The organism is Mycobacterium sp. NGS68 (genome assembly GCF_059812195.1).
Genome location: NZ_JCALCE010000007.1, coordinates 1 through 228293, shown reverse-complemented (window position 1 = coordinate 228293; position 228293 = coordinate 1). Strand labels below are relative to the sequence as shown.

Genomic DNA, 228293 nt, shown 5'->3' with positions numbered 1-228293 from the left:
CTGCCGTTTTTCGACCACGGTAAGACGGTCTCCGCGTATTTCGCCGACGCCGGCGGACTGAAGACCGACAACACCGTCGAGGTCTCCGGCTACCCGGTGGGAAAGGTGTCCAGCATCGAGCTCGACGGCCCCGGCGTGCTGGTCAAATTCAGAGTGGACACCAATATTCGGCTCGGCAACCGCACCGAGGTGGCGATCAAGACCAAGGGCCTGCTGGGCAGCAAGTTCCTCGACGTCCTACCCCGAGGCGACGGGCGCCTGGACGGTCCCATCCCGATCGAGCGGACGATGTCGCCCTACCAGCTGCCCGACGCGCTCGGCGACCTGGCCACCACGATCAGCGGCTTGAAAACCGACCGGCTGTCCGAATCGCTGGACACCCTGGCGCACACCTTCGCCGACACCCCCGCCGATTTCAGGAACGCGATGAAGGGCGTCGCCCGCCTCGCGCAGACGCTCGACGACCGTGACGCCCAGCTGCGCGGCCTGCTCGACAACGCGGCCAAGGCGACGGGCGTGCTGGCTAAGCGCACCGACCAGATCGTCGGCCTGGTGCGCGACACCAATGCGGTCCTGGCACAGCTGAGAACGCAAAGCGCCGCACTGCAACAGATCTGGACGAACATCTCGGCGGTGTCCCGGCAGTTGCAGGGCTTCATCGCCGAGAACCGACAGCAGCTCCGGCCGGCGTTGGACAAGCTCAACGGCGTGCTGGCCATCGTGGAAAAGCGCAAGGAACGCGTGCAGCAGGCCATCCCGCTGATCAACAGCTACGTCATGTCGTTGGGCGAGTCGCTGTCGTCGGGCCCGTTCTTCAAGGCCTATGTCGTGAATCTGCTGCCGGGACAGTTCGTTCAGCCGTTCATCGGGGCCGCATTCTCCGACCTCGGTCTGGACCCGGCCACGTTGCCGCCGTCGCTGCTGACCGACCCACAGACGGGCCAGCCCGCGACGCCGCCGCTGCCGATGCCCTACCCGCGGACGGGCCAGGGCGGCCCGCCGCGGTTGAACCTGCCCGACGCGATCACCGGCAACCCCGGCGACCCCCGCTATCCGTTCCGGCCGGGGCCGCCGGCCCCGCCGCCCGGTGGCCCGCCGCCCGGCCCACCCGCGCCGCCGCCACCCGCACAGCAGCCGGGAGGTCAGCGGTGACCCAGAGGCTGCAAAGAGTCCGCTCCGTGCTGGCGACCGCCCTGATCCTGGTGCTCGTCGCGGGCGTGATCGTCGCGATGCGAACGACCGGCGAGACCGGCCGCACGGTCGTCGTCGCCTACTTCGACAACAGCAACGGCGTGTTCGCCGGCGACGACGTGCGCATCCGGGGCGTCCCGGTGGGCAAGATCCTCAAGATCGAACCGCAACCGCTGCGGTCCAAGATCTCGTTCTGGTTCGACACCAGATACAAGGTTCCCGCCGACGCCAACGCGGCGATCCTGTCGCCGCAACTGGTGACGGGTCGGGCGATCCAGCTGACGCCGCCGTACACCACCGGGCCCACCATGGCCGCCGGCGCGGTGATCGGCCAGGACCGCACCGTCGTGCCGGTCGAGTGGGACGACTTGCGGGCGCAGTTGCAGCGGCTGACCGAGCTGCTGCGGCCCTCCCAGCCCGGCGGCGTCAGCACGCTGGGCGCGCTGGTCAACACCGCCGCCGACAACCTGCGCGGGCAGGGCGCCACCATCCGCGACACGATCATCAAACTGTCCCAGGCGGTTTCAGCACTCGGTGATCACAGCAAGGACATCTTCGCCACCGTGAAGAATCTGTCGACACTGGTCACGGCGCTGCACGACAGCGCGGACCTGCTCGAACAACTCAACCGCAACCTGGCGTCGGTGTCGTCACTGCTGGCCGACGACCCCGGCAAGGTCGCGCAGGCGGCCGAGGACCTCAACGCCGTCGTCACCGACGTGCAAACCTTCGCCGCGGAGAACCGCGAGGCGATCGGCACGGCGTCGGACAAGCTCACGTCGGTCAGCAAGGTGCTGGTCGACAGCCTCGAGGACGTCAAGCAGACGCTGCACATCAGCCCGACCGTCCTACAGAACTTCAACAACATCTTCGAACCCGCCAACGGTTCGCTGACCGGCGCGCTGGCGGTGGCCAATTTCGCCAACCCACTCGCATTCCTCTGCGGCGCGATCCAGGCCGCATCACGGTTGGGCGGAGAGCAGGCGGCGAAACTCTGCGTGCAGTACCTGGCGCCGATCATCAAGAACCGCCAATACAACTACCCACCGATCGGCGAAAACCTCTTCGTCGGCGCACAGGCCAGGCCCAACGAGGTCACCTTCAGCGAGGAATGGCTAAGGCCCGACTTCGTTCCTCCGGAGACGAACGCGCCACCCGCGCTGGTGCTTCCGGGCGCGCCCGGCGGCAGCGCGGCGGTCACCACCGATCCCGCAGCCGGCCTGCGCGGCATGATGCTGCCGCCGGGAGGTGGCCCGTGAAGCGGCCCGCGCGCCGGTTGCGCCTGGCCCGCTCGGCGGCGGGCCTGCTGATGATGCTGACCGCCGTATCCGGTTGCGGCTGGCGCGGTTTGAATTCCCTGCCGCTGCCCGGCACGCAGGGCACCGGCGCGGGCTCCTATCTGGTCCGCGCGCAGATGCCGGATGTCAACAACATTCAGCCGAATTCACGGGTCCGCGTCGCGGACGTGACGGTCGGCCATGTGACGAAGATCGAGCGTCAGGGCTGGCATGCCCTGGTGACCATGCGCCTCAACGGCGACGTCAGCCTGCCCGCCAACGCGACGGCCAGGATCGGCACCACCAGCCTGCTGGGCTCCTACCACATCGAGCTGGGCGCGCCGAAAGACGAAGCGCCGCAGGGTGCTTTGCGCGACGGCTCGGTGATTCCGCTGTCCCGCGGCGGTGCGTACCCGAGCACCGAGCAGACGCTGGCGGCGCTGTCCCTGGTGCTCAACGGCGGGGGACTGGGCCAGGTTCAGGACATCACCGAGGCCCTGAGCACCGCCTTCCGCGGACGTGAGCAGGACCTGCGCAGCCTGATCGGGCAGCTCGACAAATTCTCCGGTTACCTCAACGACCAGTCGGCCGACATCATCGCGGCCACCGAGAGTTTGAATCGGCTGGTCGGCAAATTCGCTGCCCAGCAACCGGTTCTGGATCGCGCCCTGGCGACCATCCCCGACGCGCTCGCGGTGCTCAACGACGAGCGGGAAAAGATTGTCGAGGCAGCCGATCAGCTGAGCAAGTTCAGCGCCCTCACCGTCGACTCCGTCAACCGGACCAAAGCGAACCTGGTCAAGGAACTGGCGCAACTGGGGCCCGTGCTGGAGTCGCTCGCCAACGCCGGCCCGGCCCTGACGCGGTCGCTGTCGCTGCTGGCCACGTTCCCGTTCCCGAACGAGACGTTCCAGAATTTCCAACGCGGCGACTATGCCAACCTGACCGCGATCGTCGACCTCACGCTCAGCCGAATCGACCAGGGACTGTTCACCGGAACCCGCTGGGAGTGCCACCTGACCCAGCTGGAGCTGCAGTGGGGCCGCACCATCGGCCAATTCCCCAGCCCGTGCACGGCGGGCTACCGCGGCACCCCCGGCAACCCGCTGACGGCGGCCTACCACTGGGACCAGGGGCCCTAGATGCTGCACCTACCGCGTCGAGTCAAGATCCAGCTGGCCGTCTTTACCGTGATCGCCGTGGGCGTCCTGGCCGTCACGTTCCTGCATTTCGTCAAGCTGCCGGCGATGCTGTTCGGCGTAGGCCGCTACACGGTGACGCTGGAGCTGCCCGAAGCCGGCGGGCTGTACAGCACCGGCAACGTGACCTACCGCGGCTTCGAGGTGGGCCGCGTGGAATCGGTGCGGCTGAGCGAAACCGGCTCCGGCACCGGTTCCCAAACCGGTGTCGTGGCGGTCCTGTCACTCAAATCGGGCATCGACATCCCCTCGGACCTCAAGGCCGAGGTACACAGCCACACGGCGATCGGCGAATCGTATGTCGAGCTGTTGCCCCGCAACGCCACCTCGCCACCGCTGAAGGATGGCGACGTCATTTCGCGCGCGAATACCTCAGTGCCGCCGGACATCAACGAATTGCTGGGCGCGGCGAACACGGCGCTGGCGGCAATCCCGCACGAAAACCTGCAGACCGTCGTCAACGAGTCATACACCGCGGTAGGCGGACTCGGGCCGGAGCTGTCCCGGCTGATCATAGGTTCGTCGAACCTGGCGAGCGATGCCCGCACGAATCTGGACCCGCTGCTGGCCCTGATCGACCGGGCGCCTCCGGTGCTCGAATCGCAGACCCGCAGCTCGGATGCGGTCGCCGCGTGGGCGGCGCACCTGGCCGCGGTCACCCGGGAACTGCAGGCGCACGACCCGGCCGTCGGGGCCGTAATCGACCGTGCCGGACCGGCATTGGCGGAGACCCGCCAGCTGATCGAGCGCGTGCAGCCGACGTTGCCGATCCTGCTGGCCAACCTCGTCAGCGTCGGCCAGGTCGCCTTGACCTACCAGAACGACATCGAGCAGCTGCTGGTGGTGTTCCCGATGGCCATCGGCGCCGAGCAGGCCGGAATCCTGGCCAACCTGAACACCAAACAGTCCTACCGGGGGCAGTATCTGAGCTTCAACCTCAACATCAACCTGCCGCCGCCGTGCACGACGGGCTTCCTGCCGGCCCAGCAGCAGCGCGTCCCCACGTTCGAGGACTACCCGGGCCGCCCGCCGGGTGATCTGTACTGCCGGGTGCCGCAGGACTCGGCGCTGAATGTGCGTGGCGCGCGTAACATCCCGTGCGAGACGGTGCCCGGCAAGCGTGCGCCCACAGTGAAGTTGTGCGAGAGCACCGAAGCGTACGTGCCGCTCAATGACGGCTACAACTGGAAGGGCGACCCCAACGCCACGGTGCCCGGCCCGGGACCTGCTCGGGACATCCCGCAGTTGCCGCCCGTCGCCGCGGTCCCGTACGACCCGGCCACCGGCACCTATATCGGGCCCGACGGTCGTCAGTACACCCGATCGGACCTGACCCAGGCCGGGCCGAAAGACAAGAGATGGCAATCGATGCTGCTGCCGCCGGGAAGCTGACGGCACTCAGCCACGACAGGAATGGAGGACGGCATGTCTGAAAGGCGGAGGGCGCTGCTGTTCGGGCTGGTCGTCGCCGTGGCGCTGGCAAGCCTGCTGGGCTGGTGGGGATTTCGCGCCCACCAGACGCAGCGGGCGCAGCAGCAGCGCAGCCAGTTTCTGCAAGTCGCCCGCCAGGGCGCGCTGAACCTGACCACCATCGACTGGCGGCATGCCGACGCCGACGTGCGCCGCATCCTGGACAGCGCGACCGGTGAGTTCTACAACGACTTCGCCAGGCGGTCAAAGCCATTCATCGAGGTTTTGCAGCAGGCCAAGGCCACCACGGTCGGCACGATCACCGAAGCCGGGCTGGAGTCACAGACCGCCGATGCCGCTGCGGCCCTGGTGGCGGTGTCGGTGCAGACCTCCAACGCCGGCGATGCCGACCCCGTTCCGCGGGTGTGGCGAATGCGGATCAACGTGCAGAGGGTCGGGGATCGGGTCAAGGTTGCCAACGTCGGGTTCGTGCAATGAGCACCGCCGCGCTGCGGGAAAGCCCCGAGGAGGCAATCGAATCCGTCACCGACGAGTCTGGGGAGACCGAGCAGGCCGGTCGTCCCTCGCCCCGCGTCAACTGGTCGCGGCTGATCGCCTACGGGGTGCTGCCTGCGCTGGCGTTGTCGCTCGCGGTGGGGGCGGGCTGGATGCGATGGCAGGATTGCGCCGCCCGGGCCGGGACAGACGCTCGCACGCAATCCGTTCAGGCCGCGACCGACGGCACCGTCGCGCTGTTGTCCTACCGGCCCGACACCGCGCAGACGGACCTGGAATCGGCACGAGGCAGGCTGACCGGCACATTCCTGAAGGCCTACACGCAGCTGACGCGCGACGTGGTGATCCCCGGCGCCAAACAGAAGCAGATCTCCGCGGTGGCCACCGTGCCGGGCGCGGCGTCGGTTTCGGCCGCCCCCACCCACGCGGTGGTGCTGTTGTTCGTGAACCAGACCATCACCGTCGGTCAGGACGCGCCGACCAGCACTGCGTCCTGCGTCCGGGTCACCCTCGACAAGGTCGACGGGCGATGGCTCATCGCGCAGTTCGACCCGGTCTGAGCCGGCGGAAAGGGGAACCCACATGCCTCGTCGACTGACGGTGTCCACCCTGCTCCTCGTGCCCGCCGCGCTGTCCATGCCCACGGCGCAGGCCGACAACAAGCGGCTCAACGACAGCGTGGTCGCCAACGTCTACACCGTCCAGCAGCAGGCCGGCTGCAGCAACGACGTCAGGGTCAACCCGCAGCTGCAACTGGCCGCGCAGCGGCACACCATTGACGCGCTGAACAACCGAAACCTCAACGCCGACGTAGGCTCCGACGGGTCCACGCCGCAGGACCGGGCGAACGCCGCAGGGTTCCGCGGCCGAGTCGCCGAGACGGTGGCGACCAATCCCGCGATCTCGATCAGCGGGGTCGAGGTGCTCAACCAGTGGTATTACAGCCCAGCGTATTTCGCCATCATGTCCGACTGCGCCAACACCCAGATCGGAGTGTGGTCGGAGAACAGTCCGGATCGCTCGGTCGTGGTGGCCGTGTACGGGCAGCCCGAGCGCCCGACGCCGCGCAAGGCGCCGTCGGCCGGCCCTCCGCCGCCGGTGGCGCTGGCGGAAAACGTCCCGCTCGACCCCAGCCCGGACTACGACGCCAGCGACGAGATCGAATACGGCGTCAGCTGGCTCCCGTGGGTCCTGCGAGGTGTCTACCCGCCGCCCGCCATGCCGCCGCAATAGCCTTGGATTACAAGGCATGAAGTCGCATGCATGGGCCGCCACGTTGCTCATCGGCGTCGCTGGGGTCCAGCTTTCGGTGGCGGTCCCGGCGCGCGGCGCGCCGGCTCCCGAGGTGGAGTACCTGTACGACGTGACCGTGCGGCGGCACTACAACTTTCCGGACACCACCGATGCGCTGGGTTATGGCCGTGGGATATGCGAAAAGGTCAGTGCCGGTGTGAGTTACGCCCAAATGATGCGTGACGTGCGGGCGGAGGTGACGCCCAGCGACGAGTTCGCCGCCAATTACCTGGTCTCCTATGCGGTGAATCTACTGTGCCCTGACCAGATCTGGCGGCTGCGGAATTCGGCGGCCCGCTAGCGGCACGCGGACGTCCCCGGCGGTCCTACCACGTGAGGCGGTCCGCGGTGGCGGCCAAGGCCGCACGGCAACCGGACCACATCTGCGTGATGATGTCGGCGGCCGGCAGGATCTCGTCGATGCGGCCGGCGACCTGCCCGGTGTTGGCGACGCTGGCGTCCATGTCGCCGTCGAAGTAGAGCTGCTGGACCCGCTGCAGCGCCGCCGCGCCTTCCTGTACCGCCATCGACGCGTCGATCCGGTCGGCGGCCGGCGTGCGGATCACCCGCATCATGCGCTTGCCGTCGAGGGGGAGCAGCACGGTGGAGGTCTCGTCGGCGCCGACGACGGCCCGCTTGAGGTTGCCGTGCACTGGCGAATCCGCCGAGGCCAGCAGCCGGGTGCCCATCTGCACCGCCTCGGCGCCCAGGACGAAGGCGGCCGCCATCGACCGTGCGTCGCAGATCCCGCCCGCCGCCACGATCGGTACGTCGACGTGGGCCGCCACCAGCGGCAGCAGCACCATCGTCGACGCGCCGAAGCGGTTCTTGAACCCGCCGCCCTCGACACCCTCCACCACCAGGCCGTCCACGCCCGCGTCGACGGCCTTGCGCGCCGCCGCCAGCGTGCCGACCACGTGGAACACCGTGATGCCCGCATCGTGGAGCCGGTCGATGAGCAGCCCGGGGTCACCGGCCGAGGTGGTGACGAACCGAATGTCGTTGGCAACCAACAGGTCCACGACCGCAGGGTCACGGTTGAACAGCAGCGCGATGTTGGCGCCGACGGAGCCGTCGGTGAGATCGCGCACCCGCCGCAGATCGGCCCGGCCCTGCTCGGAGGTGGTCTCGATGATGCCCAGAGCGCCGGCGCCGGAGACGGCCGCGGCGAGCTGGGCACCGGCGATGTAGGTCATCGGCGCCTGAACGATCGGAATGTCGATCCGCGCCAGCTCGCAGACCCGGTTGGCCGCGGGCTCAGTCGCCATGACGTCCCCGGCCGCGTGGCTCGATCAGCTCGCGGAAGGATTCGGCCCTGTGCACCGACGCGCCCAGTGCCCGCACCCGATCGGTCAACGCCTGGTCCGACGTCACCACCCGGACGTCCTGCGGTCGCGCGTCAGCGCTAACCAGCCGGACGATCTCGTCGTCAGCGGAGTTCGCCGCGGCCCTGGGGGCGTGCGCCACCCGGACCACCGACGCGGGGATGGCGCTGATTGGCGGGCGTTCGAACACCACCGTCACGTCTACTTCTTCGGCGCCTTGGTCAGCCGCCCACCGGTCGAGGCGCTCCACCAGCACGGCCATCGCGCGGTGGCGATCCTTCCACCAGCCGTCGGGACGCGTGCCGATCACGTTCATGCCGTCGACGATCCACCGCAAGTCAGAACCATCGTCCGCGTTTGCGCCTTTTCACTCCCGCTTGCAACTGCTCTTCCAATGCCCCGAGCGCGTTGACGACCTCGAGGTGCGACAGGACGAGCAGCCAGTTCAGCTTGTGCTGCTCCTCGGCGCCGGGCTCGCTGTCACCGCGCTCGACATAGCTGATCAGGTACTTGCGCAGCTCCTGGCTCCCGGTCATGCGCTCCGGGACCTTCAAGTTGCGCAGGATGGTGCCCATGTCGGGGTTGGTCACACGACTCTCCTAGGCTGGGCTGGTCACGCGGCGGCCGATAATGTCGTCAGACGCGTCGCTCGCCCGGCAACGGGCCATCTTGCCTATTGGGGTCGTTCTCCTCGGTGTCGTTGACGAGGGATGTCGGCATCCCCGGCTTGGAGGATCCGCCCTGCGCGCCCTGCATCGCGCTCAGCGGGGCGGTGCCGGCGCCCATCGCGGCGGACCCGGCGTTCGCGACGCTGCCGAGCGTGCCCGCGGCGCCACCCGTCCCGGCGGCGCTCGTCGGGAGCGACTCGGCGAAGTTGGCCAGCAACGGCGCGCCGGCCGCCGCCGCGCTCGGCATCGTCGGCGCGAGGCGCGAACCGAGGTTTGCGGCCCCACCCGCCCGGGCCGCGAACTGCTGCGCGGTGGATGCCGCGGCGTTGAACACCAGGGCGCCGGCGGCATCGTCGTCGACGTTCGCGTAGTTGGTGGCGATTTCCATCAGCGCCATTCCCGCGCTCATCAGCTCCTGCTGCGCCGCGGTGTTGGAGGCCAGCATCTGGGTGCCCTGCAGGGCGAAGGCCAGCGCGGCCTGTATCGACACCTCTTCGCTCCCGGCGGGGATCAGGCCCGTCAACGACGCCAACGCGGAGGCTCCGGACTCCAGGCCGCCGGTACCGATGTTGACCATCTGGTTGGCGATGTCACCAGCGGACGAATCGTGTGACAACGAATCCATGTGCGTCTTGCTCCTCAGTGTCTGTTACCGGCCACCAGCACGCTGGGCGGTAGGCCAATTCTAATGGTCCGATCGGGTACCAACGGACGGAAATCCGACGTTGCCCCTCTCCCGCCGACATCCCGCCGAGTTTTAGGCACCCGCGCCGGACCTACCACACGGCCCCCGACACCCGTGAGCACAATGCGCAAAAGCGCGAAATCGTCGGTTACCCCGACTATCGCTTACAAGAGCGACACGGCGGAATCCGCTCCGTAACTTCGGTCTCACGGAATAACCGAACACGCCGCACGGCACGGGAAACCAAGCAATTCCCACAATCGCGACGCTCACTCGCGAATAGCCGTCCCGCGAGACAAGGATCGAGAAAATGGTTTCATTGGGAAATCTGAACGCATGGCACCCGCCGCAGGGCCCAGTCACCACCTGGATGGTTTCGTCTTCGGCGGTCGAGGCGGCTCACGAGGCACGCCGATGCGATCTACCTGCAAGTTTCCAGCGTGCCCAGCACCTGCGGAGCGCCTTCGACGGCATGGCGGCGGGCAAGCAGCTACCCCGGCTGATGATCGTGGCCTGGGACATTCCCGGCGTGTGTGACATTGCGGCGATGACGGCCGCAATTAACGCGCACGTCCGCCGGCACGACAGCTACCACGACTGGTTCGAACTCGAGAACGAGGTATTTGTCCGGCGCCGGATCGACGACCCCGAAGTCATCGATTTGGTGCCCGTGGAGTTTGGGCAGATGGCCGTCGAACAAATACGCGCCCATGTCACGGCGACCACGCCGGCGACGCTCGAATGGGGCGGTTTCACGTTTGGCATCGTCCAGCACACCGACCACTTCACCTTCTACGCCAGTGTCGATCACCTCTACATCGACGGCATGTCCGCGGGCGTGATCTTCTTCGATATCCACTTGGCGTACGACTACCTGCGGCAGGCTCCGAATGGGACGCGGCCGACGCCGACTTCTCCCGTCGCGAGCTATCGCGACTATGCCGCGCGCCAGCACGAGAGGGTGGGAAAGCTGACCCTGTCGTGCCCCGAGGTCAAGACCTGGATCGATTTCGTGCAGGGTATCGGCGGCACCTGGCCAAGCTTCCCGCTGCCGCTCGGTGACACCCGGGCCAGCACGAGCGGCGAGTTCCTGACGGTCGAGTTGCTGGACGCCACGGACACGGAGTCCTTCGACACCGCCTGCCACGCGGCCGGTGGCCGGTTCAGCGGTGGGGTGTTGGCGTGTGCGGCCCTGGCCGAGCATGACCTGACCGGCGCAGACACGTACTACGGGTTCGCTCCGCACGACACGCGGACGCCGATGGACCTGATGACCGTCGGATGGTTCGCCGGCCTTTTTCCGGTCACCGTGCCGGTCGGCACCGGGTCGTTTCCCGACGCGGTCCGCGCGGCGCAGGAGTCGTTCGACGCCAACAAGCCCCTCGCCGGCGTCCCATTTGAGCGGGTCCTGGAGTTGACGACGCCGGACCAACTGGGGATCGAGCTGGGCGCCCGTTCGGAATTGATGCTGTCGTTCATCGACGTCCGCAAGATACCTGTGGCCGAGTTGTTCGAACAGACGAATTTCGGTACCTACGGCGACAATCTGTCGCACGGCGGGGTCAACATCTGGATTACTCGGCACGTCGACAAGACCACCGTGACGATCTCGTTCCCCGACAACGCGACAGCGCGGGCATCGGTGCAGCGCTATATCGCGGTGCTGCGGCAGGCGTTCACGTTCGCCATAGAGAGCAGCCCGGAGCGGATGGATGTGGTTGTGGATCACGCGAATTCGACGCAGGGCATACCGATCATCAGGTTGTAGCCGGCCGTGCGCACAATGCGCAGAACCGCGAAATCATCGCTAACCCCGACTATCGATCACAAACGCGACTCGGCGCGAGAGGCGCCGTAAGTTGAATCTCAACAAATAGCCGAAAACTCGGTCCATTGGCTCCGGAACCCATTCCGGCAGAGTCGATTCAGAAGACCGCGGTGCCGCTTGTCGGCAAACGGCAAGTGACAGAACAGGAATGGAAGAACAATGAGCAACGTACTTGATCTGGTCGACCAGACCTTCTTTCGCCTCGGCCAGGCCGCCGGGGTCGCGCAGGGGGTATGGGTGTACAACCGCCCGGTCGACATCGAGGGACTGCAGCGGTTCCGCCAGCACCTCCAGCAGGGCCGGTTGGCGCGCCGCATCGAGCGCTCGCGCCTGCCGTTCGGCCGGCATCGCTGGGTCGCGGCGCACGATCATCACGAGCTCGAGATCGCGGCGCCCCGGCGGCGCGAGGATTTCGATGGCTGGCTCAACGAGCAGGCCAACGTGCCGCTGGACGCCGAGCGTGGTCCCGGTTGGCACCTTGCGGTGCTGCCGTTCGCCGACGGCGGCGCCGGGGTGAGCCTGGTGATCAGCCACTGCATCACCGACGGCATCGGTGGGATCGTCGCGATCGCCGAGGCGGCCTGCGGCTACGACCACCGAATCGGCTGGCCGGCCGCCGGGTCACGAACCCGCTGGCAGGCCCTGCGCGAGGACGCCCGCCAAACCGCGCGCGACATCCCGGCCATCCGCCGGGCAGTCGTGGCGGCGGGCCGCATGGCCCGGATGGAACGGGCCAACCGGCGCAGCGCCAAGGCCCCCGGCAAGGCCCTCGCCAGGCGGGAGGTGCCCATCCCATTCGGCGACGAATACATCACGCTCCCAACGGCTACGGCGTTTGTCGACGCTCACGACTGGGACGTCTGCGCGCAGGCACTCGGCGGGACCAGCAACTCGCTGCTCGCGGGCGTGTCGGCGCGCTTGGCCCGGCGGATGGGACGCATCGCCGCCGACGGCTCGGCCACCCTGGCGATACCCGTCAGCGAGCGCACCCCCGAGGACACCCGCGCCAATGCCGTCTCGATGGTCAACATCACCGTCGATCCGGTGACGGCCACGACGGACCTCCGTGAGATCCGGACCACCACAAAGCAGGCGCTGATCCGTCGCCGCGAGACACCCGACGAGCGGCAGACACTGCTGCCCATCGTCCCCCTGGTGCCGCAGCGGCTGATCAAGCGGATGGTCGGCGTGGCCACCGGCGGTGCAAGCAATGTGGTCGTCGTCTCCAATCTCGGTGCGGCTCCGTGGGCCGTGTACCAGCCGGACGGTACAGCCGCCGACTACGCGTCCGTCCGGTCGCTGTACCCGGACGTGACGAAGTCGATGATGCACGAGCTCGGCGGGATGCTGTCCGTGCACTCCGGGCGCGTGCAGCGGCACGTCGTCATCTCCGTCGCCGCATACCAGCCCGACGAGGCTAACTCGAGCGAGGTTCTGCAACAACGTCTTTCGGAGGCCTTGGGCGAATTCTCGCTGACCGCGACCATGGGTTGGCCCTGCCCGGAACCGGTGGGCAGGCACCGCTAGCCCGGCCGCACCAAACCCGCAAGACCCGACAAGAAAGGACCCCGGAAAATGAGCAACGTAATCGATCTGGTCGACCAGACCATGTTTCTGGGCGAGCGGGCAACCGGAACCACGAGCCTGTTGCAGTGCGTCTGGGTGTATGACCGCGCCGTCGACCTCGACGGGCTGCGCCGGTTCCACCGGCACCTGCTGAGGGGGCGGTTGAGCCGTCGCATCGAACGCTCACCGCTGCCCTTCGGGCGGCACCGCTGGGTCTCACCCGGTGGTCAGTCCGACCTCGAAATCGTCGAGACCCCTCGTCCCCGAGCCGAATTCGACGCCTGGCTCGGCGAGCAGGCCACCATCCCCCTGGACGCCGAGCACGGACCGGGATGGCACCTCGCGGTGCTGCCGTTCACCGACGGCGGCGCGGGGGTGAGCCTGGTGACCACCCACTGCCTCACCGACGGTGTCGGGTTGTGCGAGGCGGTTGCCGACGCCGCCGCCGGCCGTCACGACCCGGTCAGCTGGCCCGCGGCGGGCTCCCGCCCGCGGTGGCAGGCGCTGCGCGAGGACGCCCGCCAGACGGTGCGCGACCTCCCGGCGATCGGCCGGGCCGCCGTCGCCGCCAAGCGGTTTGCCCGCGACGGTGGCGACGGATCGGCCGCGGCGTCCGTGCCGCAGCCGGCCGCCCCGTCCGCCGGCGCGGACCAAACCGTCGCGCTCCCAAGCGAAACCATCTTCGTCGACGCCGACGAGTGGGACGCCCGGGCACACGCGCTCGGGGGGACCAGCAACTCGCTGCTCGCGGGATTGGCGGCTCGCCTCGCCCAGCGCGTGGGCCGCCTCAACGCCGACGGCTCGGTCGCTCTGACATTGCCGGTCAACGAGCGCGCCGACGGCGACACCCGCGCCAACGCCATAACGAACGTCGACTTCACCGTCGAACCCGCGACGATCGACCTGCGCGGGATCCGGGCCGCGATCAAGGGCGCGCTGATCCGCTCCCACGACGAGCCCAACGCGCGGTGGGCGCTGCTGCCGTTGACGCCCTTCCTGCCGAAGTGGCTGGTCAGGAGGTTGGTCGGCCTTTCCGCCGGCTGCGCCGCGAGCGTCGTCTCGTCCAACCTCGGCGCGGTCGACCCGGCCGCCCACCGGCCCGACGGCACCGACGCCGACCACTTCGCCATGAAGTCTCTCGGACCCGGTGCGACGACGGCGCTGATGGATCGACTGGGCGGCTTGCTGGTGCTGCTGTCCGGAAGAGCGCAGGGCCGGGTCTTCGTCTCGGTCCTGGCGTACCAGCCGGGCCGTAGCAACTCGAACGACGAACTGCGCGCGCACCTTTCGGGCGCACTGGGCGATTTCTCGCTCACCGCCACGAGCGGCTGGCCCGGCCCGATGTCAGTGCCAACGGCTGCATAACCCCAACAAAAGAGAGGACCACAGGACCATGGACAACGTCATCGACCTGGTCGACCAGATCGCGTTTGTCGGCGAGCGGGCGACCGGCACCAAGAACATGATGCAGAGCGCCTGGGTGTATGACCGCGCGCTCGACATGGACGGTCTGCGCCGGTTCCATCACCACCTGCAGCGGGGCCGGTTGTCCCGCCGCATCGAGCGGTCGCGGTTGCCGTTCGGGCGGCACCGCTGGGTGTCGTGCAGCGATCAGTCAGACCTCGAGGTCGTACGCCCCCGGCCGCGTGCGGAATTCGACGCCTGGCTCGACGAGCAGGCCGACATGGCGGTGGACGCCGAGCACGGGCCCGGATGGCACCTCGCGGTGCTGCCGTTCACCGACGGCGGCGCGGGCGTGAGCCTGGTGGTCTCGCACACCCTCGCCGACGGCATCGGGCTGTGCGAGGCGCTGGTGGCCGCCGCCGCCGGCCGCCACGACCCGATCAGCTGGCCCGCGGCCCGGTCACGCCGGCGCTGGAAAGCGTTGCGCGAGGACGCCCGTCAGACCGCGCGCGACATCCCCGCCATGGGCCGCGCCGTCGTCGCCGCGGCACGATTCGCGCGGCGCAACCGCGGTGCGAGCGTTGCGCCGGCCGGCCCGGTGCGTGCGCGGTTCGTCGGACCCGACGAACCGATCACACTGGCCAAGGCCACGCTCTTCGTCGACGGCGCCGAATGGGACGCCCGCGCTCAATCACTCGGGGGCACAAGCAATGTGCTCTTCGCGGGGGTAGCGGCCGGACTGGCCCAGCGAGTGGGGCGGGTCAACGCAGAGGGGCTGGCCACCTTGGCGGTGCCGGTCAACGAGCGCGTCGACGACGACACCCGCGCCAACGCCCTCACCGCGGTCGAAATCAGCGTCGACCCCGTCGCCGCGACCACCGACCTGCGCGCAATCCGGGCCTCGATCAAGCAAGCGCTCATCGGCCGCAAAGAAGTGTCCGACGAGCGGATGGCGCTGCTGGCCCTGGCGCCGCTGTTGCCGCGGTGGCTGGTGCGGTTGATGGTCGGACTGGCCCTCGGCGGCCCGGCGACCAGCGGATCATCCCACGTCGGCGCGCTCGCGCCGGCCGTGAACCGGCCGGACGGCACGGATGCGGACTACCTCGCGATGCGAAATCTCGTCGCGGGGCTGACCACATCGACGGTGCACCAGACCGGCGGACTGCTGGGAGTGAGTTCGGCGCGAATGCACGGGCGGCTCTTCATCACCGTCCAGGCCTATCGTCCGGGCGGCCCCAATTCGAACGCCGAACTGCTACAACATATTTCGAGCGTGCTGGACGACTTCTCGCTCACCGCCACCATCGGCTGGCCCTGCTCCGAACAGGCAAGCGGGGCGGCCGCGTAGCTGAGCACAATGCCGAAAACCACGCAATCGCCACTAATCCCGCCTATCGCGCACAACCGCGACAGCGGCACCGACGGCGACTTACGTTCGGTCTCAAAAGAAAAGGACTTCAAGCACATGAATAACGTGAACAACCTGGTCGATCTGGTCGATCACACCTTCTTTCTCGGCGAGCGGGCGACCGGAGTCACCAGCGTGCTGCAGTGCGTGTGGGTCTACGACCGCGAGGTCGACCTCGACGGGCTGCGGTGGTTCCACGGTGGGCTTCGGCGGGGACGGTTATCCCGGCGGGTCGAACGCTCACCGTTGCCGTTCGGTCGCCATCGCTGGGTCGCGGCCGGCCAGCAGTCCGACCTGAAGATCGCGCAGCCTCGACCACGCGCCGAGTTCGACGCCTGGCTGGCCGAACACGCCAACAGCCCGCTGGATCCGGAGCGCGGACCCGAATGGCACCTCGCGGTGCTCCCGTTCACCGACGGCGGTGCGGGAGTCAGCCTGATCACTTCGCACTGCATCACCGACGGCGTCGGCCTGTGCGAGGCGGTGGCCGACGCGGTGGCGGGTCGCGACGACCCGATCAGCTGGCCCACCGCCCGGTCACGCCGGCGGTGGCGCGCGTTGCGCGCGGACGCCCGCCAGACCAGGCGCGACCTGCCCGCCATCGGGCGGGCGGTGCGTTCGGCGGCCGCCGCGGCGCGCGCGGCCCGGCAAGGCGCGGCGGCGGCGCCAGCCGCCACCCCGCTCGTCGGCGCCGACGAACGCGTCTCGCTGCCGATGGCGACGGTCTTCGTCGACGCCGACGAGTGGGACGCCCGCGCGCACGCGCTGGGCGGGACCAGCAACACCCTGCTCGCGGGACTGGCCGCGCGGCTCGGCCGGCGCGCGGGCCGGGTCACCGCGGACGGTTGGGTCACGGTGAGCATGCCCGTCAACGAGCGCACCGCCGGAGACACCCGCGCGAATGCGGTCGCGCCGGTGGAGATCCCGGTCGACCCCGCCCCCGCGACGACAGACCTGCGCGGGATCCGGGCCGCGATCAAGCGGGCGCTGACCCGACACGAGGAGTTTCCCGACGAGCGGCTGGCGCTGCTGCCCTTGGCTCCACTGATGCCGCAGTGGCTGGCCCGGCGCATGGTCGGGCTGGCCGCCGGTGGTGCGACCACCGTCGTCTCCTCCAACCTCGGCGCGATCGACCCGGCCGTCTACCGGGCGGACGGCACCGACGCCGACCACTTCGCCATCAAGGGCTACAACCTGGGCGTGACCAGGGCCGTCATGCACCGCACCGGTGGGATGCTGGCGTTGCTGTCCGGACGGCTGGGCGGGCAGGTCTTCGTCTCGGTACTCGCGTATCAGCCCGGCAACGCCAACTCGAACGACGCGCTGCGGCGGATCCTGTGGAGCACCCTGGACGACTTCGCGTTGCCCGCCACCACCGGCTGGCCGCGCGCCGAGCCGGTGGCCGTTCGGACCCCCCTGCACGTGCGCCGGAGCCCCGGAGGCTTCCGAGCATAATGCGCAAAACCAGGTAATCGGCGCTTAAGCCGACTATCGCCCACAACCGCGACACGCCTACCGGCGGCGCCGTACGTTCGCAACCAAGCCGCCAGCCCCGGCGCCGATCTTCGCCCCCGACACGAATGAGGGATTTCACCATGTTCAGAAAGTCCGCTGCACCCAAGGGTTCGCCACCTGCCAAGCCCCCGGTCAACGCCTTCGCGGTGTTGGGTCGCTTCGCCGTGCGCGCCCCCTGGCTGATCATCGGCGCATGGATCGCGGTGGTGGCCGTGCTGACCGTGGCCTTCACGCCGCTGACCAAGGTGGTCGAAAGCCAGCAGGCTCAGCTGTTGCCGCCGGAAGCCCTCGCGGCGGCCGAGCAGATGGCCAAGGACTTCGGCGAATCCGCACAGAACGTCATGGTCGTCGTCCTCGCCGACGACAAGGGTCTGAGTCCAGGCGACGAGGAGGTCTACAGCAAGCTGGCCGCCACCCTGCGCGCCGAAACCAACGACGTGGCCGGCGTCCAGGACATGATCACGACGCCGCCACTGCGCGCCCTGATGGCCAGCAAGGACCACAAGGCGGCCTACCTGGCCGTGATCCTGAAGGCACCGGTCGGGTCCCCGCAGTCCTCGCAGTCCTACCAACGAATCACGGCAATCGTGAAGCGTTCCACCGCGGGCACCGCGGTGAAGGCGCAATTGACGGGTCAGGCCGCCATGGTCGGCGACATGTCCATCGTCACCGCGAGCGACATGCACGTCATCGAGATGGTCACCCTGGCGCTCGTGCTCGTCATCCTGCTGGTGATCTACCGGCGACCCGTGACCGTGCTGCTGCCATTGATCGTCATCGGGGCTTCGGTGGCGGCGTCGCAGGGCGTCGTGTCCGGGTTGGCTCAGATCGGGCTCGGGGTCTCTCCGTTGACGATCGCGTTGATGACGGCCATGATCGCGGGCGCGGGCACCGACTACGCCGTCTTCCTGATCAGCCGTTACCACGAGTACATCCGTGCCGGCGCCGACTCCGACCTGGCGGTGACTAAGGCGTTGAGTTCGATCGGTGAGGTCATCGCGGCCTCGGCGGCCACCGTCGGGGTCACCTTCCTCGGCATGTACTTCACCCAACTCCCCGCATTCACGAGCATCGGCCCCGCACTTGCGATTTCGATCGGTATCGCGTTCCTGGCCGCCGTCACGCTCTTGCCTGCCGTGCTCACGGTCACGGGTCGGCGCGGCTGGATCACGCCCCGGGCGGCGCTCACGGGCCGGATGTGGCAGCGCTCGGCCGTGCAACTGGTCCGCCGCCCGAAGTCGCATCTGGTGATAAGCCTGTCGCTGCTGCTGGTGTTGGCGGGTTGTGCGGCCTTCCTGCAGCCGACCTTCAACGACCGCCTGCAATTGCCGGCGTCGGCGCCGAGCAACGTCGGCTTTGACACCATGACGGAGCACTTCTCGACGAGCTCGCTTCTGCCGCAGTACATCTACGTCCGCTCGCCCCAGGACCTGCGGACGTCGCGGGCCCTGGCCGACCTGGACCAGATGGCGCAGCGCGTGTCGCAGCTGCCCGACATCGCCGCGGTGCGCGGCATCACCCGGCCCACGGGCCAGCCGCTGGACCAGGCCAAGGTCAGCTATCAAGCGGGGGAGGTCGGCTCCAAGCTCGGGGACGCCTCTACACAGATCAGCGACCGGGCCGGCGACCTCGAGGCGCTGACCAACGGCGCCGATCAACTGGCGGACGCCCTGGCCCAGGTGCGTGACGAAATCCGTAACGCCAGCGGGCCCATGACCCAGATGGCCGCGCAGCTGGGCCAGGTGCAGCAGCAACTCGCCACGGCGGCCGGCCTGCTGGACAACGTGCGGGGCCTCGCGAACGGATCCACCGTCACGGGTGCCGCCGGCGCGGTGGGCCCGTTGCTGAACACGCTGAACAGCAACCCCCTATGCAACGTCGATCCGTCCTGCGACAGGGCGCGCGCCCAGCTTCAGCAGCTCGCCCAGGGCGGCGGCAACGTCGGGCTGCCAGGCGTGCAGGCGGCGATCGGGGGATTGACCGCGCAGCTGGCAGCAGCCTCGAACAGTCTGCGGTCGGTGGGTGGCAGCGCCGCCGGCATGACGGCCAAGATCGCGCAGATGCGCACGGCCTCTGAGCAACTGGCCGACGGCAGCCGCAAACTGGCCGACGGGGTACGGACGCTCGTCGACCAGGTGAAGAAGATGGGCGTGGGCATGAACCAGGCCGCCCAGTTCCTGACGTCGATGAAGCGCGATGCCGCGGCACCGTCGATGGCGGGCATGTACATCCCGCCGCAGGTGCTCACGTCGGACGACTTCAAGAACGCCGCAAAGGTGTTCATCTCACCCGACGGCCACTCGGCGCGCTACCTGGTCGAGACCAAGCTCGACCCGTTCAGCGCCGCCGCGATGGACCAAGTGACCTCGATCCTCGACACTGCCCGCGGCGCGCAGCCCAACACCTCCCTGTCGGATGCATCGATCTCGATCGTCGGCACCACCGCGACGTATCAAGCGATGCGCGGCTACTACAACCACGACCTGCGACTGATCATCGTCATGACCCTGCTGGTTGTACTGCTGATCCTGATCTTCCTGCTCCGGGCGATCGTGGCGCCGCTGTATCTGATTGCCTCCGTGGTCATCTCGTATATGTCGGCGGTGGGCGTGGGCGTCATCTTCTTCCAGTGGTTGTTGCATCAGCCCCTCAACTGGAGCGTGCAGGCGGTGGCGTTCATCGTGCTGGTCGCGGTAGGAGCGGACTACAACCTGTTGCTGATCACGCGGATTCGTGAAGAGTCGCGCGTCGGCATCCGCTCCGGCATCATCCGCGCGGTTCGCTCCACCGGTGGAGTCATCACCTCGGCCGGCCTGATCTTCGCCGCCTCGATGTTCGGCCTGGTGTTCGGCAGCCTGACGACCATGACCCAGATCGGCTTCATCGTCGGCATGGGCCTGCTGATCGACACCTTCGTGGTGCGCACCGTCACGGTGCCGGCCATGGCGGCGCTGATCGGCAAGGCCAACTGGTGGCCGTCCAAGAAGACGCACACCGCCGGGCACAGCGTCCGCGTCGAGCCCGGCGTCGCCGCGACCGAAGCGCTGCCCACCGCACCGGCTACCGCGGAGCGGACGGACGCCGGTGTCGGCACCACGCATCGCTTGACGCCCGACAACCTGCGGCGTTCGGCGGCCCGTCGGCGGCGCTCAATCACGCAGCCCGGCAAGCGGGTTCGCCGCCTCACGGTCGCCGGCACCAGGCAGTAGAAGACCACGAGCAGCGACGCTCCAGCGAACTGCGGCCCGTCTCGCCACCGCGCGGGGCGGGCCGTGGTCATCGCTAACGCACGGGCCGGGGCGGCTTGGTGTCGGTCGCCGCGAACTCCTGCTCCGGGCGTCCTGTCGTGCCGTACCGCAGACCGACCTTGACCTGCCGGGCGGTGGCCAGCGATGCCAGATACCGCTGGGCGGTCGCCCGCGATATCCCGATCGCCGCGGACACCTCCGCCGCCGACATCGGCTGGTCCGATGTGCGCAATGCGTCCAGCACAAGCTGTTTGGTCGACGAGGCCGCGATGGTCGGGGGCGCAGCGGCGGCGACCCTGGGGCGCAACGCATCCAGGGCCGCATCCACGTCGCCGGCGCTCAGGTTGGCGCGGGCCAGGATCTTGCGGTACCGGGCATAGCCCGCCAGGCGGGCCGCGAGCTCGGTGGTCGGAAACGGCTTGACGAGGTAGCTCAGCGCCCCCGCGCTCATGGCGGCGCGGACCGTGTCCGGCTCGGTCGCCGCCGACAGGATCATGCTGTCGCCTTGCAGTTCGCGGACGAAGTCCACTCCGGACCCGTCGGGCAGGTAGACGTCGACCAGCGCGAGGTCGACCGGCGCCGCCTGTCGCGCGGCCGCGAGGGTGTTCACCGTGGCGCTCACGGTGAAACCCGGCAGCGCGTTGACGATCTCGGCGTGCATGTTGGCGACCCTGAAGTCGTCGTCGACCACCAGCACCGTCAGGTCTGACTCGCTCACTACGCCTCCTCTTCCATCACTCCTGGCAGCCACCCGATGAACTCCGCGCCGGCCAACCGAAGGTCGGGCGTGTCGCCGGGGCTGAACAGCCAGAGGTCCCCACCGAGCGAGCGGCTGATCTGTCGCGACAACGCCAGACCGATGCCGCGGCCCCCCGGCAGCCCGGAGTCTGGCTTCGTCGTCCGGCCCTCGGTGAACACATCGTCGACGAAGTCGGGCGGAATGCCGTCGCCGCTGTCGACCACGATGACGTGCAGCGTGGTGCCTTCCTGCAGCAGCTCGATTTCGACCTCTTTGACGTGGTTGGAACCCGTCCGGGCCGCGTCGATGGCGTTGTCGAGCAGGTTGCCGACCACGGTGGTGACGTCGACGGGCAGCACGAGCCGCCCTGTCACCAGGGTGTTTTCGCCGATCCGCAACGTCACCCCGGATTCGCGGGCGCCCGCGGCCTTGGCCGCCAGGAAGGCCTGCAGGTAGGCGTCGCGAATCGCGTCGATGCCGGGCAACGCGGATCCCAGCGGGCCCGACCCGAGCAGTTCTTCCAGATACTCCAAACCCTCGTCGACGTGGCCGCCGTGCAGCAGCCCGTTGAGCAGGTGCAGCCGGTTGGCGAACTCGTGACGCTGGGCGCGCAACACCGTGCTCATCACCTGCACCGCGTCGAGTTGCCGGGTCAGCGACTCCACATCGGTGCGATCGCGCACCACTAGGACGGTCCCGAGCTCGCGGCCCTCACGGGACACGGGCCGCGCCGAGACCACGACGACCCGGTCGGCGACCGTCGCCAGGGCGGGTGTCGCGTCGGCGGCCTTGAACACGTCCAGCACCCGCGGGGTCAGCCCGATCTCCTCGACGGGTTGCCCTGTGCCGTCGCCGATTTCGAGCAGTTGACAGGCCTCGTCGTTGACGAACGTGGTCTTGCCCGACGTATCGGCGGCCAGCACACCCTCGCCGATGCCCTGCAGCACCGCCGCCTGCGTGCGCACCAGTTCGGTCATCTCGGTCGGCCGCAAACCGTGGGTCAGCCCGCGCCACCGCCGGGCCAGTGCCACCGAGCCCGCGCCACCGATCAGCAGGGCGACACCCCCGAATGCCGCCAGCTTGTAGAGGGTGTGCACGAATTTCTCATGCATTTCCATGGTGGAGATGCCGACGCTGACCATGCCCAGCACGTGCATGGTGCCCGGCTCCAGCACCGGGACCTTACCGACGATCGCCCGCCCCAGGCTGCCGGACTGGCGGACCCACTGCTCGTGTCCACCCAGTGCGACGCTCGGATCGGTGCTGATCCGCCGCCCCAGCTTGTTCTGGTCAGGATGCGCGAGCCTGATGCCCTGATTGTTGGCGATGACCACGAACAGCACCCCGGTGCGTTGCGTGACCCGGACGGCGTTGGCCTGCAACGGGCTATCGGCCAGCTCGTGCACCATCTCGGGGCTGTCGGTGACCGGCTCGTTGTCGTAACGGGAGATGGTGTTCAGTACGACGGGGGAGGTGGCCACCACCCGCGCGATGTCCAGCGCGTGGTCGCCGTACTGGGCATACAGACCCTCGCGGTCGTATTCGGCGACGAGGGCGAATGCGATCACGGTCGTGAGCGTGACGATGGCCAGTTGCAGCAGCAGCACCTGCGTGGCGAGTCGCAACGCGGTGCGACCCCGGTCGGCCATGAGGCGACCCTACTACCCGCGCTGAGCAAAATACGCAAAACTCGGCAGTTCGCCCGGCTCTGCTCGCCGAGTGTGGGGGATATGCACGGGTTTTCATCCACAAGCCCCACACTCGTCGGGCCGAGGACGCGCCACCGGCGTCCGTGACGGCGCCGCGCTGTCGCAAGCGATCAAGTGTCCCGAGGTCGCCTGGTGGATGCTCGACCTCGTCGGGCCGACGGCGGGCCTGTCGGAGAATGCGCCGTGGAAATCCGCCCCCGACAACGGGATAGCGTTTTTCGAAGACCTCGGGTGGCTGGCAGCCCCTGGAGCGCGATCGCCCGCTTCCGTCAGTGAGTCCTACCAGACGCGCACGTAGTCGACGAGCATCTGCGCCGGGTAGTGCCCCGGCCCGGGGTCACCGCCGCCGGACCCGGCCACCGCGAGGTTGAGCACCGGGAAGACCGTGTAGCCGGGGTCGTTGAACGGCCAGTCCGCTATCGAGTTCGCCGGCACGGTGAAGTACGGCGCCGCGCCGTCGCTGTAGTCCTGCCAGAACTTCATGCCGGCGTCGTCCCACTGGACGCGCCAGGTGTGCCAGCCGCTGTCCACCGCGATGTTGTGCGTCTTCCACGCCGAGCCGTTGGCTTTCGCGTGGACGGTGGTCGCCGAGGGCCAGCTGCCGTTGCCGTACCACTCGATGATGTCGATCTCGCCGCGGTCCTCGTTGCCCAGCCACCACGCGGGCCAGGCGCCGGGCGTCAGGCAGTCGAACTTGACGCGGGCCTCGTACGTGTGGCCCATCCCGCCCCGCCAGGAGCTGTGGATCTTGCCGCCGTAGTAGGTGGGGCCATCCTTGGCAGCGCGCAGGACCAGGTTGGACTTGCCGTCGACGAAGACGTTCTGCCGGTCGTCGCGGTACTGCCCGACGTGCTCGGGCAGCTCCCAGTACGTCGGGTCCTTCATCGTCTCGCGGGCTTGGGCGACGATCCACTTCGACGGGTTGGGTGCCGAGCCGGCGGGCCCGTCGAACTCGTCCTGGAAGATGTACGGCCCACCGCTGGGCGCCTTGGGCGCCGGGCTCTGCGGACGGGACGGGACGGCACCAGCCTGCGGGAGCGGAATCGCGGCTGTCAGCATCCCGATACCCGTCATCAACATCATGTTGCGACGATCCATTTCGGGCATAAGCACAGCACCATAGCAGCCGGGGCCCTACGGAGTGCAAACGCAAATCCTAGAGCTGGGCCCACACCGCCTTGGTCTTCATGTAGGCGTCGATGCCCTCTTTGCCGAACTCGTGGCCCCATCCGGACTGCTTGTAGCCGCCGAACGGCACGTCATGGTCGAAGACCAACTGGCAGTTGACCTGCACGCTGCCCGCCTGCAGCCGCTTGACGATCCGGTGGGCCCGGCCCAGATTTTCCGTCCAGGCGGTGGCGGCCAGCCCGTAGGTGGTGTCGTTGGCCATGGCCACTGCCTCGTCCTCGTCGTCGAACGGAAGGATGCTGACCACCGGCCCGAAAATCTCCTGCTGGTACAGCCGCATGCCGGGGTCGACGTTGGTCAGCACCGTCGGGTGGACGAAGTAGCCCTTGCGGTCGAGGCGGTAGCCGCCGGCGACCACTTCGACGCCGTCACCCTTGCCCTCGTCGATGAAGCCCAACACGCGGTTCAGCTGCTTCTGGCTGATCAGCGGGCCGCTGACGCAGCCTTCCTCGCTGGGGGCGCCGAGCTTGAACGTGTTCGCCATCATCGCGATGCCCTCTACGACCCGGTCGTAGACGCCGCGCTGCACGAAGATCCGCGACCCGCACACGCAGCCCTGCCCCGAGTGCACGAAGATGCCCAGCGACGCCATCAGGATGGCCTTGTCCAGGTCGGCGTCGTCGAAGATCAGCACCGGGGACTTGCCGCCGAGTTCGAGCATCACCTTCTTCAGGTTGCCGGCGGACGCCCGCACGATCTCCTTGCCGACCTCGGTCGACCCGGTGAAGGCGACCTTTTCGACGTCGGGATGCGCGGTGATCGCCGCGCCCGCGGTGTGGCCGTAGCCGGTCAGCAGGTTGACGACGCCGTCGGGAACGCCAGCCTCGGCGACGAGCCTGTCGAGCAGCAACGCCGACAGCGGCGTTTCCTCGGCCGGTTTGACGAGCATGCTGCAGCCCGCGGCCAGCGCCGGCGCCAGCTTGGCGCTCGCATTGAAGATCGGTCCGTTCCACGGGAAGATCAGCCCCACCACACCGAAGGGCTCCTTGAGGGTGTAGGCGTGCATGTTGACGAACGTGTCCGTCGCGATGCCGTCGGTCTTGACGTCGTAGGCGGTGCCGTTGAGCTTCGAACACCAGCCGGCGTAGTAGCGGAAGAACTCCGAACAGGTGGACATCTGCAACTGTGCCTGCATCAGCGGCATGCCCGTGTTCAGCGAGTCCAGTTCGGCGAACTCCTGGGCGTGCTCGTCGATCAGCTCCCCGATGCGCCACATGATCTTGGCCCGCTCGCGGCCGGGCAGCTGGGACCAGACGCCGGCCTCGAAGGACGCCCTCGCCCGCGCTGCGGCCTCGTTGACCGCCTCCTCGCCGCAGTCGGTGAACTCGGTGATCTGCTCCTCGGTCGCGGGATCGATGACGGAGATGACTTCGCCCGAGCCGGGACGCGCGCGAATGTCCTCCAAAACCGTCTGCAACGTCACAGTGATCGCCCTCTCTACGTCGGATGCTGAGCACTTGCTTAGCATCGGGCTTGGCGTCGGGTCAAGGGCGGCGCGGCGCGGCCCCTCCGCGACACGTAAGCCACGCACACGACACGCCGATACGGGTGTCCGCAGCTTCAGTCTCGAGGACCCGATTTGGGTGCGGCACCGGCCCGGCGGACGGACCTATGCTGAAGGCCCGACCACCGAGGGGATCGCGTGATGTCTGCTATTTCTGGGCCACCTGCGACGACGCGCACCGTGTTCCCGGGGATCAGCTCGCGGGCGTGGGAGCACCCCGCGGACCGGACCGCGCTGTCAGCGCTGCGGCGACTGAAGGGCTTCGACCAGATCCTGAAGCTGATGTCGGGGATGCTGCGCGAGCGTCAGCACCGGCTGCTGTATCTGGCCAGCGCGGCACGCGTCGGGCCGCGCCAGTTCGCCGACCTGGACGCGCTGCTCGACGACTGCGTGGACGTCCTGGACGCGCCGACCAGACCGGAGCTGTTCGTACTGCAGTCACCGGACGCGAACGCGTACACGATCGGTATGGATCAGCCGTTCATCGTGGTCACGTCCGGGCTGTACGACTTGATGACGCACGAGGAGATGCGGTTCGTGGTGGGCCACGAACTCGGCCACGCGATGTCGGGCCATGCGGTGTACCGCACGATGATGATGCACCTGATGCGGTTGGCGCGGTCGTTCGGTTTCATGCCCGTCGGCGGCTGGGCGTTGCGCGCGATCGTCGCCGCCCTGATGGAGTGGCAGCGCAAGTCGGAGCTGTCGGGGGACCGCGCCGGCCTGCTGTGCGGCCAGGACCTGGACACCGCGATCCGGGTGGAGATGAAGCTGGCCGGCGGAAGCCGGCTGGACAAGCTCGACTCCGAGGCGTTCCTGGCCCAGGCGGCCGAGTACGACCGGTCCGGCGACATGCGCGACGGCGTGCTCAAGATCCTCAACCTCGAGCTGCAGTCGCACCCGTTCTCGGTGCTGCGGGCCGCCGCGCTGACCAAGTGGGTGGACACCGGCGGCTACGGAACGGTGATGTCGGGTGACTACCCGCGCCGCGAGGACGACGACAAGGCAAAGTTCTCCGACGACCTCGGCGAGGCCGCCCGACACTACAAGGACGGCTTCGACCAGTCGGAGGACCCGCTGATCAGGGGCATCCGCGACGGCCTGGGCGGTCTGGTCGACGGCGTGGGGCGGGCCGCGACCAACGCCGCGGACTCGTTGGGCCGCAAGATCACCGAGTGGCGAAACCCTAAGTAACCTCGCGCGAGCAGACGTAAAGGTCCCGAAAACGGGCGGCGATATCGGGGGCCTTTACGTCTGCTCGGCAAGGGATGTGGCCGCGTGCGCGCCCGCCCGTCGGCCGGAGAACACGCAGTCGGCCAGCGACAGCCCGCTGACGTAGGAGTTCGAACAGACGCCGACCGCCGTGCGGCCCGCCGCGTACAGGCCGGGCACGGCATCGCCGGACGCGGTGACGACGGCCCCGGTGTCCTCGTCCACCCGCACGCCGCCCAGGGTCAGCATCGGCGTGGGGTTGAGCAGGCTGCGCCGGATCGAGATGTTGATCAGCGTGTACGGACCGGCGCCGACGCGGCGAGTGAACTCGGCGGGCTTGCCCATCGGATCGGGTGCTCCCGCATCGATCGCGTCGTTATGGGCGGCAACGGTTTTCGCCAGCCCGTCGGGATCTACACCGGCCGCGCGGGCCACTCGCTCCAGCGTGGCGCCGCGCTTCGCGTCGAGCGCCGCCTGGCCTTCGCCCTGCAGCCGCTGGAACCAAATCGATTGGGCCGGAATTTGTTTGCGGCGTTCGGCCATCAGCGCGGCGTCGGCGAGCAGCCAGCCTTTTCCGTCGTGATGCCGGACCATGGCCTGGCCCACCGCCGCGCCGTAGCGCGTCTCGTCGATGATCCGCTCGCCGTGCTGATCGACGATGATGGAACCGAGGAACGCGCTGGGGGGAGTGATGAATCGCCACGCCGACACGTTGTCCATCCGGTCGGTGACGCCCCCGGCCTTGACGGCCAGCGCGATGCCGCTGCCGTCGTCGCCGGTGGTGCCCAGAGGAAGTCCGCAGCTGAATTGCGGTGCGTACCTTTGGATCCAGTCGGTGTTGGCGATAAAGCCGCCGGCGCTCAGGATCACCCCGCCGCGCGCCTCGACCTGCATCGGCGTCGCGTGCCGCCGTTCCAGGCCGCGCATCACCCGCTCCATGGCCGCACGCAGCGGTGGGTAGTAGACGCCCGGCTTGGCGGCCAGCGCCGCCGCACGCGCGAACTGTTGCCGGACCCCCCGCGGCGCGCGGTGCAGCGTGAGCGCCCGGACGCCGACGACCCGGCCGGCCGCGTCGGTCACCAGGTCGGTGACCCGGGTGTGCGGGTAGAACCGAGCGCCGGCCGCCAGCGCGGATTGCATCAACGGGCCCGAGAGTTTCTTGCCCGAGGTGCCCATGCCGTGGACGCGGTGCCCGCGCGCGACCGGTCGGGTGACGTCGCGGAAACCGCCGGAATTCTCGCTGCCGGAGTAATAGAGGTAGTACTTGTTGTTCGGATACGACACCTTGTACGGGCACATCGACGAGTCGAACGGGACGCCGTGGCCGCTCAGCCAGTCGATCATTTCCACGCTGGATTCAGCGAAGCGCCGCAGCGTTTCCGGGCGCACCACGTCGCCGACCTCGAGCTGCAGGTAGGCCAGAAACTCCTCGAGGGTGTCGTCGACGCCGGCCTGACGCTGCACGACGGTCCCGCCACCCGCGTAGATGATGCCGCCGGACAGCGCGGTCGCGCCGCCACCGTCGAACCGGTCCAGCGCGACCACGGCGGCGCCGCGCTCGCGGGCCGTCAGCGCCGCGCAGGCGCCGGCGGCGCCGAAGCCCACCACCAACACGTCGGTCGAGATGTCGGCGGGCACGGCGCCTGAGCCTACGCGAGCAGACGCAAAGGTCCCCGAGAACCTTGGTTTTCGGGGACCCTTACGTCTGCTCGGTGGGGGAACGGCAGGGGAACGCCAGGTTCACGCCCCCCTGTTGTAGCGGGTCAGGAATGCGACGGCCGCAACCCCCGCGACGGCCCCGGTCACACCCCACAGCACGAACTGGAAGACCGAGCCGAAGAACACGCCGAAGGTCGCGGTGAGGTAGACCAGCCAGATCAGGCGGTAAACGCTCCACGCCGTGTACACGGCGGCGCTGATGCCGATCCACAGCGCGCGCTGCTGGTCGACGCGGTTGATCTGCTCCTCGATGCTGGCGGGCAGGATTTTCATGTGCTTTTCTCCGTTTGCTAGGCGGCGCCTCGGTGGCGTCGTCGTTGCACCAAGTACAGGCGGCACACCGAGCTACCGATCCCAAACTTCGAGTAGCGCTACGCCCCCGGACAGGTAGAACTACGCAGGCTTTCGGGCCCCCGCGCGGCGATGCTGTCCGGGTGACCACACAGCAGAGAACTCTCCTGGGCCTTCCCGCCCCCGCCGAACTGGACGCCAGCACCCCGGCCGACCGCGACCGCGCCATCGACGTCATCCGCATCACCGCGCTGATCGGCGTGGTGATCGGCCACACCGTGATGGCGATCAGCGTCATCCGCAACGGCGTGCTGATCTGGGACAACCTGCTCACCACCTCGACGGTGTTCCAGGCCTTGACCTGGATTTTCCAGATCATGCCGCTGTTCTTCTTCGCCGGCGCGGCGGCGTGCGTGGCGTCCTGGCGGCCCGGCGCCAACTGGGGCGGTTGGCTGATGAAGCGCTGCACCCGGCTGTTTCGGCCGGTGTTCTATTACCTGGGATTCTGGGCGATCGCGCTGACGGCGCTGTATCCGGTGCTCCCGCAGCACGTGTACGAACCGGTCGCCGGCGTCAGCATTCAGCTGCTCTGGTTTCTGGGGGCTTACGTGCTGGTGCTGGCCGCGATGCCGGTGCTGTGGCGGATCAACACCACCGCCCGCCTGGCGGCCGGCGTGGCCGCGGCGTACGCGATCATCGCCGTCGTCGACGCGGTCCGCCTGCACTGGAGCGCGGCGGCGCCGCTCGGCTACGTCAACCTGGCCGTCTGGCTCATCCCCGCCATGTTCGGCGTCGGCTACCGGCGCGACCTGCTGACCGGGCGCGCGGCGTTGGGCACGGCCGCGGCGGCGTTCGCGGTCAACGTCGCGCTGCTGCGCTGGGGTCCGTACGAGCTGAGCCTGGTCGGCATCGAGGGGCAGCGGCTGCCGAACATGAGCCCGCCGTCACTGCTGCTGGCCGGGCACGCGATCATGCTGAGCGCGCTGGCCGTCGCCGCGGCGCCGGCGATCGGCCGGTGGGCGCAACGCCCGAGGGTGTGGTGGTGGACCGCCGTCGGCAACTCCGGCGCCATGACCCTCTATCTCTGGCACATGCCCGCGCTGCTGGGCGTGCACCTGCTGTTCGACGGCTTCGGGCGTCCCCGGTACCCGGGCCAACCGGATTTCCTCGGGATCAGCATCGAGCAGCTGTTCATCATGGTCGGCGTCGTGGCGCTGCTGTTCGTGGCGCTGCGGGGCCTGGAGAACAACCCGCTACCCGGGTGGGACGGCGCGCCGGCGATCACGTCGGTGTGGCGCGGCGTCGCCGTCGGCGCGCTGCTGTGCGTGGCAGGGGCGTCGACGCTCGCGGCGGTGAAGTGGGGCCTCAAGGACGACGGACTCGTCTGCGTCGCCGTGTTGGTGGGCGCCCTGGTGGCGGCGCGGGCCCTGAGTCAGCGGATCATGTCGATCCAGGAACCGAGGTCGTCCTCCCGATAGCCCCGGGCCTGGCTGGTGGACTGGCTGGTCGCGTAGTGCTGGGCCACGCCGCCGGCCAGCTCCAGGACGGCTTTGCGGGTCCGCGGCTTGAGGGTGCCGAAGTCGACCGCCAACCCCTGGGCCAGGTGCACGTCGTAGGGCACCCGGTAGACCTGCGAGACGAACTTGCCCAGCTCGTTCTCGGCCACCTTCAGGTCGACGAGCGGGCGGCCGTCGCGCGTCGCGTTGAGCGCGACCACGGTCCGGGGCAGCAGCCGGTCGAACCCGTGCGAGTACAGCCATTCCAGCGTCGCCAGCGCACCCTCGACGCCCCGCACATCTTGGGATGCCACCACGACCAGGCCCGTCACGTCGCCGGCGATCGTCTGGAACAGCGGGTCGGTGATCGACGTGCCGCAATCGAGCAGGATCACATTGCAGTGCCGTTCCAGGATGTTCATCGTGGCGGAGTAGTCGTCCGGACCCAGGGTGTAGGACGCCTTCGGATTGTTCTGGGCGCTCAGCAGTTCCAGCCGGTCGTTGTTCAGCACCGTGTGCACGCGCACGTGCGAGTAGCGCTCGACGTTGCGCAGCGACGCCACCTGCTCGATGTTGGCGTCCGGGCCCCCGCGTTCGCTGAATCGCGCGGACAGGTCACCGAGGTCGGGGTCGACGTCGACGGCGATCACCCGGTCGCCACGGACCCGCGCGATGGCATTGCCCACCGCGACGGTCATCGTGCTCTTGCCGACGCCGCCCTTGGCGCACACGAACGCGACCTTGTGCACGTCGTCGAGGGTGGCGCGGACCCGGCTGATCAACTCGGCGGCATGCCGCTGGCCGGCGCTCGGCCCCGGGTTGATCCGTCCGCCGGTGAGGTTGACGACCACCTTGCGCCAGCCGCCCGCGGCCGTCGGCCGTACGCCCTTGGCCAGTAGGTTGTGCCCGTTGTCACCATAGGGATGCTGGGGCACCGGCGGCGACGGCGCGATGGGGTGCTTGTCCGGACTCGTCGGAAGCGGGGGCGCCGGGGAAGTACCGGCGGCGGCGTGGCCCGAAGGGGCCCCGTGGTGCAGTGAATCGGTGGGACTGGTCATACCGGGCCGTGCGCTTTCCGCTCGTGGGAATGTTCTCCGTCGTTGCAGAACCGACGGAAACGATAATGCGACCGGGGCGGTTTAGTCACCCGAATCGGTGGGGTGCTGCATTTCGGCCTGGAACAGGCGGTATTGCTCGGCGTGGCCGGGTCGGCGCCGCACGATCAGCCAGCCGGCGCCCAGCAGGACGAACCACAGCGGAAACCACGCCAGCGCCATGGCGGTTTCGCGTTCGGTGCACAGCGTCCAGATCACGAACGCGAAGAAGACCAGCACGGCCCAGGACATCGGTACCCCGGCCGGCATCCGGTACCGGGAGGCCGCGTGTCGCCGCACGTGCCGGCGACGGTAGACGAGATAGCTGACGACGATCATCGCCCAGACGAACATGAACAGCAGCGACGAAATGGTGGTCAGCAGCGTGAAGGCGCCCATCACCGAGCCGCCGACATAGAGCAGCGGGATGGACGTCAGCAGCAGGACGGCGGTCACCAGGAGCGCGGGCGCGGGCACGCCGCCACGGTTGAGCCGGCGGAAGGAAGCGGGGGCGCTGCCCTCGTCGGCCAGGCCGAAAAGCATGCGGCCGGTGGAGAACACACCGGAATTCGCCGACGACGCGGCCGCCGTGATCACCACGAAGTTGACGATCGAGGCCGCCGCGCCCAGTCCCGCCAGCGAAAACATCGTCACGAATGGGGACCTGCCGCTCTCGAACTGCCGCCAGGGGATGACGGTGAGGATCGCCAGCAACGCCCCGATGTAGAAGATCGCCACGCGCAGTGGCACGGCGTTGATCGCGCGGGGCAGCGTGCGGTGCGGGCTCGCCGTCTCGGCGGCGGCGGTGCCGACGAGTTCCACGCCGACGAACGCGAAGAACGCGATCTGGAACCCGCCGACCACGCCGGTGAACCCGGTGGGGAAGAAGCCGCCTTCGTTCCAGAGGTTTCCGACGGCCGCCGGTTGACCTTGCGGAGAAACGAAACCGGTCGCGAGCAGGATCGCGCCGACGCCGATCAGGCACAGGATCGCCGCCAGCTTGATCAGCGCGAACCAGAACTCGATCTCCCCGAAGTTGCGGACGCTGAACAGGTTGAACACCAGCACCAGCGCGACCGTGACCAGTGCGGGCACCCAGCCGGGCAGGTGGGGCCACCAGAACCGGCAATACCCGGTGATCGCGACAACTTCCGCGATGCCGGTGACGATCCAGGCGAACCAGTACGACCACCCGATGAAGAAGCCCGCCGCGGGCCCCAGCAGGTCGGCCGCGAAGTCGACGAACGACTTGTAGTTCAGGTTGGACAGGAGCAACTCGCCCATCGCGCGCAACACGAAGAAGATGAAGAACCCGATGATCGCGTATACCAGCAGCACCGACGGCCCGGCGCGGGAAATCGTCCGGCCGGAGCCCATGAACAGGCCGGTGCCGATCGCGCCGCCGATCGCGATCAGCTGGATCTGCCGGTTGGAAAGCTCTCGATGCAGGTGGGGGACAGCGTCATCGTCCGTCGGGGCGGTGATGTCGCTCGCCATGCGACGACGATAGGGCTTATGCGGGCGTACTCCTACGCCACTCCTACGCCAGATAGACACCGCCCGCCGCGGTGATGACATCTCCCGCGGCGACGTCGTTCGTGTCGAGGTTCTTGAAGAGCAGTCCGACGTTGTCGCCGGCCGCCGCGCTGTCCCTCTTCTTGCGGAACGCCTCGATGGCGTCGACGGCGACGCGCGGCCCGTCGTTGATCTGGACCGTGTCGCCCACCCGCAGTTGGCCGCTCTCCACCCGGCCGGTCGCGACCGCCCCGCGGCCGCGGATCACGAACACGTCCTGCACCGTCATCCGGAACATGTGCGGCACGCTACGCGACGCGGGTGCTTATCCGGACGTCTTCACCATGAGCTTGCCGACGTTCTTGCCGTCGAACAGCATGTTGATGGCCGTCGGCAGCTGCTCGAAGCCCTCGACGACGGTTTCCAGCGGCGTGAGCTTGCCCTCGTTGATCAGGCCGGCGATCTCGGCGTTCGCCTCCGCGGCCCGGCCGAAGTGGTCCAGGACGATGAAACCCTGCACCGTCGCCCGCTGGATCAGCAGGTTGGCGAACGCGCGCGGCCCCGGCGGCGGGTCGGCGTCGTTGTAGCCGGAGATCAGGCCGCACAGCGCGACCCGCGCGCCGATGTTGAGGCGGGCGAAGATCGCGTCCATGATGTCGCCGCCGACGTTCTCGAAGTCGACGTCGATGCCGTCGGGCGTCGCGGCGGCGAGCTGCCGGTACCAGTCCCCGGCCTTGTGGTCGACGGCTGCGTCGAAGCCCAGCTGCTCGGTCAGGATCGCGCACTTCTCCGGGCCGCCGGCGATCCCGACGACCCGCGCGCCGTCGGCCTTGGCGAGCTGGCCGGCGACCGACCCGACCGCGCCGGCCGCGGCCGAGACGACCACCGTCTCACCCGGTTTCGGCTTGCCGATGTCGCGGATCCCGACCCACGCGGTCAGCCCGGTCATCCCGAGCGCACCCATGTAGGCGCTGGGCGAGACGCCCTCGGCGACGTTGACCGGCAGCAGCGGCGCCGAGTCCGAGGCGATCACGTACTCCTGCCAGCCGACCAGGCCCTGCACGATCTGGCCGACGGCGTAGTGCGGGTTCTTCGACGCGACGACCTCGCCGATCCCGCCGGCGCGCATCACTTCACCGATGCCCACCGGCGGCAGGTAGGTCGGGGTGTCGTTGATCCAGGTGCGGTTGGTCGGGTCGAGGGAGATCCAGTCGACGCGTACCAGTGCCTCGCCGTCGCCGATGTCGGGGACCGCCTGCTCGGTGAGCTCGAAGGTGTTGGGTCCGATGCGCCCGACGGGGCGCTCGCGAAGCAGGAAGCGACGGTTCTTCTCGGGCATGAGCGCACGGTACCGGAGAACTCCCGTCGTCCGGCGAGCAGACGTAAAAGCACCCTAAAACGACGGTTTTTGGGTGCTTTTGCGTCTGTTCGCGCAAACGAATTCACGGCTAAATCTCAGGATCGCAAAGGTTTGATCACAGGTTCACCTGGGCATCATTAATCAAGGGTTAGTCCACGTTGCCGTGGGATTAACGGCCGATTCTTCATCAGGAGAGAGTTGACGATCGTGGCGAATGCATCAGGTGCGACCGTAGTTTTCCTGGAATCACACCCCGCTTGGGCGGCTGCTCAGCGGCGTCAAAATGCACGCATGGAAGCCATGCGGCGTCACCCCTCGTTCCTGGCCAAACAGCGTGCAGCCGCGCAGGGTGGCGATTCGCAGCCGTTGTCAGCAGCGTCCGGATATAGCTCCGCCGTCGAAAACCGGCGCGCGAGCTTCCATTTGGTCGCGGTCGACAGCAAATCTCGCTGACGCGGCTTACATATTCTTCCCACCCGAGGAGACGGCGGAATAATCCGCCGTCTCCTCGTTTTGGCTGAGGTGTGGCTGGCTCGTGACCTTCTCGCGACAGCGACGAAGGACGCTCATCTTCATGACAGCGCTTGCGGTGATCTCCGCGTTGGTGACCTCGCTGTACGTCGGCTACCACGTCGGTCGCCGCGCCGGCTCGACGCCGCCGACGTGGAGGCAACGCACCAGCCGCATCTCGCTGAGCAAGCGCGCCATCGGCCTGATGCTGCTGGTCTCCGCACGTCGGATCCAGCGCAACCTGCCCGCCCACCTCGGGCTGCCCGCCGTCGTCGGCTGGGGACTCAGATTCGTTGAACCGCGGCAACTCGCCCGGAGTCGGCCGCGGCGCCGGTTCCGCTAGCGTCCGCGGCCGGCCGGTGAATCACACAGCTGGCTCCGCCGGACCGCTTGGCCTCGTACATGGCGGCATCGGCGTGCCGTAGCACGTCGTAGATGGAGAAGTAGGGGTCGTCGGTGGCGCGCGACGCGATTCCGATGCTCGCGGTCAGCACCACAGAGTCCACCTCGGTGCACGTCAGCGACCACAGCCTGTGCGCCAATTCCGTCGGCTCGGCCGGGTCGTCGCGCACGACCGCGAGCACGAGCTCGTCGCCTCCGATCCGGGCCGCGATTTCACCGGGCCGCGCGAGCTCGCGCAACCGCTGGGCCATCGCGATCAGGGCGGAGTCGCCGACGGCGTGGCCGTATACGTCGTTGAGCATCTTGAACCGGTCGACGTCGCACACCGCGATGACGACCGCCTTGGACGGCGTCCGGCGGGGCAGAGCCAGCTCGATCGCGGCGGAGAAGCCGCGGCGATTCCGCAGCCCGGTCAGGGGATCGTAGTGGGCCGAGCGCGCGGTACGACTGATCGCGCGTCGTCCGCCTTCGATCAGGGCCAGGCCACCCAGCGGCGCGACCACCACCCAGGTCAGCGCCGGCATGTAGTAGATGAACAGCCCGAATGCGCTGGCCCGCCCGTCGAACACCGCCCAAGCGGTGATGCCCAGGATCACCGCGATGCCGAACGCGCAGTGCAGGCACAGGACTCGTCGGCCGAGCACAAACGCCGCGAACACGCCCACCAGGCCCATGTACAGCGTGGCGCACAGCCGGGACGGCGGCGTCGACATCGTCGCCGCGACCGCGGCGACGGCGATATCGGCGCTTACGACGAACGTCATGACCAGGGGGTAACCGGGCCACCGGCCCAGCGCCCACCGCAGCCCGAAGCCCGCGGCGACCAGCATCGCGGCGGCCTGCACGGCCCGGCTGACGATGCCGACCGGACCGTCCGGGTGGAACTGCATCAGGGCAAGAAGCCCCAGCGACCCGAAGCAGGCTGCGGCGACCGCGGCGATGAATACCGTCGTCAAACCGCCTTCGCGCAGCGCGCGAATCGCGAAACGGTACTCACTTCTGCCCACCGCGCCCCCCGAAATGTGGCATCACCGATCCACACTGTAGCGGCGAAACGCCCGGTCCGGCTCGCTAGAGCTTGCCCGCGACGAAGTCGGCGGCCTGGTTGGCCATGCCGTCGTGCACGTAAGCGCTGGCGAGGTGCTGCGGCCAGTTGTCCTGCCAGGTGTTCGGGTCGGCCGGGTTGCAGATCGGATCCGCGCCGTGGCAAAGCTCGATCGTCCGATCGTTGTAGATGGGGTTGAAGTTCGTGATCGGGCCCGCCCACTGGCTGCCGTTGCCGAACAACGCGACCGCGGCGATGTGCTGGTCGGCGCCGGCCGGCAGGGGGTTGTCGAAGCCGAACGCGGAGAAGGGAACCGCCAGCACCACGTCGGTCACCGCCGCGCCCAGGGAGTAACCGCCCAGCACCAGCCGCGTGGCAGGGCAGGTGTTGATCATGTTCTGGACGTGCTGGCTCATGTCGTTGGCGCCGACGTCGACCTGGGTGTCGGCCGGGTACCGCACGGCGTACGAGCCGAAGCTCCTGCCGCCGACCTTGGAGCTCAGCGCGTTGATGAACGCATTGCCCAGGACGCCGGGGCCGGCCGACTCCAGGCGGCCGCGGGCGAAGACCACCTGCACCTGCGGACAGTTCGCGGCCGCGGCCGAGGGCGCTGCACCCGGCGCGCCGGCCGGCAACATGGCGGCGGTGAACGTCAACCCGGCGGCGATGACCGCCGGCGCCACGCCGATGACAATCTGTTTGAGGGGATGGAAGCGCACAGCACGATGTTAGAGCGATTGCGCTTCGGGTGCTGGGCGGCCGACAAGACCGGCGGGAACACGCGATAAATTCGCCTGATGAGCCGGACACACACGGACGCAAACGAGCGGTTGTTCGCGCTGGCCGAACAGGTGACGGGGTTCATGCCGGCCGACGAGGGGCGCGCGCTCTACGACATCGCCGTGCGCTACCTCGACGGCTGCATCGGCGTCGAGATCGGGACCTACTGCGGCAAATCCACCCTGCTGCTCGGGGCGGCGGCGCAACAGACCGGGAGCGTGCTCTACACGGTCGACCATCACCACGGGTCGGAGGAGCACCAGCCCGGTTGGGAGTACCACGACGCCTCGTTGGTCGACGAGGTCACCGGCCTGTTCGACACGCTCCCGACGTTTCGCCGCACGCTCGACGCCGCCGGGCTGGACGACCACGTCGTCGCCGTGGTGGGCAAGTCTCCGGTGGTGGCGCGCGGGTGGCGCACCCCGCTGCGGTTGCTCTTCATCGACGGCGGCCACTCCGAAGCCGCCGCCAACCAGGACTTCGAGGGCTGGGCGAAATGGGTGGACGTCGGGGGTGCGCTCGTCATCCACGACGTGTTCCCGGATCCCAAGGACGGCGGGCGCCCGCCGTACTACATCTATCGCCGCGCGCTCGACTCCGGCCAGTTCCGGGAGGTGTCGGCGACGGGTTCGCTGCGCGCGCTCGAGCGCACCGGGGGCCGACCGGGCGAGCCGATCTAGCGCGGCGCCTTTTGCCCGGCCCGCGCCGCGCCCGCTGGCGACGCGCTCGCCATCGCGACACTTAAACCACGGCGACGACGCCGACGACGTTCGCCGTGGATTAAGTCTCGACGACAGGCACCCGAGCCGATGGGCACCCGAGCCGCCGGGACCCGAGCCGCCGGGACCCCCGACCCGCGTCCGTCCCCCGACCCGCCGGGGACCCGACTCGCGTCACCGCCCGCTGGCGACGCACTCGCCACCGCGACACTTAAACCACGGCGACGACACGCCGACGACGTTCGCCGTGGATTAAGTCTCGACGACAGGCACCAGAGCCCGCGGGGACGCGACTCGCGTCACCGCCCGCTGGCGACGCACTCGCCAGCGCGACACTTAAACCACGGCGACGACACGCCGACGACGTTCGCCGTGGATTAAGTCTCGACGTCAGACACCCGAGCCGACAGGCATCCGAGCCGCCGCACCAGAGCCGACAGGCACCCGAGCCGACCCGCGTCACCCGACCCGCGTCACCGCCCGCTGGCGACGCACTCGCATTCGAAGTCGGTCTGCAGGCCCGTCGGCAGCCCGTCGCCGCGGAAGATCCCGGCGGCGGGAGTGGTGTCCGACAGCGCGTCGGCGGCCAGGATCATCGCGGCGCCGGTCCAGGTGGTCCGTTCCTCAGGCCAGCGTTTCCCGTCGGCGAACACCAAGCCGGTCCAGTAGGAACCGTCCCGCTCGCGCAGGTGCTGCATCGCGGCGAACTGCTGATGCGCGGCCGACCGGTGCCCGACGGCCTCCAGCGCCAGGACGAGCTCGCAGGTTTCGGCGCCGGTCACCCACGGCCGGTCGCTCACGCAGCGAATGCCGAGCCCGTCGACCACGAACTCGTCCCACCGCTGCGTGATACGGGCCGCGGCCGCCGGGCCGCGCAGCGCGCCGCCGAGGATGGGGTAGTACCAATCCATCGAATAGCGGTCCTTCTCGGTGAACGCCTCCGGATGCGCGACGATCGCATGGCCGAGGCTGCCGACCGCCAGTTCCCACTCGGGCTGCGGCTCCCCGACCAGGTCGGCGAGCGCCAGGGCACACCGAATGCTGTGGTACACGCTGGCACAGCCCGTCATCAGCGCCTCCCGTACCGGACCGGCCGCGCTACGCGCCCAGCAGATCTCGCCGTAGCCGACCTGCAGGTCGATGACGAAATCGATCGCCTGCCGCACCACCGGCCACATCCGCGCGGCGAAAGATTGGTCGCCGGTGACCAGCACGTGATGCCAGACGCCGGTGGCGATGTAGGCGCAGAAGTTGCTGTCACTGTTGGCGTCCTCGACCGTTCCCGCGCGGGTCTGGAGGGGCCAGGAACCGTCCGGCCGTTGCGTGCGAAGGCTCCACTCGAACGCGGCGCGGGCCGGTTCAAACTCGCCGGCGGTGGTGAGCGCCATCGCGCATTCCACGTGATCCCACGGGTCGGTGTGCCCGCCGTCGAACCAGGGGATGGCGCCCGAAGATTCCTGTGCCGCGGCGATGGACATCGCGGTCTGCCGGCACTGCTCGGGGGTGAGGACGCCCGCGACCGCCGGCGGATCAAACCGATGCAATTGAATATCCTTGTGTCGCTTGACCTGCCATCGCCCGAGCGGGCTTGGTGAAATACAGCGCGACGCTCTTGCCGACCAGCGGATTCAGCAGCGATTCCGCCAGCTGCGTGATCTTCGGCCGGCGCATCAGGTCCCACACCAGCAGCTTGTGGTACGCCGTCACCGCGGGATGGTCGGTGTTGGACACTCCCACAGCGCATTTCAGCCACCAGAACGGCGAGTGCAGGGCGTGCGCGTGATGGGTGTGGGTGAGTTCCAGGCCGCTACCGGCGATCTTGTCGCGCAGCGCGCTGGCCCGATAGATGCGGACGTGGCCGCCCTCGTTGCTGTGGTACTCCTCCGACAGCAGCCAGCACACCCGCTCGGGCAGCCACCGCGGCACGCTGACCGCGAGTGTGCCACCGACTTTGAGCACCCTGATCAGTTCGGCGATGGCCGCGTCGTCCTGCGGCACGTGCTCCAGAATTTCCGAGGCGATGACGCAGTCGAAGGTGCCGTCGGCGTACGGCAGCTTCAGCGCGTCGCCGACGACGACCTGCGCCGACGCGCCGGCCGGCGCTTCACCGGCTTCGGCCATCGCCTGCAGGATCGATTCCACGGAACGCAGCTCGGACTCGTCCTGGTCGAAGGCGACGACGTCGGCGCCGCGCCGATACGCCTCGAAGGCGTGCCGGCCGGCGCCGCAGCCGACATCGATGACCCTGGTCGACGGGCCAATCCCCAGCCGGTCGAAGTCGACGGTCAGCACTGCGCCCGGCCCTCGGCGCGCGCGATCGCCCGCTCGTAGACCCGCACGGTCTGCGCGGCCACGGCCTCCCAACTGAACACGTCGACCGCACGCGCTCGGCCCGCCGCGCCCAGGCGGCGACGCTTCTCCGGCGAGTCGAGCAGCGCGCCGAGCGCGTCCGTCAGCGCCTCGACGTCGGCGGCCGGCACCAGCTCGGCGCAGGCGCCGTCGGTCCCGACGACCTCGGGCAGCGCGCCCACCCGGCTCGCCACGATCGGCGTGCCGCTGGCCATTGCCTCCACCGCGGGCAGCGAAAACCCCTCGTAGAGCGACGGGATGCAGGCGACCTCGGCCGAGGCGAACAACGCGGCCAGCTCGGCGTCGGACAGCCCGCTGCTGATGTGGACGATGTCGGAGATCCCCAGCTCGGCGATCAGCTTCTCCGTCGGGCCGTTGGGCTCGACCTTGGCGACCAGCCGCAGTTCGAGGTCCCGGATGGTGCGCAGCTTGGCGACCGCGTGCATCAGGGTGCTGACCCCCTTCAGCGGGGTGTCCGCGCTGGCGATCGCGATCACCCGGCCGGGTCGGCGTGGGTGCGACCCCGGCTTGAACAGCTCGGTGTTCACGCCCAGCGGCACCACGTGCAGCTGGTCCGCCGACACACCGAAATCGGCGACGATGTCCTGCGCGGACGACGACGACACGGTCAGCAGGTCCGGAATCTGGCGTGCGACGTGCTTCTGCATCTTGGAGAACCCGTACCACCGGTGCACCAGCGGCTTTCGCCACCAGCGGGCCGCGGCGAGGTCGAGCACCCGATCCCGCGTGATCGGATGATGCACCGTGGCCACCACCGGCAGGCCCGTGCCGGCGATGGTCAGCAGTCCGGTGCCCAGGCTCTGGTTGTCGTGGACGAGGTCGAAATCGCCCGCCCTGCCGGCGAGCAGGCGCGCGACGCGCAACGTGAACGTGCGCGGCTCGGGAAAACCCGACGTCCACATCGTGGCCAGCTCCAGCAGATCGATCGAGTCGCGAATCTCGCTGGGCCGCGGCACCCGAAACGGGTCGGGCTCGCGGTACAGGTCCAGGCTCGGCACCTTCGTCAGCCGCACCCGCGGGTCAAGCAGTTCGGGGTAGGGCTGGCCGGAGAACACCTCGACGTCGTGGCCGAGCTCCACCAGCCCGCGGCTGAGGTGGCGCACATAGACGCCCTGTCCGCCGCAGTGGGGTTTGCTCCGATAGGACAGAAGCGCAACTCGCATACTCAACCCTTCTGCGCAGCTCTTATGACGGCGGAAGTGTGCCCAAATTCGATCGAGATCAACCGGGTCCCGCGAAGCGCGCGAGTAAAACTGGACACCTGTCCAGACTATAGTTCGGCCAGCTAAACACCGCAACGCGGTCCGGGTTTCGCGGAAAACCCCAGTTCAGAGGCCTCGCCTGGGGTCCCGGCTGGGTGAGCGATCGTCGGACCCTGGCCGTCCAGGCTTTGCTACCATCACGCGATGCCCCGTTCGGCCTCGCCTCGTGGACGCAGCGGCGAGCGATCTGTCTCCAGACGCGACGTCCTCAGATACTCCCTGTCCGCACCCGTGCTGCTGGGTCTGGGGGCGGCGGCCGCCGCACTGGATGCGCCGCCGGCGTCGGCCGACAACATTCAGCTGATCGATTTTGCCGAGCTCAGAATCCCGCCGGCCGAGATCAAGGCGGCGGGCTACGCCGGCGTCGTCAACTACGTGTCCGAGGCGCGGCCCGGCAAGCATTTCGAGGCAAAGCCCATCACCCGCGAATACGCCGACGCGCTGCGGGCGGAAGGCTTGCACATCGTCAGCAACTTTCAGTACGGCAAGCCGGGTGGGTCCGCGCCGTCGGATTTCACCCGCGGGCGCGACGGCGGCGTGGCCGACGCCCAGACCGCGCAACGGTTGCACGCGGCGGCCGGGGGGCCGGGTTCTGCGCCGATCTTTTTCAGCGTCGACGACGACATCGACGTCAACACATGGAACGGCCCGGCCGTCGAGTGGTTTCGCGGCATCAACTCCGTGCTCGGTGTGGGCCGCACCGGCATCTACGGCCACGCGAAGGCCTGCGGGTGGGCGATTCGGGACGGCGTGATCGGCAACTCGACGACGGCGGGATTCAAGTGGGCGTGGCAGACCAGGAGCTGGTCGCACGGCGAGCGTGAACCCGCCGCGGTGCTCTATCAGGGCGTGATCAACGGCCCGCTCCTCGGCGGCACCAGCATCGACATCGACGATGTCTTAGCGCCCGACTATGGGCAGTGGGACCTCAGCCGGTAGCGCCCGACAAGCAGCGCGAGCAGACGCGAACGCCCCTCATTTCGTGCCGAAATGGGGGCTTTCGCGTCTGCTCGCCGTTCTAGACTTAGCCGATGAGCGCCGCGCGCGACGTCGATTTCCTGCGCGGGACCGGGCGAATCGCCATGGCGCACAGAGGCTTTACGTCATTCAGATGGCCGAAGAACAGCATGGCGGCGTTCCACGAGGCGGCCAAGCTCGGATACCGCTACATCGAGACCGATGTTCACGGCACCCGGGACGGCACGGCGGTGATCCTGCACGACCGCGGGCTCGGCGCCGAGTCCGGCGTGCCGGGCATGGTCGATCAGTTGCACTGGCGTGACGTGCGCAGAGCAAAGCTGGGTGCCGGGGAAACGATCCCGACGCTCGAAGACCTGCTGACGGCCCTGCCGCACGTCCGCGTCAACATCGACCTCAAGCACGCGTCGGCCATCGAGCCGACCGTCGACGTCATCGAACGCCTGGGCGCGCACGACCGCGTGCTGGTCACGTCGTTCTCCGATCGCCGGCGACGGCACGCGTTGCGCCTGATGTCCCGACCCGTCGCGACGGCGGCGGGGACGGCCGGCCTCCTGGCCATGCTGACGAGCCGAACGCCGTATGCCCGGGCGTACGCGTGGCGGATGCTGCATGACAGCGACTGCGTGCAGGCCCCGGCGCGGCTCGGCGGCCTGCCGATCATCACGCCGGCGCTGGTACGGGCCCTGCACGCCTCGGGACGGCAGGTGCACGCGTGGACCATCGACGACCCGGCCGCGATGCACGCGTTGTTCGACATGGGTGTCGACGGCATCATCACCGATCGCGCCGACCTGCTTCGCGATGTGCTGCTCGCCCGCGGCGAGTGGTGGACCTAGCCGCCCCCAGCCGCCCGACGATGCGCGACGCCCCCGCGAGCCGGGCGGCCTGCGGGGGCGTCGACGGTTGACGCTAGGTCAGATCGAATCGGTCGTTGTTCATCACCTTGACCCAGGCGGCGACGAAGTCCTCGATGAACTTCGCCTGGTTGTCGTCCTGCGCGTACACCTCGACGAGTGCGCGGAGCACCGAATTCGAGCCGAACACCAGGTCATTCGCGGTCGCGGTCCACTTCGCGGCGCCCGACGCGCGGTCGGTGCCCTCGTAGACGTTCTCCGCGGTCCCCGACGCCTTCCACTCGGTGCCCATGTCGAGCAGGTTGACGAAGAAGTCGTTGGTCAACGTGCCGACCTTGTCGGTGAATACGCCGTGCTTGCTGCCGCCATGATTGGCCCCCAGGGCACGTAGGCCGCCGATGAGCACCGTCAGCTCCGGCCCGGTCACGCCCAGCAGGTAGGCCCGTTCCAGCAGCATCTGCTCGAGCGGAGCCTTCTCGCCGGGACGCGCGTAGTTGCGGAACCCGTCGGCCCGCGGTTCGAGGACCGCGAACGACTCCACGTCGGTGTCCTCCTGCGTCGCGTCGGTACGGCCGGGCGTGAACGGCACCGTGACCGCGTGGCCCGCGTCCTTCGCGGCCTTCTCCACCGCCGCCGAGCCCGCCAGCACGATCAGGTCGGCCAGCGAGAGCTTCTTGCCGCCGGAGGCGGAGCCGTTGAAGTCCTGCTGGATTCCTTCCAGGACCGTCAGCACCTTCTCCAGCTCGGCGGGCTCGTTGACCTCCCAGCTCTTCTGCGGCTCGAGGCGGATCCGCGCCCCGTTGGCGCCACCACGCTTGTCGGTGTTGCGGTAGCTGCCCGCCGACGACCATGCGGTCTTGACCAGCTGCGGCACCGACAGCCCGGATTCGAGCACCTTGCTCTTCAGGGCGGCGACGTCCTGCTCGTCGACCAGCGGGTGGTCGACGGCCGGAACCGGGTCCTGCCACAGCTGCGGTTCGGCGACCCAGGGACCCAGGTAACGCGAGATCGGGCCCAAGTCACGGTGCAGCAGCTTGTACCACGCCTTCGCGAACGCCTCGGACAGCTCCTCGGGGTTCTTCAGCCAGCGGGACGTGATCTCCCGGTAGATGGGGTCCTCGCGCAGCGAGACGTCGGTGACCAGCATCGTCGGGGCGCGCCCCGGTCCACCGAACGGGTCGGGGATGGTGCCCGCCCCGGCGCCGTCCTTCGCGGTGAACTGCCACGCGCCGGCCGGGCTTTTGGTCAGCTCCCACTCGTAGCCGTACAGCGTCTCCAAGAAGCTGTTGTCCCACTTGGTCGGGGTGGGCGTCCAGACCACCTCCAGACCGCTGGTGATGGCGTCTTCGCCCACGCCGCTGCCGTAGGAGCTCTTCCAGCCCAGCCCCTGCTGCTCGATCGGGGCGGCCTCGGGCTCGGGTCCGACGAGATCGGCGTCACCGGCGCCGTGCGTCTTGCCGAAGCTGTGGCCGCCGACGATCAGGGCCGCGGTCTCCTCGTCGTTCATGGCCATGCGGCCGAACGTCTCCCGGATGTCGTGCGCCGCGGCAATCGGGTCCGGCTTACCCTCGGGGCCTTCGGGGTTCACGTAGATCAGGCCCATCGTGGTCGCGCCGTAGGGCTGCGCGAGGTCGCGCTTGCCCGAGTAGCGCTTGTTGGTGCCCAACCATTCGTCCTCTTCACCGAACAGGACCTCTTCGGGCTCCCACACGTCCTCGCGGCCGAAGCCGAAGCCGAAGGTCTTGAAGCCCATCGACTCCAGCGCCACGTTGCCGGCGAAGACCAGCAGGTCCGCCCAGGAGATCTTGTTGCCGTGCTTCTTCTTGACCGGCCAGAGCAGTCGGCGCGCCTTGTCCAGGCTGGCGTTGTCCGGCCAGCTGTTGAGCGGAGCGAACCGCTGCAGGCCCTGGCCACCCCCGCCGCGGCCGTCGAAAATGCGGTAGGTGCCGGCGGCGTGCCAGCTCATCCGGATGAAAAAGCCGCCGTAGTGGCCGTAGTCGGCGGGCCACCAGTCCTGCGAGGTGGTCATCACCGAGACCAGATCGGCCTTGAGCGCCTCGACGTCGAGCTTCGCGAATTCCGCGGCGTAGTCGAAGTTGTCGCCCAGCGGGTTGGCCTGCGGCGAGTGCGGGTGAAGTCTAGACACGTCGATCTGGTTGGGCCACCAGTCCTGGTTGGTCCGCGGCGCGTCTGACTTCGGCGTGGGGGACGGGATCGCCGGGTTTTCGCTCTCGCTCTTGCTGGCCGTATTCGTGTCGGCCTGGGGTGGGCGGCTATCGGAGGTTTCGGATGACACAGCATTCCTTCCGGTTGGTGATGTGGGCTGTGATCACGGCTGTGATCGGGAAACGGCTGTCGAGCAGTCGGGGCACAAGCCCCAGTAGATGACTTCGGCCTCGTCGAGGACGAAGCCGTCCAGAACGTTGTTTTCGTCGAACGGCGTAAGGCACGGCGCTTCGCCGACGGCACAGTCGATGTCGGCGATGACCCCGCAGGAACGGCATACCAGGTGGTGGTGGTTGTCGCCGACCCGGGACTCGTATCGGGCGACCAGACCCGTCGGCTGGATCCGACGAACCAGGCCCACCGCGGTGAAGGCATTGAGCACGTCGTACACGGCCTGGCGGGAGACATCGGGAAGGGCAGCCCTTACCGCCGAGAAGATGGTCTCGGTGTCGGCGTGCGGATGAGCGTTCACGGCTGCGAGCACGGCGAGCCTGGGCCGGGTCACCCGCAGATCTGCCGACCGCAGTTGCTCGGTGTAATCCGCCGTGGACACCACCTCAATATGGTCACCTTTCTGGAACGAGTCAAGACTTTTGGCGAACCCGTCAGAGCCAGGGTCCGCCGACCGGTCTCGGCCGCACATCCCCGTCGAGGTGGGCCTCGTGCGGCGCACACGTCAGCGCCTGCCGGCGAGAGATCATGACGTCATGGCCGACGACGAATTCGACTCGCTGTACTGGGTGCCACCGGACGCGTTCACAGCGCAACGCACCAAATTGGCCGCGATCGCCAAGGAGCGCGGCGACGCTGCCGCCGCCAAGGCCATTTCCGCCGCGCGCAAGCCGACCACCGCGGCCTGGGTGGTCAACCGGCTCGAACTTCGGAACAGCGACACCAAGCAGCGGCTGACGACCTGGGGGATCGCCTGCGCGCCGCCCACGCGTCGATGGACGGTGCCGCAGTTCGCGATCTGTCCGCCGAACAGCACAGACTCATCAACGAACTCACTCGCGCCGCCTTCGCGGCCGCCGACATCGAGAACCCGCCGGCGGCGATGCGCGACGCGGTGACCGGCACGCTGCAGGCCGCGATTGCCGACCCCGACGTCACGGAGAGACTGGGCCGATTGGCCAAGGCCGAGCGGTGGTCGGGATTCGGCGCGCTCGGCGATGCGGCTCCCGTGTCGGGATCGGCGTCGGGATCGGCGTCCGGGAGCGGGCGCGCCGCGAAGACGACAACCAAGCGAAAGCAGACGCGGCGGCCAACCGACAGGTCAACCGAGCGGAAGGCCGAGGCCGCGCGCCAGCAGCTGGAAACCTTGAAGGCGGCCGTGGCCGCCGCCGAGCGCGCCCAGGCGGCAACTGACGACGTGCTATCCGAGCGCGAAGCCGCATGCAGCGCAGCCCGAAAGCGCCTGGACGAGGCAAGGACGAGCCTGCGTCAGGCCGAGCGCGAGTTCGCCGGTGCCGAACGCCGATACGACGCAGCGCGACAGGACAGCCGAGCCGCCGCGGAATCGTTGCGGGAAGCGAAAGCGCAGCTCAGACGGGCATAGCACGTCACTGTCCGGCTGTGCCGTCGTCAGGCCCCGGTCGCTTCCGGTAGACCAGCCAACGCAATTCGATCGGGGATTCCTCGGGCTCGACGTCGAACACATCCAGCCCGCGGGCCCACCCCGGGAACCAGTTCGTCGGCGGCCAGGCGCCGTCTGGCAGATGCGCCTGCTCGTACTCGACGACGGAGTCGTCGGACACCAACTCGAGCGGCAGCGACGCCGCCGCGGCGGCCAGTTCGTCGCGGGTGAAGATCATGGAGTTGCACTGCTGGCCTAGTTCGCGCGCGGCGTCGTCGGGGGTGTAGCCGGGGCGCGCCAGGAAGATGTTGAGCACCAGGTACCCGCCGGGGGCAAGGCAGTCGGCAGCGAGCTCCAGCACCCCGCGCAGCTCCTGCGTCGTGCGGAAGTCGGGCACCACCTCGGAGGCCACGATCAGCTGGTAGTCGTCGCGGACGCCGTCCATGGTCTCGAAGACGTCGCCGTGGAAGACGCGCACGTCCAGCGATTCCCGCTTCGCCTCCGAGCGAATGATGTCGGCGAATTTGGAGGCCATCTCGACGGCGTCGACCGGGTGGCCGCGGCGCGCCAGAGCCAGGGTGTTGCGTCCGGTTCCCGCGCCGATGTCGAGCACGGGATAGCTTGCGGGATCGGTGATCTCGGCGGAGAGCGCCCACACCCGCGCGTCGGGCTCGCTGCCGAACAGCGCCCCCTCGCGGGTGGACACCCACTGGTCGTAGGCGCCCCCGACGCTGAGCGACTCGGTGGTGACGCGGTAATTCATGCCGATCCCGAAGGGGGCGTGGAAGGAAATGACGATGTTGGACCGCGACGAATCCCCGTAGGCCTTCGCCAACTCGCCCGCCAGCACCGTCTTCAGCTGAGCGAATTCTTCGGGGGAGTACCGCACGCCCACGGCGGCAAACAGGTTGTCGCACAGCCGGACGTACTCGTCGATCATGCTCGGAACGGCCGGCAGCGTGATCTGCCCGCCGGCCACCGATCGGCGATACAGCCGCCGGGCCATGGCCGCCCGCAGCGTCTCCGGATCGAAAGACTGCACGGGCGGATCGTCCATCAGACCCTTCTACACGACCCGCGGTGCCCTCACGTGTCCCCGGGGCCGTATGCGGCGGCGATTTCGGGCGAACCCAGCCAACCCGAGTAGGTGGGCCGCGACGGCCACCCGTCGGGCGAATCGAGCCACTCCTCCTGGCGCCCCCACGGCAAGATGTCGATGAGCGCGAACGAGTGGCTGAGCTGCTCGGTGCCGCGCCCACTGGTGTGCCACGTGCGGTACACCGTGTCGCCGTCGCGCAGGAAGACGTTGACCGCGAAGCCCCCGCCGGGTGGTGCGTCCATGTCGGCGGAGAAGGGGCTCTGCGACGACGAGTACCAGGGCATCCGGTTGCCCACCTTGCGCTGGTAGGCCAGCGCCTCGTCGATCGGTCCGTTGGTCACGATGACGAAGCGCGCGTCGTAGTTGTCCAGGAAGTCCAGCCGAGTGAACTGCGACGTGAAGCCGGTGCACCCGGCGCACTGCCACTCCGCGCCGTCCGTCCACATGTGGTGGTAGACGATCAGTTGCGCACGGCCGTCGAACACGTCGGCCAGGCTGACCGGGCCGGCAGGCCCGATCAGGGTGTAGTCGGGCAGCTCCACCATCGGCAGGCGCCGGCGCTGGGCGGCGATCGCGTCCAGCTCGCGGGTGGCGGCCTTCTCCCGCTGGCGCAGGTCGTCGAGCGCTGCCCGCCAGGTCTGGGCATCCGCGACGGGCGGCAGGGCTTCAGCCTTGAAGGAGGGGGCCTTAGGGGGCCTTGGGGAAGTGGGGGGCATTGGGTCCGCCTTCGCTCGATGTGTCCGATCTCATAGTCATGGACTCGTAGCGTGCGCGGAAATCACCGGCGAGCGCTCGCGGCCTGGGCATTCGCGGTGCGGCCCCGGCACGTAGCAACCCACAGAAATAGTTGCCGCTGGGCATAAGCCCCCGACACTCGTATAGTCGGTGCACGGCTTTTTGGCTAACAGTTACCGCCACGACATATCGTATTCATATAATCACTAGGATCGTTTGCTGGCAGACCGTGGCCGCACCGTGCCGTACGCCGTCGCCGAAGCCGCGCTGGGGGCCGTCAAACCAATTGGAGGAGCCGTCGTGGACTTCGCGCTAGTGCCACCCGAGGTCAACTCTGCGCGTATCTATACCGGCCCCGGTGCGGGGTCCTTGTTAGCCGCCGCGACCGCGTGGGAGACGCTCGCGGCCGATCTGTATTCCACGGCGAGCGCGTACCAGTCCGTGGTCACGAGCCTGACCGCGGGGCCTTGGATAGGCCCGTCAGCAGCAGCGATGGCCGCCGCGGCCTACCCGTACGTGGAATGGGCAAGGACCTCCGCCACGCAGGCCGAAGAGGCCGCCACACAGGCCCATGCGGCGGCGGTCGCGTACGAGACGGTGTTCGCCGAGACGGTGCCGCCGCCGGTGATCGCGGCGAACCGCGCGCTGCTGATGACCCTGGTCGCAACGAATATCTTCGGGCAGAACACCCCGGCCATCGCGGCCACCGAGGCCCTGTATTCGGAGATGTGGGCCCAGGATTCCTCGGCGATGTTCGGGTATGCCGGATCCTCGGCGGCCGCGGCGACGCTCACGCCGTTCAGCGAACCTTCGTCGACCACCAACCCTGGCGGACAGGCGGCGCAATCCGCCGCGGTCGCTCAGGCGGCGGGTACCGACGCGGGCAACGTGCAAAGCGCGGTGTCGTCCGTGCAGCAGGCGTTCTCCGCGGTGCCCAGCGCCCTGAACACCCTGGCCGCCCCGTCCGCCGCAGCCGACGCGCTGACCCCGCTGCAGCTGCTGGACCTGGTGGCGGACCTGGCCGGCATCTTTATCGACCCACCGGCCAGCGTGTCGGGACTCGCTGTCGACTCCTTCGTGGGCATAACGGCCCTGCCCTACGACATCGCCGGCTACTTGATCGGTGTCCACACCGACGACATCGTCAGCGGCTGGGCGGGCATCGAGACTTGGCCGGGCTCGGCGCCGGTGCCGCCGACGCCGTTCCCGGTGATCACGAACCTGGGCTCGCCGGTGGCGGCGGGCATGGGCGAGGCGAAGATGATCGGCGGGTTGGCGGTGCCGCGCGGCTGGGTCTCGGCGGCCCCGGAAGTTCGCCCCATGGCGCTGGCGTTGCCGGCGGTTAACGCCGCTGCCGCCGCGGAGGGCTCCGGGGTCGGCAGCATGTTCAGTCAGATGGCCCTGGCCGGCATGGCCGGGCGGGCGATGGCCGGCACCGTCGGCACCGGCGGCGCGGGTAGCGGCACCGGCCGCCGGGAGCGGGTCGGCGCGGCGACGCACAAGCCGGGAGAGCCGCGTGAGCCTGGCCGCGAGACGCCGGATCCACAGGAGCCGAAGGAAAACGCCGAGCCGACGGCGGCTCCGCCGGTTCCCGCGGGCGGCCCGATCACCAGCATCGCCGCCGAGTTGCGTGAACTGGCGTCCCTGCGCGACGCGGGAATCCTCACCGACGAGGAATTCAACGAACAGAAACAGCTCCTGCTGCCGCACTGACCGTCCGTTTGGCCAAAGTCTGCCGGAGCCGTCGTCCGGGGTGCTAGTTTTTGCACGCTGTTCGACTCTCGGACGCGTGTTGACGGGCCAGCATGTTCAGTTTCCGGAGCGCCTCGAAGCGCACTGCGGTGGCGGCCGCGTGCCTCGGCGCGGCCCTGGTCATCATCGTCACCCTCGTTTCGGGCTGTGGCTACCAGCCGTCCGCGACGGCGTCCCCGGACACGTCGACGACCTCGGCCGGCGCGTCCGGCGTGTACGGCGACCCGCGTGCGGCCGCCAGGTACTGGCAGCAGCAATCCCTCGAGGACAACTGCGGGCTGGTGTCGGTGGCCGACGTGGTCGGCGAAATCACCGGGCACGCGCCGACGGAACGGCAGATCATCGCGCTCGCGGAGAAGATCCCGTCGGGAACCAACCCCGGACCGATCTACACCAACGGGGGCGGCGGCATCGAGATGGCCGACGAGGTCGTGCTGCTCGACCACTACGGCGTCAAGTCGGTGATGACCTATGCGGCGCACCCCGAGGAAACCGGGCTACCCGCCCTGGAGCGCTACCTGTCCGGCGACCGCAAGATCATCGCCTGGGTGAATTCGGCGGTCATCTGGGACACCAGCGACCAGCGCAGCAAGGCCGACCACTTCCTGGTGGTCACCGGCATCGACACCAACAGGGAGATCGTCCACCTCAACGACCCAGCCGCCGACCATGCCGACGAGCAGGTCAGCATCGCCACCTTCCTGAAGGCGTGGAAGACCGGGCAGGAGTCCATCGTCGTCACCGCGGCGCGCGCAGGGTAAGACCGAAGCTGTGGACGCAGACCTGGGCCAGGAGAAGTTCGTGTCGTTGACGACGTTCAAGCGGAACGGGGAACCCGTCGCCGCGCCGATGTGGATCGTCCGCGACCGCGACCAGCTGTGGGCGTGGACGCCCGCCGACGCCTGGAAGGTCAAGCGACTGCGGCACGATCACCGCGTGCGGCTGGCCGCTTGCGGCCGCACGGGCAAGGTGCGGGCGGGCCGGCCCGTCGTCGACGGCATCGCCGAGGTCCTCACCGATCCGGCGATCGTGGCGCGCACGGAAGCGCTGATCAGGCGCAAGTACCGGTTGTCGTTTCGGGTCGTGACGCTGATCGAAACCATCGCGGCGCGAGGCCGCAAGCCACGCTTCGCCCTGCGGATTACGCTGTCCGACGCGGGCTAACGGGCTGTTTGGAACCGGGTGGTCCGGTGTAAGACATATCTACCCCCAATTCACTAAGGAGAACGATGAGGCCAGTTGTTCCTGCCACGATCGCGGTCGCCGCGCTGCTGTTCAGCGGATGTTCGGCCTCACAGGTCGTCAACACCGGTGGCGACACCAAGTGCAAGGACTTCACTTCGCAGGACGAGAAGAAGCAGAACGAAGAAATCAGCAAGATGCTGAAGGACAAGAGCGGCACCGAACCCAACAGCGCGGAGGTCTCCCTGACCCGCATGTCGGCGCAGACGTGGTGCCAAACGCTCGGGAAGCCGGACAGCAAGATCTCAGAGGCGCCGCACGGCTGACCGGCTCAGCGCCATTTGATGCCGCAGCCGATCGACGGCCGTTGGTCGGCGTCGACCGGCTGTCCGGCGAGCACCGCGTCGACCGCGGCCCGCACGTCGGCGCCGGTCACCGGTAGTTCGTTCTTGGGTCGCGAATCGTCGAGCTGCCCGCGGTAGACGAGGCGACGCTCGCCGTCGAACACAAAGGTGTCGGGAGTGCACGCCGCGGAGTACGCCCGCGCGACGTCCTGGGTCTCGTCGTAGAGGTACGGGAACGTCCAGCCCTGGCGGGCGGACTCGGCCACCATCTGGTCCGGTCCGTCCTGCGGGTAGGTGACGACGTCGTTGCTCGAGATGGCGACCATCGGGACGCCCTGGGCGGCCAGGTCGCGGCCGAGTGCGGCGAGCCCGGCGGCGACGTGCTGGACGTACGGACAGTGGTTGCAGATGAAGGTGACGACGAGCGCCGGCCCGGTGAGTTCGTCGAGGCTGACCGCGCGGCCCGTGGCCGGCTCGGGCAGGGTGAACGACGGCGCGCGGGTACCGAGGGCGAGCATTGTCGACTCAATGGCCATGTGCGCCAGCGTACCGACGCTCAGCGCCGGTCAGGGGTTCGCGATCCGAACCGGGGAGCCGTCGAGCCAGGCCACCACGGCATCGACGGTGTCCGCGTAGAACGCGCCGAGCATCTCGCGGGTGACAAAGCCCAGGTGCGGCGACAGCGTCACGTTCGGCAGGTGTCGCAGCGGATGGTCGGCGGGAAGCGGCTCGGTGTCGAAGACGTCGAGCCCGGCCCCGCCGATGCGCCCGCCCCGCAGCGCGTCGATCAGCGCGGATTCGTCCAGGATCGGGCCGCGGGACGTGTTGATCAAGTAGGCATTCGGTTTCATCAGGGCCAACTCGGGGGCGGCCACCAGAGACCGGGTGCGCTCCGAGAGCACCAGGTGGATGGAGACCACGTCGGCTTCTGCGAACAACGTCGCCTTCTCGACCCGGCGGGCACCGGCCGCGGCGGCGGCCTCCTCAGTCAGGTTCTGGCTCCACGCAATGGTGTCCATGCCAAAGGCGTTGGCGTAGACGGCCATCCGGGTGCCGACCCGGCCCAGACCGAGGAGTCCAAGCGTCTTGCCCGACAGCGTCATGCCCGTCGTCGTCTGCCATGCGCCGTCGCGCATGAGGCGGTGCTCTTCGGCGAGATTGCGCACCGTCGCGATCATCAATCCCCAGGCCAGTTCCGGGGTGGCGTCGCGCACGGAGCGGAACCGGGGATGGGTGAAATCCGAGTGGGCGACCAGGACGCCGCGCTCGCTCGCCGCGGCCAGGTCCAGGTTCGGCAGGCTCCTGCCGACGATGGTGATCAGTTTCAGGTTCGGCAGCCGCTCGATCAGCGTGCGCGGGAAGGCCATCCGCTCACGCAGCGTGCAGACCACGTCGAAGGGCCGCAACACGTCCGCGGCTTCCGCTTCGGACAGGTGCCGGTCGAAAACCGTGACGCGGGTACGCTGCAGCACCGGTGACCAGTCCGCGAGGTCGAGGGCCACGCCGGCGTAGTCGTCGAGCACCGCCACTTTCGGCGTCACTTGGGTCCTGCCGGCTTCGTGGGTGTCAGGTCCAGGGCGGTGACGGTGGTCATCTTCGACACCAGCCACCGAGAACCGCTCTTCTGCATGGTCATTCGGTAGGACAGGTACTTGACCGAGGGCGTGTTCCCGGTCAGGAGCGAGGTGGTGGTCATGTTGACATAGACCAGCACGTTGGCCTCCGAGCCGGCGAGCGACTCGACGCCCGCCCCGACGACCTCCGTCTTGCTGCTGACCTTGGCCTGCTTGCTCGGCTGCAGGAGCGAATCAAGATACTTCGTGTATTTGTCCTTGAAGTCGCCGGCCAGGTACTGACCGGAGCGCCCGGCCAAGCCGTCCATGTCCTCGGGCGTATAGGTCCACAACGCGGTGATCGCTTGCGTGGCGTCGTGGACGACGGCGGATTTCGCGTCCGCCTCCGCCCGGTCGGCGAGGTAGGGCCGCACCGTCATCACCGCGAACACGACGGCCGCGATCAGCAGGACGGTCGGCACGGCCAGCATCGCCAACGCGCGACGGCCGAACAGATGCCCCCGCTGCTGTGTGGGCGCCGGCATCCAGGGCGCGGGCGCGGCGGGGCCGTTGAACCGTGGGTAATCGGGCACGACGGGAGGCGGTAGGGCATAGGGCGCCGTGAGCGCGGCGCGGGCAGCCTGGGCCAGGTCGGTGGCGGATTGGTAGCGGTCGGCCGGATTTTTCGCCATGCCCTTGGCGATCACCGCGTCCAACGCTGGCGATGCCAGCGAGGTGACGGTCGACGGGCGCGGCGGCGGCGCCGTCAGATGCCCGGCGACCTGCTGCTCGATGCTGTCGCCGGGGAAGGGCCGGGCGCCGGTCAGGCACTCGTAGAGGACGCAGGCCAGCGCGTAGATATCGGAGCGCCAGTCCACCGCTTCGGTGCCGAATCGCTCCGGCGCCATATAGGCCCAGGTGCCGAGCACGCTGCCGCTGGTGGTCAGGCCGGTCTGATCGGCGGTGCGGGCGATCCCGAAATCGATCAGGTAGGCGAAATCGTCGACGGTGATGAGAATGTTCGACGGTTTGACGTCACGGTGGACGAGGCCGGCGGCGTGGGCGGCCCGCAGCGCCGCGGCGACCTGTTCGACGATCGTCACCGCGCGTGCCGGGCTCAGTGGCCCTTGGGTCAGCAGCGACTGCAGGTCGCGGCCCTCGATGAGCCGCATGTCGACGTACAGGCGGCCGTCGATCTCGCCGAAGTTGTGGATCGGCACCACGTGTGGCTCGCTGAGGGCCGCCGCGGTGTAGGCCTCGCGGCGGAACCGCTGCTCGAACGACGAATTGTCGGACAACTGCGGCAACAGCACCTTCACCGCCACCACACGCTCGGTCTCGGTGTCGTAGGCACGCCACACCTCACCCATCCCGCCGCGACCCAGCAGCGTCAGCAGGCGGTAGCGCCCGAACGGGACCCCCTCCACGCCTCCTCCTCGCCTCCGCATTCAGCAGATCGACATCGCCACCTTATGCCCGACGGCTGACGACGCCCGAGTTAGTCGCCGCGACATCCGGGGTATGTTCCCGACGGTGCGGTGGGTGACGGAACACGCGGTTGCGATCTTGTCGGGTCTGCTTGCCGCATTCTGGGCCGCGGTCGGCATCGTCGTTCGGCAGCGCGCCGCGCAGCAGGTTCCCGGCGACGAGGCGCTGTCCGTCACGATGGCCACCACCCTGGTTCGCCAGCCGTTGTGGTGGGCGGGCACCATCGCCGCCATCGCGGGTTACGTGTTTCAGGCCGTGGCGCTGGCGCATGGATCGCTGTTGCTGGTCCAGCCGCTGCTGGTGTCGGCGCTGCTGTTCGCTCTGCCGTTGAGCGCACGGGTTGCGGGACATCGCGTCAGCTGGGCCGACTGGGGGTGGGCCGTGCTGCTGACGGCCGGGCTGGCGATTTTCGTCCTGGTCGGGCGGCCTCACGAGGGCAATGACCGGCCACCGATACCGGCGTGGACCATCGCGTTGATGATCACGGCGCCGCTGGTGATCGGTTGCGTCGTTGCCGCGCATCGCTCCATCGGCCGCGTGCGCGCGATGCTCCTCGGGGTCGCGGTGGCGGTGCTGCTCGGCATGATCGCCGTCCTGACCAAGATCTGCACGCACCGCTTCGGTATTGGCGGATGGCATGGCCTGCTCTCGGTCCCCGCGCCGTATCTACTGGTCGCGTTGGCGGTGACGGTGACCGTGGTGCAGCAGTCCGCGTTTCACGCGGGCGCCCTGCAGACGTCGGTGCCGATCATGCTGGTCGGCGAACCCGTCGTCGCGGTGCTTCTCGGGGTGATCGTGCTCGGCGAACACCTGGCGGCCAGCGGACCGGAAGCGCTGATCCTCGTGGTCGCCGTCGCGGCGATGGTCGTGGCCACCACCGCGCTGGCCCGCGATCAGGCGCCGGAACCCGTTGAGCCGAGCAGACGCAAAAGCACCCAAAAACCGCTGGTTTAGGGTGCCTTTACGTCTGCTCGCCGGGGGAACTTAGCGCGCCGGACCGAGTTTGCCGGCCGCGAACGTCGCCGCCTGGTTCGTCATCCCGTCCTCGATGTAGGAGACGTGGGCGATGATGTTGCCGCCGCCCGAGCAGATCGGGTCATCGGGGGCGCACAGGCTGATGGTCTTTCCGTTGTACGCCGGGCTGATCGTCGGCAGCGGACCGCCACCCCACAACATGCTGGAGAAGTTGCTGGTCGGCTCGCCGAATTGGGCCACCGCGGCAACGTGACTGGCCACCGCCGGGGCCATCTGCGTGCTGGCCAGGTTGATCACCGTGGCGCCCTGGGAGTAGCCGCCCAGCACCAGCTTGGTGTTGGGGCAGGTGGCGACCGTGTTCTGGATGTGCGCGCTCGCGTCCTCGGCGCCGGCCGTCGCGCTGTTGTGGTAGTCGTCGTTGGCCGGGTAGTTGACCGCGTAGACGTCCACGGAACGTCCGCCGGCCTGCGCGGTCAGCGAGTCGACGAACGCCTGCCCGATGTTGCCGAGGCCGGGTTCCTGATGGGTGCCCCGGGCGAATACCACCGCAACGTCGGAGCAGGGGTCAGCGGATGCGACGGGACTGAGGACGGCAACGCTCGTGAGCGCGCACGTCGTCACCGCCAGGATGCCCATGATGCGGGCCGAACTGCGTTGAATCATGCCCAAATGCTGACACATCCCCGGCGGCCGCGCCGCCGGGGGCGGTCGTCGGCGCGACCCGCCCGCAAAATCACGAGGTGACAGGTGCGTTAAAACGGCGATGTTGCCGACGGCGTCCCGATACGCTTAGGCCCACATTGATCGGTGATTGACGCTGAGGGGAGCGCCGTGTCACTTCTGGTCGTGGCTCCTGACCTGTTGGAGTCGGCCGCGGCGGATTTGGAGAACATCCGTTCGGCGTTGAATTCGGCGCGCGCGGCGGCCAACGGCCCCACCACCGGGCTGCTCGCCGCCGGCGCCGACGATGTCTCGACGGCGGTGGCGTCGCTGTTTGCCGGCTACGGTCAGGAATTCCAGGCGCTCAGCGTCCAGGCCAGCACCTTTGAGCGGCAGTTTGCCCAGTTGCTGACCTCGGGGGCAGGGTCGTATCTGGCGACCGAGTTGGCCAGCGCGACGCCCCTGGCCAGCGTGCAGCAGGAGCTGCTCGCCGTCATCAATGCGCCCACCGAGGCGCTGTTCGGCCGCCAGCTGATCGGCGATGGCACCCACGGGACGGCCGCGAACCCGAACGGCGGCGACGGCGGGCTGCTGTTCGGCAACGGCGGCGACGGCTATTCGCAGACGGGTGGGCCGCAAGCCGGCGGAAACGGCGGCGACGCCGGACTCATCGGCAACGGCGGAACCGGCGGCACCGGCGGTACCGACAAGTTCGGCGGCGCCGGAGGTCGCGGCGGGTGGTTGCTCGGCAACGGCGGCAACGGCGGGGATGCGGGGCCGGTCTCGTCACCGAGCGTACTGGGCGGACAGGGCGGAGTGGGCGGCTCGGCGGGCCTGTTCGGCAAGGGCGGCACGGGTGGCAACGCCGTTGGCAACTTCGGCGGCGCGGGCGGCCACGGCGGCTGGCTGTGGGGCAGCAATGGCACGGCCGGCACTGGCGCACCGGACAGCGCGACCATCGATCTGAGCGTCTACAACGTCACCGAGCCGGTCATCAACCTCTCGGTGAACGGCGGCCCGACGACGACGGCGCTGGTCGACACCGGATCGAACGGCCTGGTGATCCCGCTGCGCGAAATCGGCTGGCAACACCTGGGGTTGCCCACCCACATCGGCACCGGCGCCTACAGCGGCGGCCTGGTCTATGCCTACGCCACGTTCCACACCACGGTGGACTTCGGCAGCGGCATCGTCAGCGGACCCACCGACGTCAATGTCGTCTTCTTCTCCTTCCCGACCACCTTCGCCTCGTTCATGGCCGGCAACGGCGCGGCGAGCATCATCGGTATCGGGCCGAACGCGACGGGCCCGAGCACCACCAATCCCACCTACGCGCTGCCCGGCAACCTGAGCCACGGCACGCTCATCGATCAGAACGGTGGGCACATGATCTTCGGTGACAACCCCGTCACGACCCCCGCCGCCACGCTGACCGGATCACCAATCACCACCCTGTGGGTATCCACCGATCACGGCGCGACGCGGGTGGCCGTTTCCTCGATCATCGACTCGGGTGGGGTGTACGGCACTATGCCGTCCTCGGTGGCGGGCGGAGATCTGACGGGCAAGACCATTTCCGTCTACGCCAGCCAGACCGCCACTACGCCGCTCTACACGACAGTGGTGGACAGCACGAACGCCCCGACGATCATCTCGGACGGCCTGATGAACACGGGGAATGCGCCGTTCGCGCAGAACCAGATCTACATCAACAACAGCCCTTCCGGCACCGGGCAGACGATCTTCAACAACTGACGCTCAGACCAATGCCTCCAGCAGGTCGGCGGCGCGCGCGACGCTGTCGGCGGGCTTGGTCATCCGCGCGGCGACCTCGCGGGCCCTCGCGACGCATTGCGGATCCAGCACGCGGCGCAGGTCCGCGACCAACGTGTCCAGCGTGGATTCCGAAAAGGCCCGTCCCGCACCGGCTTCCAGCCGGGTGACGCCGTCGGCCCACATCGGCTGGTCGAGCCAGAGCCACAGGATCAGCGTGGGCACTCCGGCCCGCAGGCCCGCGGCGGTGACACCCGCGCCGCCGTGATGAACGACCGCGCGGCAGACCGGAAAGACGGCCGCGTGGTTCACCGCGTCGACAACCTTCACGTGGTCGTAAGCCGGCACGTCGCCGACGTCGTTGGGGCCGCCGCAGATCAGCGCCCGCTCGCCGAGCTGCGTGCAGGCCGCGGCGAGCACGGCGACGGTCTCGGCAGGGGAGCCCAGCGGCGTGCTGCCGAATCCGAAGTAGATCGGCGGTGTGCCGTCGGCCATCCAGGACAGGACGTCGTCGTCGGCGTCGGCGGGCAGCTCCAGCGTCAGCGCGCCGACGGACGGCCGCGGCTCACCCGGTTCCGCCCACTGCGCGGCCGGGCCGGGCAGGCAAAGCTCGTCGTAGGCCTGGATCTGCAGCGGGGGCGAGGCGCCGGATTCCGCCGGCAGACCAAGGGCCGCGCGTTGGGCGTCGTCGGTCTGCTTGGTGATGCCCGCGTAAAGAGCCCCCGACGCCCACAACCGTTCCGGGAAGAAGTGCAGCACCGCCAGCGGAATCCCTTGGCGCTCGGCCACATTGGCGGCCAGTCCGCGCTCGTTGAAGCCCGCAACCAGCAGGTCGGCGCCGTCGGCCAGGCTCGCCAGCGTGGCGGTCTTGTCCGCCTTGACGCGGCTGACCCGTTCGGTGACCTCGGTGAGCGCGCTGACCAGATTCCGGCGTCCGGTCGACACGCCGGTCACCACATCCGCGGCCGGATTCATCTCTTCCCGCGAGTCCGGTCCGTAGGCGACCGCGGCCAGGCCCGCCGACTCGACGAAGCCAACCATGTTGGGCGGTACCGCCATGCACACGTCGTGACCGCGCCTCAGCAGCTCGCGGCCGACGGCGGCGCACGGCTCGACGTCGCCGCGGCTCCCGTAGGCGGCGAGCACGACCCTCATCGACGACACCCTCCCCGTGACAGCACCCTCTGCGAAGTCAACAGCTTAGTGAGCAACGCGTAGGTGGGGTGCGGCGGCAAGAGCCGCGGTCACGGGCCGAAGCGCTAGGCGCTACATCTGCGCCCAGACGATCTTGTCCTGCAGGTAGATCTCGATGCCGGCCTTGCCCGATTCGTGGCCCCAGCCGGACTGCTTGTAGCCGCCGAAGGGCATGGAGTGGTCGTACTGCATCTGGCAGTTCAACCCCACGGTTCCGGCCTTGAGTCGCTTGGCGATGCGGTGCGCGCGGCCGAGGTCCTTGGTCCAGGCGGTGGCGGCCAGCCCATAGGTGCTGTTGTTGGCCAGCGCGACGGCCTCGTCCTCGTCGTCGAACGGCAGGATGGTGACGACCGGCCCGAAGATCTCCTCCTGGAACAGCCGGCTCGAGTCGGGGTCGACGTTGGTGGCCACCGTGGGATGGACGAAATAACCCTTGCGGTCCAGGCGGTGGCCTCCGGCGACGAACTCGGCGCCGTCGGACTTGCCCTGCTCGAGGTAGCCCAGCACGCGGGTGAGCTGCTTCTGGCTGATCAACGGGCCGCTCATGGCGCCCTCTTCCTGCGGGCCGCCGAGCTTGAGCGTGTTCGCGATCCCGGCAATCCCTTCCACCACTTGCTCGTACACGCCGCGCTGCGCGAAGATGCGCGACCCGCACACGCAGGCCTGTCCGGAGTGCACGAAGGCGCCGAACGCCGCCAGGGTCATGGCCTTGCGCAGGCTGGCGTCGTCGAAGATCAGCACGGGGGACTTGCCGCCGAGTTCCAGCGTCACCTTCTTCAGGTTGCTGTCGCCCGCCGCGTGCACGATCGCCCGGCCGACCTCCGTCGAACCGGTGAACGCGACCTTCTCGACGTCGGGGTGTGCGGTGATGGCCGCGCCGACGGTGTGGCCGTACCCGTTCACCAAGTTGACGACGCCGTCGGGCACCCCGGCCTCGGCCAGGATTCTCATCAGCACCAAAGCCGTAAGTGGCGTCTCCTCAGCGGGTTTGACGACGCTGCTGCACCCCGCGGCCAGCGACGGCGCGAGCTTGGCGCAGAAGTTGAACACCGGGCCGTTCCACGGGAAGATCAGCCCCACCACACCGTAGGGCTCCCGCAACGTGTAGGCGTGCATGTGCGAGTCGATGCCGGTGAGGCCGCCGGTGTTCACGTCGCGGGCGATGCCGTCGATCTTGGTGCACCAGCCCGCGTAGTAGCGGAACCACTCGCCGCCGACCTTGACCTGCATCCGCGCCTGAGCCGGATACATTCCGGCGTTGAGCATTTCGAGTTCGGCGAGCAGTTCGGCGTTCTCGTCGATCAGGTCGGCGACCCGCCACAGCACCTTCGCGCGGTCGTAGTCCGGCACACCCGACCACACCCCGGACTCGGCAGACGCCTTTGCGCGGGCGACCGCGTCGTTGACGGCGTCGATTCCGCAGTCGGTGAACTCGGTGATCTGCTCCTCGGTGGAGGGGTTGATGACCGGGATCACGTCACCGGTACCGGGCCGTTCCCGCACCTCGTCGAGCACCGACTGCACCGTCATGGCATCTCCTTTTCACCCCGAATCCGAGGCCGAAGTTACGCGCTTAACCTGGCGGTGTCTACAGCCCTCGGCGCCGAGCCGACGGGAGGACGCAGATCCTGCCCTTATCCTCTGTGGAGTGGCCGAACCTTCCGTCGCTGAGCTGCGCAGACGCCTGGACGGCCTGACGATCCGTGACGCGGCTCGCCTCGCTAGGCGCCTGAAGAACCTGCGCGGCGCGAAGCCCGACAGGCTGGCACATCTCACCGAGCAGATCGAGCGCGCCGAGGCCCTCGTGGCCACCCGACGGGCCGCCGTTCCGGCGGCGATCGCCTACCCCGACCTGCCGATCAGCGCGCGGCGGCAGGAGATCGCCGACGCGGTGCGCGCGCACCAAGTGATCGTCGTCGCCGGCGAAACCGGTTCGGGAAAGACCACGCAGCTGCCGAAGATCTGCCTCGACCGCGACCTTGGACAGGGCCGGGGCGTCCGCGGGATGATCGGGCACACCCAACCGCGGCGGCTGGCGGCACGGACAGTCGCCCAGCGCATCGCCGACGAGGTGCACAGCCCGCTCGGCGATGCCGTCGGCTACGCGGTCCGGTTCACCGATCAGGTCTCCGACCGCACCCTGGTCAAGCTGATGACCGACGGCATTCTGCTCGCCGAGATCCAGCGCGACCGGCGGCTGCTGCGCTATGACACCCTGATCCTCGACGAGGCCCACGAGCGCAGCCTGAACGTCGACTTCCTGCTCGGGTACCTGCGCGAGTTGCTGCCGCGTCGGCCCGAGCTGAAGCTGATCATCACGTCGGCGACGATCGAACCGCAGCGCTTCGCCGCGCACTTCGGCGGGGCTCCGGTGATCGAGGTGTCCGGACGGACCTATCCGGTGGAGGTTCGATACCGACCGTTGGAGATGCCGGTTTTACCTGGCGCCGAGGAGGATCCGGACGACCCCGACCACGAGATCGTGCGCACCCAGACCCGCGACGAGGTCGAGGCGATCGTCGACGCGATCCACGAGCTGGCAGCGGAACCGCCCGGCGACGTCCTGGTGTTCCTCTCCGGCGAACGCGAAATCCGCGACACCGCTGAAGCTCTGGCTGATCTGAAACACACCGAAGTGCTTCCGCTGTACGCCCGGCTGCCGACCGCCGAGCAGCACAAGGTGTTCGCCCCGCACACCGGTCGCCGCGTCGTGCTTTCGACCAACGTCGCCGAGACGTCGTTGACCGTGCCCGGGATCCGCTATGTCGTGGACCCGGGCAACGCCCGGATTTCGCGCTACAGCCGCAGGCTGAAGGTGCAGCGGTTGCCGATCGAACCGATCTCGCAGGCGTCGGCCGCCCAGCGCGCCGGCCGCTGCGGCCGGGTGGCGCCCGGCGTGTGCATCCGCCTGTACTCCGAGCAGGACTTCGCCGCGCGCCCGCGCTATACCGAACCGGAGATACTGCGGACCAACCTCGCCTCGGTGCTCCTGCAGATGGCGGCGCTGCAGCTCGGCGACATCGAGAACTTCGGCTTCCTCGACCCGCCGGACCGGCGCAGCGTGCGCGACGGCGTGCAGCTGCTGGTCGAGCTCGGCGCATTCGATCCGCACGGCGCGATCACCGACCTCGGCCGCCGCCTCGCGCGGCTGCCCGTCGACCCGAGGCTGGGCCGCATGATCCTGCAGGCCGACACCGAGGGATGCGTGGGGGAGATGCTGGTGCTGGCGGCGGCCCTGACGATCCCCGACCCGCGGGAGCGGCCCACCGATCGCGAAGAGGCCGCCCGCCAGAAGCACGCCCGCTTCGCCGACGAACACTCTGACTTCATGTCCTACCTGAACCTCTGGCGCTACCTGCGTCAGCAGCGGAAGGAACTGTCCGGCAACGCTTTCCGGCGGATGTGCCGCAACGAGTTCCTGCACTACCTGCGCATCCGCGAGTGGCAGGACCTGGTCGGGCAGCTGCGCAGCATCGCCCGCGACCTGGGGATTGCCGAAAGCCGGTCCGACGACCCGGCCCGCATCCACGCCGCGCTGCTCGCCGGGTTGCTCTCCCATGTCGGCATGCGCAGGGAGGATTCGCGCGAGTATCTGGGCGCGCGGAACTCGCGGTTTGTCCTCGCCCCGGGCTCGGTGCTCACCAAACGCCCGCCGCGCTGGGTGGTCGTGGCGGAACTGGTCGAGACCAGCCGGCTGTACGGGCGCACCGCCGCCCGCACCCAGCCCGACGTCGTCGAACGCGTCGCGGGCGACCTCGTGCAGCGCACGCACAGCGAGCCGCACTGGGACGCCGGGCGCGGCGAGGTGCTGGCCTACGAGCGGGTGACCCTGTACGGCCTGCCGCTGGTTGCGCGCCGACGCGTGGGCTACGCGGGGGTCGACGCCGCCGGGGCGCGCGAATTGTTCATCCGGCACGCGTTGGTGGAGGGCGACTGGCAGACCCGCCACCACTTTTTCCGCGACAATGCGCGGCTGCGGGCGGAGGTCGAGGAGCTCGAGGAGCGCGCCCGTCGTCGCGACCTGCTGGTCGGCGACGACGACATCTACGCCTGGTATGACGCCCGCGTCCCCGCCGACGTCGTCTCCGCGCGGCACTTCGACGCGTGGTGGAAGAGGCAGCGGCACCGCACGCCGGACCTGCTGACGTTCACCCGCGACGACCTGCTGCGCACCGCGCCCACCGCCGACGCCGATCGCCCGGACACGTGGGATGCGCGCGCCGCCGCGCTGCCGCTGACCTACCGGTTCGAACCCGGCGCGACCGACGACGGCGTCACCGTGCACGTGCCGGTCGACGTGCTCGCCCGGCTCGACGGTGACGAATTCGCCTGGCAGGTACCGGCGTTGCGCGAAGAGCTGGTGACCGCGCTCATCCGTTCGCTGCCGAAGGAGTTGCGCCGCAACTTCGTTCCGGCCCCCGACACCGCGCGTGCGGTGCTGGCCGGCCTGGACCCGTCCCGCGGCCCGCTGCTGGAGAGCCTGCGGCGCGAATTGCGCCGCCGCACGGGCGTCGTGGTGCCGGTCGACGCCTTCGATCTGGACAAGCTGCCGCCGCACCTGCGGGTGACGTTCACCGTCGAGACCCCGGAGGGCACCGAGGTCGCCCGCGGCAAGGACCTGCGGGCGCTGCAGCAGCGGATGGCCGGGCCGGCTCGGCGCGCGGTCGCCGACGCGGTCGGCGCTGACCTGGAACGCGACGACCTGCGCACCTGGCCCGACGACCTCGACGAACTGCCGCAGGTGGTCGAGCGCGCCGTGGCCGGGCGCGCCGTGCGCGGATATCCCGCGTTTGTCGAAACGGTTTCAGCCGCGGGTCCGACCGTCGAGGTGCGCGTGCTCGCCACGCCCGCCGAGCAGGCCGCGGCGCTGGGGCCGGGCCTGCGCCGGCTGCTCCGGCTCAGCGTGGCTTCACCGGTCAAAGCCGTTGAACGCCAGCTGGATCCGCGCGATCGTCTGGCGCTGAGCGCGAACCCCGATGGCTCCCTGGCGGCGTTGCTCGACGACTGCGCCGATGCCGCCGTGGACGCCCTGGCGCCCGAGCCGGTGTGGACGCGCGACGGGTTTGCCGCGCTGCGCGACCGCGTGGCGGCCGCGCTCGTGTCGACCACCGTGGACATCGTGCGCCGCGTCGAGCGGGTGCTGGCCGCCGCGCAGGAGGTGGCGCTGCTGCTCCCCGCCCAGGCGCCACCCGCGCAACTCGACGCGATCGCCGACGTCCGCGCTCAGCTGGAGCGACTGCTGCCGCCCGGGTTCGTCGCCGCCACCGGGCGCGCGCAACTCGCCGACCTGGCCCGCTACCTGACCGCGATCGGCCGCCGCCTTGACCGGCTGCCCCACGCGATCGAGGGGGACCGCGAGCGGATGCGGCGCGTGCACGTCGTGCAGGCCGCCTACGACGAGTTGGTCCGCGAACTGTCCGGCCAACGGGCGGCGGCCGCCGACGTGCGCGACATCGCCAGGCAAATCGAAGAGCTTCGGGTCAGCCTGTGGGCCCAGCAGCTCGGCACGCCGCGGCCGGTGAGCGAACAGCGGATAAACCGGGCGATCGACGCCGTGCGCGACAGTTTCTGACCTCGTCAGAATTTCAGGTACACACGTACAATAAAATCGTTGCGGGATCGGTACCAAGCGGCTAATTTGGACGCGGGGGAGATCCGCGTCACACCGATCGGGCTCGGTGAGCGGAGCAGATCCCCGGCACAGGCCACGGCGACAGGCGCGTGTGGCTGAGGGAAAGGGAACGGCTTCGGTGTCAGAATCACGCCCGGTCACGCGACGATTGAACCTAGTGCCCGCACACGGCCAGCGTCGCGCGGTGGCCGCCGAGGAACGCGCTTGGGTATCCCAGGCGCTTTGCAAGACAACGGATCCCGACCAACTCTTCGTCAAAGGCGCCGCGCAGCGTAAGGCCGCGGCGATGTGCCGCCAATGCCCGGTGGTGCAGCAGTGCGCGGCGGACGCGCTGGACAACAACGTCGAGTACGGCGTCTGGGGTGGCATGACCGAACGTCAGCGTCGCGCGCTGCTCAAGCAGCACCCCAACGTCGACTCGTGGGCGGACTTCTTCACCGGGCGCGGCAGCCGCTTCGTCGGCTAAGCGTCTGGTTCTTCCGGCCGCTCCTCATTACGCTGCCGTTACGAAACGCGATGCGCGGCGACGTAGCGCGCGAAATAAGTTGTAGCGCAGGGTATTTCGGAAGGCGTCAGCCAACCCGTTTCAACGTGTAGTGGGCGACCACCCGGTTGGGGTCCGCCGCGAGGCGGTCCACCTCCTGGCGGATGGGCTCGACGGCGCCGCCGAACGCGCCCGGGCATCCGTCGGGGCAGGAGACCTCCCACCACGAGTCGGTCTGGTGTGGCGGCCAGGCGGCCAGCTGCCCGCCCCGCGGGTGATACCCGATCTGGGTCGCGTGCTTGACGAGATTGCCCAGGTGATGTTGCCCGGGGCAGAAGATCGAGACGTTGATTTCGGTCATGGCCGCTATTGTGCGCTGGCCGATCGGCGTTGCTCATCACGCCCACCTCACCGCGCCCGCCGGTCTACAGTTCGAGGCGATGCGTCGTACCTGGACCTGGACTTTCGACCTGCCACCGGATGAGCTGTGGCCAGTGTTGGCCGATACCAACCGCTTCAACGAGGCGGTCGGGTTGCCGGCGTACACGCTGGACGAGACACCCCAACCCAACGGGACGGTCGTGCGCCGCGGCAAGGCCAAGGCTGCGGGCTTCGCGTTGGAGTGGGAGGAGAAGCCGTACGAATGGGTCTGGGGCAAGCACATCCGCCAGACGCGCGTCTTCAGCAAGGGGCCCTTCCGCCGCTTCGGCCCGGTCATCGACCTCAAGCCGGACGGCAAGGGGGGTACCCACGTCAGCTACGCACTCGAATGGGAGCCGCTCAACGTGGTCGGGCGCGTATTCGGCCCGAGGCTTGCCGCCCAGGCCGGCGAGAACGTGGACAAGCGTCTCCAGGAGGCCGTCGCGTACCTGCGCGGTGAGCACGCCACCGGCCGCCCGACGCCGTTCGTGTTGCCGGAGCCGATGCTGCCCCCCGGCGCCCGCGAGCGGGCCGCGGCGATGTCGCGCGATATCGACCGGAGCCCCTACGGCAACGGACTCGGGGCTCGGCTGGCCGACCTTGTCCTGCAAGGCATGTCGGCCGACCTCAGCCGATTGCGGCCCAAGGTGCTGGCGAGCGGGCTAGGCGTACCGCCCCGCGGCGCGACCGAAGCGTGCCTGGCCGCCGTGAAGTCGGGACTGCTCGGCATGAAATGGGATCTGCTCTGCCCGAACTGCCGCGGGTCCAAGGCCAGCGTCTCGACGCTGTCCGAACTGCCCCACGGCGCGCACTGCTCGTCGTGCAACATCGACTACGACCGCGACTTCGAGCGCAACGTGGAACTGACTTTCGCGCCGGCCCCCGCGGTACGCCCGTTGCCCGGCGGCGACTTCTGCCTGTCGGGTCCCATGGCGACACGGCATGTCGTCGTGCAGGCGCTGCTCGCCCCGGGGGAGCGGCGCGATGTCGACGTCGACCTACCCGCGGGGTCGTACCGGCTGCGCACGCTGCACCCCGGCGGATCCGTCGACGTCGAGCACGACGGCGGGCCGTTCCCGGGCCTGCGCATCACCGCCTCGGGCGTCGGGCTCCTCGATGCCGCCGACCGGGGGAGCGTGACGTTCGTCAACGACGCCGGTTTCGAACTGGCCGCCCTCATCGAGGAGCGGACCTGGGCGCGCGACACGCTGACAGCCCCGGAAGTGATTTCGCTGCAGGCCTTTCGCGATCTGTTCGCCGAGGCGACGCTGCGGCCGGGCGATGACGCCGGTGTGAGCCAGGTGGCGCTGCTGTTCACCGACCTGCGGGGGTCGACGGAACTCTACGAACGGGTCGGTGACGCCACCGCCTACAACCTGGTGCGTGAACATTTCACGCTGCTCGCCGCGATCGTGCGCGATCATGACGGCGCGGTGGTCAAGACGATCGGTGACGCGGTGATGGCCTCGTTCACCGATCCGGCTCAGGCGGTGCGCGCGGCGCTCGCCATGCAGGCCGGCATCACCGCGGCGGGCCGTGACGGCCGCGAACTCGCGCTGAAGGTGGGTGTCCATGCGGGCCCGAGCGTGGTCGTGACACTCAACGACCGACTCGACTACTTCGGTTCGACGGTCAACATGGCCGCGCGACTGCAGGGCCAGAGCGCGGGCCACGACATCGTGCTGTCCCACGCCGTGGCCGACGATCCCGCGGTGGCCGAAGCGCTGTCGGCCGTGCCGCAACGGCGGGAGACCGTCGCGCTCAAGGGCTTCGCCGCACCCGTCGGATTCGTGCGGTTGCTGAGCGATGCTGCGCACAGCGCGCCGTGATGGAAGTATCGCGGAGGTGGCCAACAAAAAACCGCAGACGATCTCCTACCCGGCGGCAGATGCCCGCCCGCGCCGTCACGACGCTGACCCGCTAGATCCCCACGTCATCGTGCTGTTCGGCGCGACGGGGGACCTGGCGAAACGCAAGCTCTTGCCCGGCCTGGCCTACCTGGACCAATCCGAGCTCGCGCCGGACATTCAGGTCATCGCGACCTCGCTGGAAGACTTCACCGACGACGAGTTCCGGGACCTCGCCAAGAAGGCGATCGACTCCTTCGCCACCCACAAGCTCACGCAAGAACAGTGGGAAGACTTCGCCAGGATCGTCACGTACGTCCCGCAGGGCGCAGGGCCCGAGGCGCTCGCCGACGCGGTCGCCCGCGCCGAGGAGAAGCTCGGTTCGGACGTGCGGCGCCTGCACTACCTCTCGGTTCCCCCGAAGGCCGCCCGCGACGTCATCAGCATGCTGCGCGACGCCGGACTCGTCGAGCGCTCGCGGGTGGTGATGGAAAAGCCGTTCGGCACCGACCTGGCCAGCGCGGTGGCGCTCAACGACTTCGTGCACGAAACCTTCGAGGAATCGCAGATTTTCCGCATTGACCATTTTTTGGGCAAGGAGGCCGCACAGAACATCCTGGCGTTCCGCTTCGCCAACGGCCTGTTCGAGCCGATCTGGAACCGCAACTTCATCGACCACATCCAGATCGACATCCCCGAAACCCTCGGCCTCGACGAGCGGGCGAACTTCTACGAAAACACCGGCGCCTTCAAGGACATGGTGGTGACGCACCTGTTTCAGGTAATGGCGTTCGTGGTGATGGAACCGCCGACGGCGCTGGAGCCGTACGCCATCAGCGAAGAGAAGAACAAGGTGTTCCGGTCGATGCTGCCGATCAAGACGTCCAACGTCGTTCGGGGCCAGTACGCCGGGTACCGCAAAGAAAAGGGCGTGGCCAAGGACTCCGACACCGAGACGTTCATCGCGCTCAAGGTCGGCATCGACAACTGGCGCTGGGCCGGCGTGCCGATCTACCTGCGGACCGGCAAGAAGATGGCCGAGGGCATCCGCATCATCTCCATCGCCTTCAAAGAGGCGCCGCGGACCATGTTCCCGCCGGGGTCGGGGGTAGGGACGCAGGGTCCCGATCACCTCACCTTCGATCTCGCCGACAATTCCAAGGTTTCGCTCTCGTTCTACGGCAAGCGGCCCGGCCCCGGCATGAAGCTCGACAAGCTGTCCATGCAGTTCTCCTCGCAGGAGGTGGATACCGTGGTCGACGTGCTCGAGGCCTACGAACGGCTGATCCTGGACGCGATGCGCGGCGACCACACACTGTTCACCACCGCCGAGGGCATCGAATCGTTGTGGGAGCGCTCGCAGGACCTGATCGACGATCCGCCGCCGGCCAAGATGTACCAGCCGGGCACCTGGGGCCCCAACGCCATTCACCAGTTGATCGCGCCTAACGCGTGGCGGCTGCCGTTCGAACGGGAATGGCGCGAGTCCAAGCGTTAGGTAGCGCGAGCAGTCCCCCGCAAGCGGGAGGTGCCCCCAGCAAAAGTCCCCATTTTCGTGCCGAAAAGAGGACTTTTGCGTCTGCTCGGCAGCGGGCCGGTGTGGAATTCCCGCCGCCGGGTAACCGGTGCGGATGGCGACCGCCGGCCTGCTGCAGGAACTGTTGTGGGCCTACGGGCCGTGCGGGCAGGAAGTTGCGGTGCGCGAAATATGCGCCCGCGAACTTCGGCCGGTCGTCGATGACCTGTGGACCGACGACGCCGGCAACCTGATCGGCTACGTCGCCGCCACGGACAACGGGCCGGACCACGGCGGCCACCGTTGGAAGCCGACGACGGGACCCGGTCACGCCACGCGCGTCGTCGCGCACCTGGACGAGCTGTCCATGCTCGTCAAACGGATCGGCGACGACGGCACATTGCACCTGACGCAACTGGGGACGATGTACCCGGGGAACTTCGGCCTGGGCCCGGTCGCCGTGCTCGGCGACCGCGAGACGTTCACCGCGGTGCTCACGCTCGGCTCCGAGCACACCACCAAGGAGAGCCGGCGCATCTGGGAGACCAAGCCCGATCAGGGCGACCGGTCCCTCGACTGGCAACACGTTTACGTCTTCACCGGCCGTAGCCCCGACCAGCTGGCCGGAGCGGGGGTGCACGCCGGCACCCGGGTCTGCGTCGACCGCAGCAAGAGAACGCTGGTCGACGTCGGCGACTACGTCGGCTCCTACTTCCTCGACGACCGCGCCGCGGTAACCGCCCTGTTGCGCGCGGCGCGCCTGCTGCGCGACAGCGGCCGACGGCCGGCCGAAGACGTGTATCTGGTGTTCTCCACCAACGAGGAGATCGGCGGCGTCGGCGGCTCGTACGCCAGCGCCACCTTGCCCGGCACGCTGACGCTGGCGTTGGAGGTCGGCCCCACCGAGCGCGAATACGCCACCACCGTGGCCGGCGGCCCGATCGTCGGCTACAGCGACGCCATGTGCGTGTACGACAAGGACGTCGCGGACCGGCTGATGCAGATCGCCACCGAGCGCGGGCTGGCGCCCCAGCCGGCGGCGCTCGGCGCCTTCAAATCCGACGCCTCCCACGCCAAGGCCAACGGCCTGACGGCGCGCGCGGGCCTGCTGTGTCTGCCCACGCTGAGCACCCACGGGTTCGAAGTCATCGCCCGCACCGCGGTCGACGCCATGGCCTGCGTCGTCGTCGACTTCCTGCTACAGCCGCATGCTCAGGAGGGGATGTAGTCGAACTTGTCCGGGTTGGGTCCGGTGCGCCCGCCCTCGCCGCGGTCCAGGCCGGTGATGGCCGCCATGTCGGCCTCGCTGAGGTCGAAGTCGAAGATCTCGTAGTTCGACGTCATCCGCTCGGGATGCACCGACTTCGGGAACACGATGTCGCCGCGCTGAATGTGCCACCGCAGCACCACCTGCGCGGGCGACTTGTTCAGCGAATCCGCGATCCGCACGATCACGTCGTCGTCGAGGACCTTGCCCTGCGCGATCGGCGACCACGCCTCGGTGGCGATCCCGTGGGCGCGGTCGTAGTCGCGCACCTGGTCGTTGGCCAGGTAGGGGTGCACCTCGATCTGGTTGACTGCGGGCACCGTCTGCGAACCCTCGGCGAGTTGATCCAGATGCGCCGGTTGGAAATTCGAGACGCCGATGCTGCGGGCGCGCCCGTCGCGGGCGAATTCCTCCAGCGTGTTCCACGTCGAGACGAAGTCACCGTCGTAGAGCGTCGGCAGCGGCCAGTGGATCAGGAAGAGGTCGACGTGGTCCGAGCCCAGCGCGGACAGCGTCGCGTCGAACGCGCGGCGCGCGTCGTCGGGCCGGTGGAACCCGTTGTTGAGCTTGCTCGTGATGAACACGTCGCCGCGGTCGAGCCCGGCCGCACGAATGCCCTCTCCCACCTCTTTCTCGTTGCCGTACATCTGCGCGGTGTCGATGTGGCGATAGCCCACCTCGAGGGCGGAACGCACCGCGTCGGCGGTCTGGGCCGGCTTGATCTGAAAGACGCCGAACCCCAGCTGCGGGATGGCGTTGCCGTCGTTGAGCGTGATGGACGGGACAGTGCTCACTGCGCCTCCTGGTTGATCGGGTGGTTGCGGGTTGGGTGCCCACTTCGGGCGCTAACCCAACACCGGTGCCTCAAGTCAATTCGGCGCTGAGGAAGGTGATCGCGTCGCGGTACTCCCGCATGAGCTCGTGATCGGGCACCTCGAAGCCGTAGTGAGCGAAGAGCTGTTCGCTGGGGTATCGGGTGACCGTCCACCCGTTCGCCTCCAGTTGATCGGCGGCTGGGGTGCGGTTACCGCGCCACACCAGTTCGGCCACGTCGATGTCCAGCCCGTGCTTGCGCCATCGGGCGCGCATGGCCTGGGCGCGCTCGTCGGTGAACACGCCCATGTTGGTGATGTTCTCGGTGGCGAGCCGGCTGCCCGGTGCGCTGAGCGCGGTGATGTTGTCCAGCAGCCGGTCCTGGGCTTCCGGCGGGAGGTAGGGGAGCAGGCCCTCGGCGATCCAGGCGGTGGGCGTGGTGGCGTCAAAGAGGTTGTCGCGCAAGGCCGCGGGCCAATCGTCGCGCAGATCGACGCCGACGGCGCGGCGTTCGGTGGTGGGTTCGGCGCCGATCTGGGTCAGCGTGACGCTCTTGAAGGTGATGACCTCGGGCTGGTCGACCTCGAAGACCACGGTGTCCACCGGCCAGGACAGCCGATAGGCCCGCGCGTCGAGTCCGGCGGCGAGGATGACCGCCTGACGAATTCCGGTTTCGGTCGCCGCGGCGAAGAAGTCGTCGAAAAACCTGGTCCGGACCGTCATCTGCTCGCACCGCTGCCGCAGGCTGAACATCACTTGAGTGCCGTCACCGTCGCCGTCGTCGGCGTCCTCCGGAATCTCCCCGTCCAGCATCCGCAAGAAGAAGGGGTGCCCGACGGCGCGCACCAGCGGCTCCGCGAAGCGATCGTCGAGCAGCGCATCCGGCCCGCGGGAAGCCAGCGCCCGGGACGCGGCCACCATGGTCGCGGTCGCTCCTACGCTGGACGCGAGGTCCCACGTGTCGCCCTCGCTGCGCGCCGAACCATCTGCCGACATAGGTCCCTCCTCTGGGTAGTTAGCCAGTTTAACTGCGGCCGGATGTAATCATTTGGGGCATGGCACCGTCACTGCGCCCTCGTCGATCCGCACTCTATCTGCCCGGCAACAACCCCCGCGCGCTGGAAAAGGGGAAAACGCTGCCGGCGGACGTCCTGATCTTCGACCTCGAGGACGCGGTCGGGCCCGACGCCAAAGCCGAGTCGAGGGACAGGGTGTGCGAAGCGGTGTCGTCCGGAACCTACCGGCCCCGCGAGGTGGTGGTCCGAATCAATGGCGTTGGGACGGACTGGCACGACGACGATCTCGCCTCGGCGGCCGGTTCGGTGGCCGACGGAATCCTGGTGCCGAAGGTGGAGCGGGGCGAACAGGTCCACGCGCTGGCCGATCGGCTCGACGCGCTCGGCGCGCCCGAAACGCTGCAGCTGTGGGTCATGATCGAGACGCCCCGGGCCTTCCTCCGGGCGGAGGAGATCGCTTGCGCCAGCGACCGTTTGGCCGGATTCGTGGTCGGCACCAACGATCTGGTCAACGACCTGCACGCAGTGCACGTGCCCGGGCGGGCGCCGGTGGTGCCCGCGTTGGCGCTCGCGGTGTTAGGCGCGCGGGCCGCCGGAAAGGTCATCCTGGACGGCGTGTTCAACAGCATCGCCGACGACGCGGGCTTCCGCGCCGAAGCGCGACAGGGCCGCGAGATGGGTTTCGACGGCAAAACCCTGATCCATCCGTCCCAAATCGCCGCGGCCAACGAGACATTCGGCCCGTCGCAGCAGGAGCTGGCCGACGCGCGCGAGATCGTCGAGGCCTACGAGCAGGCGCAAGCCTCGGGGAGCAGCGTCATCACTGTCAACGGGCGCATGGTCGAGAGCCTGCACGTGCGGGACGCGCAACGGATCCTGGCGCTCGCCGACCTGATTTCCGAAATGGAGTCGGCTTCCTAGCCGTTGCGTCCGATCCATTGGGTGAGGGCATCCTCGAGCGCGGCCGAGACGCGCACGCCGGCACTCTCGGCGGCGGCCTCGAAGCGCTCCACCAATTCCGTCGGGACCTGTGCGTCCACCCTCGAGTGCGTCGGCTTGGGCCGTGGTGGCTGCTCCGGCGGCACGTCGGTGGGCGCGTGCCGAGCGACCGTGGCCTCCATGGTTTCGCGCAGCGCGGGAATCTCTTTGACCAACACGTCGAGGTCGTCGCGCTCGATACGCAGCACCTCGGCGGGACCGGTCGTCGTCACCGTCGCCGAACGCAGTTGCCCACGGCGAAGCACGGATTCGCCGATCACCTCGCCCGGTCCCAGCACGGCAACGCGGCTCTGGCCGACATACACGCCGACCTCCCCGCGCAGCAGGATGTAACACGCGTCCGACGGGGTCCGTTCGTGAATCAACGGCAACGGCGTGGAGGTGGAGGTGTGATGACCCGCTCGGACGATTCGCGCCAGCTCGTCATTGGAGAGCTTGTCGAATGTGCCCAACTCGCGTAGCCGCCGCGCGTCCTCGGCTCGACGGGCATCTTCCGTATGTTCTCTCGCGTCGGACTTCAATGTGGGCTCCTGGTGCGCGATGGACCGTGACATCGAGGAGCCTAACGCGATTCTGCGGATGAACGGGAAGAAATATCCTGTCCGCCATGGACAACTTCCCGAGCGTCGGGGCACAGGTCGACATCGCGGTCGTGGGTGTGCACGTCCTGGACACCCACGTCCTGGGGATCACGTCGATTCCCGAGGGCTCGCAGGGGCAACTGGTCCAGACCATCAGGGTGTCTCCCGCCGGCACGGCCGGCGGCACCGCCGTCGTACTGAGTCGCCTTGGGGCGAAAGCTCGTTCGTTCGGCGCGATCGGCGCCGACGCGCTGGGCGACACGCTGCTGTCGATGCTGCGCCGCGAAGGCGTCGACGTCGCCGGCCTGGTCCGGACCGCGGCGGCGCAGACCTCGGCCTCGGTGATCCCCGTGCGGCCCAACGGCGACCGTCCCGCATGGCACTGCGTGGGCGCCAACGCCGCGTTCACCCTCGACGACCTCGATCTCGACGCCCTCGTCGGGTCGTCGCACCTTCATCTGGGCGGGCCCGAGTTTCTCGGGGGATCGGCCGCGGCCGAGTTGCTTCGGCACGCAAAGGCCAACGGGCTGAGCACATCCGTCGACATTCTCGCCGCGGGGGATCCGGGGCTGCTGCAGTGGATCGCCGACGCGTTGCCGCACACCGACTACCTGTTGCCCAACGGCGAACAGGTGTTGGGTTTCACGGGCGCCCCCGATCTGTTGACGGGGGCGCGGCGGCTGCTGGCAGAGGGACCCGCCTGTGTCGCGGTGACGCAGGGCGCCAAGGGCGCGCTGATCGCGTCGAACGACGAAACGGTCGAAGTGCCCGCGTTCGCGGTCGACGTGGTCGACACCACCGGTTGCGGTGACGCGTTCTCCGCCGGCTTCATCCTGGGCCGCGCGCTGGGACGCGACCTGCGGGCAGCGGCTCGCCTCGGCTGCGCGACGGCCGCGCACGTGGCCGGCGGGATCGGCACCGACGCCGGAACGTATGACCTGCAGACCGTCGACGCGTTCGCCGGCGACTCGCCATACTGACACGATGTGGACGACCGTTTGCCGACTGGTTTCCGTCGCCGCCATGACCGTGGCGCCGATAGCGCTCGTGACGGTGGCGCCACCGGCAGCCGATGCGGCCCAATGCGGCGACGGCCAATGGTGGGATCCGAAGCTGAACCAATGCCGGGCGGCCGACGCACCCGCCGCCCTTCCGTGCGACCAGGGCCAGTGGTGGGATCCGACGGCCAACGTGTGCCGACCGCTCGGCGTCGGACCGCAACCACTCGCGTGCGATCCGGGCCAATGGTGGGACCCCACCGCCAACGTGTGCCGACCCCTGGGCGTGGGACCGCAACCGCTGGCGTGCGACAACGGCTGGTGGTGGGATCCGGTCTCCAACGCGTGCCGGCCGCCGTTGTCGTGAACGCGGGCGCGGACGACACGATCGTCGTGAAGGTCAAGCCCGGCAGTCGCAAGGGACCGCTCGTCGAGGTCGGACCCGGCGGCGAACTGACCATCTACGTGCGGGAGCGCGCGATTGACGGCAAGGCCACCGACGCGGTCACCCGACTGCTGGCAGCCCACCTGCAATTGCCAAGGAGCCGAGTCGAATTGGTGTCCGGAGCGACGTCGCGGCTGAAGCGGTTCCGGGTGAGCCGCTGAGTCGGCGTCGGTCACTCGGCGAGCATGCGGCGGGAACGCTTGGCCGCATACATGTGCTCGTCAGCGAGCCGCATGAGGTGATCCTCGCCGGCGGCGATCCCGGCGCTGAAGTCCACCGGCCACCTGCCGTCGGCCCAGCGGCGGCGCAGCCGCTCGACCACCTGCTCGGCGTCGCCGCGATCCGCCCCGACGAGCATGAGCAGGAATTCGTCGCCGCCGATGCGAAAGACGACGTCACCCTTGCGGACCGACCATCGGAGCGCGTCGGCGAACGCGACCAGCAGTTCGTCGCCGGCCTCGTGACCATGGCGGTCGTTGTAGCGCTTGAAGTTGTCGAGATCGAGCAGCACCACTGCCGCACCGCTGGCATGTGCCGACAACCGCGGCGCGAGCGTGCTGCGGTTGAACAGCTGGGTGAGGGCGTCCGTCTGCGCGACTTGGCGCAGCAGCGCGCTCTGCTCCTCCAATCGGGAGATCAGCCAGGCCGGGACCTCCGCGACCAGAACCCACATCAGCGCGGTCAGCACCACGCTCGGCAGCGCACCGGGCAACTGCTTGGCGCCGGCCACCACGAAAGCCGCGATGCCGAGGGGGAGCAGGACGAGCGAGCGCCAGCGCGGGCAAGTCAGGCCCAGATAGGCGAACGTCATGGTGATGGTCCCGGGCAGGTTCCGGGTCGCGTAGGAATCCACGGCGCCCGCCAGGAGCGTGACGATCAGCGACGCCACCGGCCATCCGATCAGCAAATTCCGCCGGTGATGCCAGCCGCGGATGCAGCCGACCACCGCGGCGGCCCCGCCCACGAGCGCCGCCGCGCCCAGCACCCAATACAGCCGAACCTCCAGCCGGCCGTGGTCGATGTGCACCCCGGTCGCGCCGTAAAGAGCGAGCATCAACAGATAGGCCGTCAGGCCGATCGCATGCCATCGCCGGGCCGACGGCCGAGAGTCCATGCGCCAGGACACCGGCTCAGAATAACGGCGCTACGGGCTATTTACCGCATGTCCATCTGCCGCTCGGGCTGTCCATCGAAGGGGGGAGGTGGCTCAGCGCAGGACAGCGACGAGGAAGCCGGAGTCAGCCCTGAATGGTCGCAGATCCCAGGTGGATAGCAGCAGATCCGAGATGAACCCGGCCTCCGCTGCGTCGTTCAAGAACTCGTCGAACCCATAGTCCCGTCCGGCACCGAAGCCGATCACCGCGCGACCCCCGTCCGCCAGATGGGCACGTAGGCGACCCAGCACCCGGACCCGGGTGCTGGGGGCGAGGAAGGTCGTGACGTTGCCGGCCGACACGATCACATCGAACGGCGCGCTGATGCCCCGCGCCGGCAGGTCGAGCTCCGCGAGGTCGCCGACCAGCCAGCACGGTCCGGGATGATCCTGCGCGGCCGCCTCGATGAGTACCGGGTCCACGTCGACGCCGACGACATGGTGGCCGACCGAAGCCAGATATCCGCCCACCCTGCCGGGTCCGCAACCCGCATCGAGGATGCGCGCGCCGCGAGGTGCCATCGCGTCCACCAGGCGAGCTTCGCCGACGAGGTCGTCACCGGCGCGCGCCATGGAGCGAAAGCGTTCGACATACCAATGCGAATGCCCGGGATCTGCGGCGACCTTTTGCATCCAGATGCTCTGTTCCGCCATGTCAAGCATTGTCGCAACCTGCGGCGGGGAGCTTTCCGATGGCTGGTTCACCGGGATGACGGCCGTGCCGGACATCCGATCAGCATCGGACCGGCAATTCCTTCCGGGCGGACGTCGCGGCCACGAAATCCTCGACGAGTCCCGCTACCTCGGTCGGCGCCTCCACATGCGGGAAGTGTCCGACTCCCTCGAGAACCTCAAGGCGGCTGCCCGCCAGAGCATCGTGGGCGGCATACGCATGCGCGACGGGAATAATTCGGTCGTTGTCGCCCCAGATCAGCAGCGTGGGCAGATCGGCCGTGAGGTGGAACTTGTTCAGCGCGCTGACGGCCTGACCGCGGTAGTCCACCACCGAGCGCAACGTCCGCAAGAACGCGTGACGGGTTGCCGGATCCGACAGCGACGAGTACGACTGCCACATCTGGGTGGCGCGCGGCGCGCGAATCCCGGCGTTGCTCAGCCACGAACCCAGCTTGTTGCCAAGATTCAGAATCGGCTGGCGCGCGACGAGCGGAAGCACGAGCTCGGCACCCGGCGCCTACAGGATGCGCAGCACCGGACTGAGATCGGGTCCGAGGCCGCCGCTGCCGATGAGGACCAACCGTTCGCAGTAGTCCCGGTGCTGATAGGCGAACTGCATCGCGATGCCACCGCCGAGGGACTGCCCGATGATCGTTGCCCGGGCCACCCCGAGTTCGTCGAGCAGATCGCGCAGCCATGCGGCGAAGGCACCCAGCGAGTAGTCCCCGCGCGGTTTCGCGGACTGGCCGTGTCCCAGGAGGTCCGGCGCGATCACGCGGTATGTCCGGGACAGCTGCGGAATGATCGCCTGCCAGGTAGCCGAACTGCCGGCCATACCGTGGATCAGCAATAAGGCCGGGCCGTTGCCGGCCTCGCGGTAAGCGATCCGGTCTCCGTGCAGTTGCAGGTAGCGCAACTCGTTCATGTGAACCGCCTCATCAAGCATCGGTGGTCGGTTAACCCGGCGGACTGAACCCCACGCGTCGTTGGCGCGTCCGGGACAGGGGGCTCTGCTACCAGGGTACGCAACTTACGCCTCCGTAGGTTACCCGTGAGTAATTCTGTGGCTGTTCTCACTCGTCTGGCGATGCCGCAGGCAAACCAGGAGAAGGAGGCCCGAGTCGGGTAAGGTGCTCGCTGAATGTGACTTACATTCACACAGGTAAACGAAGAAATGCAGGAAATATGACGCAGGGAACCGTGAAGTGGTTCAACAGCGAAAAGGGCTTCGGCTTCATCGCGCCCGACGACGGCAGTGCCGACGTCTTCGTTCACTACTCTGAGATCCAGGGCAGTGGCTACCGCTCACTGGAAGAAAACCAGCGGGTTCAGTTCGAGGTAGGACGGGGCGCCAAGGGGCCCCAGGCCACCGGAGTGACCGCAGTCTGATCTTCTACGCAGTCTGTGGGCCGGCAAAGATATCTTTTGCCGGCCCACAGATCGTTTACGGTCGGCGAGGGCAGGGGCTGCCCCGGTAGCCGCCAGATTCGCCCCTCGCGGCTCGGCGGAACCGGCCCTAGCGCACATCACCAATCGGATAGCCCGACCGATGCAGGTTCCACTGGCCGCAATCGGGGGCCAGGACATCGTTGACGTCGACTTCGAGTCCGCCGACCCGCGGCCCGGGACTGGACGCGGTGCTCACGACGCGCTGGTAGAGAACAGCGGCGGGGTGGACCCGATTGCCGGACCACGCACGAGTTTGCCAGGCCCACCGGCGGCCAGCCGTGCTCGAAGACCCGATAACGCCGTCGGTCGCGGCCCACTGGCACACATCGATGCCGCCGTAGACCCCGGTGCGTTGAACACCGAGAACCGAGTTGATTCCGCGAAACCACGGCAGCGCGACGCGATTCCAGGTGTCACGGTTGATGCCTTCGTCGATCGTGAAGAAAATCGGCGCACCCTCGCCGCCGCCCGCCGCGGTGTGCAGCTGCCAAGCGGTGCGCGCGTCCGCGACGCCGCCGGCGTGGCCCCGCGTGAAGTCGGACGGTGCCGACCCACCTGGCTTGCCGTACTGGTAGTTACTGACGATCACCAATCCCGCGGCTTTCAATGAGTCGGCGTAGGACCGAGTGATCGGCTTGGCGCCAAAAGACGAGCCAGGGCGTGACAGCGAGACGTAATTGACCACCCCGCTATAGCCGGCGGCTCGGATCTCGTGCGCCGGAATCTGGCGCGCGGCAAAGTCGATCAGTTGAGGTGGAGAAGTGGCGGCCGCCGCCGTCTGCGTGCCGCAGGCTACCGATACGGCACCCAGACCGGCCAACGCAGCGGCGTAACGCAGTGCGTCGCGCCGAGAAACGGTGCGCAATCGCACATCGCTAGCCGCTCGCGGCAAATTGTGCATCGCGCGATGTTAACGAGGTCACGGCGGTTGCCGATAGACCTGCGCCAGCTGAAACGCCGGTGCGTTTCGAAATGGATATCAAGCGGTGACCGCTTCGACGCCGCCGGCATAGGGGTCGAGGTCTCTCGAAGATGAAGGTTCCTGCAGTCACATTGCCCGGACTCCGCAGCAACGAAGCGATCCGATCGAAGAGGCGACCGTGTCGTCGTCGAGGGGCACCATCCGTTCGGTTTCTCTGCGCGGCCAAGCTGTAGGCCGATCAGGTTACGGCGCCTGACGGCGATGGCCCCGTCCGGCTGTGTTAGTTTCCTCAGCCCTCGCGCTGACGAGGTCACCCGTCTTACAAAACGTCGTACACTGTTGCAATGGCTGACACAATCACCTTCAGGCCCGACGAAGACACATCGAAGGCGCTGGAGGTCTTAACCAAAGACGGAACCACCGTGTCCGTGGCCGTTCGATCTGCTCTTATCGATGCTGCACGACGGAAGGCCGGCGCGGCGATCCGTGCCGAGGCGGAAAGGCTTGCTACAGACGAATCCGACCGCGCTGAGGCCATGCAGGTGCTGCGCGACATGGAGACGTTGCGTGCGTGGTGAGGTCTTTCAGTTGCGTGCCCCGCGGGGGAGTCGCGGTCACGAGCAGGCCGGTTCCCGCTATGCCGTAGTAGTCCAGTCAGATCAACTGCCCCTATCGACGTGGCTGGTTGCACCAACGTCCACGTCGGCTCGTGCCGCCAGCTTTCGTCCCGAAGTCGAAATCGACGGCGTGAACACCCGCGTGCTTGCCGAACAAGCCGCCGCAGTCGACCCGAGCCGACTCGGCACGAGCGTCGGATTCCTAAGCTTCGATGAGATGCGCCGCGTTGATGCGGCACTGCGCATCGTCCTCGATCTATGAGCGTCGGACAGCCTCGGTAGCCAATAGACCGCGGAGTCGCTGGATGGCGTATCAGCAGACACGCACCCAAGGGCGCAGAGGCTTCGGGCGGGGATGATTCATCGACCGAAAACGGCGATTCTACCGGTAAAGCTGCATATTCGATTCCGGCGTATTGGGCCTCTGCGCAATGCTTTTGACCATCATTCGCCAACCCTCCGCGCTGTCTAGCCCGTTGAGCCGGAACCCTTCGAAAGCGCTCGCCAAATCCGGCTCGCATTCTTACTAGTTTGCTGATGTGTGGTCCAAGCAGTCGACCGCGACCATGAAAATCACGAAAATGGAGCGCACCCGGGTTTCGGCGAGACGACCAAGCCGATTCGCCAGCGCCCTGACCAAGACACTCTCGACCGAGTCCAAATTCGCCCCGGAACGGTACGGGATCAGGTCGGAACTTGGGGACGTCACGCACGGCGAACCGCGGGTGCTGACATGGGTCACCGGTAGAGTTCGAAATCGTGGCGGACGATGAAGTCACCGGTCAGGACGGCTCCGGCGGCGGCGCCGATCCGCGCACCATGCTGGGCAGGTTTGCCAATGAGAACGACGAATGGGTGCGCCTGATCGTGCGCCACGTGCTCGATACGGGCGAAGCATTGGGTGCTGACCAGATTGATGAGATCTACCGCCACTTCCGACAGGAAAAGGCGCTCGACGCACGCACTGAGCCGGCCGTAGAGCCATTGACGCTCGGCTTCAGCAGCCTGGAAACGGCTGAACCCCTGACTATCGACAAACTGTGTGACGTAACCGGCGTCAACGCGCTCGTGGCAGGGGCGGTCATCGAGCCGCATGAAGCCATGACCATTCTGTTCGGTGAGAACGGTACCGGCAAGACTGGCTACTCACGAATCTTCAAAGCCCTCGCCGCCAGCCGCACAGCGGACGAGATGATTCTTGGCAACATCGATGCCCCATCAGCTCAATCGCAGTCAGCGACTGTGAACTACCGCCTCGGCGACCATTCCAACACTTTGATCTGGACGGGTGAACGAGGTGTCACCCCGTTCACCCGAATGTCGATCTTCGACAGCCCGTGTGTGAACTTCCACGTCGATGATGACCTCGAATACACTTATGTGCCCGCAGCGCTGGCACTCTTCAACCACGTAATCGCGGGCCTGAAAAACATTCAAGCGCGGATTGACGAGGCGACCACACAGCTCAGGTCGGGTGCACAGACACTGCGTGACCGCTTCCCCAGAGAGTCCAGCATTTACCCAATCATCGAAACATTGGGCGCAGCAACCGATCTCACTACGCTCCGGGACATGGCCGATTCCGATCCCGACGTTGCGCAACGAATCGACGTACTCCGTCAGGCAGTCGCCGCGCTTGAGGCCAACACCATAGGCGCCCAGATCACCACCACCGCGCATCTCGTTCGCGTCCTCGCCGAGGCCAAAGGCGCGGCCGCCACCCTAAGTGCTTTCAATGCCGAAGATTACAACGAGCTATTGCGGCAACGTATCGAACTACGCAGCGACTACCAGCAGTTCCGGGACGAGCTCTTCAGCGCTGCGGGCCTGCCCGCGCCCCCAGAGGAAACATGGCAGGCTTTCATCGCAGCCGGCGAAACCTACCGCGCCCACCTCGTCGATGTCGATGCCCACGACGGTGACCACTGTTTGTACTGCCGCCAGCCGCTCACCGACGCAGCGCGCAGCCTGATCACCAAATACAGTGACTACCTTGCCGACAAGATCAGTGCCGACATCGGCATAACCGATCAAGCGATCGCCGCCGCAACCCTCGGATTGCGGGAGGTGGCGACATCGGACGTCGCCTCTTTCCTCGCCGAACAAGCCGACGGCGACGCCAGCAGACCGTCGTTCCACGACGCGGTCGCCCAGACATACGACCTCCTCACGGGGCTCCTGCGGTCCATCAACGCAGCCGAGCCGGCCACGCTTGACGCACAAAGTCTTGCCCGTCTCGGCACCACCATCGACGAAGCCGAAGACGACGCCCAGCGCCGGCTCGCCGCGCTCAAGGGACAAGCCGAGGACCGTGTGACGGCCTTGGCGCAGAAGAAGAAGGAGCGCGACGAGCTCATCGCCGCAGCAGAACTCACACGGTCTTGGCCGACCATCGAGCGACAAGTCAACGACGCCAAGGAAGCTGAGCGGCTCGCGATCCTCGCCAAGGCCATACCCACATTGAGCCGCGGTGTGACTTCACTGGCCAAGACGGCCAGCGATCAGTTGATCAACCAGAACTTCGAAACACTCTTCCGGGAGGAATGCCAGGCGCTTCGAGCCCCCCAGCTCAAGGTAGATTTTATAGGCCGGCAGGGTAAAGCTCAGCGCCGCAAGATGATCGGCGGCAAGGTCAAGCCGTCTAAAGTGCTCTCTGAGGGCGAGCAGAAGGTCTTGGCAATGGCTGACTTCCTCGCCGAGGCAAGGTTGGCCGGTATCACGGCCCCAATCATCTTCGACGACCCCGTCTCCAGCCTCGACCACCGGCGCATACGCGAAGTCGCTCAGCGCATCGCAGGCCTCGCCGAAGACCACCAAGTCATCGTATTCACCCACGACATCTTGCTCGCCACCAACCTGCTCGCGCTGTTCGAGAAGTCTAAGCGATGCACCTACTTCCAAGTCACCGACGAAGCCGGTAAGGGCGAGGTCGTCCACGCCTCCGGACCGCGCTGGGATACCGTGACGAGCATCGCCAAGAGAATCAACGAGAAGATCGCGGCTGCGCAGAAAGAGTCCGGCGAGGCGCGCGCGGCGCTGGTTTGGACCGGTTATAGCTGGATCCGCTCTTGGTGCGAGGTGTTCACCGAGCAGGAGTTACTGCAGGGTGTCACCCAGCGTTATCAGCCCAACGTGCGCATGACAACACTGCCGCAGATCAAAGCCAATGCGCTGCCAGCCGCTATTGCGACAGTGACCAGAATCTTTGAAGATGCCTGTCGGTTCATCGACGGCCATTCCCAGCCACTTGCCGCCATGTACGTCAGCCCGACACTAAATGGACTTGAGCAGCACTGGCAGGAATTGCAGAATGCCAGACAGGCCTATAAGGACGCGCCCTCCTAAACTCAGGGGTGGGCAAACGCGTTAGTGCACAACGTGATAGCGGCAGCGGAGGTTTCCCGTTAAGGGCCGCGACGTAACGGCCGCGGTCACTCCTCGTCGTCATTGATGCCTCCGGCGACACGCTTCCTCAGGTGGTCGATGTAGTCGGAGCGGATCACTCGGTTACACCGGGGTCGCTTGCCGCCTTTGATGTCCTTGACGTACTTGGCCAGCTGTGCCGGGTTCTTTCCGGACCAACCGTGGGCAAGTGCCCATCCCTGCATCGCGTCGCCGTCCATCGGGATGCCGGCATCGTGGAGTCCGAGGAGCACACTCACGACGTCGTCCTTCTCGTAGCCAGCCGTGATGGTGTTGTTGTGGTTGATCGTCAGCGTGAGACTCTTCATCGCCTCGATTACCACAGGGTCTAGCTTCGGCGTGAGGTCCTCCCACTCCGAACCGTCGCCGAGGATGTCCGGTCGCATCTGCGTCACCCACGGCCGGATCCGGTCGGCGTTCCAAGTGATCACACATAGCCCCCGGATCATGTGGCTGCTGAATCGGACCAGCTCGCCAATGTCGTCCATGTCCGGCCAGGCCATCAGCACCGGACCATGGCCGCGGACGTATGCGCCTCCTCTGCCGGTCTCGTGCTCGACGTCGGCGTGGCGACTGACCAGTCGGTCCAACCCGGCGCAGTTGCGCAAGTTGGACTTCAGCTTTGTCCAGACGGTGAGGGTGTCGCCCTTCTCCATGTGAGACGTGCACCAGCGGATGGCTTCAGCCACACCATCGTCGTCATAGCTGGCCACAGCGGTGGGGTAGTCCACCTCATCATCGAACATCGACGGCTCCTGCTTCATCCGGGAGTTACTACGGTAACCACCAGCACCGACAGAGTTTTAGTGAAAGCGCTTGAGGACCGAACTCGTGTCAACGTGGTGGGTTCGACGTGACAAAGGATGCCCGCACGGAGCAGAACACGGGCAGCATATCTCGGCGGCATAATCCGTCACTGGCCGTGATGCAGCGAGTCGTCGTTGGCGGTGGATTTAGCCGGCGCAACCACTACGTGACGTATCGGGACCAGGGCCCGGCAACGAGTTCGGCGTGTCGCTGGGTGACTTGGTAGCTGTAGCCGAGCAGTTCGGCGACTAGGGGAGGTGGGACTTCGGCGACGAGGTGCTGCAGTGCGGAGTTGCGCCCGCCCCGAAGGTTGACGCCTAGTTTCCGTAGTCGCTGCATGATCGATTGCGGGTCGAGGTGCGTACCGGGGTAGTGGCCGGGGAATAGCCACGGGTTGGCCACGATGCCGCCTCCGGTGCGTAGGTTGGGCCGGTTGCGGAGGTGGTGGTTGAGCATGTCGGCGAACGGTGTGGGAACTGGAATTGGTTCGGCGCCAAGGGATATGCGCGTCTCGCGTTGTCTGAGCACGATAGCTGCGGTCTTTAACGCCACGATCCTGGTGAGTGGTTGTGCGTAGAGCAACAGCAGGGTGCCGGCGACTCGGTAGGGCAGGGATTCCGCGTCGCCGGTGAGGAGTTCTTTCAGCCATGCGAGCCGCTGCTCTTGGGTAAGTGCGTGGGCGGTCTTGGCTTGCCGATGATTGATGGTCACGGCTGTGTTGATCTTGCTTTTCTTGGCCCAGACGAAAAAGGTTCGGATCAGATGGCGCGTGGTCCGTCCCGAGGCAAGGTACTGGTCGACGTCTTGTTGGCGGCATGTGGCTGCGGTGCGGTGATGGTTGGATTCGAGCCAGGTGAGGAACTTGATCGTCTCGGTGATCTCTTGTTTGGCGGAGCGTTTTGGGCCGTCGTTGGCCTGACCGGGTTCGGAGTTGCGGCGTAGCCGGCGCAGGTGGTGCCATCTGGCGAATTGTTCAACGGGCGCTCGCACGTCTGGCGAGGCAATGTCGTCCAGTTTGGCGGCCAGCCATAACTCGAAGCGAGCCAGGTGTTCGTCGCGGCGGGGCAGTAGCTCGTGGTGTTCGAGCAGGCTGCGCAGATGCGAGATGTGGCGGCCGCGGCCGATCGCGTCGAGGCCCCGGTGGGTCAGCGGTATGTCGCCGCGGGCGAGCGCTTTGAGGAGGGCCTGGACTTTGGGTGACCGCTTCCAGGTGAGGATGCTTTCGGGACGCTCAACACCACAGAGGATTTCGACGATTCTGGACATGGCGCTCGGGTCTGCGGCGCCGTCGACGACCAGAACGGTGAGGTCGTCGCGCAGGGCGCAGCGTGCGCACTGTCGGCTCCGATACATCTCGCCTTCCGCGCCGCAATTTCGGCAGCAGTAGTCGCCGGGGATGCCCGCGCATGTCAGGCATACGGGACGTTGATCGGTGTGGTTAAGCCGGCCCGGCAGTATCCCGTCGTGTGCGCAGTTGGGGCAGATGCCACGGGCGCGCATGGCAGTGTAGAAGCAGCTGTTGCAGAGTTGGTCGCCGGGCCAGTACACGCGCAACCGGTTGGCCATGCGCTCGCAACGGCTGCATTGTGATGTTCCGTTGGTGACTCGTGGCCGCCCCCGTGTGGTGGATCGCGGGTTGGGGTTAATCGGCATCGGGAATCACACGCGCGCGGCGTGGTCGCACTGATTTGTTCAGCTCGACGACGTTCGGGGATGTCGCGGCGGTTGATGAGGCGGTCTTCTTTGCCCGCACGTCGGTGGCGGTGACGGTGATGAGGTCTTCGATTCCGCAGCTGAAGATGTCGCATAAGGCGGCTAAGAGTTGCACCGAAACCCGTTCGGGCCGTTGGTGAACCACGCGGTAGACCTGTGGCCGCGACAGCACAATCCCGCGCTCGGCCAGGCGGGGGATCAGCTCGGTGCTGTTGTGCATGCTGTGGGCGGCCATGATTTCGGCCAGTCGCCAGGTGTAGTCGACTTGGCGTTTCATGAGGTCTCCTCGTCAACGAATGCCAGCGCTTCGTCGATGGTGGCGTCCAAGGCGCGGCGCAGCGTGCGGATCCGGTAGTCGCTGGACACGCAGGTGTAAAGGGAGGTGGTGCTGGCGTGCTCGTGGCCCATCTGATGTTGCACGAACATCGGGTCCCAGCCGTCTTCCATCAAATGAGTGGCATACGAGCGGCGCAGAGAGTGCAGATCCAGTCCGGGCGGGAATTCCAGTGCGTCGCAGTAACGGCGGAATCGGCGCAGCAGAGTGTCTTCGGCGACCAGAGCTCCGCGCTCGCTGGGAAACAGGTCGATCCCGTCATCCATGTAGGGCTGGCCGTGGGCGAACCAGTCGGCGATCACCTCCGGCGTCCAGTCGAAGACGGTCAGCACGCTACGGCGTTTGGGTGGTGAGCCCTTCTTGGCCTTGCCGTAGCGCACGTGGACCAGCCCGTAGCGGCCGAATTCGCGGGCGTGGGGGTTGCGGGCAAAGTCCACGGTTTGCAGGTGCCGTAGTTCGTTGAATCGCAGACCGTACGCGTAGGCGAGCTTGAACATCACGGAGTCGCGGAATGCGGGCAGCCAGCCCTTGCGTGCCGAGGCGGCGATCAGTGCGACCTTATCGTCGGCGTAGTCGAAGAACTCTTGCAGTTCTTGTTTGGTGAATGCGCGCTTTTCCGGCGACTGTTCGTTGTCTTGGACGTGCGCCGCGGTGTTCCAGTCGAAGAACACCTGAGCCGGGTGGGTGCCGAAGCGCTGCTCGCACACCTGGTCCCAGCCGTAGTCCGGGTGGCACACGTAGGAACAGAACAGCCGCAACGCGTTTTGGTACCCGCGGATCGTGGACTGCCTGCGCCTCTGGATCGAACGCAGGTCGCTGAAGAACTCCTCGACCATTGCCGGCGCCCAGGTCCACGGAAACTCGTTGGTGTAGGAGAGGAACCGCTCGACAAGCCGGATCCGTTGGTCGATCGTGTCGTGCGCGAGGTTGCGGCAAAGTTGCTGGTTGCGCCACCCCTCGAGCATCTCGGCAACCGTCTGAGCCTCCGGGTGCAGTAGCGGGACCGAGCCCACAACGTAGAAGCGGCCACTCTTGTCGACGGGCAACGAAGCCTCCGAGGCTGTCTCATCTAATGAATCAATGAATCATCTGATGAATCATTACCACATCATGGCAGGTCAACGCGACCCATCTGAAACCGTTCGTTCTGCGCATCGCGGCGCAACGTCCCGACACGGCTGGTCCGATTCACACGAAAGCGCCCGAAACGCGCTGTTGCGATGCACTTTTGCCACCCAGTCGTACTGTGGTCCGCCGCATCAGGGCGGATAGGCGATTGATTCATCTGATGCAATATGCGGCAATTAACTTGACATAATGTCGCTTATCGGCAAAACGATATCCAGGCAGAATGCCGTCGCCGCTGGTCAGGGTCTCGTTTGTCGCCCGAGAGCTTCCGGTGCCCCGAGACATTCCGGCGACACATCTTTATTTGGCCCTGCCCGATCACCCGCCATGCCCCGTCGGCGCGGCGCGCATGCGCCTCGGCCGTGTCCCATCGGCGTGCGAGGCCCGTGGCCCACCTCTCACCAAGACCGGCTCCAACTCGTTGATTCGTCACGTGACGATTCGATGAGCACGAGCCCTGCTCGACACACCCCGGATTGTCGCCCCCCTGCCGTGCCGTCAGCGACGGCGCAGGCCAAGAAACGTCACGTGACGTAACTGCCTGCCTCGCCCCGCTACCCGCTTGCGCGAGCAAACGCCCCGGCTAGCGCGTCGAAGGCGGCTGGCACTATCCGGTAATACGCCCACTTCCCGCGCTGAGTCCTTTCCAGCAGACCCGCCTCGACCAAAATCTTGAGGTGATGCGACACCGTCGGCTGGGACAGCGCGACCGGCTCGGTCAGGTCACAGACACACGCCTCGGCTCCGTCGTGGCCCGCGATCAACGACACCAGGCGCAGCCGAGTTGGCTCGGCCAGCGCTTTGAGTATCGCGGCCAGCCGTTCGGCGGCCTCAGCATCGAGCACTGTGTCGAAGATGGGCTGACAGCACGCCTCAAGATCGGTCACCAACTGCGAAACAGGCATAGGCCTCAGTATTGCACATATTGACAGTCATCTATGGATGATGCATCCTCAGTCACATAGACAACTGTCGATGGGAGGTCTCTGCATGACCGACACCGAGTTCGGCGACCTGCGCGATCAGGTTCGCGCCAGCTACGCGGCGGCCGCGACCGCGATCAGCGCCGGCGCCAGCGGTAGCGAGGCGCTCACCGCGGCGAGCTGTTGCGGGTCGAGTGACGCCGTCGATGTCGGCGGCATTTTCGGTGCCGGCCTGTATGGCGCCGCCGAGCATTCCGAGCTCCCGGCCGACGCCGTCGCGGCCAGCCTTGGGTGCGGCAACCCGACGGCCGTCGCCAACCTGCACGCCGGTGAGCGCGTCCTGGATTTGGGCTCCGGCGGCGGCATCGACGTGCTGCTCTCGGCGCGCCGGGTTGGGCCGGCCGGGTTCGCGTACGGCGTGGACATGACCGACGAAATGCTCGCGCTGGCAGAAGCCAACAAAGCCAAGGCCGGCGTCAGCAACGTTGAGTTTCTCAAGGGCAACATCGAGGACATCCCGCTGCCTGACGCAGCAGTCGACGTGGTGATCTCCAACTGCGTGATCAACCTGTCGGCCGACAAGGCGACCGTGCTCGCCGAAATGTTTCGGGTCTTGGTGCCCGGCGGGCGAATCGGGATCTCCGACGTCGTCGCCGAGGATCACCTCACTGCGACGCAACGGGCTGAGCGCGGTTCGGCTGTGGGCTGCATCGCCGGCGCACTGTCCGTGCAGGAGTACCTCGACGGCCTGGCTGCGGCTGGGTTCGTCGATGCCTCGGTGACGTTCACCCATGAAGTTGCCGACGGCATGCACGGCGCGACCGTCCGCGCGACCAAACCCACGCGGGTCATACGCCGATAGCCGTCGGCGTACCGAGCGACAGCCACGTCACGCGGCTCGCGAACTCGGATGCACCGAGGAGCCGCCGAGCCTCCTCGGGAGGCTGTCGGAAGTGCTTCCATCCCTCGTAATGGACGGGCAGCACGGTTCGAGGATTCAGCAGCCGACACGCCTCGACGGCCTCCTGGGCGTTCATGGTGTAGCGCAGCGGCCCGGTGATCGGGAACCGTACGCCGCCCAGGTGCAGCAGCGCCGTGCCGACGTCGAACCGTGCGGCGAGGTCGCAAACCCCGTCGAAGAGCACGGTGTCCCCGGAAATCCACAGCGCACCGTGCTCCTGACCGTCCCAACGCAACGCAAAGCCGACCACGGTCCCGACGATCACCTTGCTCGCGGGCGGGCCGTGCCGGGCCGGCGTCGCAGTGATCTCGACAGCCGCCCGCCCGGGCGCGGTGAGTGTGGTTGTCTCCCAGGGCTTCAGCCCGACTGACTGCCCGCCGAGTCGCTTGGCGCCCGGCACGGTCGTCACTACCGTGCCCAGCTCCGGAAGCAGCGCGCGGCCGGCTCGGTCGAGGTTGTCCCCGTGGTGATCGTGGGTGAGCAACACGGCGTCGACGGGACCGAGGTCGGCGGCGGCGAGTGCGGGGCCGGTGAGTTTGCGTGACATGGCACCCCAGCCGAAGTGCCAGCGCTCGCCGGGCGGGTCGAACGTGGGGTCGGTCAACAACCGCCAACCACCGAAGTCGATGAGTGCCGTCGGTCCCCCGATGTGGGTGATTGTCACGTCGGTCATGCGCGGGGTCCTCTCCGTACGTCAGCCCACACTTTCATACCGATTCGCACGGACCGGAATTAATTGTGATTCGCGCTTCCTGTCTCAGCCGTCAACGATGTACGTTTCTGAAATGGGGCTCTCAATGGGCTGATCGAGGGGAAACAACTTGCACCTGTCGGCGTGGTCGCCGGAGCTGAATTCCGTGCTGCCACTTGACAGGCCCGAGTAATCAAGCGATGGGCGGGAGGGTCTCATGTCGGTGGTGGTAGCGCCCGAGTGGCTCACTGCGGCAGCGGCGGATGTGGCGGAAGTCGGTACGGCGATCGAGGCGGCACACGCCACGGCCGCGGCTCCTACCACCGGGCTGCTGGCCGCCGCCGGGGACGAGGTGTCGACGACGATCGCGGCGCTGTTTTCGGAGCACGGCCGGGGCTATCAAGCGCTCAGCGCGCAAGTGGCAGTTTTCCACGAGCGGTTCGTGCAGGCATTGACCGGCGCGAGCAGCGCGTATACCGCCGCGGAGGCATTCAATGCATCGCCGTTGGCGGCATTAGAGGATTCCTTGCTGGCCTTCGAGCAGCAGATTCAACAGGCCCCCTCGGCACTGGCCACCGAGATCACGCGCGTCGCCGACACGCTACTCGCCGACGTCTTCGGCGCGCCGGCCGCGCCGCCCTTCCCGGCGACACAGACGGGCGGCTACACCGGAACGCCCTCTCTGATAACCAGGTTCGAAGAGACCGCGCTGCTGCCGTTGAAGCCCATACTGTCGCTGTCCGGCCTCGAACCTCAGCTCGCAAACACCAGCAACCCGCTCTTCGGTCTGCTCACGGGCGACGTCCCAGTTCTTTCGCTGGCGATCGGCAACAGCCCGCCGCAATTCCTGACGTTGCTGCTGGGAGAAACAGTCCAGCACAGCACATATCAGGGAATGAGCGTCGTGCAGATCACGCCCGCTCATCCGTCGGGCGAATACGTGGTTGCCATTCACGGTGGCGCCTTTATTTTCCCGCCGTCGATCTTCCACTGGCTCGATTACACGGTGATGGCGCACCAGACTGGGGCAACGATCGAAGTGCCGATCTACCCGCTGCTGCAGCAGGGCGGCACCGCCGCATCCGTCGTACCCAAGATGGCCGGCTTCATTTCCGAGCAGGTCACCCACCACGGGTCCGCCGACGTCAGCGTGATCGGTGACTCCGCGGGCGGCAACCTCGCGCTGGCCGCCGTCAATATGCTTGCGGCTGATCCGACCCATCCAGGCCTCCCATCGGCGATGGTGCTGATCTCCCCCTGGCTCGACCTCGGGATGACGAATCCGAACATCGGGTTGGTGCAGGATCCCCTGCTTCCCGTCGGGGCTGCCCGCCTGATCGGCGCGGAGTGGGCCGACGGTCTACCCCTCAACGACCCCATGGTCAGCCCGCTGTACGGGACATTCAGCAATGTCCCGACGTATGTCTACTCGGGCAACATGGACATCCTCTCGCCCGACGCGTTGCGCCTGCAGCAATTCGCCGTGGCCCAGATGGCCCCCATGTACTTCACCCTGGCGGACGGCCAAATTCACGACTTCGTGATCCTCACCGTGGACGGCCCCAGCTATTGGCCGCGGATCGACCAGGAGCTCGGTCTCTGACGGCAAGGCTGTAGCGTGGCGGCCGTGAAATCAACCCGGGTGTATTCCTCCGCCGCGCTGGCGGCCTGTGTTGCCGCGATCGTTGTGCCGCTCGTCGGATCGGGCACGGCAAACGCGGCCGGCTCGTGCCCAACCGCCGCGCCGCAAGCCGGTTCGGCGGCTGACTGGACGCTGGCCGGCGCCACCGGCAGCACCGCGGTCACCGGCCCGACGGACACTACGGCCCCCCGCGTCACCGTGACTCCGCCGTTCAGCGTGACCGAGACGCAGGTACACACACTGCGCGCCGGAGACGGACCCGTCGTCGCCAACACGGCCAAGGTCTCCGTCTGCTACATGGGCGTCAACGGCCGCGACGGGTCCATCTTCGACAACAGCTACGAACGCGGCGCCCCCGTCGACTTCCCGCTCAACGGAGTCATCCCCGGCTTCCAGAAGGCCATCGCCGGACAGAAGGTCGGTTCCACCGTCGCCGTCGCGATGACGTCCGCGGACGGCTACCCCAGTGGTCAGCCCAGCGCCGGAATCCGCCCGGGCGACTCGCTCATCTTCGCGATCAAGATCCTTAACGCGTCGGGCTAAGCGGCGGGCGCGGGGCCAGACGGCGCCGTTTGGCCCTTGCGCCGCTCTGCTGGCGTACTCCGTCGGCGGCACCGAAGCTTTATCGCGAAGACGCGGCACCAGCGGCGACGCAACGACCCCGCTGACGCGCCGGAAGGCGCTGGCGCCGAATATTCATTGGCGGTTAATGGCGCGGGCTCGCGCGTGAAAAATTACTTGTCTTCCGGACTCTGTGCCACTGCATCCGTCACAATGTGACGGTGGATAAGGACACCTGCGGAACTGCGATTTTCTGGAGCCCCGTTGTTTCCTCGACGACGTTATCAACCCTGGCAGGTGTGCTAGCCGGCAGCCGAAACAAAAGGCGGACGCTCGATCACATTGCGAAAGTTCGCGGGCCGAGCTGAATCGCACGCGCCTTAAGTCCAGAGCCGGTAATGACTGTGCCAGAGATTGGAATGCCCTGAACGGTGCTTGGAGCGACTCCGCCGCCGTTCTCATCCCATATCGTTGCCGGGTGTCCACCGCCGCCGTTCTCATCCCAGATGGTGGTGGGGCTTACCCCGCTGTCGCCATCCCAGATGGTGGTGGGGCCCACCCCGTCGTTGCCATCCCAAATCGTGGTCGGGTTCCCTCCGCCCCCGTATGGATCCGGAAATAGGCCGGTCGCACCGTCCTTCTTCTTTGGATCTGGATCAGGTTCCGGACTTGGCTTTATCGCCGTACCAATTTTTTCGATAATGACGCCCGTTACGACGCCGACGCCGCCAACACCCAGAACAGCAAAGCCGAGTACGCCTTCTGCCGGCGTCCCGTGGTAGATCATGTCATTACCTTTGTCCATGAGGTCATGGCCGTTCTCCTGCGTATCCTGGCCTACTTCTTCAATCGCCTCGCCGACTTCATCCAGCCACCCTCCGGCACCTTGCCCGCTTGGCATGAGCATGTGCCCGGAGCCGAACGGGCCTCCGTCCCTTAAGACGTCGTCCTTGCTGTCCCAGCCAAAACGGCCCAGTCCCAAACCCCGGCCCGCCCAGCCCAGCGCCGCTTCTGCCGCCGCGTCTAGGTCGCCGGCGCCCAGAAGCTCGTGAATCATGTCTAGGACGCGACGTTCAGCATTCGGATCGTCTTGTCCACCAAGTCGCGGGTCGCCGCGCCCAAGCCACTTGTCGCGTCCACGGGCCGCGTCCCACATCGATTGCGCCTTTGCTTCGTATCCGTACGGGTCATCGTCGTACGAACCGCCCTGTCCGGGTCCACCTAGTCGTGGGTCGCCACGCCCAAACCACTTGTCGCGTCCACGCGCCGCGTCCCACATCGATTGCGCAAACTTTCCATCAGGGCCAAAGTGTGTCCAAGCTGGGGTTCCTGCACCGAAGTGGATTTCGCGACGCTCTCGCCATTCCTCGAGATGCAGTTCGAGATGGGCGAGGTCACCAGGAAAGAACACAGTTACCGTCTTCGTGATCGGATCGGCGATCGGAATGAGGTGTTCTTTCGCGAATTCTGATGTTGCTGCATTCCGGGTGAACGCTTGAAGAACCCGATCCGTCGTCGGGAGTTCCAGCAGCGGCCAGGTGGCATTAATGGCGGCGCCAAGGATGGGTTCGATCCCGTTGATATTGCCTTGCCGTCGAACGTAGGTGAGCGTCTCGACGAGGAATTGCCGGCGGAATCGCGCGGAGGTATTGGCTAACTGCGGTCCGATCACTGCGCATGTTTGGTGCCACGCCTTGAGTGCGTCGTCGCCGTGGACGCGCCTGGCCACGGTGGACACCACTCGGGCGTTTGGCTTCATGGACCGCAGCGCAAGTTCTTGGACGAACGCCAGATAAACCGGCGTGGAAAGGAGGGTGAGGTCTGCACGTGCTAAGTAGATCGGACCAGTGCGTGTGATGCCCAATAGCTTGGCTGGCCCAGGCCGGTGCCCTTTCAGCTGTGCGTCACCGTTTGGCGATTGCTTGTCGACAGTCGACACCGTAGAACGTTCGGTTGTCATCGATTACCCCTCAATTGCGGTCCGAAGTGCGACAACGCCATAGTGCTGCGGCTCGAGCGAGCGGCATACAGTAGTGGGCTACTTCAATTGCGTAGCCTCGGGCAGCCGAGTACGGGTGCTGGGCTATCCCGCTCCGGCGATCCTGATCCCGAGCACCGACCGAACGCATCGACGCCGATGTGCAGAGAGGCTGTTTACGGCCCTACCCCAGCTCCAGCGCCGCCGCGACGACGGGCTTGGCCCACGCGGGCGTGCCGGTCAAATCGGGCGGCCCGACGATGCGGCCGCGCTGCATGTGCAGCACCAGAACCGGCCGCGGCGCCACCCCGGTCGCGGGGTCGGCGGTCGCGGAGTTGTCGTACATCCGTAGTTCGGTCAACGCAGGCAGCAACGTCACGAGATTGATCAGGCTGTGCCGGTAGCGGCGGCGGATGTCGGCGTCGGGAATGTCATGTCCGCCGGTGCGGACGCGCTGTCGCACCCGCTCGATGTGGGTGTCGGCACTGTCGAGCCCGACGTAGAACACGTGGACCTCGATGCCACGCGAGGCGGCCTCGGCCAACAACGCGGGAATCGTGTTGCCGCCCAGCGTGGTTTCGAAGGTGAAGTTGAGGCCCTCATCGATCGCCCGCTCGAGCAGCCGTCGGCCCTGCTCCCATGCCGCCGCGTTGGCGTCATCGCGGCCCAGCCCGGGGTTGGCCTCAAGAATCTCGCGGGCGGCCTCGTCAGGGTTGTAGTACTCACCGCCCTTGTCGCGGATGGTAGCGCCGATGATGCTGCTCTTGCCGGCGCCGTTGACCCCTGCGAGCACATGGATCTGCGCCGGCCGGGTCGTCTTGCGAGCCATAGGCCGCGCTGGATTACCGCGACCGCGCGGCCTTCACCGCCGCGGCCCCCAATTCCTCCGGAGTGACGTCGAATGCCGCGGCCACTCCGGCTTTGGCCTTCGCGGTCTGCATGTTGGCCAACAGCCCGTCGAAACGCTCACTGAGGTCGTCGAGCGCGGGCGCGGCGGACGCGGTCAGCGCCTCAAATTCGGCGTACGACAGCAACACCGCCCGAGGCGTGTGGTGCTTGGTGATCACCACCGCGCCGCTCTTTGCAGCCTCCTCGAAGACCGCGCCGAATTCGTTCTTGAGACGGGTGGCGGCCACCATGGGTACATCGACCAGCTTGCCTTCGCGGTTGCGAAACGAGACCGTGGACATTGGTGCTTCCCCTTCGGTGATGACCCCCGACTCTAGTCGTTTTGGCTATTTTGTGCGATTGGGGCCTATCGGTGGCGCTTCACATGTCCGGCAGGTCGGCGAACCGCTTCTTGACGTCGTTGTACCAGCCCATCGATTTCATCGGGTGCCGCCAGCGGCCCTTCATGTCGTCGCGGGCGGGCACGTGGGCATCATCGCCTGCCTTGACGAGTTCCTTGAGGTGTTGGTCCTGCGCTTTGATGATCTCGTCGGCGCTCTCGCCGCGATGCGCGAGCTCGCAAGGGCCACCGAGGTCCTGGCAGGTCATGGTCTTCACAAGGGTCCTCCTTGTCCGGTCACACCGGGCGGTCCGGGTGCGTCAGGATAGTGACGCATCCGACGACGAAAGTGTGACCGCGCCATGGTGAGCGACGACCAGCTCCGCGACGGCTTCGAGGCCGAGCGTCCCCGCCTGCAGCGGATCGCCGCGCAGATCCTGGGCGACGCCGACGCGGCGCAGGACGTCGTGCAGCAGGCGTGGCTACGGCTGCACGGCACCGACGAGCGGATCGAGAACCTGCCGGGCTGGCTGACCACGGTGACCTCGCGTCTGTGCCTGGACGGCCTGCGGGCGCGGCGGCCGGTGCCGATGGAACCGATTGAGGTCGAGGCGGCCGGATCCGATCCGGCCGATGACGTGGCGCTGGCTGACGCAGTCGGAGTCGCGATGCAGGTCGTGCTCGACCGCCTCACGCCCGCCGAGCGGGTGTCCTTCGTCCTGCACGACAGCTTCGGCTTTGCCTTCGAGTCGATTGCCGCGATGCTCGACACGACGCCGGTCGCGGCGCGCAAGCTGGCGTCCCGGGCTCGCGCCAAGGTGCGCCCGGCCGCAACCGAGGATGCCCTGGCCGACTGGGAGGTCGTGGATGCCTTCATGGCCGCGGCCCGCGAGGGCGACTTCACACGGCTGCTGGAGCTGCTGGCTCCCGATGTGGTGGTCTCCGCCGACGCGGCCGCGAGCGCACTGGGCACCCCGACGCGCCTGCAGGGCGCCGATGAGGTGGCCAGCTTTTTCAACGGCGCCGCCAAGGCCGCCCTCCCGGTCTTCGTCGAGGATCGCCCGGGCGCCGCGTGGATCCACCGCGGACAAGTCAAGGTCGCCTTCGACTTCACTGTCGAGGCCGGTCAGGTACGCCGCCTGCAGTTCCGCGCCGCCGGCGAGGTACTGGCCGGTGTACGACGCCGCGAGGGCGGGATCGCGCTGGGGTGATCTTCGACATCGCGAGCGCCCAGCGGTAACGGCCCTACTCGGGCAGCACGGCCTCGATGGCGCTGACAACCTCGGGCGCGTCGGGCTCGGTGCGCGGGCGAAACCGGTTGACCACCTCGCCCTCGGGCGACAGCAGGAACTTCTCGAAGTTCCACTGGATGTCCCCGGCCTCACCGCCGGAGTCGGTGGCCTTGGTCAGCTCGGCGTACAGGGGGTGGCGGTCGTCGCCGTTGACGTCGGTCTTGGCCAGCAGGGGGAATGTGACCCCATAGTTCGTCGAGCAGAACTCCTGGATCTCGTCGGCCGTACCCGGCTCCTGGCCCATGAACTGGTTGCACGGGACGCCGACGACGGTCAGGCCGCGCTCACCGTACTCGGTGGCCAGTCGCTCCAATGCGGTGTACTGCGGAGTGAGTCCGCATTTGGACGCGACGTTGACGACCAGCGTTGCGCCGTCGGACAATTCGGCGAGCGTGGTCGGCGTGCCGTCGAGCCTGGTCAGTGCGATGTCTTTGAGAGTCACAACGACGACGCTAACGGTAGCCGCGTTTCAACAGATGTTTGGCCCCGGCGTTCATCGCGTCCCGGCCTGCCACCGCGAAGTCGAAAGCGTTGGCGAGCCGGTCGGTGATGTCGAAGGCCAGCAGGACGGCAAGGGCGTCGTCGAGCTGCGCGGGGGTAGCGCCCGCGGACAGCACGGCCTGGACGTCGGACGCGTCGATGCGGTGCTCGCGGACGAGCTTGGCGAGCAGTCGCAGCGTCGCCCGCAGCGGCTCGTCGATGGGGGCCGTGTCCACATCGGCAAGGACGGCAGCGACTTTCGCGTCATCGCGGTACCAGAGCCGGGACGTGGCCGAGTGCGCGGCGACACAGAACGGACACTGGTTCGCTTGAGAAATGAAGGCCGCCATCAGCTCGCGGTCCCCGACCGACCATTCCGATGGACCGCGCATCGCTTCGTGAGTGAGTTCGCCGGCCCCATAGAAGTCCTTGCGGTAGAACGCCAGTTTGACCGCGTCGACCACCGGCTGGCTCGAAACCACGCGAATCACTGCGAACAACGCCTTCGTGCCGAGGTGGTGACCACGGTCGAGGATCGCCAGTCTCATTGCTGACCGTCCCCCGACGCGGTGGCCTCGGCGATGGCGGCGCGCGCGTTGGCGTAGTGGCGATCCGCCTGCCCGACGGCGGCGCACACCACGATCTCAAAGATCTGGTCTTCGCTGAGCCCGGCCGCGCGGGCGGCGGCGATGTCCTCGTCGGTGACCGCACAGGAGCGGTTGGCCACCGTGTCGACCAGGATGCGCAGGGGTTCGTCCAGTCCGGCATTGTCGAACGCGGACCGGCGCAGCTCGCGCGACGCGGTCGCGTCGCTTTCAAGGATCCGGGCGACGAGTTCGGCGTGAAGTCGGCGGATGTCACTCATCGTTCTGGACTACCCCCTTTGGCCCACGACGCCAACGAACCTGCCGGCGCGCCCAAGATCCGTTCGAATGCCTGAAAATACGCGCCAAGGACACTTTGAATGCGCGCCCCGTTGAGGTCTGCGCCCGTCGACCCGTCGGCCTCGATCGCGTCGATGAACACGTCGGCGAGGTGCACTGTCATTCCCGTGACGATCATTGCCGCCTCGGTCGGGCAGTCGGTGTCGAAAACCCCTTCGGCGCAGCCCTGCCGGATGATCGACGCGAGCAGCGGGGCCGTCGTCCGCATCGATTCACGCGCCATCTTCTGGCGGAGCAGGGCGTTGTTTTCGTCGGTTCGCAGCCGCATGACGGTCGAGACCGCCGTGGCATTCTCGGTCTTCCCGGCGTGTTCCGTCGCGAAGTAGGCGTGCAACTTGTCGATCGCGCCGAGGTCAGGATCGTCCACTACGGCCTGCAATTCGCGCAATGTCCGCTCACCCATCGACGCAACGACTCCTTCCAGAAGTGCGTACTTGGACCGAAAGTAGTGGTACAGCGCGCCCTTTGACATGCCCGTCGCCGCCAGCACGTCGTCGATCGTCATGCGTTCGTACCCCTTGGTGCGCATGAGCTCGAGGGCGGCATCGAGAATCTTTGCCCGCCGCGCGGCATACTCGTCGGGCTTGACTTGGCGTGGCACGGCTTCCCTTCGTTGACGTCCGGCACGGGCGACTCTACCGTATTAATAGACCGTCAGTCGGTTTATCAAAGGAGAACAATGCTTCAGTCCAACCCGACCCAGCGGACCAGAGCATTCGCCCGGGTGATCGGGCCCTTCGTTGCCCTGGTCACCGCGATCGTCGCCCTGCGCTTGCCCAAACTCAACAGCCTGCTCAACGATCTCTTCGCCAACGCGGTGCTGCCGTGGATCCTCGGCGCCATGATGCTCGTCGGTGGACTGATCATCATCGCGTTCCACCAGTCCTGGCGCGGCGCCAGCGCCATCGTGATCTCGTTATTCGGTTGGTTCGTCGCGTTGCGCGGGCTCGCCCTGATGGCGCTGCCCAACGCCATCGAATCGGGCGCCGACCAGACCCTGTCCAATCCCGGACTGCTACTCGGAGCGCGAATTTTCTTCGGACTGCTCAGTGTGGTGGGACTCTGGCTGACGTACGTGGGCTGGATCGCAGCGACACCGAAATCGGTTACCGAGAAGCCACTTTCGACAACCGGCGTGCAGTAGCGCTACCGCGCCTGGCGGGACGGCCCGGGCAACGGCCAGGATGTACGTATGTCGGGTCTGTTGGTCGCCGGTACGACGAGCGACGCCGGCAAGAGCACGGTGACCGTCGGGCTGTGCCGCGCGCTGGCCCGACGAGGGGTCAAAGTGGCGCCGTTCAAGGCGCAGAACATGTCAAACAATTCGATGGTGTGCGCGGGTCCCGGCGCCCAGGGCGCGGAGATCGGCCGCGCGCAGTGGGTGCAGGCGCTCGCGGCCGGGGCCACCCCCGAGCCGGCCATGAACCCCGTCCTGCTCAAGCCGGGCAGCGACCAGCGCAGCCACGTGGTGGTGATGGGCAGACCCTGGGGCGAGCTGGCGTCGTCGAACTGGGTCGAGGGACGACGGGCGCTGGCCGAGACCGCGCATCGCGCCTTCGACGACCTCGCCAGCCGCTACGACGTCGTCATCGCGGAGGGAGCCGGCAGCCCGGCCGAAATCAATCTGCGCGCAGGCGATTACGTCAACATGGGGCTCGCGCGTCATGCGGGACTGCCGACGATCGTCGTCGGGGACATCGACCGCGGCGGGGTGTTCGCCGCGTTCCTGGGCACCGTCGCGCTGCTGTCCGCCGAGGACCAGGCGCTGATCGCGGGGTTCGTGGTCAACAAGTTCCGCGGCGACCTCGACCTACTGACGCCCGGCCTGCGCGACCTGGAAACACTCACCGGCCGACGGGTGTACGGCACGCTGCCGTGGCATCCCGACCTGTGGCTGGACTCCGAGGACGCCCTCGACCTGGAGGGCCGGCGCGCGCCCGGCGCCGCGGCCCGGCGGGTGGTCGTCGTGCGCTTTCCCCGAATCAGCAACTTCACCGACATCGACGCGCTGGGCCTGGAACCGGACCTGGACGTGGTTTTCGCCTCCGACCCCAGCGCGCTCAGCGACGCGGACCTGGTCGTGCTGCCGGGCACCCGCGCGACGATCGCCGATCTGGCCTGGCTGCGGGCGCGAGGTCTGGACCGTTGCGTGCTGGACCACGCCGCGGCGGGCAAGCCGGTGCTGGGCATCTGCGGCGGATTTCAGATGCTGGGCCGGGCAATCAAAGACCCGCTCTACATCGAAGGGCCGACTGAGGAGGTCGATGGGCTGGGGTTGCTCGATGTGACAACGACATTCGACGCCGAGAAGGTTCTGCGACTGCCGCGGGGCACGGGCCTCGGCGCGCCCGCGTCGGGGTACGAGATCCACCACGGCCGGATCACCCGCGGCGAGGCGGCCGAGGAGTTTCTGGGCGGCGTGCGCGACGGGCGGGTGTTCGGCACGATGTGGCACGGCGCCTTGGAGGGTGACGCCCTGCGCGAGGCCTTCCTGCGCGAGACGCTCGGACTGCGCCCGTCGGGCACGCGCTTTCACCCCGCACGTGAACGCCGCCTCGACCTCCTCGGTGACCTCGTCGAACGCCACCTCGACGTCGACGCCCTGCTCTCCCTGGCCCGGCACGGCTGCCGGCCCGCCCCGCCCTTCCTGCCGCCCGGGGCGCCGGCTCAGCCGGGATAAGGCGGAAAGTACATCTCCTGGCGCACCGTGCACACCAGGTCGCCGTTGCGGTTGAACATCGTCCCGCTGGCCAGCGCGAGCGAATCCGCGCTGCTGGACGAAGAGCGTTCGAACAGCAGCCAATCCGACAGCACCGCCGGACCGTGGAACCACACGGAATGATCGCGCTGCGCCGACTCCCCGACCTTGCCGCGCGCGGCGAACGCCGGCTCGGTGAGCGTCACCGCCGACAGGTAGGCCACCAAACTCGCGGCCAGCACCGGGTCGTCGGGAACCTCGCCGTCGGGGCGCCACCACATCCGCGACCGCGCGGGCGGCGTGTTCTCGATGTCGATGATCCGGCGTTCGAACCAGCGCAGGCTCGCATACCGAGCCTGGCCCTCGGACTCGGCCATGTGCGGCGCCACCCACGGCAACGACTCGGGTTTTGCAGTCGACGGCAACGGCGGCTGGTAAACCACCGCGGCCGCAGAGGGATCGGCGACCTTGAACGACGACATCGCTTCCAGCAGGATCTTGTCGTTCTGCCGCGCGGTCACCCGGCGCGCCGAAAACGTCCGGCCCTCTTGAAGATCGACGACGTCGAACTGGACCGGCCGGCGTGAGTCGCCCGGGCGCAGGAAGTACGTGTGCACGCTGTGCGGCGCCCGGCCCGGCGCGGTGTGGCTGGCGGCCAGCAGCGCCTGCGCCGAGATGTGTCCGCCCAGGATGTGATTGCCCGGCGCCGGTAATTGCTGCCCGACGAAGCGCCGCGGGTCCACCGTTTCGAGCTCCATGGTGGGCAGCACATCGCCGAGCGAGGACATCAGAGGTACCGCCGCAGCCGTCGCAGCGCATGCGCCGACGCGGACCCCGCCACGGGTTGCAGCGCCTTATCCAGTTCCGCCCGCACCGGCGGGTCGTCGAGATGCATCCCGATCGCCACCAGGCAATTGGGAACGGCCCGCGGCGGCGCCTTCGCGATGTGCACTGCGGCGCCGACCAGGTTCACGACATAGGCGCGCTCGCTCGCCCGGTGGCGCACCGCCACCACACCCTTGAGCCGGAACACCCCGGGCGGCGGTTGTTCGAGCAGGTCGAGCAACGCGTCGGGGTCGACGCAGCCCGTGCCGCTCACGGTGACGGAATCGGCGTGCACGTGGTCGTGCGTGTGCTCGGGCGCCAGGTCGAGCAACGACAGTTGCCCGGTCGTCTCGACCTCCCCGGACGCGTCGAAGAGCAGCGCCGGGTCGATGCGGCCACCCGTCGTAGCCACCACCTGTACCCGTGGGTTGCGTTGCGCCACACGTTCTTCGACGCGCCGCACCAACGCCGATCGCTCGTCTTCGGGCACCTGGTCGAGCTTGTTGACGACGACCAGCGACGCCGCGCCGTACCGCACCGGCGGCAGGACCGTGCGGTCGACGGTGTCGAAGTGCTGCAGCGCGTCGACGACGTCGACCAGCCCGCCCGGGCGGACACCGGAAACCTTGCTGAACCCGATGATCCGCGCGATCGCGACCGGATCGGCCAGGCCGCTGGCCTCCACGATGATGGCATCGAGGCGACGCGCCGGGTCGGCGAGTTTGGCCAGCGAGTCGTCGAGGCCGCCGTCGTCGGGCAGGCAGCAGATGCAGCCGCCGGCGATGGACGCGGGCTCGTCGACCTGACCCGCGACCAGCGCGGCGTCGACGTTGAGGTCGCCGAAGTCGTTGATCACCACGCCGATTCGCGTGCCCGGATGACCGAGAAGATGGTTGAGCAGCGTTGTCTTGCCGGCGCCGAGATGCCCGGTGAGTGCGATCACAGGTATCTCAGGCACAGTCCTCCCCCTCGACGTCGGCTCGGTCATCCGAGGCTAGCCGTTCCCGACACCGGCCTGACCGAGTGCCAAGATTGTCGCGTGCCGGACTGGACATATCACCCGCTGCGCCCGACGGCGGAGAGGCTACTGGGCGAACGTCGCACCCGCGTCCTGGCGCTGCGGTTCCTTGCGACGCTGATCAGGCACGCGGGCGGTCGACGCTGGATCCCGGTGGTCTTCGACCACGCTCCCCCGCCGCCGCAATGGTCGGACCGGTTCGGCGCCTCGGTTCCGCCGTGGATCGCGGCCGACGCGATCCCGGTGCTCGCGGTGCAGGGCGCCGGCGTCATCGAGGTGAATCCGGTCGGGCTCGCCGACGTCGACACCGTGCGGCGGGCGGCCGCAGGCCGGCACTGCCGGGTCACCGCCGTCGCCGACGGCGCCGAGGCGCGCGACGCGGTCGCCCCGTACGTCGACGCCGCCACCGTGGGTGACCCCGACGCGGTGCCGATACGGCTCTGCACCGGGGAACTCGCGCCGGCGGTGGCGGCGCTGGCCGATCCGGCCGATCCTTCGGCGACCGTGCTGGCCACCCCGGCGGTGTTGATCGCGGCCGGACCGAACTGGTTCAACCGGGTGATCGAGGCGGCCACACCCACGTCACCGCCGGTGCCGCTGCGCCGCGTCCCGGCGAACCCCGTGCGCTGGCCGGGCTGGCTGTGGGCCGCGCTGGTGGGCATCGGCCTGATCGTGGCCGGCCTCGGGGCGGGGGTAATCGCGGTGGGTCCGGTGCTGCTGGGCTACGACCGCAACTACCTCGGTGCGTCCGTGGCCGATCTGCGCCAGCTCAATGAACATCTCGTCGGGTTCCTGCAGCATGACCGAATCACGATGGCTGGCAACATGATCGGCATCGGAATTCTCTACCTGGCGCTGGCGCAGGCGATGCGCCAGGGCTACCGCTGGGCGCGCCGGACACTGGCGATCTCGGGGCTCGTCGCCTTCGGCAGCTATTTCTACTTTTTCGGTACCGGCGGCTTCGTGGAGCCGTTGCACACGGTGGTCGTCCTCGCGCTGTTCCCGATGCTGGTGGCCGCGGTCTGCCGGCGCCTCCCCGGTCCGCACTGGCCACCGGTCGTCGAAGGGCCGGAGCCGCAGCGCCGCCGTGCCTTGTGGGGTCAGCTGCTGATGATCGGCGTCGGCGGAGGTCTGACGGTGGCCGGCCTCACCATCTCCACGGTCGGGATGACGTCGGTGTTCGTGCCGACCGATCTGGAGTTCATGGGTACCCACGCCGAGCATCTGCGGTCCGCGAACGTCCACCTGCTGCCGTTCATCGCCCACGACCGGGCCGGCTTCGGCGGCGCGCTGATCGGCGCCGGGCTGGCGGTCCTGCTGATCAGCCTGTGGGGGTGGCGGCGCGGGCAGCGCTGGGTGTGGTGGTCCCTGTTGCTGGGGTGCGCCTTCGGCACGATTCCGACGTTGGTCATCCACTTCGCGGTGGGCTACACCAACTTTGGCCACCTGTTGCCGGTCTACGTGCTGGTTGTCGCGGTTACCGCGGCGCTCGCCCTGTCGAGGAGCTACTTGAGGGGCTAGCGTCCGCGGATTCCGGGGTCCACAGCGGCGGCTGGCCGGGCTTGCCGGGAAACAGAAAATCGACGAAGGCGGCGGCCGTGGGCTGCGGCTCATGATTAGCCAACCCCGGTCGCTCGTTGGCCTCGATGAACGCGTAGCGGTCGCCGGTGACGTCCGGGACCACCAGGTCGATGCCGGTGACGGGTATGCCGATCGCCTCGGCGGCCGCCACCGCGACCTGGCGCAGCGTGGGGTTCACGTCGGCGGTGACGTCGCGGATCGTGCCGCCCTGGTGCACGTTGGCGGTGCGACGCACGCTGAGGCGGGTTCCTTTGGGCAGCACGTCGTCCATCGTCCAGCCGGCCTCGGCGACCGTCGCCTCCGTGGTTTGGTCGAGCGGGATCTGTGACTCGCCGCCGGTGGCCGCGGACCGCCGACGGCTTTCGGCCGCGATCAGGTCCCGCACGCTGTGCTCGCCGGTGCCGATGATGGCCGGGGGTGTGCGCAGCGCGGCGGCGACCACCCGGCCGTCGATCACGACCAACCGAAGGTCCTCGCCGGCGACGCGCTGCTCGATCAGCACCTCGGGATATTCCTCACGGGCGCGCGCCACGGCGGCGGTGAGCTCGTCGGGACCGTTCTCCCCGGTGACACCCACGGTGATGCCCTTGCCCTGCTCGCCGCGCGTGGGCTTGACGACGACCTCGCCCACCTCGGTCAGGAAGGCGTAGTCGTCGTCGTCGAAGGTGGCCAGCCGGGCCCGCGGCACGGTGATACCCGCCTCCGAGACCAGCCGCCGGGTCAGGCGCTTGTCGTCACACCGGCACATGGCGATCGCTGAGGTGAGCTCCGACAGCGACTCCCTGGTGATCAGGCTCCGGCCACCGTGGCTGAGCCGCATCTCGCCGGTCTCGGCGTCGAGCACCTCGACCGCGATCCCGCGCCGCTGGGCCTCGTCGGCGATGATCCGCGCGTAGGGGTTGAGGTCGTCGACCGTCTCCGACGGCGGGGTGAACAACGGCTCGTTGATCGCGTTCTTGCGCTTGATCGCCAGCACCGGGACGCGGCGGAATCCCAGCTTCTCGTACAGGGCGATGGCGGCCTTGTTGTCATGCGCGACCGACAGGTCCAGGTAGGCGCGGCCCAGGTCGCGGTAGTGCGCGGTCAACGCGCGGGTCAGGGTCTCGCCGATGCCGGGCAGGCCCGCCGCGGAATCCACCGCCAACGTCCACATGCTGGACCCGCGCTCGGGATCGGAGAAGAGCAGTTCGTGGTCGACGCCGGTCACCGAACCCACCACGGTGCCGTCGTCGTCCCGCACTGCCAGCAGGTAGGTCACCGCCTCGACATGCAGATGGTTTTGCCAGATCACGTCGACCGGCGCCGGGACCATTCCGCAGCGGACGAACACACGGTTCATGGCGTCGGCGTCGCGCTCCTCGTTCAGCTCGCGGATGGTGACGCCCGGCAACGCGACGTCCTCCCCCGTCGCTCCGGTGAAGCGGAGCCGATAGGTGTGGCTGGGGTCGATGAACAGCTCGTTGGGCGCTCCGGCGACGAGCACGTGGGATTCACGTGCATAGATGCAGATATCACGGCGCCCCGGAGCTTCGCGTCGCAGCGCGTCGGCCAGCGTGCGGGAATCGGCGAAGGTCTGGCCGAAAATGAGCCGACCCCAACCCAACTCGAGCTCCACATCCTTGGCCATCGCGTCCACCAGGTGTTGCGGGGAGGCGTCGTGCAGGCCCAGCGTGATCGCCTCGGCCTCGGCCGGATCGTTTGGCGCCATCACCCCACCCTAACGGTCGACGGGGGGCGCGTCGCGGCGCCCGTCAGCCTAAACGCGGCTCTCCCAGTGTGAAAACGGCGTCGTCGACGATCGCGCCGAGGTGACGTCCCGGACGCAGCCACGACTGCAGGGTGCCGGACGACGAGACGTCCACGGTGAGCAGGGCCGGCCGGATCCGGCCGGAGAACGTCAGCAGCGAGTCCCCGATGCGGCCGTCGCTGAACTGCTGACGCGCAGTTGCTTTGGCCTTCAGGGGGATCGCCGGGCCCAGCACGCGCGGGGTCGCGCTGACCGACCAGGAAATCTCGTCGGCACCCGTGCCGGTGACGGTGCGATTGGGCGCAATCTCACCGTCGAAGCGGGCCAGGGTCTTGGGCATCGCCCAGTTGGTGCGGCCGCCGACCAGGCTGGGCCGCGAGTCCACCGACATGAAAGCCACATTGCCCCAGGGTCGTAAGCCCGTGCGGGACGCGATCATGCCCAGCACCTCGTCGTACTCGCCGACGGGAGTGTCGGTGTAGCGCACGAAACCCCCGACCGTGACGAGCGCCGGGCTGCCCGCCAGCGCCGACGGCAGCGCGGCGGCGGCGGCACGGCCGCCGCGACCGAGCCACAGCAGCGCCGAGCAGTGGCACTCCCACGGGGCCGGCGCCGAGTTGTCCGGCAGGGTCGCCAGCAGGGCTTGGCTCAAGGTCGTTTCGGGAACCCCGCGCAGGCCGGACAGTTCCGCTCGGACATCGCTCATGATCTACCCTCCGCCCGCGCCTGGTAGGCGGCGCGTTGTGCCTGGTCCAGTTGGGCGGTGACCCGGTTGCCTCCCGACAACCGGAACACCGCGTCGACGAATGATGCTGGGATCGGGGCCGTTCCGCGCGAGATGAGGCCAACCGTCGTGGGCACGAACACCGTTCGCGACGCTCCCCTGCGAATCTCCTTGACCACCGCGTCGGCCACATCCTCGGGATTGACCACCAGGAACCGCTCCAGCAGACCTGGTGCGGACATGCCGGCGATCAATTCGGTCCGCACGAATCCCGGACAGATCGCGGAGATCTTCACGCCGCTGCCGCGCCACTCCTGGCGCAGCGCCGAACTGAAGCCGACGACGGCGTGCTTGGCGGCGCAGTAGGTGGCGGCATTCGGAGAGGCCAGCGTGCCCATGACGGAGGCGATGTTGACGACGTGGCCCTTTCCGCGTCGCGCGAATCGGACGCCAACCAGGCGGGTGCCGGTCAGGACACCGATCAGGTCGATCTCGATCGTCCGCCGGGTCAGGTTCGGGTCCTCCCTGAGGAACGGCCCGATCGGCATGATGCCCGCGTTGTTGACCAGCACGTCCAGGCCGCCGAGTTCGGCGGTCGCATGATCGAGGAAGCTCTCGAAGCTGGTCGCGTCCATCACGTCGAGGTGATAGCCCACCGCGTTGATGTCGGCTGCCGTCTGCTTGACGATGGCCTCCTGCACGTCGCCGAGGACCACCCTGGCACCGCCGCTGATCAGGGCCTCGGCGATCGCCCGGCCGATGCCCTGCGCGCCGCCGGTGATCGCGACGCGCAGACCAGCCAGTTTCGCCATAGAGCCCAGGATGTCACACCACGAACGTCTGGTGCAGCTCGCCGATGCCGGTGATCCAGCTGTCCAGGCATTCGCCGGCGGCGAGAAACCGCGGCGGCGTGAGTCCACCCCCGACGCCCGCGGGGGTGCCGGTGAAGATCACGTCGCGGGGCAACAGCGTGACGATCTTCGACAACTCGGCGACGAGCCTGGGAACCGGGAAGATCAGGTCCCGCAGCCCAGCTCCACGTCGTCGGGGTCGTCGAACTCGTCGGGCGTGACGAGCCACGGGTCCTGCGGCGCGAACCCGGCGTAGGACTTGCCGCGTCCGAATTGCGGTGCGGGGCCGCGCAGTTGCGTGCCCCCGCTCGGAGGGGTCCTGCCCAAAGCCCGCCACGTGCGACCGAGCCGATCAGCAGGAGGTGGTCGCCGGCCTCGATGGTCTCATGGAGCTCGCAGCCGGCCCAGCCGGCGATGTCGTCCAGCCGCGGGAGGCCCCACGACATCTGTTCGAATGGTCTGCGCATCGCCGAAATCAAATTTCCACGACAGCTTTTCGGCGACTGGCGGATTGCTGCCGAGTTCGGAGGACTATACGCTCTCGATGACAGGCGTTACATCCCCGGCAACACCGGTCACAAACTAGGGAAAAGCAATGATGAACCGCAAGCGTTTCGTAAAGCCGTTGCACGAGAGGCGCTTTGCGTTCGGTGTAGCGACGGGGCTGATGTTGTCCGCGCCGCTGCTCGCAGCCCTGACAGGTTGCGGCGGCCCGTCGACGCCGAGTACGTCACCGATGCACGGTGAGACACACGGCGGCGTCGGGGTGGGGGAAACGATCACGGGCGGCGAGCAGATCGACACGATGATCATTACCGAGCATCTGCTGCTCCACGGCCCTAATGGGTCGCTATATGAGATAAGCATCGTCAAGGACGCGAACGGCAAGGACGTGGTGACCGCAACGCCCGCCGGACCCCGCTGAGCGACCTCAGCGAGCGGCGCCGAGCCCTGGCTAGCCGAGGCGGCAGGCGCACGACGCGCGAATCGGCACGTCGGCACGCGCCGCGGCGAGCGCGAGCTGCTCGCCGATGGCGGCCGCTTCGTCGGAGCGGCCAAGCCGCCGCAGGCATTCGTGATATCCGTGCAGGCTCCACACGTTTCCCGGATGCTGGCAGGGTCTGGCCAGGGTGGGATCCAGTCCCAGGTCGGCGGCGTAGACGGCCGCGGCCTCGTCGACGTGGCCCTGTTCGAGCAGCAGCGCCCCGTACGCGTGCCGCGTGGGCTGCATCCAGCCCCAGGGCTCGTCGTAGGGCAGCGCGTCGTCGATGGCGACCGCGCGCCGCAGGTGACTGAATGCCTCGTCGAAACGCCCTTCGCGGTAAGCGATCTCGCCGTCCAGCATGGCCGCGGCCACGGCCAGGATGTCGCGGCTGGTGTTGTTGAACAGGTACCTGGACTCCGGTATCCGGTCGTATGCGTCGGTGAACGCGACGCGCTCGGCGTGGGCCTGCGCCAGTCGACCGGTGGCCGCCAGCGCGACGCCGCGCCCGTAGTGCATCGTTGCCGCGGTGGTGCAGTACAGGTCGTAGTCTTCCGGCAGCGGCTGCGCGAGCAGTTCGTCCCACCGCCCGAAGCGCACCAGCACATGGGTCCGCAACGGCACGAACGCCTCGAGCCAGTCGGCCATCGGCGGCGAGACGATCGACAGCAGCGCGGGCGTCAGCTGGCCGGCGAGCTCGTCTGCGGCCTGCAGCGCGATTTCCGACCGGCCCTCGAACATTGCCGAGTACACCACGAAGTGCAGATCGTGCGCCCGGTACAGCGAGTAGAAATTCAGCGGACCCTCGCGGCTGACGAAACGCCGGTCCGCCTGCACCGCAGCAAGATTCGCCTCCACCGAACGGCCGTAGTCGCCGCACAGCACGTCGATGTGGCTCGGCATGTGCCTCAGGTGCCCGGCGTCGGGCACCAGCCCGCGCAGCAGGTCAGCGGCCGGCTTCGCCTCCTCCGGCGTCGCCGACATCTCCATGACGTGCAGATACAGATGCAGGACCCCTGGATGCTCGCGACCGGACGGGTCCGCCAGCGCGTCCTCGAGGATCCGCTTGGCCGCCAACACCCTTGAGCCGACCGCCGGCTCGCCGGTGCGGGTGTCCCACAGTGCCCAGGCCGTCACGTTCACCAGGGCATCGGCGGCCAGCGCCTGCACGTCGATGTCCTCGGGATGGGCCGCCGCCAGCGCGGTCATGGCGTCGGCGTAGGCGCCCAGACCCGCCCGCAGGGCCTCCGTGTCCGCGGGGTCCGCGGTCGGAAAGCGGGCCCGCAGCGCGGCGATCAGGCCCCGTTCGACGGCGCTGGCCCGACCCTCGACGGCCAGCTGCAGCTCGGTGTGCGCGCGAGCCAGCGACGCGGTCAGATCGACCGGATCGAACGCCTCCCACGCCTTGTTGTAGTTGGGGCCAACCGAATACGCGATCCCCCAACGCGCGACGGCCAGATCCCCATCGAATTCCAGCGCCCGCTCGAAGCAGTGGATCGCCTCTCCATGGTTGAACGCGTAGGCCCACACCAGGCCGCGGTCGAACCAGAGCTGCGCCCGCGCGGAAGTGGTTTCTACCGGGCGGTGATAGGCACCGAGATCGAAATAGTCGTCGTCGGCGGTCATGATTCAGGACAGTCTGTTCCGCCGCACCTGGTTGAACGGCACGCCACGATCGGCAGCGTACTCGCGCGGTAGGTTCAGGACGCGTTCGGCGATCACGTTGCGCGCCATCTCGGTGGTGCCGCCGCCGATGCTGGCGATCTGACGGCCCACGTAGCGCACCCCGACGTCGAGCAGCCCGGCGCCGCCGTCGACGACGGCCTCGGTACCCGAAACGACCAGTCCCGCATCGGTTTCGACGTGGTGCACCGCGGCCATGTACAACCTGATGATCGATCCCGCAGTCGGCGGCAGCGTGCCGTCTGCCACGGCGTGGAAAACGTGCTCGCTGAGCTGCTGCTGCACTGCGCGGTGCACCAGAGCCCGGCCGACCAACTCGCGGGCGCGTTCGCTGTCAGCCTGGCCGGCACTACGTGCCACCGCCATCAGGTCGATCGAAACATCCTGCGCCTCAGCAATTCCGGGGCCGCTGGTGTATTCCGAGCCGTCGCCCATGGTGCGGCGCTCGTGGAAGAGTTGGCGCGACGCGACCTCCCAGCCCTTACCCGGTTCCCCGACCACCGCGTCGTTACCGACGTCGACGTCGTCGAGGAACTCTTCGCAAAACTCCATCGAGCCGTTGACCTGTCGGACGCGGTTGATGGTGATCCCGGGATGCGCCAGCGGCACCAGGAACATGGTCAGCCCCTCGTGTTTCGGTGCCACCCAGTCGGTCCTGGCCAGGCAGAGGCCGAAGTCCGCGTGGATCGCCCAAGTGCTCCACGTCTTGGCGCCGTTGATGATCCACCGCCCGTCCCGCCGGTCGGCGCGGGTGATGACGCCGGCGAGGTCCGAGCCTCCGCTCGGCTCCGACAGCAGCTGCACCAGCACCTCGTCGCCGCGCAGGGCCGCCCGGATGTGAGCACGCTTCTGCTCCTCGCTGCCCATGTCGAGGATCGTCGCGCAGCAAATGGCGAACGACGGGACGTTGAGCAGCAGGGGCGTCTCGTATCCTGCCGACTCGGCGTCGAATGCCTTCTTGTACTCGTAGGACAGGCCGAGCCCGCCGTATTCTCGCGGAAAGCAGATGCCGGCAAATCCCCCGTCCCACAGGGTCTTCTGTAATTCGCGGGCCCGCAGCCAGGTGTCGTCGCCATCGCGCGTGCGAATCGCCGGGCGGTCGGGATCCAGGCGCGGGAGGTTCACCGCCAGCCAGGATCTGGCCCGACCGCGGAATTCCTCGACCGTCTCAGCAACCATGACTTCGAACGAGTCTGCGCGTCATCCGCCCAGGGCCTCCCGCCGCGAGGGTGCTGAGCGATCGCCCAACATTGCTGTCAGACTGTACCGCGGCGCAATCACGCGGGCGCCTCCTCGGAGTCCGGGTCCGGTTCGGGATCCTGTGACGACTCGTCGGGGATGTTCGCCCCGGCAAGGAATCCGGCAATGGTGCCGAACAGGGTGAACCCGCCCGCCTTGACCGCCGCGTCGGCGTCCGACCAGGCCAGCAGCACCGCAAACCCGGCTACGCTCAGCAGCCCATAGAGCTTGACCACCGATGACGGTATGCCGCGACGACTGCGATTGCGCGTCGTGAGGCGCAGGACGATCACGCCCGCGAGGACGAGCACGACGATGACGCTCGCAATAATCACCTTGGCCATCGACGTAGCTTAAGACGAGTCCGTCGATGGTTTACAGTTTCCGGATGATGTGTCACGCCTTCGCGGATCGGACCTGAGCGTGGACGCCGACACCGCGGGCACCGTGGAGCTATTGGCGATCGAGTCCATCAAGCAGCTCAAAGCGCGCTACTGCCGATATCTCGACACGAAGGACTGGGCCGCGTGGCGGTCGCTGTTCGCCGACGACCTGGTCAGCGACACCTCCGAGGCCGGCGGCAAGCGGATCGTCGGGGCCGACGATTTCGTCGCCTTCACCCGCAAGAACATCGGTCGCCCGGCGCAGGCCACCGCGCATCAGGTGCATGCCCCGGAGATCGAGCTGACGTCGGCGACGACGGCGCGCGGCGTGTGGGCGCTGCAGGATGTCGTCCGGTTCGGGGCCGGGGTGAGCCTGGTCGGCTACGGCCACTACCACGAGACCTACGAGAAGGTTGACGGGCAGTGGCTTATCAAGAGCTCCAAGCTAACTCGACTGCGGGAGGACATCGTCACTCCCCTGTTCTCGTTCTACGTTTCCGACCGGATCCGCAGGGTCACCGGCAAACTCGCCGGCCGGTTGACGGAGAGGTGAGGCATGGCCGTCGACACCATCCTGGTAACCGGGGCCTTCGGACAGATCGGCAGGCGTTGCGTGCAGCTCCTGCTGGAGCGCGGGCGGACCGTCGTCGCGGCGGACCTGCCCAACGATCAGACCGCCGCGGTGGCGCAGGCCTTGAGTTCGGGTGAGCACGGCCCGCGGCTGGTCCCGGCCTTCGTCGATCTGCAGGATGCCGCGGCGGTGCGCGAGCTGATGCTCACGCACCGGCCCGACGCCGTCATCCACCTCGCCGCGATCGTCTCGCCGCCGTCGTACCGGAACCCCGCGCTGGCCCGCCGGGTGAACGTGGGCGGCACCGAGAACCTGCTGGCCGCCGCCACGGCGCTGCCCCGGCCGCCGCTGTTCGTGCTGGCATCCAGTGCGGCGGTGTACGGCTCACGCAACCCGTATCGCTACCCGGAGCGGATCACGCCCGATACCCCCGTGGATCCGATCGACCAATACGGCGAGGACAAGGTGCTGGCCGAGGCCGCGGTCCGCGCCAGCGGCCTGCCGTACGCGCTGCTTCGGCTGGGCGGCGTCATGTCGCCGGATTCCCAGTTCGGCGGCGACTATCTGCTGCTGGTCCGCGCCACGCCGGGCGACAACCGCGTGCACATCGTGGATTCGCGGGATGCGGCGCTGGCATTCGCCAACGCCGTCGATCGGGCGGCCACGATCGACGGCAAGGTGCTGCTCATCGGCGGCAACGACTCATTCCTGAAGCAGCAGCGCGGCCTCGAGGACGACGTGATGGCGGCCGTCGGCCTCGGACGGTTGGGCCCCTCGGCCAGCCTGCCCGGCGATCCCGACGACGACCGGGGCTGGGCCTTCACCGGCTGGTTCGACACCACCGAATCGCAGGCGCTGCTCGACTTCCAGGAACACGACTGGGATCAGACCGTGGCATGGGTCGCCGAAGCCCGCGGCCGGCTGCGCGTGGTGTTGCGCATCCTCGGCCCGGTCCTGCGGCCGCTGATGCGCACGGCCCTGAGACTGCAGCGCTGCGCCGAGCGGCGCGGCCCGTACGCCGATCCGTGGACGCTGATCGCAAAGAAGTACGGCCCCGCCGCGCTGGCCGGCGCGGACTAGTTTGCGCGACGGCGCCGCGCCGCTGGGGCTTGCGACGCGACACTTAACCTGCGGCGACGACACGCCGACAAACTCCGCCGCGGGTTAAGTCTCGCGGCGGGCACCAGCGGTGGCGAAGAAGACCGCCGCCTTGCGGACGGAGTCCGCGACGGGTTCGGGTGTCCATCCGAGTTCGCGTTCGGCCTTGCTGTGGTCCAGCGGCGACATCAGTTCGGCCATCCGCGCCCCGGCGTAGGCCATTGGCAGGTCGCGGCGCAACAGTCGCGCCAGCACGTCGTTCACCCGTGCCACGGCGCGCATCACGGCCATCGGTATCGGGATGCGCGGAGGGCGTCTGCCGACGGCTTCGGCGGCGATGGTATGCAGCTCACGGATGCTCATGTACCGGTCGGAGATGATGTAGCGTTCGCCGCTCCGGCCATGGTCCGCGGCGAGAAGCATTGCCCTGGCGGCGTCTTCGATGCCGACGACCTCCGACGAATACCCGAGGTAGAACGGGAAGCGCCCGGCCGCGACCAGCGCGATCACGGATCCGTGTGGAGTCGGCGCCCAATCGCCGGGGCCGTAGGTGGTGGATACGCACATCGCGACGGCCGGCAGGCCGCGCTCGCGCGCGTAGGACATGACCAGGTTCTCCGCCGCCACCCGTGACTCGATGTAAGCTCCGCCGTCGTCCCAGTTGTGCGGATCCTCCTCGGTGACCGGCCGGCTCTCGCTGATGGCCAGGGTGCCGGTGGTGCTGGTGAACACGAACTTGCGCAGGTCGGCGGCCGCGGCCGCGTCGAGCACGTGTCGCAGGCCTTCGACGTTGGTGCGGAACAGCGGCGCCGGATCACGCAACCACATCCGGGCGTCGACGACGCAGTAATACACCACGTCGCAGCCGGCCATCGCCGCGCGTAATGCGTTGTCGTCGAACACATCACCGTAGCAGCGCTCAACGTCGAGATCATCGATGCCGTGCGTGGAACTGGTGTGGCGCAACATCACTCGGACGTCGGCGCCCGAAGCGACCAGCTGCCGCGTCACGTGTGATCCCAAAAAGCCGCTCGCGCCGATCACCAGCTTCTTCATGTCCGTCGGGGATGCGTCAGCGGTCACCCGACCAGGGTAAAACCTGTGTACAAAACGCCCGCGGCGCACCGCGTATTCGTAATGTCGCGGGGCCACGGGCTACCCTGTACCGGCGCTTTGCGCGATCGCACTGCTCGAAGGAGGTGCCTGTGCGGGGGTCGACGGAAACCATCGAGGCCGATTACCTGGTGATCGGTGCCGGCGCCATGGGGATGGCGTTCACCGACACGCTGATCACCGAGTCCGAGGCCAGCGTGGTCATCGTCGACCGTGCCCATCAACCGGGCGGCCACTGGAACGCGGCCTACCCGTTCGTGCGGTTGCACCAACCGTCCGCGTACTACGGCGTCAACTCAAGAGCGTTGGGCAACAACACCATCGACTCCGTCGGCTGGAACCAGGGGCTCGGCGAGCTGGCCCCCGTCGGGGAGATCACCGCGTACTTCGACGCCGTCATGCACCAGCAGTTCCTGCCCACCGGCCGGGTCCAGTACTTCCCGATGAGCGAATACCTCGGCGACGGCCGGCTGCGGACGATGGCGGGCACCGAATATGTCGTCAACGTCAACAAGCGGGTCGTCGACGCGACGTATCTGCACGCGATCGTCCCCTCGATGCGGCCCGCGCCGTACGCGGTGGCGCCGGGAATCGACTGCGTCCCCCCGGCCGAACTGCCCAAGTACGCCCCGCGAGAGCGGTATGTGATCGTCGGGGCCGGCAAGACCGGTATGGATGTCTGCCTCTGGCTGCTGCGCAACGGCGTCAGCCCGGAGCGGTTGACCTGGATCATGCCGCGCGACTCCTGGATGATGGACCGCGCGACCCTGCAGCCCGGGCCGACGTTCATCAAGCAATTCCGGGCCAGTTACGGCGCGACGCTGGACGCGATCGGTGCCGCGACGTCGACGGACGACCTCTTCGATCGGCTGGAGAGCGCGAAAACTCTCCTGCGCCTCGACGCCTCGATACGGCCGACCATGTACCGGTGCGCAATCGTGTCGCAGCTGGAATTCGAGCAGTTGCGCCGCATCGAGGACATCGTCCGGATGGGCCACGTGCAGCGCATCGAGCCCACCGCGATCGTGCTGGACGGCGGATCGATCACGTCCTCACCGTCGGCGCTGTACGTCGACTGCACCGCCGACGGAGCGCCGCAGCGTCCGGCTACCCCGGTGTTCGACGGCGACCACCTCACCCTGCAGGCGGTGCGCGGCTGCCAGCAGGTGTTCAGCGCCGCGTTCACCGCCCACGTCGAATCGGCCTACGTCGGGGACGAACTGAAGAATGAGCTCTGCGTGCCGGTTCCACACCCGGACCGCGATGTGGACTGGATGCGGCTGACGCTTTCCGATCTGCGTAGCCAGCATCGCTGGCTCGACGACGACGAGCTGACCGACTGGTTGAGCACCGCGCGGTTGAACCTCCTCGCCGAGTTGCTTCCGCCGCTGTCGCACAAGCCGCGGGTGCGCGCGCGGGTGGTGTCGATGTTCCAGAAGAAACTGGTCACCGCGATCGAGCAGCTGGAAAAGCTGCTCAGCGAGCACAGTTTCGAGTCCTTGGACGAGCGGCGCTAGCCGTGTCGCAGGACTCCGGGCTGGACATGCCCCTGGCCGCGCTGCCCGATTCCGGGTACGTCTATCAAACCGGCTGGCGGCTGGCCACATCCGACATCGACGAACACAAGCGGCTTCGCCTCGACGGCGTCGCGCGCTACATCCAGGAGGTCGGCGCCGAGCATCTCGGCGACGCGAACCTGGCCGAGGTGCACCCGCATTGGATCGTGCTGCGCACGGTGATCGACGTGCTCAAGCCCATCGAGTTACCGAGCGACATCACCTTCCGGCGTTGGTGTGCGGCGCTTTCCACCCGCTGGTGCAACATGCGTGTTCGGCTCGAGGGCTCCGACGGCGGCCGCATCGAAACCGAGGGTTTCTGGATCTGCATGAACAAGGACACCCTGACGCCCGCGCGCTTCACCGACGAAACCATCGCGCTTTTCGGCAGCACCACCGATAACCACCGGCTCAAGTGGCGGCCCTGGCTCGCCGAACCGATCGCCGACGGCATGGCCACGCCATTTCCGTTGCGCCGCACGGATATAGACCTTTTCGAACATGTCAACAACACCGTCTACTGGCACGGCGTGCACGAGATACTGGGCCAGCTGCCCGAATTGGAGAGCGCGCCGTATCGGGCCGTGCTGGAATACCGCAGCCCCATCAAGTTTGGTGAAGCGGTGACCATCGTTTCCGAGCGCCAGCAGGACACGGTGCGCATGCAGTTCGTGGTCGGCGACGACGTGCGGGCCGCCGCGCTGGTGCGCAAGCTGTAAGGGCTTTTCGAGTGCGCGGCTGGCGGCACGCTGGTCGCCGAACGTGCGGCCAGGCACACAGCCGAAACGCGCATCTCGACCCAGGCCTCAGCGGTCGATCCACGCCATTTGCGCCTCGGCGTGATGCCCGCCCACGGCGGGGGTGAGCTGGTCGAGTCGGGCCAGCTGATCGGCGGAGAGCTCGACGCCGTCGGCGCCGGCGTTCTCCTCGAGGCGGGACACGCGCTTGGTTCCCGGTATCGGGACGACGGCGGGGCCGCGCGCCGCTTTGGCCAGCAGCCAGGCCAGCGCGACCTGGGCCGGGGTGGCGCCGACGTCGTCGCTGATGGCGCGAAGCTGATCCGCGCTGGCGAGGTTGTGCGCGAAGTTCTCCGCGAAGAAGCGGGGGTTGGTCTTGCGGTAGTCGGTGTCGGGCAGCCCTTCGGTGGAACGAATTGCGCCAGTCAGGAATCCGCGGCCCAGCGGCGAATAGGCGACGAAACCGATGCCCAGTTCGGCCAGTAGCGGCAGCACCGCATCCTCCTGATCACGCGTCCACAGCGAGTATTCGGATTGCACGGCCGTGATCGGATGTACCGCATGGGCGCGGCGGATGGTGTTGACGCCGACCTCGGACAGCCCGATGTGCCGAATCTTGCCCTCCGTGACCAACTCGCTCAGCGTCCCCACCGTGTCCTCAATCGGCGTGCCGCGGTCGAGGCGGTGCTGGTAGTACAGGTCGATATGGTCGGTTGCCAGCCGTCGCAGAGAACCGTCCACGGCAAGGCGGATATTCGCGGGGCTACTGTCCAGCCCGTCACGGCCGGTGTGGGAGATCAGGCCGAACTTGGTCGCCAGCACTATCCGATCGCGTCGGCCGCGCAGCGCTCGCGCAAGAAGCTCTTCATTGATGTAGGGGCCGTAGACCTCGGCGGTGTCGATCAGCGTGACGCCGAGGTCGATGGCCCGGTGGACGGTCCGTATCGCTTCGGCGTCGTCACTCCCGGCGCCGGCGTATGCCACCGACATGCCCATGGCGCCCAGACCGAGGCGCCCAACCTCCAGATCGGCGAGGCGAGCCTGCTTCATGACGCCATTCTCCGACGGCGAATTCCTTCGGCGACGGGCGGGTAGCGTGGCGCTCGTGGACCGCGCAGCTACCGCACGACCGGACCGCAATCTGGCCGTCGACTACTACCGCGTATCCGGCGTGATCCTCATCGTGCTCGGCCACTGGCTGGCGGGATCGGTGACCTACAACGACGGACAGTTCGGCCGCCAGAACCCCCTGGTGGACCAGCCGTGGACCCAATGGCTGACCTGGCCGTTCCAGGCGGTCCCGGTGTTCTTCCTGGTTGCCGGCTACGCCGGCGCGCTGTCGTGGATGCATCACAGCGACAGCGGCGCAATGTCGCGGCAGGCGTGGGTTCGACATCGCCTGGCCCGGGTACTGGGTCCGACGGCGGTCTACGTCGGACTGGTGTCGCTGGTGGTGGAGGCCCTGGACGTGGTGGGCGTGCCCGGCACCACGATGGAGTATGCGGGTTGGGCGATCGCGATGCACCTGTGGTTCCTCGCGGTCTACCTGATCGTCGTCTCTCTGACGCCCATTGCGGTTGCGGCGCACCGACGTTGGGGGTTGCTGGTACCGGCGGCCCTGGCGGTCGGAGTCGCGGCGGTGGACGTCGCGTCGGTCGGGGCCCACGTGCCCTACATCGGCTGGCTGAACTATCTGTTCTGCTGGGGTGCGCTGTACCAGCTCGGAATCGCCTGGTACGGCGGGCTGTTGGCGGGCCGCCGCGCGGTGCTGCTGGCGGTCGGGTCGGCGGTCGCGCTGGCGCTGCTGATCATCGTCGGCCCCTTCCCGGTCAGCATGATCGGCGTTCCCGGCCAGCCGGTGCAGAACACCGAGCCGCCCTCGGTGGCGATGGTTGCCTTCGCCTGCGCGCAGGCCGGCATCGCGATATCGCTTGCGCCCGTGCTCAACCGGGCCCTGCGTCCCCGCCGCGTCCGGCGCGTGCTGTCGGTCGCCAACGGCAACATCATGGCGCTGTATCTGTGGCACATGATTCCCGTCGTCGTCGTCGCGATCGTCGCCTATCCGGCCGGGCTGTTGCCGCAACCGCCCGAAGGGAGCGGCCTGTGGTGGCTGGTCCGGCTGGAGTGGGTGGCCGTCCTCAGCCTCGTGACGGCGGTCGAGCTAATGCTGTTGTGGTGGGGGCGGCGCTTGTTCGCGGCCGCCCTGCCGTCGGTCGGCGTGCCCGTCAACGAGCGTTGGGTAGAGCCGCTCACCTTGGTCGGTGCCGCGACCGCGGCCTACGGGCTGGCGTTCTTTGCCGCCAAAGGCTTCGCGCCCGACGGCCACTTCCCCTGGGTGACGGCGCTGATCTTTGCCTTCGGAGTGGTCCTGGCGGCGATGCGCCCGAAGGTGCCTGCACACGCCCGCGGGTGACGCCTTTCGGGCCCTCCGCCCCTGCGGTCGGGGACCAATGACTCCTGCCCCGAGGCCGTTCGGCCGATAGCGTCCTCGACAAGGCAGAGGAGAGTGTCATGGCCGAGTTCAGTACGCACCCAGGGATCGTCGTCGGAGTCGACGGTTCGCCCGGCTCCAAGGTCGCGGTGCAGTGGGCCGCTCGCGACGCGGCCTTACGCCACGTTCCGCTGACATTGGTGCACGTGCTCCCCACCGCCGCCGACAGCTGGATGCCGTCCTCCCTGCTCCCGGACTGGGCGCACAGCCACCAAGAGCACGGGCAACGACTGCTCGCCGAGGCACTCGAGTTCGCGCGCGAATGCTATGGGCGGGAGCCTGCGCAGATCCATTGCGAAATGCCCGCTGCAGCTACCGTTCCCGCGCTGGTCGAGCTGTCCAAAGACGCCGATCTCGTGGTGGTTGGCTGCCTCGGCACCGGCACGTTGCGGGGCCGCCACATGGGCTCGGTGAGCGCGGGGCTGGTGCATCACGCACGGTGTCCGGTCGTCGTCATCCACGACGACTTCGACGCAGATGCGGATGCGGATGCCGCGCAGTCGCCGGTGCTCGTGGGAATCGACGGGTCTGCAGAGTCGGACCTAGCGGTCGCGATCGCATTCGACGAAGCCTCCCGCCGAAACGTCGGGGTGACGGCCCTGCATGCGTGGAAGCCGGTGGGTGTTTTGGATGCCGTCGTCAGCCTCCCCGGTCCCGGTTGGTCGGAACTGCGGGCAAAGGAGGACTTGATCGTGGCCGAGCGCCTGGCCGGCTGGAGCGAACGCTACCCCGACGTGCCCGTTCGCCGCGTCATCGTCCGCGACCATCCGGCCCGGCAACTCGTGGATGGCTCCGAGTCCGCCCAGCTGGTCGTGGTGGGAAGTCACGGTAGCGGCGGGTTCGCGGGGATGCTGTTGGGCTCGGTGAGCGCGGCCGTGGTGCTGTTGTCCCATGTGCCGGTCATCGTGGCACGCGAGTCGCTGGCGCGGACCGGATGAACCTCGCCGCTGGGTGAGCCAGGTGCCGGCGACCGGTTGTGAACAGGAACACATCCGGCGACTTACGGTGATGCTATGGGTAGCCTAACCTAATGCCCATCTCACCGCGCTGGCGCGGCGGCCACGGCGATCGCGCGCTACTGATGCCGATCGACCCGCATGCGGACGCCTCCCGCCGTGCCTGGCTGCCGTGCCCGAACTGCGACTGGGGCCGCAACAAGTGCTCGGAGTGCCGCAGCACCCGCAACTGCGGCGAGCACTGGCAGTACCTGCTGAGCAACCGAGCGACGCTGGTGCACCTGCAGTGCCCCGGGTGTACCAACGTGTGGTCTGTCGACACCCGGAATCGCTAGCGCGCGAAGGCTTTCACTGACGCCGCGGAGTCCGGCCGACCCCAGGTCCCGAGGTCCGGCAGCGGGCGTTGGCAGACCGCGCGCGCCTCGTCGGCGGTGAGCCCGAATAGGCGCAGCACGTTCGCCGTCATCGCGTCGGCGGCCGACGGTCCGTCGCGATCCGGATTGTTCCGCAGCAGCACCCCCAGCCCCAACAACGCCCCGCCGGCCGTGGCCAGGGCCAACTCCGGGTCCTCGATCTGAAACCGCCCAGCAGCCGCGGCGGCCTTGATGTCACGCAGGGCCCGGGGCGCCAGTCCGCGATCGGCCGACAGCAGCCCCGGCCCGTTGGCCAGCAGAATGTCGCTTTCCTGTGGACGCTCGCGGAACAGCCGCCCGGTCAGCCGGAAACTGGTGGCAAACGTCTCGGCGGGATCTTCCAGCGTCTCGGTGAGCGCGTCCAGCAGCGCTCCGTGGGCGTCGAGCACGTCGGCGACCGCGGCCTCAAACAGCTGCTCCTTACTGTCGAAATGGTTGTAGAACGAACCCATCCCGACGTCGGCGGCCCGGGTGATCTCCAGCACCGGGACATTCGTCTTGCCTTCGGCAATCAGCCGCTGCGCGGCCTTGACCAGCGCCGACCGCGTGCGCTGCTTGCGAAGCTCCAACCGGTTCGCGGGCGCCACGCCCCCTGGCGATCCGCTCAATCTGGCCTCCGTTCGCCGACCCGTCCCTAGCAGTATGCCTCACTCTTGATGATTTCGTCAGAATCTCTTGACGGCGCGTCCCTTGATATGTGACGATTTCGTCAGTTAATTCAGTGGAGAGGTGGGGAGCGCGATGGTCGGCACCCGCGGAGACGTGCACGGGGACTCACACAGGGACCTGCACAGCGAGCGCGGCGCGTTGCCCGGCGAACACGTCGGGCGGTCCCGCAACCCTGTGATCCGCGTAGTCGACATCGCGTGGCTGGAGTTCGAGAAACCGGATCTGCTGCGCGCCCAGGCATTCGCCCGTGCGTTCGGCTTCCAGACGGCACGAAGCGCCCCCGGCGAGCTGGCCCTGCGCGGCACCGACGCCGGCACGCCGTGCATGATCGTGCGCAGCGGGCCACGGAGCCGATTCACCGGCGTGGCCTTCCGGGCCTGCGACGAGGTCGACGTGCTGCGACTGGCCGACAAGTCCGGCGTCAGCGCGCGGCCGCTGCCGGAAACCATCGGCGGCCTGTCGGTCGACCTGGTCGACCCCAGCGGGGTTGCGGTGCGGGTGGTCGCCGGGATGCACGAACTGCCCGAGCTACCCGTTCAGCCGCCCCACGTCTTCAACTTCGGCCGCGAGCTGGCGCGCACCAACGCCACCCAACGGCCCCCGCGCACTCCGGCGCAGGTGCAGCGGCTGGGACATCTGGTACTGCAGTCGACGAAATATCGCGAGTCGCTGGATTGGTACCTGGACAACCTGGGCATGATCGTCAGCGACTTCCTGTTCTTTCCCGGCCAACGCAGTCGCGGCCCGGCCATGAGCTTCATCCGCTGCGACCGTGGATCCGAACCGGCGGACCACCATACGTTGGCGCTGGCGCTGGGTCCGGCCAACCGCTACGTCCATTCGGCGTATCAGGTCAGCGATCTCGACGCCCTGGCCGCCGGCGGCGAATACCTCGGGGAACGAGGCTATGTGCGGTCCTGGGGCATCGGCAGGCACATCCAGGGCAGCCAAATCTTCGACTACTGGCGCGATCCCGACGGCTTCCTCGTCGAACACTTCGCCGACGGCGACATGTTCGACAACACCCTGGAACCCGGCTGGACGGCCTTCACCGCCTCGGGGCTGGCGCAGTGGGGGCCGCCGGCGACCAAAGACTTCCTCGGCACGAACCCGAATGCGGCTCGCCACGAGCTGGTTTCGATGATCACCGCCCTGCGCCAACGCAACGAGTTCGATTTCAACCGCCTGATCGGCCTGCTGAAAGTGACCGCGTCATGACTGTCTCCGTACTGCGCACCGCCGAGTCCTGGTGGGTGAAGACGCCCAACGGCGCCGCCCGGATCGACACCGCGGCCACCCGGACGGGCGAGCTGCTGGCGGACCGGACCGCGATCGACGACGCCGCCGCCGGGACCGACACCGTGCCGGTCGACAACCTCGACCTGGTCTCGCCGGTGACCCGGCCGTGCCGGGTGGTGGCGCAGATGACCAACTTCGAGTCGCACGTCAGGGACGCCGGCATGGATCCCGCCACCGTCCCGCTCACGTTCTTCCGCAAGGCGTCGGCGTCGATCAACGGCCCGTTCGGCGACATCGTGAAGCCCGCCCATGTCAAACTGCTGGACTACGAGGTCGAGATCGGGCTGGTGATCGGCCGCGAAATCCCGGTCGGCACAGCGGTTTCCGATGCGAATCTGGCCGACTACATCGCCGGCCTGGTGGTCACCAACGACGTGTCGGCGCGCGACGTGCAACTCCCCCAGACGCAGTTCTACGAGGCGAAGTCCTACCCGAGCTTCACCCCGGTCGGTCCGGAACTGGTGCTGCTGGACGCCGACGAGCTCGCACGCTTCGGCGACCTGCGGCTGCGGCTGCGCGTCAACGGCGACGAGCGGCAGAACGCGCTGGTGGCCGGCGACATGCTGTATCGGCCGCTGCAGGCGCTGCAGTCCCTCACCCAGTTCCAGGAGCTCGCCCCCGGCGACCTCATCCTCACCGGCACGCCGGTGGGCACGGCGCTCAGCGCGCCGCCGAAACCGGTTCAGATGATCAGCAACCTGCTGCCACCGGCCGTCAAATGGAAGGCGTTCTTCAAGAGCCAGGCCGGCAACCCGAAGTATCTGAAGGCCGGCGACGTCGTGGAGGCGTCAGTGGCCACCGACGACGGCCGCATCGACCTCGGAACCCAGCGCGCCACAGTCCGATTCGCGTGAACACGAGCGCGGTGCCGCGCGTACCGGTGGTCCCCGTCGTCATCGTCGGCGCCGGACCCACCGGCATCACGGCGGCCACGCTGTTGGCGCAGCACGGCGTGGACTGCCTGGTCCTCGACCGCTGGCCCGGCGTGTACCCGCAACCGCGGGCCGTGCACCTCGACGACGAGATCTATCGCATCGTCGCCCGGCTCGGCATCGCCGAAGAGTTCGCCGCGATCTCGCGCCCCACGCTCGGATTGCGGCTCCTGGACCACAGATTCAACATCCTCGCCGAGTTCAGCCGCGACCCCACCCGCAGCCCCCACGGCTTCCCGCAGGCCAACATGTTCGACCAGCCGGAGCTCGAGGCGCTGCTGCGGGCGAATCTCAAGCGTTATCCCAACGCCCAGTTGCGCGGCGACGCCGAGGTCACCGCGATTTCCGACCGCGGTGACGGTGTGCGCGTCACCTTCACCGATCGCACCGACGGCCGGGTGCACACGGTCGAGGCCGACCACGTGCTGGGTTGCGACGGGGCCAATAGCGTGGTCCGCACCCAGATCGGCTCGACCATGCGGGATTTGAAGTTCGAGCAGCGCTGGCTGGTGGTCGACGTGGCGACCGACGCGGACCTGAACCTGTGGGACGGCGTCTACCAAGTCTGCGATCCGGCCCGCGCCGGCACCTACATGCGGATCGCGCCCGCCCGCTACCGGTGGGAGTTCCGGCTGCTGCCCGGCGAGACCGCAGCGGACTTCGGCACGCTGGCCGCCCTGCGGCCGCTCATCGACCCGTGGACGGCCGGGGTGGCGGACGACGAGCTGACGTTGCTGCGCGTCGCGGAGTACACGTTCCGTGCACAGATCGCCGACCGGTGGCGCCGCGGCAACGTGTTCCTGCTGGGCGACGCCGCGCACCTGACACCCCCGTTCATCGGCCAGGGCATGGGAGCCGGTGTCCGGGACGCGATGAACCTGGCCTGGAAGATCGCCGGGGTCCGGGCCGGCACGCTGGCGGCGGCCGTGCTGGATACCTACGAGCGGGAGCGCAAACCGCACACCCGGCAGCTGATCCGCTTGGCACTCAACGTCGGTCGAGCGATGACCGGCGGCGGTCGGCCGGGCGACCTGGCGCGCCGCGTGGTACTCCCCCGGCTACGGCTGATCCCCGGCCTGCGGGACAAGGTCGTCGACTCGACCACGCCCGCGCTGCGCCGTTCCGCGCTGGTGCTCAAGTCCCGCCGGGCGGGCCCGCTCGTCGGCACGCTGTGCCCGAATCCGCTGCTGTCCCAAGGTGAACGGTTCGACGACGTGGTCGGTGCGCGGTTCGCGCTGGTCACCGCCGGTGCACTGAGTCAGCGCGACGCGGCGCGGCTCGCGGACCGCGATGTCGAGGTGCTGGTCGCTCCGCCGGGCGGCGAGCTGGCCGCGTGGCTGCGCCACGGTCGCGCCGCCGCCGCGGTGGTGCGTCCCGACCGCACCGTCATGTGCGCCGGCCGCGACGCCGCTGCCGTATGCGCGGCGCTGGCTTCGGTCGTCTTGTCAGTCTGACGTCGCGGCGGCTCGCGCCACAATGACCGGCATCCGGGCGGAGTGCAGGACCGCGTTGCTGACCGAACCCAGCAGCGTGGCGGCCAGACCCCCGCGGCCATGGCTGCCGACGACGGTGAGCTGTGCGGTTTCGGACCGTTCGGCGAGTTGCCGGGCCGGCCGGTCGCACACCAGCACCCGGTGCACCGTCACGTCGGGATAGCGCTCCTGCCAGCCCGCCAGTTGCTCGGCGAGGCTGCGCTCCGCCTCCCCCTCCAGCGCCGACCAGTCCAGGCCGGGCAGCTCGAACACGGTGACATCACTCCACGCATGCAGCGCGATCAGATCGACGCCGCGGCGCGAGGCCTCGTCGAAAGCGATCGCGGTTGCGAGTTCGGAGGCCGGGGAGCCGTCGAGCCCCAGCAACACGGGGGCGCGTTGCGGGTACGGCATCAACGGGTCTTCGTCGCGGATGACCGCGACCGGGCAGTGTGCGTGGCGCACCACGCTCGAACTCACCGAGCCGAGCAGGCCCCTGGCCAGCAGGCCCCGCCCTGATGATCCCACCACCAACATCTCTGCTTTGCTGGACATTTCGACCAGCGCCGGCACCGGCGTGGCATGGGCCACCTCGCTGCTGATGGTGATCTCACGATTGGTGCGCACGGCCTCTTCGGCGATCGCGATCGCGTCGGCGATGACCTTGCGCCCTTCGGCTTCCAGCCAGACGCCCAGGCCCTCGGGGTAGGGCACCGGCGGCCACGTCGCCACGGCGGTGTTCACCACGTGGACGATCGTCAGTCCGACGTTGCGCATCGCCGCTTCCCGGGCCGCCCAGCAGACGGCCGCATTTGCGGCGGGCGACCCGTCGGCCGCCACGACAATGCCCAGGGGCCTTACCGGTGAAGACATTTCGCCCTCCATTTCGCTTAGCCGTCCCGCGCGGGCAGCGCCGCGACCAAGGGCGTGTCCACGCCAACTCGGCCCAGGGTCTCGGCGCCGCCCGGCGTGCCGAGCGGAGCGTCTCGGCCGGGCAGAGTCAGCTGGAAGAAGGCGGCGTTGTCGTCACGATGCGCCAGCTCGTCGTCCGGTAAATCGCCCTCCCAATAGATCGCGTCGTGGCGACAAGCCAGTTTGCAGGCACCGCAATCCACGCATTCGTCGGGATTGATGTACATCGTTCGGGCGCCCTCGTAGATGCAGTCCATCGGGCACTCCAGGACGCAGGACTTTTCCATCGCGTCCACGCACTCTCTGCCAATCACGTAGGTCACAAATATGAAGTTAGCGAGCCGCATTGGCGATTGCGGCGGGCCAAAGGCCCCCGTTTGTGGGACTAAAGGCCTTTCGTGGGCACGATGATCACCGGAATCTTCGCGGCGTGGGCGACCGCTGAACTCACCGAACCCAGCAGCAGGCCAGGAAATCCGCCCCGGCCACGACTGCCCAGGACCACCAGTTGTGCGCGCTCGCACTCCTTAAGCAGCCAATGGGCGGGTTTGTCGCAGACCAGCTCTCGTCGCACCTGCACGTCCGGATAGCGTTCCTGCCACCCGGCCAGGCGCTCGGCCAGCACTTCGGCTCCGTCCTGCTCGCGGTCGCGCCAGTCCATGCCGAGCGCGGGAAACACGCCGACATCGCTCCAGGCGTGCAAAGCGACGAGTCCCACGCCGCGGCGAGAGGCTTCGTCGAAAGCCAACGCGGTCGCCGTCTCCGACGCCGGCGACCCGTCGATGCCGACGACGACCGGGGCGTCGGCGGGCGTGGTGCCGTCCTGTACGTGGATGACGGCGACCGGGCAGTTCGCGTGTTGCAGCAGTGCCGTGCTGAGCGAGCCCATCAGGAGCCGGCCCAACGCGCCCATCCCCACGCTGCCGACCACCACCATCGACGCATCCTTGGACGCCGCGATCAGCGTCGGTACCACGTTGGAGTAAATGATCTCGGTCCGCACCTGTGGCGACTCGGACCCGCCCACGCTGTCGGTGAGGGCTTTGCGGGCCCGGTCGATGACCTGCTGCGCATCGCTGCGCTGCCATTCCGGCATGTCCGCATAGAGCTGTCCCACGGGCCAGCCGACCACCACGGGAGCGACGACGTGCACCAGGGTGACGGGCACGTCGTGCAGGACGGCCTCGCGGGCTGCGAAGGCCACCGCGGAGTCAGACAACGACGATCCGTCGACGGCGACCAGCACCCCGTATTTTGTTGACGTATTCAGCATCTCGCGCTCCTTGGCCTCAACGCTGTGCGCGTCCCGGGTTGGAATCTACTCAACCACGAAACCGGCCGATCACAAGTGTTGGTGGTCGACGATCAGCAACGAGCAGGAGGCGTTGTGCAGGACGGCATTGCCGGAAGGGCCGAGCAGGTCCGCCATGCACTCGTGGTCGCTGGCAGCGACGACGACCAACTGCACCGATCCGCCGTTCGCGGCCAGGTAGTCCAGCAGGTTGCCCTGCACCGCGGTCGGTTCCGCGTGGACGTCGGGGTAACGCTTGGTCCAGCGGACCAACTGCCGACCCGTGCTCGGGTGCCCGGTTAAGGCCCGCAGTGGCGCGCTGCGCAGCCGCGCTTCCTGAAACGCGGCGCTCAGCACGGCGTCGCTGTCGGCCCGCCCGTGGACATCGGCGACAACCCACCCGGCCCGCATTGCGGCCGGATCGTCCTGGCCGCGGATGATCGCCACCGGGCTGTGCGCTGAGGCGGCGAGCGCCGCGGCGGTGGAGCTCATCCGCGCGGGGGTGAAATGGTGCACGCCGACCGCCCCGACGCAGACCAGCATGGCCGACGCCGACGCCCTGATCAGTGCGGTGATCGGGCGTTCTTGGGTGATTTCCACCTCCACCTTGACCGGCTTGTCCGCCGCCTCGATAGCGGCGACCGCGTAGCGGACGGCGTTCTCCGCGACGGCAAGCTTGCGGGCGGCCACGGAGGGGTGGGTCTGGGACGCGTCGTCGGGCTCGATCGCATACAGCAGGCGCAACGGGACATCGCGAGCGAGCGCCTCATCCACCCCATAGAGCGCGGCCGACATCGCCGCCTTCGAGCCGTCGATGCCGACGACGACCGCGGGCGGTTTGGCTGGGCCATTCATCTGAATCAAGCTATTGATCCCGTGGGCCGGACACCAGGGCCCTTGGTCGAGATCGTTAGGGGCCGAAGGACCCTACGACCGCCACCCATTGGGCCGTAGCTTTCGAAGTAACGGTTCACGGATCCAGGAGGACGAGATGACCACCGAAATGCTCTCCGTGCCAGCGGAAGACACCGGCGAAGCATGTCAGCGCATCATCGACGTGGCGATCGATCAGTTCGGCCAGCACGGCTTCGACGTCGGGCTATCCGCGATCGCCGCCGCCGCCGGCGTGAGCCCCACGCGGCTCGAGGATCTGTTCGGTTCGGCGGAAGGCCTGCGCAAGGCCTGCGACGACCACATTCTCACTTCGATTCGGACCTCGAAGTCCGAAGCGCTGCAATCGATGTCGCCGGTGACCTGGTTCGCCGAGCTGGCTGCGATCGAGTCCTACGCACCGATGATGACCTACCTCGTGCGAAGCATGCTGTACGGCGGGGAGCTTGGGCGTGAGTTGATGCTGCACATGATCGACAACGCCGAACAGTACCTCGAGGACGCGGTCCGGGCCGGCACGATCAAGCCCAGCCGTGACCCCAGGGCCCGTGCGAAGTTCCTCTCGATCAGCAACGGTGGCGGATTCCTGCTCTATCTGAACATGCATGACAATCCGACCGACATGGCCGCGGTGCTGCGCGATTACGGCAAGGAAATGGTCCTGCCGGCGCTGGAGCTCTACACCACCGGGCTGATGACCGATGACGGCATGTACGACGCGTTCCTGGCTCGCGAGGAAGCGGAATAGCCGGGTTAGCGGCTTTGGTCTTTGCGGAACTCGCCGATCGCGTCGATGACGCCGGCGACCTCGTCGTCGCTGAGCTGCTGCCCGTCGAAGGCGTGGTGGAGCAGGACCTGAAGGTCGAGCATCTGTTGGAGGTAGGTCAGGCACGGCGGGCAGTCCTCGAGGTGTTTGGCCACGATCGCTCCCCATTGTTCGGGATCCGACTCGACGAGATCGTCGACGAGCCTGACGAATTCGACGCAGTCGATCGCAGGGACGTTGTGGTCGTGTCCGGTCATCGTGGCCCCCGACCACGCCCACGCGTTGGGTCTGCGTTCACCGCGCTACCTACTCGCACTCTTGCACAGTAGACGCAGACTCAACGGCGTCGGCCGAGACGCGGCTCATGTATTCAGGCGCACCCGCCCAGTTCCCACCGCAGTTGCGCCTCAGACGGTGATTGGACGGGGATGAACGCGGCTTCCCGGTAGCGACGGCTGGCCGGCGTCCCGCTGGCGTAACCCTTACCCCCGGCCGTCCGGATCTCCAAATCGGCACTGGCGCTGGACAGTTCAGCCGCTTCCAGCCGCAGCGACAGCAACTCCTTCTTGGTCGGCGTATCGGGCCCGCCGACGGCGGCGGCCAGGCGCCCCAAGGTCGCCTCCGCGGCGTCGAGCCGTTCGGCGACCCGGTCGAGATCGGCGGTGAACACCGAGTTCACGCCCGTCAACCCGGGCCGGCTCTGGTCCACGCAGGTTCTGGCCAGGCCGAGGCAGATCGCCGACTGCAACACCAGAAAGGTGGGGCGCACGGCGCGCAGGAATCCGTCGAAGTCGTCGGAGAGCACCTGCTCCGGCGAGACGTGCACCCCGCCGAGCTTCAGGTACGACGAGGCGGTGCTGTCGAGCGCCAGCAGCTTGAAGTGATCGCCGACGTCGACGCCCGGGGTGTCCAGCGGCAGGCCGACGATCAGTTTCTCGCCCGTCTCGGTGCGCACCGCGGTGACGACCGTCGAGTCGGCATACAGGTTGCTGGCCCACCTGATCGGCCCGCTGACCTGGTATCCCCCGTCGACCCGCGTCGCAACCAGCTCGATTTCGCCGCATCCGGCGGCGTCCTTGAACGCCGACGCCATCGCCGTGACCCCCAGCGAGGTCCCGGCGCGCAGCGCTTCGGCCGCGTCGGCGCCGAACGGCGTGCCGGCGGCGAGCAGGTATTCGATCGTCATCCGGTTCGCCCACACCGAGAACGCCGTGCTCATGCACACCCCGGAGATGCGGCGGATCACGTCGGCCATCTCCGGCAGCCGCCCGTCGGCGTTGCCCGGCGCACCGAGGGCGAGCACGTCGCGCTCGCCCAGCGTCTCGAAACTGTGCCGCGAGGGTTGCTCGCCGCGGTCCAGGGCGCCGGCTTGAGCGGCGATGTCGCTCAGCAACCCCGGATCCAGCCGGCCGTCCAGTTGCAGATGCGGCGTCACTAGCCGACAACCAGGTCCGAGTCGACGCTGACGGGACGCCGGAAGGTGTTCACCACGGGCGACCAGGCGATCGCATTGTCGTGGATCTGCCGCAGCGTCTCGTCGTCGGTGTCGCCGGCCAGCGTCACCTTGCAGCGCACCGCGGTGAAGCCGAGCACCTTGCCGTCCGGCGTGTCACCGACCCCCCACACTGCGGAGATGTCGATGTCGCCTTCCATTTCGACCTCGATCTTCGTCAGCTTCACCCCGCGGTGGGTGGCGTTGGCCAGCAGCCCCACCGAGACGCACGATCCCAGCGCGGCGAGCGCCGTCTCGGAAGGGTTGGGCGCCGAGTCGTCGCCGAGCAGCGCGGGCGGCTCACCGACCAGCATCGGCGCGAGGTCACGCACGTATGTCATATTGCGGAACCCGGCCTCGCAGACGGTCTTGGCTTTCAGCGTCTTGCGGCCGGTGGACGGGTCGGCCTTGGCATTGCACGACAGCCGGTCGAGTCCTTGAGCGTCGATGACGAGCGCGTCGGTCATTCGCATCCTCCGATGGTTATTTTCACGTTGGGTCCTGCGGCCCACTCTGGCCGCTACGGCGTTAGTGCTCATAAGGCGCCAATCCGTGACGCCGCGCCGATTTGACGTGCCGCACCGACGCGCGGGGTCGGTGGCCCGAGCCGTCGCGCGCACCCCGGGATCACAGCCGCCCGACCGCAACTCCCCATGCGGTGCGCCCAAACGCCTGCCCAGCAACGATGCGGCACGACGACGACGAATGGCTAACCCCGCCTGGTGCCGCGGCCAGGGCTTACCCCCGGGCCCGCCCGCGCCCGGGTGGTGCCGCGGCGAATTTGAATCACGCCGCACATAACCCCGGCGAGCCGAACAGCGCCTGCCCGACGTAGTGGCCTTCGGCCGGCGCGGGCGGCACCGCGAAAATCGCCGACCCGATGTGGCGGAACTATTCGTTGAGTAGGAGCCCCTGGCGAGGCTAGGTGACGAAGTCGATCAGCTCTTCGACCCGGCCGATCAGCGCCGGCTCCAGGTCGTTCCAGTCGCGCACCCGCGACCGAATATGCCGCCAGGCCCTGGCGATGTCGGCCTGACTGGCGTGCGGCAGGCCCAGCGCCTGACACGCGCCGTGCTTCCACTCCAGGTGCCGCGGGACGCTGGGCCAGGCCGCCAGGCCGAGCCGCTGCGGCTTCACCGCTTCCCAGATGTCGACATAGGGGTGGCCGACGACCAGGGTGTCGGTGCCGCCGGGCCCGCGGCGCACCGCGTCGGCGATCCGCGCCTCCTTCGACCCCGCGACCAGATGGTCGACGAGGACGCCGAGCCGGCGCCCCGGGCCCGGCCCGAACTCGGCGACAATGTCGACCAGGTCGTCGACCCCGCCGAGGTGTTCGACGACGACGCCCTCGATCTTCAGGTCCTCGCCCCAGACCTGCGCGACGAGTTCGGCGTCGTGGCGGCCCTCGACGCAGATCCGGCTGGCGCGGGCCACCCGCGCGCGGGCGCCGGAGACCGCGACCGAGCCGGATGCGGTGCGGCCCGGCGCTGCGGGCGCGGCCCGACGCGGCGCGGTGAGGATGACCGGGCGTCCTTCCAACAGGTATCCGGGTCCCAGGGGGAATCCGCGGGTGTGCCCCCGGCGATCTTCCAGGTAGATGCGGCCGTACTCGACGCGGACCACCGCGCCGACGTAGCCGGTCGTGACATCCTCGACGACCATGCCGACCTCGACCGGGTGTTCGGTGGAGCGCGGCGTGCGCCGACCGGCGGCCAGGACGTCGGTTCCGTAGCGATCAATCACCCGGCAATACTAGGAAGCGTTGCGGCAAAACGTCGTTGCGGCGCGCCGCACAACCGCGCTAACGCCGGTCCACAACGAATCCGTAAAGAATGCGTAAGTCCTGTTGATGATTGACGGGCAGACGGCGGTGGCGCTGCTAGGTTCAACTTCGTGAGCACGTCAGACCGGGTAGCCAGGGTGGTCGCGTTTCTGCGCGCGGGTTACCCGGCGGGCATGCCCGCAACCGGTTACATACCGTTGGCCGCACTGCTGGGCCCTCGGGAGTCCGAATGCGAAATGGCCCAGCCCACAGGCGATGACATCGGGCGGGTGCGCCGCCAACTCCGCGCGACGGCCTGACCCGATACCGCGGATCACGAGATCCTGCGGCCGTCGACACCGAAGAAGTGCAGGTGTCCGGGCTGTGGATGCAGAAGCACCCGGCTGCCCTTTTCGGGCGGGTTGTGCCCGTCGGCGCGGGCGACGACGGGTTGGCTGATCACCTTGTCGGAACCGGTGATTCGCCCATACAGGTAGGCGTCCGCCCCGAGCTCCTCGACCACGTCGACCTCCATCTCGACGCCGAGGCCGCCCAGCGCGAAATGCTCCGGGCGAACCCCGATCACGATCTGGCCGTCGTCAGCCGCCGAGGACGCCAGCTCCCGTGGGACCGGAATCGGCCAATCCCCCAGGGACACGGCGGAATCGACGATCGGCAGCCTGAACAGGTTCATCGCCGGCGAACCGATGAATCCGGCGACGAACACGTTGTCCGGGTTGCGGTACAGCTCGCGCGGTGCCGCGCATTGCTGCAGCACGCCGTCGCACAGCACCGCCACACGATCACCCATGGTCATCGCCTCCACCTGATCGTGAGTCACATAGACAGTGGTGGTGCCGAGCTGGCGTTGTAGCGCGGCGATCTGGTTGCGGGTCTGGACCCGCAGCTTCGCGTCGAGGTTGGACAGCGGCTCGTCCATCAGGAACACCTGCGGCCGGCGCACGATGGCCCGGCCCATCGCCACGCGCTGGCGCTGACCGCCCGACAGGTCTTTGGGCTTGCGGTCCAGATAGGGCTGCAGGTCAAGCACTTTGGCCGCGGACAGCACCCGCTCGCGGATCTCGGCCTTCGGCATCTTCGCGATCTTCAGCGCAAAGCCCATGTTCTGCGCCACCGTCATGTGCGGGTACAGCGCGTAATTCTGAAAGACCATCGCGACGTCACGGTCCTTGGGATCGACATGGGTGACGTCGCGTTCGCCGATCCGGATGACCCCGGAATCCACCGTCTCCAGTCCGGCGACCATCCGTAGCGACGTCGTTTTGCCGCAGCCGGACGGTCCCACCAGAACGACGAATTCGCCGTCGCCGACGGCCAGGTCGAGACGGTCCAAAGCGGGCCGATCCGCGCCCGGGAACTGCCGGGTGGCCTGCTCGAAAGTCACCGACGCCACGTCAGCCCCCCATCCCGGTGACGGCGATTCCGCGGATAAAGGACCGCTGCGCGAACGCGTAGACGACGACCAGCGGCAGCAGGATCAGCATCGAGGTGGCCATCAGTACGGGCCACCGCGCCACGTATTCACCCCGCATCCGCACCAGGCCCAGAGTCAGCGTGGCCAGGCTGTTGCGCTGGATCATCAGCAGGGGCCACAGGAAATCGTTCCACACGTTGACCCAGGTGAGCACCGCGAGCACCATCACCGCGGGCCGTGCGTGGGGCAGCAGGATCCGCCAATAGATCTGCCAGGGCGAGCAGCCGTCGAGGATCGCCGCCTCCTCGAGGTCGGCGGGCAGGGTGCGGAAGAACTGCCGCATCAGATAGGTACCGAAGGCGCTGCCGAACAGGCCCGGCACGATCATGGCCCACGGGGTGTCCACCCAGCCCAGTGTCCGCATCAGGATGAACTGCGGGATGACTGTCACCGTCAGCGGGACCATCAGCGTGGCCAGATACAGCACGAATAGCGTGTCGCGGCCGCGAAAGTCGAGCCGCGCAAAGGCATATCCGGCCAGCGAGCAGAAGAACACCTGTCCGGCCGTGACGCAGCCGGCGTACAGCACCGTGTTGGCGAACATCCGCCAGAAGGGGATCAGCTCGAACACCTCGAGGTAGTTCGACCAGCGCGGATGGGCGGGCAACAACTTCGGCTCACCGATCTCGCCTTCCTTCTTCAGCGATCCCGACACCGCCCAGACGATCGGGAACAGGGCGCACCACGCTATGGCGAGCAGCGCGGCGTAGACGGGAACGGCGCGCAGGACGTTGCGCCGGAAGGCGCGCTCGGGACGCTCAGGTGAGCCCACGGGAAGCCTCCATCGAGCGTCGCCGGGAAAGCCGTAACTGCAGCACGGTCAACACCAGCAGGATCGCGAAGATCACCCACGCCAGCGCCGACGCGTAGCCGAATTCGAGGAACGAGAAGGCGTGCTGGAACAGCATGATGCCCAGCACGTAGGTGGCGCTTTCCGGTCCGCCGTTCGGGCCGTTGAGGACATACACCAGGTCAAAGGCCTGGAACGCGTGGATGATCGAGATGACGACGACGAACGAGATCGCCCCGCGGATCAGCGGGACCGTGATCGACACGAACTGGCGCACCTCGCCCGCGCCGTCGATCTTGGCCGCCTCGTAGACCGTTTCCGGCACTCCCTGCATCGCGGCCAGCAGGATGACGGTGGCGAACGGCACCGCACGCCAGACCGTGACCAGGCACAGCGACACCATGGCCCACCTGGGGTCGACCAACCACGGGATGGGACGAATCCCGACCCAGCCCAGCATGATGTTGAGCAGGCCGTTGTCGGTGTTGAACACGAATTGCCAGATGACGGCCATCACCACCGACGAAATCGCCAGGGGCAGAAACACGATCGTCCGAACGACGCCGATGCCCCTGACCTTTCGGTTCAACACGCCCGCGACCAGGAGGCTGATGAGGACCGTCGGCACGACGGTGCCCACGGTGTAGATGACCGAGTTGCGCAACGCGATCAGAAACAGCGGATCGGAGGTGAACAGCTCGCCGAAGTTCTTCAGCCCCACGAACTTCGGTGCGGTGAACACGTCCCACCGCTGAAAGCTCATGTAGAGCGAGAAGCCGAGTGGGAACAGCATGAACACCGTGACCGCGGCCAGATTCGGCGCGACGAACATGCGGCCCGCCCGCGCGCGCCGGCGCGGGGGTTTGGTAGCGGTCCGGTTCATGGGTTGCGCAGCACTTCGTCGACGGCGCGCGAGAGCCCGGTCAGCGACGTGGCCGGCCGGGTTCCGCGCAGGACGGGGCCGAAGTTGCGGTCCATCAACGCGAAGATCTTCTCCCAGGCCGGGGTGATCGGGAGGCCTTGCGAGTGGGCCGGGCCGTCGGTGAGCACCGCGAGGTTGCCGAGCCGGTGGTGTGCGCCGGCGAAACCCGGCGAGTTCAGCGCGGAACGCAGCACAGGAACGAACAGGCAGGACTCGCCGGTCAGGGCCTGCCCGACGGGGCCGGTCGCGAACTTCACGAATTCCCAGGCCTGTTCCTTGCGGCGACTGCTGGCGGAGATGGCCAGTCCGGTGGCACCGATGTTGGAGCAGGCCGTGTGCCCCTGCGGAAGCGCGGGTCCCGTCGGCGGAGTGGTGACGTCGAAGTCGAGGCCTTCGGCCCGAATGAACGTCTGGTAGCGCCAGTGGCCGCCCATCGCGAGTGCGGCCCGGCCGGAGGCGAACAGGTCCGGCGTCGACATCGACTGCACCTCAGACGCGTTGGGTGCCACCCGGTGCTTGATGGACAGGTCGGCATAGAACTGGACGGCCTCCTGGAAGGCGGCGTGGTCGAAATTGAAGTGGGTCGGATTCCGCAGTGGGGTGGCCCACGGCACGCCGTTGTTCATCGCGAACAGCCCGGCCGAGTAGAAGGAGAACCACGTGTTGACGTATCCCCATTGCAGGAGGCGACCGGATGCGTCCCGCTTGGTGAGCGCTCGGGCGGCATCCAGGAATTCGGCGTAGGTCCACGGCTGTTGCCAGTTCGCGGGCGGGGGTCGGACGCCGGCCTGGTCGAACAGCCGCCTGTTGTAGAACAGGAAGTTGCCCGACCACTGCTCGGGCAGAGCGAATTGCCCGCCGTTGAAGGTGAAGGTGTCGTACAGCGCCCCGATGCTGTCGGAGTGCAGCTGCGCGGCGAAAGCCTTGTCCTGCGCCAACAGCGTGTTGAGATCCAGCAGTACCCCGCGATCGGCGAGCTCGGCGTACGTCAGGTCCCACGCCATCAGCACGTCCGGGCACTTGCCGCCCGCGCAGAACGTGGACAGCTGTTGCATCACACCGGGGCCGGACAGCACGCCGCGAACCTTGATGCCGGGATGGCGGCGCCGGAATTCTTCGACGACGCGCATCCGCGCCGCGGCCTCGTCCGGGTTGGCGGCGAAGAAGAACGTCAGCGCGTCCTCGTCGTCGGGCGCGCAGCCGGACGCCCAGGGCACCAGAGACGCCGCGGTGAGCGCGGAGGCTCCCCTCAGCAGGCTCCGCCGTCCGAACGGCTTGTCGAACATGGTCTCGATCCTGGCCCGTCGCCGGTCAACCGCCAGCGTCTGACGTCCTTGGTACCCGATCCGACTGTGTTCCGCCTGAAATGGGCGCGACGTCGTGGGCGAGCGTCAATACGGCCCCGGATGCGTCGGCGGTGATGTCGATCGCCTGGATGCGGTCGTCGTCGGAGAACCCGATCCGCAGCAGCGTGTGCACGCGCCCCGCCGGCGCGATGGCAATGCCCGGGACCCCGTCGATGAGCACCACGTCGCCGAACCGTGCCCGTTCGGCAAATCGCCGCGTCTCCTCGGCGACCTCCCCGCGCCGCGCAACAGGGTTGGCACGTCCTTGCTTTCCGAGCCGGGCAGCAGCGCGCGGTCGACCCTGCGGACCACGTCGGGCGCCAGCAGTTGCACCAGCGTGGCGATGTCGCCGCCGCGCGAGGCCGCCAGAAACGCCTGCACGAGCTCGATGTGCCGCGCGGTGCGTGGCGCGTGCGCTGCCCGGCCACCCTGCACCCGGGCGCGGGCGCGGCTGGCGAGCTTCTTGGCCGCGTCCGGCGTGCGGTCCAGCACGCCCGCGATCGTCTCGAACGGCAGCGCGAACACGTCGTGCAGGACGAACGCGACCCGCTGCGCGGGTGAGAGCCGGTCCAGGACGACGAGCAGCGCGCGGCTGACCGAGTCCGCGACCAGCGCGTCCTGGTCGGCCGGGTCGGCGTCGGCGCCGACGAAGTGGTCCAGGTCGTCTGGCCCGCCCAGCGGGCGTTCGGCGCGCCGTTTGCGCGCCCTGAGCTGGTCGACTGCCTCGTGTGCGGTGATCGTGGTGAACCAGCCGGTGAGGTTGTCGACGGCACCGAAGTCCGAGCGGCTGGCCCTCAGCCAGGCCGACTGGACCGCGTCGTCGGCGTCGGCGACCGAGCCGAGCAGGTGATACGCAACCGATCTGAGGTGCCGTCGGTCCGCTTCGAATCGCCGTGCCAATTCGACCAGATCCTCACGGGCGTTCATGGGTCACCTTTTCCGCGCGGGAATCGTCAGGCAGACATGACCATCAATACTGCCTTCATCGCCATCACCGCGACCACCGCGATCGTCACGGCGGCCATCGCTATTGCCGACTTCGTTCCCGCCCGATTCGTGCTGGCGAACTCGGCCGAGGTCGGGGTGCCTCGGTCGTGGTTGCCGGCACTGGGGTCGGCGAAGCTGGCCGGGGCCGTCGGGCTGGCCGTCGGGCTGCTCGGCTTGCGCGCCTTGGGAATTGCCGCCGCGGCCGGCCTGGTGCTGTTCTTTGTCGGTGCGGTCGTCACACACCTGCGCGCGCGGGTGCTCTACAACATTTACTTCCCCGGCGCCTACCTGCTGCTGTCGGCCGCGTCGCTGGCGCTGATGGTCGCGCGCTGAGCCGGTGATCAGGCCGGAAAGTAGCGGATGTGGTCAATCGCCTTGCCCCGCAACGCGATGTCGGCGAAGATGACGCCGCGCCCGTGGTTTGTGTTGACGGCCGCCGTCACCGTGGTTCCCGCGCCGATCACCTTGGTCCAGCGAGCTCCGTCGAGCTGCTCGACGAGTTCGCCGATATCCATGGTGTCTTCGTCGCCCAAAGTGATGGTGGCGCTGGGAGACAGCGTCCTGACAACGGCGGACTTGTCGCCGCGGGCCACCGCGTCGAGGAGGCCCTCCACCAGCTTCTTCTGCCGCGCGCCGACGCGGCGGAAGCCGGCCATGAAGCCCGCGGTGCCGCGCACACCCTGGTTCCCCAGCAATCCCCGGGACAGCTTCAGCGCCGGGACCGCCGCGCGGACTCCGGTCCTTAGGAACTGCAGAATCATCGGCGGCAGTTCCCAGTACGCGCGCAGGCGGGCGACCTGCCACCCGCCGGTGTCCAATCGGAGGTCGTAGCGCAAGAAGGCGGGAACGAACATCGTGACGCCCGGACCCATCGCCACCTCGAGTTCGAGATCGCGCAGCACGGTCTGGCCGGTGACGATGTCCAGATCGCGATGGAATTTGATCTCGCGGGGACCGATGAACGTGTCGTAGAAGCGGTAGATCTCGTCGTGGCCGACGTGCGGCTGCGAGCCCACCGGGTCTTCCACTCGAGCGTCCGCGGTGAACACACCAACCCACCCGTCGCGGTCGTGCACGGTGAACGCCTGCGGGGACCGCTCGACCGCGGCCAGCAGGTCGTCCCGATGCTTCGGTGATGCCATCAGTTGCTCCCGACCAACGCGATGCCGGCCCCGCGCATCTCCGCCAAGGCCTCTTCGGTTGTATCAGGCGACACGCCCGCTGTCAGGTCCAGCAGCACCCTGGTGGCCAGGCCCGCCGCTGCCGCATCCTCGGCGGTGCGCCGGACGCAATGGTCGGTGGCCAGCCCGGCGATGTCGACCTCGTCGACTCCGCGCTGCCGCAGCCAGTCCAGTAGCGGGGTGTCGTTCTCGTCCGCGCCCTGGAAGCCGCTGTAGCCGGCTCCGTAGGCACCCTTGTGAAACACCGCCTCGACGGGCCGGGTGTCCAGATCTGGATGAAACTCCGCGCCCGGGGTTTCGGCGACGCAGTGGCGTGGCCAGGAGGTGGAAAAGTTCGGCGTATCGGAGAAGTGCGCACCGGGGTCGACGTGGAAGTCCTTGGTAGCCACCACATGCTGGTAACCCGGTCCGCCGGCCAGGTAGTCGTTGATGGCGCGCGCCACGGCAGCGCCACCCGTCACCGCCAGTGCGCCACCCTCGCAGAAATCGTTCTGCACGTCGACGATGATCAGCGCCCGCACCCCACCACCATAAGGCGTTCCCGCTGGGTAGCAGCGGTTTGTTTGCCGGTCAGCCAGCCGGGTAATCCACGGCCATGTTGATCCGCAGAATTGCGCGACCCATGCTGTCGGCAGTGTTCATTGGTCAAGGAGTGGACTCGCTGCTCAACCCCAAGACGGCGGCGCAAGCCGCCGCCCCCGCGGTGGACGGGCTGCAAACCTTGCCCGATCCGGTGAGCAGCAAAGTTCCCAGTGATCCCGAAACGTTCGCAAAGATCAACGCGGGCGTTCAGATCGCGGGTGGCCTGTTGCTGGCCGCGGGCCGAGCGCCACGATTGGCCTCGGCCGCTCTGGCGTTCACCGTGGTACCTGCCAACCTGGGCGCACACATGTTTTGGACCGAATCCGACCCGGACCGCAAAGCCGAGCAACGACGGGCCTTCCTCACCGACGTCAGCCTGCTGGGCGGGCTGATCATCGCGTCGGCCGACACCGCGGGCAAGCCGTCCCTCGGCTGGCGGGGCCGACGGGCGGCCGAGCGGCTCTCCGAGCGGGTGTCCTCGGCGCTGCCCGGCTCCGACGACGGGCTGCTCGACTCGGAGTTCGGTGAACGGATCGCGCACGGCCTGCAAGCGGGTGCCGAGCGGGGCCGCGAACTCGCCAGCACCGCGGCCGAGCGGAGCGCGCCATACGCCGAGGCCGCGCTGGAACGCGCTCGCGAACTGGCCGACACCGCCGCGGAACGAGGCGCGCCGTACGCCAAGGCCGCCCGCAAGCGGGGCAAGAAGCTCGCCAAGACCGCCCGCGAGCGGGGTCTGGAATTGGCCGAGACCGCACGCGAGCGTGGCCTGGAGTTCGCCGAGACCGCCCGCGAGCAGGGCAGCCATTTCGCCGACACCGCGGCGGCACGCGGCAGCGAGTGGGCGGACGCCGCGCTGGATCGGTTCGACGAGGTCGCCGACAGCGGCCAGTCGCGCAAGCTGAAGCGTAAGGTCAAGCGCCGCTTGAGCTAAGTAAAGTCCCAGGCAAGCCCAAGGCCTTCGCCGAGCGTGAGCCGGCTGCGAAATTGCGGCCACTTTTTCGCAGCGGACACGCTCGGCGTAGCGCCTTTTTGCCGTAGGCCCTTTGCCCTGGGCGCTAGGCCCGCTCCGGCGAGACAAATGCGTCGACGATCGCTTCGACGTCCAGGCCGGCGTCGACGGTGACGCCGGCCTCGTCGTCGCCGAGCGGCTGCAGCGCATCGAATTGCGAACGCAACAACGCCGCCGGCATGAAATGTCCGGAGCGGGCGGCCAATCGGCGTTCGATGAGCTCGGGTGAGCCGCGCAGATAGAGGAACCGCACGCCTGGGCTGTGGGTGCGCAGCCGATCGCGGTAGCCACGTTTGAGCGCCGAGCAACTCATGACACCGCCGTCGCGGTGGTCAGCGAGCCAGTCACCGACCACATCCAGCCAGGGATAACGGTCGTCATCGGTAAGCGGTTGTTCGGCAGCCATTTTCGCGATGTTGGCAGAGGGATGCAGGCTGTCGGCATCCATGAACGGCACCCCCAGCCGCCGCGCCAGCGCCGCGCCGACGGTCGACTTGCCGGAGCCGGAGACCCCCATCACGACTATGTTCGAGGCGGATTGCGATTCCATTCCACCCAACCAACGCCGGTGCGGCCGTCCGCCGCGGTGACAGCGACCCAGGCGCGGGGAAACTGGCTGACCCGACCGTCGACGGCGACCAGTCCGACCGGCGCGTTTCCCCGTACGTCCAGGTCGACGCCGACACCCGCGGGCTCCAGGCCCAATGTCGCACGCAGCGGCAGTCCGTTGTCGTCGAACACCTCGTCGTGGCCCACCGCCTGTAGCTCGGCGAGGTTTCCGTCGCGGTCCTGCGAATAGCCGACGCTGACGGGCGGAACGCCCGGGATCTGGATGTTCACCCCGTGCAGGTGCGTGCCGTCGTCCAGATGCAGCGCGCTCCAGATCCAGTCCATGCTCCACCAGTCGCGGACCCCCCACGAGTGGTCCCGCTGGCCGGGGACGTGGTCGAAACCGTAGCGGGTGCCGTCTACGGCAACGGAACCGGTGACGGTGCAGGGGATTTCGTAGCGGGTCGTCAGACGGTACTGGTACGGCGTGCCGTCTGTGGCCCACGTCAGGTCCATCGTCACCTCGGCCGGGATGCCGGGCTCGCCCCGCAGCAGCGCCGACGGGTCGGAGTACACCTGGCCCCGTGCGCGCAGCTCGACGCGATAGGTCTGCAGCGGGACACCGGCCGTGTGGCCGAATTCCACGGCGTCGGTGCGCACCACCCAGGGGTCCGCGGGCAGCGGGATGGCGCAGTCGACGACGGCGACGGTCGGCAGGTCGGGGCCGCACAGCAGCGCATGCAGCCACGCGGTGTTCTGATTCGGTATCAGCCCCAGCCGCAGCCAGCCACCCAATCCCTGTGCCGCGTCGACGAAGTCCGCATACCAGCTCTCGCTCCACAGCGGTTCGGCGGTCGCGGTGTGCGCGAGTTCGTCCTCGTCGGACGGGCGCAGCGGCTCCGGCGCCGCGGGGGTGGGCAGGATTGCCAGGGCGCCGGTGTCGAGCACATGGTCGCAGTGCCGCCGCAGCATCGTCATGAACATCTGGTCGCCCCGGTCGGTGCGTTCCACCAGCATCGACGAGACGATCGCCATCATGACACCGAAAAAGCTCTGCCGCCGTACCGATTCCGCGACCTCGGCCAGCGAAACAGGGGCGGTTGGGCCCAGCGCCCCGTGGTAGGCGCGCAGCAACGCGTCGTAGTGCGCGCGACGGTCCTCGGTGGACAGCGCGCAGCCGAGGAAGTACGCCAGATCGGTCTGCGCGGGCCCCCAGGAGACGGTCTGCCAGTCCACCACGGTCAGCGGCCGGTCGGCGTCGGGCGTGCCGAACAACATGTTGTCCAGCCGGTAGTCGCCGTGCACCAGGCCCTGCAGCCGCCCCGCCTCGCCCTGCGCGTAGCCGTCGAAGGCGGCGACCAGCCGTTCGCACACCTCGCGATGGGGCGGGGCGATCTGGTCGGCGTACCGGTCGAGGAAGCCGGCGTACAGCGAGGCGACCATGGTTTGGTTCAGCGGTGACTCGCGGTTGAGCCACGACGCCTCGGCCAGCGCCGCGTCGCCGAGCAGCGGGCCGTGCAGCCGGCCCAGTTCCGCGACCGCGGTACTGGCCTGTTCGATTGTGGCGCCGGCGATTTCGTCACCGACGACCGCGGGGACGGCATCACCGAGCACCAGGTCGAACGCCCCGGTCGCGACGTCGATCGCGGCGTGGTAACAGGGCGACAGCGGCCCGCCGAGTCGCGGGGCGATCTCGCGGTAGAACCGAACCTCGCGCTCGTAGAGACCCAGGGCGAGGCCGGTCTGGCGGCTCATGGGATCGGTGGCGGCGACCTTGAGGACCACCGACGCGGGGCCGCCGGGCTCGTCGTATGTCAGGCGGACGCGGTAACACTCGCTCATCTGGCCGGTGCCGATGCGCTCCGTCGCGAAGTCGGTGACGGTTCCCGCCCCGATCACGGTGGTCAGCCAGGGCGCCGTGAGGTCGGCGGGACGTTCGATGACATCGGAGGAGGAGTGCATGAGGGTCAGCGTGCCAGGGAGAAGCCGTCCCATGCCATCCGGCGGTGCTGATGCGGGTCGAATTCGACGCGGCACTTGCGGTCGAAGACCATGACGGCGCGGTCGGAACGGGAATGGGCCGGCCAATCGTCGCCCGGAACCCCGTGCCGGCCGAACGACAGCCAGGACCGCTGCACCCGGTTGCTCACGCGCAGCGCATCGCGCCGATCGGCCGCGGCGGTGAGCAGCGCGCCGAACCGCGTGCGGTAGACGTCGAAGACGGCCAACAGCTCGGTGGCGTGGGTGGCCCCGAAACCCGACCAGCGCAACGTCCGCGGGGCGTAGTCGTAGCGGTACAGGTAGGTGGGCGCGTGGTCGCCGTGGGCCTCGGCGATCTGCCAGGCCGCCGAGCTGAAGGCGAAGTCGCCGCCCAGCTGGATGCATGCCGAGGACGCGGGGTAGTCCGGGTAGGCGGCGGTAATGCGTTTGCGCGCAGCCGGTTCCGCGTCGGCCAGCAGCTCCTCGACCATCGACTCGTTGGTCGGCAGCATCGTCAAGAAGCGGGTGAACAGGCGGCCCTCGTCGGCGTTGGTACCCACGATCAGCGGTACTCGATGCGCCTGGCCGGAGCGCATCGCCTCGACGGGGTCGAGCGGCAGCACGTCGTCGCCGACGACCGGGCCGATCGGGAAGGCGCCCAGCCGCTTTTGCATGCCCTCGTCGATCAGCCGATGCTGCGTCTCCACCAGCTGCGCCGCCGACGCCTGCATCAACGCGTTGGCGGCGTCCTGCTTGCGCGCGCCGAGCAGGTTGGCGAACCGCGTCGCGAACTGGGCGGCGACGTCCTTGTCCCGTACCAGACCGGACGCCGGGCTTTCCGAGATCGCCCGGGCGAACAGCCCTTCGGCGGCGGGCACCGCCAACAGCGAGGCGGTGATGCAGGCGCCGGCGCTCTCGCCGAAGATGGTGACGCTGCCCGGATCGCCGCCGAATGCCGCGATGTTGTCGCGGACCCATTGCAGCGCCAACACCAGATCGCGCAGGTAAAGGTTGCTGTCGATGCGAATTTCCGGTGTCGACAGCGACGACAGGTCGACACAGCCCAGCACGCCCAGCCGGTAGTTCACGGACACGTATACGCATCCGCGGCGGGCCAGGGCGGCCCCGTCGTAGATCGGTGTCGCCGAGCTGCCCAGGAAGTAGCCGCCGCCGTGGATGAACACCATGACCGGCAGCGGTTCGGCGGCGGGGCTTTCGGGCGTGACGACATTGAGGGTCAGGCAGTCCTCGCTCATCGGCTGGTACCTGCCGACACCGAGCATCGTGTAGCGGCGCTGCTGGGGTGCGCAGTTGCCGAAGCCGTGGCAGTGCCGGACACCCGCCCAGGGCTGTGCGGGCTGCGGCGCCGCGAACCGCAGGGGGCCCACGGGCGGGCGCGCATACGGGATGGATCGCCAGCGGTTCACGCCGTCGCGCGTGAACCCTTCGACGATGCCGGCGGTGGTGCGTGCGCGGACTGTGCGCTCGTGCATATGCCGACGTTAGCCGACACTACTTACGTAGGGCGCGCGGAGCGCCGCAATTCGGTCCGCGGCGGTTAGCCTGACGGCATGCGGATTGCCGCGCTGATCGCAGCGTCTTGCCTAACCACGGGGCTGGTTGCCGGGTGCTCACACACGGGCGGGGACCATTCGGGACATGCGCCGACCGGCACCCCCGGTTCCAGGGGGACGAGTGGGGCGGCGGCGCCGACGAGCAAACCGCCGTCACCTTCGGCCGCGCCGGCCGCCGGCGCCGCGATCGGCGACGTGATCACCTGGATCGAGGCCGGTCATCCGGCCGATCCCGGCCGCTATCACACCGCGACCCGCGACGGCGCCGCCACCCAGCTCGGCAACGACATCGCGTTCACCTCGACCGCCGGGCCCTGCATGACGGACTCCAAACACACCAACGGCGCGCTGGCCTGCCTGGTCACCCTGACCAGTCCCCCGCCCCGCCCCGCGACGGCCTACGGCGATTGGCAGGGCGGCTGGGTCGACTTCGACGGCAGCACCCTGCAGGTCGGGGCGACGCGCGGCGACCCCGGACCGTTCCTGTACGGCGACGGGACCGCGCTGGCCAGCGGCGACTCGCTGCAGTTCGGCGATTTCCGCTGCCGGGCCGACGCGGCCGGGGTGATCTGCGTGAACTACGCCCACCAGTCGGCCGCCCGGTTCTCCAGCGCCGGCGTCGAGCCATTCGGCTGCCTGCGGTCGGCGCCGCCACCGGACGGCGTCGGCGTCGCGTTCCGCTGCTGACGGGCGGCGTGTACGCCCTTACGGCGCCGGCTGATTCCCCATGACGGTCGCGAACAGCTCGCTCATCTCATCGGCGGTTCCTGCGGGCACGGAGTAGCCGGGTTCGGCGCGGATCTCGTCGAGATGGTCACGCACCTGTTCGGCCGACAGCGTGGGGCTGTAGAAGCCCTTTGTCCTGCCGATGAAGAATCGACCCACATGCCCGGCGCCTACCGTGTAAATCTCGCCGGTGACCGCACAGTCCCGATGCGTCAGGAAAGCCGCGACCGGCGCCACCAGTGCCGGGTCGAGCCGCCGAAGGTATTGGCCTACAAGCTCGTCCAGCACCGCTTGTGCCACCGGGTCGTCCTGTGGCCCGGCGGCCTCCAACGATTTCTCCAGCATCCTCGTATAGGCGATCGGGGCGATGGCGTTGACCTTGATGCCGTGATCGGCGCCTTCGGCGGCCAGAACGCGGGTCAAGCCGATCAACCCGGCCTTGGCCGCGCCGTAGTTGCTCATGTTGGGCGTGCCCAGAATCCCGGCGGCCGAGCAGGTGTTGAGTATGCGGCCATAACCGTTGGCGCGCATCGCCTCCCAGGCGGGCCGCGCCACATAGAACGCACCCTTCAAATGCACGTCGAGCAGCGGTTCCAGCCGGTCTGCGGTCATGTCCGCGAAAGGCGCGTCGCCGACGATTCCGGCGTTGTTGATCAAGATGTCGACCCGGCCCCAGGTGCGCAGGGCCGTGTCGACGATCGCCTGCGCGCCGGCGGGGCTGGTCACGCTGTGGGTGTCGGCGACGGCCTCGCCGCCCAACGCGCGGATCTCGCCGACGACGGCGCCGGCCGCCGCGGTGTCGCGGCCGACCCCGGCCACCGAGCCACCGCAGTCGTTGACCACGACGCAGGCGCCGCGCGACGCAAGCAGCAGTGCGTATTCCTTGCCGAGGCCGCGGCCCGCGCCGGTGATCACGGCGACCTGGCCGTCGAAGCGCAGCTCGTCAGTCGACATCGTCACCAGCTGACCGGAAGCTCTTTCATGCCATAGATGTTGGCGTGTTTGAAGCTCAGCTCACCGGGCGCCACCGCCAGTCGCAGCCCGGGCAGCCGGCGCGCCAGGGTGGCGAACGCGACCTGCATCTCGACGCGGGCCAGGTTGGCTCCGATGCACTGATGCACGCCGTAGCCGAAACCCAAGTGCCCCCGGGTGTTTCGGCTGATATCGAACGCCTCGGGATTGTCCACGAATTCGGCGTCCCAGTTGCCGGCGGGCAGGTTCATCATGACGAACTCCCCGGCGCGGATCAGCTGGCCACCGATCGTGAGGTCTTCGGTCGCCACCCGATCGACCTGGCTGTGCACGATGCTGAGGTAACGCATCAACTCTTCGACGACATTCGCGATCACCGCGGGGTCGTCGGTTTGCCCCAGCCGCTCGAACGCATCGGGATGTTCCAGCAGCGCAACCGTTCCCAGCGAAAGCATGTTGGCGGTGGTTTCGTGGCCGGCCTGCATCATGATCACGCTGTTCATGGCCGTGGTGGCGTGGTCGAGTTGGCCCGTCGCCACGTAGTCGGTGATGAGGTGGCTGATCAAGTCGTCGCCGGGTTCGCGCTCCTTGCGCTCCACCAACTCCCCGATATAGGCGTACATCGCCCCAAAGGCCCGACCCTTCTCCTCGTCGGTGGATCTCTGGTCCAACCCCACGGTGGTGTGATGCTGGAAGAGCCCGAGGTCTTCCGGCGGCACCCCCAGCAACAGCGCGATCACCAATGACGGCACGGGCAGGGCGAATTCACGCACCAGGTCGGCCGGCGGGCCACCGTCGATCATCTGGCCGAGGTAGTGGTCGACCGTTTCCTGGATCTGCGGCCGCATCGACTCGCAACGCCGGAACGTGAAATTGCCGGTCATCATACGTCGCAGCCGATGATGTTCCGGGTCATCGGTCCGCGCGAACATCACCGGGACCTTGTTGTCCGCGTCCGTTGGCATGATGGCATCCGGAATGGTCTTCGCGGACAGGCGGGGGTCGACCAGCGCCGCCCTGATGTCCTGGTAGCGGCTGACCACCCAGATCGGATTGCCCTGGAACATTGCCCGACGCAGCCCGGGCTGCTCCCGCCAGTCCGCGAATTCCGGCGGCGGGGCGAGCGGGCAGTGCGCGGCCCGCGTCAGGGGCAGCACAGGGATGTCGGAAGTTATTGACATCAGCGGCCTCTCGCTTTAAATGCTGGTTAGCTGCCAGTTGTCCGAGCGTAAGGCTCACCTGACTGGCAGTCAACTGTCGGTTAGGCTGTCACAATGACCGCGGTGGAAGACCGGCCGTTGCGGGCGGATGCGGCGCGCAACGTCGAGCGCATTCTGTCCGCGGCGCGGGCTGTCTACGCCGAGACGGGCCCCGACGCGCCGATGGAGGCCGTCGCGCGCCGCGCCGGCGTCGGCGAGCGCACCCTCTACCGACGGTTTCCGACCAAAGGGGATTTGGTCCGGGCAGCGCTGGACCAGAGCATCGCCGAGGACCTCACGCCGGCGATCGAGAGTGCCCGCCGGGACGATGACCCACTTCGCGGCGTCACCCACCTGATCGAAGCGGCGATATCGCTGGGGGCCCGCGAACACAACTTACTGATCGCCGCGCAACGGGCCGGCTCACTGACGTCCGACATCGCGGCCTCGCTCGACGTGGCGCTCGAGGAGCTCATGCGCGCGGGCCAGGGAGTCGGCCGGATCCGTGCCGACCTGGTCGCCGACGACCTCCCCCGCCTGATCGCCATGCTCTACAGCGTGTTGTCCACGATGGATGCCGACGGCGCCGGCTGGCGACGCTACGTCGCCCTGATCATCGACGCGATATCCACCGAAGAACGGCGGCCGTTGCCGCCCGCCGCCGCTCTGCGTTACACCTCCGAGCCGGATAGCTGGCCGCTGTAGGCGGTTCAGTTGATGGTCACGCCGGCATCGACCTTGAACTGGAGTCCCGTCACGTACCGCGACTCGTCCGAGATCAAGAACAACACCGCATTGCTGACGTCGACAGGGTCCACCGCGGGCGTCGGCATGGCATTGACGAAGATCGGTATCAGGTCGGATCTCTCCTGCCCCAAGAGGTTTCCGAAGGACGGCGGAATCATCCCGGTGTGCGCACCGGTGGGAAGCACGGAATTGACCCGTACGCTCTGCGCGGCCAGTTCGTTCGCCAGGGCCAGCGTCAGGCCGACGACACCGTACTTGGCAGCCGTGTAGGGCGTCTGCAGCGGAAAGCCTTTGATGGCACCGGCCGAGCTGACGTTGACCAGGCTGCCACCACCCTGCTCGAGCAGGTGCGGAATGGCCGCCGCGCACGTATTCCATACCCCGATGAGATTGACGTCGACCACCGTCCGCCACTGGTCGGCGGTCGTCTTGTCCCAACTCGCCACCGTCAGCACACCTGCGTTGGCCACGGCGCCATCCAACCCGCCCAGTTCGGCAACGCCGTCGTCGACCGCCGTCCGCAATTGCTCCTCGTCGCGGACGTCGGCAACGTAACTCACACATCGACGGCCGAAATCCCTTACCAGCCGTGCTGTTTCATCCAGGTCATCTTCGGTCGCCAACGGATATTCGAGCTGCGGCAGGGATTGGCAGATGTCGACCAGGATGAGATCCGCGCCTTCCTCCGCCAGGCGCAGCGCGTGGCTGCGGCCCAGACCTCGCGCGGCCCCGGAGATCAGTACGCGCTTGCCGGCAACGCGTCCCCCCGCTGGCTTCCCCCCGTTCAGTGCTCCTCCCAAACCAGACCCCGCATGATTGCGGACTGGGGAATGTCCTCAACGGCGATCAGTCCCTTTGGTGCGCGGCACACCCAATCGATCGCATTGACCACCCGGGCCGCCGTCGAAATACATCCTGCGTCGGTGGAATCCAGCACCGGATGGGAAACGTGCGTGTTGATCTCCACCCTGGGTTCGCCCTCCACGACGACACGGTGCACGCCGGTATGCCCCTGCGGGGGGAACTCCCAGTCGGGAGCCGCGGCCTCAGTGAGCCTGGTGACATGCTCGAGGGTGATCACCGGTTTGCCGTCACGAACACCCTCGGTGGCGAACCGGACCGCCGCCATCTGCCCCGGCTCGACTGTCATCATTGTGCACTCGATGCGCTCCGGGGTGAACCAGCGTTCGCTGCGCTGCCGCACTTCGTCGAGTTTTATGTCGAGACCGTCCGCCAGGCTACGGACCTGACCGCCCCACATCGACACGATCACCCCGGGCAGGAACAACATCGGCGGGTCGGCATCCTCGGTCGTCCCGAACCCCATTGCGGCACCGGTGAACTCGGCATCATCGTAGTTCCCGTAGTCGAAGATCTCCTGCACGGTGATCGACGACACCCGCGTGGTGAGGCTCACCGCGGAGTGCACCAGCGTATCGCCGGAGAAGCCGGGATCGATGCCGTTGACGTAGAGCGAGGCGTTGCCGGCCTCGCATGCGCGCTCCAGAGGCACTCGCAGCCAATCTTCGGCGTGGTGCGGTGTCACCAGCCACACCATCGACGTTGCGACGACATTGGTTCCCGACGCCAGGAATTTCGCCATCTGCTCGATCGTCTCCATGGGCCGGGTTTCGCCCTGAGACGTATAGACGACGCAGTCCGCGCCGAGGCTTACCAGGGCGTCGACATCGTCGGTGGCCAGCACGCCGGTCGGCTCGTTCAGCCCGCAGAGCTGCGCGGCGTCCCGACCGACTTTCTCAGCGCTGGCGGCGTGCACGCCGACCAGTTCAAGGTCCGGCCGGCCGATGATCGCGCGCAGGGAATGCCGGCCCACGTTGCCTGTCGAGAATTGAATCACTCTGCGCACCGCGCGCTCCTCCTTTGCCAATTCAAGGTCAGTAGTCGGGTATCGGCAGCGGGGAGTTGTTCGAGTCGATGCCACCGTCGACGTGGAATGTCGCGTTGGTGGCATAGCAGTCGCGCGTGCACAGATACACCGCAAGCCGGCCGAGGTCCTCGACGTCGCCCAGACGATGCAGCGGCGTTGCCTCCTGCATCTTCTCGAGCGATCCAGGCATCAAGTTCAGACTGCTTTGCAGGCCGTCCGTGGCGAACGAACCGAGGGCAATCGCGTTGACGCGAATTTTCGGCGCCAGCTCCTGTGCCATGGCGCGCGTGAGCGCCTCGAGACCGCCCTTGGCGACGCAATAGGCGGTCAATGCTCGAATACCGAATCGTGCCGAACCGGAAGAAATGTTGATGATGGAACCGTGACCGGCATTGAGCATGTGGGGGGCCACGAGCTGGCTCATGATGAAAGCCGATGTCACACACCAGTCGAAGGTGTGCCGGAAGTCCTCGTCGGTGATGTCCAGGAACCGCGCGTACGTCGAACCCCCGACATTGTTGACCAGAATATCGATCCGGCCGAAGCGCTCCATGGCGGTGTTCACGACGCGCTCGCCGTCCGCACGACTCATCGCATCCGCGACCAGCGCCAGGCCCTTGCCGCCGGCGTCCTCAATGCCCTTGATCGAGGCGACGATTTCCGATTCGGTGCGAGCGGTCCCGACGATCGTGGCGCCGGCCTCTGCCAGCACCCGCGCGATGCCCGCACCCACACCGCGCCCGGCGCCGGTGACGATCGCAACCTGCCCATCAAGGCGGAATTGCTCCAGTGCCATGCGCGCTCCTTCGGTCCAGATGATTGGCCGAGGTTCAATCTAGGGATACTTTCTGACTAAAGTCAATGAAATTCGCACCGCCAGAGGCCCTGACAGGGCGCCGAACAGTGATACCCTCGCTGCTGCATAGGTTTTTGGTGAGCCTGGATTATCAAGTGTGAGCTATTCTCAACGATCTGATGCAAGTCAGGTCAACTGCGAGGACAACATGGCTGCGACGGACGGGCTGTCTGCACGGGAAGCAAAACGCCTGCAGACCCGAGAGCGTTTGATGGGTGCGGCGGTCGCGGAATTCACCAGGGCCGGGATGGCCGAGGCGGACGTCAGTTCAATCGTGGCTGCCGCGGGCGTCGCCCATGGCACCTTCTTCTTCCACTTCCCCACCAAAGAGCATGTCCTGCTTGAGTTGGAGCGCCGGGAAGAGGACCGCATAGCAAGGCAGTTCGCGCAATTCTTGAAGTCCGAGCATGATCTCGCTGCGGCCCTGCATGAGGCCGTGCGCCTGGTGGTGGGCCTGGAACGCCGGCTGGGCGGTCGGCTGTTCAATGACTTTCTCGCTCTGCACTTCTCGCAGACCCGTCCCCCCGTCGAAGACGGAAGGGACCATCCCCTCATCGTCCTGGTCGCACAGGAGATCGCGAATGCTCAGGGACGCGGCGAGATTGATCCTGACGTCGCTCCAATGAACAGTGCGGTGTTCTTCTTGCTCGGCCTGTACTCCCTGTTAATCACCACCAATCACTGGCCCACTGGCCGCGCACTGCTCGAGGAGTTCGTCACCCGGACGTTGCGGAGCATGAAGCCCTGATCCAGCCGCGTCAGGGCCGTATCACGCCCCGCAGCGGAACGAGTCCGAGTTCTTTGTGGGACATGAACCCCGGCGGCGCATCGCAGACGGCGGGAATGGCGTTGACCGGGCCCATCGCGGTCCACGTGTAACCGGGCAGCGCGTAGCCGCCGCCTGGGTCCTGAGCTCCTTGCAGGATGAGTTCAGTGGATGAGTCACCCTCGATCACAATCCGGTAATGGTAATGCTGGGGCCAATTCTCCTGCGGCTCAATGGCGTCGTAGGTGTCCATCGTGTAGATCTCGTGAAAGACGATCAGCGGCCGGCCCTGAACCCACGACGTCCACTTGTGGTGCTGGCGCGCGACGGTGCCCGCTTTGATCACCCCCTTGAAGCCCGGCATGTCGCTGCTCTCCCCTCCTTCGAAGGGGATGTCCCGCGTGGCCACCCCGAGTTCCACCTCCGTCGTGTACCTTTCGACCGTTTCACCCATCTGCTCGACGATCATCGCCATCGACTGCGCAAACAACGGCCAGGCGTTTCCCAGCAGGTTCGGGCCGTCCTCGAATCCGGCGGGATCGCTTCCCATTCCCATCTCGAACAGGTATTTCAGGGTGTCCCTGCCGAAATTCACGACCTCGTAGATGTGGATAGTGTCGATCTGGCTGACGATCCGGGCCAGCGTCAGGACCAGGAGGTCGCCCGCAAAGCCGGGGTTGATGCCACCGGCGTGGAACGAAGTACCACCTTCCAGGCAAGCGGCGTGGATCCTGTCGATATCTGCCTGACTGTGCTCGGTCGGGTACCACCACGCGCCACCCGATGCGACCACGTTCTTCCCGCCGCGCAGCAGGCGGCACACTTCGTCGGGATCCGACCACAACGGCGCGTAGAAGATGCAGTCGGCATCGAGAGCCTCGATGGCCGCCTTGTCGTCGGTTGCGAACACCCCGATTGGTCCCTTACCGCAAAGATCGCCGGCGTCTTTGCCGACCTTCTCGGGACGGGAGCACAGCACTCCGACCAGCTCGTAGGCCGGATTATGCGCGAAATGACGCAGCGCCACCGTGCCGACGTTGCCTACGCCCCACTGGATAACGCGATACTTCCGCTCGGCCGGCGACTTTTCCGCCACTGTCGTCTCATGGGTGAGCGTCTCATGGGTGAGCGTCATTGCTACTCCTTTGCGTGAGCGGCTGGAGGCCAGCTGAGCGTAGGTGCCGCCGCGATACCGTGTCAACGACCTTAAGCTGACTTACGTCAGTCTCTTCTTCATGGTCGGTGCGCACGCTGCGCAGCCTCACCCGTGACCACCGCCTAACGCACCGCTGTCGCGTCTGTCCAGATGGACAACGTTTTGCGCATGCAGTGCGGAGGTTCTCGATACTGTCTGGCCATGTCTCCGGCGAGCTACGAGGCCCCCTCTCGCAAACCATGGAAGTGGGCAGAGCTGGATGTCGCGGGTTCTATGCTGATCCTAGTCAGTGATATAGTGCCACGGCGTACGTGACTTGCCGCCGTGACGGGGAGGGTTTGTGAACCTACCGAAGCTGCACCAGCGCAATGCCGGCCCTTTCGGCGCGGCCGCGAAGGAAGAAGGCGCTGCCCCAGCCGAGCGGACGTTCGACGAGCACATGGAGCAGTCCCAGCGTGCGCAGCGCCAAGCGGACAAATGGCTCATCTCCGGCAGCTTTCTGATCGGGACCGCGGCTGTCGGCGTCTTCGGACTGCCGCTGTTCCTGTGGGGCGTCCGGTTACTGCGCCGAGCTCAGCGCAACGGGCTTTCGGTGAGGCCGATGCTGGTCACACTGCTCGGCTATCTCGTCATCATCGACGCCGCCATCAACACCGTCGGATGGGCGCTTGACCTGGTGGCAAACCACAGTCTCCTTGCGCGCGTGCTGCTCAACGGATGGGGCAACATGTTCGACGCGGGCTACTTCTGGCACTACAACGAATTGTGGGTCGGCGGCGCGGCGGGTCCCGGCGAAAAGGCCTGGGAGGTGGGCCTTATCCTCACGGTCTTCACGATGCGCATTGCCGCCGGCATCGGCTTCCTGCAGATGAAGCGTTGGGGCCACCAGTGGATGGTCATCACCTGCTGGATGGGCGTGGTGATTTGGATCGGATACGTCTTCAACATGACCATGTTCGCCGACGTGCGCTACGCCGGCGTTGTGTTGCCGGTCGTCGGCTGGTGGCTCTACGACATCTTCTACATCACCCCGTTCCTCGCGATCCCCTATCTGCACACCGTCAACCGCGAAATCTTCTCAGACTGAATCCGGACATACGAGCTACTTCGATGATCATTATCACCGAGCGCGTGTCGCCCCCCGAAGCCCTCGCGAGAACAATTCCCTTACCCGGGAATGTATTTCGATGTGGATTTTGGCCTGGACATGCATCCGTTGCGGCCGTTAACGTTGACTGCAATCAGTGGCGATACGACCGAAGGCGAACGATGACGCGTCTCACGCGCAGGCGCCAGTCGATTGGCAGTGCGGCACCAAGGAGGTCAGATCGTGGGTTATCTCTGGGAAATCCTTCGTTACGTCGCCGCGTGGGGCGGCACCGGCCTGATCATCTGGTTCTGGTATTGGCTCTTCTCCAACATCGGCACCTTCTGAACGCCGCGGGCGGACCGGCCAGTCGGCGTCCGAGGGCCTGCGGCAATGGCTGACATCTCCGACGCCCGCGCGATGGCGCTGGAAAGAAGTTGCGCCGTCACGGCGGTCGCGCTGAGCGAGCAGCGTCGCGAAGGCGTTCGGCTCGTGACCGGTGACCGGCGCGCCTTCGGTCTGAACGCGAAGCTCACCTTCGTTCACGTCCCCTACCCCGCGACGCATGACTGGACCCGCAGAACCCTGACATGTGCTGTAGCCCTGCAGTGTTCGCCGTCGAAGGAACGAATCACCGAGTACCGGCTGACGGAGCTCTCCGCCCGGGAATTGCGGGCGCTCACCCTCATTGAAGCCGGCGTCGCCGTCGGGTGGATCGCGTCGCGCTGGCCGGGCCTACTAGCCGAGCTGCGGCGGGTGTTACCGGACGTCCGCCCCCAAGCCGGCGACATGGCCGCCAACGAGATGCTCCACAGGGCCGTCGCATTGGCCGCCACGGGAGAGACCCTGACCGTGCACCCGTTGTTGGGAAACCTGCCGCCGGCCCACACGAACCCGCGGTCGGTGGCCGACAAATTGCGGCGCAGCTTCGGCAGGATGCCGTGGACGACGACGCAGAAGCGTCTCCCCCGGCCATACTCGGTCCCCGTCGGCGGCGACGGTGGTGTCCGCAACCCCAACCTCCCGCCGCCCAGCCGACCGCAGGACAACGACTTCGACGTCACGCCCGAGCACCGGCCTGGCATTCCGTATCCCGAGTGGAACGCATGGACGAAAAGTTTCCTGCGAGACCACGTCGCAGTCCTGGAGTGGGCAAACATCGGCGGCAGCCGCCAACCCGGGCCCCTCTCCGCGGACCTTCGAAAGTGGTTTGAAGAGCACACGCATCGCGCAATGAAGAACCGCCTCGAAGACGGCTCCGACCTGGATGTCGAACAGTACGTGGAACACTACATCGACACAGCGACCGGTGCGGCAAGCCAACCACGTCTCTTCCGCGAACTGCTGCCCAGCGGCCGTGACGTCACCACCGCGTTGCTTCTCGACGGAAGTTCGTCGCTGGGAGTGCACGGTGGCCGGATTTTCCGCCTCGAATTGGCCTGCGCCGATGCACTTTCGCGCGCGATGAATCGCGCCCGCGAGCGCCACGGCATCTTCGTGTTCACCGGCAATACCCGGCACCGCGTCGAGGTCCGCTGCCTGAAGGACTTCGAGGATCCCCGCCTCGTGCGACCGAGCGGCCTCGGACTGCAGACCGCCGGATACACGCGACTCGGTGCGCCACTGCGTCATTTGACCAGCCGCCTGCTCGCACAGCCATCCGAGCGGCGCCTGCTGATCGTCATCGGCGACGGCCTGATCTCCGATGAAGGGTACGAGGGCCGCTACGCCTGGGCAGACGCCGCACACGCCGTCGAGGAGGCGAATGACGCGGGTGTGTCGATGTATTACGTCGGTGTCGGACCCACTCGGGTCGATCCGCTGCCGGAAGTGTTCGGGCCCCGTCGATCCCAGCGCATCCGGCGCATCGAAGAACTTCCGCGGGTGCTGGCCCACGTCCATCGAGAGCTCGTCGCCGCATGATCGAGGGCCAATCGGGGGGAGCGATGAACACCGGCACCTACTTCGCGAACGGTAACGAGATCCAACTGTTCGAATTGGCCTTCCAACAGCGCATTCCCGTGATGCTCACCGGCCCGACAGGGTGCGGGAAGACCAGGTTCGTCGAGCACATGGGAGCGTTGTTGCGACGGCCAGTCGTCACCATCAGCTGCCACGACGATCTGACGACGTCGGATCTCGTTGGCCGGTTCATCGTGACCGGGGGTGACGTCGTGTGGACGGATGGTCCGCTCACCAGGGCGGTCAAGGCCGGTGCGATCTGCTACCTGGACGAGGTCGTCGAGGCGCGCCACGACTCGCTGGCCGTGCTGCATTCGCTGACCGACCACCGCCGCGCGCTCTACCTGGACCGGGCGAACGAAGTGGTGACCGCACCAGAGACATTCATGCTCGTGTGCTCCTACAACCCCGCGTACCGCAGCTCGCTCAAGGAACTCAAGCCCTCGTTCCGCCAGCGATTCGTCACGCTCCCGATGGACTATCTGCCCATCGAGCGTGAGGCCGAGGTGATCGTCGCCGAGGCGGGCGTCGAAATGGCTACCGCCATGAGGCTGGTGCAGTGCGCGATCGCCATCCGCACCGCGGACGAAGCGTTTCATTTCGAGCCGCCGTCCACTCGGGTCTTGGTCACCGCCGCGCTGTTGATCGCCGCCGGCGCAACAGAACTCGAGGCTGCGGACGCCTGCATCCTCGCGCCACTCAGCACCGACGGCGCCATCAGCGATGGCTTGCGGGAAGTTGCGGCCGCCCGGCTGGCAACCACAGACACCTCAAGAAGGCAGCCCTAGGAAAGGAGCAGGCGGGCATGGACCAACGGGAGCGAAAGCGCAAGCGGGCGCTCATCGTCTTTCAGATAGTCATCTACGGCTATCTACTGGTGATGTTCGGAATCCAGCTCTACATGTCGTTCGCCCGCGGGTGGTGGGACCTTTGAATCTCCCTTTGGTCAACCGCCTTTCGGGCAACGGAGCCGCCGCTGCCGGTACGGGCAGCGCCGGTAGCCTTGAGGATCACCACGACGAATCTCGCCAAGCTCAGCGTCGTGCCGACAAGTGGATGATCGTCGGCGCGGCGTTGATGGGCATGTGGGCACCGGGTCTGATCGGCTTTCCCATCTTCATGCGCGGGGTATGGCTGCAGCGCCAAGCGTTGCGTGCGGGCCTGTCCGTCCGGCCGATGATCGTCACGCTGATCGGCTATCTGGTCCTGATCGACGGGATGCTCAACAGCCTGGGCTGGGCCCTGGATCTGGTGGCCAACCACACGCTGATCAACCGGGTGCTGATGGTCGGCTGGGGCAACATGTTCGACGCCGGCTACTTCTGGCACTACAACGAGCTCTGGATCGGCGGTTCCGCGGGACCGGGCGAAAAGGCCTACGTGGCCGGGCTGATTCTCACGGTGTTCTCCATGCGGGTGGCCGCGGCGATCGGATTTCTGCAGATGAAGCGTTGGGGCCATCAGTGGATGGTCGTCACCTGCTGGATGGGCGTGGTGATCTGGTCGGCCTACGTGTTCAACATGACCATGTTCGCCGACGTGCGCTACGCCGGTGTCGTGTTTCCGGTCATTGGCTGGTGGCTCTACGACATCTTCTACATCACCCCCTTCCTCGCGATCCCGTACCTGCACACGGTCAACCGCGAAATCTTCTCCGACTGAACAGTTTTAAGGAGCACCACGATGCCTACACCGTCGCCCACCGACGAAAAGGAACCTGCCCAGGATGCCGCGGATCTCGAGCCGGGCACCACGCCGTACTACGCACGCATGCACAAATGGATCAAACGGGCGGTGCTGGTCTGTCTGGTGGCGCTGGTCATCGAAGGCGCATTCACCTTGCCGTTCATGGCGGTCTACTACGGCTACCCGACGCTGAGCCTCACCGAGATCTGCAGTGAGCTACTGAAGATTCGATACTCCAACGACTCCCTGGAGTGCAAGTACCCGTACCCGCCGTTGGGGCCGCCGGAGGGCGCTGAAGGCAAGGCAACCGCGCAGGACGTGTGGGGCATCCAGCCGATACCGAAGTACCACAGGCTCGGCTTCCGCGAACTGGTCCGGATCCACAACGAGCGGCTGGCTCGCCAGGCGGGCCAGCCTCACACGGCGCCGCACCCGTGACATACCGGATCGTTCAGTGGACCACGGGCAACGTCGGCAAGAGCTCGGTGCGGGCGATCGCCGCCAACCCCATGCTCGAACTCGTGGGATGCTATGCCTGGTCGCCGGAGAAGGTGGGGCTCGACGTCGGTGAACTGTGTGGGATCAACGCCCTCAATGTGAAGGCCAGCAACGACGTTGACGCGCTGCTCGCTCTCAAGCCGGACTGTGTGGTCTACAACCCGATGTTCGCCGACGTCGATGAACTGGTCCGGATCCTGGATGCGGGAATCAACGTGGTCGGCACAGCCGGGTTCATCACCGGCCACTTCCTGGGCGCCGGGCGTGATCGCATCGCCGAGGCCTGCCGGCGGGGTGGATCCACCATCTTCGGCAGCGGCATCAACCCCGGTTTCATCCAACTGTTCGCCATCGTGTCGGCGGGGCTCTCGGATCGAGTGGACAGGGTGTCCATGCTGGAATCGGTTGACACCACCATCTACAACTCCCCCGCCACCGAAATACCGATGGGTTTCGGCTATCCCATCGATCAGGCAGACCTTCCGGCCATCACCCAGCGAGGTTCCGGCATCTTCCGCGACGGGGTCATTCTTCTCGCCGACGCGCTCGGCGCCGAACTCGACGACGTGCGCTGCGAGGTCGAATACGCCCAGACCACCGAGGATCTCCACCTCCCCGGGGACTGGACCATCGCGAAGGGGTGCGTCGCCGGTGTGGACGTCCGCTGGAAAGGCATCGCCGAGGGCCGCGAGGTCATCGAGATCCGCGGGCGGTGGCGCAAGGGGCAGACGCTGGAACCGGATTGGCCGCTGGACATGGGCTACACCATCGAGGTTCAGGGTCGGCCGACAATCAAGACGACGTTGAGCTTCCTGCCGCCGCCGGACTTTCAGGGCGAGACGTTGGACGACTACATCATGTTGGGCCTCACCATCACCGCCATGCCGGCGATCACCGCGATACCGGCCGTGGTATCCGCCGCGCCCGGTATCGCCACCTACACCGACCTGCCGCTGCTGCTCCCGCGTGGAGTGCTGGCGCGGAGCTGAGAGGATGTCCGTCTAATGCCGCAGACGAGTCACCATGCGCCCGGATAGACGACGGCCGCAACCGACGCGACCGCCGTCTTCGAGGCGGAACTTGCGGCACTCTGACGGTCTTCCCATCGAGTTCGCCCGATCACGCCCGGAGGCCACCCATGGATGACTCGTCGTCGCGGTTGCATCATGTCGTCTTCGCCGTGGCACGTGAGCGGCAGGAAGCAGTGGGGCAGCTATTCACCGAACTCGGGTTCGGCCTCGAGCCAATCGATTTGGACGAACTCGGGCTCCGGGTGCTGCTGGATTGGAATCGGGGTATCGAGCTGATCAGCCCGAACCCGGGTTCCACCGCCACGGTGGCCGCCTCCGTAACCGAATTCCTGTCGAGTCACGGTGATGGCATTTACACGGTGGTGGTGCAGGTTCCCGGGGCGTCGGAGGCAGAAAACATAGCCAAGCGTTACGGTTCGACCACCCGCTTCCGGCAAGGCTTCGAGGGTGAGGGCAATTATCTCGATGAAATCGACTTGTCGGTGTTCGGCTTGCCGTTGACATTCCTGTCCACCAACCTGCCCTGAGAAGCCCCCGCAAATCCGCACGCCAATTGCTTTCTCGCACAAGCCAGCCAGGGAGACATCATGACCGTCGGCACGGCGAAGCCCAGTGTCTTTGACGCCGATCTACCGGTACTGGAGTACGACGTCACGGACACACCTCAGGAGATCTACCCACAGTTTCGGGCTGCCCAACGGTCGGCGCCGATCGCACTGGGTCCCGTCGGGCCGGAGGTGCTCTCCTACGAACTCGCCCGAACGGTTCTCGGCGACCCGCGATTCGGGATTCCGCCGGGAATCCACCTCACCGCCCACGGCGTGACGTCGGGTGAGCTGTGGGATCGGGTGGTGCGCAGCATCCTCTGCATGGAGGGCGCCGAGCATCGGCGGTTGCGCAGCCTGGTGTCGCGGGCATTCACACCGCGGGCTACCGCACGCATGGACGACACTATCCACACCGTCATCAATGAACTCGCCGATTCCGTTGTCGGCGAGGGAGGTTGCGAGTTCGTCGAGGAGGTCGCGCGGCCCTACCCCATCCCCGTCATCTGCGCCCTCCTGGGTGCGCCACGACGAGATTGGCAGCTGTTCTCGAAGTGGGCGGAGGACATCTTCAAGATAGTCAGCTTCGACTGCAATCTCGCCGAGGAAGAGCCGAGGGTGCTGGCGGCCTGGGACGCCTTCGACGAGTACATCGACAGAATGATCGCCGATCGGCGCAAAGCCCTCACGGACGACCTACTCTCCGAACTCATCCGGGCCGAAGATCGCGGCGATCGACTCGATGCAGGTGAAGTCCGGATGCTGGCGTTCAGCATTCTGCTGGCCGGAACCGACACCACGCGTACGCAATTGGCGGCCTCGATGCAAGTCTTGTGCGAGCACCCAGAGCAGTGGGCTTTGCTTCGCGACCACCCCGAACTCGGAATGAATGCGGTCGAGGAAACCATGCGCCACTCCCCGTCGATGTGCAGCACCCTGCGCAGCGTCACCGACGATGTGACGGTGGGCGACTACACATTCCCTGCCGGCACGTTCATCATCGTGAACACCTACGCCGCCAATCGGGACCCGGCCATCTACAGCGACCCAACGCGTTTCGACATCACTCGTGACGATCCGCCGCCCATTCTGACGTTCGGCGGCGGAGCCCACTACTGTCTGGGCGCGAACCTCGCGAGGCGCGAACTATCCGAAGCGCTCAAGATTCTGGCCCACCGCCTGCCCAACCCTCGGTGCATCGAAACACCACCGTGGAGGCCGCTTCTCGGCATGAGCGGCCCCACTCGCCTCCCGCTCGAATTCGACGAGGGCCGCCGGCGGGTGTGAGTCAGGGGATTTCAATCCCCGGTTCCAGCACGTGGATCTCGCCCGTGCTGCCGTCGACCTCGACGAGGGCACCGGGCGCCAAGAGCCGCGTCGCCCCCGAGACGTCGACCACGCAGGGGAAGCCGAACTCGCGGGCCACCACGGCGGCGTGCGACATCGGGCCGCCCAGCTCGGTCACCACGGCGGCGGCGTAGCAGAACGCGGCGGTGTAGCCGACGTCGGTGACCTCCGCGACGAGTACCTCGCCGGGCAGCAGGTCGTCGATGGTCTCGGGCCGCACGATCCGCACCCGGCCGCGGACCCGGCCGCCGCAGACGCCGACGCCGCGCAGGGCGTCGCCCGCGACCAGCGATTCCGCCGACGCTGTCGACGGTTCCCAATGCCCGCTGAACACCGTGGGCGGGACGACGGCGGCGAGCCGGCGCTGTTCGGCGCGCCGGCGCGCCACCAGCGCCGCGACGTCGGCAGGCAGCGCGTCCAATTCGTCGACCAGCAGGTAGAAGACGTCGTCGGGGGTCACGACCACGCCGGCGTCCACCAGCCGCCTGCCGTATTCGCGCAGCAGGGTGCGCAACACCCAGATGGCCCGCACCATCTTGTCGCGGCGCACCTCGCGGTCGCGCAGCTGCCGTGCGGCCAGCAGCGCGACGGGCTTGGCCCGCAACGGGATTCGCGACAGCGGCGATTCCGGGGGCGGCGCCGCGTCCAGCGCCTTGGTCACCATCCGGATCAGTAGTTCCGGGTCGTCGGCGTAGCTGGTGGACAGCATCTCCACTTCCGCCGGCCCGCGGTGCCCGATCAGCGCGAGCTCCGCCAGCACCGCGGCGTGAAATTCCGGCACCTCGACGGCCAGCTTGTCGAGACGCTCGCCGGGTTCGGCCAGCAGCCGCAGCACACCGGGATCGCGTTGCGCGGCAACCACCAACCGCCGCACCGCCTCCACGGACCGCGCGCTGACCAGGTCGGGGCCGACCGTCGTCGCGGTCTCCCGGCCGCACAGGCCGCGCAACAGCACGTTGAACGCGGCGCACAGCATGAACGACGCCGAAGCCAGCACCCAGCCGTGTACCACGTGGTCACGCGCCAACACGATCAGGCTCAGCAGCCGACGATCGTCGAGTTGCGCGATGTCGCCGCCGGCCAGGCGCTCCAGGCGGTCGACATCGGCGACGAAATCGTCGGTGTCACTTTGTGATCCGGCGCTCAGACCGACCAGGTTGACGCCGAAGACGCCGATGTTGCGGACGGTGCGCAGCTGCCTGCGGACGCGACCGGATTCGGACAGCGGGCGCTGCTCACCGAAGATCGGCAGCGATGCCATGCTGGGCCCGAAGAATCCGCTGTTGCTCACGATCGTCGTGGGCTTGGCGAAGGGCACGGTTTCGGCCATGAAGTGCGCCGAGGTGATGGCGCCATACAGCCGGTGCGCGAACACCGCGACGGTGCGCCTCGCGATCTCCTGTTGCACCACGCCACCGGGCCGCAGCCGCTCCGCGATGGCCACCCCGCCGGCGCGCAGCCCGCGGACCGTCGCCGACGCCGACGACGGCGAGAACGGCCCGGGCAGCGCCTCCGACAAGTTGGTCGCCAGGTACGTCGGGAAGCGCGGATCGATCGGCGTGTCGAATTCGCCGTTGGTCCCTGCCGGGCCGGCCAATTCGGGCGCCACCCCGTCATCGGCCGGTGCGTCGACGGCGGGCAGGTCCGCGATGTTGGTCATGCGCCACGGCAGTGACACCGTCCGCCGGCCGACGGTGACGCGGCCGCGCACGGTCTGCGCGAAGTCCTCGACGCATTCCTCGGCGTCCCACGCGGCGTGGAAACTCCACCCGTCGCGCAGTCGTGTGGTGTCCAGCACCGGGGCGCCGTAGACCAGTTCGAGTTCCGCCACCGCGGCGATGCGGCGCCGGAGCAGGGCCGGGACCGCGCCGAGGGGCAGCACCCCACGGCCGGTCGTCGCGGCGATCCGCCGCAATGTCGTTTGACCCGGTGCGGCGAGATTGACTGGGCCGCTCGCGGTTTCGGCATCCAGCGTCGCACGCATCAGCAGTCGCAGCACGTCATCGAGGTGGACCACCTGCACCGCGCGGTCCGCTGACCCGTCGACGTCGGGGAACACGGGCAGCGCCAGCACCCGTCGCACCCAGTTGTCGACGCTGCGGCCGACGACCAGCGCGGAGCGCACGGCGACCCAGTGCGCGCCCGAGGCTGCCAACATCTCTTCGGCGCGGGCCTTGTGGCCCCCTTCCACCGACGCCGGGTTCACCGCGTGCGCCGATGACGTGAAAACGACACGCCCGGTCCCGGTTTCGGCCATCGCGTCGAGCACGTTGCGGGTGCCGCCGAGGTTGACCTGCTCACTGGCGCCGGCGTCGGGTCCCGACGTGTTCGCCCAGGCGCAGTGCACGACCGCGTCCGCGCCGGCGACCGCGCGCCGAACCGCCGCCGCGTCACGGATGTCCGCGGCGGCGAACTCGGCCGCGCTCGGCCAACTTTCGGGTCGGTGGCGGGCGATGCCGGCGACGTCGTGCCCCTGGCTGAGCAGCCGGGCGACCAGGCCGCGGCCGATAACCCCGCCCGCGCCCGTGACCGCGATCCTCACGTGTCCATGCCTACTCGTCGTCGTCCATGAACGCCGCGTTGAGCAGATCGTCGAGGTCCATGTCCGCGATGTCCTTCTGCCCGGTCCGCGCGGCGGTCGGCGTCGCATCGCCGTGGCCGTCGGCTTCGTTCGCCAGCGCGAGCAGCAACTCCAGGACGCCGGCCTGCCGCAGGCGCTTGACCGGAATGGACGCCACCACGCGCTGGAGCTCGGCCTCCCCGGGAGCCGCCGCCGGAGCCTGCTGCACGCCGCTGCCGACCAGCTCGTGATGCATGTAGCCGGCCAGCGCCGCGGAGTTGGGATAGTCGAAGATCAGTGTCGGAGACAGCGCGAGCCCGGTGGCGGCCTTGAGCCGGTTGCGCATCTCGACGGCGGTCAGCGAGTCGAAACCCAGCTCCTGGAATGCCCGGTCCGGGTGGATGGCGTCCGGCGTGGTGTTGCCCAGCACGGTGGCGATGTGCGAACGCACCAGGTCGAGCAGGACCGCGTGCTGCTCGTCCTCGGGCAGCCCGTCCAGGCGTTGCAGCAACGCTGATTTCGACTTCGCGGCGGCCAGCGAGTCGTCCACCTGACGCCGCGCTGGGGCGTTGATCAGGTCGACGAACATCGGCGGCAACGTGCCTGCGTCGAACTTCGCGCGCAGCGCGACGAGGTCGATGCGGGCGGGCAGCAGGAACGGCTCCGCGACAATCATTGCGGTGTCCATCAATTGGAGGGCCTCGGCCGAGGTCATCGCCACGATCCCGTCGCGGGCCAGGCGGGCGAGGTCGACGGTCTCCAGGCCGCCGGTCATCGCGCTGGCCTGATCCCACAGGCCCCACCCGAGCGAGATCGCGGGCAGGCCATGCGCCTGCCGGTGGGCGGCCAGCGCGTCCAGGAAGGAGTTGCCCGCCGCATAGTTGGCCTGGCCGGCCGCGCCCGCGAGCCCCGCGATCGACGAGAACATCACGAATGCCGACAGATCCAGGTCGCGGGTGAGCTCGTGCAGGTTCCAGGCCGCGTCCACCTTGGCCCGCAACGCCACATCCATCCGCTCGGGGGTCAGCGAAGTCACCACCGCGTCGTCGAGCGCGCCGGCGGCGTGGATGACGCCCGACAGCGGATGCTGCACCGGGATGTCGGCGATCACCTTGGCCAGCGCCTCCCGGTCGGCGGCGTCGCACGCCACCACCTGCACGCGGGCGCCGGCCGCGGCCAGCTCGGCCGAAAGTTCCTGCGCCCCCGGCGCGTCCGGGCCGCGTCGGCTGACCAACAGCAGGTCGCGCACCCCATGGTGAGTCACCACGTGGCGCGCCAGCGCGGAACCCGCCATGCCGGTACCGCCGGTGATCAGGACGGTGCCGCTACCCAGGGCGCCGCCGTGAGCGCCGGGTACCGTCATCACGACCTTGCCGACGTGACGCGCCTGGCTCAGGTACCGCAACGCCGCGGCGGCCCGGCGGATGTCGAACCGGGTCACCGGCAACGGCCGCAGGATTGCGGCGTCGAACATGTCGGCCAGGTCGGTGAGCATCCGCTGGATGTGATCCGGGCCCGCCTCGAAGAGGTCGAAGGCGCGATAGCGCACACCCGGGTGCTGGTGGGCGACCTCGCCGGCGTCGCGGACATCGGTCTTGCCCATCTCCAGGAAGACGCCGCCGGGTGCGACCAATCGCAGTGAGGCGTCGACGAATTCACCGGCGAGCGAATCCAGCACGATGTCCATGCCGGCACCGCCGGTGACCGCGCGAAACTTCTCCTCGAAGTCCAGGCTGCGTGAATCCGCGATGTGGTCTTCGTCGAAGCCCATGCCCCGCAACGTGTCCCACTTCCCGCGGCTGGCGGTGGCGAACACCTCGAGGCCCCACTGCCGGGCCAGCTGGACCGCGGCGCTGCCCACGCCGCCTGTCGCGGCGTGCACGAGGATCCGCTGCCCGGGCCGCGCCTCGGCCAGGGTGGTCAGCGCGTAGTAGGCGGTGGCGAAGCCGACCGGGGCGGTGGCCGCCGCCGCGTCCGACCAGTCGGCGGGAACCTTGAGCAGCAGCCGCTCGTCGGTGGTTGCGATGGTGCCGGTCCCGTCGGGGAACAGGCCGGCGACTCGGTCTCCAACCGCGAAACGGCTTGCCGCTGTTCCGGTCTCGATGACCACGCCGGCCGCCTCTACCCCCATCGCCGCATCCGGGTCCGGGTAGAGACCCAGCGCGATCATCACGTCGCGGAAGTTGGCGGCCATCGTACGGGTCGCGATGCGCACGTGCCGCGGCGCGAGCGGAGCGTCCGCGTCGGGCACCGGTTCGGCCCGCAGGTTTTCGAACGTGCCCGGGCTGGACATCCCCAGCCGCCACGCGCCGTCGGTGGGCAGCGACAGCAGGCCGTCCACCGCGCGGCTGCCGTGCACACGCGCGATGTGCGGCTGCCCGCCCCGCAGCACGACCTGCGGGTCGCCCGCCGCCAACGCGGCGGCGATCGCCGTATCATCCAGCGGCGCATCCGAATCCACCAACACGATGCGTCCGGGGTGTTCGGTCTGCGCCGACCGCACCAATCCCCACACCGCCGCGCCCGCGAGGTCGGTGACGTCCTCGCCCGGCAACGCGATCGCGCCGCGGGTGAGCACCACCAGCGTGCCCGCATGCTGCTCGGACAACCAGGACTGCACCGCGGCCAGCGCGTCGCGTGTCGCCGAGCGGACGCCGGCCACCGGATCTCCGGTGACCGCGGCCGATTCGAACAGCTGGTAAGACGGGACCTCGGGTGCCTCGGCCGGCACCACCGCGGGTGTCCAGTCCACCTCGAAGAGCCGATCCCCCGCGGAACCCGCCAGCGCCGCCTTCAGCTGCTGGTCGGTCACCGGGCGGGCCACCATCGACGCCACCGACAAGACCGGCAACCCCAACCCGTCGGCCAGCTCGATCGATACCGCCGACGGCGTCGTCCGCACGATCCGCGCCCGCAGCGCCGACGCCCCTGCGGCATGCAACGACACGCCCTGCCAGGAGAACGGCACCAACACCGAGCCCTGCAAGCCGTCTTCCGGGCCTTGCGCGGCCAGCAGCACCGCGTGCAGCGCCGCGTCCAGCATCACCGGGTGGACGCCGAACCCTGCCACCGCCACCCCGGCGTCCGCGGGCAGAGCCACCTCAGCGAACACTTCGTCGCCGCGACGCCACATCGCGGTCAGGCCACGGAAGGCGGGCCCATAGCCGTAGCCGCGTTCGGCCAGCCGTTCGTACCCGTCGGCGACGTCCACCGCGACCGCGCCGACGGGCGGCCACACCGACAGGTCCGAAACGGGCGCCGCCGAGCCCGCGCTCAGGGCGCCCTCGGCGTGCAACAGCCAGCCGGAACCGCTTTCGGCGCGCGAGAACACCGACACCGGTCGGGCCCCGGTGTCATCCGGGCCGCCGACCACGACCTGGATCGCCACCGACCCGGTGGCCGGGAGTACCAGCGGGGCAGCCAGATTCAGTTCGTCGACGACGCCGCAGCCCACCTCGTCGCCGGCGCGGATCACCAGGTCCACGAATCCGGCGCCCGGGAACAGCACGACCCCGCCGACGGCGTGGTCGGCCAGCCAGCCCTGCGCGCTCGGCGACAGCCGACCGGTCAGCAGCATGCCGCCCGAGGCCGGTAGTTCCACCACCGCGCCCAGCAGCGGGTGCTCGCCGGCCCGCAAGCCCAGCCCGGCCGCATCGGCGACGCCGCCCGCCGCGGAGAGCCAGAACCGCCGCCGTTCAAAGGCATACGTCGGCAACGGCACCAGGTCGGCGGCGCCGATCGCGCCGCGCCAGTCGACGTCCATGCCGCCGACGTAGCCCTGGGCGACGGCGGTCGTCAGGGTGACCGGTTCCGGGCGGTCCTTGCGCAGCGACGACATCGTGATCACCGGCGAGTCGGGCAGCGATTCCTCGATAGCCGCCATCAGGCCGCTGCCGGGCCCGACCTCGAGGAAGCGGCAACCGCCGGCCGCGTGCACGAAGCGGACGCTGTCGGCGAACCGGACCGCTTCGCGCACATGCCGTTTCCAGTACGCCGCGGACGCGAAGTCGTCGCCCGCCAGCTGTCCCGTCACGTTCGACACGATCGGGATGGTCGGCTGACCGGCAACGAAGCTGGCCGCGACGGTTCCGAATTCGTCGATCATCGGATCCATCAGCGGGGAATGGAAGGCGTGCGAGACCGCCAGGCGGTGGACTCGGTGGCCGTCCGCCCGCAGCTTGGTGGCCGCGGCGACGACGGCGTCCTCGGCGCCCGAAATCACCACCGACGCCGGGCCGTTGACGGCCGCGATGCCGACCTCGTTGCCGAGCAGCGGCGTCACCTCTGCTTCGGTGGCCTGCACGGCGATCATCGCCCCGCCCGGGGGCAACGCCTGCATGAAACGGCCGCGGGCGACCACCAGGATTGCGGCGTTCTCCAGCGAGAGGACATCCGCGACGTGGGCCGCGGACAACTCACCGATCGAGTGGCCCATCACGAAGTCGGGTCGCACACCCCAGGATTCCAGCAACCGGAACAGGGCGACCTCCACCGCGAACAGCGCCGGTTGTGCGAATTCGGTGGTATTCAGCAGGTTCTCGTCGCCACCCCACATCACGTCGCGCAGCGGGCGCAGCAGGTGGCGGTCCAGTTCGGCGACGGCGGTGTCGAAGGCCGCAGCGAATGCCGGGTAGGCCGCGTGCAATTCCCGTCCCATGCCGAGCAGTTGGGCGCCCTGGCCGGGGAAGACGAACACCGTCTTGCCACCGGGCTGGGCCGTGCCCCGAATGACGCTGCCGGCCAGCTCGTCTGCGGCCAGCTCATCCAGGCCGGCCAGCAGGTGCTCCCGGTCCGTGCCGACCACCACGGCGCGGTGCGAGAAGGCCGTCCGGCCCGCCAGCGTGTATGCGACGTCGGCCGTATCCGCTTCGTCATGGCCGCGCAGGTGGGCGGCCAGCCGAGAAGCCTGCGCCGCCAACGCCGTCGGCGACTTCGCCGAGACCACCCACGGCACCACCACCGGCGGGTTCCCGCGTTCGACCCGAGCCGCCTCCTCGGGCGCGGACTCGATGATCACGTGCGCATTTGTGCCACTGATCCCGAACGACGACACCCCCGCCCGACGCGGCGCACCGGCCGGCCAAGGCTGCGGCTCGGTCAACAACGACACCGACCCCACCGACCAATCCACATGCGGAGAAGGCACATCCACATGCAACGTCGCCGGCAACACCCCATGGCGCATCGCCTGCACCATCTTGATCACACCCGCCACCCCAGCAGCAGCCTGCGTATGACCCATATTCGACTTAATCGACCCCAACCACAGCGGCTTTCCGGGCTCGTCGGCCCTGCCGCGCTCGGCACCATACGTCGCCAACAACGCCTGCGCCTCAATCGGATCACCCAACGTGGTACCGGTCCCATGACCCTCCACCACATCGACCTCAGCCGCACTCAACCCCGCATTGGCCAACGCCGCCCGCACCACCCGCTGCTGCGACGGCCCATTCGGCGCAGTCAACCCATTCGACGCACCATCCTGATTCACCGCCGAACCCCGCACCACCGCCAACACCGGATGCCCCAACCGCCGCGCATCCGACAGCCGCTCCACCACGAGCATGCCGCCGCCCTCGGCGAATCCGGTGCCGTCGGCAGCGCCGGCGAAGGCCTTGCAGCGACCGTCCGGCGACAGCCCGCGCATGCGACTGAATTCCACGAAGATGTCGGGTGTGGCGTTGACGGTCACGCCGCCGGCCAGGGCCAGATCGCACTCCCCGGAACGCAGCGACTGCACCGCCATATGCAACGCCACCAACGACGACGAACACGCCGTATCCACCGACACCGCCGGGCCCTCCAGACCCAGCGCGTAGGACACCCGTCCCGACGCGACACTCGTCGACTGGCCGGTCAGCCGGAAGCCTTCCAGGGCCTTCGCGCCTTCCGGCGCGCCGATGCCGTAGCCCTGGGTGTAGACCCCGGCGAACACCCCGGTGGCGCTGCCGCGCAACCCGCCGGGATCAATCCCGGCCCGCTCCAACGCCTCCCACGACAACTCCAGGAACATGCGCTGCTGCGGGTCCATCGCCAGCGCCTCACTGGGCGCGATACCGAAAAACGCCGCATCGAAGTCCGCGACCCCGTCGACGAAGCCCCCGGTGCGGGTGTAGCACGACCCTGCGACGTCGGGGTCGGGGTTGTACAGCCCGGCCAGGTCCCAGCCGCGGTCGCTGGGGAACGCGGAGAGCACGTCGCGGCCGTCGGCCACCAGTTGCCACAGGCTCTCGGGGCTGTCGACGCCGCCCGGGTATCGGCAGGACATGCCGACGATCGCGATGGAGTCGTCGCCCGTGACGCGCACCGCGGGCGCGTGCTTGATTTCCTGTGGGGCACCGGCAAGTTCGGCGCGGATGTAGGACGCCAGGCCGCTGGGCGTGGGGTAGTCGAAAATGAGCGTGGGGGAAAGCGCAAGTCCGGTCGCGGCTTTGAGCCGGTTGCGCATCTCGACCGCCGTCAGCGAGTCAAAGCCCAACTCCTGGAATGCTTTGTCGGGGTCGATCGCCTCGGGCGCGATGGTGCCCAGCACCGTGGCGATGTGGGAGCGCACAAGATCCAATACGACGGCGTGCTGCTCGGTCTCGCTCAGCCCCTGCAGGCGGTGCGCCAGGGCGGATTTCGACTTGGCGGCGGCCAGCGATTCGTCGACCTTGCGCCGGGTCGGGGCGTTGACCAGGTCGGCGAACATCGGGGGCACCGCGACCGCGTGGGCGCGCAGTGCGGCCACATCGATGCGGGCGGGCGCCAGGAACGGCTCGTCGACGATCAGCGCGGTGTCGAACAGCTCCATCGCCTCGTCGGAGGACAGCGCCAGGATGCCGTCGCGGCCCAGGCGGGCCCGGTCGGCGGCGGCCAGGTTCCCGGTCATCGCGCTGGCCTGATCCCACAACCCCCAGGCCAGCGATACGGCCGGCAGCCGGTGCGCACGCCGGTGGGCGGCCAACGCGTCCAGGAACGAGTTGGCTGCCGCATAGTTGCCCTGGCCCGACGAGCCCACCAGCCCGGCCATCGACGAAAACATCACGAACGCAGTCAGATTCAGGTCGCTTGTCAGTTCGTGCAGGTTCCAGGCCGCATCGACCTTGGCCCGCAGCACCGCATCGACCCGCTCGGGCGTCAGCGACGTCACCACCGCATCGTCCAGGACCCCGGCGGCGTGGACAACCGCCGAGAGCGGATGCTGCACCGGAATGTCGGCGATCACCTTGGCCAACGCTTCCCGGTCGGCGGCGTCGCAGGCGACCAGCTGAACGTGCGCGCCGGCCGCACCCAGCTCGGCCGCCAGGTCCCGCGCCCCCGCCGCGTCCGGGCCGCGGCGGCTCACCAACACCAGGTTCCGGACCCCGTGCCGGGCCACCACGTGGCGGGCCAGCACCGAACCGGCCATGCCGGTACCACCGGTGATCAGCACGGTGCCGCCGCCGAGGGCGCCGACATTATCGGAAGGCAGCGTCATGACGACCTTGCCGACGTGGCGCGCCTGGCTCAGGTAACGCAGCGCCGCCTCGGCGCGGCGGATGTCGAACGTCGTGACCGGCAACGGCCGCAGCACACCGGCGTCGAACAGCTCCGCGAGGTCCACCATCCACTGATGCATCCGCGGCCGGCCGGGCTCGAACAGGTCGAATGCGCGGTAGCGCACTCCTGGGTACTCCTCCGCGACGGCACCGGGGTCGCGGATGTCGGTCTTGCCCATCTCCAGGAAGATCCCGCCGGGTTTGACCAGTCGCAGTGAGGCGTCGACGAATTCGCCGGCCAGCGAGTCCAGCACGATATCCATGCCGCCGACGGAACGGAACTTCTCCTCGAACTCGAGGCTGCGCGAGTCGGAGATGTGGTCCTCGTCGAAGCCCATGGCCCGCAACGTGTCCCACTTGCCGCGGCTGGCGGTGGCGAACACCTCCAGACCCAGGTGCCGGGCCAATTGCACGGCGGCCATGCCCACGCCTCCGGCGGCGGCGTGCACCAGGACCCGCTGCCCGGGCCTGGCCTCGGCCAAGTGCACGAACGCCATGTAGGCGGTGGTGAATACGGCTGAGATGGCGGCGGCTTCCGGGTAGGACCAGTCGGCCGGCATCGGTTGCAGGATGCGGACGTCGCCGGCGACGAGGGTGCCGTGGCCGTCGGGGAAGAATCCGTACACCGAGTCGCCGACGGCGAATTCGGTGACGCCGGGCCCGACTTCGACGACGACGCCGGCACCTTCGCCGCCGAGCAGGCCGTCGTGGGTGAACATGCCCAGCGTGATCATGATGTCGCGGAAGTTCGCGGCGACGGCGCGCAGCGCCACCCGAACCTGGCCGGGCTGCAACGGCGCATCCGCGTTGGGAACCGGTTGCAACTGCAGGTTCTCGAAGGTGCCCGCGCTGCTGATGCCCAGCCGCCACGGGCCGTCGGCCGGCGGAACGAGGATCCCGTCGACCGCGCGACTGCCCCGCACCCGCGCGGTGTACGCCTGTCCCCCCCGCAGCAGCACCTGGGGCTCGCCGACCGCCAGCGCCGCGGCCACCGAGGAATCATCCAGGGGCACGTCGGAATCCAGCAAAACGAAACGGCCCGGGTGCTCGGCCTGCGCCGAGCGCACCAGTCCCCACACCGCGGCACCCGCGACGTCGGTGATGTCCTGCCCCGCCAATCCCGCGGCGCCCCGCGTCGCCACCAGCAGCACGCCGGAGTCCCGCTCGGTCAGCCACGACTGGATGGCGGCCAACGCCCGGTGCGTGCGCTCGTAGGTCGCAACCACCGGATCCTGTTCGGCGGCAATCGATTCGAAAATCTCGCAGGCTGGCGTGACGCCGCTCGCCGCGGACGTCGGCAACCACTGCACCTCGAACAGCCGGTCGGGTCCCGCGCCGGACAGCGCGGCCCGCAACTGCTGCTCGCTCACCGGCCGGGCCACCATCGACGCCACCGACAGGACCGGCAATCCCAGTCCGTCGGCGAGTTCGATGGAGACGCCATTGGCGCCTGACGGCGCGATCCGTGCCCGCACCGCCGACGCGCCCGCGGCGTGCAACGACACGCCCTGCCAGGAGAACGGCAGCACCAGTTCGGCATCCCGGTTGGCGATCACCGCGGCATGCAGCGTCGCGTCCAGCAACGCCGGGTGCATCCCGAAGCCGCCGACACCCCCGGCCGCGTCCGGAAGCGTTACCTCGGCGAATATTTCGTCGCCGCGCGCCCACATCGACGTCAGGCCCCGGAAGGCGGGGCCGTAGCCGTAGCCGTGGGCCGCCAGCCGTTCGTAGCCGTCGGTCACGTCGACCGCGACGGCGCCCGCGGGCGGCCATGCCGACAGGTCGACGGTGGGCTCTACCGACGCGGAACCCAGCGTCCCCTCGGCGTGGCAGACCCATGCCGCGTCGGGTTCGGCGCGCGAGTAGATCGAGACGCCACGCTGGCCAGACTCGTCGGCGGCGCTCACCACCGCTTGCACCGCAACCGATCCCGCCGGCGTCAGCAGCAACGGCGTCCGCAGCGTCAGTTCGTCGACCACCGAGCAGCCGACTTCGTCTCCGGCGCGAATCGCCAACTCCACGAAGCCCGTGCCGGGAAACACGACCTGGCCCGAGACCGCGTGATCGGCCAGCCACCCCTGCGCGCCGGCCGACAGCCGGCCGGTCAGTACGACGCCACCCGAGGCGGGCAGGTCCACGACGGCACCCAGCAGCGGATGCTCGCCGGCGCCCAGGCCGAGGCCGGACGCATCGGCCGCGATGCCTTCGCCGGAAAGCCAGAACCGGCGTTTGTCAAAGGCATACGTGGGCAGTTCGACGAAGCCCGCCCCGTCCAGCACGCCACGCCAATCCACGTTCACCCCGGCCACGAAGGCGGCGGCGGCGGACGTCAGGAACCGCTCGAACCCGCCGTCTTCGCGGCCCAGGGTCGGCACGACGGTGACCTCACCCGCGCCGTCCCTGTCGTGGAGGCAGTCGTTGCCGGTGTCCTCGATGCCGGCGATCAGCGCCGGATGCGGGCTGGATTCGACGAAGGTGCGATAGCCGTGTTCGCAGGCGCTGCGCACGGCCTGGTCGAACTGCACGGTCTGACGAATGTTGCGGTACCAGTAGTCGGCATCCAAATCCGCGGTGTCCAAACGGTTCCCGGTGACCGTCGAGAAGAACGCGACGCGCGAGGACCGCGGCTCGATGCCGGCAAGGGCGTCGGCAAGCTCACCGCTAATCGCTTCCACCTCACGCGAATGCGATGCGTAGTCCACGTCGATGCGCCGGGTCCGCAGGTCCTGCTCGGTGCAGACCTCGATCAGCTGCTCCAGCGCGGCCACCTCACCGGAGACCACCACCGCGGAGCGCCCGTTGACGGCGGCGATGCTGATCCGATCGGCGAAGGGAGCCAACAACTCCCGTACCCGCTCGGCGCCGCAGGCGATGGACACCATGCCGCCGGGGTTCGCCAGGTCCCGTAACAGCTTGCTGCGCAACGTCACCACTCGGGCGGCGTCCCGCAGGGACAGCGCACCGGCCACGTAGGCGGCGGCGATTTCGCCCTGCGAATGCCCGATCACCGCGTCCGGGCGCACGCCGACCGACTTCCACAGCTCGGCCAGTGAAACCATCACCGCGAACAGCACCGGCTGAACCACGTCCACGCGGTCCAGGCCGGGCGCGCCGGGAACGCCGCGCAGCACGTCGACCAGCGACCAGTCCACGTATTCGGCGAAGGCGGCGACGCAGGCGTCGATCTGCGTCGCGAATACCGGTGCGGTGTCGAGCAATTCGACGGCCATGCCCGGCCACTGCGACCCCTGGCCGGGGAAGACGAACACCGTCTTGCCGGCGGGCTTCGCGTCGCCGCGCACCACCTCCGTGTCGAGGGCGCCGAGTTCGTCTGCGGCCAGCGCATCCAACCCCGCCAGCAACCGCTCGCGGTTGGCGCCGACGACCACCGCCCGATGCTCGAACACCGAACGCCCCGCCAGCGACCACCCGACGTCGGCGACATCGAGCGCCTCGTCGGCGCGCACGTGCGCCGCCAGCCGAGAAGCCTGCGCCGCCAACGCCGTCGGCGACTTCGCCGAGATCACCCACGGCACGGCAGGGCGCAGCGGCCCGGCCTCGCGCGGTGGCGCGGCGGGCACGGACTCCACGATCACGTGCGCATTCGTGCCACTGATCCCGAACGACGACACCCCCGCCCGACGCGGCGCACCGGCCGGCCAAGGCTGCGACTCGGTCAACAACGACACCGACCCCACCGACCAATCCACATGCGGAGAAGGCACATCCACATGCAACGTCGCCGGCAACACCCCATGGCGCATCGCCTGCACCATCTTGATCACACCCGCCACCCCAGCAGCAGCCTGCGTATGACCCATATTCGACTTAATCGACCCCAACCACAGCGGCTTTCCGGGCTCGTCGGCCCTGCCGCGCTCGGCACCATACGTCGCCAACAACGCCTGCGCCTCAATCGGATCACCCAACGTGGTACCGGTCCCATGACCCTCCACCACATCGACCTCAGCCGCACTCAACCCCGCATTGGCCAACGCCGCCCGCACCACCCGCTGCTGCGACGGCCCATTCGGCGCAGTCAACCCATTCGACGCACCATCCTGATTCACCGCCGAACCCCGCACCACCGCCAACACCGGATGCCCCAACCGCCGCGCATCCGACAACCGCTCGACGATGAGCATCGCCCCGCCCTCGGACCAGCCCACGCCGTCGGCCGCGCCGGCGTACGCCTTGCAGCGACCGTCCGGCGACAGCCCGCGGTGGCGGCTGAACTCCACAAACACCGTCGGGGTGGCGTTCACGGTCGCGCCGCCGGCCAGGGCCAGATCACACTCCCCGGAACGCAGCGACTGCACCGCCATATGCAACGCCACCAACGACGACGAACACGCCGTATCCACCGACACCGCCGGGCCCTCCAGACCCAGGACGTACGACACTCGGCCGGACGCGACGCTGGATGTCATGCCGGTGAGGCGGTAGCCCTCGATCTCTTCGGCCAACATGCCGTAGCCCTGGACGATGAGGCCGGCGAACACCCCGGTGGCGCTGCCGCGCAACCCGCCGGGATCAATGCCGGCCCGCTCCAACGCCTCCCACGACAACTCCAGCAGCATCCGGTGCTGGGGGTCCATCGCCAGCGCCTCACTGGGCGCGATACCGAAAAACGCAGCATCGAAATCCGCAACCCCGTCGACGAAGCCGCCGGTGCGGGCGTAGGTCTTGTGGCGTGCGTCGGGGTCAGGGTCGAACAACCCGGCCACGTCCCAGCCGCGGTCGGTGGGAAACTCGGTCATCACGTCGCGGCCGTCGGCCACCATCTGCCACAGGCTCTCCGGGCTGTCGACCCCGCCCGGGAAGCGGCACGACATCCCGACGATGGCGATCGGCTCGCTGGAGCGTTCCAGCAGGGCACGGTTGGTCCGCTTCAGGCGCTCGACCTGGACCAGCGCCTTGCGCAGCGCCTCGGTCGCGTGCTGAAGCTGATCACCCATCACTACCCTCGCCTACCAACCTCGCCCAACCCTCACTAAAGAATCGCCTCTGACCGCCGGATGCGAGTCACGAAAAGCAGCGGCACGAATGACCCGAAAGACACCGTCGTGCTGCTCGCCGACCCAAGGAATCTCGCTGGTGAGTATGGCCAACTCCGGCGGGATTTCAAAACGTCCGATACTCCCAGCTGCCACGCGACGAACCGATGCGGCTCACCCGCCGCCCTGCACCGGACCCGGCTTCCATGGCGCGACTGTACCCGGCATGGCGTCGACGACGCCGCAAAGCGCGGTTCAGACGCCGACCCGGCGCCACCCGTCGGCGGCCCTGGCGGCTTGCACCAGCGCCGCGCACAATTCGCGCAGTTCGCTCGCCCCAGCTCCCTCGTCGAGCGCGGTGGCCACGTCCTCGGCGGCACATCGCACCTGGTAGACGCGGTCCGAGAGGTCTGCGGCGTCGTCGGCCGAGAGCACTACCGCGTCGGCGGGAAGGGCCAGCGCCGCTCCGGCCGCGCCCCGGGTGATCAGGGCCCGCTGCTCGTAGGCGCGCTGGCGGCAGGATTGGCGGCAGTACTGGCGGCGACGGCCCATCCCGACGTCGGTTACGTCGCGGCCGCACCAGCGGCACGGTTGAGGCCGGGCACGCCGCTTGGCAAGGGTCACGCGTGCAGACTTTAGTCCGGTCGATCCCGAGATCCCGGTATCATTGACACTCGCGGATGCTCGCGTCGCCCGTGTACCAGGGAACCGCGCAGGCCGTCGCCACGTTGACAAACGAGAGAATCGTTCGAGAGCTCGTCACGAGCCCAGGGGTTCACAGGACAAAAAGGAGTAAATGCGATGGCAGATCGTGTCCTGAGGGGCAGCCGCCTCGGAGCCGTGAGCTATGAGACCGACCGTAACCACGACCTGGCGCCCCGCCAGATCGCGCGGTATCGCACCGACAACGGCGAAGAGTTCGAGGTGCCGTTCGCCGACGACGCCGACATCCCCGGCACCTGGCAGTGCCGCAACGGCATGGAGGGCACCCTGATCGAGGGTGACCTGCCGGAGCCGAAAAAGGTCAAGCCGCCGCGCACGCACTGGGACATGCTGCTAGAGCGCCGCTCGGTCGAGGAGCTCGAGGAGCTGCTCAAGGAGCGCCTCGAACTGATCCGGTCTCGCCGCCGCGGCTGATCGGCTCGGCGAGTGTGACGGGCTCGGTACTAGCGGGTCCTACCGGGTCTGGGCGCGTGCCGCGCGGGCGCGGCTGAGCCGGCCCTCGACGCCCCAGCGGGTGACCTTGACCAGCGCCTCGCGGATGTTCGACCCGCTCATCTTCGAAACGCCGAGTTCGCGCTCGGTGAAGGTGATCGGCACCTCCACGATCAGGAATCCGTTGTTGACCGTGCGCCAGGTCATCTCGATCTGGAAGCAGTAGCCCTTGGAATCGACGGTGTCCAGGTCGATGGCCTCGAGCACCTCGCGACGATAAGCGCGGTAGCCGGCGGTGATGTCGTGCACGCCGACGCCGAGCGCCATCCGCGAATAGGTGTTGGCGGTCTTCGACAGGGCCAGCCGCCGCCACGGCCAGTTCCGTACCGTCCCGCCGTCGACGTAGCGCGAACCGATGGCCAGGTCGGCTCCGGCGTCGACCGCGTCCAGCAGCCGATGCAGCTGTTCGGGCGCGTGGCTGCCGTCGGCATCCATCTCGACGAGCACCGAGTATTCGCGGCTCATGCCCCACGCAAAACCTTCGAGGTAGGCCGCGCCGAGCCCGTTCTTGACGGTCCGGTGCAGCACGTGGGTGCGGCCGGGTTCGGCCTCGGCCAGCTCGTCGGCGAGCTTCCCGGTGCCGTCGGGGCTGTTGTCGTCCACGACGAGCAGGTGCACGTCGGGGCAGGCGTCCCTGAGCCGCCGGTGGATCAGCGGCAGGTTCTCCCGCTCGTTGAAGGTGGGGATGATCACCAGGACGCGCTGGCTGGGACGATCGCCCGGCTGGCCGGTGGTCATGTGGCTCCTTTGTGTCGCGGGAAATAACGCGGCGGTCGGCCGCTCCTGTGGTGGCCGGCGCCGCTGTGCCCGTCCTTCAGGTGGGGAGTGTAGTCACCGCCCTGTTCGGGCGGCGTTTCCGGAATGTCCGGATCGTCTGAAGCGTCGGGCTCGTCTGGCGGATCGGACGACGCGTCAGGTTCGCCGGGGCGCCGGAACCTGAGATGACGGCGCGTGAACCACCCATTCTGCCGCATCCCGACGAGAATGACCGCTCCAGCGGCTCCGACCAGCAGCATCTGCAGAATCTGACCCCACTGGGTGGCCGGGGTGAGCCGCGTCTTCAGCCGCACCTGATTGTCCAGGTAGCCGGGTTCGAAGAAGCCCGTGCGGACCAGCTCGCCGCCGTCTGGCGCGATCACCGCGCTGATGCCGGTGGTGCCGGCGACGACGACGTAGCGGTCGTGCTCGACGGCCCGAACCTTCGCGACGGCCAGCTGCTGCTCGCTCATCTCCTGGTTGAAGGTGGCGTTGTTACTGGGTACGGCGAGCAGTTGCGCGCCGTTGAGCACCGCCTTGCGCGGCTCCCGGTCGAAGATCACTTCCCAGCAGGTGGCGACCCCCAGCGGCACGTTGCCGATCTGCACGACGTCGGTGTTCTGGCGGGGCACGATGTGGCCGGCGCGGCCGGCGTAGCTGGACAGGTGCTTGAAGAGCCACGGCATCGGCAGGTACTCGCCGAAGGGCTGCACGATCTCCTTGTCATGACGATCGCCGGGTCCGGTGACCGGATTCCAGACGATCACCGTGTTGGTGTATTCGGGCGCATTCGGTGCGCCGCCCGGAACGTCGAGGATGGTGCCCACCAGGATCGGCGCGCCGATCGCGTCGGCGGCCTGCGAGATCTGCTGGCCGGCGTCGGGGTTGACCAGCGGATCGATGTCCGAGGCATTTTCCGGCCAGATCACGAGCTGCGGCCGGGGTGCGGCGCCCCGGCGGACGTCCTCGGCCAACCGCAGCGTCTCCTGGACGTGGTTGTCCAACACGGCGCGGCGTTGCGCGTTGAAGTCGAAACCGAGCCGGGGCACGTTGCCCTGCACCACGGCCACGGTGGCCGTGGGTTCGCCGCCCGATCCCGTGCCCGCGTGCCGCACGCCGGGCCAGACGACGACGGCGGCCAGCAGCACCAGGCAGATGCTGAGCCCCGGCAGCACCACGGCCGGCGGCGCGCTGTTATCGGCGGCCTTGTCGGCGGCCCGGAACCACTTCACTATTTCCAGCGCGATCGCAGTGCAACTGCAGCCGACCAGCACGACCGCCGTCGACAGCAGCGCGACCCCGCCGAGCTGCACCAACGGCAACAGCGGACCGGCGGCCTGGCCGAAGGCCACCGCGCCCCAGGGAAAGCCACCGAACGGGGCGCTCGACTTGAACCACTCGGCCGCCGCCCACACCAGCGCAAACCACAACGGCCAGCCGGGCAGTCGCCGCACCACGACGGCGAACAGGCCGAACAGGCCGACATACAGCGCCTGCACCGCCGCCAGCACCAGCCAGGGGACGGCGCCCACGAAAAGACCCACCCACGGCAGCAGCGGCAGATAGAACGCCAGCCCGAAGAGGAATCCGTAGCCCGCGCCACCCACCGCTGTGGTGGCGGGCCGGGTTAACACCCAGGCCAGCAGCGCGAAGGCGACGACGGCGGCCCACCACCAGTTCGTCGTCGGGAAGCTCGTGTAGAGCAGCACGCCGGCCAGCACGGTCACCGCGAGGCGCACCCAGCGCGGCGCCAGCGCCGCCCGCACGGCCGGCCACCGCGCGACCACCGCAGCGCGCAGCCGATCCAGCACGGGCGGGCGCGGGGTGAGCCGCTCGTCGAGGCTGCGGCGCGAAGCCGCGGCCAGCCGGTCGGACAGCGTCGGGCTGGCCGCGGTCAGCAGCTCGGCCAGGCTGGGCAGCGGGTGCTCGTCTTGGGCCTCGGGGTCGTCCTGCGGGGTGTCCGGGTCGGCGGCGGCCTCGATGATCTCGGTGTCGGGGTCGTCGCCGGTCGCAGCGACTTCCGGGGTGGTGACCGGCTCGTCGTCCAGCTCGTCATCCGGCCGCTCCGGCCGGCCGAACTTGCCGAGCCATGCCCTAGCCATGGATCACCGCGCCTCGATGCACGGTTTGGCGGCACTGCGGCGACGCGTCCGCCGGGCCCAGCCGCGGCAGCGCGGGCACCCGGGAACGCGGATCGGTGGACCACCGCGCGACGGCGTCCCGCGGCGCCGTGACGTCCAACTCCCCCGCGTCCCACACGGCGTAGGAAGCCGGCGCGCCGGGCACCAGGGATCCGGTCAGGCCGTCGCGCACCCCGCTTGCCCGCCAGCCGCCCCGGGTCGCCGCGGCGAACGCCGCCCGCGCCGACACCGCGCTGCCCGGCGTGCGGTGATTGACCGCCGCGCGGACGCTCGCCCAGGGGTCGATCCCTGTCACCGGAGCGTCCGAACCGATCGCGAGGGGCACGCCTTGCGATGCTAACAGCGCGAGCGGGTTGAGTTCGCGGCTCCGATCGGCGCCGAGACGACGCGCGTACATGCCGTCGCCGCCGCCCCACAGGGCGTCGAAATTGGGCTGCACGCTGGCGATGACGCCCCACGCGCCCAGCTTCGCCGCCTGCTGCGCGGTGACCATCTCCAGATGCTCGAGACGATGCCCGCAGCGGGCCACGGCAACCACGCCGAGGTCCTCGACGACCCTTTCGAAGGCGTCGACCGCCGCCGCGACCGCGGCGTCGCCGATGACGTGGAACCCGGCGGGCACTTCCGCCTCGGTACAGGCGCGCACGTGGGCTTCGATGGCATCGGGCTCGAGGTAGCAGGCGCCGTTACGGTCCGGGGCGTCCGTGTAGGGCTCGTGCAGCCAGGCGGTGCGCGAGCCGAGCGCCCCGTCGACGAACAGGTCGCCCGCCAGCCCGCGGGCCCCGGTCTGCTCGACCAGCGTGCGGGCCTGCGCGGCCGTGGTAACCGCCTGACCCCAATACCCGATCACCTCCACGCCGTCCTCGAGGGCGGCCAGCTGCAGCCAATCGTCCAGCCCGCCGATCTCGGGGCCGGCGCATTCGTGCACCGCGACGATGCCCGCCGCGGCCAGGGCGCGCAGCGCGGCGGCACGGGCGTCGGCGAGTTGCGCGGCGGTAAGCAGGTCACGGGCGACGGCCCGGGCCAGGTGATGCGCGTCGCCGGTCAACGGCCGCTGAGGGCTGAACCCGGCCGCGTCGGCCAGGTTCGCGACGCGGCCGCGCAGGCCGCCGGACGCCAGCGCCGAATGCACGTCGACGCGGGCCAGGTAGGCGGGGCAGCCCCCGAGCACCGCGTCGAGCTCGGCGGTCGTCGGCGGCGTGTTCTCCGGCCACGCCGACTCGTCCCAGCCATGTCCCCACACCGGCCGACCCGGGTGGGCGGCCGCGTAGTCGGCGACCAGCCGGACGCAGTGCGCCCGCGACGTGGCCGCCCGCAGGTCCAGCCCGGACAGCGTCAACCCGGTCGCGCTCAGATGAATGTGGCTGTCGACGAATGCCGGTGCCACGAAGCCGCCGTCGAGGTCCTCGACATCCGCGTCCGGGAATTGCGCGCGGCCGACGTCATCGCTGCCCAGCCACGCCACCACGCCGTCGCGCACCGCCATCGCGGTGGCGTCGGGGTGGCTCGGGCTGTGCACGCGCCCGTTGACCAGCAACCTGGTGCGGATATCGGTCACTCGGCAAAACTACGGGGCGCGGTGCGGGACGCGTGCCGGCGGCAGGACCTCGGGCTCAACATCAGTGACGTCTTGGACATCGATGACCTCGCCGTCGATGTAGTCCACCTGAGCACGGCCGTCGGGGCCGGTGCCGGGCACTCTGATGTCGGTGATCAGCGGGACCCGCCGATCCAGGCCGCGCAGAGCGAAGGCCGCCAGCACCGGCCGGGCGACGCCGCGGATCGGCGGCGCCATCAGCAGGATGCCCAGCGTCGTGGTGACCAGGCCGGGCACCAGAACCAGGACTGTGGACAGGGCGACCATCGCGCCGTCGCTCAGCGCGCTGCGCGGCGCCTTCAGCCCGGCCCGCAGCGCCATGACTTGGGCGCTGAGCTGCACGCCGGCCATCGGTGCGCCGACCACAACGCCCAGCACCGCGGCAACCATCAACGCGAGCAGGGTCCAGCCCCACCCGATCGTGACCGCCAGAGCGACTAACGCCGACAGTTCGACGATCGCGTAGAGGAGCAGCAGACGGCGGAACATATGACCTCAACGTCCGCGGCAGGAGCGCGAGTTCCCCTGGTGGCTCACGTCGCGGCTGCAGTTAGATGACGGTATGACGACGATTGAGATCGATACCCCCGATGGATTGATCGACGGGCTGCTGAGCGTTCCTCCGGGCGAAGGTCCATGGCCGGGTGTGGTGGTGATCCACGACGCGATCGGCTACGGCCCCGACATGCAATCCACCAACGACCATGTCGCCCGGGCGGGCTATCTCACGCTCACCCCGAACCTGTATGCGCGCGGCGGCCGCGCCCGCTGCGTGAGCCGGGTCATGCGCGAGTTGCTCACCAAGCGGGGTCGCGCACTCGACGACATTCTGGCCGCCCGCGACCACCTGCTCGCCATGCCGCAGTGCACCGGGCGGGTGGGCATCGCGGGCTTCTGCATGGGCGGCGGGTTCGCCCTGGTGATGTCACCGCAGGGGTTCGGCGCCTCCGCGCCGTTCTACGGCACGCCGCTGCCGCGCAATTTGAGCTCGACGCTGGACGGCGCGTGCCCGATCGTGGCGAGCTTCGGCGGCCGCGACCCGCTGGGCCTCGGTGCGGCCAACAAGCTGCGCAAGACGACGGCGGCCCTGAACATCGAAGCCGACATCAAGAGCTACCCCAGCGCCGGGCACAGCTTCGCCAATAAGCTCCCCGGCCAGCCGCTGCTGCGCATCACCGGATTCGGCCACAACGAAGAGGCCGCCGAGGACGCGTGGAGCCGCGTGTTCGCCTTCTTCGGCGAGCATTTGGGGGCCGCGAGCTGAACCCGACGCTTGGCCCGCGAGGGTGCGCATAGGTACGGCGACACGCCGCGCTGACCGGCATGCTGTGCACCATGGCCGCGGCTTGGGGCACGACTCAGCTGTTCGGCAGCTTCTTCGACAGCGTGGCCGCGAACGTATGGGTGTCTCCGGGCCAGCGCGCCGACACGTAGGTGCCGTCGTCGACGACGAACGCCGGCCGCGAGTCGGTCGCCGTGTCGCGCACCAGGCCGGCTGACTTGAGCCGCCGGCGTGGCGTCGTGCGCTCGACGTCGCGGAAGTCGGACGGGTCCCGCAGGGCGCGGGTGACTTCGGACTGCACGGACATGTAGCCGGCCGGCTGGCCGGGCTCCTCGGTGTAGGTGCGGTAGTAGTCGGGGTCCCAGAACCGGGTGATGCGGGTGAGCCGCCACGCGGTGCGCTCCAGCGCCCAGGTCAACGCGGTGGTCTTGCGTCCGTACAGCACCGAGCGGCCGGTGGCGGGATCGACGCTGCGGGCCGCGAGCAGCACGCCGTGGCAAATCGCGGCGACGGTGATCTTTCGGGCGAAGGCGTCCGCGACGAGCCGCTGCAGGACGTTGCTGTCGATGTAGCTGCGCATCCCCCGGGCCCGGTGGCCGCCGGGCAGCAGCAGCGCGTCGACGTCGTCGAGGGTGGCCCGGCTCCAGCTGACCGGATGCTGAAACTCGTTCGACTGCAGCATCTTTTGGTAGGCCTCGCGGCCGTCCTTATTCGCCCGCAGCGCGAGGCCAATGATCGGGATGGTTCCGAGCACCGGCAGCGCGGACCAGAGGTCCAACCCGCGGCCGGTCACCATGATGTCGTCGGCCGCGCCCGGCGCGCCGCTTTCGGTGGCAAAGACGACCCGATGCCCGTTGCGGGTCAGCACCCGCCAGCTGACCGCGACCTCCGTCGGGTCGAAGTCGCGATCCGGGATCGGGATGAGGACGCTGCCCACCTGTGCTCTAGGGGACCCTGAGCTCGAGGCCGACGTTGTTCTCCATGCCGCCGCGCAGCTTGCTGAACAGGTTGAAGACCTTCCCCACGATGCCGTACCGCTTGCCGATGGCGTCGTAGACGGCGGGGTTGTGCGACTTGTCCAGGATGGTCGCGGTGCCCTCGACGGCGTCGCTCTTGGGTCGTCCGCGCATGTCACACACGGCCATGGTCACGCGTGGCGTGTTGCGGATTCGCTTGACCTTCCACGCCTTTCCCTCGGTGATCACCAGTAGGCGGTCACCGTGCTCCTTGTCCAACGCGGCCCAGATCGGGGTGGGCTTGGGCCGGCCGTCCTTGGTGAAGGTGGTCAGCAGGATGTAATTCGCCTTGGCCAGGTCGGCAAAAGTTGGTGTCACGGGTGTCAACCTACCTGCACGTTGCCTGGCATCCCCTCGCGAGCGGGGCTAGGTGCTAGGCCTCGAGGTCACCCTCGGTTTCCAGCAGCGCCTGGCGCAATCCGTCGAGCGTGTCCGACTGCGGCTCGGCCCACATGCCGCGGCCCGCCGCCTCCAGCAACCGCTCGGCCATGCCATGCAGCGCCCACGGGTTGGACTCAGCCATGAACTTGCGGTTCTCGGGGTCCAGCACGTAGCGGTCGGTGAGCTGTTCGTACATCCAGTCGGCCATCACCCCGGCCGTGGCGTCGTAACCGAACAGGTAGTCGACGGTAGCGGCCATCTCGAACGCGCCCTTGTAGCCGTGCCGGCGCATCGCGGCCATCCAGCGGGGATTGACGACGCGGGCCCGGAACACCCGGGTGGTCTCCTCCGACAGCGTGCGGGTGCGAATCGCGTCGGGCCGGGTGTTGTCGCCGATGTAGGCGGCCGGCGCCTGGCCGGTCAGCGCCCGCACGGTGGCGACCATGCCGCCGTGGTACTGGAAATAGTCGTCGGAGTCGGCGATGTCGTGTTCGCGGGTGTCGGTGTTCTTGGCGGCCACCGCGATCCGGCGATACTGGCGGTTCATGTCGTCGACCGCCTCGCGACCGTCCAGCCCGCGGCCGTACGCGAAGCCGCCCCACGCCGTGTACACCTGCGCCAGGTCGGCGTCGTCGCGCCAGTTGCGGCTGTCGATCAGCTGCAGCAACCCGGCCCCGTAGCTGCCCGGCTTGGATCCGAAAATCCTTGTCGTGGCGCGGCGTTGGTCCCCGTGCTGGGCGAGATCCGCCTGCGCGTGCGCGCGGACGTAGTTGTCGTCGGCCGGCTCGTCGAGGTCGGCGACGAGCCACACGGCGTCGTCGAGCATCGTCACGACGTGCGGGAAGGCGTCGCGGAAGAAACCGGAAATCCGCACCGTCACGTCGATCCTCGGGCGGCCCAGCTCGGTCAGCGATATCGGCGTCAGGCCGATCACCCGTCGCGAGGCGTCGTCCCAAACCGGCCGAACACCCACCAGCGCAAGCACTTCGGCGATGTCGTCGCCCGCCGTGCGCATCGCCGAGGTGCCCCACACCGAAAGCCCGACGGACTGCGGCCACCGGCCGTGGTCGTCGCGGTAGCGGGCAAGCAGCGAATCCGCCAGCGCCACACCGGCCTCCCAGGCCAGCCGCGACGGCACGGCCTTGGGGTCGACGGAGTAGAAGTTGCGGCCCGTGGGCAGGACGTTGATCAGCCCGCGCAGCGGTGACCCCGACGGCCCGGACGGGATGAACCGGCCGTCCAACGCGCGCAGCACGTGCTCGATCTCGCTGGCGGTGCCCGCGAGCCGGGGCACCACCTCGGTCGCCGCGAACCGCAGCACGGCGGCGACGTCGGCGTTGTCGGTGAGCCGGTCCGCCGCATCGGAGTCCCAGCCGCTGGCCTGCAGGGCGGCGACCAGTTCACGCGCGGCGGCCTCAGCGTGATCCACCGCGGACCGTTCGTCGGTGCCGTCCTCCGCCAGGCCCAACGCCTGCCGCAGGCCGGGGATGGCCTGCTCACCGCCGAACAATTGCCGCGCCCGCAGCATGGCCAGCACCAGGTCGAGTTCGCCCTCCCCCGTTGGTCGTTGGCCGAGAATGTGCAAACCGTCGCGGATTTGGACATCCTTGATCTCGCACAGCCAGCCGTCGACGTGCAGGATCATGTCGTCGAACGAATCCTCTTCGGGCCGCTCGGTGAGGCCGAGGTCGTGGTCCATCTTGGCGGCCCGGATCAGGGTCCAGATCTGCTGGCGAATGGCGGGCAGTTTGCCGGGGTCCAGGGCGGCGACGTTGGCGTGCTCGTCGAGCAACTGCTCCAAACGGGCTATGTCGCCGTAGGTTTCGGCGCGGGCCATGGGCGGGATCAGGTGGTCGACGAGCACGGCGTGCGCCCGCCGCTTGGCCTGGGTGCCCTCGCCGGGGTCGTTGACCAGAAAGGGGTAGATCAGCGGCAGGTTGCCCAGCGCCGCGTCGGACGCACACGCCGCCGACATTCCCAGCGTCTTGCCGGGCAGCCATTCCAGGTTGCCGTGCTTGCCCAGATGCACCACGGCGTCGGCGCCGAAACCGGCATCGAGCCAGTGGTAGGCGGCCAGGTAGTGGTGGCTGGGCGGCAGGTCCGGATCGTGGTAGATGGCCACGGGATTCTCGCCGAAGCCGCGCGGCGGCTGGACCATCAGCACCAGGTTGCCGGCTTGCAGTGCGGCGATGACGATCTCGCCATCCGGGTCGGTGCCGCGGTCGACGAACAGCTGCCCTGGCGCCGGGCCCCAGTGCTCGACGACCGCGTCGGCGAGTTCGGCGGGCAGCGTGGCGAACCACTCGCGATAGTCCTTGGCGGACACTCGAATCGGGTTTCCGGACAACTGTTCGGAGGTGAGCCAGTCGGGGTCTTGGCCACCGCGTTCGATCAGGGCATGGATCAGCGCGTCACCGTCATTCGACTCCACACCCGGCAGCTCCCCCACCCGATAGCCACGCTCCGCCATGGCCCGCAGCAGCGCGACGGCGCTGGCCGGGGTGTCGAGCCCGACGGCGTTGCCGATGCGGGCGTGTTTGGTGGGATAGGCCGAAAACACCAGGGCGACCCGCTTGTCGGCGGGGACGACGTGCCGCAACCGCGCGTGCCGGACGGCCAGGCCCGCGACCCGCGCGCAGCGCTCGGCATCGGCGACATAGGAGATCAACCCGTCGTCGTCGATCTCCTTGAACGAGAAGGGGACCGTGATGATGCGGCCGTCGAACTCGGGTACCGCGACCTGGCTGGCCACGTCCAGCGGGCTCAGGCCGTCGTCGTTGGCGCACCACTGATCCCGCGGGCTGGTCAAGCACAGCCCCTGCAGGATCGGGATATCCAGGGCCGCAAGGTGTTCGACGTTCCAGCTGTCGTCGAGACCACCAGCCGCCGCCGTAGCGGGCCTGGTACCGCCGGCGGCCAGCACCGTGACCACCATGGCGTCGGCGTCGCCGAGCCGCTGCAGCAATTCGGGTTCGGCGGTTCGCAGCGACGCGCAGTACACCGGCAGCGGCCGCGCGCCGGCGTCTTCGATTGCGCGGCACAGCGCTTCGACGTAGGCGGTGTTGCCGGCCAACTGCTGCGCGCGGTAGTACAGCACTGCGATCGTGGGGCCCTCGACCGCGACACCGGGTCGTTCCAGTTCGCCCCACGTCGGGGTGACGGCGGGCGGCGCGAAGCCAAAGCCCGTCATCAGCACCGTGTCGGACAGGAACGCATGCAGCTGGCGCAGGTTTTCGACGCCACCGTGGGCGAGATAGATGTGGGCCTGCACGGCGATGCCGGCCGCGAGGGTGGACAGTCCCGTCAGCTCGGCATCGGCCGCTTGCTCGCCGCTGACCAGCACGGTGGGCACGCCGCTGGCCAGGACCGCGTCGATACCGCTCTGCCAGGCGCGATAGCCGCCGAGGATCCGCACCACCACGACGGCGGTATCGGCGAGCAGCTCGGGCAGCTCGTCGTCGGACAGCCGCGACGGGTTGGCCCACCGGTAGTTCTTTGCGCTGGCGCGGGCGCCGATCAGGTCGGTGTCGGACGTCGACAACAGCAGAATCGTCGGCTCAGCCACCTACCATTCGTACCGCAGCGCCCCCGCGTCGATCGGTTATGGGTAGCGTGAGGCGATGGAATCTTCGCTTGCAGGAAAAGTTGTAGCGATCACCGGCGGGGCCCGCGGCATCGGCTTGGCCATCGCGACGGCCTTGCACAACGCGGGCGCCAAGGTCGCTATCGGCGACATCGACGAGGCCGCGGCCAAGGAGGCCGGGCGCCCCTTTGAGCTTTCCGCCAAACTGGACGTGACCGACCGCGAGTCCTTCACCGCCTTCTTGGACGCCGTCGAAAGCCAGTTGGGGCCGCTCGAAGTGGTGGTGAACAATGCCGGCGTCATTGCCGTCGGCAACGCGGTCGACGAGTCCGATGCGGCCACCCGGCTGCAACTCGACGTCAACGTCTTCGGCGTGATCCTGGGCACCAAGCTGGCCGCCCAGCGCATGCTGCCCCGCCATCGCGGCCACATCGTCAACATTGCCTCGCTCGGCGGCGTGCTTCCGTCGGAGGGCATCGCAACCTATTGCGGCACAAAGCATGCCGTCCTCGGGTACACCGACACCGTTCGCCTGGAGAACCGCGGCAGCGGCGTGCACTTCTCGGCGATCATGCCGACCTTGACCAACACCGAGATGGTCGACGGCATCGGGCATGCGCGCGGCTTCAAGAACGTCGAGCCGGAGGACGTCGCGCAGGCGGTCGTCGACGTGATCGGCAAGCCGAAACCCCGCGTGGCCATTCCCTGGTCGATGGGCATCGTGCTGTCGGCCCAGCGTTTGTTGCCGCGGGCGGTGGCCGAGGCGCTGGGTCGCGCGTTGGGCACCGGGCGGGTCTTCACGACCGACGTGCAGCGCGAGAAGCGTGCGGCGTATGCCCGACGGGCCGGAACCTCCTGACGCTCACGCTGCGCCGACGGCGCCGAGTTGGTACGTTGACGGCGGAATCTCGCTAACCGCCGCCGGAGGTGAAGTGAGGGCAGTGCACCTGGCGATCGCGTTCGCCGTCGCCGCCATATCCGCTGCGCCGCAGGCTTACGCGGGCCCGCTGGACGACTACGTCAACCGCAACGGCCGCAGCGTCTGCGCCGAACTCGACAAGGCCGATTCGGGCGGCGACATCTTCAGACTCGCGCTCACCATCGCGAAAGAGGGCGGATTCAGCCTCCGCGAGGCCGGCAACGTCATCGGGCGCTCGACTGCCGCCTTCTGCCCCTACAACTCGGCGAAGGTCAGGCAGGCCGGCTACTAGGCCGTGCGCACGTCGAAGTCGGTGAGCTGCGGCCGGCGCAGGAGCTGGGTGTGGGTGTCCGGCGACCACGGGAACAGCTCGGGCAGACCGTCTTTGCCGAGGTACCAGCTGTTGCATCCGGAGGTCCAGATCGTCTGCGGCATAGCGGCTTTCATGTCCTCGTTGTATTGCTTGGTCGCCGCTTCGGTCGGCGCTGCGGCGAGCACGCGCCCGTCGCGGAGCTGGTTGATCCACCACATCACGTAGTTGGCCTGATCCTCGGCGATCGGAACCAGCGACTGATTGCCGATCGGCGAATGCGGACCTATCAGCATGAACAGGTTGGGGAATCCGGGCACCGCGACGGACCGGTAGGCCCTGGGGCCGTCGGCCCACGCCTCGTCCAGGGTGAGCCCGCCCTCGCCGATCACGTCAAGCGGGCGCACGTAGGCCCGCGCGTCGAACCCGGTGGCGAAGACCAGTAGATCGACTTCGTGCAGGGCGCCGTTGGCGGTGACGACGCCGCGTGGCTCGATGTGGTCGATCGCGTCCGTGATCACCTCGACACCTGGCTTTTGCACGGAGCGGTAGAAATTCCCCGCCATGACCTGCCGCTTGCACATCGGCTGGTACGCCGGGGTGAGCTTGGCCCGAAGCTCCGGGTTGCGCACCGAGAACCGCAGGTTCCATCGAGACCAGGCCTGGATTTGACGGCGCTGCCAGCACGGACGGATCGGCGCCACGCCGAACCAGTGCCGCATCAGCCATCCCCAGAACCGATAAGGCAGAACGTTCAGCGCCGACCACCGGGACAGCGCCGCCTGACTCCACTTCGAGTAGCGCAGGTTGGGGAAGGGATAGACCCACTGCGCGCTGCGCTGGAAGACCTTCAGCTGACGCACCTTGCCGCCGAGTTCCGCGGTGATCTGCACGCCCGTCGACCCAGTCCCGATCAAGCCGATCCGCTTGTCCGGCAAGGAGACCGAGTGGTCCCAGCGCGAGGAGTGGAACGCCGGACCGGCGAACGTGTCCCGTCCGGGAATGTCCGGGTATCGCGGCACCCGCAGCACGCCGGTCGCGGTGACGAGGACGTCGAACGTCTCCTCGCCGTCGGGGGTGGTGAGATGCCACCGGCCGTCGTCGTAGCGGGCCGCGGTGACGTTGGTGCCGAACCGGATGTGCTTGCGAATGCCACGTTCGGTGGCGACCTGCTGGAAGTAGGCCTGGATCTCCGATCCCGGCGGCAACAGGTGCGACCAATTCGGGTTCGGCCGAAACGAATACGAGTAGTAACGCGACGGGACGTCGCAGGTGAGCCCGGGATACGTATTGTCGCGCCAGGTGCCCCCGACGTCGTCGGCCTTCTCGAAGATGGTGAACGAGTCGATGCCGGCATCCTGCAGCTTGGCCGCCATGCAGATGCCGGACATTCCGGCGCCGAGAATCGCGATCTTCAGTGCACGCTGCGCTGACATGACACCACCCACTTTCGCTGGCCTGCACGTTACGCCAGTCAGCCGGGCAAATCTCAGAGTTCAAGCGTCGCGGCGATCAGGTCGGCGACCGTGCCGGCCATGTGGTGCGCCGCTCCCCCCGCCGACGGCTCGTAGCGATCCGCTACCGGGTCGTACTCGGCGCCGGCGATCGACCCGTGATCGGCGGGCAGCTCGACCAATTGCACCGGCCAGCCGATCCGTTCGAGATCAGCGGCGAAGTCCCTGCTGGCGGTCACGGGCACGACGTCGTCGTCGAGGCCGTGCAGCAGCGTCAGAGGCGAACCGATGTGGTCGCGGGACAGCCCGTCGGTCACGTGTCGGCCCGAGATCGGGTCGGGGGCCATGAAGGCGCCCGCCAGGCAAACCGTATGAGCCAGAACCATGCCGGCCTCCGAGTCGAGCGTCAGGCGGGCCGCCGCAACACCGCCCAGGGACCACCCGACGAGGACCAGACCGTCGGGGCGCCGCCGCCCGGTGAACTGCAGCGATCGCAACAGGTCGCTGCGACCGCCGTCGGGCGCATGGGAATTCCAGTCCGGCACCACCACGGCGGCACCGCGGTCGGCCAGCATCCCCGCCAGCGGCCGGACGGCGGCGCGGGCGTCGGTCTGCATGCCGTGCCAGAGCAGGATCGTGGGCTGCGCCGGATCGCCGAACACATCGGCGAGGCGCCCGGGGTCGTACTCCACCGTTCTCACGGTGACCAGTGTGCCCAAGTGGGGCAACGATCAATCGCGGTCGATCGCCTCAGTTGACCTTCGTCCACGGCGTACAGCCGCGGCTGATGAACTTCGCGACCGCGGGTGCCTCGATTCTCGCGACGAGCACGTTCGCCTGGGTTCCGCTGTCAGCGCTGATCAACTTGCCATCGCTGGTCCAGGTGCTGAAGGTGCAGGCCGCGGCATGATCACCGGGCTCGCCGCGGGCGACGTAGATGCCGTAGGGCAGTTGACCCGGCACCGCGTAGGTGCCCGAACCGTAGATCGGGTCCGCGTGCGCCGAAGGGCATGCGGCACAGGCGATCAACGATGCCGCCGCCATCAGCGCCGCCCTGCGGCCGGTGGGGAAACCGCCCAGATTCACGCGAGACTCCTGAAAGCCGGTGGTGGGCGCCTGTCGGCGACCTCCATGCAATCTAACAACGCAAGAATTCCGCAAGTTTGCGGCGTCAGCCTGCGCTTCGTGCCACACCTACTGGTACGTGTACTCCGGGCAGGGCAATGCGGCCCACAACATTTGGGAGGGCGAAGGGCCGCCGCCCGCTCCGCCGCCCTGGCCGCCGGCCATCATCAGCACCCGTGAGCAGTGCCTGGCGATACTGGGACCCATCTTCTGCCCCAACCCGTGATCCGGCGGCCGTACCGTTGATGGATGGCCAGGACTCGCGACACTGACGCCTGTCCGGGCGCGTTGCAGGTGCACGAGGCGGCCGACGGTGCGCTGGTCCGGGTGCGGCTGCCCGGCGGCATGATCACCTCGGACCAGCTCGCGACGCTGGCACACGTCTCGAGCCGGCTCGGCTCCGGCGTGCTGGAGCTGACCGCGCGGGGCAACGTGCAGCTGCGAGGCATCACCGACGTGGCCGCCGCCGCGGAGTTGGTCGCCACGGCCGGTCTGTTGCCGTCGGCCACGCACGAGCGGGTGCGCAACATCGTCGCGTCGCCGCTGTCCGGGCGGGTCGGCGGGTTGGCGGACGTCCGGCCGCTCGTCGGAGCGCTGGACGCCGCGATCCGCGCCGAACCCCGACTGACCGAGCTGGGTGGCCGGTTCTGGTTCAGCCTCGACGACGGCCGCGGCGACGTGTCCGGCCTGCGCGCCGACGCCGGAGTGCAGGTCCTGGACACCGCGTGCGCGCTGCTGCTGGCGGGCCGGGACACCGGGGTGCGGCTGGCGCACGACGACGCCGTCGGCGCCCTGGTCAACATCGGGTTGCGATTCCTAGAGGTGCGCGGAAACGCTTGGCGGGTGGCCGAATTGGGTGACCCGTCACGGCTCTGGCCGGGCGCCGAGCCGCGCGCGGAGTTTCCCGTCGTCACCCGCCCGCCTGTCGGCTGGATGGGGCAGCAGGACGGCCGCGTCGCGCTGGGTGCCGCGGTGCCGCTGGGTGTCCTGTCGGCGCGCGTCGCGGAGTTTCTGGCGGCCGTCGAGGCGCCGCTGGTCATCACGCCGTGGCGCTCGGTGCTGGTCTGCGATCTCACGGAAGAAGTAGCAGAGGTATCAGTCCGCGTGCTTGCGCCGTTGGGCCTGGTTTTCGACGAGAACTCCCCCTGGCTGGGCGTCAGCGCCTGCACCGGCAGCCCCGGCTGCGCGCGCTCAGCCGCCGACGTCCGGGCGGACGCGGCGGCGGCCCTGGCCGTTGACACTGGCGTGCACCGCCACTTCGTCGGCTGCGAACGGGCATGCGGCCGTCCGCCGGCCGGTGACGTGCTGCTGGCAACCGGAGACGGCTACCGTCCGCTCCGGCCGTAGGGTGGGCGGGTGCTCGAGTACGTCCGCGACGCCGACGAGATCTACCGCCAGTCGTTCGCAACCATCCGGGCCGAAGCTCACCTGACGCAATTCCCCGACGACGTCGCCCGGGTGGTGGTCCGGCTGATCCACACCTGCGGGCAGGTCGACCTCACCGAGCACATCGCCTACACCGACGACGTCGTGCCGCGGGCCGCCGCCGCCCTGCGGGCCGGAGCCCCGGTGTTGTGCGACTCGTCGATGGTGGCCGCCGGCATCACCACCGCGCGACTGCCCGCCGACAACCAGGTGGTGTCGCTGGTCGCCGATCTCCGCGCCGCCGACTTGGCCGCCCGCAGGCGGACCACCCGCTCCGCCGCCGGCGTGGAGCTGTGGGCCGAGCGGCTGCCCGGCGCCGTGCTGGCGATCGGCAACGCGCCCACCGCGCTGTTCCGGCTGCTCGAACTGCTCGACGAGGGCGTCGCGCCGCCGGTCGCGGTCCTGGGCGGGCCGGTCGGATTCGTCGGGTCCGCGCAGTCCAAGCAGGAGCTCATCGACCGCCCGCGCGGCATGTCGTATCTGGTGGTGCGGGGCCGTCGCGGCGGGAGCGCCATGGCCGCCGCGGCCGTCAACGCGATCGCCGGCGGATGACCACGCGGGGCACGCTGTGGGGAGTCGGGTTGGGGCCCGGCGACCCCGAGCTGGTGACGGTCAAGGCCGCCCGGGTGATCGGCGAGGCCGATGTGGTGGCCTATCACAGCGCGCGGCACGGCCGCAGCATCGCGCGCGGCATCGCCGAACCGTATCTGCGGCCCGGCCAACTCGAGGAGCACCTGATCTACCCGGTGACCACCGAGACGACCGATCATCCCGGCGGCTACGCCGGCGCACTCGAGGACTTCTACGCCCAGGCCACCGAGCGGATCGCCGCGCACCTGGACGCGGGGCGCAACGTGGCGCTGCTCGCCGAGGGCGATCCGCTGTTCTACAGCTCCTACATGCATCTGCATACGCGGCTGACGCAGCGGTTCGACGCGGTCATCGTGCCCGGCGTGACCTCGGTGAGCGCCGCCGCGGCGGCCGTCGCGACGCCGCTGGTGGCCGGCGACGAGGTGCTGGCGGTGCTGCCGGGCACCCTGCCGGTCGCGGAGCTGACCCGGCGGCTCGCGGACGCGGACGCGGCCGTCGTACTGAAACTCGGGCGCTCGTATCACAATGTCCGCGAAGCGCTTTCGCTGTCTGGCCAGCTGGACGAAGCCTTCTATGTGGAACGAGCCAGCACACCGGGGCAACAAGTGCTACCGGCCGCCGACGTCGACGAGACCAGCGTGCCGTACTTCTCGCTGGCCATGCTGCCAGGTGGTCGGCGGCGGCCCGCGTTGGCCGGAACCGTCGCGGTGGTGGGCCTCGGGCCCGGCGACGTCGACTGGATGACCCCGCAGAGCCGACGGGAGCTGACCGCCGCGACGGACCTGATCGGGTACGCCGGCTACCTGGACCGCGTCCCGGTGCGCGACGGTCAGCGCCGGCATCCCAGCGACAACACCGACGAACCCGCGCGGGCGCGCCTGGCCTGCTCGCTGGCCGAGCAGGGGCACGCGGTGGCGGTCGTGTCGTCGGGAGACCCTGGCGTGTTCGCGATGGCCACCGCCGTGCTGGAAGAGGCGGCGCGGTGGCCCGGCGTGAGGATCCGGGTGATTCCGGCGATGACCGCGGCCCAGGCCGTCGCCAGTCGGGTCGGCGCTCCCCTGGGCCATGACTACGCGGTGCTCTCGCTGTCCGACCGGCTCAAGCCATGGGACGTGATCGCCGCGCGGGTCGCTGCGGCGGCCGCCGCGGACTTGGTCCTGGTCATCTACAACCCGGCGTCCAAGTCGCGAACCTGGCAGGTCGGCGCCGCGCGCGACCTGCTGCTGGCCCACCGCGAACCCGGCACGCCGGTGGTGATCGGCCGCAACGTGTCGGGCCCCGACGAGCAGGTGCGCGTGGTGCGACTGGCCGACCTGGACCCCGCCGACGTGGACATGCGCTGCCTGCTGATCGTCGGGTCTTCCCAGACCCAATGGCATTCCAGCGGTTCCGGCGACACGGTGTTCACCCCGCGGCGTTACCCGGGCTAGGGGCCCGGCGAGCAGACGGGCGCTCGCGCGCTCAATCGCCGAGCGCGGACGCGACGACGGTGGCCGCGGCGGCGACAAACCCGTCGTTGGGCTGCGCGCCATAGCCCCCGCCGACGAAATCGGCGTAGACCGCCACGACGTGCGGCACATTGCTGGGCGACCAGACCACCGCGACGTCGTTGGTCCGCCCGTAGTCGCCGGACCCGGTCTTATCGATCACTCGCCAATCGGCGGGGAAGCCCGCGCGGATCCGCTTGGCGCCGGTGGTGCAGCGCGCCATCCAATCGGTGAGCAGCGCCCGCTTGTCGGACGGCAGGGCGTCGCCTAGGACGATCTTCTGGAAAACCCCCGCCATCGCCCGCGGGGTGGTGGTGTCCCGCTCGTCATCCGGGGCGTCGCGGTTGAGTTCGGGTTCGGCCTGATCCAGGCGGCTCACGGTGTCGCCCAGGCCGCGCAGGTACGCGGTGAATGCCGCGGGGCCGCCGAGATCGGCGAGCAACAGGTTGGCGGCGGTGCCGTCGCTGTACCGGATCGCGGCATCGCAGAGCTGCTTGATCGTCATGCCGTTATGGACGTGTTGCTCGGTCACCGGCGAGACCGACCGGATGTCGTCGTGGGTGTAGGTGACGACCTTGTCCAGATGGGCGAGCGGATTGGCACTGAGCACCGCCGCGACCAGCGGCGCCTTGAAAGTCGAGCAGAACGCGAACCGCTCGTCGGCCCGGTAGGCGATCTCGGGAGTGGCGCCGCTTGCCGGCACATATATGCCGAGTCGGCCTTCGTGCTGGCGTTCGAGCTGGTCAAAGCGATGAGCCAGGTCCGAAGCCGGCACCACCCCGGTCGGCGTCGAGGCGGCGCGGCCGCCCCCGGCGGTTCGAGCGCACGCCGCCAGCGGCATGAGCAGAGCGGCCGCGAGCACCTGGCGTCGGGTATGACCGTGATTCACGCATTGCGTGAAAAGGCGTGTCACAAGTCCACATTAAAGCGAGTCGCCGGCATTTCTATGAATACGGTTGGCACCGGGGCTCTACGACGACCAGTCGTAGACTCGCCGCGCCCACCCGTTTAAGGTTGATCCCCATGAGCGCGCGCAGCGACGACGAGGCCGTTACCGCGCTCGCCTTGGCCGCCGCTCGCGGAAACCAGCAGGCACTCGAAGCGTTCATCAAGGCCACGCAGCAGGATGTGCGGCGCTTTGTCGCCTACCTGTCGGACGTGGGCCACGCGGACGACCTCGCCCAAGAAACCTTCCTGCGGGCGATCGGTGCCATCCAGCGATTCTCCGGGCGCTCCAGCGCGCGCACCTGGCTACTGGCCATCGCCCGCCGCGTCGTCGCCGATCACATCCGCCAGGCGCGGTCGCGACCCCGCACCGCGCACGGCGCCGATCCCGAGCGCGCGCTCGAGGGCAATCGCCACGCCCGCGGCTTCGAGGACCTCGTCGAGGTGACGACCATGATCGGCGGGCTGATCACCGAGCAGCGCGAGGCCCTGTTGCTCACGCAGCTACTGGGCCTGTCCTACGCCGACGCCGCGGCGGTCTGCGGCTGCCCGGTGGGCACGATCCGGTCCCGCGTGGCCCGCGCCCGCGACGCGCTGCTGGCCGACGGGGAACGCGACGACCTGACCGGCTAAGTTCGGCGGGCGACCCAGTCGACGGCCTCGTCGACGGTCCCAACCGAGGCCACCCCCGTCGGCAACGTCGGACGCGCCACCATCACCACCGGAATATCCAGTGCGGCAGCGGCATCCAACTTCGACCGGGTCATCTCGCCGCCGCTGTTCTTGGTGACCAGGGCGTCGATGCGGTGCTCGGTGAGCAGCCGCAACTCGTCGTCGTAGCGATAAGGCCCGCGGGACAGCAACAGTCGGTGCTGCCGCGGCAGGCAGGTGTTATCCGGGGCGGTGACCGTCCGGATCAGAAACCACGCGTCGCTGTCGGCGAAGGCGTTGACGCCCGAACGCCCGGTCGTCAGAAATACGCGCGAATAGCCTTGTTCGGCAATGGTTTGCGCGGCGTGAGTGTCGGAGCCGACGACAGTGGCGGCTCCGGGGTCCCACGGCGGGCGCGCCAGCACCAGATGCGGCATCCCCAGTTCGCGGCAGGCCTGGGCGGCGTGGGCGGTCATGGTGGCCGCGAACGGGTGGGTGGCGTCGACGACGGCGTCGATGCGTTCGTCGCGCAGCCACCGCCGCAGCCCCTCGACGCCGCCGAAACCGCCGACGCGCACGGCGCCGACCGGCAGCGCGGGGTCCGGTACCCGGCCGGCCAGCGAACTGACGACGTCGACCTCCGGATGCAGGCGTTTCGCCAGCGCCCGCGCCTCGGCGGTGCCGCCGAGCAGCAGCATCCGCATCAGTGCGCCTCGAGGCGCGCCGCCGAGTACAGGTAGCTGTCGGTGAATCCCTCGGCGGACAGCACATCGCCGACGACGATGACGGCGGTCTTGGTGATGTTCGCGTCGTGCATCTGCCCGGCGATGTCGGCCAGCGTGCACCGCAGCACGGTCTGCTCCGGTCGGCTGGCGAAAGCCACTACCGCCGCGGGCGTTTCGGGCTGGTAGCCGCCGTCGAGCAGTTGCGGGACGATGCTGTCGATCTGAGCCGCCGCCAAATGCAGGACCAGGGTGGCGCCGGAGCGGGCCAGGGCGGCCAGATCCTCCCCGGGCGGCATCGGCGTCGACAGCGTCGAGATTCTGGTCAGCGTCACCGTCTGCGCGACGGCGGGGACCGTCAGTTCACGCTTGAGGACGGCGGCGGCCGCGGCGAAAGCCGGCACGCCCGGCACGATTTCGTAGTCGACACCTCGCGCGTCGAGTCGGCGACACTGCTCCGCCAGCGCGCTGTACAGCGACGGGTCCCCGGAGTGCAGTCGCGCGACGTCGTGACCGGCGGCGTCCGCGTCGACAAGTTCCGCGACAATCTGCTCCAGCGTCAGCGGTCCGGTGTCGACGATCTTCGCGTCCGACGGGCATTGCGCCAGCAGGTCTTTGGACATGATCGAGCCGGCGTACAAACACACCCGGCAACTTTGCAGGAGCCGCTGGCCGCGGACCGTGATCAGGTCGGCGGCACCCGGACCGGCGCCGATGAAGTACACCGTCACCGCGTGGTCACCACCCACTGGGTGACGGGGTGGTGCGGCCGCCAACCGGTGAACCCGCCCAGGGGTTCACCCCGATAATGCTGGAAGCGCCTCAGCTCACCGCCGTGCCGCGAATAAGCCTGCACCAGAAGCGCTTCCGATTCGGCGGTGACCGCGTTAGCAACCAGCCGGCCGCCACTGCCCAGGCGCGCCAGGCAGGCGTCCAGCAGGCCCGGTTGGGTGAGGCCGCCGCCGATGAAAATCGTCGACGGCTCCTCGGCGCCCTCGAACGTGTCCGGCGCTTCGCCGCGCACATCGACGTCGACGCCGTGCGCCGTGGCGTTGAGACCGACACTGGCGCGGCGTCGTTCGTCGCGTTCGAACGCCACCGCGGTGCAGTCGCGCCAGCTTCGGCACCATTCGACCGCGATGCTGCCCGAGCCGGCGCCGACGTCCCATAGCCGCTGGCCGGGCCGCGGGGCCAGCGCCGCGATCGTCACCGCGCGCATGCCGTGCTTGGTGATCTGCCCGTCGTTGACGAAGGCGCCGTCGGGCAGGGGCCGGACCCGCTCGTCGGGCAGGTATCGGACGGCGATCACGTTGAGATCGTCGACGTCGGCGGGCGCGTCGGCGGCCCATTGGGCGGCGGTGCCGTCGCGGCGCCGTTCGTCCGGGGCGCCGAGCCGTTCGAGCACGCTGAACTCGGAGTCACCGCGGCCGTGGTTGGTGAGCAGCGCCGCGAGGTCCTTCGGCGTGTTGCGGCCGCTCGACAGCACGATGGCCCGGCCGCCGCGGCGTACCGCGGTGTGCGGCTTGGCGGTGACCAGGCTGATCACCTCGGTGTCGTGAACGTTCCAGCCCATCCGGGCGCACGCCAGCGTGACCGACGACACGTGCGGCAGCACCGTCACCCTGGCGGCACCGAACAGGCGGATCAGGGTGCCGCCGATGCCGTGCAGCAACGGGTCTCCGCTGGCGACGACGTGAATGTCTTCGGTGATTGGCAGCGCTTGGAGCGCCAGCAACATCGGCGACGGCCACTCGCGGCGCGGGGCCGGGACCGTGTCGTCGAGCAGGTCGAGTTGTCTTCGCGAGCCGTAAATGACTGCGGCTTTGCGCAATTCGCTTGCCGCGGTCGCCGAGAGGCCGGGCATGCCGTCGGCGCCGATGCCCACGACGACGATCATCGCGGCAGCCTGCGCCAGACGAACTGCGGCAGCAGTCGCATCCCGACGAACATTGGCCGCAGCGCCCAGGGGATCCACACGGTACGCCGCCCTTTGGCCAGGGCACGGGCCGTTGCCTTGGCGACCTGCTCCGGCGTGCTGGACAGCGGCGCGGGAGACATACCCTCCGTCATACGCCCGATGACGAATCCGGGGCGGGCGAGCAGCAACCGCACCCCGGTGCCGTGCAGCGCGTCGGCCAGGCCGCCGGCAAACCCATCCAGGCCGGCCTTGGCCGAGCCGTACACATAGTTCGCGCGGCGCACCCGGACCCCGGCCACCGAGGAGAAGACCACCAGCGATCCCCGGCCGGCGGTGCGCATCGCCGCGGCCAGGTGGGTGAGCAGGCTGACCTGAGCGACGTAGTCGGTGTGGACGATGGCGACGGCGTGGGCGGCGTCGGCCTCGGCCCGGGCCTGATCGCCGAGGATTCCGAAGGCGAGCACCGCGGTGCCGATGGGGCCGTGTTCGGTGATGATCGACGCGACGAGCGGGCCGTGCGACGCGACGTCGTCGGCGTCGAACTGGATGGTGTGCACGCTGGTGGCACCGGCCTCGTGGAGCGCGGTGGTTTGCTCGGTGAGCTGGTCGGGTCTGCGTGCGGCCAGCACCAGCGTGGCGCCGGGCGCCAGGCGCCGCGCGAGTTCCATGCCGATCTCGCTGCGGCCGCCGAAAATTACTAGCGGACCTGCGCCCGTGTCGTCCACGGCTGCGATTATCACCTGCGCTAGCGTGGGGAGCGATGGCGAATACCACTACCCGGCTCACGGATGACGCGCTGGCATTTCTGTCCGAGCGTCACCTGGCGATGCTGACCACGCTGCGGGCGGACAATTCCCCGCATGTGGTGGCGGTGGGTTTCACGTTTGATCCCAAGACCCACATCGCGCGCGTCATCACCACCGGCGGATCCCAGAAGGCGGTCAACGCGGACCGCGGCGGGGTGGCCGTGCTCAGCCAGGTCGACGGCGCGCGGTGGTTGTCGTTGGAGGGGCGGTCCAAGGTGAGCAGCGAGGCCGACGCCGTCCGCGATGCCGAGCTGCGGTACGCACAGCGCTATCGCACGCCGAGGCCCAACCCGCGGCGGGTGGTCATCGAGGTGCACGTCGAGCGCGTGCTCGGTTCGTCGGACCTGCTTGACCGCGGTGGCGACGACTAGCTTCTCCTGCCTTTAGCCTTTGGTCTTTGGCCTTTGGCCTTTGGCCGCCGAGTGTCGGGTTATGACACGCTATCCGCGTCAGGGCGTCACACAACCCGACATTCGGACAGCCAACAAGTCGCGCCCAATCCACAGGTGTGCCCGGACTGAATTGACCGACGCGCGCGCCCTCCCTAGCGTCCTCGTCAGCTCACGTGCGACATCGGTTGTCGCCGTGGCGATATCGAAGAGTTGGGAAGGGTAGCGATGTTTGTCGACACCGAATGGCTGCACTCGGGAGCCAACGAATCCCACCGCGCAGGTGGACACGCACGCGACGGGGCCGATCGGCTGTCCGGAGCATCGTTGTCGTCGGTGATGTTTGGCGATTTCGCTGCCGCCGACGTGTTTCACCAGGCGGTCAGCTCGGCGCACGAAGGGCACGTCAAAACCTTGCAGAACCACCACAAGACGCTCACCGGCGTGGGCGATAGGGCTCATCAAGCCGCCACCGAATTCACTGCGATGGACGAGCGTAATGCCGCGGAACTGCGAGTGGGGCCATGCAGCTCCGACACATAAGCGTCCCGCACCTTATCGCCGAAGCTCACGGCGATCCGTGGGCGATCAACCAAAGCCTGCAAGCTGGCCGTCCTGCGCAGATTTCCAGCCTCGCCAACGCATTTCACTCCGCCGGACGATGCAGCGCCGAGGCCGACGACGCATTCCTCGAAGCCAACCGCCGCTTCGAGGCTGCGTGGAATCGCGAGAACGGCGACCATCCGATCAACGACGCCGCCGAGGTGCAGCGCGCCGTCAAATCCCTGCATGTGCAGGCCAACCAGTTGCCAAAGATTGCAATCGATTTGGAGCGTATCGCCGCTGACCTGGCGGAGGCCCAGCGTGCGGCGAGTGGGCAGCTCGCGGACCTGGAAAATCGCTTGCAAAAGCTCGATGACGACATCGGCAAAGCGCTGGACCTCGAACGGAATAGCAACCTCACGGCCGCCCAGCGTAACGACCTTGACACCTCGATATCCCGTCTGGAAGCCGTTGCCATCCGCGACACCAAGGACGCCGTCGGCAAGCTCGAGGCGATCCGCGGCAAATACTCGAATATGTTGCAGTCGTCGCTTTCCACGCTGCGCGTAGATGGATACGTGCCCGAGAACATTCTCGCGCTGGGCGGACCGGATACCCCGTCGAAGGCCGAGCCGGAAGCTAACCGCCGGCAGAACCAAATCGAAGCTTTCACAAAAGAATTCCACCGCGCCCCCGAGTCGCCGGCGGACTGGGAAACGGCCGCCGCTCTCGACCCGCACAGCTACGACCCCAAGAACGGGGGCGTGCCGCCCAAGATCGATGTCCAGCGCATTGAACCGGTGCCCGGCCAAGGCGTGGTGCGCACCAACATCTTCATTCCCGGACACGGGGTGGTAAACCCGCAATTGGACTACCCGCCGTGGCATGAGAACCTCGGCGACAACCGAGGATTCTCCCCCACGGCCGGACCCGAGTCATCCAGGGTCGCAATAAGTGTCGACTACGAGAACGGCATCGTCGTGACTCGCCAGAATCCGTCGGTCGACGCGAAAACCGGCCGAACTGTCGCCGGCACCCCGTCCGTGTCGGCCGTCCAGAAGAGCAACGGCGCGGTGCTGGTCAAGTACAGCGCCGCCGACCCGATGTCACCCGGTGGCGAAGGGCTGGCCAAGGCCACCACGTTCGACGTGAACGGCTCCATCGCCATCGAGCCGTCCCAGACGGGTCCGCGTGTCGGGGGAAATGTGACGAATTTCCCGGCGATCGAGATCTACAGCGACCGCGGGGACGTAACGACTCCCCTCGTCCAGGCCTGGCCGCATTATGTGGACGGGTCGCTAGGCCCAGAGGCGGGTCTCTTCTGGCACAAGCCGATCGGCGACCAGTCGGTCCTGTCGGGGTTTGGCGATCAACGGCCTCACCTGGACCTACCGTTCATCCCGGTTCCCGTCTCTCCGCTGGTCCCCATTCCCGTCCCATTCCCGCTTCCCGCACCCATTCGCATCCCCTTGCCCTGATGCGCGGTGGAGTTGTGCAGGCGCTCAGCAAAGCTGAATTACCCGTGGCATCGATTGGCGATAGCATCACCCAATGCCTGAGAGCCGACTACCCGTTATCGCGTGCACTCGGGGTGCCGCAGGGTTCAAGAGGACGTCGTGACAGGGGGCGATGATCAGCTCAGGATCATTCTCGACCAGCTGGCGAAGGTGCTCGGGCTACCGGCGCCACCGGTCATCGCTCCCGACCAGCTGGCTACCGGTAGCTCGGCGATCAGCCAACTGCTGAAGCTGCTTGGTATCGCGGCTAACGGTGGCGATCCCGGCGACAACCTCGCTGCGCTCACCGGACACGAAGAACGCGAGGCCAAGGCTGCCAGCGCCCTGAGCAAGTTCCCGTCGAACGACCAAGAGTCGTCCGCGCGTCTGGCCGGCGTCGGGGGCCAGAGCGAAATGGGCCAGATGTTCCAGCAGATACCGCAAATGGCGGGCGGTATCGCCGGGGGAATCGCTGGCGCTCTCGGCGGTGCCCTGCAGCCGTTGAGCCAGATCCCGCAGCAGATCGCGCAGGCGGGTCAGCAGGCGATGCAAATGGGCATGGGGGCGCTGCAACATGGCGTCGGCGGGGGCGCGACCGCCGGCGAAGCCATTCCTGCCGACATGCTCGAGGCCGGTGGCGGGAGCGAAGGGTTCGGTGGTGGTGGCAGTGGCGGTGGCGGCGTCGGTCCTGGGACCACTACGCCGACCGCAATGCTCGGGCCGCTGCCAGCGCCATCCGCCGGCACCGTCCCCGCCGCGTCGCACGCGCCGTCCGTGCTGCCACCAGCCCCTGCGGAGTCTTCGAATGCCTCTCGGGGTGGCATGGGCGCGATGCCGCTCATGCCCCCCGGAGCAATGCAGCAGGCGGGAAGCGGCAACGAAGCTAAGCCCGATACCAAGCGCGTGCTCGTGCCATCCGTGAAGAACGGCGCTCCGGTCCAGGGCCGGATCACGACGCCACCCCCCACGCCCGAGGTGATCAAGCGAATCGATGGCAAGCCCGTCGCGACCAGGCGCATTTTGCTGCCGGAACAGAAGCGGGACGATGACGGTGAATCGGGGCGGTAGACGTGGGGAGTCGCCTCGTGAACTCGTAAGCCAAGTTTGCTCCGTGCAGCCGCCCGATCGTATGCCGAGGCCGCTTTACGTGCACGTCGAACAGGCACCTACGGTCTAAGCAGAGTTGCTCCGAGCCATCTGTCGCGGTCGAGGCGAGCTGGCACGTTGCCATTAGCATCTTGGTGGGATCGGTAGAGGCCGGAACAACACGCCTGCGGGCCGAATGAAGATACGATCGCCCGCGTGACCAGTCTGCCAACACCGCCTGCTTCTCCTGCTTGGCCGCAAACGTCGATAACCTATGGCCGCCAGTCACGATCGCTAGTAATAACTTCGCTGGTACTCGCCTTCCTAGCTCTTGGCATCGCTGTCGGCAGCTGGTTGCGGCCTCTGCCGAACACGAAACCTTCAGCGAAGTCAGATCAGCCCAGTTTCAGTGATCAGCAGATTGCCGAAGCTAGGGTCAAGGTTTGCGCTGCGTACAACCAAGTACACAGGGCCGTCCTTATCAACACGGGTCGGAGTGGCGGAAACGACCCCAATGCGCTGCTCGGCGTGGCCGCCAACGCAAGGATCGCCCTATACGACGGCGGCGACTACCTCAAACGAGTCTTAGCTGATCAACCCGCAACTCCACCTGACGTAGCAGATGCTATCCGCCAGTTGGCCACTTCGTATCAAAAACTTGCGATCGACTATATGGCCGAGGCCCCTGATCCTGAAATCGATTCATCGCTTCACTCAGGGGACAAACCCAACGCAGTTTTATCTGAAATTTGCAAGTAGCGATGTTGCCGTATCCTACTCATTTAATTCAGGAGCACTCTGCGCACTACAAAGCCATCGCCATAACGGATGGACCATGCTTGTGGCCTCCAATTCTATGTATGCCAAGGAAGAAATCAATGGTATGAACTAAAACTAACCATCGTAAAGTCAATTGATTTTTTCGATTGAATGGACTGGCCCATAGCCCTGCCAAGCGCCGCGGGAACTCTCCGGCGGTGACTACCGAAATCGCAGATCGGCGATACGATCAGCCCGTGTCCGCTACATCACACCAGCCATCAACGCCAGCTCCGCACCACAAGCTACCTGACGTCACACTGATGACTCCGCGGCGATCGTTGGTTCGCGACGGCGCAAACGTATCCGCACTCAACACAGCTGATCACCCGAGTGAGCACCTGACGCACGGAATCGACTCATCGCCGCGCTTTAAAGACAAAGCGCCTCGGACGATCGGAAACTTGGTCGCATGACCGACCTCCCACCCGGCAAATGGACTCTGACACTGATTGGTGATCAATGGCCCGACTCCACGGATTTGACTACACTTCAGCACGGAAAGAATAATCGCGGAGCTATCAAGACGGACTTCATTAATTTTGAAGACACTCTCCGCAACGCGCGATCAGGTCCGCTTATCGCACAGCGGGGTCATACCGTCGATGATCTAAGAAATGCTTTCCGGCAAGGCGAAGAAAATGCGAAGAAGATCTCTGATAAAAATGGCATCAAGGAAGGTGCATACAGTGCGGCATGCGAAAGCATGCAAAGCCTCCGGGATGACCTAAGAAATTTGGCAGAAGAAGGCAATAATCGAATAAAACAGATTGAAGATTCTCCGGAACCATGTGAAACCAAAGTGGCGCAAATAGTCGCAGCCGTTCAACACTATCGAGCGTTAGCCGGTTTGGCTGCGGCCAAATATTGCGGCAACGTGATCGACGCGATTCAGAGAATCCTCGACCAGGAGGGAAGGCGACAATCTGCCCGTCAATTCGCCCAATCCCACGGGCTGGACCTTAGCACTATGTTCCGCGGGGACCCCGATGAACGAGCCTTGGTGGAGCAGGTGAAAGGTCTCGTGAACGCTGGCTCACAACCCGCGCTTCCGTCAGGCGGGCGGTTACCCAAAGGAATCTTTCCTGCGACGGGAGCGCCGCAAGCGGAAGCTTTACCACCGGCCTTCGGGTCAGGCGGCAAGTTACCCCCAGCCGTCCAGAGCACGGGCGGTGGAGGGCCTACTCAACGAACTGGCACAACTCCCGCAGCGTTTGAATCGGCTGGGCGTCTTCCACAATCCCTGCCCCTCGGGGGCACCGGAACAACACCGGCAGCACCTGCGCATGCGCTGCCTGCATCCGTCTCGGCGCCGACCCCGACTGGCAGCCCTATAACACGATTGTCTGCGGCACCGCAGCTACCGGTATCCGCGGCGCCTAGCCCGTTGGCCGCCCCATCCGCAGCACCACCCGAAGGCATGACCCCAGCTCGCCTCATGCAGAGCTTCGACAAAGGCATGCAGTCGGGCGCGGCTTTCTCGGCACCGGCGGAAGCGGTGCCGCCTGCGCCGGTATCGCATTCGGTTTCGCCGGTGCCCCAATCCCCGCCGCCCACAACCAGTTCCGCCGGCATGAGCGCGTTTGCGCATGCGCAGGCATTCGACTCGCCCCCACCGGTCGCGCACACATCGGTCCCGGAAGCGCCGCCGATAGTTGCCGGGCCAGCCGCCCCACCCGTGCCCGCGGTGACCCCACCGCCACCTCCGTCCGCCGCGCTACCGTCGTACGCATCCGATCTGCGGCCGACGATCCAAGCGGCCGCGACACCGTCGGCGCCGCCGAGCGCCCTGCCTCCATCGGCGACGCCCACCTCGGCGCCGGTACACCCGTCGGCTGGGCACGCGGGCACAGGTCAGCCTGCGGTCGTACGGCAAGCGACGCCTGCGGCACCGTCGACGCCGGCATCGAATATTGCTACCCAAGCGGTCGTCGCCACGGCCGCCGGCGCGGTCACGGGGGCGTCATCGGCCAATGCCACTGCACGCACGCGCCTGCAGCGCCTCGTGGCCGCGGTCGCCCACCAGCAACCCCGACTGGCCTGGGTAGTCGCCGACCGCCCCGACAACACCACCGTGCTGTCAACCGATCTGGCCAGCGGTTGGATCCCGCCCGGCATCGACCTGCCGGCGGCGGTGACGCTGCTGCCTCCGGCGCGACGACGCGGCGACCTGGAAACCATGCTCGGCGAAGTCACCAACGCCGCAAGCTACACCCCGATCCACCACATGCCCGACGACGACGAGCCGATCCCCACGTCGCCGCGTCCTCGACGCGCACCCGACGTCGACGAACTCGGCCCACAACTCGGCCAGGCGACCCAGTGGCGTGACGGGCTACCCCGCCTCGCGCACACCCTGGCCAAGGCCGCGTCCGCCGGCACCGGGGTGCTGGACTCCGAAATCGAACTCCTGCACGAACATCTGGCCGCGGCCAGCACCCGCGTGCTGGATTCCTATCCCGACGACGTGGACGCCACCGATGTTGGCAACTGGCAACTTCTGGCCGCTATCGACGCACTAATCGACGGCGACAAAGCCGCTGCCAATTATCACCTCGCGTGGTTCCAAACCCTCACCGCCGCAACTGGAAACACTTGAGGATCGATCGCGGTCGGCATCACATCCGCCGCTCTTGACGGCCATGTCTTACCGCGTCGCGTTGGAGAAAAAGTTGTCATACCTCGCTGCGATGATGTGGTTATGTCGTCGTTTCCCCCAACGCCTCTTGCGCCTGTGCCGGCAGACAGACCCATGGATCGGCTGGAGGTGTTGTTCGAGGAGCTCGCGGAGTTGGCGGGTCAGCGTAACGCGATCGACGCCCAGATTGTGGCGCGGGTGGCTGAGATTGAGCGCGACGGGTTGTGTGGCATGACCGGGGCGCGCTCGGTCAAGGCGTTGGTGGCCTGGCGGCTGGGTTTGTCGTCGTCGACCGCGTCCACGATCACCACGGTGGCGGGCCGGATTGCGGAGTTCCCTTTGTGCGCCGAAGCGATGGCGCAGGGCCGGTTGTCGCTGGATCAGATCGGCGTCATCGCCGGGGGTGCGGGCGAGGGTTCCGATGAGCATTACGCGGAGCTGGCGGCGGTGGCCACGGTCAACCAATTGCGCACCGCGGTCAAGCTCGAGCCCCGCCCCGACCCCGAACCGCGCCCGGCACCGGAGCCCTCGCTCACCAAGACCGGCACCGAGACGGGCAGTTGTTACCGGATCACGTTGGGCCGGTTGGAGGCGGCGAGGTTTGATGCCGCGCTGGCCTCGCATCGGGATGCGCTGGTCGCGCAGTGGACACGCGACCACACCGACAGCACCGACGAGCAGCGGCCCCCGATCCCTTCCACAGTGGATGCGTTTCTGCGGTTGGTGGACGCCGGCTGGGACGCCGATGCCGCCCAGCGCCCACACAGCGCGCACACCACCGTGGTGGTGCACCTCGATGTCGCTCAGCGTGCGGCCGCGCTGCATTTGGGCCCGCTGCTCTCCGACGCCGAACGCCGGTACCTGACCTGTGATGCGACCTTTGAGGCGTGGTTTGAACGCGACGGACAACCGATCGGGGCGGGGAGGGAGACCCGCCAGATCAGCCGGCGGCTGCGCCGCGCCCTCGAGCACCGCCATCCCACGTGCGCGGTGCCCGGGTGCGGGGCCACCCGCGGCCTGCACGCCCACCACCTCACCCACTGGGAGGACGGCGGCCCCACCGAGCTCTCGAACCTGGTGCTGCTATGCCCGTATCACCACCGCCTGCATCACCGTGGCGGCATCACCATCTCCGGCACCGCCGAGGATCTCAGCGTCACCGACAGCGACGGCCGCACCCTGGACAACCGGTCGCTGGCCCGCCCACCCAACGGACCCCCACCCGATGTCCCACCCTGGAACGGCCCCCTAGGTGAACGCGCCGACTGGTGGTGGTACACACCCTACGAACCGGAAAAGACCGGGACGTAGCGCACCGTGATCGATGCCTTGGCAGCCGCATTGCTCTGCGGCACAGGGGTTGTCGGTTGTTGGCGCTGTGGTGGGCGGCGCCGCCGCGAGAGTCCCCAAATGCGTGGCCTGACCCGCGATTTGACGTGACTTTGAGGGCTCTCGCGGGCCAGCGGGCGGGCGGGGCCCCGCGGCCGTGCACGACATGCCGGCCAGCGCAGCGTGCCGCTGTGCATCTGCGTGCACGGGCAGGCGACGGGGCGGGCATGTGGCGGTTTGCCCGCCTCCGCGCGACACGTTGTCGCTACGAGGCGGGCAAGACGCGATATGCCAATTTTCTTGCGACGCCTGGGGACTCGCGAGCAAGGACGCGGAGGGCGGCGCCGCCGCGAGCGACCCCAAATTCGAGGCCCCACCCGCAGTTTCACGCAAATTTGAGCGCCCTCGCGGGCCAGCGGCGGGCGGGCCCCGGCGACGGTGCACGAAATACCGGCCAGCACAGCGTGCCGCCGCACATCGGCGCACACTCGCGGGCACGCGACCGCCGGCATGTGCCTGCTCGCCCGCCTCCGCGCGACACGTTGTCGCTACGAGGCGGGCAAAACTCCATATGCCAATTTTCTTGTGACGCCTGGGGACCCGCGAGCAAGGACGCGGCGGGCGGCGCCGCCGCGAGCGACCCCAAATTCGAGGCCTCACACGCAATTTCACGCAAATTTGAGCGCCCTCGCGGGCCAGCGGCGGGCAGGCCCCCGCGGCCGTGCACGAAATACTGGCTAGCACAGCGTTCCGCCGCATATCGGCGCAACACTCGCGGACACGCGACAAGCTGTCGCTACGAGGCGGGCAAAAGGCTATATGCCGATTTTCTTATGACGCCAGGGACGCGGAGGGCAGCGTGATCACCGGAGGGCAGCGTGATCAGCCCCCGGTGCTCGCGCAGGGTGTCGCCGGCGACATGGAGGCCGATCACGCGCTCGTCGCACACACGTACTCACACGCGACGAGGCACTTTCACGTGTGCAAGCGGTAGCGAAGTCAAGAGACCGGCACCACGACCAGCTCGTGCGGCCGGTTATTGACCGACAGCGCACCGTCCGCGGTGACGATCACGATGTCCTCGATGCGGGCACCCCATCGGCCCGGGAAGTAGATGCCCGGCTCCACGGAGAAGGCCATACCCTCGGTCAGCGGCAGGTCGTTGCCGGCGACGATATAGGGCTCCTCGTGCACTGACAGCCCGATGCCGTGCCCGGTCCGGTGCACGAAATACTCCGCCAGGCCGGCGTCGGCCAGCACGTCGCGCGCCGCCGCGTCGACCTGTTCGGCGGTCACTCCAGGGCGAACCGCGTCCAGGGCCGCCTGCTGCGCCCGTTGCAGCACCGAATACTGCTGCGCCACTTCGGCATCAGGCTCACCGAGGCTGTACGTCCGAGTGGAGTCGGAATGGTATCCGGGCTGATACGAGCCGCCGATGTCGACGACGACAACGTCCCCGACCTGCAGTTCGCGATCCGAATGGCGGTGGTGTGGATCCGCGCCGTGCGGGCCGGACCCGACGATAATGAATGAAACGTCCGAATGCCCCTCGGCGACAATCGCTTCGGCGATGTCGCGAGCCACCTCGGCCTCGGTCCGCCCAGGCCGCAGAAAGTCCGGCACCCGGGCTTGCACCCGGTCGATGGCCGCACCCGCCTTGCGCAGCACGTCGATCTCGCCGGCCTCCTTGACCATCCGCAGCGAGCGCAGCACGTCGGTGGCCAGCACCGGCGGCACGCCCAGCACCGTGCTCAGCGGCACGAGGTGCAACGCGGGCATACCGTCGCTGACTGCCGCCGCGGCCGGGGCACCGCCCAGGGCGGCGCTAACCAGCTGATAGGGGTCATCACCGTCGACCCAATCCCGCACCTTTAGGCCCAGTTCCGCGATCGGCGACCCCCGCAGCGAGGCCAGCTCCAGCCGCGGCACCACGACCGTCGGCTCCCCGGTGGCAGGCACCACCAGCGCGGTCAGCCGCTCGAACGTCTCCGCCCGCGAACCCACCAGGTACCGCAGGTCGTAGCCCGGCGTGATCACCAGGCCGGCCAGCCCGGCCTCGGCGGTGGCGGCGGCTGCCGCGCCCAGCCGTCGGGCATACACCGCAGCGTCAAAGGAATCCATGGCTGGCAGGATAGCCCGCATGCCCAGACCACTGCTCCTGCTCGACGGCGCCAGCATGTGGTTCCGGTCGTACTTCGGCGTGCCGTCGTCGATCACCGCGCCCGACGGCCGGCCGGTCAACGCCGTGCGGGGATTCATCGATTCGATGGCGGTGGTCATCACCCAGCAGAAGCCAGGCCGGCTCGCGGTGTGTCTGGACCTGGATTGGCGCCCGCAGTTCCGCGTCGACCTGATCCCGTCCTACAAGGCGCACCGCGTCGCCGAAGAAGAGCCCGCCGGCGAGCCCGACGTCGAGGAAGTGCCCGACGACCTGACACCCCAGGTCGACATGATCATGGAGCTGCTGGACGCGTTCGGGATCTCGACGGCCGGAGCGCCGGGTTTCGAGGCCGACGACGTGCTGGGCACGCTGGCGGCCCAGGAAAAAACCGACCCGGTAGTCGTGGTCAGCGGAGACCGCGACCTGCTGCAGGTGGTGGCCGACGAACCCGTCCCCGTCCGGGTGCTCTACCTGGGCCGGGGGCTGGCAAAGGCGACGTTGTTCGGGCCGGCGGAGGTGGCCGAACAGTACGGCGTGCCCGTCGACCGCGCCGGGGCGGCTTACGCCGAACTCGCCCTGCTGCGCGGCGACCCGTCCGACGGCCTGCCGGGGGTGCCGGGCGTCGGCGAGAAGACGGCGGCCACGCTGCTGGCCCAGCACGGGTCGCTGGAACGGATCCTGGCGGCCGCGCAGGACCCGAAGTCCAAGCTGGCAAAGGGTGTGCGCGCCAAACTGCTGACCGCGACCGACTACATCCAGGCCGCGGGCACCGTGGTGCGAGTAGCCAGGGACGCTCCCGTCACGCTGTCGACCCCGACCGACGCGTTGCCGTTAGCCGCCGCCGACCCGGCCCGCACCGCGCAGCTGGCCACCCAACTGGGCGTCGGGTCCTCGATCGCGCGCCTGCAGAAGGCGCTCGACGCGCTGCCCGGATGACCGTTACTGCGACGGCCGGCCCACCTCGTAGGTGCCCTTGTCGTCCTGGAATGTGACGGTGACCTTGCGCTGCGCGCCGTCGATGCTCACGTTGCAGTCGAAGGTCTTACCCTTCTCGACCTTGGGGTTGGTGCCGCCGTTGCATTTGACGTCCTTGACGTTCTTGGCGCCGTAGCCGTTGGTCTCGTCGGTGAGAATCTGCTGCACCCCGGCGTTGGCCTTGTTGACATCCAGCGTGGTGGTGACCAGGAACCCGGGCACCACGAACCCGGTGATCCCGACGACGATCGCGATGAGCAGCGCGATCCCGCCGACGATGCCCCAGGTCATCGCCGCCGAACGCTTCTTTGGCTGCTCGAAGGGCTGTCCGTACTGGCCGGGCTGACCGTATTGGCCGGTCGGCGCCGGTTGGCCGTACTGCCCCGGCTGGCCGTATTGAGCCGGTTGGCCGTATTGGGTGGGCTGACCATATTGCGTGGCCTGCGGTTGCCCGTACTGCGTCGGCGGCGCCTCTCCGTACTGCGTGGGTTGCGCCTGCCCATACTGCGCGGGCGGGACCTGTCCGTACTGGGTGGCCTGCGCATTCTGGTCGTAGCTGGGCGCGGCCGGCTGCTGGTAGGGCGAATACTCCGCGGGCGGCGTGTAGGCCGGGGCGTGCCAGGTGGCGTCCTGGGCCGGCGGCTGCTGCCAGGGCGTTCCGCCTACCGGCCCCATCTGGGTCGCGTCGTCGGAGTGCCCTTGGCCTGGCGGTTGCCACGGATTCGGGCCTTGTCCCTGCGGTCCGCTCATCGTTTCTCCTCAGTCCCTTTCACGGAAGTAACCGTAGCTCCGGCCAAGCCTACCCGGCGTCAACTGCGACGACGCCGCGCCGAACGTCCTTGATAGCCTGCTTTGCCCCAGCCCGCAGCTCAGCATCCGGCGCGGCGTTGCGGACCTGGTCCAGCAGGTCGAGAACCTGGCGGCACCAGCGCACGAAATCACCCGCGGACAACGGCGGTTCGGCCGCGGCCAGGGCCGCGGACAGGTCGCCGGTGCGTGCCCATCGATAGATGACCCGGACGAACCCGTCATCGGGTTCACGGCTCTGGGCGATCCGGTGCCGTTGCTCATCGGCGCGAAGATTAATGGATAGCCGCGACGTCTGATGCAGCGCCTGGCGCAGCCGCTGGGTGGGCGCCTCGACCGCGTAGGGCGCGCTCGGACCGTCCGAGCCGCGCGTCTCGTACAGCACGGCCGAGACCACGGCCGCGAGTTCGGCGGACTTCAAACCCGCCCAGGCGCCGGTGCGCAGGCACTCGGCGACCAGTAGATCGCTCTCGCTGTAGATCCTGGCCAGCAACCGCCCGTCATCAGTGACCTGCGGATCGCTGCTCGAGCCGCGGATGAAGCCGCGCTCGGTGAGCAGCCCGACGATCCGGTCGAACGTCTTGGCCAGCGAGTTGGTGGCCGCCGCGACCTTGCGCTCCAGCTGGGCGTTGTCGCTCTCGATGCGCAAGTAGCGTTCGGCCTGGCGGATCTGCTCGTCGTCGCCCGGGTGCGACGGGTGCTTGCGCAGTTCCGCCCGCACCGACGCCAGCTCGGGATCGTGGAACTCGCCGCCCTCGTCGCGACCCCCGCGTCGCCGCGACGGCAGAACGAGTCCGGCGGCGGCCGACCGCAGCGCCGACGCCAGGTCACGCCGGACCCGCGGCTGGCGGTGTTCGACGCGTTTGGGCAGGGTCATCGACCCCACCGGTGCCGACGCTCCCGAGTAGTCCGTCGACGAAATCCGGCCCGCCCAACGGTTTTCGGTCAGCACCAGGGGCCGCGGATCGGAGGCGTCGCGGGCAGGCTCCAGGACCACCGCCAGCCCGCCGCGCCGGCCGTGGGTGATGCTGATGATGTCGCCGCGCCGCAGCGCGGCCAGCGCGTCGCTGGCCGCCTGCCGTCGATGCAACCGGGACGCGCGGGCCTGCGCCTTCTCCATGTCGGACAGCTTCGCGCGCAGCCGCGCGTACTCAAGGATCGGCGCGTCCGGCCCGCCCAGCTCGGTGGCGATCTCGTCGAGCATCCGCTTGCCGCGCTCGATGCCGCGGACCAGCCCGACGACCGATCGGTCCGCCTGGTACTGGGCAAACGACTGCTCCAGCAGCTCGTGCGCCTGCTCCGGGCCCATTTGGTGCACCAGGTTGATCGTCATGTTGTACGACGGCGCGAACGAGCTGCGCAGCGGAAACGTACGGGTCGAGGCCAGGCCGGCCACCTCGGCGGGTTCGCTGTTGTCGTCGTTGGGGTTCCACAGCACCACCGCGTGGCCCTCGACGTCGATGCCGCGCCTGCCCGCGCGGCCGGTCAGCTGTGTGTACTCCCCCGGCGTCAGCGGCATGTGCTGCTCGCCGTTGAACTTGACCAGCCGCTCCAGCACCACCGTGCGGGCGGGCATGTTGATGCCGAGCGCCAGTGTCTCGGTGGCAAATACCGCCTTGACCAGCCCGGCGGTGAACAGCTCCTCGACGGTATGCCGGAACACCGGCAACATCCCGGCATGGTGGGCCGCGAGCCCGCGCAGCAACCCCTCCCGCCACTCGTAATAGCCGAGCACCGCCAGGTCGGCATCCGCGAGGTCGCCGCAGCGGTGCTCGATGACTTCGGCGATCTGGGCGCGCTCCTGTTCGGTGGTCAGCCGCAGCGCCGACCGTAGGCACTGCGCGACCGCCGCGTCGCAACCGGCCCGCGAAAACACGAACGTGATCGCCGGCAGCAGACCCTCGGCGTCCAGGGTTGCGATCACCTCCGGTCGCGCCGGCGGCCGGTAGAAGCGTGGCCGGCCGGAACCGCGTCCGCCATGCCGACGGGGCTGCCAGTCGGCGAGCCGGTCCGCCTCGCGGCGATGCGCGATGTGGCGCAGCAGATCAGGATCGACTCGGGACGTGTCGGAGTTGCTGTCGTAATCGAACAGGTCGAAGAGGCGCTTGCCGACCAGGACGTGCTGCCACAGCGGCACCGGCCGGTGCTCGTCGACGACGACAGTTGTGTCGCCGCGCACGGTCTGGATCCAGCCGCCGAACTCCTCGGCGTTGCTCACCGTCGCGGACAGGCTGACCACGCGCACCTCGTCGGGCAGATGCAGGATGACTTCCTCCCACACCGGGCCCCGCATCCGGTCGGCGAGGAAATGCACCTCGTCCATCACCACATAGGAAAGCCCTTGCAGCGCTGGTGAATCCGCGTAGAGCATGTTGCGCAGCACCTCGGTGGTCATCACCACCACGGGCGCGTCGGCGTTGACCGACATGTCGCCGGTGAGCAGCCCGATCTTGTCCTTGCCGTAGCGCGCCGTCAGGTCGGTGTGCTTCTGGTTGCTCAGCGCCTTGAGCGGTGTGGTGTAGAAGCACTTGCCGCCTGAAGCCAACGCCAGGTGCACCGCGAATTCGCCGACGACGGTCTTGCCGGCGCCGGTGGGCGCGCACACCAGCACCCCGTGGCCGAGTTCCAGCGCCGCGCAGGCCCGCTGCTGAAAGTCGTCGAGCGCAAACGGCAGTTCGGCGACGAACCGGGCCAGCTCGGACAGTTCGCTCACCCTAGGTGACGTCGTCGTGCAGGCCGCCGATGCCCGACGGCGCGGGGACAGGCTCGGGCGGCTCGATCGCCGAGGCCTCGTCGTCGGGGATCTGCGGCGTCCGCTTGGCTTTTCGTTTGTCGTGCAGCCGGGCGATCTGAATGGCGAACTCGAGTAGCACCGTGAGCGCCAGGCCGAGCGCCGTCATGGAGAAGGGATCGGAGCCGGGGGTGAAGACCGCGGCGAACACGAACATCGCAAAGATCAGGCCCCGCCGCCACGACCTGAGCCGCTCGTAGGTCAGCACGCCGATGAAGTTCAGCATGACGATCAGTAGCGGGAACTCGAAGCTGACCCCGAACACCACCAGCAGGTTGATCAGGAAACCGAAATACCGATCGCCGGACAGCGCGGTCACCTGCACGTCGCTACCGACCGTCAGCAGGAAACTCAGCGCCTTGGACAGCACCAGGTAGGCCAGCACCGCACCGCCGACGAATAGCACGGCCGCCGGGATCACGAACGCGACCGCGAAGCGTCGTTCCTTCTTGTACAGGCCGGGCGTGATGAACGCCCACAGCTGGTAGAACCACACCGGACAGGCCAGCACGATCCCGGCCGCCATCCCGACCTTGAGCCGCAGCATGAATTGGTCGAACGGCGCGGTGGCCAGCAGTCGGCACTGTCCGTCGGCGCTGATCTCCGCGCGGGCCGACTTGGGCAGCGAGCAATACGGCTCGCGCAGCCATTCCCCGAGGCTTTCCAGCCCGAAGATCGGGTGCGAGTACCAGACGAACCCGAAGATGGTGGTGAGCAGGATCGCCACCATCGAGATCAGCAACCGGGTGCGTAGCTCGGTCAGATGGTCGACCAGCGACATCGTCGCATCGGGGTTGGTGTGGCTACGCCTATTGCGGGGGTTGAGCCGCTTGAGTACGCCCGCGTTGCGCGCGGAAGCCTTGAAAATTTTCACGCTGCTCGGTTGAGGCTCGGTCAGGGGCGCTCGGGCACCGTGACGGCGATGCCGGGCTAGGCCGGCCGCGCCTCGGTGTGATCCTGCGGGGAAGCCGCCGGCGGGTCGACGCGCTGCGACTGCACAGGCGTGGGTGCTTCTGCGCTGGGCGTGTCGTTTTTCTGCTCGCTCTGCAGCTCACGGACCTCGGACTTGAAGATCCGCAACGACTTGCCCAGGGAGCGCGCCGCATCCGGCAGACGCTTAGCACCGAACAACAAAATCACCACGACGGCCAGGATTGCCATGTGCCCCGGGGTAAGAAAGTTCACTGTGGATACCTCCAGACGTTCACCCGATGCTACCGCAGCGGAGCGCGGTGCCGTGCCGCCCGCGCTTCGGCGTGGTGCGTCAGGCCTGATCTAGGGCCTGATCTAGGGCCCGATATGCGGCCAGTGCCGTCGCCGCGGCAGCGCGTACTCGCTGGGCCAGCGACTCCGGCGCGACCACCTGCACGGCGGCCCCGAAACCCAGCACCAGGCGCGCCATCCAGTCGTCGGAGGCGTACGTCATGACCGCTTCGCAGGACCCGTCGGGCAGCTCGCGCGCGTCGCGCATCGGGTAGTACTCGAACATCCAGGCCGCCGACGGGGCGACCCGCAACGTGGCCGACGGGAGGCTCGGGTCGCCGTCGAACAGCGAGGTGTCCGGCGGTGCGTGCAGGACCGGTTCGGGCGGGGCGGCCGGTTCGCCCAGCTCAGCGGCGTCCACGATCCGGTCGAAGCGGAACAGCCGAACCCCTTCGGCCTCGCGTGACCACGCCTCCAGGTAGCTGTGGCCGCCGATCAGCAGCACCCGGATGGGGTCCACGACGCGGCTGGTCAGCGCGTCGTGCGAGGCAGCGTAGTAGTCGATGCTGAGCGCGCGCTTGTCCTGCACCGCGGCGCGCACGGTCGCCGCGGCACGGCTCTCGATGGGCGCCGGTTCGTCGACGGCGTGGACCGTGCTGTCATGCCCGACGGCACCTGCCGCGGCGGCGAGCTTGGCGATGGCGCTTCGGGCGGCCCGCGGATCGACGACACCGGGGATGTCGGCCAGCGCGCGCAGCGCGACCAGCAGGCCGGTGGCTTCGGGTGAGGTGAGCTGCAGCGGCCGGTCGATGCCCGCCGAGAACGTCACCTCCACGGTGTCGCCGGCGAACTGGAAATCGATCAGGTCGCCGGGGTCATAACCGGGCAAACCACACATCCACAGCTGGTTGAGGTCCGCCTCGAGCTGCTTGACCGAGACCCCGAGCTCGGCGGCGGCCTCCGCGCGGGTGATCCGCGGGTTGGCCTGGAAGTACGGCACCATGTTCAGCAGCCGCACCAGGCGGGCGGAAACGGGCGTCATTGGTGCGCCACCTCACCGGCCTGGGCGCGCAACCGGGTCAGCACGTCCTCGCGCAGGGACTGCGGCTCCAGCACGATCGCGTCGGCGCCGTAGCCGGTGATGTCCCGCGCCAGCCGGTCGGACGAGCCGATGTCGATTTCGACCACCTCGCCGTCGCGGCCGGCCAATTGCCGTGGCCCCAGGGACTTTCCGGCGCGCCGCAGCTCGGTGGCGCGCCCGTCGGCCAGCCACACCGTGGCCTGCACGCCGCTCGGCGCCTCCCCGACGGCCCGGACGACGATGCCGCGCATGTCCACGCCGTCGGGCACGGTGACCGCGCCGACGGGACCGATCGGCGCGACCCCGGCACCGATTCGCGACAGCCGGAAGGTGCGGGTGTCGTTGCGGTCGCGATCGTGGCCGACGAGATACCAGCGGCCCCGCTCGGTGATCACGCCCCAGGGTTCGACGGTGCGCGTGGTGAACGGCGCGCTGCGCGACGCCCGGTGCGGAAACTGCACCGCCTGCCGGGAACCGATGGCCGCCAGCAGGATTCCGAGGACCTCCTCCGATCCCCGCAGGCCCGGCACGCCGGCATGGGAGGCGATGGCGACCTGGGCGTCAGGGTCGACGTCGACGCCGGCGGCCCGCAGCTTGAGCAGCGCGCCCTGGGTCGCCGTGATCAGTTCGGGCGATTCCCACAGCTGGGTGGAGACCGCGATGGCGGCCGCCTCGTCGGGGGTGAGCTCGACGGGCGGCAGTTCGTAGGCGTCGCGGTTGATCCGGTAGCCCTCGGTGGGGTCCAGCGTGGACACCCGGCCGATCTCCAGCGGGATGCCGAGATCGCGCAGCTCGTTCTTGTCGCGCTCGAACATGCGGGAAAACGCCTCGGCGCTGGGGCTGTCCGAGTAGCCGGCCACGTTGGACCGGATCTTTTCGGCGGTGATGTACCCACGGGTGGACAGCAGGGCAATGACGAGATTCATCAGCCGTTCGACTTTCGAGATCGCCATTGGCTCTACGTTAGAGGTGCGGCAAAGGTAATTCGCGACTGGCAGGGCCCACCCACATCAGCGAGTTTGAGCGCGGAGCTCACTGGCCCGCGGGCGGCGACGAGTCTGGCCTTTCGACATTTCGGTCGGAAGTTGCCGATGAGGCGTCGGGTCCTGGTGACCGGGTAAGTTGTTCGACCCAGCGAGACTCGGAGTATTGGAATGGCTGCGTCGAGTCCAGGAATGTCTCCATGGCCGGAAGCAGCCGATCAGCGGCGGTTTCGTGCAGGTAGTGGCCAGCGTCGGCGATCTCGACAACCACGGCGTGCGGGACGCGCTCCGCGAACGCGAGGTGGTGTCGCGGCGGGATCGCGGTGTCGTCGGCCCCCCACGCGACGAACACGGGAACGTCGCGGAGTAGACCCAGTTGACGGCCGGCACTCACCGTCTGGCCGCGCCAGTCGATCACCGAACGGGCCGTGCGGATGAACGCCTTTCGCTGCTGATCACCCCGAAGCTCGCTCAGCGCGTCGGCAGCTAACTCGGCGTCGGCCCCGGACACCACGGCCGGCAGGGCGGCGAGAACGCGTTTCGTCAGCGCGGCCGGGAGCTTGGTGAGCGCGGCAACGACTGGTTCGGCGCCTGGCAGGGTCGCCGCACGAAGCAGGTAGCTGACCTCGGGACCCAGTCCGCCGCTGCTGATGAGCATGAGGCGATCAACGCGCTCCGGGAACTGATAAGCGATCTGCAGCGCAATACCACCGCCGAGGCTGTGCCCGACTACGGACATTCGTTGATGCCCCAACGCGAGTAACAGGTCGCGTAGCGCACTGGCGTGCGCTCCCAACGAATAGTCGCCGGCGGGTGCATCCGACTCGCCATGCCCCGGGAGATCAGGCGCGATCACAGTGTGGTTGCGCGCAAGACCGCGGATCAGGTGACGCCACGTGTGACGATTAGCGCCCAACCCGTGGATGAGCAATACGGCCGGTCCGGCTCCGGCCATGGTGTATGCGACGGTGCCGCCGGTAAGGCGCATCCGACCCGCGTCGGGCTGGGATGACGACGATTCCATGATGACCCAGCTTCAGCCGTAGAAGCGGCTACATGCTCGCGATCAGCCGCTTGACCCGCTCGTCGACGGCCCGGAAGGGGTCTTTGCACAGCACGGTGCGCTGCGCCTGGTCGTTGAGCTTGAGGTGCACCCAGTCGACGGTGAAGTCGCGGCCCGCCGCCTGGGCGGCGCTGATGAACTCGCCGCGCAGCCGGGCGCGGGTGGTTTGCGGCGGGTTGTCGACGGCCTCCGCGATCTCCTCGTCGGTGGTGACGCGCGTCGCGAGACCCTTGCGCTGCAGCAGATCGAACACGCCACGGCCGCGCTTGATGTCGTGGTAGGCCAGGTCCAGCTGGGCGATCTTGGGGTCGGACAGCTCCATGTTGTAGCGGTCCTGATAGCGCTGGAACAGCTTGCGCTTGATCACCCAGTCGATCTCGGTGTCGACCTTCGCGAAATCCTGGCTCTCGACGGCATCGAGCTGGCGGCCCCACAGGTCGACGACCTGCTCGATCTGCGCGTTGGGCTCCCGGATCTGCAGGTGCTCGACGGCGCGGCTGTAGTACTCGCGCTGGATGTCCAGCGCGCTGGCCTGACGGCCGCCGGCCAGCCGCACGGGCCGGCGACCGGTCACGTCGTGGCTGACCTCACGGATGGCCCGGATGGGGTTGTCCAGCGAGAAGTCGCGGAACGGGACGCCGGCCTCGATCATCTCCAGCACCAGGGCGGCGGTGCCGACCTTGAGCATGGTCGTCGTCTCGCACATGTTGGAGTCGCCGACGATGACGTGCAGGCGCCGGTACTTCTCGGCGTCCGCGTGCGGCTCGTCGCGGGTGTTGATGATCGGCCTGCTGCGGGTGGTCGCCGACGAGACGCCCTCCCAGATGTGTTCGGCGCGTTGCGACAGGCAGAACGTCGCCGCCTTCGGCGTCTGCAGCACCTTGCCGGCCCCGCAGATCAGCTGGCGGGTGACCAGGAACGGCAGCAGCACGTCGGAGATCCGGGAGAACTCGCCGGCCCGCACGATCAGGTAGTTCTCGTGGCAGCCGTAGGAGTTGCCCGCGGAATCGGTGTTGTTCTTGAACAGGTAGATGTCGCCACCGATGCCCTCGTCGGCCAGCCGCTGCTCGGCGTCGACAAGCAGGTCTTCGAGCACCCACTCGCCGGCCCGGTCGTGGGTCACCAGCTGCACGAGGCTGTCGCACTCCGCGGTGGCGTACTCGGGATGACTACCGACGTCGAGGTAGAGCCGCGCGCCGTTCCGCAGGAAAACATTGGAGCTGCGGCCCCAGGACACCACTCGACGGAACAGGTAGCGCGCCACCTCGTCTGGAGACAGGCGCCGATGACCGTGGAAGGTGCAGGTGACACCGAACTCGGTCTCGATGCCCATGATTCGTCGCTGCACGTAATCGAGGGTACTGGTTGTCCCACCGTGGCGGTGCGGAAGCCGCGCCCGGCCCTCCGAAGTCGTCAATTCCCACCCCTTCCTGCCCGCCGTTGCCTATCATCGGATCCCTTGATGTCGTAAGGCCAAATTCTAAAGTTAGGCAGTCCGAAATTACCCTCACCTTGGAGGTAGCGGCGCCGGTCTGGATGGCCGCGCCGCCGGAATTCCACTCCGCGCTGTTGAGCAGTGGCCCGGGTCCCGGGTCACTGCTGGCGGCGGCAGCGGCATGGCATTCGCTCAGCGGCACGTACGCCGCGGCAGCCGGTGAGGTCGCCGAACTGCTGGTCGCGCTTCAGCCGGCCCTGTGGGAAGGTGCCGGCGGCGAATCATGCGTGGCCGCCCACGAGCCCTATGTCGCGTGGTTGCTGCACGCGAGCGCCAACAGCGCCGCGACGGCCGCGCAGCATGAAACCGCGGCCGCCGCGTATGCCGGCGCCTTGGCCACCATGCCGACCCTGGCCGAGTTGGCCGCCAACCGCGCCACCCATGTCGCGTTGCTCGCGACCAACTTCTTCGGCATCAACACCATCCCGATCGCCGTCAACGAAACCGACTACCTGCGGATGTGGCTGCAGGCCGCCACCACCATGGCGGTCTACCAGGCCAGTTCGGCGGCGGCCGTCGCTGCGGCGCCGCAGGCCGTCCCGTCGCCGCCGATTCTGAAGGCCGCGTCCCTCGATCCGGGGCGGGCGCTGCTGAATGCGCTCGAACCGGTCTTCAAAAGCCTCGGCATCGACCCGCTGATCCGCAATCCGCTGGTCTCCAACGAGGTCACGACCTTAATTGCCGACGTTCTGGAGAACTTCGGCGTGTATTGGGACCCGGCCACCGGCATGCTCAATGGCATCGGCTACGAGTCCTACGCGGACGCCACCAAACCGATGTGGTACCTCGCCCGTGGCCTGGAACTCATCGGGGACTCGATGCAGATGGCCCAGAACCCGGCCCGGGCGATCCAGTATTTCGTGGCCCTCGCCGTGTTCGACTGGCCCACCCACATCATCCAGTTCCTCACCGCGGTCACCCAGTCCCCGCAACTGCTGGCGGCCGCGGCCGCACCCGCGATGATGCTGCCCGCGGCGGCCGTCGGGGGCTTCGCGGGACTGGCTGGCCTGGCCGCCGTGCCCGCCCCCGCCGCCTTGCCCGCACCGGCGCCCGCCGCTCCCGCGACCGTATCCTGGCCCGTCGCGGGAATGCCTTCGCCGACAACGACTTTGGCGCTGGCCTCGGCTGGGTCTCCGGCTTCCGCTCCCGCTCCCTCGCCGACCCCCGCGTCCGCGGGCGCGGCGCCGGCACCCCCCGCGGCGGGAGCGGGGTTCATGCCGCCCTATGCGCTGGGGCCGCCGGGCATGGGCACCGGTTCGGGGATGACCTCACGTGCGAGCGCCAGCGCCAGCGCCACCAAGAAGGCGCCCGAGCCGGACAGCGCCGCCGCCCAGTCGCGGGCGGCGACCCGTCGGCAGGCGCGGGCGCGGCGGCGCAAGGGCGCCGGGCTACGCGGATACGACGACGAGTTCATGGACATGAACGTTGAGGTCGAGGCGGACTGGGCGTCGGATGCGGGAGCCGGGCAGCTTGGCCTGGCTGGAGCGGCGAACCGCGACGCCGTCGTCGACGCCACGGGACTGACCCGGCTGGACGGCGACGAGTTCGGCGGCGGCCCGACCGTGCCGATGCTGCCCAGCACGTGGAAATGACCCGCGTCGCGGCTCCTCCGAGGCCGGGGACCCGCCCGTGAGCCGTTGGTCTCGCGAGTCCCACGCGCCACAAGAAAGTCGGCGTGTGCGGAGAAAACAGCGACAGGTGGGATCAACCAGCCCCGGCGTCTGCCTCGCCGAGCAGGGGCTCAGGGGGAAGCCAGTGCCCAGAACATTCCCACGCCGACGCTCAGACGTGCCCTAGTCCGCCGCGTCGCCGTCCGCGGATCCCTGGTCCGGCTCGGCAGCCGCAGCCTCAGTCTCCTGGGTCTCTTGCAGCAATGTCTCCAGGCTGGAGCGGCTTATCCGCTTGAACGCCCTGCGGGGCCGGTTGACGTCGAGGATGGCCACCTCCAGGCTGGTCACTTCGAGCGCGTTGTTGTCGCCGCCGTTGGTGCTGCCCGCCCGCAGCGCCTCGACCGCGATCCGCAGCGCGTCGGGCAGGTCGGCGTTTTCGGCGTAGGACTCCTTGAGCGCCGTGGTGATGGGCTCGGTGGTGCCGCCCATGACCACGAAGTGCGGCTCATCAGCGATCGAGCCGTCGTAGGTGATGCGATAGAGCTCGGGCGGCTTCGACTCGCCGTAGTGGGCGACCTCGGCGACGCACAGCTCCACCTCGTAGGGCTTGGCCTGCTCGGTGAAGATGGTGCCCAACGTCTGCGCGTAAACGTTGGCCAGCTGGCGGCCGGTGACATCGCGGCGGTCGTAGGCGTAGCCGCGGGTGTCGGCGAACTGGATTCCGCCGCGGCGCAGGTTGTCGAATTCGTTGAACTTGCCGGCCGCCGCGAAGCCCACGCGGTCGTAGAGTTCGCTGATCTTCTGCAGCGAGCGCGACGGGTTCTCCGCGACGAACAGCACACCGCCGGCGTAGGCCAGCGCCACCACGCTGCGGCCGCGGGCGATGCCCTTGCGCGCGAGCTCGCTGCGCTCACGCATCGCCTGCTCAGGCGAGATGAAGTACGGGAAGCTCACTTCTCACCGCCATCGGGACCGAAAGTGTCGGCACGCGAACGGCTTTGAATTACCTCGCGGGCCAGTTCGGCGATGCGTTGCTCCGAGACGTCCACCGCGCCGTCGGCGTCGATGACGACCGCCGTCGGGTAGATGCCGCGGACCAGGTCCGGCCCGCCGGTGGCCGAGTCGTCGTCGGCGGCGTCGTAGAGCGCCTCGACGGCGACCCGGAGCGCGGAGTCGGCGTCGGTGACCTGCGCGTACAGCTTCTTGATCGAGGACTTGGCGAAGATCGAGCCCGACCCCACCGACTGGTAACCCTCTTCCTCGATGTTCCAGCCACCGGCGGCGTCGAACGAGACGATGCGGCCCGCGCTCTCCGGGTCCGCCGCGTGGATGTCGTAGCCCGCCAGCAGCGGCAACGCCACCAGCCCCTGCATCGCGGCCGCGAGGTTGCCGCGCACCATGATCGCCAGCCGGTTCACCTTGCCGGCGAACGTCAGCGGGACGCCTTCGAGCTTCTCGTAGTGCTCGAGTTCGACCGCGTACAGCCGGGCGAACTCGACCGCGATCGCCGCGGTACCGGCGATGCCGGTCGCCGTGTAGTCGTCGGTGATGTACACCTTTTGCACGTCCCGACCGGCGATCATGTTGCCCTGCGTGGAGCGCCGGTCCCCCGCGATCAGCACCCCCCCGGGGAACTTCAGCGCGACGATGGTGGTGCCGTGCGGCAGCTGCCCGCCCGCTGCGCCCGCCTGAGAGCCGCTCAGGCCCGCCGGCAGCAGCTCCGGCGCCTGGCGACGGAGGAAGTCAGCGAACGAGGACAGATCTACGGCGGAAGAGTTGAGGGACAGGCGATCAGAGAACGACCAGGTCACTGTCCGCCCTTTTGGACGTACGCCCGGACGAAGTCCTCAGCGTTCTCCTCCAAAACGTCGTCAATCTCGTCGAGTAGATCGTCGGTCTCTTCGGTCAGCTTCTCGCGACGCTCCTGGCCAGCGGCGGTAGTGCCGGGGAGATCTTCTTCATCGCCACCGCCACCGCCACGCTTGGTCTGCTCCTGCGCCATCGCCGCCTCCTGCTTGTTATCGGCTCGGGTGATCGGGTGCTGCCCCGCCCAGCCGGTGTGTATCTACCCTACCGGTCCACCCCGACGTTTCCCGGTTGAGCACACCTGCGTTAGCTCAGCTTGTTAATTGCTCCACCAGTTCGACCGCGCTGTCCACCGAATCCAGCAGCGCGCCGACATGCGCCTTGCTGCCCCGCAGCGGCTCCAGCGTGGGGATGCGGACCAGCGAATCGCCGCCCAGATCGAAGATCACCGAATCCCAGCTCGCCGCGGCGATGTCCGCCCCGAACCGCCGCAGGCATTCGCCGCGGAAGTAGGCCCGGGTATCGGTCGGCGGATTGTCCACCGCCTCGAGCACCTGATGCTCGCTGACCAGACGCTTCATCGAGCCCCGCGCGACCAGCCGGTTGTACAGGCCCTTGTCCAGCCGGACGTCGGAATACTGCAGGTCCACCAAGTGCAGCCGCGGCGCCGACCAGCTCAGGTTCTCGCGCTGCCGGAAACCCTCCAGCAGCCGCAGCTTCGCCGGCCAGTCCAGCAGCTCGGCACACTCCATCGGGTCGCGCTCGAGCAGGTCCAGCACGTTCGCCCAGGTTTCGACGATGTCCGACGCCCGCGGATCGGGGTCCCGGCTGTCCACCAGCTTGGCCACCCGGTCCAGGTAAATCCGTTGCAGCGCAAGCCCGGTGAGTTCGCGGCCGTCGGCCAGCGCCACGGCCGTCCGCAGCGACGCGTCGCGGCTGATCGCGTGGACCGCGTGCACCGGCCGGGCCAGTGTCAGGTCGCTCAGGTCGATGCCGTGCGCCGGCCCTTCCTCGATCAGATCCAGCACCAGGGCCGTCGTGCCCAGCTTCAGGTACGTCGACGTCTCGGCGAGGTTGGCGTCGCCGATGATGACGTGCAGCCTGCGGTAGCGGTCGGCGTCGGCGTGCGGCTCGTCGCGGGTGTTGATGATGCCGCGCTTCAGCGTGGTCTCCAGCCCGACCTCGACCTCGATGTAGTCGGAACGCTGGGATAGCTGGAAGCCTGGATCGTCACCCGACGGTCCGATGCCGACGCGGCCGGAGCCGGTCACCACCTGCCGGGACACCAGGAACGGGGTCAGACCGGCGATGATCGACGAGAACGGCGTCTGACGCGACATCAGGTAGTTCTCGTGCGAGCCGTACGAGGCGCCCTTGCCGTCGACGTTGTTCTTGTACAGCTGCAGTTTCGCCGCGCCGGGCACGCTGGCGACGTGCCGTGCCGCCGCCTCCATGACCCGCTCGCCGGCCTTGTCCCAGATCACCGCGTCCAGCGGGTCGGTGCATTCCGGCGCCGAGTATTCGGGGTGCGCGTGGTCGACGTACAGGCGTGCCCCGTTGGTGAGAATCATGTTGGCCGCGCCCACCTCGTCGGCGTCGACGACCGGCGGCGGCCCGGTCGAACGGCTCAGGTCGAAACCCCGGGCGTCGCGCAGCGGCGATTCCACCTCGTAGTCCCAGCGAGTGCGTTTGGCGCGCTGAATGCCGGCGGCCGCCGCATACGCCAGAACCGCTTGTGTCGAGGTCAGGATCGGGTTGGCGGTCGGGTCGGACGGCGACGAAATGCCGTACTCGACCTCCGTCCCGATAATCCGTTGCATGCCTAAAGCGTACGGGCTGCCCGCAGCCCGCTAAGGCCGGGCGTCGACTGTGCGGATTGCGACGGCGTTGACTCTGCGCCTGCGGCGGCAGAGTGCGAGTAGACACCACGCTCACCGCAGACTCAACGCAAAGACTCAACGCAAAGACTCAACGCAGGGCGCGGCGGCGGCAAACCCCGCGGCGGCCCACAGGCGACGCTAAGGTCAGCCAGCATGAGCCCTGCGCTGGCGACACGTGGTGAGGCGGAAAGCTGGTTCCTGGAACGCGGCCTGCCGGCAGTGCTCACCACGCGCGGCCGCTGGCGCCGGCTGTGGTCCCGGTCGGCTCCCGTGCTGGCGGCCTACGCGACGGTGCAGACCTGCGGCATCCCGATACTCCTGATCGCCCACAGCCGCGAGGTGCATATCGAGTGGCCGCCGACGACGGCCGAGTGGATAGTGCTCGGGATCCTCGTCGTGGCTTTTCCCCTGGCCGCAACCGTCGGCTGGCTGCTCTCGCGGTTCCGGCAAGGCACGACGCGCGGGTTTGTCGGGATCGCCGCGGCGGTCGTCGCCGCGCTGGCCGGCGCCTTCAACGCGGGTCCGTTCCAGGTGACGTCGGTGGCCGTCGTCATCGTGGCGGTGCTGGTGCTGACCGGCCTGGGCGTGGGATCGGTGCTGGGCTGGGCGGTGAAGATGATGCTGTCGCACCTGGCGACCGTCGGCACGCTCGCGGTCCGCGCGCTGCCCGTGGTGCTGCTGACCGCATTGGTGTTCTTCAACACCTACGTCTGGCTGATGGCCGGCAAGATCACCGACGAGCGCCTCTGGCTGGCGATCCTGTTCCTGTTCTCGATCGCGGCGGCCTTCGTCATCTCCACCACCGTGGAGAAGACCCGACCGATGCTTCGGGCCGCCACCGCTGCGGTGCCCGAGAGCGAGACGCTCGCCGACACTCCCTTCGCCAGGCTCGCCGACCCGTCGCCCGGCCAGCCTCTCCGGCGGGCCG

At 68.2% G+C, this 228293-nt stretch carries 203 protein-coding genes and 9 pseudogenes (1 of these 212 running past the window's edge); 94 read left to right on the top strand and 118 right to left on the bottom strand.

All coding sequences use genetic code 11. The features are described from left to right. The 8 genes in view from AC5Y5V_RS11065 to AC5Y5V_RS11030 are tightly spaced (at most 50 nt apart) and all read left to right on the top strand, a layout consistent with a single transcriptional unit that may run on beyond the window. A protein-coding gene (locus tag AC5Y5V_RS11065; RefSeq protein WP_499934131.1) for an MCE family protein crosses the window boundary here: on the top strand, nt 1–1152 show its 3' portion. It extends 96 nt beyond the left edge of the window; the window shows 1152 of its 1248 coding nt (coding positions 97–1248); the start codon falls outside the window, past its left edge; the stop codon is at nt 1150–1152. Beyond that, on the top strand, nt 1149–2450 hold the full coding sequence (locus tag AC5Y5V_RS11060) for a virulence factor Mce family protein (protein ID WP_499934128.1): 1302 nt from the start codon (nt 1149–1151) through the stop codon (nt 2448–2450). Before AC5Y5V_RS11065 ends, AC5Y5V_RS11060 begins: the two co-directional genes overlap by 4 nt. 50 nt (nt 2451–2500) lie before the next feature. Beyond that, nucleotides 2501–3610 carry a virulence factor Mce family protein gene (locus tag AC5Y5V_RS11055; RefSeq protein WP_499934233.1) on the top strand — a complete coding sequence of 370 codons (1110 nt, stop codon included), beginning with the start codon at nt 2501–2503 and terminating at the stop codon, nt 3608–3610. Next, nucleotides 3611–5059: an MCE family protein gene (locus tag AC5Y5V_RS11050; RefSeq protein ID WP_499934125.1), complete on the top strand. Its 1449-nt coding sequence runs from the start codon at nt 3611–3613 to the stop codon at nt 5057–5059. It abuts the gene before it with no gap. Nucleotides 5060–5092: 33 nt separating this feature from the next. Then, nucleotides 5093–5575, top strand: coding sequence for an Rv1363c family protein (locus tag AC5Y5V_RS11045; RefSeq protein ID WP_499934121.1), 483 nt, complete (start codon nt 5093–5095; stop codon nt 5573–5575). Then, nucleotides 5572–6153, top strand: a complete 582-nt coding sequence (locus AC5Y5V_RS11040) for a hypothetical protein (protein WP_499934118.1) — start codon at nt 5572–5574, stop codon at nt 6151–6153. Before AC5Y5V_RS11045 ends, AC5Y5V_RS11040 begins: the two co-directional genes overlap by 4 nt. 22 nt (nt 6154–6175) lie before the next feature. Next, a complete protein-coding gene (locus AC5Y5V_RS11035; protein ID WP_499934115.1) occupies nt 6176–6826 on the top strand; it encodes a CAP domain-containing protein in 651 nt (216 codons plus the stop codon). Nucleotides 6827–6842: 16 nt separating this feature from the next. Then, a complete protein-coding gene (locus AC5Y5V_RS11030) occupies nt 6843–7187 on the top strand; it encodes a DUF732 domain-containing protein (RefSeq protein ID WP_499934112.1) in 345 nt (114 codons plus the stop codon). Nucleotides 7188–7212: 25 nt separating this feature from the next. Here AC5Y5V_RS11030 and AC5Y5V_RS11025 read toward each other — a convergent pair whose 3' ends face one another. From AC5Y5V_RS11025 to AC5Y5V_RS11010, 4 genes are read right to left on the bottom strand one after another with little or no spacing between them, the layout of a single operon-like run. Next, on the bottom strand, nt 7213–8154 hold the full coding sequence (locus tag AC5Y5V_RS11025; protein ID WP_499934108.1) for an NAD(P)H-dependent flavin oxidoreductase: 942 nt from the start codon (nt 8152–8154) through the stop codon (nt 7213–7215). Further along, the gene (locus tag AC5Y5V_RS11020) at nt 8144–8548 is read right to left on the bottom strand and encodes an NYN domain-containing protein (protein WP_499934104.1); all 405 of its coding nucleotides are present in this window, start codon (nt 8546–8548) and stop codon (nt 8144–8146) included. The genes AC5Y5V_RS11025 and AC5Y5V_RS11020 overlap by 11 nt, the downstream gene beginning before the upstream one ends. A 1-nt stretch (nt 8549) precedes the next feature. Then, complete coding sequence (locus AC5Y5V_RS11015; RefSeq protein ID WP_499934101.1) at nt 8550–8801, bottom strand: hypothetical protein; 252 nt, start codon at nt 8799–8801, stop codon at nt 8550–8552. A 46-nt stretch (nt 8802–8847) separates the two neighbouring features. Beyond that, nucleotides 8848–9504: a PE family protein gene (locus tag AC5Y5V_RS11010; RefSeq protein ID WP_499934097.1), complete on the bottom strand. Its 657-nt coding sequence runs from the start codon at nt 9502–9504 to the stop codon at nt 8848–8850. Between the two features lie 370 nt (nt 9505–9874). Between AC5Y5V_RS11010 and AC5Y5V_RS11005 the strand changes: the two genes are divergently transcribed. From AC5Y5V_RS11005 to AC5Y5V_RS10980, 6 genes are all read left to right on the top strand, one after another. Continuing rightward, a complete protein-coding gene (locus AC5Y5V_RS11005; protein ID WP_499934092.1) occupies nt 9875–11332 on the top strand; it encodes a condensation domain-containing protein in 1458 nt (485 codons plus the stop codon). A gap of 219 nt (nt 11333–11551) precedes the next feature. Then, the gene (locus AC5Y5V_RS11000; protein WP_499934089.1) at nt 11552–12919 is read left to right on the top strand and encodes a hypothetical protein; all 1368 of its coding nucleotides are present in this window, start codon (nt 11552–11554) and stop codon (nt 12917–12919) included. Nucleotides 12920–12967: 48 nt separating this feature from the next. Further along, nucleotides 12968–14323, top strand: a complete 1356-nt coding sequence (locus tag AC5Y5V_RS10995; RefSeq protein ID WP_499934085.1) for a WS/DGAT/MGAT family O-acyltransferase — start codon at nt 12968–12970, stop codon at nt 14321–14323. 28 nt (nt 14324–14351) lie between these two features. Then, entirely contained in the window at nt 14352–15710 is a 1359-nt protein-coding gene (locus AC5Y5V_RS10990) for a hypothetical protein (RefSeq protein ID WP_499934081.1), read from the top strand. Between the two features lie 126 nt (nt 15711–15836). Continuing rightward, on the top strand, nt 15837–17225 hold the full coding sequence (locus AC5Y5V_RS10985) for a hypothetical protein (protein WP_499934230.1): 1389 nt from the start codon (nt 15837–15839) through the stop codon (nt 17223–17225). A 140-nt stretch (nt 17226–17365) separates the two neighbouring features. Beyond that, nucleotides 17366–20494 carry an MMPL/RND family transporter gene (locus AC5Y5V_RS10980; RefSeq protein ID WP_499934076.1) on the top strand — a complete coding sequence of 1043 codons (3129 nt, stop codon included), beginning with the start codon at nt 17366–17368 and terminating at the stop codon, nt 20492–20494. A gap of 73 nt (nt 20495–20567) precedes the next feature. Here AC5Y5V_RS10980 and AC5Y5V_RS10975 read toward each other — a convergent pair whose 3' ends face one another. Continuing rightward, nucleotides 20568–21251: a response regulator gene (locus tag AC5Y5V_RS10975; protein WP_499934074.1), complete on the bottom strand. Its 684-nt coding sequence runs from the start codon at nt 21249–21251 to the stop codon at nt 20568–20570. Beyond that, a complete protein-coding gene (locus tag AC5Y5V_RS10970) occupies nt 21251–22921 on the bottom strand; it encodes a sensor histidine kinase (protein WP_499934072.1) in 1671 nt (556 codons plus the stop codon). The genes AC5Y5V_RS10975 and AC5Y5V_RS10970 overlap by 1 nt, the downstream gene beginning before the upstream one ends. Nucleotides 22922–23066: 145 nt before the next feature. Here AC5Y5V_RS10970 and AC5Y5V_RS10965 point away from each other — a divergent pair. Then, nucleotides 23067–23216: pseudogene (locus AC5Y5V_RS10965) on the top strand (class I SAM-dependent methyltransferase); the annotation flags it as partial. A 44-nt stretch (nt 23217–23260) separates the two neighbouring features. Here AC5Y5V_RS10965 and AC5Y5V_RS10960 read toward each other — a convergent pair. Both AC5Y5V_RS10960 and AC5Y5V_RS10955 read right to left on the bottom strand, forming a co-directional pair. Next, the gene (locus AC5Y5V_RS10960) at nt 23261–24088 is read right to left on the bottom strand and encodes a glycoside hydrolase family 16 protein (RefSeq protein WP_499934069.1); all 828 of its coding nucleotides are present in this window, start codon (nt 24086–24088) and stop codon (nt 23261–23263) included. Nucleotides 24089–24137: 49 nt separating this feature from the next. Beyond that, nucleotides 24138–25592, bottom strand: coding sequence for an aldehyde dehydrogenase family protein (locus AC5Y5V_RS10955; RefSeq protein WP_499934066.1), 1455 nt, complete (start codon nt 25590–25592; stop codon nt 24138–24140). A gap of 231 nt (nt 25593–25823) precedes the next feature. On the opposite strand from AC5Y5V_RS10955, the gene AC5Y5V_RS10950 reads away from it, so the two are divergent. After that, complete coding sequence (locus tag AC5Y5V_RS10950) at nt 25824–26867, top strand: M48 family metallopeptidase (RefSeq protein ID WP_499934226.1); 1044 nt, start codon at nt 25824–25826, stop codon at nt 26865–26867. Nucleotides 26868–26921: 54 nt separating this feature from the next. Here AC5Y5V_RS10950 and AC5Y5V_RS10945 read toward each other — a convergent pair whose 3' ends face one another. Together AC5Y5V_RS10945 and AC5Y5V_RS10940 are read right to left on the bottom strand one after the other, a co-directional pair. Then, nucleotides 26922–28523: an FAD-binding protein gene (locus AC5Y5V_RS10945; RefSeq protein ID WP_499934062.1), complete on the bottom strand. Its 1602-nt coding sequence runs from the start codon at nt 28521–28523 to the stop codon at nt 26922–26924. A 102-nt stretch (nt 28524–28625) separates the two neighbouring features. Beyond that, entirely contained in the window at nt 28626–28877 is a 252-nt protein-coding gene (locus AC5Y5V_RS10940) for a hypothetical protein (protein ID WP_499934060.1), read from the bottom strand. Nucleotides 28878–29038: 161 nt separating this feature from the next. On the opposite strand from AC5Y5V_RS10940, the gene AC5Y5V_RS10935 reads away from it, so the two are divergent. Next, nucleotides 29039–30373, top strand: a complete 1335-nt coding sequence (locus tag AC5Y5V_RS10935) for an acyltransferase family protein (RefSeq protein ID WP_499934058.1) — start codon at nt 29039–29041, stop codon at nt 30371–30373. Here the strand turns inward: AC5Y5V_RS10935 and AC5Y5V_RS10930 are convergent. The 4 genes from AC5Y5V_RS10930 to AC5Y5V_RS10915 all read right to left on the bottom strand — a co-directional run bounded on the left by AC5Y5V_RS10930 (nt 30328) and on the right by AC5Y5V_RS10915 (nt 34339). Then, the gene (locus AC5Y5V_RS10930) at nt 30328–31449 is read right to left on the bottom strand and encodes a MinD/ParA family ATP-binding protein (protein ID WP_499934055.1); all 1122 of its coding nucleotides are present in this window, start codon (nt 31447–31449) and stop codon (nt 30328–30330) included. The genes AC5Y5V_RS10935 and AC5Y5V_RS10930 overlap by 46 nt on opposite strands. Before the next feature lie 81 nt (nt 31450–31530). Beyond that, nucleotides 31531–32982, bottom strand: a complete 1452-nt coding sequence (locus tag AC5Y5V_RS10925; RefSeq protein ID WP_499934052.1) for an amino acid permease — start codon at nt 32980–32982, stop codon at nt 31531–31533. A gap of 43 nt (nt 32983–33025) precedes the next feature. After that, nucleotides 33026–33298, bottom strand: a complete 273-nt coding sequence (locus tag AC5Y5V_RS10920; protein WP_499934047.1) for an EF-Tu/IF-2/RF-3 family GTPase — start codon at nt 33296–33298, stop codon at nt 33026–33028. Between the two features lie 27 nt (nt 33299–33325). Beyond that, the gene (locus AC5Y5V_RS10915; RefSeq protein ID WP_499934044.1) at nt 33326–34339 is read right to left on the bottom strand and encodes an NADP-dependent oxidoreductase; all 1014 of its coding nucleotides are present in this window, start codon (nt 34337–34339) and stop codon (nt 33326–33328) included. A gap of 595 nt (nt 34340–34934) precedes the next feature. Here AC5Y5V_RS10915 and AC5Y5V_RS10910 point away from each other — a divergent pair. Next, on the top strand, nt 34935–35213 hold the full coding sequence (locus AC5Y5V_RS10910) for a hypothetical protein (protein WP_499934041.1): 279 nt from the start codon (nt 34935–34937) through the stop codon (nt 35211–35213). Here the strand turns inward: AC5Y5V_RS10910 and AC5Y5V_RS10905 are convergent. Both AC5Y5V_RS10905 and AC5Y5V_RS10900 read right to left on the bottom strand, forming a co-directional pair. After that, nucleotides 35155–36279: a GGDEF domain-containing protein gene (locus tag AC5Y5V_RS10905; protein ID WP_499934037.1), complete on the bottom strand. Its 1125-nt coding sequence runs from the start codon at nt 36277–36279 to the stop codon at nt 35155–35157. The two genes, AC5Y5V_RS10910 and AC5Y5V_RS10905, sit on opposite strands and share 59 nt — an antisense overlap. A gap of 64 nt (nt 36280–36343) precedes the next feature. Then, a complete protein-coding gene (locus AC5Y5V_RS10900; RefSeq protein ID WP_499934223.1) occupies nt 36344–36955 on the bottom strand; it encodes a cutinase family protein in 612 nt (203 codons plus the stop codon). A 159-nt stretch (nt 36956–37114) separates the two neighbouring features. Here AC5Y5V_RS10900 and AC5Y5V_RS10895 point away from each other — a divergent pair, with 159 nt between their 5' ends. Continuing rightward, complete coding sequence (locus AC5Y5V_RS10895; RefSeq protein ID WP_499934034.1) at nt 37115–37777, top strand: class I SAM-dependent methyltransferase; 663 nt, start codon at nt 37115–37117, stop codon at nt 37775–37777. A 512-nt stretch (nt 37778–38289) separates the two neighbouring features. Here AC5Y5V_RS10895 and mmpH read toward each other — a convergent pair. From mmpH to manT, 3 genes are read right to left on the bottom strand one after another with little or no spacing between them, the layout of a single operon-like run. Then, nucleotides 38290–39360: an MMP endo-(1,4)-3-O-methyl-alpha-D-mannosidase gene (mmpH, locus tag AC5Y5V_RS10890; protein ID WP_499934031.1), complete on the bottom strand. Its 1071-nt coding sequence runs from the start codon at nt 39358–39360 to the stop codon at nt 38290–38292. After that, nucleotides 39347–40108 (bottom strand): class I SAM-dependent methyltransferase, encoded by a 762-nt coding sequence (locus AC5Y5V_RS10885; RefSeq protein WP_499934026.1) that lies wholly within the window; start codon nt 40106–40108, stop codon nt 39347–39349. The genes mmpH and AC5Y5V_RS10885 overlap by 14 nt, the downstream gene beginning before the upstream one ends. Next, a complete protein-coding gene (manT, locus tag AC5Y5V_RS10880; RefSeq protein WP_499934022.1) occupies nt 40102–41349 on the bottom strand; it encodes an MMP alpha-(1->4)-mannosyltransferase in 1248 nt (415 codons plus the stop codon). The genes AC5Y5V_RS10885 and manT overlap by 7 nt, the downstream gene beginning before the upstream one ends. A gap of 243 nt (nt 41350–41592) precedes the next feature. Between manT and AC5Y5V_RS10875 the strand changes: the two genes are divergently transcribed. Both AC5Y5V_RS10875 and AC5Y5V_RS10870 read left to right on the top strand, forming a co-directional pair. After that, complete coding sequence (locus tag AC5Y5V_RS10875) at nt 41593–42387, top strand: DUF1906 domain-containing protein (protein WP_499934019.1); 795 nt, start codon at nt 41593–41595, stop codon at nt 42385–42387. A 92-nt stretch (nt 42388–42479) separates the two neighbouring features. Then, nucleotides 42480–43265, top strand: coding sequence for a glycerophosphodiester phosphodiesterase family protein (locus AC5Y5V_RS10870; protein WP_499934016.1), 786 nt, complete (start codon nt 42480–42482; stop codon nt 43263–43265). 73 nt (nt 43266–43338) lie between these two features. Here the strand turns inward: AC5Y5V_RS10870 and katG are convergent, their stop codons facing one another. Both katG and AC5Y5V_RS10860 read right to left on the bottom strand, forming a co-directional pair. Beyond that, nucleotides 43339–45579, bottom strand: coding sequence for a catalase/peroxidase HPI (katG, locus tag AC5Y5V_RS10865; RefSeq protein ID WP_499934014.1), 2241 nt, complete (start codon nt 45577–45579; stop codon nt 43339–43341). Nucleotides 45580–45612: 33 nt separating this feature from the next. Next, nucleotides 45613–46065: a Fur family transcriptional regulator gene (locus tag AC5Y5V_RS10860; RefSeq protein WP_499934012.1), complete on the bottom strand. Its 453-nt coding sequence runs from the start codon at nt 46063–46065 to the stop codon at nt 45613–45615. Nucleotides 46066–46216: 151 nt separating this feature from the next. Between AC5Y5V_RS10860 and AC5Y5V_RS10855 the strand changes: the two are divergent. Further along, nucleotides 46217–47064: pseudogene (locus AC5Y5V_RS10855) on the top strand (hypothetical protein). Between the two features lie 4 nt (nt 47065–47068). On the opposite strand, the gene AC5Y5V_RS10850 reads toward AC5Y5V_RS10855, so the two are convergent. Continuing rightward, nucleotides 47069–48139 (bottom strand): class I SAM-dependent methyltransferase, encoded by a 1071-nt coding sequence (locus AC5Y5V_RS10850; RefSeq protein WP_499934007.1) that lies wholly within the window; start codon nt 48137–48139, stop codon nt 47069–47071. A gap of 29 nt (nt 48140–48168) precedes the next feature. Beyond that, nucleotides 48169–48897 carry a DUF899 domain-containing protein gene (locus AC5Y5V_RS10845; protein ID WP_499934005.1) on the bottom strand — a complete coding sequence of 243 codons (729 nt, stop codon included), beginning with the start codon at nt 48895–48897 and terminating at the stop codon, nt 48169–48171. Nucleotides 48898–49216: 319 nt separating this feature from the next. On the opposite strand from AC5Y5V_RS10845, the gene AC5Y5V_RS10840 reads away from it, so the two are divergent. The 4 genes from AC5Y5V_RS10840 to AC5Y5V_RS10825 all read left to right on the top strand — a co-directional run bounded on the left by AC5Y5V_RS10840 (nt 49217) and on the right by AC5Y5V_RS10825 (nt 52176). After that, the gene (locus AC5Y5V_RS10840; protein WP_499934001.1) at nt 49217–50629 is read left to right on the top strand and encodes a PPE family protein, SVP subgroup; all 1413 of its coding nucleotides are present in this window, start codon (nt 49217–49219) and stop codon (nt 50627–50629) included. Nucleotides 50630–50721: 92 nt separating this feature from the next. Then, nucleotides 50722–51429: a C39 family peptidase gene (locus AC5Y5V_RS10835; RefSeq protein WP_499933998.1), complete on the top strand. Its 708-nt coding sequence runs from the start codon at nt 50722–50724 to the stop codon at nt 51427–51429. A 10-nt stretch (nt 51430–51439) separates the two neighbouring features. Further along, a complete protein-coding gene (locus AC5Y5V_RS10830; protein WP_499933995.1) occupies nt 51440–51832 on the top strand; it encodes a PPOX class F420-dependent oxidoreductase in 393 nt (130 codons plus the stop codon). Nucleotides 51833–51897: 65 nt separating this feature from the next. After that, nucleotides 51898–52176, top strand: a complete 279-nt coding sequence (locus AC5Y5V_RS10825; protein WP_499933992.1) for a hypothetical protein — start codon at nt 51898–51900, stop codon at nt 52174–52176. Between the two features lie 5 nt (nt 52177–52181). Here the strand turns inward: AC5Y5V_RS10825 and AC5Y5V_RS10820 are convergent, their stop codons facing one another. The 3 genes and pseudogenes from AC5Y5V_RS10820 to AC5Y5V_RS10810 form a co-directional block, all read right to left on the bottom strand. Then, nucleotides 52182–52730: a thioredoxin family protein gene (locus AC5Y5V_RS10820; protein WP_499933988.1), complete on the bottom strand. Its 549-nt coding sequence runs from the start codon at nt 52728–52730 to the stop codon at nt 52182–52184. A gap of 30 nt (nt 52731–52760) precedes the next feature. Beyond that, a complete protein-coding gene (locus AC5Y5V_RS10815; RefSeq protein WP_499933984.1) occupies nt 52761–53735 on the bottom strand; it encodes a D-2-hydroxyacid dehydrogenase family protein in 975 nt (324 codons plus the stop codon). A gap of 626 nt (nt 53736–54361) precedes the next feature. Continuing rightward, a pseudogene (locus AC5Y5V_RS10810) lies at nt 54362–55174 on the bottom strand (serine/threonine-protein kinase); the annotation flags it as partial. Between the two features lie 115 nt (nt 55175–55289). Here AC5Y5V_RS10810 and AC5Y5V_RS10805 point away from each other — a divergent pair. After that, nucleotides 55290–56189 (top strand): DMT family transporter, encoded by a 900-nt coding sequence (locus AC5Y5V_RS10805; RefSeq protein ID WP_499933981.1) that lies wholly within the window; start codon nt 55290–55292, stop codon nt 56187–56189. A 30-nt stretch (nt 56190–56219) separates the two neighbouring features. Here AC5Y5V_RS10805 and AC5Y5V_RS10800 read toward each other — a convergent pair whose 3' ends face one another. Beyond that, nucleotides 56220–56873, bottom strand: a complete 654-nt coding sequence (locus AC5Y5V_RS10800) for a cutinase family protein (protein ID WP_499933977.1) — start codon at nt 56871–56873, stop codon at nt 56220–56222. 168 nt (nt 56874–57041) lie between these two features. Here AC5Y5V_RS10800 and AC5Y5V_RS10795 point away from each other — a divergent pair, with 168 nt between their 5' ends. Continuing rightward, on the top strand, nt 57042–58625 hold the full coding sequence (locus AC5Y5V_RS10795) for a PecA family PE domain-processing aspartic protease (RefSeq protein ID WP_499933975.1): 1584 nt from the start codon (nt 57042–57044) through the stop codon (nt 58623–58625). A 3-nt stretch (nt 58626–58628) separates the two neighbouring features. On the opposite strand, the gene AC5Y5V_RS10790 is transcribed toward AC5Y5V_RS10795, so the two are convergent. Continuing rightward, nucleotides 58629–59798, bottom strand: coding sequence for a glycosyltransferase (locus AC5Y5V_RS10790; RefSeq protein ID WP_499933973.1), 1170 nt, complete (start codon nt 59796–59798; stop codon nt 58629–58631). A gap of 111 nt (nt 59799–59909) precedes the next feature. Beyond that, nucleotides 59910–61367 carry an aldehyde dehydrogenase family protein gene (locus tag AC5Y5V_RS10785; protein ID WP_499933969.1) on the bottom strand — a complete coding sequence of 486 codons (1458 nt, stop codon included), beginning with the start codon at nt 61365–61367 and terminating at the stop codon, nt 59910–59912. A 118-nt stretch (nt 61368–61485) separates the two neighbouring features. Here AC5Y5V_RS10785 and hrpA point away from each other — a divergent pair, with 118 nt between their 5' ends. Beyond that, nucleotides 61486–65409, top strand: coding sequence for an ATP-dependent RNA helicase HrpA (gene hrpA, locus AC5Y5V_RS10780; RefSeq protein WP_499933966.1), 3924 nt, complete (start codon nt 61486–61488; stop codon nt 65407–65409). A 178-nt stretch (nt 65410–65587) separates the two neighbouring features. Continuing rightward, nucleotides 65588–65935, top strand: a complete 348-nt coding sequence (locus tag AC5Y5V_RS10775) for a WhiB family transcriptional regulator (protein WP_499933961.1) — start codon at nt 65588–65590, stop codon at nt 65933–65935. A 106-nt stretch (nt 65936–66041) separates the two neighbouring features. On the opposite strand, the gene AC5Y5V_RS10770 is transcribed toward AC5Y5V_RS10775, so the two are convergent. Further along, nucleotides 66042–66314 carry a hypothetical protein gene (locus AC5Y5V_RS10770; RefSeq protein ID WP_499933958.1) on the bottom strand — a complete coding sequence of 91 codons (273 nt, stop codon included), beginning with the start codon at nt 66312–66314 and terminating at the stop codon, nt 66042–66044. Between AC5Y5V_RS10770 and AC5Y5V_RS10765 the strand changes: the two genes are divergently transcribed. The 3 genes from AC5Y5V_RS10765 to AC5Y5V_RS10755 all read left to right on the top strand — a co-directional run bounded on the left by AC5Y5V_RS10765 (nt 66313) and on the right by AC5Y5V_RS10755 (nt 70964). Further along, complete coding sequence (locus AC5Y5V_RS10765) at nt 66313–68202, top strand: adenylate/guanylate cyclase domain-containing protein (protein WP_499933955.1); 1890 nt, start codon at nt 66313–66315, stop codon at nt 68200–68202. The two genes, AC5Y5V_RS10770 and AC5Y5V_RS10765, sit on opposite strands and share 2 nt — an antisense overlap. A 16-nt stretch (nt 68203–68218) precedes the next feature. Next, entirely contained in the window at nt 68219–69718 is a 1500-nt protein-coding gene (gene zwf, locus AC5Y5V_RS10760; protein ID WP_499933953.1) for a glucose-6-phosphate dehydrogenase, read from the top strand. Nucleotides 69719–69851: 133 nt separating this feature from the next. After that, the gene (locus tag AC5Y5V_RS10755; protein WP_499933950.1) at nt 69852–70964 is read left to right on the top strand and encodes a peptidase M42; all 1113 of its coding nucleotides are present in this window, start codon (nt 69852–69854) and stop codon (nt 70962–70964) included. Here AC5Y5V_RS10755 and AC5Y5V_RS10750 read toward each other — a convergent pair. Next, on the bottom strand, nt 70949–71797 hold the full coding sequence (locus AC5Y5V_RS10750) for an aldo/keto reductase (protein WP_499933946.1): 849 nt from the start codon (nt 71795–71797) through the stop codon (nt 70949–70951). The genes AC5Y5V_RS10755 and AC5Y5V_RS10750 overlap by 16 nt on opposite strands. Before the next feature lie 70 nt (nt 71798–71867). Beyond that, nucleotides 71868–72812 carry a class I SAM-dependent methyltransferase gene (locus AC5Y5V_RS10745; RefSeq protein ID WP_499933943.1) on the bottom strand — a complete coding sequence of 315 codons (945 nt, stop codon included), beginning with the start codon at nt 72810–72812 and terminating at the stop codon, nt 71868–71870. 59 nt (nt 72813–72871) lie between these two features. On the opposite strand from AC5Y5V_RS10745, the gene AC5Y5V_RS10740 reads away from it, so the two are divergent. After that, nucleotides 72872–73753, top strand: a complete 882-nt coding sequence (locus AC5Y5V_RS10740; protein ID WP_499933941.1) for an HpcH/HpaI aldolase/citrate lyase family protein — start codon at nt 72872–72874, stop codon at nt 73751–73753. Here AC5Y5V_RS10740 and AC5Y5V_RS10735 read toward each other — a convergent pair. Next, complete coding sequence (locus tag AC5Y5V_RS10735) at nt 73750–74385, bottom strand: cyclic nucleotide-binding domain-containing protein (RefSeq protein ID WP_499933939.1); 636 nt, start codon at nt 74383–74385, stop codon at nt 73750–73752. The genes AC5Y5V_RS10740 and AC5Y5V_RS10735 overlap by 4 nt on opposite strands. Nucleotides 74386–74438: 53 nt before the next feature. Here AC5Y5V_RS10735 and AC5Y5V_RS10730 point away from each other — a divergent pair, with 53 nt between their 5' ends. Genes AC5Y5V_RS10730 through AC5Y5V_RS10720 form a run of 3 tightly spaced genes read left to right on the top strand, consistent with a single transcriptional unit; the run spans nt 74439 to nt 76016 of the window. Beyond that, nucleotides 74439–75392 (top strand): carbohydrate kinase family protein, encoded by a 954-nt coding sequence (locus AC5Y5V_RS10730; protein WP_499933935.1) that lies wholly within the window; start codon nt 74439–74441, stop codon nt 75390–75392. Nucleotides 75393–75396: 4 nt separating this feature from the next. Beyond that, the gene (locus AC5Y5V_RS10725) at nt 75397–75777 is read left to right on the top strand and encodes a hypothetical protein (RefSeq protein WP_499933932.1); all 381 of its coding nucleotides are present in this window, start codon (nt 75397–75399) and stop codon (nt 75775–75777) included. After that, entirely contained in the window at nt 75774–76016 is a 243-nt protein-coding gene (locus AC5Y5V_RS10720) for a DUF167 domain-containing protein (protein ID WP_499934218.1), read from the top strand. Before AC5Y5V_RS10725 ends, AC5Y5V_RS10720 begins: the two co-directional genes overlap by 4 nt. A gap of 11 nt (nt 76017–76027) precedes the next feature. On the opposite strand, the gene AC5Y5V_RS10715 is transcribed toward AC5Y5V_RS10720, so the two are convergent. The 3 genes and pseudogenes from AC5Y5V_RS10715 to AC5Y5V_RS10705 all read right to left on the bottom strand — a co-directional run bounded on the left by AC5Y5V_RS10715 (nt 76028) and on the right by AC5Y5V_RS10705 (nt 78608). Next, entirely contained in the window at nt 76028–76981 is a 954-nt protein-coding gene (locus AC5Y5V_RS10715) for a GGDEF domain-containing protein (protein ID WP_499933929.1), read from the bottom strand. Nucleotides 76982–77062: 81 nt separating this feature from the next. Further along, nucleotides 77063–77662, bottom strand: coding sequence for a class I SAM-dependent methyltransferase (locus AC5Y5V_RS10710; protein ID WP_499934214.1), 600 nt, complete (start codon nt 77660–77662; stop codon nt 77063–77065). A 79-nt stretch (nt 77663–77741) separates the two neighbouring features. Further along, nucleotides 77742–78608, bottom strand: a pseudogene (locus AC5Y5V_RS10705) (alpha/beta fold hydrolase). 260 nt (nt 78609–78868) lie between these two features. On the opposite strand from AC5Y5V_RS10705, the gene AC5Y5V_RS10700 reads away from it, so the two are divergent. Next, the gene (locus AC5Y5V_RS10700; RefSeq protein WP_499933925.1) at nt 78869–79072 is read left to right on the top strand and encodes a cold-shock protein; all 204 of its coding nucleotides are present in this window, start codon (nt 78869–78871) and stop codon (nt 79070–79072) included. A gap of 127 nt (nt 79073–79199) precedes the next feature. Here the strand turns inward: AC5Y5V_RS10700 and AC5Y5V_RS10695 are convergent, their stop codons facing one another. After that, nucleotides 79200–80033, bottom strand: coding sequence for a DUF1906 domain-containing protein (locus AC5Y5V_RS10695; RefSeq protein ID WP_499933921.1), 834 nt, complete (start codon nt 80031–80033; stop codon nt 79200–79202). A 365-nt stretch (nt 80034–80398) separates the two neighbouring features. Between AC5Y5V_RS10695 and AC5Y5V_RS10690 the strand changes: the two genes are divergently transcribed. Continuing rightward, nucleotides 80399–80632 (top strand): hypothetical protein, encoded by a 234-nt coding sequence (locus AC5Y5V_RS10690; protein ID WP_499933920.1) that lies wholly within the window; start codon nt 80399–80401, stop codon nt 80630–80632. Continuing rightward, complete coding sequence (locus tag AC5Y5V_RS10685; protein ID WP_499933919.1) at nt 80622–80933, top strand: type II toxin-antitoxin system PemK/MazF family toxin; 312 nt, start codon at nt 80622–80624, stop codon at nt 80931–80933. Before AC5Y5V_RS10690 ends, AC5Y5V_RS10685 begins: the two co-directional genes overlap by 11 nt. Before the next feature lie 479 nt (nt 80934–81412). Here AC5Y5V_RS10685 and AC5Y5V_RS10680 read toward each other — a convergent pair. Beyond that, nucleotides 81413–81702, bottom strand: a pseudogene (locus AC5Y5V_RS10680) (hypothetical protein); the annotation flags it as partial. A 70-nt stretch (nt 81703–81772) separates the two neighbouring features. Between AC5Y5V_RS10680 and AC5Y5V_RS10675 the strand changes: the two are divergent. Continuing rightward, nucleotides 81773–84016: an AAA family ATPase gene (locus AC5Y5V_RS10675; protein ID WP_499933918.1), complete on the top strand. Its 2244-nt coding sequence runs from the start codon at nt 81773–81775 to the stop codon at nt 84014–84016. 86 nt (nt 84017–84102) lie between these two features. On the opposite strand, the gene AC5Y5V_RS10670 is transcribed toward AC5Y5V_RS10675, so the two are convergent. The 5 genes from AC5Y5V_RS10670 to AC5Y5V_RS10650 all read right to left on the bottom strand — a co-directional run bounded on the left by AC5Y5V_RS10670 (nt 84103) and on the right by AC5Y5V_RS10650 (nt 88981). After that, nucleotides 84103–84858 (bottom strand): DUF1889 family protein, encoded by a 756-nt coding sequence (locus tag AC5Y5V_RS10670; protein ID WP_499933916.1) that lies wholly within the window; start codon nt 84856–84858, stop codon nt 84103–84105. A gap of 205 nt (nt 84859–85063) precedes the next feature. Next, nucleotides 85064–86467, bottom strand: a complete 1404-nt coding sequence (locus tag AC5Y5V_RS10665) for a site-specific integrase (RefSeq protein ID WP_499933912.1) — start codon at nt 86465–86467, stop codon at nt 85064–85066. A 76-nt stretch (nt 86468–86543) separates the two neighbouring features. Then, nucleotides 86544–86891 carry a helix-turn-helix domain-containing protein gene (locus AC5Y5V_RS10660; RefSeq protein WP_499933908.1) on the bottom strand — a complete coding sequence of 116 codons (348 nt, stop codon included), beginning with the start codon at nt 86889–86891 and terminating at the stop codon, nt 86544–86546. Continuing rightward, nucleotides 86888–87994 (bottom strand): tyrosine-type recombinase/integrase, encoded by a 1107-nt coding sequence (locus AC5Y5V_RS10655; protein ID WP_499933904.1) that lies wholly within the window; start codon nt 87992–87994, stop codon nt 86888–86890. Before AC5Y5V_RS10655 ends, AC5Y5V_RS10660 begins: the two co-directional genes overlap by 4 nt. Nucleotides 87995–88630: 636 nt before the next feature. Further along, nucleotides 88631–88981, bottom strand: coding sequence for an ArsR/SmtB family transcription factor (locus AC5Y5V_RS10650; protein WP_499933899.1), 351 nt, complete (start codon nt 88979–88981; stop codon nt 88631–88633). Between the two features lie 85 nt (nt 88982–89066). Between AC5Y5V_RS10650 and arsM the strand changes: the two genes are divergently transcribed. Then, on the top strand, nt 89067–89861 hold the full coding sequence (arsM, locus tag AC5Y5V_RS10645; protein WP_499933896.1) for an arsenite methyltransferase: 795 nt from the start codon (nt 89067–89069) through the stop codon (nt 89859–89861). Here arsM and AC5Y5V_RS10640 read toward each other — a convergent pair. Beyond that, nucleotides 89848–90633: an MBL fold metallo-hydrolase gene (locus tag AC5Y5V_RS10640; protein WP_499933894.1), complete on the bottom strand. Its 786-nt coding sequence runs from the start codon at nt 90631–90633 to the stop codon at nt 89848–89850. The two genes, arsM and AC5Y5V_RS10640, sit on opposite strands and share 14 nt — an antisense overlap. A gap of 235 nt (nt 90634–90868) precedes the next feature. Here AC5Y5V_RS10640 and lipY point away from each other — a divergent pair, with 235 nt between their 5' ends. Next, a complete protein-coding gene (gene lipY / locus AC5Y5V_RS10635; RefSeq protein ID WP_499933892.1) occupies nt 90869–92254 on the top strand; it encodes a triacylglycerol lipase LipY in 1386 nt (461 codons plus the stop codon). Between the two features lie 15 nt (nt 92255–92269). Continuing rightward, nucleotides 92270–92836 (top strand): FKBP-type peptidyl-prolyl cis-trans isomerase, encoded by a 567-nt coding sequence (locus AC5Y5V_RS10630; protein ID WP_499933889.1) that lies wholly within the window; start codon nt 92270–92272, stop codon nt 92834–92836. Nucleotides 92837–93191: 355 nt separating this feature from the next. Here AC5Y5V_RS10630 and AC5Y5V_RS10625 read toward each other — a convergent pair whose 3' ends face one another. From AC5Y5V_RS10625 to AC5Y5V_RS10610, 4 genes are all read right to left on the bottom strand, one after another. Continuing rightward, complete coding sequence (locus AC5Y5V_RS10625; RefSeq protein ID WP_499933885.1) at nt 93192–94814, bottom strand: hypothetical protein; 1623 nt, start codon at nt 94812–94814, stop codon at nt 93192–93194. 202 nt (nt 94815–95016) lie between these two features. Then, complete coding sequence (locus tag AC5Y5V_RS10620; RefSeq protein WP_499933882.1) at nt 95017–95661, bottom strand: ATPase; 645 nt, start codon at nt 95659–95661, stop codon at nt 95017–95019. A 13-nt stretch (nt 95662–95674) separates the two neighbouring features. Beyond that, nucleotides 95675–96022 carry a type II toxin-antitoxin system prevent-host-death family antitoxin gene (locus AC5Y5V_RS10615; RefSeq protein ID WP_499933877.1) on the bottom strand — a complete coding sequence of 116 codons (348 nt, stop codon included), beginning with the start codon at nt 96020–96022 and terminating at the stop codon, nt 95675–95677. A 79-nt stretch (nt 96023–96101) separates the two neighbouring features. Then, entirely contained in the window at nt 96102–96329 is a 228-nt protein-coding gene (locus tag AC5Y5V_RS10610) for a hypothetical protein (protein ID WP_499934211.1), read from the bottom strand. Between the two features lie 93 nt (nt 96330–96422). Between AC5Y5V_RS10610 and AC5Y5V_RS10605 the strand changes: the two genes are divergently transcribed. Then, a complete protein-coding gene (locus AC5Y5V_RS10605) occupies nt 96423–97271 on the top strand; it encodes a sigma factor (protein ID WP_499933873.1) in 849 nt (282 codons plus the stop codon). 34 nt (nt 97272–97305) lie between these two features. Here the strand turns inward: AC5Y5V_RS10605 and AC5Y5V_RS10600 are convergent, their stop codons facing one another. From AC5Y5V_RS10600 to AC5Y5V_RS10585, 4 genes are read right to left on the bottom strand one after another with little or no spacing between them, the layout of a single operon-like run. Continuing rightward, nucleotides 97306–97794, bottom strand: coding sequence for a glutathione peroxidase (locus AC5Y5V_RS10600; protein WP_499933870.1), 489 nt, complete (start codon nt 97792–97794; stop codon nt 97306–97308). A gap of 10 nt (nt 97795–97804) precedes the next feature. After that, nucleotides 97805–98380: a carboxymuconolactone decarboxylase family protein gene (locus AC5Y5V_RS10595; RefSeq protein ID WP_499933866.1), complete on the bottom strand. Its 576-nt coding sequence runs from the start codon at nt 98378–98380 to the stop codon at nt 97805–97807. After that, a complete protein-coding gene (locus AC5Y5V_RS10590; RefSeq protein WP_499933864.1) occupies nt 98377–98697 on the bottom strand; it encodes a carboxymuconolactone decarboxylase family protein in 321 nt (106 codons plus the stop codon). Before AC5Y5V_RS10590 ends, AC5Y5V_RS10595 begins: the two co-directional genes overlap by 4 nt. Next, nucleotides 98694–99377: a TetR/AcrR family transcriptional regulator gene (locus AC5Y5V_RS10585; protein WP_499933861.1), complete on the bottom strand. Its 684-nt coding sequence runs from the start codon at nt 99375–99377 to the stop codon at nt 98694–98696. The genes AC5Y5V_RS10590 and AC5Y5V_RS10585 overlap by 4 nt, the downstream gene beginning before the upstream one ends. Before the next feature lie 78 nt (nt 99378–99455). Between AC5Y5V_RS10585 and AC5Y5V_RS10580 the strand changes: the two genes are divergently transcribed. Next, the gene (locus AC5Y5V_RS10580) at nt 99456–99920 is read left to right on the top strand and encodes a hypothetical protein (RefSeq protein ID WP_499933857.1); all 465 of its coding nucleotides are present in this window, start codon (nt 99456–99458) and stop codon (nt 99918–99920) included. A 48-nt stretch (nt 99921–99968) separates the two neighbouring features. Then, nucleotides 99969–101456 carry a cobyric acid synthase gene (locus AC5Y5V_RS10575; RefSeq protein ID WP_499933855.1) on the top strand — a complete coding sequence of 496 codons (1488 nt, stop codon included), beginning with the start codon at nt 99969–99971 and terminating at the stop codon, nt 101454–101456. Here AC5Y5V_RS10575 and AC5Y5V_RS10570 read toward each other — a convergent pair. Both AC5Y5V_RS10570 and AC5Y5V_RS10565 read right to left on the bottom strand, forming a co-directional pair. Further along, a complete protein-coding gene (locus AC5Y5V_RS10570; RefSeq protein WP_499934208.1) occupies nt 101444–102265 on the bottom strand; it encodes an acyl-CoA thioesterase in 822 nt (273 codons plus the stop codon). The genes AC5Y5V_RS10575 and AC5Y5V_RS10570 overlap by 13 nt on opposite strands. Further along, nucleotides 102262–103257: a CobW family GTP-binding protein gene (locus AC5Y5V_RS10565; protein ID WP_499933853.1), complete on the bottom strand. Its 996-nt coding sequence runs from the start codon at nt 103255–103257 to the stop codon at nt 102262–102264. Before AC5Y5V_RS10565 ends, AC5Y5V_RS10570 begins: the two co-directional genes overlap by 4 nt. Before the next feature lie 81 nt (nt 103258–103338). Here AC5Y5V_RS10565 and AC5Y5V_RS10560 point away from each other — a divergent pair, with 81 nt between their 5' ends. Continuing rightward, nucleotides 103339–104838, top strand: coding sequence for a hypothetical protein (locus AC5Y5V_RS10560; RefSeq protein WP_499933851.1), 1500 nt, complete (start codon nt 103339–103341; stop codon nt 104836–104838). On the opposite strand, the gene ngg is transcribed toward AC5Y5V_RS10560, so the two are convergent. The 4 genes and pseudogenes from ngg to AC5Y5V_RS10540 all read right to left on the bottom strand — a co-directional run. Beyond that, entirely contained in the window at nt 104795–106606 is a 1812-nt protein-coding gene (gene ngg, locus AC5Y5V_RS10555; protein ID WP_499933849.1) for an N-acetylglutaminylglutamine synthetase, read from the bottom strand. The genes AC5Y5V_RS10560 and ngg overlap by 44 nt on opposite strands. A 43-nt stretch (nt 106607–106649) precedes the next feature. After that, complete coding sequence (locus AC5Y5V_RS10550) at nt 106650–107351, bottom strand: acetoacetate decarboxylase family protein (RefSeq protein WP_499933847.1); 702 nt, start codon at nt 107349–107351, stop codon at nt 106650–106652. Continuing rightward, nucleotides 107348–108181, bottom strand: a complete 834-nt coding sequence (locus tag AC5Y5V_RS10545; RefSeq protein WP_499933845.1) for an SDR family NAD(P)-dependent oxidoreductase — start codon at nt 108179–108181, stop codon at nt 107348–107350. The genes AC5Y5V_RS10550 and AC5Y5V_RS10545 overlap by 4 nt, the downstream gene beginning before the upstream one ends. Before the next feature lie 13 nt (nt 108182–108194). Next, nucleotides 108195–108569: pseudogene (locus AC5Y5V_RS10540) on the bottom strand (fumarylacetoacetate hydrolase family protein); the annotation flags it as partial. 246 nt (nt 108570–108815) lie between these two features. On the opposite strand from AC5Y5V_RS10540, the gene AC5Y5V_RS10535 reads away from it, so the two are divergent. After that, nucleotides 108816–109145: a hypothetical protein gene (locus tag AC5Y5V_RS10535; protein ID WP_499933842.1), complete on the top strand. Its 330-nt coding sequence runs from the start codon at nt 108816–108818 to the stop codon at nt 109143–109145. Between the two features lie 30 nt (nt 109146–109175). Here the strand turns inward: AC5Y5V_RS10535 and AC5Y5V_RS10530 are convergent, their stop codons facing one another. The 3 genes from AC5Y5V_RS10530 to AC5Y5V_RS10520 all read right to left on the bottom strand — a co-directional run bounded on the left by AC5Y5V_RS10530 (nt 109176) and on the right by AC5Y5V_RS10520 (nt 112468). After that, a complete protein-coding gene (locus tag AC5Y5V_RS10530; RefSeq protein ID WP_499933838.1) occupies nt 109176–110828 on the bottom strand; it encodes a tetratricopeptide repeat protein in 1653 nt (550 codons plus the stop codon). Nucleotides 110829–110831: 3 nt separating this feature from the next. Then, complete coding sequence (locus AC5Y5V_RS10525; RefSeq protein WP_499933835.1) at nt 110832–112064, bottom strand: acyl-CoA dehydrogenase family protein; 1233 nt, start codon at nt 112062–112064, stop codon at nt 110832–110834. Nucleotides 112065–112162: 98 nt separating this feature from the next. Beyond that, nucleotides 112163–112468 carry a hypothetical protein gene (locus AC5Y5V_RS10520; RefSeq protein ID WP_499933833.1) on the bottom strand — a complete coding sequence of 102 codons (306 nt, stop codon included), beginning with the start codon at nt 112466–112468 and terminating at the stop codon, nt 112163–112165. A 73-nt stretch (nt 112469–112541) separates the two neighbouring features. Between AC5Y5V_RS10520 and AC5Y5V_RS10515 the strand changes: the two genes are divergently transcribed. After that, nucleotides 112542–113060, top strand: a complete 519-nt coding sequence (locus tag AC5Y5V_RS10515) for a nuclear transport factor 2 family protein (RefSeq protein WP_499934204.1) — start codon at nt 112542–112544, stop codon at nt 113058–113060. A gap of 3 nt (nt 113061–113063) precedes the next feature. Further along, nucleotides 113064–114158 carry an NAD-dependent epimerase/dehydratase family protein gene (locus AC5Y5V_RS10510; protein ID WP_499933829.1) on the top strand — a complete coding sequence of 365 codons (1095 nt, stop codon included), beginning with the start codon at nt 113064–113066 and terminating at the stop codon, nt 114156–114158. Between the two features lie 84 nt (nt 114159–114242). Here AC5Y5V_RS10510 and AC5Y5V_RS10505 read toward each other — a convergent pair whose 3' ends face one another. Then, nucleotides 114243–115232, bottom strand: a complete 990-nt coding sequence (locus AC5Y5V_RS10505; protein ID WP_499934201.1) for an NAD-dependent epimerase/dehydratase family protein — start codon at nt 115230–115232, stop codon at nt 114243–114245. Between the two features lie 206 nt (nt 115233–115438). On the opposite strand from AC5Y5V_RS10505, the gene AC5Y5V_RS10500 reads away from it, so the two are divergent. After that, on the top strand, nt 115439–116806 hold the full coding sequence (locus AC5Y5V_RS10500; RefSeq protein ID WP_499934199.1) for an NAD(P)/FAD-dependent oxidoreductase: 1368 nt from the start codon (nt 115439–115441) through the stop codon (nt 116804–116806). Between the two features lie 26 nt (nt 116807–116832). Continuing rightward, a complete protein-coding gene (locus AC5Y5V_RS10495) occupies nt 116833–117564 on the top strand; it encodes an acyl-[acyl-carrier-protein] thioesterase (protein WP_499934197.1) in 732 nt (243 codons plus the stop codon). Nucleotides 117565–117651: 87 nt separating this feature from the next. Here the strand turns inward: AC5Y5V_RS10495 and AC5Y5V_RS10490 are convergent, their stop codons facing one another. After that, on the bottom strand, nt 117652–118632 hold the full coding sequence (locus tag AC5Y5V_RS10490) for an aldo/keto reductase (RefSeq protein ID WP_499933825.1): 981 nt from the start codon (nt 118630–118632) through the stop codon (nt 117652–117654). 55 nt (nt 118633–118687) lie between these two features. Here AC5Y5V_RS10490 and AC5Y5V_RS10485 point away from each other — a divergent pair, with 55 nt between their 5' ends. From AC5Y5V_RS10485 to AC5Y5V_RS10475, 3 genes are all read left to right on the top strand, one after another. Beyond that, nucleotides 118688–119995, top strand: coding sequence for an acyltransferase family protein (locus tag AC5Y5V_RS10485; protein ID WP_499933823.1), 1308 nt, complete (start codon nt 118688–118690; stop codon nt 119993–119995). 98 nt (nt 119996–120093) lie between these two features. Then, entirely contained in the window at nt 120094–121011 is a 918-nt protein-coding gene (locus AC5Y5V_RS10480; RefSeq protein ID WP_499933822.1) for a universal stress protein, read from the top strand. A gap of 92 nt (nt 121012–121103) precedes the next feature. Beyond that, nucleotides 121104–121364 (top strand): hypothetical protein, encoded by a 261-nt coding sequence (locus tag AC5Y5V_RS10475; protein ID WP_499933818.1) that lies wholly within the window; start codon nt 121104–121106, stop codon nt 121362–121364. Here AC5Y5V_RS10475 and AC5Y5V_RS10470 read toward each other — a convergent pair. After that, on the bottom strand, nt 121361–122050 hold the full coding sequence (locus tag AC5Y5V_RS10470; protein ID WP_499933814.1) for a TetR/AcrR family transcriptional regulator: 690 nt from the start codon (nt 122048–122050) through the stop codon (nt 121361–121363). The genes AC5Y5V_RS10475 and AC5Y5V_RS10470 overlap by 4 nt on opposite strands. Before the next feature lie 133 nt (nt 122051–122183). On the opposite strand from AC5Y5V_RS10470, the gene AC5Y5V_RS10465 reads away from it, so the two are divergent. From AC5Y5V_RS10465 to mhpA, 3 genes are read left to right on the top strand one after another with little or no spacing between them, the layout of a single operon-like run. Continuing rightward, entirely contained in the window at nt 122184–123329 is a 1146-nt protein-coding gene (locus tag AC5Y5V_RS10465; RefSeq protein WP_499933811.1) for a VOC family protein, read from the top strand. Next, a complete protein-coding gene (locus tag AC5Y5V_RS10460; protein WP_499933808.1) occupies nt 123326–124264 on the top strand; it encodes a fumarylacetoacetate hydrolase family protein in 939 nt (312 codons plus the stop codon). The genes AC5Y5V_RS10465 and AC5Y5V_RS10460 overlap by 4 nt, the downstream gene beginning before the upstream one ends. Then, nucleotides 124261–125796: a bifunctional 3-(3-hydroxy-phenyl)propionate/3-hydroxycinnamic acid hydroxylase MhpA gene (gene mhpA, locus AC5Y5V_RS10455; protein WP_499933806.1), complete on the top strand. Its 1536-nt coding sequence runs from the start codon at nt 124261–124263 to the stop codon at nt 125794–125796. The genes AC5Y5V_RS10460 and mhpA overlap by 4 nt, the downstream gene beginning before the upstream one ends. Here mhpA and AC5Y5V_RS10450 read toward each other — a convergent pair. The 4 genes from AC5Y5V_RS10450 to AC5Y5V_RS10435 all read right to left on the bottom strand — a co-directional run bounded on the left by AC5Y5V_RS10450 (nt 125788) and on the right by AC5Y5V_RS10435 (nt 128872). Further along, nucleotides 125788–126687, bottom strand: coding sequence for a universal stress protein (locus AC5Y5V_RS10450; protein ID WP_499933804.1), 900 nt, complete (start codon nt 126685–126687; stop codon nt 125788–125790). The genes mhpA and AC5Y5V_RS10450 overlap by 9 nt on opposite strands. A gap of 17 nt (nt 126688–126704) precedes the next feature. Continuing rightward, nucleotides 126705–127049, bottom strand: coding sequence for a ferredoxin (fdxA, locus tag AC5Y5V_RS10445; protein WP_499933801.1), 345 nt, complete (start codon nt 127047–127049; stop codon nt 126705–126707). A 62-nt stretch (nt 127050–127111) separates the two neighbouring features. Next, nucleotides 127112–127999 (bottom strand): universal stress protein, encoded by an 888-nt coding sequence (locus AC5Y5V_RS10440; protein WP_499933798.1) that lies wholly within the window; start codon nt 127997–127999, stop codon nt 127112–127114. Nucleotides 128000–128068: 69 nt separating this feature from the next. Then, nucleotides 128069–128872, bottom strand: a complete 804-nt coding sequence (locus AC5Y5V_RS10435; protein ID WP_499933794.1) for a universal stress protein — start codon at nt 128870–128872, stop codon at nt 128069–128071. A 136-nt stretch (nt 128873–129008) separates the two neighbouring features. Here AC5Y5V_RS10435 and AC5Y5V_RS10430 point away from each other — a divergent pair, with 136 nt between their 5' ends. Continuing rightward, nucleotides 129009–129656, top strand: coding sequence for a TetR/AcrR family transcriptional regulator (locus tag AC5Y5V_RS10430; RefSeq protein WP_499933791.1), 648 nt, complete (start codon nt 129009–129011; stop codon nt 129654–129656). A 5-nt stretch (nt 129657–129661) separates the two neighbouring features. On the opposite strand, the gene AC5Y5V_RS10425 is transcribed toward AC5Y5V_RS10430, so the two are convergent. From AC5Y5V_RS10425 to AC5Y5V_RS10410, 4 genes are all read right to left on the bottom strand, one after another. Continuing rightward, nucleotides 129662–129931, bottom strand: a complete 270-nt coding sequence (locus tag AC5Y5V_RS10425) for a hypothetical protein (protein WP_499933788.1) — start codon at nt 129929–129931, stop codon at nt 129662–129664. A 113-nt stretch (nt 129932–130044) separates the two neighbouring features. Continuing rightward, nucleotides 130045–131109, bottom strand: a complete 1065-nt coding sequence (locus AC5Y5V_RS10420; RefSeq protein WP_499933786.1) for an acyl-CoA dehydrogenase family protein — start codon at nt 131107–131109, stop codon at nt 130045–130047. Continuing rightward, nucleotides 131109–131633, bottom strand: coding sequence for an OsmC family protein (locus tag AC5Y5V_RS10415; protein WP_499933782.1), 525 nt, complete (start codon nt 131631–131633; stop codon nt 131109–131111). The genes AC5Y5V_RS10420 and AC5Y5V_RS10415 overlap by 1 nt, the downstream gene beginning before the upstream one ends. A 454-nt stretch (nt 131634–132087) precedes the next feature. Continuing rightward, nucleotides 132088–132909 carry a DUF3097 family protein gene (locus AC5Y5V_RS10410; RefSeq protein WP_499933771.1) on the bottom strand — a complete coding sequence of 274 codons (822 nt, stop codon included), beginning with the start codon at nt 132907–132909 and terminating at the stop codon, nt 132088–132090. A gap of 150 nt (nt 132910–133059) precedes the next feature. Between AC5Y5V_RS10410 and AC5Y5V_RS10405 the strand changes: the two genes are divergently transcribed. Beyond that, nucleotides 133060–133248, top strand: coding sequence for a DUF3349 domain-containing protein (locus AC5Y5V_RS10405; RefSeq protein ID WP_499933768.1), 189 nt, complete (start codon nt 133060–133062; stop codon nt 133246–133248). Between the two features lie 14 nt (nt 133249–133262). Here AC5Y5V_RS10405 and AC5Y5V_RS10400 read toward each other — a convergent pair whose 3' ends face one another. From AC5Y5V_RS10400 to AC5Y5V_RS10380, 5 genes and pseudogenes are all read right to left on the bottom strand, one after another. Then, nucleotides 133263–134342 carry an ABC transporter ATP-binding protein gene (locus AC5Y5V_RS10400; protein ID WP_499933764.1) on the bottom strand — a complete coding sequence of 360 codons (1080 nt, stop codon included), beginning with the start codon at nt 134340–134342 and terminating at the stop codon, nt 133263–133265. Between the two features lies 1 nt (nt 134343). Then, nucleotides 134344–135150, bottom strand: coding sequence for a carbohydrate ABC transporter permease (locus AC5Y5V_RS10395; protein WP_499934195.1), 807 nt, complete (start codon nt 135148–135150; stop codon nt 134344–134346). Nucleotides 135151–135181: 31 nt separating this feature from the next. Further along, nucleotides 135182–136096: a carbohydrate ABC transporter permease gene (locus tag AC5Y5V_RS10390; RefSeq protein ID WP_499933761.1), complete on the bottom strand. Its 915-nt coding sequence runs from the start codon at nt 136094–136096 to the stop codon at nt 135182–135184. Next, entirely contained in the window at nt 136093–137421 is a 1329-nt protein-coding gene (locus tag AC5Y5V_RS10385) for an ABC transporter substrate-binding protein (RefSeq protein WP_499933758.1), read from the bottom strand. The genes AC5Y5V_RS10390 and AC5Y5V_RS10385 overlap by 4 nt, the downstream gene beginning before the upstream one ends. A gap of 124 nt (nt 137422–137545) precedes the next feature. Then, nucleotides 137546–138408: pseudogene (locus AC5Y5V_RS10380) on the bottom strand (sigma-70 family RNA polymerase sigma factor); the annotation flags it as partial. A gap of 36 nt (nt 138409–138444) precedes the next feature. Between AC5Y5V_RS10380 and AC5Y5V_RS10375 the strand changes: the two are divergent. Then, entirely contained in the window at nt 138445–138801 is a 357-nt protein-coding gene (locus AC5Y5V_RS10375) for a DoxX family protein (protein WP_499933755.1), read from the top strand. Nucleotides 138802–138809: 8 nt separating this feature from the next. Here the strand turns inward: AC5Y5V_RS10375 and AC5Y5V_RS10370 are convergent, their stop codons facing one another. Together AC5Y5V_RS10370 and pncA are read right to left on the bottom strand one after the other, a co-directional pair. After that, complete coding sequence (locus AC5Y5V_RS10370) at nt 138810–139610, bottom strand: nuclear transport factor 2 family protein (protein WP_499933751.1); 801 nt, start codon at nt 139608–139610, stop codon at nt 138810–138812. Next, on the bottom strand, nt 139610–140170 hold the full coding sequence (gene pncA / locus AC5Y5V_RS10365) for a pyrazinamidase PncA (RefSeq protein ID WP_499933748.1): 561 nt from the start codon (nt 140168–140170) through the stop codon (nt 139610–139612). Before pncA ends, AC5Y5V_RS10370 begins: the two co-directional genes overlap by 1 nt. 74 nt (nt 140171–140244) lie before the next feature. Between pncA and AC5Y5V_RS10360 the strand changes: the two genes are divergently transcribed. Continuing rightward, nucleotides 140245–141162, top strand: coding sequence for a DoxX family protein (locus tag AC5Y5V_RS10360; protein ID WP_499933746.1), 918 nt, complete (start codon nt 140245–140247; stop codon nt 141160–141162). A gap of 124 nt (nt 141163–141286) precedes the next feature. Here AC5Y5V_RS10360 and AC5Y5V_RS10355 read toward each other — a convergent pair whose 3' ends face one another. The 3 genes from AC5Y5V_RS10355 to AC5Y5V_RS10345 are packed head-to-tail and all read right to left on the bottom strand — an operon-like array spanning nt 141287 to nt 145262. Next, nucleotides 141287–141757, bottom strand: a complete 471-nt coding sequence (locus AC5Y5V_RS10355; protein WP_499933744.1) for a gluconokinase — start codon at nt 141755–141757, stop codon at nt 141287–141289. A gap of 5 nt (nt 141758–141762) precedes the next feature. Next, the gene (locus AC5Y5V_RS10350; protein ID WP_499933742.1) at nt 141763–143751 is read right to left on the bottom strand and encodes a DUF7064 domain-containing protein; all 1989 of its coding nucleotides are present in this window, start codon (nt 143749–143751) and stop codon (nt 141763–141765) included. 5 nt (nt 143752–143756) lie between these two features. After that, complete coding sequence (locus AC5Y5V_RS10345) at nt 143757–145262, bottom strand: carboxylesterase/lipase family protein (RefSeq protein WP_499933740.1); 1506 nt, start codon at nt 145260–145262, stop codon at nt 143757–143759. A 78-nt stretch (nt 145263–145340) separates the two neighbouring features. Here AC5Y5V_RS10345 and AC5Y5V_RS10340 point away from each other — a divergent pair, with 78 nt between their 5' ends. After that, nucleotides 145341–146030: a hypothetical protein gene (locus tag AC5Y5V_RS10340; RefSeq protein WP_499933736.1), complete on the top strand. Its 690-nt coding sequence runs from the start codon at nt 145341–145343 to the stop codon at nt 146028–146030. An 18-nt stretch (nt 146031–146048) separates the two neighbouring features. Here the strand turns inward: AC5Y5V_RS10340 and AC5Y5V_RS10335 are convergent, their stop codons facing one another. Both AC5Y5V_RS10335 and AC5Y5V_RS10330 read right to left on the bottom strand, forming a co-directional pair. Further along, nucleotides 146049–147023 (bottom strand): SDR family NAD(P)-dependent oxidoreductase, encoded by a 975-nt coding sequence (locus AC5Y5V_RS10335; RefSeq protein WP_499933732.1) that lies wholly within the window; start codon nt 147021–147023, stop codon nt 146049–146051. A gap of 2 nt (nt 147024–147025) precedes the next feature. Continuing rightward, nucleotides 147026–148222: a cytochrome P450 gene (locus AC5Y5V_RS10330; RefSeq protein WP_499933728.1), complete on the bottom strand. Its 1197-nt coding sequence runs from the start codon at nt 148220–148222 to the stop codon at nt 147026–147028. Between the two features lie 93 nt (nt 148223–148315). Between AC5Y5V_RS10330 and AC5Y5V_RS10325 the strand changes: the two genes are divergently transcribed. After that, the gene (locus AC5Y5V_RS10325) at nt 148316–148945 is read left to right on the top strand and encodes a TetR/AcrR family transcriptional regulator (RefSeq protein WP_499933724.1); all 630 of its coding nucleotides are present in this window, start codon (nt 148316–148318) and stop codon (nt 148943–148945) included. Nucleotides 148946–148950: 5 nt separating this feature from the next. Here AC5Y5V_RS10325 and AC5Y5V_RS10320 read toward each other — a convergent pair whose 3' ends face one another. Genes AC5Y5V_RS10320 through AC5Y5V_RS10310 form a run of 3 tightly spaced genes read right to left on the bottom strand, consistent with a single transcriptional unit; the run spans nt 148951 to nt 151671 of the window. Beyond that, the gene (locus AC5Y5V_RS10320) at nt 148951–149787 is read right to left on the bottom strand and encodes a mycofactocin-coupled SDR family oxidoreductase (RefSeq protein ID WP_499933722.1); all 837 of its coding nucleotides are present in this window, start codon (nt 149785–149787) and stop codon (nt 148951–148953) included. Continuing rightward, the gene (locus AC5Y5V_RS10315) at nt 149772–150854 is read right to left on the bottom strand and encodes an NAD(P)H-dependent amine dehydrogenase family protein (RefSeq protein ID WP_499933720.1); all 1083 of its coding nucleotides are present in this window, start codon (nt 150852–150854) and stop codon (nt 149772–149774) included. Before AC5Y5V_RS10315 ends, AC5Y5V_RS10320 begins: the two co-directional genes overlap by 16 nt. A gap of 28 nt (nt 150855–150882) precedes the next feature. Next, nucleotides 150883–151671 (bottom strand): SDR family NAD(P)-dependent oxidoreductase, encoded by a 789-nt coding sequence (locus AC5Y5V_RS10310; protein ID WP_499933718.1) that lies wholly within the window; start codon nt 151669–151671, stop codon nt 150883–150885. A gap of 208 nt (nt 151672–151879) precedes the next feature. On the opposite strand from AC5Y5V_RS10310, the gene AC5Y5V_RS10305 reads away from it, so the two are divergent. Beyond that, the gene (locus tag AC5Y5V_RS10305) at nt 151880–152479 is read left to right on the top strand and encodes a TetR/AcrR family transcriptional regulator (protein ID WP_499933714.1); all 600 of its coding nucleotides are present in this window, start codon (nt 151880–151882) and stop codon (nt 152477–152479) included. Nucleotides 152480–152489: 10 nt separating this feature from the next. Here AC5Y5V_RS10305 and AC5Y5V_RS10300 read toward each other — a convergent pair whose 3' ends face one another. Further along, nucleotides 152490–153593, bottom strand: a complete 1104-nt coding sequence (locus tag AC5Y5V_RS10300) for an NAD(P)H-dependent amine dehydrogenase family protein (protein WP_499934193.1) — start codon at nt 153591–153593, stop codon at nt 152490–152492. 499 nt (nt 153594–154092) lie between these two features. On the opposite strand from AC5Y5V_RS10300, the gene AC5Y5V_RS10295 reads away from it, so the two are divergent. From AC5Y5V_RS10295 to AC5Y5V_RS10255, 9 genes are all read left to right on the top strand, one after another. Then, nucleotides 154093–154740 carry a hypothetical protein gene (locus AC5Y5V_RS10295; RefSeq protein ID WP_499934190.1) on the top strand — a complete coding sequence of 216 codons (648 nt, stop codon included), beginning with the start codon at nt 154093–154095 and terminating at the stop codon, nt 154738–154740. Between the two features lie 393 nt (nt 154741–155133). Next, on the top strand, nt 155134–156663 hold the full coding sequence (locus AC5Y5V_RS10290; protein ID WP_499933712.1) for a nitric oxide reductase activation protein NorD: 1530 nt from the start codon (nt 155134–155136) through the stop codon (nt 156661–156663). 23 nt (nt 156664–156686) lie between these two features. Continuing rightward, nucleotides 156687–157490: a CbbQ/NirQ/NorQ/GpvN family protein gene (locus AC5Y5V_RS10285; protein WP_499934187.1), complete on the top strand. Its 804-nt coding sequence runs from the start codon at nt 156687–156689 to the stop codon at nt 157488–157490. A gap of 17 nt (nt 157491–157507) precedes the next feature. Beyond that, complete coding sequence (locus AC5Y5V_RS10280; protein ID WP_499933710.1) at nt 157508–157636, top strand: hypothetical protein; 129 nt, start codon at nt 157508–157510, stop codon at nt 157634–157636. Beyond that, nucleotides 157633–158364 carry a hypothetical protein gene (locus AC5Y5V_RS10275; RefSeq protein ID WP_499933708.1) on the top strand — a complete coding sequence of 244 codons (732 nt, stop codon included), beginning with the start codon at nt 157633–157635 and terminating at the stop codon, nt 158362–158364. Before AC5Y5V_RS10280 ends, AC5Y5V_RS10275 begins: the two co-directional genes overlap by 4 nt. Nucleotides 158365–158385: 21 nt before the next feature. Further along, complete coding sequence (locus AC5Y5V_RS10270) at nt 158386–158826, top strand: hypothetical protein (protein ID WP_499933705.1); 441 nt, start codon at nt 158386–158388, stop codon at nt 158824–158826. Then, nucleotides 158823–159875 carry an NAD(P)H-dependent amine dehydrogenase family protein gene (locus AC5Y5V_RS10265; protein ID WP_499933703.1) on the top strand — a complete coding sequence of 351 codons (1053 nt, stop codon included), beginning with the start codon at nt 158823–158825 and terminating at the stop codon, nt 159873–159875. Before AC5Y5V_RS10270 ends, AC5Y5V_RS10265 begins: the two co-directional genes overlap by 4 nt. A 149-nt stretch (nt 159876–160024) precedes the next feature. Continuing rightward, nucleotides 160025–160444 carry a hypothetical protein gene (locus AC5Y5V_RS10260; RefSeq protein ID WP_499933701.1) on the top strand — a complete coding sequence of 140 codons (420 nt, stop codon included), beginning with the start codon at nt 160025–160027 and terminating at the stop codon, nt 160442–160444. 60 nt (nt 160445–160504) lie between these two features. Continuing rightward, on the top strand, nt 160505–161749 hold the full coding sequence (locus AC5Y5V_RS10255) for a cytochrome P450 (protein WP_499933698.1): 1245 nt from the start codon (nt 160505–160507) through the stop codon (nt 161747–161749). Between the two features lies 1 nt (nt 161750). Here the strand turns inward: AC5Y5V_RS10255 and AC5Y5V_RS10250 are convergent, their stop codons facing one another. The 3 genes from AC5Y5V_RS10250 to AC5Y5V_RS10240 form a co-directional block, all read right to left on the bottom strand. Then, nucleotides 161751–164351 carry a sugar epimerase family protein gene (locus AC5Y5V_RS10250; RefSeq protein ID WP_499933695.1) on the bottom strand — a complete coding sequence of 867 codons (2601 nt, stop codon included), beginning with the start codon at nt 164349–164351 and terminating at the stop codon, nt 161751–161753. A 10-nt stretch (nt 164352–164361) separates the two neighbouring features. Next, on the bottom strand, nt 164362–176847 hold the full coding sequence (locus tag AC5Y5V_RS10245) for a type I polyketide synthase (protein WP_499933693.1): 12486 nt from the start codon (nt 176845–176847) through the stop codon (nt 164362–164364). A 294-nt stretch (nt 176848–177141) separates the two neighbouring features. After that, complete coding sequence (locus tag AC5Y5V_RS10240) at nt 177142–177510, bottom strand: hypothetical protein (RefSeq protein WP_499933690.1); 369 nt, start codon at nt 177508–177510, stop codon at nt 177142–177144. A gap of 177 nt (nt 177511–177687) precedes the next feature. On the opposite strand from AC5Y5V_RS10240, the gene rbpA reads away from it, so the two are divergent. Next, nucleotides 177688–178023 carry an RNA polymerase-binding protein RbpA gene (gene rbpA / locus AC5Y5V_RS10235; protein WP_499933688.1) on the top strand — a complete coding sequence of 112 codons (336 nt, stop codon included), beginning with the start codon at nt 177688–177690 and terminating at the stop codon, nt 178021–178023. Nucleotides 178024–178062: 39 nt separating this feature from the next. Here rbpA and lnt read toward each other — a convergent pair. From lnt to AC5Y5V_RS10220, 3 genes and pseudogenes are all read right to left on the bottom strand, one after another. After that, nucleotides 178063–180959, bottom strand: a pseudogene (gene lnt / locus AC5Y5V_RS10230) (apolipoprotein N-acyltransferase). Beyond that, nucleotides 180952–182484, bottom strand: a complete 1533-nt coding sequence (locus AC5Y5V_RS10225) for an amidohydrolase (RefSeq protein WP_499934183.1) — start codon at nt 182482–182484, stop codon at nt 180952–180954. The pseudogene lnt and the gene AC5Y5V_RS10225 overlap by 8 nt, the downstream one beginning before the upstream one ends. Before the next feature lie 81 nt (nt 182485–182565). Continuing rightward, entirely contained in the window at nt 182566–183084 is a 519-nt protein-coding gene (locus AC5Y5V_RS10220) for an FxsA family protein (RefSeq protein WP_499933686.1), read from the bottom strand. 73 nt (nt 183085–183157) lie between these two features. On the opposite strand from AC5Y5V_RS10220, the gene AC5Y5V_RS10215 reads away from it, so the two are divergent. Continuing rightward, nucleotides 183158–183859 carry a dienelactone hydrolase family protein gene (locus AC5Y5V_RS10215; protein WP_499933684.1) on the top strand — a complete coding sequence of 234 codons (702 nt, stop codon included), beginning with the start codon at nt 183158–183160 and terminating at the stop codon, nt 183857–183859. 94 nt (nt 183860–183953) lie between these two features. On the opposite strand, the gene AC5Y5V_RS10210 is transcribed toward AC5Y5V_RS10215, so the two are convergent. Genes AC5Y5V_RS10210 through cobN form a run of 3 tightly spaced genes read right to left on the bottom strand, consistent with a single transcriptional unit; the run spans nt 183954 to nt 188839 of the window. Next, complete coding sequence (locus AC5Y5V_RS10210) at nt 183954–184814, bottom strand: type 1 glutamine amidotransferase domain-containing protein (protein ID WP_499933682.1); 861 nt, start codon at nt 184812–184814, stop codon at nt 183954–183956. A gap of 7 nt (nt 184815–184821) precedes the next feature. Then, complete coding sequence (locus tag AC5Y5V_RS10205; RefSeq protein ID WP_499933679.1) at nt 184822–185211, bottom strand: PPOX class F420-dependent oxidoreductase; 390 nt, start codon at nt 185209–185211, stop codon at nt 184822–184824. Nucleotides 185212–185266: 55 nt separating this feature from the next. Then, the gene (gene cobN, locus AC5Y5V_RS10200; protein WP_499933677.1) at nt 185267–188839 is read right to left on the bottom strand and encodes a cobaltochelatase subunit CobN; all 3573 of its coding nucleotides are present in this window, start codon (nt 188837–188839) and stop codon (nt 185267–185269) included. Nucleotides 188840–188894: 55 nt separating this feature from the next. Here cobN and AC5Y5V_RS10195 point away from each other — a divergent pair, with 55 nt between their 5' ends. Beyond that, the gene (locus tag AC5Y5V_RS10195; protein WP_499933675.1) at nt 188895–189716 is read left to right on the top strand and encodes an SDR family oxidoreductase; all 822 of its coding nucleotides are present in this window, start codon (nt 188895–188897) and stop codon (nt 189714–189716) included. Between the two features lie 73 nt (nt 189717–189789). Next, a complete protein-coding gene (locus AC5Y5V_RS10190; protein WP_499933673.1) occupies nt 189790–190068 on the top strand; it encodes a DUF732 domain-containing protein in 279 nt (92 codons plus the stop codon). On the opposite strand, the gene AC5Y5V_RS10185 is transcribed toward AC5Y5V_RS10190, so the two are convergent. The 3 genes from AC5Y5V_RS10185 to AC5Y5V_RS10175 are packed head-to-tail and all read right to left on the bottom strand — an operon-like array spanning nt 190065 to nt 192626. Then, nucleotides 190065–191522: a flavin-containing monooxygenase gene (locus tag AC5Y5V_RS10185; RefSeq protein WP_499933671.1), complete on the bottom strand. Its 1458-nt coding sequence runs from the start codon at nt 191520–191522 to the stop codon at nt 190065–190067. The genes AC5Y5V_RS10190 and AC5Y5V_RS10185 overlap by 4 nt on opposite strands. Nucleotides 191523–191575: 53 nt before the next feature. After that, entirely contained in the window at nt 191576–192241 is a 666-nt protein-coding gene (locus AC5Y5V_RS10180) for an alpha/beta hydrolase (RefSeq protein ID WP_499933669.1), read from the bottom strand. A 49-nt stretch (nt 192242–192290) separates the two neighbouring features. Next, complete coding sequence (locus tag AC5Y5V_RS10175) at nt 192291–192626, bottom strand: Rv1352/Rv1906c domain-containing protein (RefSeq protein ID WP_499933667.1); 336 nt, start codon at nt 192624–192626, stop codon at nt 192291–192293. Between the two features lie 288 nt (nt 192627–192914). Between AC5Y5V_RS10175 and cobG the strand changes: the two genes are divergently transcribed. Genes cobG through AC5Y5V_RS10160 form a run of 3 tightly spaced genes read left to right on the top strand, consistent with a single transcriptional unit; the run spans nt 192915 to nt 196111 of the window. Then, nucleotides 192915–194012: a precorrin-3B synthase gene (cobG, locus tag AC5Y5V_RS10170; RefSeq protein ID WP_499933665.1), complete on the top strand. Its 1098-nt coding sequence runs from the start codon at nt 192915–192917 to the stop codon at nt 194010–194012. 9 nt (nt 194013–194021) lie between these two features. Then, nucleotides 194022–194642 (top strand): precorrin-8X methylmutase, encoded by a 621-nt coding sequence (locus AC5Y5V_RS10165; protein ID WP_499933662.1) that lies wholly within the window; start codon nt 194022–194024, stop codon nt 194640–194642. Next, the gene (locus AC5Y5V_RS10160; RefSeq protein ID WP_499933659.1) at nt 194639–196111 is read left to right on the top strand and encodes a precorrin-2 C(20)-methyltransferase; all 1473 of its coding nucleotides are present in this window, start codon (nt 194639–194641) and stop codon (nt 196109–196111) included. Before AC5Y5V_RS10165 ends, AC5Y5V_RS10160 begins: the two co-directional genes overlap by 4 nt. Before the next feature lie 31 nt (nt 196112–196142). Here AC5Y5V_RS10160 and bla read toward each other — a convergent pair whose 3' ends face one another. Further along, the gene (gene bla, locus AC5Y5V_RS10155) at nt 196143–197009 is read right to left on the bottom strand and encodes a class A beta-lactamase (protein ID WP_499934181.1); all 867 of its coding nucleotides are present in this window, start codon (nt 197007–197009) and stop codon (nt 196143–196145) included. Between the two features lie 182 nt (nt 197010–197191). Here bla and sigC point away from each other — a divergent pair, with 182 nt between their 5' ends. Further along, entirely contained in the window at nt 197192–197746 is a 555-nt protein-coding gene (gene sigC, locus AC5Y5V_RS10150) for an RNA polymerase sigma factor SigC (RefSeq protein WP_499933656.1), read from the top strand. Here the strand turns inward: sigC and AC5Y5V_RS10145 are convergent. Genes AC5Y5V_RS10145 through dprE2 form a run of 4 tightly spaced genes read right to left on the bottom strand, consistent with a single transcriptional unit; the run spans nt 197743 to nt 201129 of the window. Then, nucleotides 197743–198471 (bottom strand): cobalt-precorrin-6A reductase, encoded by a 729-nt coding sequence (locus AC5Y5V_RS10145; protein WP_499934178.1) that lies wholly within the window; start codon nt 198469–198471, stop codon nt 197743–197745. The genes sigC and AC5Y5V_RS10145 overlap by 4 nt on opposite strands. Continuing rightward, on the bottom strand, nt 198468–199217 hold the full coding sequence (gene cobM / locus AC5Y5V_RS10140; protein ID WP_499934173.1) for a precorrin-4 C(11)-methyltransferase: 750 nt from the start codon (nt 199215–199217) through the stop codon (nt 198468–198470). Before cobM ends, AC5Y5V_RS10145 begins: the two co-directional genes overlap by 4 nt. After that, on the bottom strand, nt 199214–200383 hold the full coding sequence (gene cbiE, locus AC5Y5V_RS10135; protein ID WP_499933652.1) for a precorrin-6y C5,15-methyltransferase (decarboxylating) subunit CbiE: 1170 nt from the start codon (nt 200381–200383) through the stop codon (nt 199214–199216). The genes cobM and cbiE overlap by 4 nt, the downstream gene beginning before the upstream one ends. Next, nucleotides 200380–201129, bottom strand: coding sequence for a decaprenylphospho-beta-D-erythro-pentofuranosid-2-ulose 2-reductase (gene dprE2, locus AC5Y5V_RS10130; RefSeq protein ID WP_499933650.1), 750 nt, complete (start codon nt 201127–201129; stop codon nt 200380–200382). The genes cbiE and dprE2 overlap by 4 nt, the downstream gene beginning before the upstream one ends. Before the next feature lie 35 nt (nt 201130–201164). On the opposite strand from dprE2, the gene AC5Y5V_RS10125 reads away from it, so the two are divergent. The 8 genes from AC5Y5V_RS10125 (at nt 201165) to AC5Y5V_RS10090 (ending at nt 210504) form a co-directional block, all read left to right on the top strand. Then, nucleotides 201165–201581 (top strand): F420-dependent biliverdin reductase, encoded by a 417-nt coding sequence (locus tag AC5Y5V_RS10125; protein ID WP_499933648.1) that lies wholly within the window; start codon nt 201165–201167, stop codon nt 201579–201581. 246 nt (nt 201582–201827) lie between these two features. Further along, nucleotides 201828–202142 carry a DUF2563 family protein gene (locus AC5Y5V_RS10120; protein WP_499933645.1) on the top strand — a complete coding sequence of 105 codons (315 nt, stop codon included), beginning with the start codon at nt 201828–201830 and terminating at the stop codon, nt 202140–202142. Continuing rightward, nucleotides 202124–203620 carry a putative alpha/beta hydrolase gene (locus tag AC5Y5V_RS10115; RefSeq protein WP_499933643.1) on the top strand — a complete coding sequence of 499 codons (1497 nt, stop codon included), beginning with the start codon at nt 202124–202126 and terminating at the stop codon, nt 203618–203620. The genes AC5Y5V_RS10120 and AC5Y5V_RS10115 overlap by 19 nt, the downstream gene beginning before the upstream one ends. A 138-nt stretch (nt 203621–203758) precedes the next feature. Beyond that, on the top strand, nt 203759–204706 hold the full coding sequence (locus tag AC5Y5V_RS10110) for a hypothetical protein (protein ID WP_499933641.1): 948 nt from the start codon (nt 203759–203761) through the stop codon (nt 204704–204706). Nucleotides 204707–204940: 234 nt separating this feature from the next. Next, nucleotides 204941–205483, top strand: coding sequence for a hypothetical protein (locus AC5Y5V_RS10105; protein WP_499933639.1), 543 nt, complete (start codon nt 204941–204943; stop codon nt 205481–205483). Between the two features lie 472 nt (nt 205484–205955). Further along, nucleotides 205956–208142 carry a DUF5631 domain-containing protein gene (locus AC5Y5V_RS10100; RefSeq protein ID WP_499933637.1) on the top strand — a complete coding sequence of 729 codons (2187 nt, stop codon included), beginning with the start codon at nt 205956–205958 and terminating at the stop codon, nt 208140–208142. A 153-nt stretch (nt 208143–208295) separates the two neighbouring features. After that, a complete protein-coding gene (locus AC5Y5V_RS10095) occupies nt 208296–209492 on the top strand; it encodes an HNH endonuclease signature motif containing protein (RefSeq protein WP_499933635.1) in 1197 nt (398 codons plus the stop codon). Between the two features lie 877 nt (nt 209493–210369). Then, nucleotides 210370–210504: a hypothetical protein gene (locus AC5Y5V_RS10090; protein WP_499933632.1), complete on the top strand. Its 135-nt coding sequence runs from the start codon at nt 210370–210372 to the stop codon at nt 210502–210504. Between the two features lie 5 nt (nt 210505–210509). On the opposite strand, the gene AC5Y5V_RS10085 is transcribed toward AC5Y5V_RS10090, so the two are convergent. Continuing rightward, a complete protein-coding gene (locus AC5Y5V_RS10085; RefSeq protein WP_499933628.1) occupies nt 210510–211631 on the bottom strand; it encodes a M24 family metallopeptidase in 1122 nt (373 codons plus the stop codon). A gap of 19 nt (nt 211632–211650) precedes the next feature. Between AC5Y5V_RS10085 and AC5Y5V_RS10080 the strand changes: the two genes are divergently transcribed. Further along, nucleotides 211651–212607: a 5'-3' exonuclease gene (locus tag AC5Y5V_RS10080; RefSeq protein WP_499933625.1), complete on the top strand. Its 957-nt coding sequence runs from the start codon at nt 211651–211653 to the stop codon at nt 212605–212607. A 3-nt stretch (nt 212608–212610) separates the two neighbouring features. Here AC5Y5V_RS10080 and AC5Y5V_RS10075 read toward each other — a convergent pair whose 3' ends face one another. The 8 genes from AC5Y5V_RS10075 to pafA form a co-directional block, all read right to left on the bottom strand. Further along, the gene (locus tag AC5Y5V_RS10075; protein ID WP_499933621.1) at nt 212611–213396 is read right to left on the bottom strand and encodes a DUF4333 domain-containing protein; all 786 of its coding nucleotides are present in this window, start codon (nt 213394–213396) and stop codon (nt 212611–212613) included. Between the two features lie 49 nt (nt 213397–213445). Next, nucleotides 213446–216166: a DEAD/DEAH box helicase gene (locus AC5Y5V_RS10070; protein ID WP_499933617.1), complete on the bottom strand. Its 2721-nt coding sequence runs from the start codon at nt 216164–216166 to the stop codon at nt 213446–213448. Nucleotide 216167: 1 nt separating this feature from the next. Continuing rightward, nucleotides 216168–217118, bottom strand: coding sequence for a twin-arginine translocase subunit TatC (gene tatC, locus AC5Y5V_RS10065; protein WP_499933614.1), 951 nt, complete (start codon nt 217116–217118; stop codon nt 216168–216170). Between the two features lie 56 nt (nt 217119–217174). Next, entirely contained in the window at nt 217175–217429 is a 255-nt protein-coding gene (tatA, locus tag AC5Y5V_RS10060) for a Sec-independent protein translocase subunit TatA (protein WP_499933611.1), read from the bottom strand. Between the two features lie 79 nt (nt 217430–217508). Beyond that, a complete protein-coding gene (locus AC5Y5V_RS10055; protein WP_499933608.1) occupies nt 217509–218489 on the bottom strand; it encodes a helix-turn-helix transcriptional regulator in 981 nt (326 codons plus the stop codon). Further along, nucleotides 218486–219481: a helix-turn-helix transcriptional regulator gene (locus AC5Y5V_RS10050; protein WP_499933606.1), complete on the bottom strand. Its 996-nt coding sequence runs from the start codon at nt 219479–219481 to the stop codon at nt 218486–218488. Before AC5Y5V_RS10050 ends, AC5Y5V_RS10055 begins: the two co-directional genes overlap by 4 nt. 79 nt (nt 219482–219560) lie before the next feature. After that, complete coding sequence (locus tag AC5Y5V_RS10045) at nt 219561–220535, bottom strand: alpha/beta fold hydrolase (RefSeq protein WP_499933604.1); 975 nt, start codon at nt 220533–220535, stop codon at nt 219561–219563. A gap of 28 nt (nt 220536–220563) precedes the next feature. Further along, entirely contained in the window at nt 220564–221922 is a 1359-nt protein-coding gene (gene pafA, locus AC5Y5V_RS10040; RefSeq protein ID WP_499933601.1) for a Pup--protein ligase, read from the bottom strand. A gap of 188 nt (nt 221923–222110) precedes the next feature. Here pafA and AC5Y5V_RS10035 point away from each other — a divergent pair, with 188 nt between their 5' ends. Further along, entirely contained in the window at nt 222111–223661 is a 1551-nt protein-coding gene (locus tag AC5Y5V_RS10035) for a PPE family protein (RefSeq protein WP_499934170.1), read from the top strand. Between the two features lie 201 nt (nt 223662–223862). Here the strand turns inward: AC5Y5V_RS10035 and prcA are convergent, their stop codons facing one another. From prcA to dop, 4 genes are all read right to left on the bottom strand, one after another. Further along, a complete protein-coding gene (gene prcA, locus AC5Y5V_RS10030) occupies nt 223863–224633 on the bottom strand; it encodes a proteasome subunit alpha (protein WP_499933599.1) in 771 nt (256 codons plus the stop codon). Then, nucleotides 224630–225490 carry a proteasome subunit beta gene (gene prcB, locus AC5Y5V_RS10025; RefSeq protein ID WP_499933595.1) on the bottom strand — a complete coding sequence of 287 codons (861 nt, stop codon included), beginning with the start codon at nt 225488–225490 and terminating at the stop codon, nt 224630–224632. Before prcB ends, prcA begins: the two co-directional genes overlap by 4 nt. Continuing rightward, the gene (locus tag AC5Y5V_RS10020; protein WP_499933591.1) at nt 225487–225681 is read right to left on the bottom strand and encodes a ubiquitin-like protein Pup; all 195 of its coding nucleotides are present in this window, start codon (nt 225679–225681) and stop codon (nt 225487–225489) included. The genes prcB and AC5Y5V_RS10020 overlap by 4 nt, the downstream gene beginning before the upstream one ends. A gap of 115 nt (nt 225682–225796) precedes the next feature. Continuing rightward, nucleotides 225797–227305, bottom strand: a complete 1509-nt coding sequence (dop, locus tag AC5Y5V_RS10015; RefSeq protein ID WP_499933588.1) for a pup deamidase/depupylase — start codon at nt 227303–227305, stop codon at nt 225797–225799. Between the two features lie 213 nt (nt 227306–227518). Between dop and AC5Y5V_RS10010 the strand changes: the two are divergent. Next, nucleotides 227519–228293: pseudogene (locus AC5Y5V_RS10010) on the top strand (hypothetical protein); the annotation flags it as partial.

Excerpts from the sequence above, each read along its gene's own strand:
- AC5Y5V_RS11055 (WP_499934233.1), top strand. The coding sequence starts at position 2,501 with ATGATGCTGACCGCCGTATCCGGTTGCGGCTGGCGCGGTTTGAATTCC.
- AC5Y5V_RS11050 (WP_499934125.1), top strand. The coding sequence starts at position 3,611 with ATGCTGCACCTACCGCGTCGAGTCAAGATCCAGCTGGCCGTCTTTACC.
- AC5Y5V_RS11045 (WP_499934121.1), top strand. The coding sequence starts at position 5,093 with ATGTCTGAAAGGCGGAGGGCGCTGCTGTTCGGGCTGGTCGTCGCCGTG.
- AC5Y5V_RS11040 (WP_499934118.1), top strand. The coding sequence starts at position 5,572 with ATGAGCACCGCCGCGCTGCGGGAAAGCCCCGAGGAGGCAATCGAATCC.
- AC5Y5V_RS11035 (WP_499934115.1), top strand. The coding sequence starts at position 6,176 with ATGCCTCGTCGACTGACGGTGTCCACCCTGCTCCTCGTGCCCGCCGCG.
- AC5Y5V_RS11030 (WP_499934112.1), top strand. The coding sequence starts at position 6,843 with ATGAAGTCGCATGCATGGGCCGCCACGTTGCTCATCGGCGTCGCTGGG.
- AC5Y5V_RS11025 (WP_499934108.1), bottom strand. The coding sequence starts at position 8,154 with ATGGCGACTGAGCCCGCGGCCAACCGGGTCTGCGAGCTGGCGCGGATC.
- AC5Y5V_RS11010 (WP_499934097.1), bottom strand. The coding sequence starts at position 9,504 with ATGGATTCGTTGTCACACGATTCGTCCGCTGGTGACATCGCCAACCAG.
- AC5Y5V_RS11005 (WP_499934092.1), top strand. The coding sequence starts at position 9,875 with ATGGTTTCATTGGGAAATCTGAACGCATGGCACCCGCCGCAGGGCCCA.
- AC5Y5V_RS11000 (WP_499934089.1), top strand. The coding sequence starts at position 11,552 with ATGAGCAACGTACTTGATCTGGTCGACCAGACCTTCTTTCGCCTCGGC.
- AC5Y5V_RS10995 (WP_499934085.1), top strand. The coding sequence starts at position 12,968 with ATGAGCAACGTAATCGATCTGGTCGACCAGACCATGTTTCTGGGCGAG.
- AC5Y5V_RS10990 (WP_499934081.1), top strand. The coding sequence starts at position 14,352 with ATGGACAACGTCATCGACCTGGTCGACCAGATCGCGTTTGTCGGCGAG.
- AC5Y5V_RS10980 (WP_499934076.1), top strand. The coding sequence starts at position 17,366 with ATGTTCAGAAAGTCCGCTGCACCCAAGGGTTCGCCACCTGCCAAGCCC.
- AC5Y5V_RS10970 (WP_499934072.1), bottom strand. The coding sequence starts at position 22,921 with ATGGCCGACCGGGGTCGCACCGCGTTGCGACTCGCCACGCAGGTGCTG.
- AC5Y5V_RS10960 (WP_499934069.1), bottom strand. The coding sequence starts at position 24,088 with ATGCCCGAAATGGATCGTCGCAACATGATGTTGATGACGGGTATCGGG.
- AC5Y5V_RS10940 (WP_499934060.1), bottom strand. The coding sequence starts at position 28,877 with ATGAAAATCCTGCCCGCCAGCATCGAGGAGCAGATCAACCGCGTCGAC.
- AC5Y5V_RS10930 (WP_499934055.1), bottom strand. The coding sequence starts at position 31,449 with ATGACCAGTCCCACCGATTCACTGCACCACGGGGCCCCTTCGGGCCAC.
- AC5Y5V_RS10925 (WP_499934052.1), bottom strand. The coding sequence starts at position 32,982 with ATGGCGAGCGACATCACCGCCCCGACGGACGATGACGCTGTCCCCCAC.
- AC5Y5V_RS10920 (WP_499934047.1), bottom strand. The coding sequence starts at position 33,298 with ATGTTCCGGATGACGGTGCAGGACGTGTTCGTGATCCGCGGCCGCGGG.
- AC5Y5V_RS10915 (WP_499934044.1), bottom strand. The coding sequence starts at position 34,339 with ATGCCCGAGAAGAACCGTCGCTTCCTGCTTCGCGAGCGCCCCGTCGGG.
- AC5Y5V_RS10910 (WP_499934041.1), top strand. The coding sequence starts at position 34,935 with ATGACAGCGCTTGCGGTGATCTCCGCGTTGGTGACCTCGCTGTACGTC.
- AC5Y5V_RS10900 (WP_499934223.1), bottom strand. The coding sequence starts at position 36,955 with ATGTTGCCGGCCGGCGCGCCGGGTGCAGCGCCCTCGGCCGCGGCCGCG.
- AC5Y5V_RS10895 (WP_499934034.1), top strand. The coding sequence starts at position 37,115 with ATGAGCCGGACACACACGGACGCAAACGAGCGGTTGTTCGCGCTGGCC.
- manT (WP_499934022.1), bottom strand. The coding sequence starts at position 41,349 with ATGCGAGTTGCGCTTCTGTCCTATCGGAGCAAACCCCACTGCGGCGGA.
- AC5Y5V_RS10875 (WP_499934019.1), top strand. The coding sequence starts at position 41,593 with ATGCCCCGTTCGGCCTCGCCTCGTGGACGCAGCGGCGAGCGATCTGTC.
- AC5Y5V_RS10870 (WP_499934016.1), top strand. The coding sequence starts at position 42,480 with ATGAGCGCCGCGCGCGACGTCGATTTCCTGCGCGGGACCGGGCGAATC.
- AC5Y5V_RS10850 (WP_499934007.1), bottom strand. The coding sequence starts at position 48,139 with ATGGACGATCCGCCCGTGCAGTCTTTCGATCCGGAGACGCTGCGGGCG.
- AC5Y5V_RS10845 (WP_499934005.1), bottom strand. The coding sequence starts at position 48,897 with ATGCCCCCCACTTCCCCAAGGCCCCCTAAGGCCCCCTCCTTCAAGGCT.
- AC5Y5V_RS10835 (WP_499933998.1), top strand. The coding sequence starts at position 50,722 with ATGTTCAGTTTCCGGAGCGCCTCGAAGCGCACTGCGGTGGCGGCCGCG.
- AC5Y5V_RS10825 (WP_499933992.1), top strand. The coding sequence starts at position 51,898 with ATGAGGCCAGTTGTTCCTGCCACGATCGCGGTCGCCGCGCTGCTGTTC.
- AC5Y5V_RS10820 (WP_499933988.1), bottom strand. The coding sequence starts at position 52,730 with ATGGCCATTGAGTCGACAATGCTCGCCCTCGGTACCCGCGCGCCGTCG.
- AC5Y5V_RS10800 (WP_499933977.1), bottom strand. The coding sequence starts at position 56,873 with ATGATTCAACGCAGTTCGGCCCGCATCATGGGCATCCTGGCGGTGACG.
- AC5Y5V_RS10790 (WP_499933973.1), bottom strand. The coding sequence starts at position 59,798 with ATGAGGGTCGTGCTCGCCGCCTACGGGAGCCGCGGCGACGTCGAGCCG.
- AC5Y5V_RS10785 (WP_499933969.1), bottom strand. The coding sequence starts at position 61,367 with ATGACGGTGCAGTCGGTGCTCGACGAGGTGCGGGAACGGCCCGGTACC.
- AC5Y5V_RS10765 (WP_499933955.1), top strand. The coding sequence starts at position 66,313 with ATGGCCGCTATTGTGCGCTGGCCGATCGGCGTTGCTCATCACGCCCAC.
- AC5Y5V_RS10770 (WP_499933958.1), bottom strand. The coding sequence starts at position 66,314 with ATGACCGAAATCAACGTCTCGATCTTCTGCCCCGGGCAACATCACCTG.
- AC5Y5V_RS10755 (WP_499933950.1), top strand. The coding sequence starts at position 69,852 with ATGGCGACCGCCGGCCTGCTGCAGGAACTGTTGTGGGCCTACGGGCCG.
- AC5Y5V_RS10745 (WP_499933943.1), bottom strand. The coding sequence starts at position 72,812 with ATGTCGGCAGATGGTTCGGCGCGCAGCGAGGGCGACACGTGGGACCTC.
- AC5Y5V_RS10740 (WP_499933941.1), top strand. The coding sequence starts at position 72,872 with ATGGCACCGTCACTGCGCCCTCGTCGATCCGCACTCTATCTGCCCGGC.
- AC5Y5V_RS10735 (WP_499933939.1), bottom strand. The coding sequence starts at position 74,385 with ATGTCACGGTCCATCGCGCACCAGGAGCCCACATTGAAGTCCGACGCG.
- AC5Y5V_RS10730 (WP_499933935.1), top strand. The coding sequence starts at position 74,439 with ATGGACAACTTCCCGAGCGTCGGGGCACAGGTCGACATCGCGGTCGTG.
- AC5Y5V_RS10725 (WP_499933932.1), top strand. The coding sequence starts at position 75,397 with ATGTGGACGACCGTTTGCCGACTGGTTTCCGTCGCCGCCATGACCGTG.
- AC5Y5V_RS10710 (WP_499934214.1), bottom strand. The coding sequence starts at position 77,662 with ATGGCGGAACAGAGCATCTGGATGCAAAAGGTCGCCGCAGATCCCGGG.
- AC5Y5V_RS10700 (WP_499933925.1), top strand. The coding sequence starts at position 78,869 with ATGACGCAGGGAACCGTGAAGTGGTTCAACAGCGAAAAGGGCTTCGGC.
- AC5Y5V_RS10695 (WP_499933921.1), bottom strand. The coding sequence starts at position 80,033 with ATGCACAATTTGCCGCGAGCGGCTAGCGATGTGCGATTGCGCACCGTT.
- AC5Y5V_RS10690 (WP_499933920.1), top strand. The coding sequence starts at position 80,399 with ATGGCTGACACAATCACCTTCAGGCCCGACGAAGACACATCGAAGGCG.
- AC5Y5V_RS10675 (WP_499933918.1), top strand. The coding sequence starts at position 81,773 with ATGACCATTCTGTTCGGTGAGAACGGTACCGGCAAGACTGGCTACTCA.
- AC5Y5V_RS10670 (WP_499933916.1), bottom strand. The coding sequence starts at position 84,858 with ATGAAGCAGGAGCCGTCGATGTTCGATGATGAGGTGGACTACCCCACC.
- AC5Y5V_RS10665 (WP_499933912.1), bottom strand. The coding sequence starts at position 86,467 with ATGGCCAACCGGTTGCGCGTGTACTGGCCCGGCGACCAACTCTGCAAC.
- AC5Y5V_RS10660 (WP_499933908.1), bottom strand. The coding sequence starts at position 86,891 with ATGAAACGCCAAGTCGACTACACCTGGCGACTGGCCGAAATCATGGCC.
- AC5Y5V_RS10650 (WP_499933899.1), bottom strand. The coding sequence starts at position 88,981 with ATGCCTGTTTCGCAGTTGGTGACCGATCTTGAGGCGTGCTGTCAGCCC.
- arsM (WP_499933896.1), top strand. The coding sequence starts at position 89,067 with ATGACCGACACCGAGTTCGGCGACCTGCGCGATCAGGTTCGCGCCAGC.
- AC5Y5V_RS10640 (WP_499933894.1), bottom strand. The coding sequence starts at position 90,633 with ATGACCGACGTGACAATCACCCACATCGGGGGACCGACGGCACTCATC.
- lipY (WP_499933892.1), top strand. The coding sequence starts at position 90,869 with ATGTCGGTGGTGGTAGCGCCCGAGTGGCTCACTGCGGCAGCGGCGGAT.
- AC5Y5V_RS10625 (WP_499933885.1), bottom strand. The coding sequence starts at position 94,814 with ATGACAACCGAACGTTCTACGGTGTCGACTGTCGACAAGCAATCGCCA.
- AC5Y5V_RS10620 (WP_499933882.1), bottom strand. The coding sequence starts at position 95,661 with ATGGCTCGCAAGACGACCCGGCCGGCGCAGATCCATGTGCTCGCAGGG.
- AC5Y5V_RS10615 (WP_499933877.1), bottom strand. The coding sequence starts at position 96,022 with ATGTCCACGGTCTCGTTTCGCAACCGCGAAGGCAAGCTGGTCGATGTA.
- AC5Y5V_RS10610 (WP_499934211.1), bottom strand. The coding sequence starts at position 96,329 with ATGACCTGCCAGGACCTCGGTGGCCCTTGCGAGCTCGCGCATCGCGGC.
- AC5Y5V_RS10605 (WP_499933873.1), top strand. The coding sequence starts at position 96,423 with ATGGTGAGCGACGACCAGCTCCGCGACGGCTTCGAGGCCGAGCGTCCC.
- AC5Y5V_RS10595 (WP_499933866.1), bottom strand. The coding sequence starts at position 98,380 with ATGAGACTGGCGATCCTCGACCGTGGTCACCACCTCGGCACGAAGGCG.
- AC5Y5V_RS10590 (WP_499933864.1), bottom strand. The coding sequence starts at position 98,697 with ATGAGTGACATCCGCCGACTTCACGCCGAACTCGTCGCCCGGATCCTT.
- AC5Y5V_RS10580 (WP_499933857.1), top strand. The coding sequence starts at position 99,456 with ATGCTTCAGTCCAACCCGACCCAGCGGACCAGAGCATTCGCCCGGGTG.
- AC5Y5V_RS10575 (WP_499933855.1), top strand. The coding sequence starts at position 99,969 with ATGTCGGGTCTGTTGGTCGCCGGTACGACGAGCGACGCCGGCAAGAGC.
- ngg (WP_499933849.1), bottom strand. The coding sequence starts at position 106,606 with ATGGCGCCAAACGATCCGGCCGAGGCCGAGGCGATCACGCTGGGCCTG.
- AC5Y5V_RS10550 (WP_499933847.1), bottom strand. The coding sequence starts at position 107,351 with ATGAGCGATGTCCGAGCGGAACTGTCCGGCCTGCGCGGGGTTCCCGAA.
- AC5Y5V_RS10545 (WP_499933845.1), bottom strand. The coding sequence starts at position 108,181 with ATGGCGAAACTGGCTGGTCTGCGCGTCGCGATCACCGGCGGCGCGCAG.
- AC5Y5V_RS10535 (WP_499933842.1), top strand. The coding sequence starts at position 108,816 with ATGATGAACCGCAAGCGTTTCGTAAAGCCGTTGCACGAGAGGCGCTTT.
- AC5Y5V_RS10530 (WP_499933838.1), bottom strand. The coding sequence starts at position 110,828 with ATGACCGCCGACGACGACTATTTCGATCTCGGTGCCTATCACCGCCCG.
- AC5Y5V_RS10525 (WP_499933835.1), bottom strand. The coding sequence starts at position 112,064 with ATGGTTGCTGAGACGGTCGAGGAATTCCGCGGTCGGGCCAGATCCTGG.
- AC5Y5V_RS10520 (WP_499933833.1), bottom strand. The coding sequence starts at position 112,468 with ATGGCCAAGGTGATTATTGCGAGCGTCATCGTCGTGCTCGTCCTCGCG.
- AC5Y5V_RS10510 (WP_499933829.1), top strand. The coding sequence starts at position 113,064 with ATGGCCGTCGACACCATCCTGGTAACCGGGGCCTTCGGACAGATCGGC.
- AC5Y5V_RS10505 (WP_499934201.1), bottom strand. The coding sequence starts at position 115,232 with ATGAAGAAGCTGGTGATCGGCGCGAGCGGCTTTTTGGGATCACACGTG.
- AC5Y5V_RS10500 (WP_499934199.1), top strand. The coding sequence starts at position 115,439 with ATGGGGATGGCGTTCACCGACACGCTGATCACCGAGTCCGAGGCCAGC.
- AC5Y5V_RS10495 (WP_499934197.1), top strand. The coding sequence starts at position 116,833 with ATGCCCCTGGCCGCGCTGCCCGATTCCGGGTACGTCTATCAAACCGGC.
- AC5Y5V_RS10490 (WP_499933825.1), bottom strand. The coding sequence starts at position 118,632 with ATGAAGCAGGCTCGCCTCGCCGATCTGGAGGTTGGGCGCCTCGGTCTG.
- AC5Y5V_RS10480 (WP_499933822.1), top strand. The coding sequence starts at position 120,094 with ATGGCCGAGTTCAGTACGCACCCAGGGATCGTCGTCGGAGTCGACGGT.
- AC5Y5V_RS10475 (WP_499933818.1), top strand. The coding sequence starts at position 121,104 with ATGCCCATCTCACCGCGCTGGCGCGGCGGCCACGGCGATCGCGCGCTA.
- AC5Y5V_RS10465 (WP_499933811.1), top strand. The coding sequence starts at position 122,184 with ATGGTCGGCACCCGCGGAGACGTGCACGGGGACTCACACAGGGACCTG.
- AC5Y5V_RS10460 (WP_499933808.1), top strand. The coding sequence starts at position 123,326 with ATGACTGTCTCCGTACTGCGCACCGCCGAGTCCTGGTGGGTGAAGACG.
- AC5Y5V_RS10450 (WP_499933804.1), bottom strand. The coding sequence starts at position 126,687 with ATGTCTTCACCGGTAAGGCCCCTGGGCATTGTCGTGGCGGCCGACGGG.
- AC5Y5V_RS10440 (WP_499933798.1), bottom strand. The coding sequence starts at position 127,999 with ATGCTGAATACGTCAACAAAATACGGGGTGCTGGTCGCCGTCGACGGA.
- AC5Y5V_RS10435 (WP_499933794.1), bottom strand. The coding sequence starts at position 128,872 with ATGAATGGCCCAGCCAAACCGCCCGCGGTCGTCGTCGGCATCGACGGC.
- AC5Y5V_RS10430 (WP_499933791.1), top strand. The coding sequence starts at position 129,009 with ATGACCACCGAAATGCTCTCCGTGCCAGCGGAAGACACCGGCGAAGCA.
- AC5Y5V_RS10425 (WP_499933788.1), bottom strand. The coding sequence starts at position 129,931 with ATGACCGGACACGACCACAACGTCCCTGCGATCGACTGCGTCGAATTC.
- AC5Y5V_RS10415 (WP_499933782.1), bottom strand. The coding sequence starts at position 131,633 with ATGACCGACGCGCTCGTCATCGACGCTCAAGGACTCGACCGGCTGTCG.
- AC5Y5V_RS10390 (WP_499933761.1), bottom strand. The coding sequence starts at position 136,096 with ATGAACCGGACCGCTACCAAACCCCCGCGCCGGCGCGCGCGGGCGGGC.
- AC5Y5V_RS10385 (WP_499933758.1), bottom strand. The coding sequence starts at position 137,421 with ATGTTCGACAAGCCGTTCGGACGGCGGAGCCTGCTGAGGGGAGCCTCC.
- AC5Y5V_RS10375 (WP_499933755.1), top strand. The coding sequence starts at position 138,445 with ATGACCATCAATACTGCCTTCATCGCCATCACCGCGACCACCGCGATC.
- AC5Y5V_RS10370 (WP_499933751.1), bottom strand. The coding sequence starts at position 139,610 with ATGGCATCACCGAAGCATCGGGACGACCTGCTGGCCGCGGTCGAGCGG.
- AC5Y5V_RS10360 (WP_499933746.1), top strand. The coding sequence starts at position 140,245 with ATGTTGATCCGCAGAATTGCGCGACCCATGCTGTCGGCAGTGTTCATT.
- AC5Y5V_RS10355 (WP_499933744.1), bottom strand. The coding sequence starts at position 141,757 with ATGGGGGTCTCCGGCTCCGGCAAGTCGACCGTCGGCGCGGCGCTGGCG.
- AC5Y5V_RS10350 (WP_499933742.1), bottom strand. The coding sequence starts at position 143,751 with ATGCACTCCTCCTCCGATGTCATCGAACGTCCCGCCGACCTCACGGCG.
- AC5Y5V_RS10345 (WP_499933740.1), bottom strand. The coding sequence starts at position 145,262 with ATGCACGAGCGCACAGTCCGCGCACGCACCACCGCCGGCATCGTCGAA.
- AC5Y5V_RS10340 (WP_499933736.1), top strand. The coding sequence starts at position 145,341 with ATGCGGATTGCCGCGCTGATCGCAGCGTCTTGCCTAACCACGGGGCTG.
- AC5Y5V_RS10335 (WP_499933732.1), bottom strand. The coding sequence starts at position 147,023 with ATGTCGACTGACGAGCTGCGCTTCGACGGCCAGGTCGCCGTGATCACC.
- AC5Y5V_RS10330 (WP_499933728.1), bottom strand. The coding sequence starts at position 148,222 with ATGTCAATAACTTCCGACATCCCTGTGCTGCCCCTGACGCGGGCCGCG.
- AC5Y5V_RS10325 (WP_499933724.1), top strand. The coding sequence starts at position 148,316 with ATGACCGCGGTGGAAGACCGGCCGTTGCGGGCGGATGCGGCGCGCAAC.
- AC5Y5V_RS10310 (WP_499933718.1), bottom strand. The coding sequence starts at position 151,671 with ATGGCACTGGAGCAATTCCGCCTTGATGGGCAGGTTGCGATCGTCACC.
- AC5Y5V_RS10305 (WP_499933714.1), top strand. The coding sequence starts at position 151,880 with ATGGCTGCGACGGACGGGCTGTCTGCACGGGAAGCAAAACGCCTGCAG.
- AC5Y5V_RS10295 (WP_499934190.1), top strand. The coding sequence starts at position 154,093 with ATGGAGCAGTCCCAGCGTGCGCAGCGCCAAGCGGACAAATGGCTCATC.
- AC5Y5V_RS10290 (WP_499933712.1), top strand. The coding sequence starts at position 155,134 with ATGGCTGACATCTCCGACGCCCGCGCGATGGCGCTGGAAAGAAGTTGC.
- AC5Y5V_RS10285 (WP_499934187.1), top strand. The coding sequence starts at position 156,687 with ATGAACACCGGCACCTACTTCGCGAACGGTAACGAGATCCAACTGTTC.
- AC5Y5V_RS10280 (WP_499933710.1), top strand. The coding sequence starts at position 157,508 with ATGGACCAACGGGAGCGAAAGCGCAAGCGGGCGCTCATCGTCTTTCAG.
- AC5Y5V_RS10270 (WP_499933705.1), top strand. The coding sequence starts at position 158,386 with ATGCCTACACCGTCGCCCACCGACGAAAAGGAACCTGCCCAGGATGCC.
- AC5Y5V_RS10260 (WP_499933701.1), top strand. The coding sequence starts at position 160,025 with ATGGATGACTCGTCGTCGCGGTTGCATCATGTCGTCTTCGCCGTGGCA.
- AC5Y5V_RS10255 (WP_499933698.1), top strand. The coding sequence starts at position 160,505 with ATGACCGTCGGCACGGCGAAGCCCAGTGTCTTTGACGCCGATCTACCG.
- AC5Y5V_RS10245 (WP_499933693.1), bottom strand. The coding sequence starts at position 176,847 with ATGGGTGATCAGCTTCAGCACGCGACCGAGGCGCTGCGCAAGGCGCTG.
- rbpA (WP_499933688.1), top strand. The coding sequence starts at position 177,688 with ATGGCAGATCGTGTCCTGAGGGGCAGCCGCCTCGGAGCCGTGAGCTAT.
- AC5Y5V_RS10225 (WP_499934183.1), bottom strand. The coding sequence starts at position 182,484 with ATGGCGGTGCGCGACGGCGTGGTGGCGTGGCTGGGCAGCGATGACGTC.
- AC5Y5V_RS10220 (WP_499933686.1), bottom strand. The coding sequence starts at position 183,084 with ATGTTCCGCCGTCTGCTGCTCCTCTACGCGATCGTCGAACTGTCGGCG.
- AC5Y5V_RS10215 (WP_499933684.1), top strand. The coding sequence starts at position 183,158 with ATGACGACGATTGAGATCGATACCCCCGATGGATTGATCGACGGGCTG.
- AC5Y5V_RS10195 (WP_499933675.1), top strand. The coding sequence starts at position 188,895 with ATGGAATCTTCGCTTGCAGGAAAAGTTGTAGCGATCACCGGCGGGGCC.
- AC5Y5V_RS10185 (WP_499933671.1), bottom strand. The coding sequence starts at position 191,522 with ATGTCAGCGCAGCGTGCACTGAAGATCGCGATTCTCGGCGCCGGAATG.
- cobG (WP_499933665.1), top strand. The coding sequence starts at position 192,915 with ATGGCCAGGACTCGCGACACTGACGCCTGTCCGGGCGCGTTGCAGGTG.
- AC5Y5V_RS10160 (WP_499933659.1), top strand. The coding sequence starts at position 194,639 with ATGACCACGCGGGGCACGCTGTGGGGAGTCGGGTTGGGGCCCGGCGAC.
- bla (WP_499934181.1), bottom strand. The coding sequence starts at position 197,009 with ATGCCGCTGGCGGCGTGCGCTCGAACCGCCGGGGGCGGCCGCGCCGCC.
- sigC (WP_499933656.1), top strand. The coding sequence starts at position 197,192 with ATGAGCGCGCGCAGCGACGACGAGGCCGTTACCGCGCTCGCCTTGGCC.
- cbiE (WP_499933652.1), bottom strand. The coding sequence starts at position 200,383 with ATGATCGTCGTCGTGGGCATCGGCGCCGACGGCATGCCCGGCCTCTCG.
- AC5Y5V_RS10125 (WP_499933648.1), top strand. The coding sequence starts at position 201,165 with ATGGCGAATACCACTACCCGGCTCACGGATGACGCGCTGGCATTTCTG.
- AC5Y5V_RS10120 (WP_499933645.1), top strand. The coding sequence starts at position 201,828 with ATGTTTGTCGACACCGAATGGCTGCACTCGGGAGCCAACGAATCCCAC.
- AC5Y5V_RS10115 (WP_499933643.1), top strand. The coding sequence starts at position 202,124 with ATGCAGCTCCGACACATAAGCGTCCCGCACCTTATCGCCGAAGCTCAC.
- AC5Y5V_RS10100 (WP_499933637.1), top strand. The coding sequence starts at position 205,956 with ATGACCGACCTCCCACCCGGCAAATGGACTCTGACACTGATTGGTGAT.
- AC5Y5V_RS10095 (WP_499933635.1), top strand. The coding sequence starts at position 208,296 with ATGGATCGGCTGGAGGTGTTGTTCGAGGAGCTCGCGGAGTTGGCGGGT.
- AC5Y5V_RS10085 (WP_499933628.1), bottom strand. The coding sequence starts at position 211,631 with ATGGATTCCTTTGACGCTGCGGTGTATGCCCGACGGCTGGGCGCGGCA.
- AC5Y5V_RS10080 (WP_499933625.1), top strand. The coding sequence starts at position 211,651 with ATGCCCAGACCACTGCTCCTGCTCGACGGCGCCAGCATGTGGTTCCGG.
- AC5Y5V_RS10075 (WP_499933621.1), bottom strand. The coding sequence starts at position 213,396 with ATGAGCGGACCGCAGGGACAAGGCCCGAATCCGTGGCAACCGCCAGGC.
- AC5Y5V_RS10055 (WP_499933608.1), bottom strand. The coding sequence starts at position 218,489 with ATGACGCCCGTTTCCGCCCGCCTGGTGCGGCTGCTGAACATGGTGCCG.
- AC5Y5V_RS10050 (WP_499933606.1), bottom strand. The coding sequence starts at position 219,481 with ATGGCGATCTCGAAAGTCGAACGGCTGATGAATCTCGTCATTGCCCTG.
- AC5Y5V_RS10045 (WP_499933604.1), bottom strand. The coding sequence starts at position 220,535 with ATGGAATCGTCGTCATCCCAGCCCGACGCGGGTCGGATGCGCCTTACC.
- AC5Y5V_RS10035 (WP_499934170.1), top strand. The coding sequence starts at position 222,111 with ATGGCCGCGCCGCCGGAATTCCACTCCGCGCTGTTGAGCAGTGGCCCG.
- AC5Y5V_RS10020 (WP_499933591.1), bottom strand. The coding sequence starts at position 225,681 with ATGGCGCAGGAGCAGACCAAGCGTGGCGGTGGCGGTGGCGATGAAGAA.
- dop (WP_499933588.1), bottom strand. The coding sequence starts at position 227,305 with ATGCAACGGATTATCGGGACGGAGGTCGAGTACGGCATTTCGTCGCCG.